The 230686-nt window shown below is 59.6% G+C and carries 192 protein-coding genes, 5 tRNA genes and 6 pseudogenes; 95 read left to right on the forward strand and 108 right to left on the reverse strand.

All coding sequences use genetic code 11. The features are described from left to right. Positions 1-217 precede the first annotated feature (217 nt). From ACWGKN_RS12785 to ACWGKN_RS12825, 9 genes are all read left to right on the forward strand, one after another. Positions 218-541, forward strand: coding sequence for a hypothetical protein (locus ACWGKN_RS12785; RefSeq protein ID WP_452095401.1), 324 nt, complete (start codon positions 218-220; stop codon positions 539-541). 26 nt (positions 542-567) lie between these two features. Beyond that, entirely contained in the window at positions 568-864 is a 297-nt protein-coding gene (locus ACWGKN_RS12790; RefSeq protein ID WP_035232878.1) for an addiction module antidote protein, read from the forward strand. A 6-nt stretch (positions 865-870) separates the two neighbouring features. Further along, positions 871-1047 (forward strand): helix-turn-helix domain-containing transcriptional regulator, encoded by a 177-nt coding sequence (locus ACWGKN_RS12795; protein ID WP_452095402.1) that lies wholly within the window; start codon positions 871-873, stop codon positions 1045-1047. A 183-nt stretch (positions 1048-1230) separates the two neighbouring features. Then, a complete protein-coding gene (locus ACWGKN_RS12800; RefSeq protein WP_035232879.1) occupies positions 1231-1503 on the forward strand; it encodes a BrnT family toxin in 273 nt (90 codons plus the stop codon). Beyond that, positions 1463-1765, forward strand: coding sequence for a BrnA antitoxin family protein (locus tag ACWGKN_RS12805; RefSeq protein ID WP_035232881.1), 303 nt, complete (start codon positions 1463-1465; stop codon positions 1763-1765). The genes ACWGKN_RS12800 and ACWGKN_RS12805 overlap by 41 nt, the downstream gene beginning before the upstream one ends. Before the next feature lie 193 nt (positions 1766-1958). Next, the gene (locus ACWGKN_RS12810) at positions 1959-2240 is read left to right on the forward strand and encodes a type II toxin-antitoxin system RelE/ParE family toxin (RefSeq protein WP_035232883.1); all 282 of its coding nucleotides are present in this window, start codon (positions 1959-1961) and stop codon (positions 2238-2240) included. A 12-nt stretch (positions 2241-2252) separates the two neighbouring features. Continuing rightward, a complete protein-coding gene (locus tag ACWGKN_RS12815) occupies positions 2253-2543 on the forward strand; it encodes a HigA family addiction module antitoxin (RefSeq protein WP_452095403.1) in 291 nt (96 codons plus the stop codon). Positions 2544-2763: 220 nt separating this feature from the next. Continuing rightward, a complete protein-coding gene (locus ACWGKN_RS12820) occupies positions 2764-3018 on the forward strand; it encodes a type II toxin-antitoxin system HicA family toxin (protein WP_035232904.1) in 255 nt (84 codons plus the stop codon). After that, complete coding sequence (locus tag ACWGKN_RS12825) at positions 3015-3347, forward strand: type II toxin-antitoxin system HicB family antitoxin (protein WP_035232887.1); 333 nt, start codon at positions 3015-3017, stop codon at positions 3345-3347. The genes ACWGKN_RS12820 and ACWGKN_RS12825 overlap by 4 nt, the downstream gene beginning before the upstream one ends. A 140-nt stretch (positions 3348-3487) precedes the next feature. On the opposite strand, the gene ACWGKN_RS12830 is transcribed toward ACWGKN_RS12825, so the two are convergent. The 8 genes from ACWGKN_RS12830 to ACWGKN_RS12865 all read right to left on the reverse strand — a co-directional run bounded on the left by ACWGKN_RS12830 (position 3488) and on the right by ACWGKN_RS12865 (position 10668). After that, positions 3488-4198 (reverse strand): Fic family protein, encoded by a 711-nt coding sequence (locus ACWGKN_RS12830; protein ID WP_452095404.1) that lies wholly within the window; start codon positions 4196-4198, stop codon positions 3488-3490. Positions 4199-4251: 53 nt separating this feature from the next. After that, entirely contained in the window at positions 4252-4653 is a 402-nt protein-coding gene (locus ACWGKN_RS12835; RefSeq protein WP_452095405.1) for a type II toxin-antitoxin system VapC family toxin, read from the reverse strand. After that, positions 4653-4892, reverse strand: coding sequence for a type II toxin-antitoxin system Phd/YefM family antitoxin (locus ACWGKN_RS12840; RefSeq protein ID WP_035232891.1), 240 nt, complete (start codon positions 4890-4892; stop codon positions 4653-4655). Before ACWGKN_RS12840 ends, ACWGKN_RS12835 begins: the two co-directional genes overlap by 1 nt. A gap of 185 nt (positions 4893-5077) precedes the next feature. Continuing rightward, the gene (locus ACWGKN_RS12845) at positions 5078-5341 is read right to left on the reverse strand and encodes a type II toxin-antitoxin system RelE family toxin (RefSeq protein WP_035232893.1); all 264 of its coding nucleotides are present in this window, start codon (positions 5339-5341) and stop codon (positions 5078-5080) included. Further along, on the reverse strand, positions 5328-5561 hold the full coding sequence (locus ACWGKN_RS12850) for a plasmid partition protein ParG (protein ID WP_035232895.1): 234 nt from the start codon (positions 5559-5561) through the stop codon (positions 5328-5330). The genes ACWGKN_RS12845 and ACWGKN_RS12850 overlap by 14 nt, the downstream gene beginning before the upstream one ends. 533 nt (positions 5562-6094) lie before the next feature. Continuing rightward, positions 6095-7399: a multiheme c-type cytochrome (seleno)protein ExtKL gene (gene extKL, locus ACWGKN_RS12855; protein ID WP_424255419.1), complete on the reverse strand. Its 1305-nt coding sequence runs from the start codon at positions 7397-7399 to the stop codon at positions 6095-6097. A gap of 669 nt (positions 7400-8068) precedes the next feature. Further along, complete coding sequence (locus ACWGKN_RS12860) at positions 8069-9154, reverse strand: DUF4388 domain-containing protein (protein ID WP_452095406.1); 1086 nt, start codon at positions 9152-9154, stop codon at positions 8069-8071. 326 nt (positions 9155-9480) lie between these two features. Next, on the reverse strand, positions 9481-10668 hold the full coding sequence (locus tag ACWGKN_RS12865; RefSeq protein WP_452095407.1) for an MFS transporter: 1188 nt from the start codon (positions 10666-10668) through the stop codon (positions 9481-9483). Positions 10669-11034: 366 nt separating this feature from the next. Between ACWGKN_RS12865 and ACWGKN_RS12870 the strand changes: the two genes are divergently transcribed. From ACWGKN_RS12870 to ACWGKN_RS12880, 3 genes are all read left to right on the forward strand, one after another. Next, on the forward strand, positions 11035-11271 hold the full coding sequence (locus ACWGKN_RS12870) for a hypothetical protein (protein ID WP_452095408.1): 237 nt from the start codon (positions 11035-11037) through the stop codon (positions 11269-11271). Between the two features lie 140 nt (positions 11272-11411). After that, complete coding sequence (locus tag ACWGKN_RS12875) at positions 11412-12500, forward strand: alkene reductase (protein WP_035230046.1); 1089 nt, start codon at positions 11412-11414, stop codon at positions 12498-12500. Between the two features lie 597 nt (positions 12501-13097). Then, positions 13098-13523: an iron-sulfur cluster assembly scaffold protein gene (locus ACWGKN_RS12880; protein WP_035230047.1), complete on the forward strand. Its 426-nt coding sequence runs from the start codon at positions 13098-13100 to the stop codon at positions 13521-13523. Between the two features lie 92 nt (positions 13524-13615). Here the strand turns inward: ACWGKN_RS12880 and ACWGKN_RS12885 are convergent, their stop codons facing one another. From ACWGKN_RS12885 to ACWGKN_RS12895, 3 genes are all read right to left on the reverse strand, one after another. Next, a complete protein-coding gene (locus ACWGKN_RS12885; protein ID WP_452095493.1) occupies positions 13616-14173 on the reverse strand; it encodes a VOC family protein in 558 nt (185 codons plus the stop codon). Between the two features lie 139 nt (positions 14174-14312). Then, on the reverse strand, positions 14313-14939 hold the full coding sequence (locus ACWGKN_RS12890) for a hypothetical protein (protein WP_452095409.1): 627 nt from the start codon (positions 14937-14939) through the stop codon (positions 14313-14315). A 74-nt stretch (positions 14940-15013) separates the two neighbouring features. Next, positions 15014-15640, reverse strand: coding sequence for a thiol peroxidase (locus ACWGKN_RS12895; protein ID WP_452095410.1), 627 nt, complete (start codon positions 15638-15640; stop codon positions 15014-15016). Between ACWGKN_RS12895 and ACWGKN_RS12900 the strand changes: the two genes are divergently transcribed. Further along, positions 15639-15788 carry a hypothetical protein gene (locus tag ACWGKN_RS12900; RefSeq protein ID WP_452095411.1) on the forward strand — a complete coding sequence of 50 codons (150 nt, stop codon included), beginning with the start codon at positions 15639-15641 and terminating at the stop codon, positions 15786-15788. The two genes, ACWGKN_RS12895 and ACWGKN_RS12900, sit on opposite strands and share 2 nt — an antisense overlap. A 177-nt stretch (positions 15789-15965) precedes the next feature. Then, the gene (locus ACWGKN_RS12905; protein ID WP_424256323.1) at positions 15966-16166 is read left to right on the forward strand and encodes a hypothetical protein; all 201 of its coding nucleotides are present in this window, start codon (positions 15966-15968) and stop codon (positions 16164-16166) included. Positions 16167-16420: 254 nt separating this feature from the next. Here ACWGKN_RS12905 and ACWGKN_RS12910 read toward each other — a convergent pair whose 3' ends face one another. From ACWGKN_RS12910 to ACWGKN_RS12950, 9 genes are all read right to left on the reverse strand, one after another. Then, the gene (locus tag ACWGKN_RS12910; RefSeq protein ID WP_452095412.1) at positions 16421-18811 is read right to left on the reverse strand and encodes a heavy metal translocating P-type ATPase; all 2391 of its coding nucleotides are present in this window, start codon (positions 18809-18811) and stop codon (positions 16421-16423) included. A gap of 463 nt (positions 18812-19274) precedes the next feature. After that, positions 19275-20162 (reverse strand): DegV family protein, encoded by an 888-nt coding sequence (locus tag ACWGKN_RS12915; RefSeq protein ID WP_452095413.1) that lies wholly within the window; start codon positions 20160-20162, stop codon positions 19275-19277. Positions 20163-22010: 1848 nt separating this feature from the next. Beyond that, a tRNA-Asp gene (locus ACWGKN_RS12920) sits at positions 22011-22087 on the reverse strand. Positions 22088-22103: 16 nt separating this feature from the next. After that, positions 22104-22179, reverse strand: a tRNA-Val gene (locus tag ACWGKN_RS12925). Positions 22180-22252: 73 nt separating this feature from the next. Further along, positions 22253-24610 (reverse strand): endopeptidase La, encoded by a 2358-nt coding sequence (lon, locus tag ACWGKN_RS12930; protein WP_052160000.1) that lies wholly within the window; start codon positions 24608-24610, stop codon positions 22253-22255. 65 nt (positions 24611-24675) lie between these two features. Further along, positions 24676-25935, reverse strand: a complete 1260-nt coding sequence (clpX, locus tag ACWGKN_RS12935) for an ATP-dependent Clp protease ATP-binding subunit ClpX (protein WP_452095414.1) — start codon at positions 25933-25935, stop codon at positions 24676-24678. Between the two features lies 1 nt (position 25936). After that, entirely contained in the window at positions 25937-26539 is a 603-nt protein-coding gene (gene clpP, locus ACWGKN_RS12940; RefSeq protein ID WP_035230054.1) for an ATP-dependent Clp endopeptidase proteolytic subunit ClpP, read from the reverse strand. 132 nt (positions 26540-26671) lie between these two features. After that, entirely contained in the window at positions 26672-27979 is a 1308-nt protein-coding gene (tig, locus tag ACWGKN_RS12945; protein WP_424256325.1) for a trigger factor, read from the reverse strand. 133 nt (positions 27980-28112) lie between these two features. Beyond that, a tRNA-Leu gene (locus ACWGKN_RS12950) sits at positions 28113-28195 on the reverse strand. Between the two features lie 454 nt (positions 28196-28649). On the opposite strand from ACWGKN_RS12950, the gene ACWGKN_RS12955 reads away from it, so the two are divergent. The 3 genes from ACWGKN_RS12955 to ACWGKN_RS12965 all read left to right on the forward strand — a co-directional run bounded on the left by ACWGKN_RS12955 (position 28650) and on the right by ACWGKN_RS12965 (position 31773). Then, positions 28650-29519: a thioredoxin domain-containing protein gene (locus ACWGKN_RS12955; protein ID WP_035230057.1), complete on the forward strand. Its 870-nt coding sequence runs from the start codon at positions 28650-28652 to the stop codon at positions 29517-29519. Continuing rightward, positions 29491-30489 (forward strand): PhoH family protein, encoded by a 999-nt coding sequence (locus ACWGKN_RS12960; protein WP_452095415.1) that lies wholly within the window; start codon positions 29491-29493, stop codon positions 30487-30489. Before ACWGKN_RS12955 ends, ACWGKN_RS12960 begins: the two co-directional genes overlap by 29 nt. A 93-nt stretch (positions 30490-30582) precedes the next feature. After that, on the forward strand, positions 30583-31773 hold the full coding sequence (locus ACWGKN_RS12965; protein WP_452095416.1) for a pyridoxine 5'-phosphate synthase: 1191 nt from the start codon (positions 30583-30585) through the stop codon (positions 31771-31773). Between the two features lie 96 nt (positions 31774-31869). Here the strand turns inward: ACWGKN_RS12965 and ACWGKN_RS12970 are convergent, their stop codons facing one another. The 4 genes from ACWGKN_RS12970 to ACWGKN_RS12985 form a co-directional block, all read right to left on the reverse strand. Beyond that, on the reverse strand, positions 31870-33024 hold the full coding sequence (locus ACWGKN_RS12970; protein ID WP_424256328.1) for a glycosyltransferase family 4 protein: 1155 nt from the start codon (positions 33022-33024) through the stop codon (positions 31870-31872). 83 nt (positions 33025-33107) lie between these two features. After that, entirely contained in the window at positions 33108-33854 is a 747-nt protein-coding gene (locus ACWGKN_RS12975; RefSeq protein WP_424256329.1) for a class I SAM-dependent methyltransferase, read from the reverse strand. A 221-nt stretch (positions 33855-34075) separates the two neighbouring features. Beyond that, positions 34076-35251: a polysaccharide pyruvyl transferase family protein gene (locus ACWGKN_RS12980; RefSeq protein ID WP_452095417.1), complete on the reverse strand. Its 1176-nt coding sequence runs from the start codon at positions 35249-35251 to the stop codon at positions 34076-34078. Between the two features lie 25 nt (positions 35252-35276). Then, positions 35277-36302 (reverse strand): NAD-dependent epimerase/dehydratase family protein, encoded by a 1026-nt coding sequence (locus ACWGKN_RS12985; RefSeq protein WP_035230121.1) that lies wholly within the window; start codon positions 36300-36302, stop codon positions 35277-35279. A 635-nt stretch (positions 36303-36937) separates the two neighbouring features. Here ACWGKN_RS12985 and ACWGKN_RS12990 point away from each other — a divergent pair. The 10 genes and pseudogenes from ACWGKN_RS12990 to dnaE all read left to right on the forward strand — a co-directional run bounded on the left by ACWGKN_RS12990 (position 36938) and on the right by dnaE (position 47264). Beyond that, positions 36938-37024 (forward strand) — tRNA-Leu (locus ACWGKN_RS12990). Between the two features lie 164 nt (positions 37025-37188). Continuing rightward, on the forward strand, positions 37189-37683 hold the full coding sequence (locus ACWGKN_RS12995; RefSeq protein WP_035230063.1) for a YgjV family protein: 495 nt from the start codon (positions 37189-37191) through the stop codon (positions 37681-37683). 168 nt (positions 37684-37851) lie between these two features. After that, on the forward strand, positions 37852-38805 hold the full coding sequence (locus ACWGKN_RS13000; RefSeq protein ID WP_035230065.1) for an aldo/keto reductase: 954 nt from the start codon (positions 37852-37854) through the stop codon (positions 38803-38805). A 126-nt stretch (positions 38806-38931) separates the two neighbouring features. Next, positions 38932-40425: a succinate CoA transferase gene (locus tag ACWGKN_RS13005; protein ID WP_452095418.1), complete on the forward strand. Its 1494-nt coding sequence runs from the start codon at positions 38932-38934 to the stop codon at positions 40423-40425. Between the two features lie 164 nt (positions 40426-40589). After that, a complete protein-coding gene (locus ACWGKN_RS13010) occupies positions 40590-41012 on the forward strand; it encodes an acyl-CoA thioesterase (protein ID WP_052160002.1) in 423 nt (140 codons plus the stop codon). A 122-nt stretch (positions 41013-41134) separates the two neighbouring features. Next, positions 41135-41557 carry a YkgJ family cysteine cluster protein gene (locus tag ACWGKN_RS13015; protein ID WP_452095419.1) on the forward strand — a complete coding sequence of 141 codons (423 nt, stop codon included), beginning with the start codon at positions 41135-41137 and terminating at the stop codon, positions 41555-41557. A 127-nt stretch (positions 41558-41684) separates the two neighbouring features. After that, positions 41685-41930 (forward strand): annotated as a pseudogene (locus ACWGKN_RS13020) (acyltransferase family protein); the annotation flags it as partial. 25 nt (positions 41931-41955) lie between these two features. Further along, positions 41956-42726, forward strand: coding sequence for an acyltransferase family protein (locus tag ACWGKN_RS13025; RefSeq protein ID WP_452095420.1), 771 nt, complete (start codon positions 41956-41958; stop codon positions 42724-42726). A 72-nt stretch (positions 42727-42798) separates the two neighbouring features. Beyond that, positions 42799-43725 carry a pentapeptide repeat-containing protein gene (locus ACWGKN_RS13030; protein WP_424256333.1) on the forward strand — a complete coding sequence of 309 codons (927 nt, stop codon included), beginning with the start codon at positions 42799-42801 and terminating at the stop codon, positions 43723-43725. After that, positions 43722-47264, forward strand: a complete 3543-nt coding sequence (gene dnaE, locus ACWGKN_RS13035; RefSeq protein WP_452095421.1) for a DNA polymerase III subunit alpha — start codon at positions 43722-43724, stop codon at positions 47262-47264. The genes ACWGKN_RS13030 and dnaE overlap by 4 nt, the downstream gene beginning before the upstream one ends. Positions 47265-47375: 111 nt before the next feature. Here dnaE and ACWGKN_RS13040 read toward each other — a convergent pair whose 3' ends face one another. The 12 genes from ACWGKN_RS13040 to ACWGKN_RS13095 form a co-directional block, all read right to left on the reverse strand. Next, a complete protein-coding gene (locus tag ACWGKN_RS13040; RefSeq protein WP_035230076.1) occupies positions 47376-47693 on the reverse strand; it encodes a hypothetical protein in 318 nt (105 codons plus the stop codon). Positions 47694-47705: 12 nt separating this feature from the next. Then, entirely contained in the window at positions 47706-47903 is a 198-nt protein-coding gene (locus ACWGKN_RS13045; RefSeq protein ID WP_424256334.1) for a hypothetical protein, read from the reverse strand. Between the two features lie 388 nt (positions 47904-48291). Beyond that, on the reverse strand, positions 48292-49557 hold the full coding sequence (locus tag ACWGKN_RS13050) for a polysulfide reductase (protein WP_452095422.1): 1266 nt from the start codon (positions 49555-49557) through the stop codon (positions 48292-48294). Continuing rightward, positions 49554-50489: a 4Fe-4S dicluster domain-containing protein gene (locus ACWGKN_RS13055; protein ID WP_035230080.1), complete on the reverse strand. Its 936-nt coding sequence runs from the start codon at positions 50487-50489 to the stop codon at positions 49554-49556. Before ACWGKN_RS13055 ends, ACWGKN_RS13050 begins: the two co-directional genes overlap by 4 nt. 76 nt (positions 50490-50565) lie before the next feature. Further along, positions 50566-51048 carry a cytochrome c3 family protein gene (locus tag ACWGKN_RS13060; protein WP_424256335.1) on the reverse strand — a complete coding sequence of 161 codons (483 nt, stop codon included), beginning with the start codon at positions 51046-51048 and terminating at the stop codon, positions 50566-50568. Next, positions 51045-52904 carry an ATP-dependent zinc metalloprotease FtsH gene (ftsH, locus tag ACWGKN_RS13065; RefSeq protein WP_452095423.1) on the reverse strand — a complete coding sequence of 620 codons (1860 nt, stop codon included), beginning with the start codon at positions 52902-52904 and terminating at the stop codon, positions 51045-51047. Before ftsH ends, ACWGKN_RS13060 begins: the two co-directional genes overlap by 4 nt. 5 nt (positions 52905-52909) lie before the next feature. Continuing rightward, entirely contained in the window at positions 52910-53791 is an 882-nt protein-coding gene (locus ACWGKN_RS13070) for a hypothetical protein (RefSeq protein WP_452095424.1), read from the reverse strand. A gap of 275 nt (positions 53792-54066) precedes the next feature. Further along, a complete protein-coding gene (locus tag ACWGKN_RS13075) occupies positions 54067-55860 on the reverse strand; it encodes a sigma-54-dependent transcriptional regulator (RefSeq protein ID WP_052160015.1) in 1794 nt (597 codons plus the stop codon). A 35-nt stretch (positions 55861-55895) separates the two neighbouring features. After that, the gene (locus ACWGKN_RS13080; RefSeq protein ID WP_452095425.1) at positions 55896-56618 is read right to left on the reverse strand and encodes a PAS domain-containing protein; all 723 of its coding nucleotides are present in this window, start codon (positions 56616-56618) and stop codon (positions 55896-55898) included. An 8-nt stretch (positions 56619-56626) separates the two neighbouring features. Next, positions 56627-58642, reverse strand: a complete 2016-nt coding sequence (locus tag ACWGKN_RS13085) for a PAS domain-containing sensor histidine kinase (RefSeq protein ID WP_452095426.1) — start codon at positions 58640-58642, stop codon at positions 56627-56629. Continuing rightward, the gene (locus tag ACWGKN_RS13090) at positions 58617-58787 is read right to left on the reverse strand and encodes a hypothetical protein (protein WP_424256338.1); all 171 of its coding nucleotides are present in this window, start codon (positions 58785-58787) and stop codon (positions 58617-58619) included. The genes ACWGKN_RS13085 and ACWGKN_RS13090 overlap by 26 nt, the downstream gene beginning before the upstream one ends. A 30-nt stretch (positions 58788-58817) precedes the next feature. Continuing rightward, complete coding sequence (locus ACWGKN_RS13095; RefSeq protein WP_452095427.1) at positions 58818-60344, reverse strand: multiheme c-type cytochrome; 1527 nt, start codon at positions 60342-60344, stop codon at positions 58818-58820. Between the two features lie 520 nt (positions 60345-60864). Here ACWGKN_RS13095 and ACWGKN_RS13100 point away from each other — a divergent pair. The 7 genes and pseudogenes from ACWGKN_RS13100 (at position 60865) to ACWGKN_RS13130 (ending at position 66367) form a co-directional block, all read left to right on the forward strand. Beyond that, positions 60865-61409 (forward strand): annotated as a pseudogene (locus ACWGKN_RS13100) (redoxin domain-containing protein). A 40-nt stretch (positions 61410-61449) separates the two neighbouring features. After that, the gene (locus tag ACWGKN_RS13105) at positions 61450-62238 is read left to right on the forward strand and encodes an FAD-dependent oxidoreductase (RefSeq protein ID WP_424256340.1); all 789 of its coding nucleotides are present in this window, start codon (positions 61450-61452) and stop codon (positions 62236-62238) included. Between the two features lie 168 nt (positions 62239-62406). Further along, positions 62407-63786 carry a sigma-54 interaction domain-containing protein gene (locus ACWGKN_RS13110; protein ID WP_035230083.1) on the forward strand — a complete coding sequence of 460 codons (1380 nt, stop codon included), beginning with the start codon at positions 62407-62409 and terminating at the stop codon, positions 63784-63786. Between the two features lie 189 nt (positions 63787-63975). Beyond that, entirely contained in the window at positions 63976-64461 is a 486-nt protein-coding gene (locus ACWGKN_RS13115) for a hypothetical protein (RefSeq protein WP_052160008.1), read from the forward strand. 24 nt (positions 64462-64485) lie between these two features. Beyond that, positions 64486-64866 carry a DUF5320 domain-containing protein gene (locus tag ACWGKN_RS13120; RefSeq protein ID WP_035230084.1) on the forward strand — a complete coding sequence of 127 codons (381 nt, stop codon included), beginning with the start codon at positions 64486-64488 and terminating at the stop codon, positions 64864-64866. Between the two features lie 130 nt (positions 64867-64996). After that, the gene (locus ACWGKN_RS13125; protein WP_424256342.1) at positions 64997-65839 is read left to right on the forward strand and encodes an MBL fold metallo-hydrolase; all 843 of its coding nucleotides are present in this window, start codon (positions 64997-64999) and stop codon (positions 65837-65839) included. A gap of 105 nt (positions 65840-65944) precedes the next feature. Next, positions 65945-66367 (forward strand): iron-sulfur cluster assembly scaffold protein, encoded by a 423-nt coding sequence (locus tag ACWGKN_RS13130; protein ID WP_035230086.1) that lies wholly within the window; start codon positions 65945-65947, stop codon positions 66365-66367. Here ACWGKN_RS13130 and ACWGKN_RS13135 read toward each other — a convergent pair. The 5 genes from ACWGKN_RS13135 to ACWGKN_RS13155 form a co-directional block, all read right to left on the reverse strand. After that, on the reverse strand, positions 66352-67596 hold the full coding sequence (locus ACWGKN_RS13135) for a molybdopterin molybdotransferase MoeA (protein WP_452095428.1): 1245 nt from the start codon (positions 67594-67596) through the stop codon (positions 66352-66354). The genes ACWGKN_RS13130 and ACWGKN_RS13135 overlap by 16 nt on opposite strands. Positions 67597-67749: 153 nt before the next feature. After that, positions 67750-68340: a zinc ribbon-containing (seleno)protein DG gene (locus tag ACWGKN_RS13140; RefSeq protein ID WP_419249772.1), complete on the reverse strand. Its 591-nt coding sequence runs from the start codon at positions 68338-68340 to the stop codon at positions 67750-67752. 37 nt (positions 68341-68377) lie between these two features. Further along, entirely contained in the window at positions 68378-69784 is a 1407-nt protein-coding gene (gene hslU, locus ACWGKN_RS13145; protein ID WP_035230094.1) for an ATP-dependent protease ATPase subunit HslU, read from the reverse strand. Beyond that, complete coding sequence (gene hslV / locus ACWGKN_RS13150; RefSeq protein ID WP_035230095.1) at positions 69781-70311, reverse strand: ATP-dependent protease subunit HslV; 531 nt, start codon at positions 70309-70311, stop codon at positions 69781-69783. The genes hslU and hslV overlap by 4 nt, the downstream gene beginning before the upstream one ends. A gap of 52 nt (positions 70312-70363) precedes the next feature. Next, on the reverse strand, positions 70364-71272 hold the full coding sequence (locus tag ACWGKN_RS13155; protein ID WP_452095429.1) for a tyrosine recombinase XerC: 909 nt from the start codon (positions 71270-71272) through the stop codon (positions 70364-70366). A 207-nt stretch (positions 71273-71479) separates the two neighbouring features. Here ACWGKN_RS13155 and xseB point away from each other — a divergent pair, with 207 nt between their 5' ends. The 5 genes from xseB (at position 71480) to ACWGKN_RS13180 (ending at position 76415) form a co-directional block, all read left to right on the forward strand. Further along, entirely contained in the window at positions 71480-71728 is a 249-nt protein-coding gene (gene xseB, locus ACWGKN_RS13160) for an exodeoxyribonuclease VII small subunit (protein WP_035230107.1), read from the forward strand. Further along, positions 71703-72599 carry a polyprenyl synthetase family protein gene (locus ACWGKN_RS13165; protein WP_035230108.1) on the forward strand — a complete coding sequence of 299 codons (897 nt, stop codon included), beginning with the start codon at positions 71703-71705 and terminating at the stop codon, positions 72597-72599. The genes xseB and ACWGKN_RS13165 overlap by 26 nt, the downstream gene beginning before the upstream one ends. Positions 72600-72733: 134 nt before the next feature. Further along, the gene (dxs, locus tag ACWGKN_RS13170) at positions 72734-74644 is read left to right on the forward strand and encodes a 1-deoxy-D-xylulose-5-phosphate synthase (RefSeq protein ID WP_452095430.1); all 1911 of its coding nucleotides are present in this window, start codon (positions 72734-72736) and stop codon (positions 74642-74644) included. An 81-nt stretch (positions 74645-74725) separates the two neighbouring features. Further along, the gene (locus tag ACWGKN_RS13175) at positions 74726-75319 is read left to right on the forward strand and encodes a metallophosphoesterase family protein (protein WP_035230450.1); all 594 of its coding nucleotides are present in this window, start codon (positions 74726-74728) and stop codon (positions 75317-75319) included. Then, positions 75294-76415, forward strand: a complete 1122-nt coding sequence (locus tag ACWGKN_RS13180; protein ID WP_452095431.1) for an Lrp/AsnC ligand binding domain-containing protein — start codon at positions 75294-75296, stop codon at positions 76413-76415. Before ACWGKN_RS13175 ends, ACWGKN_RS13180 begins: the two co-directional genes overlap by 26 nt. Positions 76416-76446: 31 nt before the next feature. On the opposite strand, the gene ACWGKN_RS13185 is transcribed toward ACWGKN_RS13180, so the two are convergent. The 11 genes and pseudogenes from ACWGKN_RS13185 to tatC form a co-directional block, all read right to left on the reverse strand. Further along, positions 76447-77457, reverse strand: coding sequence for an NAD-dependent epimerase (locus ACWGKN_RS13185; protein WP_035230536.1), 1011 nt, complete (start codon positions 77455-77457; stop codon positions 76447-76449). A 113-nt stretch (positions 77458-77570) separates the two neighbouring features. After that, positions 77571-78842: a class II fructose-bisphosphate aldolase gene (locus ACWGKN_RS13190; protein WP_452095432.1), complete on the reverse strand. Its 1272-nt coding sequence runs from the start codon at positions 78840-78842 to the stop codon at positions 77571-77573. A 410-nt stretch (positions 78843-79252) separates the two neighbouring features. Further along, complete coding sequence (locus ACWGKN_RS13195) at positions 79253-81580, reverse strand: methyl-accepting chemotaxis protein (protein ID WP_424256350.1); 2328 nt, start codon at positions 81578-81580, stop codon at positions 79253-79255. A gap of 512 nt (positions 81581-82092) precedes the next feature. Continuing rightward, complete coding sequence (locus tag ACWGKN_RS13200) at positions 82093-82458, reverse strand: response regulator transcription factor (RefSeq protein ID WP_035230454.1); 366 nt, start codon at positions 82456-82458, stop codon at positions 82093-82095. Positions 82459-82469: 11 nt separating this feature from the next. Beyond that, positions 82470-82625, reverse strand: a complete 156-nt coding sequence (locus ACWGKN_RS13205) for a hypothetical protein (protein ID WP_424256351.1) — start codon at positions 82623-82625, stop codon at positions 82470-82472. A gap of 31 nt (positions 82626-82656) precedes the next feature. After that, positions 82657-83913, reverse strand: a complete 1257-nt coding sequence (locus tag ACWGKN_RS13210; RefSeq protein WP_452095433.1) for a M16 family metallopeptidase — start codon at positions 83911-83913, stop codon at positions 82657-82659. Continuing rightward, positions 83910-84413, reverse strand: coding sequence for a chemotaxis protein CheW (locus ACWGKN_RS13215; RefSeq protein ID WP_424256352.1), 504 nt, complete (start codon positions 84411-84413; stop codon positions 83910-83912). Before ACWGKN_RS13215 ends, ACWGKN_RS13210 begins: the two co-directional genes overlap by 4 nt. A 92-nt stretch (positions 84414-84505) precedes the next feature. Continuing rightward, positions 84506-89122 carry an Hpt domain-containing protein gene (locus ACWGKN_RS13220; RefSeq protein WP_452095434.1) on the reverse strand — a complete coding sequence of 1539 codons (4617 nt, stop codon included), beginning with the start codon at positions 89120-89122 and terminating at the stop codon, positions 84506-84508. A 101-nt stretch (positions 89123-89223) separates the two neighbouring features. Beyond that, a complete protein-coding gene (locus ACWGKN_RS13225; RefSeq protein ID WP_035230464.1) occupies positions 89224-89700 on the reverse strand; it encodes a chemotaxis protein CheW in 477 nt (158 codons plus the stop codon). Between the two features lie 116 nt (positions 89701-89816). Then, positions 89817-91163 carry a response regulator transcription factor gene (locus tag ACWGKN_RS13230; RefSeq protein WP_424256354.1) on the reverse strand — a complete coding sequence of 449 codons (1347 nt, stop codon included), beginning with the start codon at positions 91161-91163 and terminating at the stop codon, positions 89817-89819. A gap of 630 nt (positions 91164-91793) precedes the next feature. After that, positions 91794-92587, reverse strand: a pseudogene (tatC, locus tag ACWGKN_RS13235) (twin-arginine translocase subunit TatC). 229 nt (positions 92588-92816) lie between these two features. On the opposite strand from tatC, the gene ACWGKN_RS13240 reads away from it, so the two are divergent. The 8 genes from ACWGKN_RS13240 (at position 92817) to ACWGKN_RS13275 (ending at position 102237) form a co-directional block, all read left to right on the forward strand. Beyond that, a complete protein-coding gene (locus ACWGKN_RS13240; RefSeq protein ID WP_424256355.1) occupies positions 92817-93134 on the forward strand; it encodes a GIY-YIG nuclease family protein in 318 nt (105 codons plus the stop codon). Between the two features lie 85 nt (positions 93135-93219). After that, positions 93220-94623, forward strand: a complete 1404-nt coding sequence (locus tag ACWGKN_RS13245; protein ID WP_424256356.1) for a sigma-54-dependent transcriptional regulator — start codon at positions 93220-93222, stop codon at positions 94621-94623. A gap of 3 nt (positions 94624-94626) precedes the next feature. Continuing rightward, entirely contained in the window at positions 94627-96324 is a 1698-nt protein-coding gene (locus tag ACWGKN_RS13250; RefSeq protein ID WP_452095435.1) for a two-component system sensor histidine kinase NtrB, read from the forward strand. 172 nt (positions 96325-96496) lie between these two features. Further along, positions 96497-96949, forward strand: coding sequence for an Lrp/AsnC family transcriptional regulator (locus tag ACWGKN_RS13255; RefSeq protein ID WP_424256358.1), 453 nt, complete (start codon positions 96497-96499; stop codon positions 96947-96949). Positions 96950-96965: 16 nt separating this feature from the next. Then, a complete protein-coding gene (locus tag ACWGKN_RS13260; protein ID WP_035230469.1) occupies positions 96966-98231 on the forward strand; it encodes a diaminopimelate decarboxylase in 1266 nt (421 codons plus the stop codon). Positions 98232-98464: 233 nt separating this feature from the next. Beyond that, positions 98465-100135 (forward strand): L,D-transpeptidase family protein, encoded by a 1671-nt coding sequence (locus ACWGKN_RS13265; RefSeq protein WP_424256359.1) that lies wholly within the window; start codon positions 98465-98467, stop codon positions 100133-100135. Positions 100136-100149: 14 nt separating this feature from the next. Next, entirely contained in the window at positions 100150-100713 is a 564-nt protein-coding gene (locus ACWGKN_RS13270; protein ID WP_035230471.1) for a YcbK family protein, read from the forward strand. A 78-nt stretch (positions 100714-100791) separates the two neighbouring features. After that, on the forward strand, positions 100792-102237 hold the full coding sequence (locus ACWGKN_RS13275) for an exodeoxyribonuclease III (protein ID WP_452095436.1): 1446 nt from the start codon (positions 100792-100794) through the stop codon (positions 102235-102237). A 112-nt stretch (positions 102238-102349) separates the two neighbouring features. On the opposite strand, the gene mutY is transcribed toward ACWGKN_RS13275, so the two are convergent. From mutY to ACWGKN_RS13295, 4 genes are all read right to left on the reverse strand, one after another. Then, complete coding sequence (gene mutY, locus ACWGKN_RS13280; protein WP_424256361.1) at positions 102350-103447, reverse strand: A/G-specific adenine glycosylase; 1098 nt, start codon at positions 103445-103447, stop codon at positions 102350-102352. Between the two features lie 10 nt (positions 103448-103457). Further along, entirely contained in the window at positions 103458-104405 is a 948-nt protein-coding gene (locus ACWGKN_RS13285) for an AEC family transporter (protein WP_452095437.1), read from the reverse strand. A gap of 146 nt (positions 104406-104551) precedes the next feature. After that, the gene (locus ACWGKN_RS13290; RefSeq protein WP_452095438.1) at positions 104552-106381 is read right to left on the reverse strand and encodes a hypothetical protein; all 1830 of its coding nucleotides are present in this window, start codon (positions 106379-106381) and stop codon (positions 104552-104554) included. Between the two features lie 197 nt (positions 106382-106578). Further along, complete coding sequence (locus ACWGKN_RS13295; protein ID WP_452095439.1) at positions 106579-109926, reverse strand: transglycosylase domain-containing protein; 3348 nt, start codon at positions 109924-109926, stop codon at positions 106579-106581. A gap of 249 nt (positions 109927-110175) precedes the next feature. Between ACWGKN_RS13295 and ACWGKN_RS13300 the strand changes: the two genes are divergently transcribed. The 3 genes from ACWGKN_RS13300 (at position 110176) to yhbY (ending at position 113843) form a co-directional block, all read left to right on the forward strand. Then, positions 110176-112125: a LysM peptidoglycan-binding domain-containing protein gene (locus ACWGKN_RS13300; protein ID WP_052160047.1), complete on the forward strand. Its 1950-nt coding sequence runs from the start codon at positions 110176-110178 to the stop codon at positions 112123-112125. Between the two features lie 154 nt (positions 112126-112279). After that, positions 112280-113473, forward strand: coding sequence for a TraB/GumN family protein (locus tag ACWGKN_RS13305; RefSeq protein WP_424256362.1), 1194 nt, complete (start codon positions 112280-112282; stop codon positions 113471-113473). A 34-nt stretch (positions 113474-113507) separates the two neighbouring features. Continuing rightward, a complete protein-coding gene (gene yhbY / locus ACWGKN_RS13310) occupies positions 113508-113843 on the forward strand; it encodes a ribosome assembly RNA-binding protein YhbY (RefSeq protein WP_052160048.1) in 336 nt (111 codons plus the stop codon). A 147-nt stretch (positions 113844-113990) separates the two neighbouring features. Here the strand turns inward: yhbY and ACWGKN_RS13315 are convergent, their stop codons facing one another. From ACWGKN_RS13315 to ACWGKN_RS13370, 12 genes are all read right to left on the reverse strand, one after another. Beyond that, complete coding sequence (locus ACWGKN_RS13315) at positions 113991-114761, reverse strand: MBL fold metallo-hydrolase (RefSeq protein WP_424256363.1); 771 nt, start codon at positions 114759-114761, stop codon at positions 113991-113993. Position 114762: 1 nt separating this feature from the next. Further along, positions 114763-115242: a dUTP diphosphatase gene (gene dut, locus ACWGKN_RS13320; RefSeq protein ID WP_424256364.1), complete on the reverse strand. Its 480-nt coding sequence runs from the start codon at positions 115240-115242 to the stop codon at positions 114763-114765. A gap of 74 nt (positions 115243-115316) precedes the next feature. Next, positions 115317-117392, reverse strand: a complete 2076-nt coding sequence (gene pnp, locus ACWGKN_RS13325; RefSeq protein WP_424256365.1) for a polyribonucleotide nucleotidyltransferase — start codon at positions 117390-117392, stop codon at positions 115317-115319. 201 nt (positions 117393-117593) lie between these two features. Then, positions 117594-117863, reverse strand: coding sequence for a 30S ribosomal protein S15 (gene rpsO / locus ACWGKN_RS13330; protein ID WP_035230489.1), 270 nt, complete (start codon positions 117861-117863; stop codon positions 117594-117596). A gap of 201 nt (positions 117864-118064) precedes the next feature. Next, a complete protein-coding gene (truB, locus tag ACWGKN_RS13335; protein ID WP_452095440.1) occupies positions 118065-118844 on the reverse strand; it encodes a tRNA pseudouridine(55) synthase TruB in 780 nt (259 codons plus the stop codon). A 6-nt stretch (positions 118845-118850) separates the two neighbouring features. Beyond that, positions 118851-119879 carry a DHH family phosphoesterase gene (locus tag ACWGKN_RS13340; RefSeq protein WP_452095441.1) on the reverse strand — a complete coding sequence of 343 codons (1029 nt, stop codon included), beginning with the start codon at positions 119877-119879 and terminating at the stop codon, positions 118851-118853. Continuing rightward, a complete protein-coding gene (rbfA, locus tag ACWGKN_RS13345; RefSeq protein WP_424256379.1) occupies positions 119848-120279 on the reverse strand; it encodes a 30S ribosome-binding factor RbfA in 432 nt (143 codons plus the stop codon). Before rbfA ends, ACWGKN_RS13340 begins: the two co-directional genes overlap by 32 nt. A gap of 1 nt (position 120280) precedes the next feature. Continuing rightward, positions 120281-123070 carry a translation initiation factor IF-2 gene (infB, locus tag ACWGKN_RS13350; protein ID WP_035230490.1) on the reverse strand — a complete coding sequence of 930 codons (2790 nt, stop codon included), beginning with the start codon at positions 123068-123070 and terminating at the stop codon, positions 120281-120283. 97 nt (positions 123071-123167) lie between these two features. After that, on the reverse strand, positions 123168-123374 hold the full coding sequence (locus ACWGKN_RS13355; RefSeq protein WP_424256368.1) for a YlxR family protein: 207 nt from the start codon (positions 123372-123374) through the stop codon (positions 123168-123170). 9 nt (positions 123375-123383) lie between these two features. Beyond that, positions 123384-124748 (reverse strand): transcription termination factor NusA, encoded by a 1365-nt coding sequence (nusA, locus tag ACWGKN_RS13360; protein WP_424256369.1) that lies wholly within the window; start codon positions 124746-124748, stop codon positions 123384-123386. Positions 124749-124823: 75 nt separating this feature from the next. Then, the gene (locus tag ACWGKN_RS13365; RefSeq protein ID WP_052160050.1) at positions 124824-125279 is read right to left on the reverse strand and encodes a ribosome maturation factor; all 456 of its coding nucleotides are present in this window, start codon (positions 125277-125279) and stop codon (positions 124824-124826) included. A gap of 235 nt (positions 125280-125514) precedes the next feature. Next, positions 125515-125590 (reverse strand) — tRNA-Gly (locus tag ACWGKN_RS13370). Between the two features lie 216 nt (positions 125591-125806). Here ACWGKN_RS13370 and ACWGKN_RS13375 point away from each other — a divergent pair. From ACWGKN_RS13375 to ACWGKN_RS13430, 12 genes are all read left to right on the forward strand, one after another. Further along, positions 125807-126241, forward strand: coding sequence for a hypothetical protein (locus ACWGKN_RS13375; RefSeq protein ID WP_052160051.1), 435 nt, complete (start codon positions 125807-125809; stop codon positions 126239-126241). Between the two features lie 159 nt (positions 126242-126400). Then, a complete protein-coding gene (locus ACWGKN_RS13380) occupies positions 126401-127465 on the forward strand; it encodes a uroporphyrinogen decarboxylase/cobalamine-independent methonine synthase family protein (RefSeq protein WP_424256370.1) in 1065 nt (354 codons plus the stop codon). 582 nt (positions 127466-128047) lie between these two features. Then, the gene (locus ACWGKN_RS13385; protein WP_035230495.1) at positions 128048-130504 is read left to right on the forward strand and encodes a DNA topoisomerase III; all 2457 of its coding nucleotides are present in this window, start codon (positions 128048-128050) and stop codon (positions 130502-130504) included. 36 nt (positions 130505-130540) lie between these two features. After that, the gene (gene rsfS / locus ACWGKN_RS13390; protein WP_035230497.1) at positions 130541-130939 is read left to right on the forward strand and encodes a ribosome silencing factor; all 399 of its coding nucleotides are present in this window, start codon (positions 130541-130543) and stop codon (positions 130937-130939) included. 61 nt (positions 130940-131000) lie between these two features. Continuing rightward, positions 131001-132398, forward strand: coding sequence for a threonine synthase (thrC, locus tag ACWGKN_RS13395; RefSeq protein ID WP_035230499.1), 1398 nt, complete (start codon positions 131001-131003; stop codon positions 132396-132398). A 2-nt stretch (positions 132399-132400) separates the two neighbouring features. Next, the gene (locus ACWGKN_RS13400) at positions 132401-133243 is read left to right on the forward strand and encodes a purine-nucleoside phosphorylase (RefSeq protein ID WP_035230501.1); all 843 of its coding nucleotides are present in this window, start codon (positions 132401-132403) and stop codon (positions 133241-133243) included. Between the two features lie 19 nt (positions 133244-133262). Next, positions 133263-134591, forward strand: coding sequence for an amidohydrolase (locus ACWGKN_RS13405; RefSeq protein ID WP_452095442.1), 1329 nt, complete (start codon positions 133263-133265; stop codon positions 134589-134591). Positions 134592-134697: 106 nt separating this feature from the next. Next, positions 134698-134889, forward strand: coding sequence for a twin-arginine translocase TatA/TatE family subunit (gene tatA, locus ACWGKN_RS13410; RefSeq protein WP_035230505.1), 192 nt, complete (start codon positions 134698-134700; stop codon positions 134887-134889). Between the two features lie 26 nt (positions 134890-134915). Next, complete coding sequence (gene tatA / locus ACWGKN_RS13415) at positions 134916-135161, forward strand: twin-arginine translocase TatA/TatE family subunit (RefSeq protein WP_035230506.1); 246 nt, start codon at positions 134916-134918, stop codon at positions 135159-135161. A gap of 407 nt (positions 135162-135568) precedes the next feature. After that, positions 135569-136711 (forward strand): class II glutamine amidotransferase domain-containing protein, encoded by a 1143-nt coding sequence (locus ACWGKN_RS13420; RefSeq protein ID WP_035230510.1) that lies wholly within the window; start codon positions 135569-135571, stop codon positions 136709-136711. Then, positions 136669-138309 carry a glutamate synthase-related protein gene (locus ACWGKN_RS13425; protein ID WP_035230511.1) on the forward strand — a complete coding sequence of 547 codons (1641 nt, stop codon included), beginning with the start codon at positions 136669-136671 and terminating at the stop codon, positions 138307-138309. The genes ACWGKN_RS13420 and ACWGKN_RS13425 overlap by 43 nt, the downstream gene beginning before the upstream one ends. Before the next feature lie 69 nt (positions 138310-138378). Continuing rightward, positions 138379-140736, forward strand: a complete 2358-nt coding sequence (locus ACWGKN_RS13430) for an FAD-dependent oxidoreductase (RefSeq protein WP_452095443.1) — start codon at positions 138379-138381, stop codon at positions 140734-140736. Positions 140737-140867: 131 nt separating this feature from the next. On the opposite strand, the gene ACWGKN_RS13435 is transcribed toward ACWGKN_RS13430, so the two are convergent. Then, positions 140868-141398, reverse strand: a complete 531-nt coding sequence (locus ACWGKN_RS13435; RefSeq protein WP_452095444.1) for a methylated-DNA--[protein]-cysteine S-methyltransferase — start codon at positions 141396-141398, stop codon at positions 140868-140870. 308 nt (positions 141399-141706) lie between these two features. Here ACWGKN_RS13435 and ACWGKN_RS13440 point away from each other — a divergent pair, with 308 nt between their 5' ends. Next, positions 141707-142753 carry a TOBE domain-containing protein gene (locus ACWGKN_RS13440; RefSeq protein WP_052160052.1) on the forward strand — a complete coding sequence of 349 codons (1047 nt, stop codon included), beginning with the start codon at positions 141707-141709 and terminating at the stop codon, positions 142751-142753. Positions 142754-142788: 35 nt separating this feature from the next. Here the strand turns inward: ACWGKN_RS13440 and ACWGKN_RS13445 are convergent, their stop codons facing one another. Continuing rightward, positions 142789-144588 (reverse strand): penicillin-binding protein 1A, encoded by a 1800-nt coding sequence (locus tag ACWGKN_RS13445; RefSeq protein WP_052160053.1) that lies wholly within the window; start codon positions 144586-144588, stop codon positions 142789-142791. A gap of 190 nt (positions 144589-144778) precedes the next feature. On the opposite strand from ACWGKN_RS13445, the gene mutL reads away from it, so the two are divergent. The 3 genes from mutL to trmFO all read left to right on the forward strand — a co-directional run bounded on the left by mutL (position 144779) and on the right by trmFO (position 148643). Further along, positions 144779-146665: a DNA mismatch repair endonuclease MutL gene (mutL, locus tag ACWGKN_RS13450; protein ID WP_452095445.1), complete on the forward strand. Its 1887-nt coding sequence runs from the start codon at positions 144779-144781 to the stop codon at positions 146663-146665. Then, positions 146647-147237 carry a 3D domain-containing protein gene (locus ACWGKN_RS13455; protein WP_424256374.1) on the forward strand — a complete coding sequence of 197 codons (591 nt, stop codon included), beginning with the start codon at positions 146647-146649 and terminating at the stop codon, positions 147235-147237. Before mutL ends, ACWGKN_RS13455 begins: the two co-directional genes overlap by 19 nt. A gap of 77 nt (positions 147238-147314) precedes the next feature. Continuing rightward, complete coding sequence (gene trmFO, locus ACWGKN_RS13460; RefSeq protein ID WP_452095446.1) at positions 147315-148643, forward strand: methylenetetrahydrofolate--tRNA-(uracil(54)-C(5))-methyltransferase (FADH(2)-oxidizing) TrmFO; 1329 nt, start codon at positions 147315-147317, stop codon at positions 148641-148643. A 117-nt stretch (positions 148644-148760) separates the two neighbouring features. Here trmFO and ACWGKN_RS13465 read toward each other — a convergent pair whose 3' ends face one another. From ACWGKN_RS13465 to ACWGKN_RS13480, 4 genes are all read right to left on the reverse strand, one after another. After that, complete coding sequence (locus tag ACWGKN_RS13465; protein WP_424256376.1) at positions 148761-149174, reverse strand: hypothetical protein; 414 nt, start codon at positions 149172-149174, stop codon at positions 148761-148763. 192 nt (positions 149175-149366) lie between these two features. Beyond that, positions 149367-151097, reverse strand: a complete 1731-nt coding sequence (locus ACWGKN_RS13470; protein WP_452095447.1) for a DnaB-like helicase C-terminal domain-containing protein — start codon at positions 151095-151097, stop codon at positions 149367-149369. A 126-nt stretch (positions 151098-151223) separates the two neighbouring features. Then, entirely contained in the window at positions 151224-154598 is a 3375-nt protein-coding gene (locus ACWGKN_RS13475) for a cyclic nucleotide-binding domain-containing protein (RefSeq protein WP_452095448.1), read from the reverse strand. A gap of 327 nt (positions 154599-154925) precedes the next feature. After that, positions 154926-155528: a Maf family protein gene (locus tag ACWGKN_RS13480; RefSeq protein WP_035230527.1), complete on the reverse strand. Its 603-nt coding sequence runs from the start codon at positions 155526-155528 to the stop codon at positions 154926-154928. Between the two features lie 433 nt (positions 155529-155961). Between ACWGKN_RS13480 and ACWGKN_RS13485 the strand changes: the two genes are divergently transcribed. The 3 genes from ACWGKN_RS13485 (at position 155962) to ACWGKN_RS13495 (ending at position 159565) form a co-directional block, all read left to right on the forward strand. Continuing rightward, positions 155962-157479 (forward strand): transglutaminase-like domain-containing protein, encoded by a 1518-nt coding sequence (locus tag ACWGKN_RS13485; protein ID WP_452095449.1) that lies wholly within the window; start codon positions 155962-155964, stop codon positions 157477-157479. Continuing rightward, positions 157476-158273, forward strand: coding sequence for an ABC transporter ATP-binding protein (locus ACWGKN_RS13490; protein WP_424254346.1), 798 nt, complete (start codon positions 157476-157478; stop codon positions 158271-158273). The genes ACWGKN_RS13485 and ACWGKN_RS13490 overlap by 4 nt, the downstream gene beginning before the upstream one ends. A 449-nt stretch (positions 158274-158722) precedes the next feature. Beyond that, positions 158723-159565: a cytidylate kinase-like family protein gene (locus ACWGKN_RS13495; RefSeq protein ID WP_035230581.1), complete on the forward strand. Its 843-nt coding sequence runs from the start codon at positions 158723-158725 to the stop codon at positions 159563-159565. A 190-nt stretch (positions 159566-159755) separates the two neighbouring features. Here the strand turns inward: ACWGKN_RS13495 and ACWGKN_RS13500 are convergent, their stop codons facing one another. Continuing rightward, the gene (locus ACWGKN_RS13500) at positions 159756-160109 is read right to left on the reverse strand and encodes a hypothetical protein (protein WP_424254348.1); all 354 of its coding nucleotides are present in this window, start codon (positions 160107-160109) and stop codon (positions 159756-159758) included. On the opposite strand from ACWGKN_RS13500, the pseudogene ACWGKN_RS13505 reads away from it, so the two are divergent. Beyond that, positions 160026-161053 (forward strand): annotated as a pseudogene (locus ACWGKN_RS13505) (IS3 family transposase); the annotation flags it as partial. The gene ACWGKN_RS13500 and the pseudogene ACWGKN_RS13505 sit on opposite strands and share 84 nt — an antisense overlap. 636 nt (positions 161054-161689) lie before the next feature. Here the strand turns inward: ACWGKN_RS13505 and ACWGKN_RS13510 are convergent. Next, positions 161690-162496, reverse strand: a pseudogene (locus ACWGKN_RS13510) (ISNCY family transposase); the annotation flags it as partial. Between the two features lie 513 nt (positions 162497-163009). On the opposite strand from ACWGKN_RS13510, the gene ACWGKN_RS13515 reads away from it, so the two are divergent. From ACWGKN_RS13515 to ACWGKN_RS13530, 4 genes are all read left to right on the forward strand, one after another. Then, positions 163010-163210, forward strand: a complete 201-nt coding sequence (locus ACWGKN_RS13515) for an SEC-C metal-binding domain-containing protein (protein WP_452095494.1) — start codon at positions 163010-163012, stop codon at positions 163208-163210. Continuing rightward, positions 163207-164853, forward strand: a complete 1647-nt coding sequence (locus ACWGKN_RS13520; protein ID WP_052159766.1) for a putative ABC transporter permease subunit — start codon at positions 163207-163209, stop codon at positions 164851-164853. Before ACWGKN_RS13515 ends, ACWGKN_RS13520 begins: the two co-directional genes overlap by 4 nt. A gap of 155 nt (positions 164854-165008) precedes the next feature. After that, positions 165009-166664, forward strand: a complete 1656-nt coding sequence (locus ACWGKN_RS13525) for a hydantoinase/oxoprolinase family protein (protein ID WP_424252782.1) — start codon at positions 165009-165011, stop codon at positions 166662-166664. Then, entirely contained in the window at positions 166661-167977 is a 1317-nt protein-coding gene (locus ACWGKN_RS13530) for a histone deacetylase family protein (RefSeq protein ID WP_424252781.1), read from the forward strand. The genes ACWGKN_RS13525 and ACWGKN_RS13530 overlap by 4 nt, the downstream gene beginning before the upstream one ends. A 69-nt stretch (positions 167978-168046) precedes the next feature. On the opposite strand, the gene ACWGKN_RS13535 is transcribed toward ACWGKN_RS13530, so the two are convergent. The 3 genes from ACWGKN_RS13535 to ACWGKN_RS13545 are packed head-to-tail and all read right to left on the reverse strand — an operon-like array spanning position 168047 to position 170786. Beyond that, positions 168047-169324 (reverse strand): TRAP transporter large permease, encoded by a 1278-nt coding sequence (locus ACWGKN_RS13535; RefSeq protein ID WP_035227834.1) that lies wholly within the window; start codon positions 169322-169324, stop codon positions 168047-168049. After that, on the reverse strand, positions 169314-169799 hold the full coding sequence (locus tag ACWGKN_RS13540; RefSeq protein WP_035227837.1) for a TRAP transporter small permease: 486 nt from the start codon (positions 169797-169799) through the stop codon (positions 169314-169316). Before ACWGKN_RS13540 ends, ACWGKN_RS13535 begins: the two co-directional genes overlap by 11 nt. A 3-nt stretch (positions 169800-169802) precedes the next feature. Continuing rightward, entirely contained in the window at positions 169803-170786 is a 984-nt protein-coding gene (locus ACWGKN_RS13545; RefSeq protein ID WP_052159767.1) for a TRAP transporter substrate-binding protein, read from the reverse strand. A gap of 284 nt (positions 170787-171070) precedes the next feature. On the opposite strand from ACWGKN_RS13545, the gene ACWGKN_RS13550 reads away from it, so the two are divergent. The 3 genes from ACWGKN_RS13550 to pap all read left to right on the forward strand — a co-directional run bounded on the left by ACWGKN_RS13550 (position 171071) and on the right by pap (position 175795). Beyond that, on the forward strand, positions 171071-172585 hold the full coding sequence (locus ACWGKN_RS13550) for a fumarate hydratase (protein ID WP_035227840.1): 1515 nt from the start codon (positions 171071-171073) through the stop codon (positions 172583-172585). 328 nt (positions 172586-172913) lie between these two features. Then, positions 172914-174032 carry an Sfum_1244 family protein gene (locus tag ACWGKN_RS13555; protein ID WP_452095450.1) on the forward strand — a complete coding sequence of 373 codons (1119 nt, stop codon included), beginning with the start codon at positions 172914-172916 and terminating at the stop codon, positions 174030-174032. Between the two features lie 230 nt (positions 174033-174262). Then, positions 174263-175795 (forward strand): polyphosphate:AMP phosphotransferase, encoded by a 1533-nt coding sequence (gene pap, locus ACWGKN_RS13560; protein ID WP_424252779.1) that lies wholly within the window; start codon positions 174263-174265, stop codon positions 175793-175795. Between the two features lie 233 nt (positions 175796-176028). On the opposite strand, the gene tnpA is transcribed toward pap, so the two are convergent. The 9 genes from tnpA to ACWGKN_RS13605 all read right to left on the reverse strand — a co-directional run bounded on the left by tnpA (position 176029) and on the right by ACWGKN_RS13605 (position 189906). Beyond that, positions 176029-176460 carry an IS200/IS605 family transposase gene (gene tnpA, locus ACWGKN_RS13565; RefSeq protein WP_035227848.1) on the reverse strand — a complete coding sequence of 144 codons (432 nt, stop codon included), beginning with the start codon at positions 176458-176460 and terminating at the stop codon, positions 176029-176031. Between the two features lie 135 nt (positions 176461-176595). Further along, positions 176596-179310 (reverse strand): DEAD/DEAH box helicase, encoded by a 2715-nt coding sequence (locus tag ACWGKN_RS13570; RefSeq protein ID WP_452095451.1) that lies wholly within the window; start codon positions 179308-179310, stop codon positions 176596-176598. Then, entirely contained in the window at positions 179307-180374 is a 1068-nt protein-coding gene (locus ACWGKN_RS13575) for a PDDEXK nuclease domain-containing protein (protein WP_452095452.1), read from the reverse strand. The genes ACWGKN_RS13570 and ACWGKN_RS13575 overlap by 4 nt, the downstream gene beginning before the upstream one ends. Further along, a complete protein-coding gene (locus ACWGKN_RS13580) occupies positions 180371-182047 on the reverse strand; it encodes a site-specific DNA-methyltransferase (protein ID WP_452095453.1) in 1677 nt (558 codons plus the stop codon). Before ACWGKN_RS13580 ends, ACWGKN_RS13575 begins: the two co-directional genes overlap by 4 nt. A 13-nt stretch (positions 182048-182060) precedes the next feature. Then, on the reverse strand, positions 182061-182804 hold the full coding sequence (locus ACWGKN_RS13585; RefSeq protein WP_035227858.1) for a DUF5131 family protein: 744 nt from the start codon (positions 182802-182804) through the stop codon (positions 182061-182063). Further along, on the reverse strand, positions 182801-183967 hold the full coding sequence (tcmP, locus tag ACWGKN_RS13590; RefSeq protein WP_052159768.1) for a three-Cys-motif partner protein TcmP: 1167 nt from the start codon (positions 183965-183967) through the stop codon (positions 182801-182803). Before tcmP ends, ACWGKN_RS13585 begins: the two co-directional genes overlap by 4 nt. Positions 183968-184062: 95 nt before the next feature. Beyond that, entirely contained in the window at positions 184063-186924 is a 2862-nt protein-coding gene (locus ACWGKN_RS13595; RefSeq protein WP_452095454.1) for an SNF2-related protein, read from the reverse strand. Between the two features lie 473 nt (positions 186925-187397). Then, positions 187398-188447 (reverse strand): metallophosphoesterase family protein, encoded by a 1050-nt coding sequence (locus ACWGKN_RS13600; protein ID WP_452095455.1) that lies wholly within the window; start codon positions 188445-188447, stop codon positions 187398-187400. 190 nt (positions 188448-188637) lie between these two features. Beyond that, a complete protein-coding gene (locus ACWGKN_RS13605) occupies positions 188638-189906 on the reverse strand; it encodes a U32 family peptidase (RefSeq protein WP_452095456.1) in 1269 nt (422 codons plus the stop codon). A gap of 95 nt (positions 189907-190001) precedes the next feature. Between ACWGKN_RS13605 and mnmA the strand changes: the two genes are divergently transcribed. The 6 genes from mnmA (at position 190002) to ACWGKN_RS13635 (ending at position 196572) form a co-directional block, all read left to right on the forward strand. Continuing rightward, positions 190002-191039: a tRNA 2-thiouridine(34) synthase MnmA gene (mnmA, locus tag ACWGKN_RS13610; protein ID WP_452095457.1), complete on the forward strand. Its 1038-nt coding sequence runs from the start codon at positions 190002-190004 to the stop codon at positions 191037-191039. Positions 191040-191043: 4 nt separating this feature from the next. Further along, a complete protein-coding gene (gene mtaB / locus ACWGKN_RS13615) occupies positions 191044-192354 on the forward strand; it encodes a tRNA (N(6)-L-threonylcarbamoyladenosine(37)-C(2))-methylthiotransferase MtaB (RefSeq protein ID WP_452095458.1) in 1311 nt (436 codons plus the stop codon). Further along, positions 192351-193598 (forward strand): CinA family nicotinamide mononucleotide deamidase-related protein, encoded by a 1248-nt coding sequence (locus ACWGKN_RS13620; protein WP_452095459.1) that lies wholly within the window; start codon positions 192351-192353, stop codon positions 193596-193598. Before mtaB ends, ACWGKN_RS13620 begins: the two co-directional genes overlap by 4 nt. Positions 193599-193700: 102 nt before the next feature. After that, on the forward strand, positions 193701-194777 hold the full coding sequence (gene recA / locus ACWGKN_RS13625) for a recombinase RecA (RefSeq protein WP_052159771.1): 1077 nt from the start codon (positions 193701-193703) through the stop codon (positions 194775-194777). 36 nt (positions 194778-194813) lie between these two features. Further along, positions 194814-196241, forward strand: coding sequence for an NAD(P)/FAD-dependent oxidoreductase (locus tag ACWGKN_RS13630; RefSeq protein ID WP_452095460.1), 1428 nt, complete (start codon positions 194814-194816; stop codon positions 196239-196241). Positions 196242-196413: 172 nt separating this feature from the next. Further along, on the forward strand, positions 196414-196572 hold the full coding sequence (locus tag ACWGKN_RS13635) for a rubredoxin (protein ID WP_035227872.1): 159 nt from the start codon (positions 196414-196416) through the stop codon (positions 196570-196572). A gap of 55 nt (positions 196573-196627) precedes the next feature. Here ACWGKN_RS13635 and ACWGKN_RS13640 read toward each other — a convergent pair. From ACWGKN_RS13640 to ACWGKN_RS13690, 11 genes and pseudogenes are all read right to left on the reverse strand, one after another. Further along, a pseudogene (locus ACWGKN_RS13640) lies at positions 196628-196915 on the reverse strand (hypothetical protein); the annotation flags it as partial. A 119-nt stretch (positions 196916-197034) separates the two neighbouring features. After that, the gene (locus ACWGKN_RS13645; protein WP_035227876.1) at positions 197035-197544 is read right to left on the reverse strand and encodes a ferritin; all 510 of its coding nucleotides are present in this window, start codon (positions 197542-197544) and stop codon (positions 197035-197037) included. A 104-nt stretch (positions 197545-197648) separates the two neighbouring features. Further along, on the reverse strand, positions 197649-199088 hold the full coding sequence (tnpC, locus tag ACWGKN_RS13650; protein ID WP_452095461.1) for an IS66 family transposase: 1440 nt from the start codon (positions 199086-199088) through the stop codon (positions 197649-197651). Positions 199089-199184: 96 nt separating this feature from the next. Then, the gene (locus tag ACWGKN_RS13655) at positions 199185-199499 is read right to left on the reverse strand and encodes a hypothetical protein (RefSeq protein WP_452095462.1); all 315 of its coding nucleotides are present in this window, start codon (positions 199497-199499) and stop codon (positions 199185-199187) included. Positions 199500-199673: 174 nt separating this feature from the next. Beyond that, entirely contained in the window at positions 199674-200612 is a 939-nt protein-coding gene (locus tag ACWGKN_RS13660; RefSeq protein WP_452095463.1) for a UbiA family prenyltransferase, read from the reverse strand. Positions 200613-200669: 57 nt separating this feature from the next. Beyond that, positions 200670-201263 carry a cytochrome c oxidase subunit II gene (gene coxB, locus ACWGKN_RS13665; protein WP_035227879.1) on the reverse strand — a complete coding sequence of 198 codons (594 nt, stop codon included), beginning with the start codon at positions 201261-201263 and terminating at the stop codon, positions 200670-200672. 13 nt (positions 201264-201276) lie between these two features. After that, entirely contained in the window at positions 201277-201567 is a 291-nt protein-coding gene (locus ACWGKN_RS13670; protein WP_035227881.1) for a cytochrome C oxidase subunit IV family protein, read from the reverse strand. Between the two features lie 30 nt (positions 201568-201597). After that, positions 201598-202194 (reverse strand): cytochrome c oxidase subunit 3 family protein, encoded by a 597-nt coding sequence (locus ACWGKN_RS13675; protein ID WP_035227883.1) that lies wholly within the window; start codon positions 202192-202194, stop codon positions 201598-201600. Between the two features lie 22 nt (positions 202195-202216). Further along, positions 202217-203839, reverse strand: a complete 1623-nt coding sequence (locus ACWGKN_RS13680) for a cytochrome c oxidase subunit I (protein WP_035227885.1) — start codon at positions 203837-203839, stop codon at positions 202217-202219. Positions 203840-203854: 15 nt separating this feature from the next. Continuing rightward, positions 203855-204745: an SCO family protein gene (locus tag ACWGKN_RS13685; RefSeq protein ID WP_452095464.1), complete on the reverse strand. Its 891-nt coding sequence runs from the start codon at positions 204743-204745 to the stop codon at positions 203855-203857. A gap of 11 nt (positions 204746-204756) precedes the next feature. Further along, the gene (locus ACWGKN_RS13690) at positions 204757-205305 is read right to left on the reverse strand and encodes a DOMON domain-containing protein (protein WP_452095465.1); all 549 of its coding nucleotides are present in this window, start codon (positions 205303-205305) and stop codon (positions 204757-204759) included. 407 nt (positions 205306-205712) lie between these two features. Between ACWGKN_RS13690 and ACWGKN_RS13695 the strand changes: the two genes are divergently transcribed. Together ACWGKN_RS13695 and ACWGKN_RS13700 are read left to right on the forward strand one after the other, a co-directional pair. Then, positions 205713-206087 (forward strand): desulfoferrodoxin, encoded by a 375-nt coding sequence (locus ACWGKN_RS13695; protein WP_035227889.1) that lies wholly within the window; start codon positions 205713-205715, stop codon positions 206085-206087. A gap of 164 nt (positions 206088-206251) precedes the next feature. Then, complete coding sequence (locus tag ACWGKN_RS13700) at positions 206252-206671, forward strand: putative zinc-binding protein (protein WP_052159776.1); 420 nt, start codon at positions 206252-206254, stop codon at positions 206669-206671. A 26-nt stretch (positions 206672-206697) separates the two neighbouring features. Here ACWGKN_RS13700 and ACWGKN_RS13705 read toward each other — a convergent pair whose 3' ends face one another. After that, positions 206698-207513, reverse strand: coding sequence for a ZIP family metal transporter (locus ACWGKN_RS13705; RefSeq protein WP_035227891.1), 816 nt, complete (start codon positions 207511-207513; stop codon positions 206698-206700). A gap of 167 nt (positions 207514-207680) precedes the next feature. On the opposite strand from ACWGKN_RS13705, the gene ACWGKN_RS13710 reads away from it, so the two are divergent. Continuing rightward, positions 207681-209078: a class II fumarate hydratase gene (locus ACWGKN_RS13710; protein WP_035227893.1), complete on the forward strand. Its 1398-nt coding sequence runs from the start codon at positions 207681-207683 to the stop codon at positions 209076-209078. A 109-nt stretch (positions 209079-209187) separates the two neighbouring features. On the opposite strand, the gene ACWGKN_RS13715 is transcribed toward ACWGKN_RS13710, so the two are convergent. Then, positions 209188-211803, reverse strand: a complete 2616-nt coding sequence (locus tag ACWGKN_RS13715; RefSeq protein ID WP_452095466.1) for a glycosyltransferase family 39 protein — start codon at positions 211801-211803, stop codon at positions 209188-209190. A gap of 254 nt (positions 211804-212057) precedes the next feature. On the opposite strand from ACWGKN_RS13715, the gene ACWGKN_RS13720 reads away from it, so the two are divergent. The 9 genes from ACWGKN_RS13720 to ACWGKN_RS13760 all read left to right on the forward strand — a co-directional run bounded on the left by ACWGKN_RS13720 (position 212058) and on the right by ACWGKN_RS13760 (position 221757). Next, on the forward strand, positions 212058-212654 hold the full coding sequence (locus ACWGKN_RS13720) for a TetR/AcrR family transcriptional regulator (RefSeq protein ID WP_035227895.1): 597 nt from the start codon (positions 212058-212060) through the stop codon (positions 212652-212654). A gap of 14 nt (positions 212655-212668) precedes the next feature. Then, positions 212669-214795, forward strand: a complete 2127-nt coding sequence (locus tag ACWGKN_RS13725) for a SulP family inorganic anion transporter (protein ID WP_035227897.1) — start codon at positions 212669-212671, stop codon at positions 214793-214795. Between the two features lie 24 nt (positions 214796-214819). Next, complete coding sequence (locus tag ACWGKN_RS13730) at positions 214820-216043, forward strand: response regulator (protein ID WP_035227899.1); 1224 nt, start codon at positions 214820-214822, stop codon at positions 216041-216043. 172 nt (positions 216044-216215) lie between these two features. Beyond that, complete coding sequence (locus ACWGKN_RS13735; protein ID WP_035227900.1) at positions 216216-217952, forward strand: sensor histidine kinase; 1737 nt, start codon at positions 216216-216218, stop codon at positions 217950-217952. A 4-nt stretch (positions 217953-217956) separates the two neighbouring features. After that, positions 217957-218313 carry a response regulator gene (locus tag ACWGKN_RS13740; RefSeq protein WP_035227901.1) on the forward strand — a complete coding sequence of 119 codons (357 nt, stop codon included), beginning with the start codon at positions 217957-217959 and terminating at the stop codon, positions 218311-218313. A gap of 4 nt (positions 218314-218317) precedes the next feature. Beyond that, positions 218318-218965 carry a sensor histidine kinase gene (locus tag ACWGKN_RS13745; protein WP_052159778.1) on the forward strand — a complete coding sequence of 216 codons (648 nt, stop codon included), beginning with the start codon at positions 218318-218320 and terminating at the stop codon, positions 218963-218965. Positions 218966-219019: 54 nt separating this feature from the next. After that, positions 219020-219448 (forward strand): response regulator, encoded by a 429-nt coding sequence (locus ACWGKN_RS13750; protein ID WP_035227902.1) that lies wholly within the window; start codon positions 219020-219022, stop codon positions 219446-219448. 442 nt (positions 219449-219890) lie between these two features. Next, entirely contained in the window at positions 219891-220496 is a 606-nt protein-coding gene (gene cysC, locus ACWGKN_RS13755) for an adenylyl-sulfate kinase (RefSeq protein ID WP_035227903.1), read from the forward strand. A 118-nt stretch (positions 220497-220614) separates the two neighbouring features. Next, positions 220615-221757 (forward strand): nucleotidyltransferase family protein, encoded by a 1143-nt coding sequence (locus ACWGKN_RS13760; protein ID WP_424252766.1) that lies wholly within the window; start codon positions 220615-220617, stop codon positions 221755-221757. Between the two features lie 31 nt (positions 221758-221788). Here ACWGKN_RS13760 and ACWGKN_RS13765 read toward each other — a convergent pair whose 3' ends face one another. The 7 genes from ACWGKN_RS13765 to ACWGKN_RS13795 all read right to left on the reverse strand — a co-directional run bounded on the left by ACWGKN_RS13765 (position 221789) and on the right by ACWGKN_RS13795 (position 230611). After that, positions 221789-222550, reverse strand: a complete 762-nt coding sequence (locus ACWGKN_RS13765) for a WecB/TagA/CpsF family glycosyltransferase (protein WP_452095467.1) — start codon at positions 222548-222550, stop codon at positions 221789-221791. Between the two features lie 11 nt (positions 222551-222561). Continuing rightward, the gene (locus tag ACWGKN_RS13770; RefSeq protein ID WP_452095468.1) at positions 222562-223773 is read right to left on the reverse strand and encodes a glycosyltransferase family 4 protein; all 1212 of its coding nucleotides are present in this window, start codon (positions 223771-223773) and stop codon (positions 222562-222564) included. Continuing rightward, on the reverse strand, positions 223770-225050 hold the full coding sequence (locus ACWGKN_RS13775; protein ID WP_452095469.1) for a glycosyltransferase family 4 protein: 1281 nt from the start codon (positions 225048-225050) through the stop codon (positions 223770-223772). Before ACWGKN_RS13775 ends, ACWGKN_RS13770 begins: the two co-directional genes overlap by 4 nt. After that, a complete protein-coding gene (locus ACWGKN_RS13780; protein ID WP_452095470.1) occupies positions 225050-226405 on the reverse strand; it encodes a hypothetical protein in 1356 nt (451 codons plus the stop codon). The genes ACWGKN_RS13775 and ACWGKN_RS13780 overlap by 1 nt, the downstream gene beginning before the upstream one ends. Beyond that, a complete protein-coding gene (locus ACWGKN_RS13785) occupies positions 226395-227780 on the reverse strand; it encodes a hypothetical protein (protein WP_452095471.1) in 1386 nt (461 codons plus the stop codon). The genes ACWGKN_RS13780 and ACWGKN_RS13785 overlap by 11 nt, the downstream gene beginning before the upstream one ends. Before the next feature lie 211 nt (positions 227781-227991). After that, the gene (locus tag ACWGKN_RS13790; RefSeq protein ID WP_452095472.1) at positions 227992-229359 is read right to left on the reverse strand and encodes a lipopolysaccharide biosynthesis protein; all 1368 of its coding nucleotides are present in this window, start codon (positions 229357-229359) and stop codon (positions 227992-227994) included. Continuing rightward, positions 229301-230611 (reverse strand): O-antigen ligase family protein, encoded by a 1311-nt coding sequence (locus tag ACWGKN_RS13795; RefSeq protein ID WP_452095473.1) that lies wholly within the window; start codon positions 230609-230611, stop codon positions 229301-229303. Before ACWGKN_RS13795 ends, ACWGKN_RS13790 begins: the two co-directional genes overlap by 59 nt. Between the last annotated feature and the right edge of the window lie 75 nt (positions 230612-230686).

Raw genomic sequence — 230686 nt, forward strand, 5'->3', positions numbered from 1 at the left:
ACCGACAATCTGGATCATCAGGATCGCGCATCGCAAGGAATGACAGCGGGGGTGGGATTATGGCATTGGCCCTACCGGGAACAACGGGATTTCTCGCTTCGCTTCGAAATGACAGCGGGGGCGGGAGCATGGACTTGGCCCTGCCGGGGACAGTAAGATTTCTCGCTTCGCTTCGAAATAACAGGAAAAAAAACGAAATGACAGAGGGGGCGGGAGCATGGCCTTGGCCCTATCGGGAACAGCAAGATTTCTCGCTTCGCTTCGAAATGACAGCGGGGGCAGGAACATGGCCTTGGCCCTACCGGGAATTATCTCTCAATTTTCCAAACGGAACATCATCGGCGATCAGGTGGCGGGGCTGCAAGGGGAATTTCTTGACAGTCTGTTTCCAGATGGATACATCAAGATCATCAAATACGAACTGCAGAGCACGGAATACTTTGACAAGTTGCTGGCGAAAGTAAGGGACGCCACCGCCAAAAAAAGGTTGCTGGCGGCGACAAGTCGAGCCAGACACAAGATATTGCCAAGGCCAGAGTGATACTGCACGATTTGGAGGAATAAGACATGGCTTTGAAGACACGACCATTTGATGTTGCCGAACACCTGAAAACAGATGAAGACATATGCGATTTTTTGGCCGCGGTAATTGAGGAAGGGGATGAATCCGATTACATCCACGCTCTCAACACCGCCGCCCGTGCCAAAGGCATGACCGAGATTGCCAAAAAGGCCGGTCTGACCAGGGCCAGCCTCTACAAATCGCTGGCTGAAGGCGGCAACCCTCGTTTTGAAACCATCAGCAAAGTTTCCAAGGCCCTTGGCGTGCGCCTGGTCGCCAGACCGCTGCGCGGAGAAGGGTGATGACTCATGGTCAAAGTAAAGACCAGCCCATACAATCCCTTTGATTATCTTGAGAGTGAAGAAGAGATAAATGAATATCTGTCTGCGGCTTTCAACGATGAAGACCCGCACGTTTTCCTGATAGCCCTCGGTTACCTGGCGAAAAAGAGAGGTATGGGCACGAAAGCGCCGGCGGCATCCTGAATGCTCGTATAATGTCCATGGCGTTGTCCCCTCCCCACAATCCCGCTTCCCGGCGATTCTGTTTGCTGCGGACTCGATGATCTCGGGGATGATCCCTATGTCGATGACGTCGGGGTTGCCGATCAGGCGACGGGGCTGCATGGGAATATTGACGCCTGTGCTTGTTGTTACTACAATAAACACATGGATATCGAATTCGACCAGATCAAACGCGACAAAACGTTGCAGCAGCGGGGTCTCGATTTCGCGGAAGCGACCGAGGTCTTTGCCGGACCGGTCTTGACGGAGCAGGACGACAGGTCTGATTATGGCGAGAGTCGCTTTATCACTCTGGGAGTTCTCAATACCCGGGTGGTTGTTCTGGTTTGGACGCCACGTGGCGCTTTCCGCCGCATTATTTCGATGAGGTACGCCAATGAACGCGAAAAAAGCAGATACAAAAAGTTCCTGGGTTGATCCGGACGACGCGCCCGAATTGACCGACGATTTCTTTACCAAGGCAAAGATGCAGATCGGCGATAAGCTCGTCTCCAAGGAAGAATTCCGCAAAGCGGCGAAAAAAGCCCTGCGCGGTCGGCCGGCCGGAACGGCAACGAAATCATCAACCACCGTCCGTTTCGACAACGACGTGCTGGAAGCCTTCAAGGCCAGCGGCAAAGGCTGGCAGAGCCGCATGAACGCCGCTCTCCGCGACTGGTTGAAGGAACATCGGCCATGAAGAGCCGGCAGCGCCTCTTTTGCCATCGCAATTCTTGCTCCCGACTTTGTCCCGATATGCAAAGTTTCCAAGGCCCTTGGCGTGCGCCTGGTAGTCAAACCGCTGTGCGGCGAAGAGTGCCATCGTCGTCTCAGCGGACATTGCCTTTATAGTACCGTTTGACAATATTATCGGCACGCGATATTATATTCCCATGATCAAGACATTCCACGACGACGCGGCGGAGTCGATCTGGCAAGGATCTTTCACCAGGAAGTTGCCAAACCAGATTCAAGCAATTGCCCGCCGCAAGTTGAGAATGTTGAACAACGCCCGCACTCTTGACGACCTTCGCATCCCTCCGGCCAATCGCCTGGAAAAACTCTCCGGGGATCGCGAAGGGCAATGGAGTATCCGTATCAACGACCAGTGGCGGATTTGCTTCGTCTGGTGCGACGGAACGGCAGAACGGGTTGAAATTTGCGATTATCACTGACTGGAGGCCACTATGGACAGACTGCCGAATATTCATCCCGGCGAGATCCTGCTGCACGAGTTCCTTGAACCGATGGGGATCAGCAAATACCGGCTGGCCAAGACTATCGGTGTTCCGGCTGCCCGGATCGGCGAGATCTGCGCCGGCACCAGATCCATCTCGGCCGACACCGCCCTGCGCCTTTCCCGTGCATTCGGCACCACCGCAGGTTTCTGGCTCGGCCTGCAGGCCGATTACGACACTGAAGAGGCGGAGAAATTGGCAGGTGATTTTCTGAATCAGATCATGCCATTGGTTGTTTGACCGGACAACCATTCGAATCCCGTTGATGTGCAATATGTCCATGGCGTTGTCCCCTCCCCTCAATCCCGCCTCCCGGCGAATCTGTTTGCTGCGGACTTGATTATCCTTGGGATTATCTCTTTGTCGATGACTTGGGGTGCCGATCAGATGCCGTGGCTGCAAGGAAAAAAACTTGGCATTGTTGTTGACAGTGCTTACATATTTCGATAGCACAATAGGCATGAACAGCAAGAATCGAAAAACCCTCAAGGCCATCTTCACCGATCCTATCAACGGAAACGTGGAATGGCGTGACATCGAAGCCTTGCTGGTTTCTGTCGGCTGCAGAACCGTCGAAGGGAAGGGTTCATCGATAACTTTTGAAAAAGATGGGGTTCGCGCCACCTTCCATCGCCCGCACCCGGACAGAGTTGCCCTGCGGTATAGGGTCAAAGGCGCGAGAGATTTTTTGACACAGTTGAGGATACAGCCATGAACGCAATGACCCACAAAGGCTATGCCGCCCGCGTTGAATTTGATGCCGAAGATCGCATTTTTGTTGGCCGCGTTATCGGTATCAGGGATGTTGTCAGTTTCCACGGAGAGACGGTTTCCGAGTTGGAAAACTCGTTTCGTGAAGCTGTCGACGACTATCTCGATGCCTGTGCGTCACTGGGCCAACTACCGAACAAACCATATTCCGGCAAACTCCTGATCCGGGTAAACGCTGAAGTCCACGCTGCCGTGGCGGCTGCCGCCGAATCTGCCGGCAAGAGCCTGAACCAGTGGGTGGCAGAAGTCCTGAACAATGCTGCTCATGCGTAAATCATTTCCAGTGATGCACGTGCTATGTTTCACCCCTGTGCCTGGTGAGGTTCGGATCATCAGCTTTCGCAAAGCAAACGGCAGGGAGGCAAAACGCCATGGCAAAGCGCTTCCCACTGACTGACAATCTTAACCGGAAATCACTGATTCTTTTTACTGTTTCTAAAGTTGGCGATAATTTTTTCGTGCAGGCAATCACGTAAAAAACGGTTCATCTTTGTCATATCATTTGATGAATAAAACTCCAGCATCAGTGTGTTGAACTCCAGCTGTTTTCTTACCGGGACATTGATGATGGGGTACCCTTCATCGAGCAGAATGCCATTCATCATAAAACGTCCCATCCGTTTATTGACATCCCAGAAGAATTGCACTCTGGCCATTTGCAGGAATGCAGCGATCGCCTTGTCGTATACATCTTCCATCTGGTTGATTTGAGATTCGGTTTCCAACCAGAGCGCATCCAGCTTGTCGGGAGCAGGCGGTTCATACTCCGATCCTCCGATGGCAACGTTGCCGGAACGAAATACTCCCCACTCAAACGCCTCTTCTTTGCCGGCGATGCCGTGCAGTTCAAGGGCGATTGCTTTTGAAAATTCGAACCTGTTCGCATCGATTAATTTGAAAAGGTGCGCCCATGTATCTGCCTGATGAATAACGATATTTTGATCACTGATCTTGTGGCCGCCAACAGTTACCCCATCTAAAATCGTTTGTACCTCAGGGAGGGTGATTGCTATACCTTCAAGATTTACAGCTTCATACACCAACGAAGGAACGTCACGCATGGCGAGGTGTTTTGCCAACTTCCTGTTTGGAATCATGTTCCAGTATGTATCCGCTACAGCCATGACTTCTTTTTACCGAATTGATGAAATTCTTAACCGGACATCACCGGCATTTTTTACAGGCGCGCGTCAATTTTTTGTTGGAGCGGCACCCAGGAGAGGATTTTCTCATCCGCCGTGACAAGCGTGGCTCCATTTTCAATGGCCGTAGCTACAATGATGCGGTCTGCTGGATCACCGTGAAACATCTGCAGTTGACCTGCACGTAGAGCCGTTGTTCCTTGCAAAGGAAATTCAACCAATCCGGCTTGCAGAAGGTCGGATCGCCACACATCCAGTGCTGTTTGCATCGTCAACCGATTTTTTTCGATCAGCATGGCAATCTCCAAAAAGCTGATGGTCGCCACTCCGAGTTGACCTGCCGGCAACGATTCGATAATTGCCTGTAAGGCATTGGCTCCCAGTCGATGGCTTCCTTCATCCAGCCAAACGAGAACGTGGGTATCGAGAAGCAGCATTATTCCGCACTCCAGACAATGTCCAAGGGGGCAATCAAGTCATCCCTGCTCTGTATTTTTCCCTTATGCAGGCCGAAGATCGTGGCTGGAGCTGTTCGATATGGTTTGAGGATGGAGACAGGTTTTCCGTTTTTTGTAATCACGATTTCTTCCCCTGTGCGGTTCACTTCATCCATGATATGTAAACATTTTGCCTTGAATTCTGACGCCTTGATGGTTTGCATGGTATGTTCCTCCATTTTTTATCACCTTTTATAACCATAGTCAGTACCATGGTCATTTTCAAGTCTTTATCGGGAACGACGAGATTTCTCGCTTCGCTTCGAAATGACAGCGGGGGCGAGATCATGACTTTCGCCCTACCGGGAACAATGAGATTTCTCGCTAAAGCTCGAAATGACGGTTGAGATGCCACGCCCGACTATCACAATTTCTTGTATATGTCCTTGCGATGCGCGATCCTGATGCTCCAGATTGTCAATTCCCGGTCTTGCATTGAATAAACGATCCTGAATATTCCCTGCCGAATGCGATAGAGTTCCTGGCCGGTGAGTTTTTCGCTTCCTTGTGGCCGGGGATTGGTCTTCATGGTCTCTATTCTTTGGAGAATTTTCGCCAAAGAGGTCTTTGGGATGCCAACGAGATCCTTCTCAACGGATTTTTTGAAGAAGATGCTATATTCTTCCATCTTTCCTCAATTTTTTTACCATTTGATCATAACTGATCAGAGGTTCGTTTTTCCGCTCTTCATAGGTGAAAATATCTTCCACATCTTCCGCCAGAGCCTCCTTTACAGCTTGATTCACCAGATCGGTAATCGATCGAGAAGTCTCCAGTGCTTTCAATTTCAGAGCCCTGTGTATCTCCGGGTCAAAATAGATCGTCGCTCTCTTTGTTTGTGTAGACATACAACCACCTCCTGTTTTCAATATTTTAATGTCACAACGTCATGACGTCAAATCGTTTTGTATTTTGCTTCAGTTGGAAATGGAATTTCCGGCCGAAGCAAAACAAAAGGTCGCGATGCCCCTCCCCCATGGTCGTATCGGGCCAAGCGACAAATCTCGTCGTACTGGCAGGAGATCTCTCCCTGGCGGTCGAGATGACAGCGGGGGGCGGTCGAGATGACAGCGGGGGGGCGGTCGAGATGACAGCGGGGGGCGGTCGAGATGACAGCGGGGATTGGCCGAGATGACAACAGGAAATGGTCGAAAGTTGGCGCCCCTTACCCTCCGGAACAGACCTGGCAATTTTAAACAAAGACTTTGAATTTACAAAGAATGGAGAGCGACCATCACACCTTACTCCTGGAACTGCTGACATTATTCCCCTGCGTGGCTGTAGTCGGAATGATATCCGGGTCATATCCGAACCCTGAACGCACAAAGGCCGGACCCGACAACCGGATCCGGCCTTCGACGTTCATGCCGCGAGGAGGAGATTACTTCCCGCCCTTCTCGATGTGCATGTTCTTGGTGACGGCAAACCACTTCTGGGCGTTGCCCGGATCATCTTTCTTGCCGTACGGCTGATACCATACCTCGACATCGACGGTGAAGTCGTTGGCGATGATGGTCCGTACCAGTTTGTCATCCTTGGTTGCCTCGGTGTAGACGGGGATGGTGAATTTCTCCCTGGTCGTCTTCAGCGGCGGCAGGCTGGTGTCGCGCAGGATGCCGCTCTTCTCGTACGGTCCACGGCCCATCTTGTCGCCCCGGCCCATCTGCTGCGGGACCGGCATGTAGATTTTTTCGTTCTTGTAGAATACCTTGCCATCAGCTGTTTTCGCGGTCACATACAGGACCACCCGGTTTGGAGTCGGTCAGCCGTCCGGAATGGGGTGCCCGGCCTTGTTCTTCAGCTCGACGATGACATCGGCCAGCGGCGTCATGGTCGAACCGTCACGCCACTGGTAGGCCTCGGACTCGACTTCGACCTCCAGCGCCATCTTGGCCATCACGGGAGAACGATAGCTCTGCATGTCATGACCGAGCCCGCTCTTCTCCATATGGCATTCCTGGCAGGTTGCAACCCCGCCTTCGGCCTTATAGGTATAGAGATGGGCGCCATAGAGCGTTGCGCACTGGGTCGGATTCTCCAGGTCGAAATTCGGTCCCAGGCCATGACACTGGCCGCAGAGGATCGATTCCTTCATGATCTTGCTTTCTTTCATCACCGGATGGTTTTCGTCCTCGTGCTCGCCATCCTTGGTACCATAGACCGCATCTTTCTGCGGGGTCCCATCTTTCCACTTGTGAACGATGGCGTTGCGGCCGTGACAGACGGTGCAACCGATGTTCAGAGACTGCAGGGCCTTAGCCGCATCCTCGTCACCGTCCTCGGCAAAGGCGTAGATGTTCTTGACGATTTCCTTGGCGACGCTGTCCTCGGCCTCCTCCAGCTGCGGCAGATGGCACTTGGCGCAGATCATCAGATGCTTGACGCCGACATCTTCCGGCGCTTTCACTCCGGAATGTTCCCACTCCATCAAGCCATTCTCGATGGTCGTCCTGAACGTAGCCGCGGTTCTGCCGGTTTTTTCCGGACCGAAAATCGATCGGGCGTGGAGTGATTTCTGCCACTGCTCATGAGCTTCAGTATGACAGTCCACACATCCACTCGAATCATACATTGCCGCAAGTTCGGCAATGGTCTTGGCTTTCTTCTCCTCAGCCGCCTGGGCACCGGTGAACATCAGCGGTACGGCGAGTCCGAGCAGAACGGTCATGCCCTTGAAAAATCTCATACCTCCTCCTGACTAAAGGTTTTCGTGATCATGAATGCAGCGATACTGCCGGCACGTCTTCCCCATCACCCCCTTCATCCATATCGCGCTTCCGTTGGATGGAGGAAAGAAAATCTATTCTTTCAACCAATTAGAAAAACTCAACGTGTTTACCTTTCCATTGTACGATACTCAAATTTTTTGTCAATAATGAGCTTCCTGAACAATAACCCTCTGCACGCCCGTCGCTTCGCCCTGCTCCCTCCCCTGCCATCTCGACTGCCCTCCCTGTCGTCTCGACCTGCCCCCGCTGTCATCTCGACCTGCCTCCCCTGCCATCTCGACCTGCCTCCCCTGCCATCTCGACTGCCCTCCCTGTCGTCTCGACCTGCCCCCGCTGTCGTCTCGACTGAAGGGAGAGATCTCAAACAGGGCTCGGAATACGCTCCAGCAAAGGAAACATCGAGATTTCTCGCTTCGCTTCGAAATGACAGCGGGGGTGGGTCCATGACCTCCGCCCTACCGGGAATGAAGAGATTTCTCGCTTCGCTTCCAAATGACAGCGGGGGGTGAGACCATGACCTCCGCCCACCCGGGAATGAAGAGATTTCTCGCTATCGCTTCGAAATGACAGAGATGGGAGTGTGTCTTCTCGACCGCCAGGGAGAGACCTCCGGCGGCAATACGGGGTCAGTCCTTGTCCTCGTCTATCCTCTGCAGTCCTTCCATGATCAGACCGATGAACCCGCCGATGGGCGGCAGAGCCCCGAGTCCGGGGGCGATTCCCTTGGTATAGGTGAAACGCCCGCTTTTGACGCCGAGCATGGCATAGATGGCGTCCTTGTCGCGGTGGTTCTTGAATCGGGCCTGAACAATTTCTCCCTCCTTGAAACAGACGACGGCCTTCCCCTCTTCAAGGATCAGATCTATCGTTCCGGTCTTCTGGGCGGAGTTGATCAACTGCAGGAGATCGACAATCGAAATCTCGGCCAGTTCCCCGCTCATGCCCGAAGTGATATTTCCTGAGCGGAGGGTCATCGTCTGGGCTCGATCGACCAGCAATTTAAAGAGGAATATCTGCAATACCGGATATTTTTTAAGGACATGGCGCAGATTTTTCAGACTCAGCATCGCCACCTGGGTATCGGCGATGGTATAGACGGCATTGGTCACCGGTTCGTCGGAGAGCAGGCTCATTTCGCCGAAGATCGCCCCCTGACCGAATTCGGTAATCCTCGACCCATCCTCATCGATCACCGCCACGCGGCCATCGAGGATGATGAACAGATGGCTGCCGGGTTCGTCTTTCTTGAGAATGACCCGGTCGATCGGGACATTCTTCATCTCGAGCAGCATGATCAGATCGATCAAGGCGTCATCATCGAGGGCTTCGAAGACATCAAGATTCCGTAATATGGAAAAAAATCTGTCCAGATGCTGCTTTCGCCGCCGAAGCTCGGATTCGATCAGCAATTTCATCTGCAGCGTGGCGAAATCCTTTTCTTTCTTAAATTCAAAATAGATCATCCCCTGGCAGCCGCCGCAATCGAATCTCGTCTTGGGACCGGTACGTCTGGACAGCCCGCTGAACGTCGCCCGTGTTGTAATCACGTTCATGATCGACTGTGACAGGTAGAGGCATTGCGGTTTGAAAGCCGGGACCGACAGGCAGAAGTTTTCCACCTTCAGTTCCTCGCCGACATTGTAAATGGGACAGGAATGTTCCTCGGTGACGAGGAATATTGCGTTGTTCAACTTATCGACTTGCTTTTTCACGGGTTACCTCTTGTTTCAGGTCTGTTGGCAGCGACAGATGCGGATCGGAATACGACCTGTACCTGCTTCCCGTCCCAGCCCCGGATCCACTGCGGGAGCCAAGAGTACGGGAACGATACCGGCGGGCCAAACATACCGATTTTTCTATGTTTCCGGGACGAACATGGGGAAAACGGGCCGGCGTTGTTGCCGATCTCGAGCCATCGGCCATCGGCAGCACCTCCCATATTACGGCTAACATCCTTATTCAGCAACATTTTTTGCTCACAAACGGGCAGCGTACGGTAACCGGCGGCAAACGGCCGACAGCCCGGCAACAACGATGATCAGCGCCGGCAAGGCCTCTGTCTCGTCCAGCCATGCAATCCCCACCACAGCGACAACAGGCCGCAACCGGTCAATCCCGCCGCACTCCAGGCGACGGCGTGGATCCCGCCCAGCTGCCACAGCCAGCCGCCGACCAGGACCCCGATCATCCGCCCTACCCCGGAGGTGGCATAGAAGCCGGCCATCATCGTCGCCCTCGACTCCGCCATCAGTTCGGTGCTGAGCGAAAAGCTGGTGACGATCGTGAACTCGAAGGTCAGGAAGACAATAAACATCCCGGCCATCGCCAGGGACAGCGAACTGCCGGTAAGAGGCAGGAGGAGGTAGGCGGCCATCGCCAGACCCAGCCCCAGGGTAATCGCCCGCTTCAGCCCGATGCGGTCGGCGAACACTGCCGTCAGCGACTCGCCGCACAGCTCCGCCGCCCCGATGGCGATGGTGCTGAAGCCGAGGGCGGCGACGCTGACCTGGAAATCCTGCTCAAACCAGGCGCCGTAGACGACGAACAGGCTGTCGTTGGCGATGCTGATCCAGAAACCGAACGCCAGCATGCCGGCAGCGGGCCGGACCTTGAACAGTTGCGGCAGGGCGGCGAAGATATGGACCCGGTTGTTCCCCGACCCGGCGGCCCCACCGTCGGCCGGGATGACCCGGCTGATGGTCAGCCAGCCGACCGCGCCCAGTAGCGCCAGCAGGTAAAAGGCGCCGGTCAGGCCGATATCGGCGATGATCAGGCCGATGGCCGGAATGCCGATCAGGGTCGATCCGGCCCAGGCGGTCTCGATGATCCCGATCACCCGGCCGCGGCGTTCAAACGGGACACTGTGGCCGATGAAGGCCTGGATCGAGGGGTCGAAGATCGTCTTGCCGAAACTGGCGACCACCAGACCGACAAACACCGGCCAGTACTCCGGGGCCAGGCCGCAGAGCAGCATCCCGACCGCCAGCATCGCCAGCCCGGCCCGCATCATCACCCGGTAGCCGAAGCGATCGGCCAGCGGGCCGCTGAACAAACCGAGCAGCGACGTCAGTTGGCCGGCGGCGATGATCGAGGTGATCGCCGACAGCGGCACGGCCAGTTCCCGGCTCATGGCCGGGGCGAAGGGGTAGACGAAGCGCCGCCCGGTGTTGAGCAGGAGCCGGAAAAACAGCGCCGCGACGATCTGTCCGGCCAGGGGGTGTCTCATCAATTGGTCACCGGGGAAAATTTGCCCTGCCGTTGTTTGCAAGGAACAGCGGGATTTCTCGCTGCGCTCGAAATGACAGAGGGGGGGCATCGCAACCTTCCTCCTGCCTTTTCGCCCTTGCACACTCTGTCATCTCGACCTTCTCCCGCTGTCATCTCGACCTTCTCCCGCTGTCATCTCGACCTTCCCCCGCTGTCATCTCGACCTTCCCCCGCTGTCATCTCGACCTTCCCCCGCTGTCATCTCGACCTTCCCCCTCTGTCATCTCGACCAACGGGAGAGATCTCCTGCAGCGATCATCCACCACAGGGTGGAGCATCCTCGGGAAAGACGAGATTTCTCGCTTCGCTCGAAATGACAGAAATAATGCTCGAAATGACAGAAATAATTCTCGATATGCCAGAAATAGCGCCCCAAGTGATAGAAATAGTGCCCGAAGTGGCAGAAGCGCCAGAAGTGGCAGAAGTGGCAGAAATAGTACCCCAAGTGACAGAAATAGTACCCCAAGTGATAGAAATAGCGCCAGAAGTGGCAGAAATAGCGCCCCAAGTGACAGAAATAGCGCCCGAGACGTCAATCCTATCCCTTCAAGCAACAATATAATACTGTAATTCAAAGCAATTTTACAACAATAAAGGAGACACCCCATGGACATCGGGAGGCATTGAACTTAAATTGGAAGATGTGTGGTGACGGTCGCTTCATCGACCATGTTCGAAACAATCAACTTACGGAGACAGAAAATGAGCCAAGGACTTTTGTTCGAACCGACGACCCTGGGCGATTACCGCTTGAAAAATCGTCTTGTCATGGCCCCGATGACCAGGGGACGGGCCGGCAGCGAGCGCGTGCCCAACGACATCATGGCCGAGCATTATTTTCAGAGGGCCAGCGCGGGACTGCTGATCACCGAGGCCACCGTCGTCTCGGCCCAGGGAATCGGTTGGATCGGATCGCCGGGGATCTACACCGACGAGATGGTCGAAGGCTGGCGCAAGGTGACCGACCGGCTCAAACCAACCGGCACCCCGATCTTCCTCCAGTTATGGCATTGCGGTCGGGCCTCGCACAGCGATTTCCACAACGGCGCCCTCCCGGTGTCGGCCTCGGCGGTGCGACTCAACGGCGATACGATCCGCACCCCTCTGGGCAAAAAACCCTACGAAACGCCCCGGCCGCTGACGGTCGACGAGATCAAGGCCGTCGTCGACGATTATCGCAAGGCGGCGGCGAACGCCAAGGCCGCGGGATTCTCCGGGGTCGAGGTCCATGGCGCCAACGGCTACCTGATCAACCAGTTCCTCGACTCGACATCAAATCGGCGCCAGGACCAATACGGCGGCAGCCTGGAGAACAGGTTCCGCTTTTTCAGGGAGGTGCTGGAGGCAGTGCTCGATGTCTGGCCGGCGAAACATGTCGGAGCCCGCATCTCCCCCAACGGAGTGCACAACGATATGGGCTGCGACGATTACCGGGACCTGTTCCCGTACGTCGCGGCTGAGATCGACAAACTGCATCTCGGCTACCTCCATATCATGGACGGGCTGGCCTTCGGTTTTCACGGCAAGGGCGAACCGATGACCCTGGCCGAGTTCCGGCCGCTGTTCAAGGGTCTGATCATCGGCAACTGCGGCTATACCGAAGAGGCGGCCGAGGCGAGGATTGCCGCGGGCGATGCCGACCTGATCGCCTTCGGCCGCCCCTACATCACCAATCCCGACCTGCCCGAGCGGTTCCGGAACGGATGGCCGCTGAATCCGGCGGAAGACATGTCCCTCTGGTATACGCCGGGACCGGAGGGGTATACGGACTACGCCCCCTTCAGGCCGTGATCGGGGGCAGTCGACCTGTCGCGGTGCCGCCCCCTGCCCTGCCGTTCCGCCGGCGGATGTTCGCTGGAGGAGATCTCTCCCGTTGGTCGAGATGACAGCGGGGGAAGGTCGCGATGACAGCGGGGAACGTCGCGATGACAGCGGGGAACGTCGCGATGACAGCGGGGAACGTCGCGATGACATTTTTCCTCTGTCGTTTCGTTTTTTTTGTCTGTCATTTCGAGCGCCAGCGAGAAATCTCGTCCTTCCCGAGGATATCTCTCATTGCGGCGGATGATCGCTGCAGGAGATCTCTCCCGTTGGTCGAGATGACAGCGGGGGAAGGTCGCGATGACAGCCCCCCTGTCATTTCGAGCGCCAGCGAGAAATCTCGTCTTTGCCGAAGATGCCCTTCATTGCGGCGGATGATCGCTGGAGGAGATCTCTCCCGTTGGTCGCGATGACAAAGGGGAAGGCCGGGTCGACCAGGGGAAATCGGCCGGAGATGCATTTTGCGCTCGACTCTGGTAGAATGGCGGAGTCGGGTCACGCGGACGCCGCCTCCGGCAGCATCCGCCTCCGCCCCGCCCTTCTTTCCTACAACCGTTCACAAACGCTATGGAAATCGAACTTCCCGCAATCGAGCAGGTCCATTCCGCTCAGTTCATCGATATGGCCTCCCGGACAAACCGCTTGAAAATGGTCCAACACCCTGACGGCTATGGCAAACGGGTCAGCAACTGCGGTGACAGCATCGAGCTGTATCTGTCCGTCCGCGACGACCGGATCCGGACCGTTTCCTTTTTGATCCAGGGGTGCCTGAACACCAACGCCTGTGCCAACACCCTGGCCGCTCTGGTGGAAGGCAGCAGCGTGGCCGACGGCTGGCGGATCACTCCGGCCCACGTAATGGAGTATCTGGAGACGCTGCCGGCTGAACATACCCATTGCGCCGAACTGGTGGTGGAGGCCTTTCACCACGCGTTGAAAGATTACAGCGCCACCCGCCATGAACCCTGGAAGAAGGCCTACCTGAAAAGATGACGGCAACCAGGCGGCAACAGATTGCCAGGCTGCCGCCATCTGTCACAACGGAGTTCCCCCTCGGCAACGACCAAGGCGGAGCTCCGTCGCCTTCACGCCTCCGCCATTTTGGCGAACGCGGCCTTGGCGCCCTCTTCAATTTCCGCCATCGTCAAGTCCCTGGTGTGGCTGGCGAGGCTCCAGCTGTAACCGAACGGGTCCCGTACGGTGCCCATGCGATCTCCCCAGAACATGTCGTCGACCGGCATCTCGACCTCGACCTCGGCCGCAACCGCGGTCCGGAACGCCTCATCGACGTTGTCGACATAGACGTAAAAACTGATCGGCGAACCGCCCTTGGTCTCCGCGCTCCTGCAGGAACACTGCGGATTCTCCTCGCCCAGCATCATCGGCGAGGAACCGATCCGGATCTCGGCATGCATGATGCCCTTGCCGGCCGGCCCCGGCATCACGAACCGCTCTTCTGCGCCGAAGGCCTTTTTATAGAATTCGATGGCCTTGCGGGCATCCTTGAATACGAACGCAGGCGTGAGGGGGACTGATACCCCTCCGGGATTGCCTGTATCATGGCATGCCTCCCTATTGACGGGGGAAATAACTCCGCCCCTTGTGGATGAGTGCTGCTGAAAAATCCAGCCTCGCCGGGCGATTTTTCCCGGCCTGTTTTTTAATGTAGGTTGAAAACGAGGGAAAGCAACGCCACGGGCGCGGGAAAAGAGAGCGCCGCGAGCACGGCGGCGGGATCAGCGGCGAGACGGCAACGGCGAAGTCGGGGAAGAGCAGGCGGGGCTATTCATCCCGACGCGGGTACATGGCGCAGACGTTCTTCAGCATGGCGCCATTCTCGTCCAGTCGCCGATACGCCTTGATGAGCTCTTCGTTTGATTCCAGATGTTGCTCGACAGATTGAGCCAGCATCTCATGGATATGGTACGGCGGCCGTTCCGAGAAATAGAAGTCGACGATGGCATGCGCCAGCTCGTGGGCGACCACCCCCGCCTTCGTATCCGTTGCCGAGATGTAGATCGTATTTTCCGAAAGGGAATAGTAGGCGATCTTCTTCTCCCGCACGCCATATTTCTTGGCGAACACCGCCGAACAATCCCTGGCGGTTGGCAGGATCACTACCTTGACGTGAAGGTTCTTGGGGTACATATTGAGCACGACCTTCGCCTGTTCGATAATGGCATTGAATTTGGCCGTCAATTCATCTTCAACCGTCACGTAGTTCTTCTGCTCGACCAGAGTGCAGAGTCGTGGGCCAAGTTCGAGCTTTTTATTGAATTCATTGAGGACCTGCTCGCTGTCACAGTGCAGCGTCACATGTTCTCTGGTGTGATGGGCGTACAGCTGCGCCGGCAGGACCAGGCTGGCAAGCAGCCACAGGCTGTACAGGATTACGGGGTATTTCTTCATCGAATCACCTGCGAAGGAACTAGCGGAGTTGGCGGGCACCGCCGGGGCGATGTTTTTCCCGCCGGCGGCCGGACTCAAGGCCGGTTGGCCAGGGTGGCAGCCTCGGTGAATGCCTTTTCCATATCCGGCAGATGCGTCGTGTCGGGCACCACCTGGATATACCGCACCACTCCCTGCGTATCGACCAGTATAACAGATCGCGCCAGCAGCCGCGAGCTCTCGATGAGAAGGCCGAGAGACCGGCCGAAAGCCCCTTCCTTGTAATCGGAGAGGTACTGCACATCCTCCAGCTTTGCTTCCTTCGCGAAACGGGCCTGGGCGAAAGGTGTGTCACGACTCACGGTAATCCGCTTGACGGTCGCCGGGAGTTTATCGCCCTGCTCTCCCAGATAGTGGGTCTGGGTCTCACAGACCTTGGTATCGATCGACGGAACGATACTGAGGAACAGAACAGCCCCCTGGCTCTCGGCCAGGTTGACCGGTTTCATGGTCGTCGCATCGACGAGTTCGGTGGCCGGGAGTTTCTGCCCGATCGCGATGCCGGCCCCCGTCAGCTTCAGCACCTCGCCGCCTCTGGCCACCTGGGTTCCCGGATCTCTGCTGCCTGAGTCTATAACGATAGGATCTTGTTGGGTGGTGCAGCCGGCCAGCAGCAGCGCCACTGCCAAGCCAGCTGCATAACGTCGAATAGGTATGAACATGACTTCCTCCCTTTCATCGACAAATGACCTGTTGAGCGTCGCCGGCGGCAGTCTCCTCCTCGCTGGTGATCTGCGGCAGAAAACGGCCATGCCGGGGGCGATGTGCAACCGTCGAAAGGAGCGGTTGATCGATACGCCTCATGGATAACGTAATGCTGAATTTGCTCCGGTCAACGATGAAGAGGGACGGAAAGGCCGCCCTGAACATCAGGGAGCAGGCGGCCTTTCCTCGATGATCGCGGCCGCTTAGGGGCCGTAACGAAATGGTGAAAAATGTAACGGTTATTTCGTAACGGCCCCTAAAGTGGTAGCGGCGACCATACTGATGATCTCAGTCGCCGGCTGCGCCGGCATGAGCCCGACCGAACAGCGGATGTTGAGCGGTGGGGCCATCGGCGCCGGCGCCGGCGCCGCGGTAGGAGCGATGTCCGGCGGTAGTGCGGCCACCGGGGCGGTAATCGGTGGCGCGGCAGGCGTGGTTGGTGGAATTATCGTTGATGAGGCCGAGAAACGACATGGCCACTAAACCCGAACCATCTGCTATGCTGATACCCGGTTTATGACCAACTGCCGCTTTACTCAAGCAGATCAGCTCTCTCATCCCGTGAAAGCGGGAACCTTCCATTCGATCCGTCAGTATCTGATAACTGGCGAACCTGAACTCCACATCGGGGTTGAAAATAACAGCTTTACCGTGTGAAACGCGTCAGCCACGGCGCCCTCGCGTGTCAAATAGCAAAAATCCGGGGAGCGCGGCCGGCATGTGTGCCGCCCTCCGGCTCAGGTGTCCTGCAACCGGCGCATCAACCGCATACCGTTCAGGATAACCAGAAGCGATGCCCCCATATCGGCGAAGACGGCGAGCCACAGATTGGCCATGCCGGCGACCAGCAAGGCCAGGAAAGTGAATTTGATCAGGACGGAGAAGACGATATTCTGCTTGATGATCGCCACCGTCTTGTGACTGAGCCGGATGAGATAGGCGAGTTTGCCCAGGTCATCGGTCATCAGGGCCACATCCGCCGTCTCCAGCGCCACATCCGATCCCGCCACCCCCATGGCCACCCCGACGGTGGACACTGCCAGGGCGGGGGCGTCGTTCACCCCGTCGCCGACCATGACCACGTTGCCGTGCTCGGAGGCAATTTTCCTGACCGTGGCGACTTTGTCTTCCGGCAACAGTTCGCTGTACACCGCATCGAGGCTGAGATGGCGGGCTATGGCGGCGGCCACTCGCCGATTGTCGCCCGTCAGCATGCTGATATGCCGCACCCCCAGCCGATGCAGGGCCAGCAACGCCTCGTTGCTGTCCTGGCGGATCGTATCGGCCACCGCAATCATCCCATGGAGTGTTTCCCGATCGCCCACCAGGATGACGGTCTTTCCCTGCTGTTCCAGATCGGCCAGGACGGGCTCATTCGGCCCCAGATCGCAACCGAGTTCCTCGAACAGGCGGAGGTTGCCGACATACATCGTCTGCCCGTTTATCCGGGCCTGCGCCCCCCGCCCGACCAACGCCTTGAAATGGGTCGCCGATTTCAGGACAACCCCCTTGGCCCGTTCGACAACGGCCTGGGCCAGGGGATGCTCGGACCATTTCTCGATACCGGCGGCGATGGCCAGCAACTCACCTTCGGAAATACCATGTACCGCGATGATATCGGTAACCGCCGGACGCCCCTGGGTCAAGGTTCCGGTTTTATCGAAGGCCACAGCGGTTACCGATCCCATCTGCTCCAGATAGGCGCCGCCCTTGATGAGCACTCCGCGCCGGGAGGCGTTGCCGATGGCACAGACGATGGATACCGGCGTGGAAATGATCAGCGCGCAGGGACAGGATATGACCAGCAGCACCAGTCCGTTATAAAACCACGGAGCAAAGGGCTGGTGAAAGATCAGCCACGGCAGGACCATGACCGCGGCCGCCGCTGCCAGTACGAGCGGGGTATAGTATCTGGCGAAGACATCGACAAACTGCTGCGATGGCGCCTTTTGCCGCTGGGCTTCCTCAACCAGGTGCGCGATTCTCGCCAGGGTGGAATGGTCGGCAGTTTTCGTGACGGTGACTTCCAGGGCGCCGTGTTCGTTGACAGTCCCGGCATACACCGGATCGTCGACCGCCTTTTCAACCGGGATCGATTCACCGGTGATGGCCGCCTGGTTGACCGCCGAGACCCCGCTGCGAACGATCCCATCCATGGCGATCCGCTCGCCGGGTTTGACGATCACCACATCGCCGACCACTATAGCCTCGACGGGCAGGCGGACGTCCCCTTCCTGCCTGTGCACCGTGGCCTCCAGCGGCGCCAGTTCCATCAATGACTGGATGGACCTGCGGGTTTTGTCGAGGGTGTAGGCCTGGAGCGTATTGCCCAGCGAGAACAGAAAGGCCACCGTAGCCCCTTCGCTCCATTCGCCGATGATCGCGGCACCGACTACGGCGGCGGTCATCAGAAAATTCATATCGAATGACAGGGCGCGAAGACTGTAGAACCCGCTCCTGGCGGCCTGGTACCCGCCGGTGATGGCGGTCACAACATACAGCGGGATGACAACACCGGTCGGCAACCCAAGCCGATCGCATACGGCCGCCACCCCCAGCAATACCCCCGAGGCAACGGTCGCGACAGTCCGCATATCCTTCCACCAGCTGGGCCCGGCCAATGGTGGACGATGGATATTGTCCACCCTTTCAGCCTGGTAGCCGGCATTCCTGACCGCCTCCATGATGACGGCATCATCGAGATCGTGTTCGACCGACAGCTTGCCGGCACCGAAATTGATCGTCGCCGATCTCACCCCGACCATCGCCGCGATCTTTCGTTCCAGTTTGGCGGCGCAATCACCGCAATCCATCCCCGAGACGCGAAACAGCGCCGCCTGCAGCACCGGTCCGGACCGATCAGGTTGCACCCTGGCCGCCGGTTGCCCGGCTTGCAGGGATGGAGGCAACCGCATGGCGGGATCGCTGCCGGCCCCCGCCTCGCCTCCGTCGTCGTCCCTCCGGTTGTAAGGAGCAATCGCCGTGGCGGGAAACAGCCTGCCTCCAGTACCGCCGCGGTCACCGTCGTTCAGCACCGCTTCCCTGTCCTTGTCGGAACAGCGTCTATCCCGACCGGAAGACCTCACTTTGCCGTCTTCAACCCACTCCCTGCAATCCGGCAGCATCATCTCCACCTTTGTAGTTCGTCCTTGCCCCCGGCCCCCGCAGCAGGGGGCACATGGACCGTCGGAGCGAACCACACCCATTGTGTATATTTTATTTTTCGCCCAACCATACCCCCTGCAGCGACCGGATTTGACGCCGGATCACCGCTGTTCCGCGAGCAGTTCCGGCAGATTTTGTCCTCATGCGAGGTTTCTTGCCGGAATGTCTGGTGAAATCTTCACCCATCCCGAGTCCCCTGGATATGGAACAGATCGGACAATTTTCCGGGTAACCACCTCGACATATCCCGCGGCTCTTGTCCGACGAACACGCCTGTACGGTTCGCGCAGACTTCCACTGCCCTCACTGTCAAAGTGGAGCTGCACCAGGTGTTCTCCTGGTACCCGAAGAGTGAGTCTATATATGAACAGATACTCACATAATACACCATGTCAATGCCGCTTTCCAACCGCAGGCGAGTTGAAATCAGCCGAGCGGGTGTTCCTCGCCATAGACGGCAAATCCGTACGCCTCGGGCCCGCAGTTGCAGGCGAGTGTCGGCCACATTCGACTTTTTGACACGTTAAAGTGCCGATCACCATTCTTGCCGATATGTTGTGAGAAACTTTGAAAAACACGACCGACCTGCTGATGATTCTCATCAAAGCCCCAGGTCATGCAAATTTTCCTGTTGTGCGGTCGTTTTTCCAAAAAGCTCAGGGCATTTTCTGCAATTCGTTCAACCACCCGATTACCGCCTCGCTCCGTCGTCAAGGTGGTAAGATACCCATCGCTGTCGAGACCGAGAATCGGCCTCACCTTGAGCATCGCCCCTAACAAGCCTTGCACCCGACCAATCCTTTTATTCTTGACCGGATATTTCAAAGTCGACAAGGAGATTTGCATGTAGGATGATTTGCGAATTTCAGGAAGCAGGGAAATTACGTCATTCGTCGGCATGCCGATGTCGATCAGCTCGATCACCCTTTCGGCGATCAGATTGGCGCCAACCGAGAGATTTTGGCTGTCGATCAGCTCGATGTCCACGCCACTGACCATGTCCCCCGCATTCTCACAGGTCTCAATAAGCTTTGACATTTTCGAAGAGACATGGATGGAGATGATCGACGAATATCCTTTTTTCTTCAGGTCCTCGCAGGTTTTCTTGATATCCCGGACAAGAGGCGGTGTGGCACTGAAGTCCTTGACCTTATCGATCTGGCCGTAAAAGTGTTCAAGGTCAAGATCCTCGCCATCTGTATAGTGTTGATCGTCGAGTTTGATCTTCATCCCCAGTTGAAAAACCTGAGATTTGCTCAACAGTTCGGGCGAGGGGGCACACGCGCTGTCAATAAGGATAGCTTGAGATGCCATGGCGATTTCTCCATTTACGGGTAGCTCAATGCACCTGTCAGGGGCAATGCAGTGTTTCGGATCAGAACAACGCAATTGATTGGCGACACCGGAAGATAGTGTCGTCGAAGACAATCAGCGCGACGGTTTGCCGGTCCAAGGCCGCATGGGTGTCTCACCTCATCGGCAATACCAGTGATCCGGACACAACGGGGATCGAAAACCTATTGCGATGGCTAACGATACTTTTACGTGAACGTCAATACAAACCAGCATCCGTTCACTGAAAATATTCCATCGGCTTTCTGAATACATCCTCCTGTTAATAAAGAATAAACCGAGATATACGGACGAACACGGGAATCACACAGGCAAGGACCGGCTTGAGGGCTGAAGCAAGATTACATCACATGGGGCATCAGCGGATTTTTCGGATAGCTGCCCGACAGATTCGCGGCAGTGCGGCGGAGCAAAGCGACAAAAGGTTCATCCGGTTACTACGCATCCGGTTGCCACAGCGGCAACCGGATGCCAAATACCTGGTGATGACGTATCAAGAGTTGCCTGCCGCTTGTCAGGGCGTACACGGTGGCAACGCATGAAAATTGGACGAGGAATATCGCAACCTCGACATGACCGTGTCGGAAGGACGAAGGAGATTTTTATATGGAGTTGGCGGCATACTCACAACAGTCAGCGGCCTCCGACGAGCTCACTTGAGCCCATTTTCGGCCGCTGACTTCACTTCGTGGTCACTGCATGCCCAAAGGAATTATCACAAGCATCCAGGCTGATCGAAATTTCTATTCATATCGATTTGAACCATTCGGAACTCTGAAAATTTCTCCCCCAACCTGTATAAGACACGGTTTGGGAAATGCACCTCCTGAACGGGAAAAGCGGTACGTAGCCCTATCCGGGTTCGATTTGTAAACGAATCTCCCTTTCTCGATTAAGTTTTTGTTTGCATCCAGAACGTTTACCGTAGGAACTCCATACGACGACTTCAGCAGAACAGCCAGTTTTTTATCTGAATCCGAAACCGGTTTCCAGAGAATTCCATGGCCGGCGACATTGGGGTAGGAGGCAGTGGGGTCCGTACTGGTCTTCGTTCCAGTAGTTGGAGTGGTAGTAGTCGGAGTGGTAGTAGTCGGAGTGGTAGTAGTCGGAGTGACATCTTTGCGAGGATTTTCGTTCGACGCAGCGGACTCATCATCGGATCCCGAAACTGAATCGACCAGATCGTCTACCTCTCCGCAACTATTAAGCAGAAAAATAATAAAGATGACAACAAAAGCACTTAATAGTCTGTTCATATGTTTTATCTCCAGAACCGGTTAGTGAGTTTGTGGTGTAACGGATGTCACCACGCTCGCTGATCAGAAACAACACAAAAAGAGTATATGACAGGATAAAAAATACAACAATATTTCAGATTCATCTGGTTAATGCGTACTATCCTTTATCAAGTTTGTGTCCGAAAAATTGTCTTTGCGTCAACCGGGCTCGTAAGAACCGGCTGAATGCTTTTCACTTAACATCCTTATGTTATTTATTTGAAGTTTTCTGGATTAAATATAACCGAAGCAAGCTTTTCAAGAATTATTAACAAAGCAGTGTGTTTTAGCAACAATTATATTAGGCCTCTTGCAAAATGAACGTCTGAATATATTGTCATTTGGACCTTTGCCGCCCTGTCATTTTGGCTGCAGGGAGAAATCTCCCGTGCAAAGCACGGGTCCAGCGGCAAAGTACGGGATTTCTCGCTATCTCCCGAAATAACGACATTCACCTCCAGGCAGGTGCGCCCTGCCGCGTGCGCAATAAAAAAAGGGTTTCAGCCGTAATGACTGAAACCCTTGATTATGCTGGCGGGGCCGACCGGGCTCGAACCGGCGACATCCGGCGTGACAGGCCGGCATTCTAACCAACTGAACTACGACCCCGAATAAGGTCTGATTGTGGTGGGCGGAACAGGGATCGAACCTGTGACCCTCGGCTTGTAAGGCCGATGCTCTCCCAGCTGAGCTACCCGCCCTCGCAACCAAAGCGTGAGGGAGTTTTTACCAGCTTCGCCTACCCCCGTCAAGCAAAAAACGCGGTGGGAACTATTATAAAACCGCCGCTGTTTTCCTGGAAATCTCAATGTTCTGAGGACGTTTGAACAGACTCTCGCCCTCCTTCATCACGATCGCATGGCGCAGGACCTCGTCCATGTGTTCAACCAGATCGATCGTCAACTTCTTTCGTATCTTGAGCGGGACGTCGTTGAGATCGCGTTCGTTGTCTCTCGGGATCAGCACATGGGTTATATTTCCCCGCTTCGCGGCCAGCAGCTTTTCGGTCAGCCCGCCGATGGGGAGCACCCTGCCCCTGAGTGTGATCTCACCGGTCATCGCCAGTTTATGCCGGACCGGAGCCTTGACCAGCGCCGACACCAGGGTCGTGGCGATGGTGATGCCGGCGGACGGCCCATCCTTCGGGATCGCACCCTCCGGGACGTGGATATGGATATCGAGCTTCTGGTAGAAATCCGGCTCCAACCCGAGCAGACCGGCCCGCGAACGCACGTAACTGAGCGCGGCCTGGGCCGACTCCTGCATGACATCGCCCAGCTTGCCGGTGATGATCAGCTTGCCGGCCCCGGGCATCAGGGTCGTCTCGATCTGCAGCAGTTCACCGCCGACCTCGGTCCAGGCCAGCCCGGTCGTCAACCCGATCTCATCCTGCTCCTCGGCCAGCCCGTACCGGTACTTCGGGGTGCCGAGATAGCCGAGAACGGCCTGGGCGTTGATCCGGTATTTCTTGGTCTTCAGGTTCTTCTTGAGACGATCGCGCGCCACCTTGCGACACAGGCTGGCGATGCTGCGCTCGAGGTTCCGGACACCGGCCTCACGGGTGTAGCGGCGGATGATCTCGAGGATCGCCCCGTCGGTGAGCTGAATGTCGCCGGGCTTGAAACCGTTCTCCTCCAACTGTTTCGGTATCAGGAAGCCTTCGGCGATCTTCAGCTTTTCTTCCTCGGTATAACCGCTGAGCTGGATGATCTCCATCCGGTCCTGGAGCGGCAGCGGGATGCCGTGCAGGTTGTTGGCGGTGGTGATGAAGAAGACCTCGGACAGATCATAGTCGATGTCGAGATAGTGGTCGTTGAAGGCGACGTTCTGCTCGGGATCGAGGACCTCGAGCAGGGCCGAAGAGGGGTCGCCGCGGAAATCCATCGACATCTTGTCCACCTCGTCGAGACAGAAGACGGGATTGGCGACGTTGACCTTCTGCATCGACTGGATGATCTTGCCCGGCATCGCCCCGATATAGGTGCGGCGATGCCCCCGTATCTCGGCCTCGTCGCGCACCCCGCCCAGGGACAGGCGGGCGAACTGCCGCCCCATCGCCCGGGCGATCGACCGGCAGATCGAGGTCTTGCCGACACCGGGCGGCCCGACCAGACAGAGGATCGGTCCCTTGATCTTCTTGACCTGGGCCTGCACCGCCAGGTACTCGAGGATCCGCACCTTCGGCTTGTCGAGGCCGTAATGATCCTCGTCGAGGATCTGCTCGGCCTTGTTGATATCGATGTGCGACTTGGTCTTCTTCTGCCAGGGGAGGTTGACGATGCAGTCGATATAGTTGCGCACGACGGTCGTCTCCGCCGACATCGGCGGCATGTTCTTCAGCTTCTTCAGTTCCTTGAGGGCCTTCTCCCGGGCCTGGAGCGGCATCTTCTTCTTGTTGATCAACTCCTCCAGCTCGGCCAGCTCGTCAAGGCCGTTCTCATTCTGGCCCATCTCGGTCTGGATCTCGCGCACCTTCTCGCCGAGGTAATAGTTGCGCTGGGTCTTGCCCATCCGCATCTTGACCTTGGCATTGATGGCCTTCTCCAGTTCGCCGAGCTCGATCTCCCGGTAGATGATCTCGAGCACCTTCTCGATCCGCGCGATCAGGGTCTCGCTCTCGAGGATCTCCTGTTTCTCCTCGGCCCGCAGCGGCAGGTGGGCGCAGATCACGTCGACCAGCTTGGATGAATCCTCGATGCTGTTGACCGACTTCACCACTTCCTTGGCGATCTTCTTGTTGGTATTGGCAAATTCGTCGAAGAACCGCCGCAGTTCCCGCTCGTAGGCCAGCAGTTCGCTGGTTTTTTCGACGACATCGGGGATCTCCTCGACCTCTGCCTGGAGGAAGAGGTCATGGGGGACGAAGGAGACGATCCGGGCCTTGGTCTTGCCTTCGACCAGGGCCTTGATCGTCCCGTCGGGCAGGCGCAGCAGCTGCATCACCGAGGCCAGGGTGCCGTAGGAGTAGATTTCCTTCTCGCTCGGTTCATCGATCGTCGAATCCTTCTGGGCGACCAGCAGGATCTCGGTCCGTTTTTCCATTGCATCCTCGAGGGCCTGGATGGAGCGTTTCCTTCCGACGACCAGCGGCGCCACCATATGCGGGAAAATGACAATATCGCGAAGGGGCATGAGTGGATAAAGCTTTGTCACAAAATCTCCTTTTTTTCCTGAATGCTCGTGTGGCAAAAGACCTCTCAGGCGGTCTTCAACTTTTCGTCCGGCCCGTAGAGGATGACCGGATAATCGCCGTTGGTGATCACTTGTTCGCTGATGACGCACTCCTGGACATTGCTCTTCGAGGGCAGATCGTACATCACGTCGAGCATCGCCGCCTCCATCACCGAACGCAACCCGCGGGCCCCCGATTTGCGCTCCAACGCCTTTTTGGCAATGGCCGACAGGGCCCCTTCAGTGAAGCGCAGCCTGATGCCCTCCAGGTCGAAGAGCTTCTGGTACTGCTTGGTCAGCGCGTTCTTCGGTTCGCGGAGAATGCGGACAAGATCCTCCTCGACGAGTTCCTCCATCGTCGCGATCACCGGCAGCCGTCCGACCAGTTCGGGGATCAGGCCGAATTTCAGCAGATCCTCGGGCCGGACCGTGGCCAGCAGCTCACCGATCTTTTTCTTCGGCTCGGCAATCACCTTGGCGCCGAAACCGATCGATTTCGTGCCCTGCCGCCGCTTGATCACGTTCTCCAGACCGACGAACGCCCCGCCGCAGATAAAGAGGATATTGGTGGTATCGATTTTCACCAGGTCCTGCTGCGGATGCTTGCGTCCCCCCTTGGGCGGGATCGAGGCGACGGTCCCCTCGACGATCTTCAACAGGGCCTGCTGCACCCCTTCGCCCGAGACATCGCGGGTGAGCGACGGACTGTCGGATTTGCGCGCGATCTTGTCGATCTCATCGATATAGATGATGCCCCGCTGCGCCCTTTCGATATCGAAATCGGCAGCCTGCAGCAGGTTGACGAGGATGTTCTCGACATCTTCGCCGACATAGCCGGCCTCGGTCAGGGTCGTCGCATCGGCCATGCAGAACGGGACATTGAGGATCCGGGCCAGGGTCTGGGCCACCAGCGTCTTTCCCGACCCGGTAGGGCCGATCAGGATGATGTTCGATTTCTGCAGTTCGACCTGCTCGTTGTCCGGCGGGGCGTCGATCCGTTTGTAGTGGTTGTGCACGGCGACGGAGAGCACCTTTTTCGCGTATTCCTGACCGATGACGTAGGAGTCGAGATGGGCCTTGATCTCCATCGGCTTGAGCGATGCGGGCCGCACCTCCTCTGCCTGGCCGTGCCCTCCGCCCTCCTCGCGAACGATCTCGTTGCAGAGCTCGATGCACTCGTCACATATGTATACATTCGGGCCGGCAATGAGCTTCTGCACTTCGCTCTGGTGCTTGCCGCAGAACGAACAGTTGCATTGCGGCTCATTGATCTTGTTGTCAGCCATATTATTTTTCCTCAGCTACATCTTCACGTTTTACAAGTACCTTGTCAATAATACCATATTCCTTGGCATCGCCGGCACTCATAAAGTTGTCGCGCTCGGTGTCGGCCTTGATCCGCTTCATCGTCTGTCCGGTGTGATGGGCGAGTATCCGGTTCAGGTCCTCGCGCATCCGCAGGATCTCACGGGCATGGATGTCGACATCCGTCGCCTGCCCCTGGAAACCGCCCATCGGCTGATGGATCATGATCCGGGAATTGGGCAGGGAATAGCGTTTGCCGTGGGTGCCGGCGGCGAGGAGCAGCGCCCCCATCGATGCCGCCTGTCCCATGCAGAGCGTGGCGATATCGCACTTGACGTATTGCATGGTGTCATAGATCGCCATCCCGGCCGTGACCGAACCACCGGGGGAGTTGATATAAAAGGTGATATCCTTCTCCGGATCCTCGGCCTCCAGGAACAGGAGCTGGGCGATGACGACATTGGCGACGTCATCGTTGACCCCGGACCCGAGAAAGATGATCCGTTCCTTGAGCAGCCGGGAGTAGATGTCATAGGCACGCTCTCCCCGGGGACTCTGTTCCACCACCATCGGTACTAAATTCATGGCAACACTCCTGAAACGGTACGACTGCAAGAGGCAGGGGCCCATTGCAGTCGTCCAGATTGAAATTCACAGTGCGGTGCCCTGGGCGGCGTCCGCTTGTTTCTTTCGCTAATCCCTCTTTTCGGGATACGATCAGGCTTCCTGGGCAAGCGGCTCCGCCGGGGCGACGACAACAGCCTCGTCCCTGAGGAAGTGCAGGATCTTCTCGTTCAAGAGTTCATTCATGAAGGGAAGAAGATCGTCCCGACTCTGGAAGAACTCCTTCACCTTGTCCACCGTCATGTTGTACTGGTCGCCGATCCGCTTGAATCCCCGCTCGAGATCCTCGTCGTTGACCTTGATCCCCTCGACCTCGGCGATCTTCTTGAGGATGAAATCACCCCGGACCCGCTTGGTCGCCATTTCGACATGCTGCTTGGCCAGATCCTCGCGGTTGAGACCGGCGACCTCGAGGCTGATGCCGCTCTTCATCAGGGTCTGCTCGGTCTGCTTGATCATCTGGTCGATCTCGAAGGCGACCAGCCGGTGGGGGACCTCGAACTCGTGCCCCTCGAGAATCTTCTCCATGATCTTATCGGTGAATGCCCCTTCCGCAGCGTGCTCCTTGTCGCGGAGACAACGCTCACGGATCGAATTCTTCAGTTCTTCCAAGGTGTTGAATGACTTATTGACATCCTTGGCAAAATCGTCATCAAGCTCGGCCAGGACCCGCTCCTTGATATCCTTGACCTTGATCCTGAACTCCACTTCCTTGCCGGCCAACAGCGGATTGGGATGTTTTTCCGGGAAATTGACGGTGTGCGAGCCTTCCTCGTCCTTGTGCATGCCGACCAGTTTTTCCTCGAATTCCCTGCCCATACGGCCCGCCCCGACATCGACCGAATAATCTTCGTTCTTCACCTGCTTGATGGGGTTGCCCTTGTGGAAACCCTGGAAATCGATGACCACGACATCGCCTTCGGCAATCACCCGGTCATCGACGGTCTGCAGCACCGCCATGTTCTTCTGCATCGCCTTGAGCTCGGCCTCGATTTCCTCCTCGGTAACTATCACCGGCGCCTTCTCGACCTCGATACCCTTGTAGCCGCCAAGTTCGAACCGGGGTTTGGTATCGACATTGGCCACGTACGTGAAGGTCCCGTCGTCGTTGTATTTGACGCTGGAGATCTCCGGATGCACGACCGGGTCGACACCTTCCTTTTCAATGGCGTCGAAATACGTATCCTGGACAAGCTTTTCACCCACTTCGGCCTCGACCTGAGGTTTGTAGGTCTTCACAATGATCGTGCGCGGCACCTTACCTTTTCTGAATCCTTTGATTTTAATGTCCTTCCGCAGCTTCTCATAGGCCTCGTCGAGCTTCGGTTGGACTACATCTTCGGGCAGGGTGACAGTGATTTTTTTCGTCAAGGTGCTTATGTCTTCGACACGTACTTCCATGAAATTTCATCCTTTCAGTTTAGTTATATGGTTGTGACACCAACATATCGTTTTTACCAACATTTTTCCGCCGGCATCGCAGCCGACGGGCCCAACCGCGGAAAATCCGACGTTATCCGGAATATCAATCACATGGTGCGAGAGGGGGGAGTCGAACCCCCACGCCAAGGCGCCAGATCCTAAGTCTGGTGCGTCTACCAGTTCCGCCACCCTCGCTCGGGAATTCATGTCTGTCAGTATTACAATTCTCCCGTTGTCAACGGAGAATTTCGAACATCTGCCGTGCGGTCACGCCTGGCGATCCGTCCGGTGCGACATGGTTGCCGGCATCTGGCGAGCACCGAACCGGGCACGAATCGAATTTTTTCCAGATGTCATGAGTAATTCACATCACTCACCCCGTCAAGGCGGTACACACGGCCCGGGAATGGATTTCCGGACAGGTAAACTTGTAATAACTACCATCTCGATCCCGCTCTTTCCAGTTCTTTTTCGACGATACCGGCATCAATTCAGGAAAAAGTCAGTATTCACCGATAAAAAGCGTTGCAATCTTCACAAAAAGAATAACAATGGCAGATGCTGTTGGCAATAACCCTGTTTTTTTTCGTTTTTACCCAGCCTTTTCATTTTTTTCCTGAATTCTGCTGCCCATCGAGAGGATTTTTCCATGCGATACTCCACTTTTTTACCGACAACTGTTCTTTCACTGCTCATTGCCGTCGGCCCCCAGGCCTCGGCCGCAACCTATACCGGCAAGGACGACAAACTGGAATGGATCCAGCAGGAAACCTGGGCCACTTCCGGCAAACCCCTGCATCTGGTTCGCTCGCTCGACGGCAAGTACACCTTCATCCTCAACGATCAGCAGCAGATCGTGGTCCATGACCAGGCGGGGGCGATTCAGGGCAGGATACCCGTTGCCAAGGGAGTCAAGGCGATCGATATCTCGCCCCAGGGGGAATTTCTCTACCTCATCGACCAGGATGCCTCCTCCTTCACCGCCATCGCCCTGGATTTCGTTATCACCATCGACACCGCCGGCTCCCCGGTCAAGGGTGACGCCGCGGCCCCGGTGAGCATCATCGTGTTCACCGATTTTCAATGCCCATACTGTATCAAGCTCAATCCAGTGCTCGAGCAGGTCTACGAGAAGAACAAGGGCAAGGTCAAGCTCATCTTCAAAAACATGCCGCTGCAGTTTCACCAGATGGCCGAACCGGCAGCGATTGCCGCCCTGGCCGCAGGCGAGCAGGGCAAGTTCTGGGAATTCCACGACAGGCTCTTTGCCGCCCCCCAGCTCAGCCCCGAGGTCATCACCAAGATTGCCCAGGACCTGGGCCTGGATATGACCCGATTCGAAAGCGACCGGAATTCGCCGCTGCTCCGCCAGAAACTCGGCAAGGACATGTCCGACGCCCAGAAAGCAGGGGTCACCGGCACCCCCACCCTCTATATCAATGGCCGGAAGCTGAAGCAGCGATCGCCCGAGGGATTCCAGGCGATGATCGATGAAGAGCTGGCCAAGGCGGGCAAGTAACGGGACCATGCCTCCACAGCAGATCAGCCAGGACCTGAATTTCCTCGACAACGCCAGCGCCAGCGTTCTGTACGGCGACCTGAACCGGAACCTGCACATCGTCGAAGAGAGCGTCAACGTCAAGATCAACGTGCGCGGCAACGATGTGCAGGTCACCGGCTTTCGCCATGATGTCGAAATCGCCGTCGAACTGCTGACCCAGCTCTACGACCTGATCGGCCGGGGCCACCCGGTGTTCAGCTCCGACTTCGCCTTCGGCCTGAAGATCCTCGGCTCCTCGGCCAAGGCGCGGCTCGACAAGATCTTTCTCGACAAGGTCTACGTCACCACCAACAATCGGATCATCTCGCCGAAGACCCCGAACCAGAAGATCTATATCGACGCCATCCGCAGCAACGACATCGTCTTCGGCATCGGCCCGGCCGGCACCGGCAAGACCTACCTGGCGGTGGCGATGGCCGTTTCGGCGCTGGTCAGCGGCCAGGTCCGGTCGATCATCCTGACCCGTCCGGCGGTCGAGGCCGGCGAGAAGCTCGGCTTCCTGCCCGGCGATCTGGCCCAGAAGGTCAACCCCTATCTGCGCCCGCTGTATGACGCCCTGCACGACATGCTCGGGCCGGAGAAGAGCTTCGACATGATCGAGCAGGGAATCATCGAGGTCGCCCCCCTCGCCTTCATGCGCGGCCGGACCCTGAGCAACGCCTTCATCATCCTCGACGAGGCCCAGAATACCACGCGCGAGCAGATGAAGATGTTTCTCACCCGCATCGGCTTCGATTCCCGCGCCGTCATCACCGGCGACAGCACCCAGGTCGACCTGCCGATCAAGAAGCACTCCGGCCTGCTCGAGGCCCGTCATATCCTCAAGCAGGTCGAGGGCATCGCCTTCTGCAGTTTCTCGAAGATCGACGTCGTCCGCCACCCGCTGGTCCAGAAGATCATCCAGGCCTATGAAACGCTTTCCAGCTGAGACGCCGGTCGCAGCGCCGCCGCCAGGGGCCCTCGTCGTCCATTTCAGGCCGAACTCCCCGCCAATCCCGCTCCACCGAACCACCCTGCCGCCGTGCCGATAGCCCTGTCGACCAATCATCCCCGCGCCGCCACCCTCGTCAACCGGCGGCGGCTGCTACGCCAGGCGGAACAGCTGCTGCGGCACTGCGACGCCGGTGACCGCACCGTCAGCCTGCACCTCGTCGCCGACGCCGAGATTCAGGAGCTGAACCGACGCTACCGCCACAAGGACCAGCCGACCAACGTGCTGTCCTTTCCCTTTGCCGACGGCATCGATCCCGCCCTTGCCGGACTGCCGATCGAGGAACTCGGCGACATCGTCATTTCCCTTGACACTGCCGGTCGCGAGGCGAAAGAATTCAGTCAGAGCTTCGGACACCGGTTGATCTGGCTCGTGACCCACGGCCTGCTGCACCTGCTCGGCTACGATCACGAGCGATCGGAAGAGGAAGAACAGCGGATGCAGGCGAGAGAAGAACAACTGCTTGCACGCCTTACCAACCACAGGAGATTCCCCATGCCTTCCCTTGCCATCAACGTCGACCATGTCGCCACCATCCGCCAGGCCCGTGGCACCATCGAACCCGATCCCGTCGCCGCCGCCGCCATCTGTGAACTGGCCGGGGCCTCCGGCATCGTCGTCCACCTGCGGGAAGACCGGCGCCATATCCAGGACCGCGACGTCCTGCTCCTGCGCCGGACGATCAAGACCCGGCTCAACCTCGAGATGGGCGCCAACAGGGAGATCATCGACTTCGCCCTCGAACTCAAGCCGGACCTGGTCACCCTGGTGCCGGAAAAGCGCCAGGAACTGACCACCGAGGGCGGACTCAACGTCATCGCCCAGAAACGCAAGCTGGCCCAGACGGTGAAGAGCATGGCCGCCCGCGACATCCCGGTGTCGATCTTCATCGACCCCGACCCCGCCCAGATCGAGGCCGCCAACGACATCGGCGCGACCTTCGTCGAGATCCATACCGGCCGGTACTGCGATGCCGCCACCGAACTGGCCCGCGACCAGGAATTCCAACTGGTGGCCGCCGCCGTCGAGGAGGCCTGCCGCATCGGCCTGCGGGTCAACGCCGGGCATGGGCTCGACTACCGCAACACCGCCCCGATCGCGGCGCTGGAAGGGATCGACGAACTGTCCATCGGCCACGCCATTATTTCCCGAGCGGTCTATACCGGCCTGGACCAGGCGGTGCGGGAGATGCTGGCCATCATCCGCGAGGCCAGGTATTGAAAACGGCGCCAGCGCGGCGGGCTGATCGGTGCGCCTCCTGACGAGGGGAACCGGAGGCCGGCGCGGCCGGCAACGGCCATCGGCTGGTGCCCGCCGTCAGGAGATCGACAGCCGGCGATAGAAATCCGCCACTTTCTTCTTGAACACGGGGAGGGAGTATTCGTCCCGCACCCGGTCTCTCGCCCTCGCGCCCAACCGGCTTCGCAGTTCGGCATTGCCGGCCAACGTCAGTATCCCTTGGGCCATCGCCCCGGTTACCGGTTCGACGAGATACGAGATGGTGTCATCCAGCACCTGGGTATGGGTCGCCAGTTTCGTCGCCAGAACCGGCCGACCGGAATCGAGGTAGGAATAGATCTTCATCGGGGTGTTGTTCCCCTGGGTGCGGGGGGACACGAGGATATCCGCCTGGCGGAGATAGGAGCCGAGCATCTCGACCGGCCGTGGGCCGCAGAAAAAGACCCGGTCGGCAATCCCTGCCCGTTGTGCCTGTTGCCGGTAGGCCTCGATATCGCCCTGGCTGCCGCCGATGATCACCAGGTTGAGGTTGTCCTGCTGCCCCGAGGCCTGCCGAAAACCCTCGAGCAACAGGTCGATGCCTTGATATTTCTCCAGATTGCCGACATACATCAGCATGAGCCCGGCAATCCCCAGTCGTTGCCGCAGATCTTCGGCCTCCCCCGCCTCACCTTCGACCAGGGAGATGTCTTCCAGCCGGACGATAAGCTTGTCCGGGGCATATCGCCGGGCGGTATCCTCGAGGGCCCGGCATACGGCGACAACCCCATTGCTGGAGAGTACGGCCTTCTTCTCCACCCACTCCATCGAACAACGCAGCGGCCGCAGCGACGGAAATTTTTCGATGATCTGCAGGGACATCAGCGAATCCATATCGTACACGTAGGGGATCGCGAATAATTTGTTGACCATCATGGCGATGAAAACGCCCTCTTCCACGGCATGGAGGCAATCGAACCTATGGGCCCTGGCCAGTCGGATGGCCTTGACGGCGACAAAAACATCACAGACCAGCTTTTTCAGGGTGAGGCCCGACTTGATGTCTTTGATTCCGAAAACCGCGGCACTCCGGTGGATCGTGACATTCGGGATGGCGATATCCTCTCCCTCATGAAACACCAGCAGGTGGACGGCATGGCCCTGTTCGCCGAGTGTCCGGGCGAGGAGCCTCACGGCGATCGGGGTGCCTCGGTCCTGGTAGAAAGGCTGCGGGGCGATGAGCAGGATCTTCAAGGTGAATGTATCCTCATCCGTTGATCGGCTTCAGGTCGTGGTCTTCGGTTCGGCACAGAGAGCCCGGGCGGTCGGCAGGGAGGTCACCGGTGCCGATCGCTGCGCAGAATGATTGGAGATCCGAAGATTTTCGTGACACCGACAGCGCGAAAAACCGCCTCGACGGTTCGCGACACCAGCGGATTGTTCAATTTGCGATGAATCACCATGGGCAGGAAAAATTCTGGTTTGAATAGTGGTGTTTTGAAGTGATTTGCCTGCAGTACGTCACTCAACTGCTTTCTGGTAAAAAGGATATAGTCCCTGGTATTTCCTTCCATGCTCTTCTTGATTTCGAAGAGGAGATCGTAGAGGATATTGGCACTTCTTCTGTCTGCGTAATCGAGGATAACAACCTTGCCGGCCACACGGCACATCTCTTGTAAAAATCGTTGCCACTGATTGATGTGCGGCAAAAGACGAAAGGCCATGACAACATCGAATTCCCTGTCTCTGAAAGGAAGATTCAGGCTGTCACAGGTTATATACTGGAAACTGAGCGGTTCACAACTGCGATCTACTCGTACCCGGCAGATGTCGGCACTGCCGGTGACCGTCACTTTATAGCCGTTGTCTATCAATGGTCTGGTGAGTTGAGCATGACCGCCGCCGACGTCCAGGACCGAGGCGCCGGGCAGATCCTTCAGCAGATCGAGAGTCAGCCGGGTCTGGGTCTGGAGAAAATAATCACCGACGGGACCGGAAAATCGAGTGGCATAATCATCCGATGCAGATGCGATATCCGCCGTTTCTTCAAAGGTGGAAGGTGATGGGGAGATGGTGTCAGTCAAGCGCAGGCCTCGGTTATGAATATGAAAGACAAGAAAAAGATGTTGGAAATTGAACCCTCCATCCGCCCTTGCCGAAATTATGGTTTATATATTATCGCTCTTTCTATGAGATGTGAGGAAAGGAGATTCAACCAACAAAAAACAACCCTCCGCGTACCATGTGGCCAACAACGGGATTTAAGGATTCTGCGGTTGCGAATGAAAAATAACGCATCGATCAATCATATTCCATCGAGTATGTCGGAGACCAGTCTGACACTATTCCGCGCCTTGTTCTTTTCCACATTTACAAGAGGTAACATATTTTCTCTGGTTTGACCTCTTTGCTCCCACGCTTTCAACATTATCTGTGAAAGATTTTCGACGGAAAGATCCTCAAAATTTATCGTCCAATCGCCCTGTCCAATCGTTCGCATAAACCCGGCACTTTTGGGATAGGCGTTGATATTCACCATTGGGGTATTGACCGCTGCACAAAAGATGAGTGTGTGGGTGCGCAATCCGGCATGGATATCCAATCTCTGCAGTAATCCGGCTATCTCTTGATAGGTAAACTCGCTATTGGTTACAATGCGCACCTTATCTTTGTTCTTCATCTGCTGCACGCATTCATCAGTAATCTTCAGGTCCATGACCTGAGTAACGGTAAAAAGAACATCGACATCCAGTTTTTCGATGAGGTTGTCAACCGTACAGCCGATAATCCTGACAAAATCCTTCCTCGTCAATGCGCCAGGCTTGCTCCAGTTGTCGATATACGCGTTGACATTCATTCCTATCGTTCCGTTTGCACCCTTAAAGAGATCTTTTTGTCGTATAATTGCAGCCATACGCTCCTCTGAAGGCACTGGCGTGTTGAGCGCACAATCCGCATTTATAACAATTTCGGGATGGGAAATATTCAATTTTTCGATCAGATTCCTGGTATTGCAATCTCTGGCGATCACCAACCTGCTGGCATTCATCACTTTTTGCAGGGCCTCCCGCCCTGCGGGATGATCGATAGGACCTATGCTGGCATTGTAGAAGACAATCGGTATCCCACGCTTGAAACAGCCATCAGAAAACAGGGATATTGATTTGAGATAATTCACAAAGGGATTATGCAGCTTTCGATCAAACAGGATATTGTCCGTTATCAAAACCATCTCGGTTCGAGTCATCGCCAGATAGAGTGGCAGGCCGAAATTTTTCAAGGCCAGATTCCACGGCATGAGCCCCATCGGCTCCACGGAATGACGGCCGAAATGTTTTTTTATGAAAGCGGGGTCGAGAGAGGGTATTCGAAAATGAATATCCTGACGGAAAAGGGCAAAATCATCGAGCAGATTGCCCAATATCGCGTTATCACCAGCGTTTCTTCCTGAATTATTACCAAGGACCGTTATGGTTCTCATTGAACAGTACCGTCTGATAGTAGAATTACGGCCTAAGCCACCCCTGATCTGCATACCACCGAGCCGTATCTATAATACCTTCCTTATTCTTATGCCGGGGAAGATAATCAAGTACATTTTTCATCTTGCTGACATCAAAACTCCTGTCCTTTGAGTAGAACGCGGCCCTTCTCCGATATATAGGCGGTTCTATGTGAAATGGCTTGCAAATCATCTCACACAGATCACCAAGAAGATAAAACGGTCCAATCGGAAGACGCACCACCGTACTTTTTTTCCCGAAATAGCCTGCTACGATGGCGGCAATATCGGCAATACCGATAGATTCCTCCGCCCCACAGATAAAGGCCTCTCCTACCGCTTTCGGATGCGTGGCCGCTACCAGCATGGCATTCGTCAAGTCATCCACATGAACGAGATGGTACAGACATTTTCCGTTTCCCAACAATGGAAATAATGGCTTGAGCGCCATTTTGAACAGCTTCAACAGACGCCTGTCTCCAGGACCATAAATAGCCGCCGGCCTGATGATGGTGTACGGTACTGTATTCTTTTGTGCAAAATCTTTCAGCCAGAGTTCGGCTTCGAGTTTTGTCGATTGATAATCATCTCCAGGGCTGAACGGATATTCTTCCGTTGCCGGAGGAGTGGAGATATGGCCGTGAACACCGACCGTCGAAGTATGAATATAGCGCTTGAACGATGGTTGTTTGAGTGCTTCTCCCACAAGCAGCTGGGTACTTTTCACATGGACGTTCCAATAATCCTGTCGAGTGCTCTTTGCCTCCCTGAAGGCCGCTGCGAGATGAAATATGTATTCCTGGCCGGCCACGGCTTCGACAATTGTCCTCTCATCGAAAACTTCTCCTCTAACCCATCGGATATCGAGATTGTTCAATGGAGTTACGTCAGAGCTTTTTCTTGCAACAGCGCTGACCCTCGATCCGGCGGAGACGAGCTTTTTCGTTAAATTAATCCCGGTAAAACCGGTTGCTCCAGTAACTAGCACCGGGGTTCCGGGTGGGATCCTACAAAGATTTTCATCAACCATATATCTAATCTCCTTCATTCAGACTATAGGCCTTCATTTATCCTCACCGGATGAAGTGTATTGCACGTACGAGCCACTTGCAAAATACACGTCCCTCTACCCTGTCATATCGGCCGCAGGGAGAAACCTCCGGTGGTAAAATACGAGATGTATCGGGCGCTCCAGCTGCGCAGCCGCTGAAGCGCGTCAGGCCTCGGCAAACAAGCCTGGCCGCCTGTGCCGGCATTGCACCGATCTGCAGATCGATGAATGTCGGCGGTGACTGTTCGAAATCTCCAAGCCCCGGAATGAGCTAGATAAACCCTGCTATAAACCATGCCGATTGCGAACTTGCAATGGGAAACATTCCTAACTTATACGCTACTTAACGATAGCGTCTGGTCTCAACGTCAGTTGCCGTCTTTTGCTGTTTGATGCGTTGTTCTCCAACGGTCCCTATCGCCTTGAACCAGCTTTTGTCGGCAGCCAAGCCAGAATCCGCCGTATCATCATACGTTTGTACCTCGAAAATAAATATTTCAGATGGAAATGTATGTAAATTTGCATGAAAATTATGCTATTGACATCGAATAAGATGATATGAACACATAGTACTGATTGGCAATGATTAAAAATTAGTATATTTTGCCGTAGTCGCCTGGGTGGTGGAACTGGTAGACACCCGGGACTTAAAATCCCGTTGCCGCAAGGCAGTGCGGGTCCGACTCCCGCCCCAGGCACCAGATTGTCAGGAGGTCAAGGATTCTTCCTTGCCTCCTTTTCTTTTTCTGACCAGCAGACCAGACAACAGAAAAGATCAGGGCGGCTGGCCGGCAGGGATTCCCCCGGTCGCAAATTTCTGCGTTGACCCGCCCAGCGCCAACTCCGAATACCTAAGCTTTGCATCGTGACCCCTTTTCTTCTTTCCCAGCTCCTTGTCGCCATCGCCATCTTCTTCGATCTGCTCTCCTTCCAGTTCAAGGAGAGGGGGAAAATCATCGCCTGCCTGGTCATCTCCTGCACCTTGATTTCCTGCCATTTCGCCATCCTGGGCTACTGGACGGCCTCCGGCCTGGGGCTGCTGGCAACCCTGCGGTTCCTCGCCAGCCTGCTGACCACCTCCAGGAAGGTGATGGCGATCTTTATGGCCGCCTCCACCATCATCACAATCGTCACCTTCAGCGGCATCCTCAGCGTCCTCAGCGGTCTGGGATCGCTGTTCGGCACCGCCGCCACCTTCTGCCGGGACGACAAACGGCTGCGCCAGATCATGCTGATCGGCACCAGTCTGTGGCTGGTCCACAATATCCTCGCCAAAACCCCGACCGCTGTGCTGATGGAGGCCCTGTTCATCACCAGCAACCTTGTCGGCTATTACCGTTTCTATCTGAAACGACTGTAGCATGGACCTGCATGACGGATTCCGCCGCAACCGGGGATACGGCGATGCAGACCGGGTCCCGGGCTTGATCTTTGAGTTTGCCGCCCCTATCATGAAGGCATGCCTGCGATGCAGACTTCGGAAATACACACGTACCGTTTCCCACCCCCCTTTACCGTGGAGAATGACATGAGTCTTCAACCCGACCGGAACAACCCGCTCATCCCGATCATCGGCCTCGGCACCTGGAAATCGAAACCGGGGCAGGTCTATGCCGCCGTCAAAGAGGCGATCACCGCGGGGTACCGCCACATCGACTGCGCCCCGGCCTACGACAACGAATCCGAGGTGGGCGCCGCCATAGGCGAGATGATCAAGACCGGCACCGTCACCAGGGAAGACCTGTGGGTGACTTCCAAACTGTGGAACAACGCCCATCAACCCGACCAGGTCCTCCCCGCCCTCCTCAAGACCCTGCATGATCTCAGGCTCGATTACCTCGACCTGTTCCTGATCCACTGGCCGGTCGCCTTCAAGGCCGAGGTCGGTTATCCCCGCAGCCGCGAGGACTGGCTGTCGCTTGCGGAAATGCCGCTCATCGACACCTGGCGGGCGATGGAGGAATGTGTCGGCAAAGGGGTCGCAAGGCACATCGGGGTCAGCAACTTCTCGATCCCAAAGCTCGACGACCTCCACCGCCAGGCGACCATCCCGCCGCTCATGAACCAGGTCGAGATCCACCCCTATCTCCAGCAGCAGGCGATGCTCGACTACTGCCGCGACCGGGGCATCATGCTGACCGCCTATTCCCCGCTGGGTTCCGGTGATCGGCCGAAGGCCCTGAAATCGGCCGGCGAGCCGGTCCTGCTGCAGGATCCGGTGCTCCAGGGGATCGCCGACCGGCATCGGTGCGCCGTCAGCCAGATCCTCCTCGCCTGGGCGATGGCCCGCGGCGTCATCGTCATCCCCAAATCGGTGGAGCCCAAGCGGATCCGCCAGAATCTCGATGCCGTCAAGGTGGAGCTCGATGCCGAGGACATGGCCGCCATCGCCGGACTCGACCGCGGCCACCGCTATGTCGACGGCAGCTTCTGGCAGACCGACGGTTCCCCGTATACCGTGGCCGGAATCTGGGATGAATGATCCGGGGCCACGCCTGCCCCGGCCGATGCGTCCCTCGATGCCGGCCGGGATGAATCCGCTCCTCCGGCAATACGCCTGCCACCAGCGGCAGAAAAACCTCCAACCCTCAACGATCCGATACAACCGATGCACTCACGTATTCACTGCCCGACCCTTCGCGACAAGGTCACCGACGCCAGGACCGCCGCCGCGCATATCCAGGACGGGACCAACCTCTTCATCTCCGGCTTCACCTCCGGCTACCCGAAACTGGTGCCCAAGGAGCTGGTCAGACGGGCACGGGGAGGAGAACAGTTCAAGATCAACCTCTTTGCCGGGGCCTCGACCGGCGAGTCGGTGGACGGCATCCTCGCCGAGGCCGGGGTGGTGGCCATGCGTCGACCGTATATGAGTGACAAGACCATGCGCCGCCGGATCAACGACAACCTCATCCGCTTCAAGGACGATCACCTGTCGATGCTCGCCGGCCAGGTCCGGGCCGGCAACTGGGGCGCTGTCGATGTGGCGATCGTCGAGGCCGTGGCCATCACCGAGGACGGCAACCTCATCCCCACCATGTCGGTCGGCAACACCCCGACCTATGTCAAGAAGGCGAGCAAGGTCATCATCGAGATCACCCGCGAACCGGAGGATCTCTTCGGCCTTCACGACATCTTCATCCCCGAGGATCCGCCCTACCGCATGCCGATCCCGATCTACCGGGCCGGCGACCGGATCGGCAAGCCGTTCATCGATATGGACCCGGGCCGGGTCGTGGCGATCCTGTTCAGCGAGGAGGAGGACTGCTGCACCGTTTTCACCGAACCGGACCAGGCCGCCCGCCGCATCGCCGAGCACATCCTTCATTTCGTCCGGCACGAGATCAAGAGGAAGCGGCTGCCCGCCTCACTGCCCTGGCAATCGGGGGTCGGCGATGTCGCCAACGCCGTCCTGGGCGGCTTTCTCGAGGACGATTTCTACCATGACCTCGATATCTACTCCGAGGTGCTGCAGGATTCGGTCCTCGACCTGATCGACATGGGGACGGTACGGGTCGCCTCCGGCTCGGCGATGACCCTGTCGTACAAGGGACGGCAGCGCTTTTTCAACGAACTCTATCGCTACCGGGACAAGATCGTCCTCCGCCCGGTGGAGATCTCCAACTCGCCCGAGGTGATCCGCCGCCTGGGGGTCATCGCCATCAACACCGCCATCGAGGTCGATATCTACGGCCATGTCAACTCGACCCACGTCATGGGCTCGCAGCTGATGAACGGGATCGGCGGCTCCGGCGATTTTCTCCGCAACGGTGCCCTCACCTTCATCGTCACCCCGAGCACCGCCAAGGACGGCAAGATCTCGGCGATCGTGCCGATGGTCTCCCATGTCGATCACAACGAGCACTCGGTCGACATCATCGTCACCGAATACGGCCTGGTCGACACCCGGCCGCTCACGCCCCGCCAGGTTGCCGAACAGGTCATCACCAGGTGCGCCCATCCCGATTACCGCGATATACTGTGGGACTACTACCAGCGGGCCGTCCATACAAACGGCGGCCATGAGCCGCACGACCTGCACGAGGTCTTCGCGATGCACGAGCGCTTCCTGCGCACCGGCAGCATGCGGAAGGATTCCTGACACCGGGGCGGCGGTGATCATCTTCTTGTTCCTCACCAACCAACGGACCGGCAGACCGGGCGCTGCCGCCTGCCCTTGCCTTTTCAGGCGGCAGACGGTACAACTGGCGACAAGAACATCACCGTCCGGAAGGGCACCGGATCGATCTTGAAACGGAGAAGCATATGGACAAGGCCTATTCAGCGGAGTATGTCGTCACCATCGGCGACATCAATTACGGCGGCCATCTCGGCAACGAGCGGTCGCTGCTTATCTTCCACGACGCCAGGTATCGTTTTCTGAAGAGTCTCGGTTTTTCCGAAGGCGACATCGGTGAGGGCCGGGGCGTGGTCATCGTCGAGGCCACCGTCCATTTCCTCAAGGAGGTCTTCGTCCACGACGTGCTGGAGACCCGGGTATGGCTCTCCGAATGCAATGAACGCCGGCTGCCGATGCAGTACGAGGTCAAACGGAAGACCGACGGCAAGGTGGTGCTGTCCGGCTCCACCCTGCTCCTCGCCTTCGACTTCCAGACCCGCAAGGTCACCCGCGTCCCTGCCGCCTTCCTCGACGCCTACCGTCAGGTCTACGGCGAGCCGGAAATTTAGCATTTCCTTCCCGCCTGCAGGAAACGGTGGCAAAACCCCGCATCGTATGCTATTGAAGCCGGTTCCGGCATATCCGGCGGTCGATACGGCTGCCACACCAATGAAGCGGGGAGTCCATCGGGATGCGAAGACTACAGCGGCAGGAGCGGCCGCCGGTGCGTGTTGACGAACCGGCGACCTGGCTCCGATATACCGGGAGAATGTGCCGGGGCTGCACCGCCGCCTGCTGCAGCCTGCCGGTCGAGGTCCGGGCCGCCGATCTGGTCCGCATGGAGCTGATCGATGCCGGCGAGGCGGAGGACGATCTCAGGATGGTCGCCAGGCGTCTGATGAAGATGGGGGTGGTCGAGCATTATCATCATCGCACCGGGGTCCCGACCCTCGCCCGGATGGCCAACGGCTACTGCTTGTTTCTCGACCCCGGCAGCAGGCGCTGCACGATCTACCCCAGACGCCCCGACACCTGCCGCAACCATCCGCAGGTCGGTCCCCGATCCGGCTATTGCGCCTTTACCCCGAAACCGGCGGCCGGCATCGCAGCGTGATGAAAAGAGCCGGCCCCGCCCCGGCGACCAGGTGCCGCTTCGGCGCTGCCACAGCCCCAATCGTCGAAATGCGGCCCCGGTCTTCGGCATCAACTTCCAACCAGCGAGCCTCCGAGCCGGAACCGCAATGGCAAACGACAGACTTCTCTACCTCGACTTCATTCGCGTTGTCGCCAACCTGGCAATCATCCTGTTTCACTACAACGTGTGGACGGAACGGCTGGTCGCCGCCGATTTCCTGCTGGTCCGGAACTACACCATGCTGGGCGAGATCGGCGTCAGCCTCTTTCTTGTCCTCTCCGGCGCCTCCCTGTCCCAGAGCACGAAAGGCGATTTTGACGCGCCCTCGTTCTACCGAAAGCGCATAAGGGCCATATTCCCCATGTTTTATCTGGTCTATGCCTGCTTCATGGGCCTGGCCCTGGTATTTCCACCAGTATCAGTTTTCGGCCGAACGAAGCCCCTTCGCCTTCGCCCTGACGCTCATCGGTCTCGACGGCCTCCTGTCCACCGTCATCCCGACCTACTACCTCGTCGGCGAGTGGTTTCTCGGCTGCATCATCGTCCTCTACCTGCTCTATCCCGCCCTTCGCTACTGCTTCGTCAGAAGCGACATCCTGACCCTGGCCCTGTGCTGCACCGTCGTCCTCCTGCTCCAGAACCATTACTCCTTCACCTTCCCGCTGCAGCGCCTGCCGCTGTTCCGGATCGCGGAATTCGTCTTCGGCATGTTCTTTCTTACCCGCTTCACCAGCAACCGGCCGGCCGATCATCTCCTGATCGCCCTGGCGACGATCGTCCTGATGGTTGCCTCGACCCTCGATTTTCCAAGCCTCGGGGCCATCACCATGAACATGTACGGCATGGTGGCGTTCGTCTGCCTCGCCTATGCCGCCCGGTTCGCGCCCTGGAAACCGCTCGAACCGGCGATTACCTTTCTCAGCCGCTACGCCTACCCGGCGTTCCTGGTCCATCATATCATCCTCAAGCAGACCCTGGTTGCCAGCAGTCGGCTGATCCATTCGACGGTCGCCAATCTATTTGTTTTTGTCCTGGTGGTCATCGTAGTATATTCGACTGCGTATGCCTTCGATACCGTGCTGGCCCATCTCCGGCAGCCGGGTCGGATCGTCGGGTACATCAAGGCCACCGCCGGCCGGCGTTCGTAGGGAACCGGCCCCCCGGCCGGGGCTTGTTTCCGGTCCGCGATATTCACTCAATTCTTCTTCCAGGAGGGTACCATGTACGCACAATTGTCCAGCATCTGCCTGTTGGCGACGATTGCCCTGCTGTCCGGCTGCGCCACCGGCAACCAGGAACGGATGCTGCAGGAAGGTAAAACCCAGCTGACAGCCGAACAGATCTTCCAGTCAGTGTCCGGCAATACCCTGCACCTGAAAGCCATCGATTTCAACGCCCGGGTGCACTTTCTCGACAGCGGCCGGATGGCCGGCCGGAGCAGCGGCAACAGCCACGACACCGGCACCTGGGACGTCAACAGCGACAACCAGCTGTGCCTGAAATTCGACACCTGGTATTACGGTGACGAGCGCTGCTACAGCATGGTCGAGACCGGCGCCGACATCTACGCCCTCTTCACCTCGAACGGCGCCCGCGCCTATACCGCCACCGCGGCCGAGGGCGATCCGGAAAAACTGGCGACGGCCGGCAGGAAGAAGGACAAGGCCTACCTGCGGGCCAAAATGGCCGACGGCCGGCCGAAGGCCGGCGGCGGTTCGGCCGCTGCAGAGACGGAACCGGCGCCGGCCCAGCCGCCCCGGGTGATCCCCTCGCCCCCGCCGTCGCCGGAGGAGGTCCGCCACACCCTCGCCTACATGGCCAAGAACTGCCCCAACTGCAACCTGGCCGGGGCCGACCTCAAGGGGGTCGACCTGATCACCGCCAACCTCGCCGGCGCCAATCTCGCCGGGGCCGACCTCAGCCGCGCCAACCTGCGCCGGGCCAACCTCGCCGGCGCCAACCTGGCCGGGGCGATATTGGTCAACGCCAACCTGCTGGAGGCCAATCTCGCCAACTGCAACATGAGCAACGCCGACCTGAGCGGCGCCAGCCTGATCAAGGCCAACCTCACCGGGGCGATGACCGAGGGCGTGCGGCTCGAGGGGGCCCAGCTCGATGGGGTCGTCGGCCTGGGGCGGCAACGATGAGCGCCGGTTTCGTCCACCTCCACGTCCATACCCAGCACAGCCTGCTCGACGGCGCCATCCGGGTCTCCGACCTGCTGGCCAAGTGCCGGGAATACGGGATGGAAAGTGTCGCCATCACCGACCACGGGGCGATGTTCGGGGCCCTGGAGTTCTACAGCAAGGCGAAGAAGGCCGGGATCAAGCCGATCATCGGCTGCGAATTCTATATCGCCCCGGTCGACCGCCGCGAGAAGAAGGTCGTCGACGGCACCACCGCCTTCCACCTGATCCTGCTGGCGATGAACATCGAGGGCTACCAGAACCTGATGAAGCTGGCCTCGATCGCCCAGTTCGAGGGCTTCTACTACAAGCCGCGGATCGACATGGAGGTGCTGCGGCAGTACAGCGGCGGCCTGATCGCGATGTCCGCCTGCCTGCACGGCTGGGTGCCGTGGCTGATCCTGCAGCAGGACATGGACCGGGCGCGACGCAAGGCCCTGGAGTTCAAGGAGATCTTCGGCGACCGCTACTATTTCGAGATCCAGGAAAACGGCATGTCGGAGCAGCAGGTCGTCAACGACGCCCTGATCGCCCTCGGCCGCGAGCTGGGGATCAAGGTGGTGGCCACCAACGACTGCCATTATCTCAACCGCGACGAGGCCTACGCCCACGAGGTCCTGCTGTGCATCCAGACCAACCGCACCATCAACGACCCGAAGCGCTTCCGCTTCTCCACCGACGAGCTCTACTTCAAATCGCCCGAGACGATGAAGAAGAGCTTCGCCTACTGCCCCGAGTCGATCGCCACCACCGTTGAAGTGGCGGCGCGCTGCAATCTCGAGATCGCCTTCGGCGAGTACCACTTCCCCAACTTCCCGGTGCCCGAGGGCGAGACCATCGAAACCCTGTTCGCCCGCATCTGCCGCAACGGCCTGAAGGACCGGTTCGAGACCATGCGCCGGATGGGGACCTTCAGCAAGGAGGTGGAGAAGCGCTACAGCGAACGCCTCGAGTACGAGATCGACGTCATCACCACGATGGGCTTTCCCGGCTACTTCCTGATCGTCGCCGATTTCATCAACTGGGCCAAGGACCACGGCATCCCGGTCGGGCCCGGCCGCGGTTCGGGGGCGGGCAGCCTCGCCGCCTACTGCATGCGCATCACCAACATCGACCCGCTGCCCTACGGCCTGCTGTTCGAGCGCTTTCTCAACATCGAACGCAAGTCGATGCCCGACTTCGACGTCGATTTCTGCCAGGACCGGCGCGGCGAGGTCATCGACTATGTCCGCGACAAGTACGGCGGCGACTCCCACGTCGCCCAGATCGTGACCTACGGGACGATGAAGGCCCGCGGCGTCATCCGCGACGTCGGCCGGGCGCTGGACATCCCGCTGGCCGAGGTCGACCGGATCGCCAAGCTGGTGCCGGAACAGCTGAAGATGACGATCAAAAAGGCGATGGAAGAGGAGCCGAAACTGCGGGAGCTGGCCGCCGCCAACCCCCGGATCCAGGAACTGCTCAACATCTCGATGACCCTGGAGGGCCTGGCCCGCCACACCTCGACCCACGCCGCCGGGGTCGTCGTCTCGCCCGGACCGATGGTCCACTACCTGCCGGTGTGCCGGGGAAGCAACAACGAGACCCTGACCCAGTACGACATGAAGCACACCGAGATGACCGGACTGATCAAGTTCGACTTTCTCGGCCTGAAGACCCTGACCGTCATCGACAAGGCCTTGAAGCACATCAAGGCCGATATCGGCAAGGACCTCGACATCGACACCCTGCCGATGGACGACCTCAAGACCTTCAACCTGCTCTGCGCCGGCGACACCCTCGGCATCTTCCAACTGGAGAGTGCCGGGATGCGCGAGCTGCTGGTGAAGATGGCCCCGACCCAGTTCTCCGACCTGATCGCCCTGGTGGCCCTCTACCGCCCCGGTCCGCTCGATTCCGGCATGGTCTTCGACTTCGTCGAGACCAAGCACGGCCGGGCCACCGCCAACTACCCGCTGCCGCAGCTGAAACCGGTGCTCGAGGAGACCTACGGGGTCATCGTCTACCAGGAGCAGGTCATGCAGATCGCCAATGTCCTGGCGAGCTACACCTTGGGCGACGCCGACAACCTGCGCCGGGCGATGGGCAAGAAGATCGCCGAGGTCATGGAGGCGGAGAAGAGCAAGTTCATGGCCGGGGCGAAGGCCAACAGGATCCCCGAGGACAAGGCCGCCTACGTCTTCGACCTGATGGCCAAGTTCGCCGGCTACGGCTTCAACAAGTCGCACTCCGCCGCCTACGCCCTGATCCTCTACCAGACCGCCTACCTCAAGGCCCACTACCCGGCCCAGTTCATGGCCGCCCTGCTGTCCTGCGACATGAACAACACCGACAAGGTGGTGCTCTATATCAACGACTGCAAGGAACACAACATCGAGGTCCTGCCGCCGGACATCAACGAAAGCGGCATCGGCTTCACGGTCATCGACGACCGCATCCGCTTCGGTATGGCGGCAGTCAAGAACGTCGGCGAGTCGGCGCTGGAATCGATCATCGAGGAGCGGGAGAAGAACGGCCGCTACACCTCGCTGTCCAACTTCTGCAACCGGATCGACAGCCGGCGGGTCAACTCGCGGGTGATCGAGAGCCTGATCAAGTCCGGTTCCTTCGACTCGCTCGGCCACCGCCGCGCCCAATTGATGGCGGCCCTCGACAAGGCGATGGAACAGGCCAAGGCAGTGCAGCGCGATCAGCAGAGCGGGCAGCTGTCGCTGTTCGGCGGAGCGGCGGCGGCGACCGACCGAACGCGGGAGATCAACGAGGTGCCGATGCCCGACATCCCGGAGTGGAACGAGCAGAAACGGCTGACCTTCGAGAAGGAGACGGTCGGCTTCTACATCACCGGCCACCCGCTCGACGACTCGCTGGCCGAGATCCGCACCGTCATCGACAGCGATATCCACGGCCTGGGCGAACTGGGGGATGGCCAGATCGTGCGGATCGGCGGCCTGATCCGCACCTTCAAGCGCCACAAGAGCAAGAAGGGCGACCCGATGGCCTTTCTCACCGTCGAGGACATCTTCGAGGCCGTCGAAGTCGTCGTCTTTCCCGAGGTCTACAGCCGCTGCGCCGAGATCCTCGAGACCACCGAGCCGGTGGTCATCCAGGGCACGATCCAGAAGGAGGAGCGGGGGATCAAGATCATCGCCGACGCCGTCGACCTGCTGCCGGCCGCACGGGAGAAATACACCGACACCATGCGGCTCCGCCTCGAGCCGGACAGGATCAACCGGCCGAAACTGGAGGCGATAAAGAAGATCCTCCTCCAGTTCCACGGCCCCTGCCCGGTCATGCTCACCCTCCATTTCCCCCACAAGGGGGAGGTCGATATCGAGGTGGAGAAGGATATGACGATTCGGCCGTGCCGGGAACTGACCGACAGGATCGATGAGGCGCTCGGCTACCGGGCCTGTTCGTTCACCAGGAAGGATATCGTCCCGCCGCCGCCGCGGCGGAAATGGGGCAACGGCGGCGGCAACGGCTCGGCCAAGGCGGCCTGAGATCGGGGATGGATGATCGCGACAGCGGTTGACGCCTGCATGCCGCAACGGCAAAGGCCCCGGGATTGACGCGGGGCCTTTGCCGTTGGATCGAAGGGTACAACCTTTGGGTCATCTCTTGGGCAGGCGGGCGATCGTCGTTACCGGCGGCGATTTCTTCTTCTCGACGAAGCGGAAGAAGACCGGGAAGGCGACGAAGAAGGCGACGCAGATGATATATTCTATGCCCTTGATATGGGTATAGAAATCAACCAGGGTGTGGATCGGCTGGATCATCCCCGTGGCGGTCAGGTATTGCCGGGCCAGCTCCGTCACCTGCCAGTCGGCCTGGCGCAGACCACCGCCCAGCATCGCCGCCGCCCAGAAACAGAAGACCCCACCCACTCCAATCAACAGTTTCTCGACAGCTCTCGTTCCTCTTTGTTCCATGACACCCTCCCCTTAACGACCGGTGACCGCGCTGATATAGCCGCGAACCAACTCCATGGGACCGACATCCACCGCGCCGGCGATCAGACAGGTGAAGGCCCAGACTCCGATCAGGGCACAGGCGACGACTCCAACCTTGAGCGTGAAGCGCATGATCTCGTCGGCATAATTGATTTCAATTTTATCTTTGGTGATAATTGAACTTTCCATGGCATCCTCCATTTCTTGTGGTGTTGTCGTGATGCTCTTCCCAAGCCTTTACCCAGGTAATTGCATTCGATATGCCAGAAAAACCTTTTATCCGATGATCAATCTTCCGAGCGAGAGTTGTCGCGGCAACGATCCATGTTGTTGTGATCCATATATTTTTTGCACATAGAGGGACTTGCAGCCCATCGCCTGCAATCGCCTCCGCCCATATCTGTCGCAGGCAGCCTGACGCCATGCCACAGTACTGCATTTATGTTGTATAATCTTTGAGATAGGCTCATCGTCAGGATCAGCCTTGAGTTGGCAGGAACGCCGTGAGGGGCAGAAACCGGTCAGTGTTCCTGCCCCTCACGGCGCAACGGAGCTTCCGTAATCAAGACCCTGTATATCAAGTCTGAGATGCAGCCGTTTCCTTCCAGTCGAAAACGATCGGCAGGCGATAGACGATCCAGCGATAGACCACAAAATACATGGCGTAGAGGGTGATGGTCAGCCAGATTTCCTTCCAGTGCGGGATCTCCGAATACATCTGGTAGTTAAAGCAGACAATCGCGGTGTTGAGACGGTTCCAGACAATACCGACCACCGTCAGGAAGGCGGCAAGCCTGACCTTCCCGACCTCGCCGTTGCGGACGCCGGCGGCAAAAAGCAGCATCGGCACCACCACGCCGATACCGATCTCGAGGAGATAGTACAATCCCCAGCCGCCAAGCAGCTGCTCCCATTCGTTATCATGGGCGATCGCCACCAGTTTGATCACCAGATAGGTGACCATCGCATAGGAGGCGCCCTTGCCCAGCCCCAGGGTCATCCGCTGAAGATTGGCCCGGAAGGCATGGCCGCAGCGCCAGGGAATTGCCCGATCGATCAGGGTGGAACTGACGATCACCATCGCCAGGCCGCCGAAAATCGCCGAACAGAAGAAATGGATCCATTGGAATTCGGTGGACAGCCAGAGAGGGTGCACCTTGGTCGGGGCATAGGTGAACAGGGCTCCCAATGCCCCCTGGTGCAGGGTTGACAGGATGATGCCGGCGATCGTCAGTCCCAGGGTGATCCGTTTGATATGGATCCTCCAGGCCGGCCTGCCGATCCACTCGAAAAATGAGGGCAGGACCTCGGCGACCTGCACCGAAAGGTATACGGCGACATGCCAGGCGACAAGAAAGAGCACCGCCGCCGGGCCGAAGGAGATGACCATCGGATAGGTCAACCGCCAGGGCATGCCGAGATCGACCAGCAGGTAGACGACGGCAAAAAAATACCCCAGCAGGCCATTGAGCAGGGCCAGGCGTTCGATGGGATGGAAATCCTTCCGGCCGAAGAGGGAAACCGTGGTGCCGAGGAGAAAACCGGAGGCCGAGAGCGGCACCATGCCGAACAGGCCGAACCCGAGAAACAGACCCCAGGGGTAATCGTTGGAGGCATGGGTGACCGAACCCAGACCGACCAGATAGCGCTGCAGCAGCAGCGGCAGTCCGACCGCGAAGAGCACCAGCAGCAGCCAGTTGACGGGGTTGCGCAGCAGCTGCCGCAGATACTGGCGGGCGCTCAGGCCGAGCAGGATTTTTTCCTTCACCGTCCACGGGCGGCCGTCCACTCGACAGGTGCTGCCGAGTGGCAGATAATCGATTTCCGCGACCAGTTTTTTCATCTCTTCTCCTCCTCCGGATGATCCGCCGCTCCCCCCGCCGCTGTCTCCTTGCGGGTGGCGAGGAGATGGAACCCGGCGAAAAGGGCCGGCCAGATCGTCAGCACCATCGGCACGATGCCGAGGAAATTCTTCACCGAATCCAGGATCGGGGCATGGGGCAGTTCGGTATTGAAGCCGATCGCGGCAAACGGCACCGGCGACAGATAGAGCCAGGACGTCCCCCCCGCCTCGTATTCGCCATAGATATGATCGACGTAGCGATCGGGGTGCTCCTCGATCCGACGCCGGCCGACCTTGATCAGATCCCGGCGCCGGCCGAAGACCAGGGCCTCCTGGGGGCAGGCCTCGACACAGGCCGGCGGTTTGCCGTATTTGAGCCGGGTGTCGTAACAGAAGACGCATTTCTGGATCCGCGGCGCAAAGGCGCTGGAGTACTTGAATGCCGGAATATAAAAGGGGCAGGCGATCATGCAGGTGCGGCAGCCGACGCAGACGTCCTGATTGTAGATCACCGCCCCTTCCGGAGTCTTGGTGTAGGCGTTGACGAAACAGGACGTCAGGCAGGCCGGCTCCTGACAATGGTTGCACTGGATCTTGCGGAACAACGGATGTTCCCGTCCCGGCACCGCATAGCGGTTGACCACGGTATAACGGGTTTCATCGGTCCGCCGCTGCCGCCCATGTGCCACTTCGTCAAAGACCGTCATGTCGTTGAACGGCTTTTCCGGTTCGGGCAGCCCCTGCTCGGCGTTGCAGGCCGCCTCGCAGCTGCGGCAGCCGACACAGCGCCCGAGATCGACCAGGACCCCCATCGAATCCGGATACTCCTTCACCTGATGGCCGCTGCTCTGCCGCGGTGACGACAGCAGTGCCGCGATGGCCGCCGCCACCCCGCTCTTCAGCATGGTTCTGCGTGTTGTTGTCTCCACCATGAGTATTTCCTCCTTCCCTCCAGGTTCACTATTCGTCCCGATGACCTCGACCCGGCAACGGCCCCACCGGCCGGATTCAGCGTTGCGCCGCAAACCGCTCGACTCCTGCCCGAGACAGCCGGTGACAGTCTTCGCATCCCACTGCGGCGCCCTCGGTGCGATGACACCCCAGACACTGCAGGTGCAGGGCGCCAAGTAAACCGGGGGTGTCGATATGATAACGATTTTCTGGTTTTTCCCCTTCCCTGCCGATCACCGGCCCCTCGGCCGGATGGCAGGCGGAGCAGGCCACTTCCGCCGCCTCGGGCGAGTCGGCATGACACTTGACGCAGACCGGCTGCCGGGTCCCGCCACCGGTGGAGTGGTGGTGGCAGGAGGCACATTCGAATCCGTCGGCATGCATCCGGTGGTCGAATTCCACCGTCTCGTAATGACGCTGGAGTACGTCGAGACTGACCGTCTCCGGCGCATCCTCCGCATCCATCGCCATGGCCGGCAGAGTCACTGCAGTCACCAGAACACCGCCACAGATCGCTCGAACCCTATGTGCCCACTTCATACCGGATTCCCCCTCGCAGGTTGGACAGCTGCGACCGACGGGACAGCACCGGCCTGTTCCGTTCGATCGGATTGCATACCGCTTACCGAACTCATATAGCACTGCATGACGATATTGATTTCCTCGGCATCGATGGTTTCGTTGATCAGCAACACCTCGGCCAGCTCATGGATGAGACGGTTATGGCTGCGCAGCAGCTTCTCGGTTTCTTCGCTGCAGTCGGTGATGATACGCCGGACCTCGAGATCGATCTCCCGCGCCGTCGCCTCGCTGAAATCGCCTTTGGAGGCGATGTCGCCCAGGAACTGGTGCTGTTTCTGGCGGTAGACGATGGAACCGAGGGAGGCGCTCATCCCCCATTCACAGACCAGCCGGGTGGCGATATCGGTGGCCGCGGCGATGTCGTTGGCGGCCCCGGTGGAGAGGTGATTGAAAACGATCTTCTCGGCGACTCGTCCCCCCAGCAGCACCTTGATCCGGTTGAGCAGATACACCAGGGAATAGGTATAGCGCTCCTCGAAGGGGATCTGCTGGGTCAGGCCCATGGCCATTCCCCGCGGGATGATGGTGATCTTGTGGAGTTTGTCGGTCTCCGGCAGCAGTTGGGCGACGATGGCGTGACCGGCCTCGTGATAGGCGATGACCCGTCGCTCCCGTTCGTTGATGGCGGCATTGCGGCGTTCGAGGCCGAGCATGATCTTGTCCTTGGCGTCTTCGAAATCGTCCATCTCCACCGCCTGCTTCTGCCGCCGGGCGGCGATCAGGGCCGCCTCGTTGACCAGGTTGGCGATGTCGGCGCCGCTGAATCCGGGGATGCCCTGGGCGATGAGGGTCAGGTTGAGGGCGGGGGTCACGGCCACCCGGCGGGTGTGGACCTCGAGGATCCGGACCCGGCCGAGCAGGTTCGGCAGCGATACGGTGAGCTGCCGGTCAAAGCGCCCCGGCCGGAGCAGGGCCGGATCGAGGACGTCGGGCCGATTGGTGGCGCCGATCAGGATGACGGTCTCGGTGCTGGAGAAACCGTCCATCTCCACCAGCAGGGCATTGAGGGTCTGCTCCCGCTCCTCGTTGGCGCCGCCGCCGCTGGTCCGCCGGCTGCCGATGGCGTCGATCTCGTCGATGAAGACGATGCAGGGGGCGGTCTTCTTGGCCAGGCCGAACAGTTCCCTGACCCGGGAGGCGCCGACGCCGGCGAACATCTCGACAAAATCCGAGCCGCCGATGGAGTGGAAGGGAACCGAGGCCTCGCCGGCTATCGCCCGGGCCAGCAGGGTCTTGCCGGTGCCCGGCGGTCCCTGCAGCAGCACCCCCTTGGGGATCCGGCCGCCAAGGAGGTTGTATTTCCGATGGTTTTTAAGGAAATCGACGATCTCCTTCAGTTCCTCCTGAACCTCATCGATGCCGGCGACATCGGCAAAGGTCTTGGTCTCACCCGGCCCGGTCCGGATCTGAAAGCGTTTGTCCTTCCAGAGCGTCTTTTCACCGTAGTTCGAACGTCGGCTGAACATCAGCCGGATTCCGCCCCCAATCATCGCCAACAGCACCAGGCCCATAATCCGGCCATAGAGACTTGGCGGCGGGCCGGCATGGATCTCGACCTCTCTTGCCTCCAGCAGCGGCAGGACCGCGGCAATATCCGGCGCATAGGTGATGAAATCCGTACCCCTCCGGTCCTGTCCCCGGATTTCGCCCCCTCGGATATCCACCGCCACGATCCGGTCGGCGTTGAGCTCGTCGACAAAGGCGGAATAATTCCGTTCCGGCGGGGTCGTCTCCAGCAGCCAGGCATTGTATCCCAGGACCCCGAGAACGGTCAGGAGGATCAAGGACAAGCCGATCTGGACATTGTTCCGCATGGTTGTCACCTTGTCCCGACGCCATAGGGGTGGATCCCGCCGTCGGCAGAAAGCAGTGCGGTCACGAGATGATCGAGCACCGCCTGGCGATCGGGCCAGAACGCGGTGTTGCAGTGAAAGCTGAACTCGTCGAGATAGGTCTGGAGGTGGGCCGTATCGACGGCCCTGCGAAACACCCGCTGCAGCCAGGTTTCCGCCTGCCGCAGCACGGCCTGCCCCTTCTGCCGCTGCTCCGCCGCAGCCTCGCCGCAATGGAAGGCGCCGGCAAGACCGTCATCGTCCGCCCAGTGTCCGTCCCCCAATTGCAGGCTGGCATTCTTCATGACCAGACGCTGGATGGCGGCCGTCAGTTCCGACGGGTTGCGGGATGGAAGGAGCTGAAATCTGACCCGCGCCGAATCGGCCTTGCGGGCGTTGAGCTCCAGCGCCATGGCGATCTCCGGGGCTGGCAGCCGACCCCCGGCCGCTGCCGCCAGACCGACGACATCGAAGAGCACCTGACCGCGGCAGGGGGCGGATTCGGCCAGCGCCGCCGCCAGCCTGACCTTCTGCAGCCAGCTCCAGGCAGTCTGATAGCAGCTCAAGCCCATCAAGCGCTGCAGTTCGCGGGCGCTCAGCCCCTGGCTGCGGGAGCAGAACAGCCAGGCCACCTGCAGCCAGGCGACGAGGTCCATCTTGCTGCCATGCATGATCGTCTGGGCGGTGATCGACGTCTGTTTACGGCAGTAGCGGCAGACCACGGTGTAGGCCGGGGCCGTCTCCTTCTGCACCGCACCGCAGAACGGGCACCTGAAACCGAGCGGCCAGCGGCGGCGAAACAGATAGGTAACGCAGGCGTGTTCATTGGCAAAACGGCTGTTGAGCCCCAGTCTGCTCGTCCCGGTCATATCGTTGACGCCTCCTGTCATTGCCGTGCAGGCGGAGCACCATCTCCTGCTGCATCATGCAATAGCATAGGCAATGCCAATATGACGGCCGCGGCGATTATCGGTGATTATTTTCTACCGGAACCCGCAAAGGCGCGTGTAATCAGGGGATCGCGATGGCACCAGGCAGGCGGCGGATTACGGTGGACGGAAAGTGGGAGGAAGACGGACGGCGAATGCCACACAAGTGTGGCCACAGTTCCGTGGCCACACTTGTGTGGGACGGCGGCGTGGATTCAGATATCCAACTCTATATGCAGCTCACGGATTTTTCGATAGAGGGTCGAGCGGTCGACACCGAGCAGGCGGGCGGCCTTGGCCTTGTTGCCGCCGGCCTTGCGGAGGGCGGCGACGATCCGCTGCCCGACCTGGTCGTCCTGAGCACCACAGGGCGTGAGGGCGGCGGCCGACCGATCGCCGGTCGCCACGTTCAATGCCGGAGACCGGAGCCCCTCGCCGGAACCGTCCAGGATCTCGTCCGGCAGGTGCTCGGTCGAAATGGTCGTTCCCTGGCAGAGGATGCAGGCCCGCTCAATGGCATGTTCGAGTTGGCGGACGTTTCCCGGCCAGCGGTAACGGCAGAGGAGTTCCATCGCCTGCTGGGAGATCCCGCTTATGCCCTTGTCCATCCTGGCGGCATATCTGTCCAGGAAATGATTGGCCAGCAGCATGACATCGCCTTCCCGCTCCCTGAGCGGCGGCAGATGGATATCGATGATCAGCAGGCGGTAATAGAGATCCTCCCGGAAACCGCCGTTGCCCACCTTCTCCTTCAGGTCGGCATTGGTGGCGGCGACGACCCGGACATCGACCCGGACCTCCCGGTCACTGCCGACCGGATAAAAGGTCTTTTCCTGGAGAAAGCGGAGCAGACGCAGCTGCATCGCCGTCGAGATGTCGCCGATCTCGTCGAGAAACAGGGTACCGCCGTCGGCCTGCGGGATCCGGCCGGTGCGGTTCTCTTCCGCACCGGTGAAGGCGCCCCTGCGATGCCCGAACAGCTCGCTCTCCAGCAGGTTCTCCGGCATCGCCGCGCAGTCGACCATCACCAGCGGCCGGTTGCGGCGGCTGCTCTCCTGATGCAGGGCGTGGGCCACCAGTTCCTTGCCGGTGCCGCTCTCGCCGGTGATCAGCACGGTGGTGTCGACGCGGCCGATGTTCTCGATCATCAGGAAGACCTGCTGCATCGCCGGGCTGGCACCGATCAGCCGATGGAGACGGACCCGCTTCCCCTTGTCGCCCTGATTCTGCCGGCTCATGTCCCTGAATACCAGGACCGCCCCGGCGGGCACGCCGGTCCCGTCGTCGAGCGGCGACACGCATACGCTCATCACCCGGCAGGTTCCGTCCGGAAAACATTCAAGGCGATGATCACTCAGTTCCGTGCCGTTGTCGATCACATCCCTGACACTCTCCGTCAGCCGGCAGAAGTCCTTGTTGAAACAGAGGACATCGAGCCTGCCCCCTTCCTGCAGGGCCGGTTGTACTGTCTGGAAGAACTGACCGGCAGCCTGGTTCATCTTCAGAATGGTCAGATCCTGGTTCACCGAGACGACGCTGTCGGACACGCTCCGGAAGATGGTTTCGAGAAACCGCCGGTAGCGCTCGCAGGCAGAGTCGGCAGCCTGCTTCTCCTGGACCAGACGATGCTGCTGGATCGCCAGGCGGGCGGTCTTGAGCAGGACCTCCTTCTCCACCGGCTTGGGCAGGTAGTCGAAGGCCCCGAGCCGCACGGCCTCGACCGCCGTCTCGACATGGGGGTAGCCGGTGATCATGACCACCGGGCAGGTTATGCCGAGACTGCGGAACTCCTTCAACAGATCGATGCCGGAATGGCTTTCGAGTACGATATCGCAGATAATGAGGTCAAAGTCGCGGGACGTCACCGCCTCGATCGCCTCGCCGAACGAGGGCACGGCCTCGACCCGTTCATATCCGGCCCGCTTCAGGAACGTGCGAAAGGTATTGCGGAGACTTGGCTCGTCATCGACAACCAGGATCGCGGCAGGTATCATCTCGTTCTGTATCATGACCTTGGACCGACCGGCCGCAGCCGGCACAGCCCTTACTTGAAGGTGTTCATGTCGCGGAAAACCACGACCGCCCCGGTGAGCAGGCCGCGATCCCTGATCGGGGTACTGACGTATTCGACCGGGAAACTGCTGCCGTTCTTGCACCAGAACACGTCATCACTCCGGTAGTGCACCAGACCGTCCTTGTAGGCCATATAGATCGGACACTCCTCCATCGGATGCGGCGTCCCGTCCCGCCGGGTATGGTGGATCAACTGGTGATGACCGTGGCCGATCAGTTCTTCGGGGTCCCGGCCCAGCATCAGCGTGGCGGCCCGGTTGATGAACATCACCCGGCCCTGGTTGTCGAGCCCGAGGATTCCTTCACCGGCGGAATCGAGGATCAGCTCCAACCGCTTCTGCAGCTGCCGGACCTCCTCCTCGGCCTGGGTCCGCTCGGCGATCTCGCGGTTGAGGGCGCCGTTGACGACCTGGAGTTCGTACACCCGCTTCTCGACCAGTTCCTCGAACTGGCTCTGCATCTGCTGCGACCGGTACCGTTCCGCCTCCGCTTCCGCGCGCAGACCGGCCAACGTCGTCTCCTGTCGGCCCATGGTGCGATGGACGACGGACAGGACCAGCGCCAGCAGCACGGCCAGCAGGCCGAATTCGATGACCATGGCGGTGCTGCCGGCCACGCTCCCGATGCTCTCCAGCACCAGCACCAGGCCGCCATACACCACAAATCCGGCGGCCGCAATGCTCGTGATCCACACCTGGCCCCTCATGTCGTTTCTCCGTCGGGGTGAACCGGCAGATCGATCTGGAACTGGGTCCACTCCCCCACCTTGCTGCGCACCCGGATGAAACCGCCATGATCACGGACCAGTCCGTGACTGATGCTCAGCCCCAGCCCCGTCCCTTCCCCCTTGGGTTTGGTCGAGAAGAAGGGATCGAAAATCCGTTCCTGTATCCCCGGCGCGATGCCGATGCCGTAGTCGGTGAACGACAGTCGGAGGAACTGCCTGCCGCCCTGCGCGTTGACCTCGCCACCGATGATCAGCCTTTTTTCCGGGCAGGGCTGGGGATAGCGCATATTCAGGGCGTAACGGGCGTTGCTGATCAGATTCAGTACCACCTGCTGCAGCTGCTGCTCGTTGCACATCAGGGGCGGCAGGGGATCGGCGATATTCACCGCGCAGACGATGCCGTCCTTTTTCAGCAGGTGGGCGACGAGATGGAGGCTGTTGGCGATGATGGTCTCGATGCGGGACAGGGCCAACGCCTCCTCGCGATGACGGGCGAAGGCCAGCAGGTTCGAGACGATGCCGGCGATCCGCTTGCCCTCACTGATGATGTTGTACAGATTGTCGGTGGTTTCCGGATCGCCGGGATCGTCGAGGATCAGTTGGGCATAGTTGATGATGCCGTTGATCGGGTTGTTGATCTCGTGCGCCACGCCGGAGGCCAGTTCACCGATCGCCGCCAGTTGGGCCGCCCGGATCGCCTCGGCCCGGACCACCTCCTCTTCGGTCAGGTTGCGGGCCAGCAGCAGTGTCGCGTTGATATCGCCGTTCTCCTCGACCAGAGGGCTGACGGTCAGCATATAGGTGCCGTGCAGACCATGCAGCTCCGTTTCCGTGATCTGCGTCCGGCGGCAACCGATGAACTGCTCCAGCGGGCACTGGGTCCCTTCCCCATGTCCCAGATGAAGAATATCGCAGACCTTTTTCCCGATCACCTCTTCGCGGCGTTTTTTGGCGGCGGCGCAGGTGGCCGGGTTGGCCTCGATGATGGTGCTGTCGTTGGACACCACCAGGGCCGGATCCTGGATGGCGATGAAGATCTTCTCCCAGCGGGCGGTCAGCATGTTGAGCTGTTGATCGGCGGCCAGCGACTCGGTCTCGTCGATGCCGAGCATCACCAGGCCCACCGTTCCCTGCTCGATGTTGTGACGGATGGAACCGTGCCAGTTGATCGCTCGTACCGTCCCGGCCCTGGTGAGCAGCGGCGCCTGAAAGTTGATGCTGGGCTGGGTCCCCTTCAGGGTGTCGGAGAAGACCTGCTGGCATTCGAGCCGCCGGTCCGGACTGATCAGGACATCGACCCAGTATTTGCCCTGTATTTCTCTTTCGCTGTAGCCGCTGACCTGCTCTGCCCGACGGTTGAAGGACAGGATCGTCCCGCAGGGACTGATGGTCACCATCAGGGCCTGGATGGTATCGACGATCTCCTTGTTGAAATCCCGCTCGATCTTCAACTTCTGGGCGGTGTCGAGGGCAAAGATGGCCAGGGCGATATCGTCGATGATGTGGCCGATGCACTCTTTTTTCTGTTGATTCAGGACAAGGCCCCCCTGCTGGTGCAAGGTGACGAAGCCGTAGAACCGGCCCTGATATCCCACCGGCCAGACCAGAGAGTTGCCGGCAGATATGTCCCTGATCGACCCGGGTTCACCCGGGCTGAGGGAAACCGGCGCGGTAAACGCAACCGGATCAAGACCGAAGCGGGCATTGATGGTCTCGGTAATCGATTTCTGGATGATGGCATCGATGGAGGTCACAGGCGGGAAGGAGGCAAAGGGGACATAATGATGCCGTTCTCTGTCAATCCCCCCGGCCCAGACGGAATCGCAGCCGACGACGTCTTTCAGCACGGCGCAGCATTGCTGGAAGATGAACAGCCGGCTCTGTTCTTCCGGTTCACAGAGACTGTGTTCCCTGATCGCCGTCAACAACCTGTTGCGATGATGGAAGAACCTGAGTTGGTCGGCCTCACCTGCCGACAACGACCTCGTCATATCCGCTCCCTGGTACCACATCGGTCATGCAGCGGAACACCAGACAATCCCCTCGACTGCCGGTCCGGAAATATCTCCCCTCGGCGAGGGCCACATGGAGGACCGTGGCCCGGATGTCCTCTGGAAACTCAGGGCCACGGATCATTTCAGCTCCGGGATGAGCGCCGCTTTGGCCTCACTTCTGCGCTTCCTGCCCGGAGGCCTTGCCGTCGAGCCGGTCATAAAGCTTGAGGTATCCGTGGAGGCGATACAGCTGTTCGGTGGTCTGGTAGCGGCCGTCGGCAAACACCCCGTAGTCGCCGCCGCCGGCCATCGCCGAGGCAAACCTCGTGGTGTTGGCGTTGAACAGCCAGATCGAGGTCCACATCCGCTCCGCTTCCTCGTCAAAGATGTTGTCCTTCTGCGGCAGGCCGCGGGCATGGCCTCTCTCCCAGATATCCATGATGATCTTGGTGGCCTCATGGGTATTGGCGTTGGTCCGGGCGATGGTGTTGTCGAGGCGCTGGAAGTGTTCATCCACCCAGCCCGTGGCGTGACAGGACAGACAGATCGTTTTCATCCTGGTGTTCCGCGCCTCCTGCTCCTCCTTGGCGATGACATGGGCGGCAACCGCGGTGCCGTCCATCTCCACCGCCAGGGGCAGGCCGATCGAGTTGCGCACCTCCTTGAGGTCGGCATGGACCGGATGGGGATGGGCATAGGGAACGCCGAACAGCCGCCAGGCCAGGCGGTCGTTGAACTGATGGGTCCGCTCGGCGACCACCTTCTGATCGGGCGACACCAGCAGGCTGGCGTGGCAGGCGGCACAGGTCGGGGCGGTGAAATCCTGGCCGACCACCCAGGGGACGTTGTCGAAGTTGAAATTTTTGCCCGAGGAACTGAAGATGTTGCCGTGCTTGCTCACTTCATAGACCTTGTAGGCCGGCACATCCGGTCCCTTGTGGCATTCCGAGCAGGTGTACGGCTTGCGGGCCATCTCGATCGAAAACTCATGACGGCCGTGACAGGCGGTGCAGGCGCCTTTGCTGCCGTCGGGATTGATCCGGCCGACCCCCTGGTTGGGCCAGCCTTCCAGCACCGGGAACTCCAGCTCGCCGTAGTCCGATTCCCGGGTGGCCAGCCCCTTGACCTCGACCTTGGTGCCGTGACAGTACAGGCATGATTCGTATTCAGTGCGATCGTCGATATCCCCCTTCACCAGTTTGTTGTCCTGCCGTTGATAGGTGGTGTTGACCGCGGTGAAGAAATCGCGGTACAGGCTGTTGTCGACGAGATTGCCGTAGGCATGGGCCATGATGTTCTTGCCATACTGAGCCGCTTCGGTGCTGTGACAGGTGGCGCAGTCATCCGGGCTGACGATCACATTGATCTTGTAGCCGTTGTGCTCGAAGGAATCGGCATGGCGGTCGGGGCGCAGCGAATGACACTCGTAGCACCCGACAACGACCTGGCGCAGCGGTTCGGCGACCTCAGCCGCCGACATCCGCCTGCCGGACGCCTCCTTCTGCAGCGCGGCGGCCGGCGTCGTCCGGCTGTGCCGGCTCTTCTCCCAGGAAGCCACCAGCCCGGGGTGCAATTCGCGGTGGCAGCCGAGACACTCCTCGGTTTCCGTGCTGATTCCGGCATCCCGCCCATGGGCATTGACAGCCGCAGCCAGTATAACGGCAGCGGATAGCATCAATCGAGATAACAAGATCTTCATGTGGTTTTCCCCCATCGGTGATAATGGCGTGTGATCACGGTCGCCGGCCTTTGCCCTTGCGGTCTTCACTGCAACCGGATTGAGAGACATTGCATATCGATTACGGCAGTGCTCCATACAATCGGCTTTCGATCCTTCCGGATCCCGGCAGCCACATCACAAAGAGATATATCGCGTTTCGTCAACCCGGCCGGTCAACCTGTCCATATTGCATTCATTTCTGATTTGATCACAATAACATGGCAGTTGGCAAGCCCTTCTCCGCATTTTACCGGTCAGGCGGAGAAAATCCGGCCGACCCCACCCGCTCCGGGTCGTCCCTCATTTCGACAGCATTTATTGACAATCAGCATTTACAATATATCATGCCAATTCGTATTGACAGCATAATGACAATGTCAGAATATAACATATACACATAATTTACCACAACCATCACGGACCATTGCTGTCCGTTTCTTTGAAAGGAGCAAGCAGAGAATGTGAAAGCGGATAAAATTTTCATTTGGGGAGGGATCTTATGGCGGAACAAGCTGAAGTTGGCTGTGCCCGGCCCACCGGTGGACCGGTAGGTGGAACGACCGAGAAAGACACGAACAGTGGAACGTCAACAGCACGGGAGGAACGGAACATGATCATGGTCGGACAGAAGGCACCTGATCTTACGGCCCCCGGTTATCAAAAGGGACAGTTCGTGAATGTGAAGCTTTCGGATTATCTCGGCCAATGGGTGCTCCTCTGTTTCTATCCGGGCGATTTCACCTTTGTGTGAGCTACCGAGATTTCAGCGGTCGCTGAAAAGTACCCGGAACTGCAGAAACTCGGTGTCGAGGTCCTGTCGATGTCCATCGATTCGATGTTTGTCCATAAATACTGACCCCGCCGGTCGGCCGCAATGTCAATGAAACAATCAGGCAGATCCAGGCCTTCCAACTGGTCCGCGAAAGCAAGGGAAAAGAGGCGACGCCGTCGGGCTGGCGGCCGGGCAAGAAGACCCTGAAACCCGGAATCGATCTGGTGGGGAAAGTCTGGCAGGAATGGCAGACGAAAATGGCATTCGATTGAAGGGATGGATCGACCGCTTCCCCTCATGCTGGACAAAGAGATGAGTGATGTGGTCCGGGAATATCTCGAGGGCAAAGGTCTGCGTATCCGGACAGGAGTGAAGGTGGAAAAACTGACAGGACGGGAGGGGAAAGTCGCCGGGGTTGAGCTGTCTTCCGGTGAAACCGTTGCCGCCGACATGGTGTTCATGAATGTCGGCGTGCGCCCCAACACGCAACTCGCCACCGATATCGGCCTGGAGATGGGGCGGTTCGGCATCAAGGTCAACGCCTATCAGGAGACATCCGATCCGCATATCCTGGCAGGCGGGGACTGTGTTGAAAAAATCAATTTCATCACCGGCAAACCGACGCCGGGACAACTCAGGGGACCTGCGGTGGTCCAGGGCCGGTTGGCCGCCAAACGGCTGGCCGGTCATGAGATCGCCTTTCCAGGGGTACTCGATGCCGGCGGTTGCAAGATGTTTGACATGACGATTGCCGCCACTGGTCTTACCGAAGAAAACGCGACCAGAGAGGGGTTTACTCCCGTGAGTGCCGTTGTAGACTCCCGCAGCAAGCATGGCATGATCCCGGGGATGAAGCCGTGGAAGTTGAAATTGGTGTTTGACAAAAACACCCGGAAACTGATCGGCGGCCAGATCGTCAGCCAGGACATCGCCCCAGCCAGAGAAATCGATGCGGTCACCGCATTCATCCTCGGGGGAAAAACCATTTCCGACCTGACGACGTTCACCTCCGCCTGCAATCCGGATATCTCCTCCGAGCCGAGCGCGGAACCGATAACGATTGCAGCGGAACAAGCCCTGCAGAAGGTGAAGAACGGCTGAGAGCGCCGGCATCCCTCTCCTGCCCACCTGCGGTCCCATTTTTCTCCCGCCGCATCGGAGAAAATTTGGGATCGCAGACCATTGACGGTCCTTCCTGCATTTTCCAGGATACTGGTGAACATGGCATAAAATGCCCGAACCAACCTCAGACGGGGGCGAGCCACGGCGATGGGTACGAAAAAAACAGCGAACACCACACCCGCCTCGACCGAAGCGATCCTCGAGAGCATCTCGGATGGAGTCTTTACGGTCGATATCGATTGGAACGTGGCATCGTTCAACCGGGCCGCCGAGGAAATTACCGGCATCCCCCGCCGGGAAGCGATCGGCCGCCCGTGCTCGGAGGTCCTCCGTTCGAACATGTGCGGCGATCACTGCCCTCTCCAGCAGACCCTCAAGAGCGGCCGCCCGATTATCGGCAAATCCGGCTATTTCATCGATGCCGACGGCAACCGCATCCCCATCAGTATCTCTACCGCCGTATTGCGGGATGAACACGGGACGGTGATCGGGGGGGCCGAGACATTTCGTGATCTTTCCGAGATCGAGGCGCTGCGCCAGGAACTCAACGGCAAAGTCCACGTCGGCGACCTGACCAGCAGGAGCCCGGTGATGCAGAAGCTGTTCGCCTTCCTGCCGGCCATCGCCGCCAGTCCGAGCACGGTCCTCATCCTTGGCGAAACCGGTACCGGCAAGGAACTGGTGGCCCATACCCTCCACGACCTCAGCCCCCGCAGCCGCGGACCGTTCATCGCCGTCAACTGCGGTGCCCTCCCCGACACCCTGCTCGAATCGGAGCTCTTCGGCTACAAGGCGGGGGCCTTCACCGGAGCGGCCAGGGATAAGCCGGGCCGATTCGCCCTGGCCAAGGGCGGAACGATCTTTCTCGACGAAATCGGCGAGATCACCCCGGCCCTCCAGGTCAGGTTGCTCCGGGTGCTGCAGGAAAAATGCTACGAACCTCTCGGCGCCGTCCGGTCGGAGACGACCAATGCCAGGGTCATCGTGGCCACCAATAGAGATCTGACCGGACTGGTCAAAAAGAATCTGTTCCGGGAAGATCTCTACTATCGCATCAACATCGTCCGCATCGAGCTGCCCGCCCTGCGCCACCGCAAGGAAGACATCCCGCTGCTGGTCGACCGGTTCATCGACCGCTTCAACCGGCGGCAGCAAAAAGCCATCACCGGCATCAGCACGGAGGCCCTGTCCCTGCTGATGGCCCACAACTGGCCCGGCAACATCCGAGAGCTGGAAAATCTTGTGGAACGGGCCTTCATTCTCTGCGCGGAAGGGAATATCGATCTTTCCCACCTCCCCGGCGAACTGCTCCCCCATCACCCGGCAATTGCCGGGGAGTCCAACCTGCGCTCCGTCCGCACCATCGTCGACGCCCAGGCGATCCAGACGGCACTTGAGCGCAACGGTTTCAACCGCCTGGCGGCGGCCCGAGAGCTGGGTATTCATAAAACGACCCTCTTCCGCCGCCTCAAAAAACTCGGCATACCGCTGCCGGCCAAGGATGGACGCATCCGCCGCACGTCCTGACGGTAGCTTTTTCGCACCATAGCAATCGCTGAGACAGTAGCGCTGTTGCTTTCCGGCGGCACCCTCGACTCCATGTTTCTTCCATTTTTCATATGTAAAACAAACGAGTTACATAAATTTTAGCCGTTTCCGGATAAATCGGCACTGCTCTTGCAAATCATGACAGTATCACAACGGCGGGAGGATCTGATGAAAACGGCATTTCCATACTGGAGACAGCGCATCGCCCCGGTATTCGATACCACCCGGCAAATCCTGATTGTCGAGAAGGGAGAGGGGATGACTCTCAGCCGGACCCAAGAGCTTCTGCCCGATACCCATCCAGCCGGAAAGGTTCTGCGCCTGGTTGAATTGGAGATTGAAAGTCTGGTCTGCGGCGCCCTTTCCCGGCAGGTCCGTCAAATGGCCACATCCTGTGGAATCAGGGTAGTTCCCTTTATTGCCGGGGATCTTGACGAGATCGTGCGCTCGTGGGTGGCCGGGAAACTTGCCGGTGACGCCCATGCGATGCCGGGCTGCCGGAGACGCCGGAGAAGAGGATCGACGGATGCCTTTACCCAACTGGCAGCTCCGGATGGCCTCAACCCGCAAAACGAACCGGAAGATCGATACCGGAACGAACAGCACGGCAGACGATCAGCCTGCCAGGCCGCGATCAGGCGGCGGAAAATATAAATCTTACCCCAAGGAGGTAGAATCATGCCACGAGGAGACGGAACAGGACCAATGGGAGCCGGGGCTATGACAGGGCGGGCCGGCGGTTATTGTGCAGGCACTGGAGTTCCAGATTTTGCCAATACATTCGCCGGACGCGGCTTCGGCGCCGGATTCGGGCGCAACTGGCCGGCATGGGGCCAGGGCCTGGGATTCGGCGCCGGCCGATGGGGACGGCGGAGTATGCCGCAGGTCACCGCTGCACCCGGTCGCTTGCGCTTCGGCGGATATGGGGTTCCACCGACCCAACCGGGACCGGAACAGGAGAAAAATAGCCTGAAAAACCAGGCAGAGGCACTCAAGGCCGATCTGGAGATCATCACCAGACGCCTGCAGGCCCTTGAAACGGAAGAGGCCGGTGAATAGGTCATGATCCCGGAACCGGGTGCCGACCCGAGACACCGATGCTCGGATCGGCACGTCGGGTGTCGACGTCCACATATCGATGACTTTCGGTCGGCAGTCGGATACAGTCGTCCTCGGAATCGCGGAGAACATGATCGGCTTCATCTCCCCGCCGCGCGGCTACATCACGTGCAGATCGCCGACGGGAAAGGCACAAGGGCCGCCGGGGCAGGGGCCATCCCGGCCCGGTTCGATCCCGATCGCCCCGGAAATCGCCTCGGTCTGTCAGAGCGACAGGATGTTTGTCGATTTTCCGGGGACCTGCGGCACCGCCCGGCGCTCGTATCATGAGAGAGACACTGCAAAGATGACAACCGCTTCGACACGGATCACCATCCTGATCGACAATCAAGCCGTGGCCGGCTGTGAGGCCGAACACGGGTTCTCGCTCTGGCTTGAAACCGACGGCCGTCGCATCCTGTTCGACACGGGGCAGGGAGAGTCATTTATTCGCAACGCCGAAACCCTCGGGATCGATCCGGGCCTGACGGACACCATCGTCCCGAGCCACGGCCATTACGATCACAGCGGCGGGCTGCCGCAGCTCCTCAGACGGGCGAGAAAGGCCGATCTCTACTGCCACCCGGCCGCCGTTTCAGCGCGCTACAGTATCCGCAACGGCAGGCCGAGGAATCTCCGCATGCCGTCGACATCGCTGATAGCCCTCGACCGGCTGCCCCTGGAACAACTGCACTGGCTGCAACGGCCGCAACCCCTGACCGGGTGCATCGGGCTGAGCGGCCCGATCCCGCGGGTCTCCGGGTTCGAAGATACGGGCGGGCCCTTTTATCTCGATCGCCAAGGACTCCGGGCGGACCCGATCGATGACGACCTCGCCCTCTGGGTGCGCACTGGAGGCGGATTGATCGTGATTGTCGGCTGCGCCCACGCCGGCCTGGTGAAACACCCTGCACCACGTCCAGCGGTGCAATGACGGCATGCCGATCAGGGCCGTCATCGGCGGCTTCCATCTGCTCAATGCCTCATCCCGCCGCCTGCCACAGCAAAGGCCCGACCGGGGGAACAGGAGAGAATACCCATGGAAAAAGAATTACCGGCCGGACAGTTGCATTCGGAACACTTCATCGACATGGCCTCCAGGACCAGCCGTCTCGGAGCATTGGAACACCCGGACGGCTACGGCAAAAGGGTCGGCGACTGCGGTGACACCATCGAGGTGTATCTGTCCGTTCTCGGCGGTCAAATTCAGATGGTTTCATTCCGGATCCAGGGCTGCCTGAACACCAACGCCTGCGCCAATACGCTGGCCTTTCTGGTTGAGGGGAGAAGCGTTGCCGACAGCTGGCAGGTCACCCCGGACGACCTGGTCGACTATCTGGAAACCCTGCCGGCGGATCATATCCACTGTGCCGAGCTGGTGGTCGGGGCCTTTTATCTCGCGCTCAACGATTACAGCGCCAGACCGTATGATTCCTGGCAGAAATCCTATCTCAAGGGGTGAAGGGGAGCAATGGCAACCGACGGGTGGCGCTGACTGAAGAACCATGCCTGAGCCAGGGAGTCCTTCCTGATCACCGCGGATCCTTCGGGTATCTCGATCAGGACATCGGCTGCGGCCATCGCCTCAAACCTTCCCATGCGGCGTAACGGTGCGGCGACGACGGCCCCGTTGGCATAGTGCACCCGGCCGTAGACCAGCTGGGTCCAATCCTCCTGGCCGACCAGCTCTTCGGTGACAAGGACGTGCCGTTTTTCCGGCAGGTAATCGGTATACCCCATCAGGCGGCGGACGCCGGGCAGGGCCAGCAGGAGCAGGGCCACGTGGTTGGAGGGCGGTCCGCCCGGCAGGTTGAAGACGATGGTGTCGCCGATCCTTCCCATGCAGGCGCCCTTGCCCGGGCCGATCCGGACCCGGTGAAAGATCTTCTCCATCCCGATCCGCTCCATCGCCCGCATGGTCAGATCCTTATCGCCATCGAGCACCCCGCCGCAGGTGATCAACAGATCGACCTGGCAGACGATGCGGCGGAAATGGTCCTCCAGGTGCTCGAGGCGGTCACGCACAATGACGGTGGCGGCGGTTATTCCCAGGGTCTGCAGTTCGGCGGCCGCAATCACCATGTTGCTGGCTGCCACCTTGCCGGCGGTGACAGGTTCGCCGGGCCACACCAGTTCACTGCCGGTCGCCGCCACGGCCACCCGCGGCAACGGGTAGCAGACGACCCGATCCAGTCCGGCGGCCGCCAGCAGGCCGAGATGGGCCGGGGCGATCACGGTCCCCCGGGTCAGCACCACCTGCCCCTGCATGACATCGCTTCCCTGGCGCAGGACATTCTTCCCGCACCGGGCATCGGCGGTGATGGTCACCAGGTGACCGTCGACCTGCGCGAATTCCGACGCCAGCACCGCTGTCGCCCCCGGCGGCAGGGGCGCGCCGGTCATGATCCGCACCGCCGTACCCGCCGCGACCGCAAAGCCCTGGTGATCGTCGCCGGCCGTCAACACGCCGGTCACCGGCAGGGTCACCGGACTGCCCGGCGACGCCCCGGCGATATCGGTCGAAACGACCGCGAACCCGTCCTTCAACGACGAATCGATCGTCGGACAACTGACCGCGGCGCAGGCATCCTCGGCGCAGACCATCCCCAGGGCCCGGGCAAGCGGTACCGCAACCGGTGGCAGCGAGTGGAGCCTGGCGATATGGTGGTGGGCCTGATGCAGGGAAATCATGTCATGGTCCGAAGGGTGAAAGACGGAAGGCCGCCAGTACGGTCCTGAAGATGCAGCCACCGACAGGATAGCCTGTCAGGCGACCGTTGTCGAGAGCATCGGTATAATGATCGCCAACCGGCGCGATGCGGCGGAAGCGACAGCGGCCGGGCGTCAGCCGATGCAGAGCCCGCAGTCGGGGCAGGTGGTGGTGGTCGGGGCGACCTGGGCCCCGCAGGCCGGGCAGACAGTTTTCGTCGCCCGGGGATCGAAGGCGGCCTGGAGATGGCTGAGATCGTGATCGGCGAGCGCGGTGCTCTTCCGGAACTCCCGGGCCATGATCGTTGTCGCGTCCTGGATATCGGCCTCCCTGACCTGGAGGTGCACTTCCGGGCCGCCGCGTCAGCCGGTGCGGCAGGCAGACGCCTCCCCGCCGATGATCGCGGGGATGCCCTCGGCCGCGAGCAGTTTCCGGTAGTACTTGAGATCCTTGAGCTGGCCGCTGCGCAGGGTGACCAGGGGATCGGCGGCGGTGATCTCCTCCGAGCCGCGCTCCGCTCGGCGGTTGCCGCCGCGAAGCCGGGCCAGCCGCAGGGCGCCGCTGATCAGGTCGATATCGCAGGTCGCGCAGCGGACGAACCCGGCCCGGTATTCACCCCCGCACTGGGGACAGTACATCAGCCCGGGATCGATGATGCCGGCCCCGGCCGTCCCGCCGCCTGCCGCCGGCCCGGTCTTTCTCCTGAACAATGACAAGATTCCCATCGTGGCGCCTCGATGTCTTATTTGACGGACGCCCGGATCACAGGATGAACCGGCTCAGGTCCTGGTCCTCGATGATCTCCTGCAGCTGTTCGCGGACATAGGCCCCGGTCACCACGAACCGGGTCTCGCCCCGCTCCGAGGCATCGAACGACAGGGCGTCGAGGACCCGCTCCATGACCGTGTGCAGCCGCCGGGCCCCGATCTCTTCGGTCCGTTCGTTGACCTCGACGGCGATCCGGGCCATCTCGGCGACCGCCTCGTCCTCGAACACCAGCTCGATCCCCTCGGTCGCCATCAGGGCGACATACTGCTTGGTCAGGGCGTTTTCCGGCTCGGTCAGGATGCGGACGAACTCATCCCGGCCGAGCGAGTGGAGCTCGACCCGGATCGGGAACCGCCCCTGCAGCTCGGGGATCAGATCGGAGGGCTTGCTGACGTGGAAGGCGCCGCTGGCGATGAACAGGATGTGGTCGGTCTTGACCATGCCGTGCTTGGTGGTCACCGTCGACCCCTCGACGATCGGCAGCAGGTCGCGCTGCACCCCCTCGCGGGAGACCTCGGGCCCGTGGGCGCCGCCGCCGCGCGAGCAGATCTTGTCGATCTCGTCGAGAAAGATGATCCCCGACTCCTCGGTGCGGCGCAGGGCCTCCTTCATCACCTTGTCCATGTCGACCAGTTTTTCCGCCTCCTCCCGGGTCAGGGCGGCGAGGGCGTCGGGCACCTTCATCGTCTTTTTCTTCTTCTGCCGGGGAAACATCTTGCCGAGGGCGTCCTGGATGCTCGACTGGATGTCCTCCAGCCCCGAGGTCGTCATGATCTCGACCATCGGCGACGACTTCGGCTCGCGCAGGTCGACCTCCAGCTCGCGGTCATCGAGCCGGCCGTCGCGGAGCATCCGGCGGAATTTCTCGCGGGTGGCGCTCTCCTTCGGCACCGTCCCCGCCCCCACCGGCAGCTCGGGTTTCATCAGGGTGAACGAGTTGTCCCCGGTCGGGCCGGTGGTCGACAGCGACGAGGGCCCGGGCGGCAGCAGCAGGTCGAGGATCCGGTCCTCGGCGTTGGCCTCGGCCAGCCCCTCGATCCGTTTCTTTTCCTCCTCCTTCACCATGCTGATCGCCAGTTCCACCAGGTCGCGGACCATCGACTCGACATCGCGGCCGACGTAGCCGACCTCGGTGAACTTCGAGGCCTCGACCTTGATGAAGGGCGACTGGGCCAGCGTCGCCAGACGCCGGGCGATCTCGGTCTTGCCGACCCCGGTGGGGCCGATCATGATGATGTTCTTCGGCGCGATCTCCTCCCTGAGCGGTTCCGGCACCTGGCGGCGGCGCCAGCGGTTGCGCAGGGCGATGGCCACCGAGCGCTTGGCGGCGGCCTGGCCGACGATGTACTTGTCGAGTTCGGTGACGGTTTCCCGCGGGGTCAAGGCTTCTTTTTCGATCATATCGTTTCAACTACTATGGAATGGTTGGTAAAGACGCAGATGGAGGCGGCGATATCCATCGCCACCCGGCAGATCGCCTCGGCATCGAGGTCGCTGTGGTCGACGAGGGCGAGGGCGGCGGCCTGGGCGTACGGGCCGCCGGAACCGATCGCCAGCACCCCCCGGTCGGGTTCGATGACGTCGCCGGTGCCGGTAAGGAGCAGCGAATGGTCGCGGTCGACGGCGATCAGCATCGCCTCGAGCCGGCGCAGCATCTTGTCCGTCCGCCAGTCCTTGGCCAGCTCGACCGAGGCCCGCATCAGGTTGCCGTTGTACTGCTCCAGCTTCTGTTCCAGTTTGTCGAAGAGGGTAAAGGCGTCGGCGGTGGCCCCGGCGAAACCGGTGATGACCTTGTCGTGGTAGAGCCGCCGCACCTTGCGGGCCTGGTGCTTCATCACGGTGTTGCCCAGCGACACCTGGCCGTCGCCGGCGATGGCCACCTGGCCCTTGTGGCGTACCGCCAGAATGGTTGTCGATCGTATCTTCATCGTTCTCTCATGCAGTGGATAGTTGACTGCCCGTTCGGGAGAACAGGGCGCTTCATTCATCGCTCGACCGGGCCAGGGGATGGGCCTTGTCATAGACCTCGCTGAGGTGGTCCAGGGTCAGGTGGGTGTACCGCTGGGTGGTCGACAGACTGGCGTGGCCCAGCAGTTCCTGGACCGAACGCAGGTCCGCCCCCATTTCGAGGAGGTGGGTGGCGAAGGAGTGGCGCAGGGCGTGCGGGGTGACGATCTGGCTGATGCCGGCCCGTTCCCCGTAGGAGCGCACCATCCTCTCGATGCTGCGCGAGGTCAGGCGGCTGCCCCGGCCGTTGAGAAACAGCGGCGCCGCATCGACCGCCCGGTTGCGGCCGGCCCGCTCCGCCAGAAGCACATCCCGCTGCGGCAGCCAGTTCCCGACCGCCTCGATCGCCGGCCGGCCGACCGGCACCAGCCGCTCCTTGCTCCCCTTGCCGCGTACCCTAAGCACTTCCTCGGCAAAATCAAGATCGGCGACATCCCGCGACACCAGTTCCGACACCCGCATCCCGGTCGAATAGAGCAGCTCGAGGATCGCCCGGTCCCGGGTCGGAAAGGTGTCCCGCGAACCCGGCATGTCGAGGAGGAGGAAGGTCTCGTCGACGGTCAGAAAGACCGGTATAGAGCGAGGAACCTTGGGGCCGACGATCCCGGTCAGCGGATCGCCGGCCAGGATCTTCTCCCGCAGCAGAAAGCGGACGAAGGTCCGCAGGGCCGACAGCTTGCGGCAGACCGTGGCGGCGCCGTTGGTCCGGTGCAGGCTGACCACATAGGTTCGGATCGCCGCCGGGGTCAGCGACGACACGGACCTGTCGCCGAGGGTGGCGGCGAACTCGACCAGATCGTGGCGGTAGCCGCTGACGGTATGCGGCGAGTAGCCCTTCTCAGTCTCGAGCCAGCGGATGAAGAGGGGTATGCACTGTTGCATCGGTATCCTGCGTTGCGGTTGGTCGGTCCGGCGGGCCGCAGGCGATGATCGCGGCGGTGACTCTTACCCGTTTCCCGGCGCCAGTTCAATGAGGCCTTGCAGGTTCGCCAGGTTGTCGAATATACTGGGCCGATCCGGACGCCAGTAGTTCTAGCCGGAAAGAAGATGTGATTCAACGATCTTTTTCACAGCCCGGACCCCAGCGATATGGCCCAGAAAACATTTGAAGCTGCCATGGCCCGCCTCGAACAGCTCACCGAAGAACTCGAGAGCGGGGATATCAGTCTCGACAAGAGCCTGAAAAAATTTGACGAAGGCGTCAAGCTGGCCGAATTCTGCAACGCCCAGCTGACCGAGGCCCGGGCCCGGGTGGAGATGCTGCTCGAAAAGGACGGCCGCCTGCAGTCGGTTCCCTTCGAAGGATTGGAGCGTGGAGATACGGACCTATCTGAGTGAGCGGCGACTCGTCGTCGAAGAGGCCCTGCACCGTTACACCCTCGAGGCCGAAGGCCCCTTCGCCCGCCATATCGAGGCGATGCGCTACAGCCTCTTCGTCGGCGGCAAACGGCTGCGGCCGATCCTCTGCCTCGCTGCGGCCGAGGCGATAAACGACGGCCCCGCCACCGCCGCCGCTCTGCTGCCCGTCGCCTGCGCCCTCGAGTGCATCCACACCTATTCGCTGATCCATGACGACCTGCCGGCCATGGACGACGACGACCTGCGCCGGGGCAAGCCGACCAACCACATGCTCTACGGCGAGGCGGCGGCGATCCTCGCCGGCGACAGCCTCCTGACCTGGGCCTTCGATCTGCTGACCGACCCGATCGGTTCGGCGATCCCGGCCGAGTGGCGGCTGGCCATCGCCCACCGCATCGCCCGGGCCGCCGGCCCCTTAGGCATGGTCGGCGGCCAATCGTTGGACATCGCCTCCGAGAACAGCGAGATCTCCTTTGCCACCCTGCAGACCATCCACCGCAGCAAGACCGGGGCCCTGATCACCTGCGCCGTCGAGACCGGAGCGATCGGCGCCGGGGCTTCTGGCGACCAGCTCGCGGCCCTGGTCCGCTTCGGCAATCAGATCGGACTGGCCTTCCAGATCGTCGACGACCTGCTCAACGTCACCTCCACCACCGACCAGCTCGGCAAGGCGGCCGGTAGCGACGCCGCCCACGGCAAGGCCACCTACCCCGCCTATTTCGGGATCGACGGGACCCGGAGCAGGGCCGCCGTCGCCGTCGAGGCGGCACAGGACGCCCTGGCCGGTTTCAACGGCAAGGCCGAGCCGCTGCGGGCCCTCGCCGATTATATCTCTTCCCGGACCAGCTAGGGACTGCCGCCTGGCCTGACCATTTTGCTTGCTGCCGGTGATGGAAGAAAAGTCAGGCATTGCGCCGGCAATGTGATTATACTGCCTCGATGCCGAGAGATCATGCCATCCCCGTTGAGACCTACCCCACTGCCATGCTGAATACATTGACAGGCATCAGCCACCGCCCGCTGCTCAAGGATATCGACTCGCCGGCCGATATCCGCGGCCTCGCCATACCCGATCTCGTTGATCTGGCTCAGGAAATACGCGACCTGATCATAAGGACGGTGTCCCGGACCGGCGGCCACCTCGCCCCGAGCCTCGGCGTCGTCGAGCTGACCATCGCCCTGCATTACGTCTTCGATACCCCAGAGGACAAGCTGATCTGGGATGTCGGCCACCAGTCCTACGCCCACAAGATCCTCACCGGTCGCCGCGACCAGTTCGCCACCCTGCGCCAGTACAAGGGGATCAGCGGCTTTCCGAAGATCAAGGAGAGCCGCTACGACGTCTTCGAGACCGGCCACAGCTCGACCTCGATCTCGGCCGCCCTCGGCATGGCCCTGGCCCGCGACATCAAGAAAGAGTCGCACCGGGCCATCGCGGTGATCGGCGACGGCTCGATGACCGCCGGCCTCGCCTTCGAGGCCCTCAACAACGCCGGCCACCTCGACCGCAACCTGATCGTCATCCTCAACGACAACGAGATGTCGATCTCGCCGAACGTCGGCGCCCTCTCCAGCTTCCTCAGCCGCAAGCTGACCGGCAAGACGATGCGGCGGGTCAAGGCCCACATCGAGGAACGGCTGGGGCAACTGTCCAATGTCGGCGAGAACATCCTCAACATCCTGCGCAAGAGCGAGGAGAGCTTCAAGAGCTTCTTCACCCCCGGCATGCTGTTCGAGGCCCTCAAATTCGACTATATCGGCCCGATCCAGGGCCATGAACTGGAAGACCTGATCGAGACCTTCGAGGGGGTGCGCGACAACATCCACGGGCCGGTGCTGATCCACGTGCTGACCAAGAAGGGCAAGGGCTACCTGCCGGCGGAAACGAATCCCGGCCTGTATCACGGGGTCGGCCCCTTCGACATCGCCAGCGGCAAACCCCATTCGTCGAACGGCTCGATCAGCTACACCGAGGTCTTCGGCAGCACGATGGTCCAGATGGCGATGAGCGACCACCGGATCGCCGTCATCTCGGCCGCGATGATTGCCGGCACCGGTCTGAACAGTTTCGCCCAGCAATTTCCGGAGCGGTTTTTCGATGTCGGCATCGCCGAGCAGCACGCCGTCACCTTCGCCGCCGGCCTCGCCTCGCAGGGCCTGCGGCCGGTGGTGGCGATCTATTCGAGCTTCTTCCAGCGGGCGCTCGACCAGATCATCCACGATGTCTGCATCCCCAAGCTGCCGGTGACGCTGGCCATCGACCGGGCCGGGGTGGTCGGCGACGACGGTCCGACCCATCATGGGGTCTTCGACATCTCCTTCCTCCGCTTCATCCCCAACCTGGTGGTGATGGCGCCGAAGGACGAGGAGGAACTGCAGCACATGCTCTACACCGCCGTCACCCTCGGCGGCCCGGCCGCCGTCCGTTATCCCCGTGGCCCCGGCGAGCGGGTCGAACTGGCGACGACCTTGAAAAAACTCGAGATCGGCAAGGGCGAAGTGCTGGCCGAGGGCGACGACATCCTGCTGCTGCCGGTCGGCAACCGGGTCTATCCCGCCCTGGCCGCCGCCGATGGTCTGCGCAAGGTCGGGATCAGCGCCGCCGTCATCAATCCCCGCTTCATCAAACCCCTCGATGCCGAGCTGATCTGCACCTGGGCGAAGCGCTGCGGCCGGGTGATCACCATCGAGGACAATGCCCGCCAGGGCGGGTTCGGCAGCGCGATCCTCGAACTCCTCGGCAGCCGTCGGATCGCCTCGGTCAAGTCCTGCCTGCTCGCCCATCCCGACGAATTCGTCGAACACGGTCCGCAGGCGGTGCTGTGGAAGAACAGTCGTCTCGACACCCCGTCGATCATCAGCGCCGCCATCGACCTGATGCAGCAGAAAGACTGAGGGGCATCTCGCCGGGGGAGCGCGCAGTACCGGGATCCCAGCCCCCCTCAGCGCCCCTTGCACTCCCTGCCGGAAGCCGTGATGAAGATCCTCGCCGTCGCCGACCGTGTCACCGACGTCCTGCTCGATCCGGACCTGGGCACCACCACCCTCGCCGATATCGACCTGATCGTCTCCTGCGGCGACCTGCCGCCGGAGTTCCTCACCCGGCTCAAGGCCCGTTACGATGTCCCCCTGCTCTACGTCCTCGGCAACCATGACCTGCGCTACGGCACCTCGCCGCCGCAGGGCTGCCGCTGCATCGACCGGCGGATCGTCACCCATCGCGGCCTGCGCATCCTCGGCTTGTCCGGCAGCCGGTGGTACAATGGCAATGTCAACCAGTTTGCGGAAACTGAGATGGCCGCCTTCATCCGCCGCCTGCGGCTGTCGCTGTGGTGGTCACGCGGAATCGACCTGGTGGTCACCCACGCCCCGCCCCGCCATGTCCACGATGCCGAAGACCGCTGCCATCGAGGGTTCGCCAGTTTCAACGCCCTGATCGAACATTACCGCCCGGCCTGCCTCGTCCACGGCCATATCCACTCCCTGTTCGCCGACGAGGCGGCACGAGTGACCACCGTCAACACCACCAGGGTCATCAACAGCTATGGCTACTGCACCTTCGAAATATAATCCGTTGCGGCACCTGAAAAAGGTGTTCGGGATCGGCGGCTGCCCGCCCGGGGACACCTGTGTCCCCAGTTTCGACGAACGCCGGGAAGATGAGGAGGCCTACACCTCGATCAAGCGCGGCACCCGGATGGTGCCGATCGACAGGATTGTCGGCAGCGTCGGCCGCTACCATGACTTCGACAGCCATTTCATGCCCCGCACCCCGGACGGCAACGAACGGGAGGAGGCCATCCTCAAACTGCTGCAGCAGGGGCGGCAACTGCCGCCGATCTCGCTCTATCAGATCAAGGATGAATACTTCATCCTCGACGGCCACCACCGCTTCACCGCGGCGCGCAAACTCGGCCACAGAGAGATCAACGCCTGTATCCTCGAACTGCTGCCGTCCAAGGACACCCTGGAAAACCGGCTCTACCTCGAGAAGATCGATTTCCGTGACCGGGCCGGCCTCAACCAGACCATCGACCTGACTGAACCCGGCCAGTTTCGCCTGCTCGAGCAGCAGATCAGGGAGCACCGGGAATTTCTGGGCCGGGAAAGACAACAGGACGTCACCTACGAACAGGCCGCCGCCGACTGGTACCGCTCGATCTACCACCCGCTGGCGACCCTGATCAGAAACAGCGGCCTGGTCAAATCCTTCGCGGGCCGAACGGTTGATGACCTCTATCTCTACATCTCGGTCCAGCAGTGGATCAAGGGACGGTCACGCAAGTACGGGATCGAGGTCGACAAGCTGATTCCCAAGAACATGGAGGAGTTCCGCAGCAAAATGGCAGAGCACAAAGAGCAGGGCTACCCGGAGATGCGCCGGCCGATCACCGTTTTCATCCTTATCAACGTCGAGGGAATCCACGAGCAGAAGATTATCGACAAACTCCTCGAACTGCCCGAGGTCCGGGAACTGCACTGCGTCCACGGCTCGATCGACATCATTGTCAAGATCACCCTGATGCGTGACCTGCTGGCCTCCGACGCCGAGCTCATCTCGGAGTTCGTCGATTCAACGATCCGCAGCTGGAAGGGGGTGGTCTCGACCCAGACCCTGATGCCCGGTTTCTCCCGCGTCAAGGACGGCGACCGCTGTTATATCTGAAAAATCGCCTGGGAAACCTGACGGCCTGCGGCTAGACCCCGAAATATCGCCGGTACCACTCGACAAAACGGCCGATCCCGTACTCGAGGGTCGTCCCCGGCCGGTAATCGAAATCCCGGACCAGATCGTCGACGTCGGCGAAGGTGGCCGGCACATCACCGGGCTGCATCGGCAGGAAGTTCTTTTCGGCCTTCCGGCCCAGGCAGTTCTCCAGCACCTCGATATAGCGCAGCAGCTTCTCCTTGCTGTTGTTGCCGATATTGTAAACCCGCCAGGGGCAGTAGGAGGTCGCGGGATCGGGGCTGTTGCCGCTCCAGGCGGGATTGGCGGTCGGGACCCGGTGGATGACCCGGCAGACCCCCTCGACGATATCATCGATATAGGTGAAATCACGCTCCATCTCGCCGTTGTTGTAGACGTCGATCGGTTGGCCGGCGAGGATCGCCCTGGTGAACAGGAACAGGGCCATGTCGGGGCGGCCCCACGGTCCGTAGACCGTGAAGAAGCGCAGCCCGGTGGTCGGCAGGCCGAACAGATGGCTGTAGGTGTGGGCCATCAGTTCGTTGGCCTTCTTCGAGGCGGCGTAGAGCGAGACCGGGTGGTCGACGTTGTCGTGCACCGAGAACGGCATCCGGGTGTTGGCGCCGTAGACCGAACTCGACGAGGCATAGACCAGGTGGCCGACCCCGGAATGGCGGCAGCCTTCCAGCAGGTTGACGAACCCGACGAGGTTGGTGTCGACGTAGGAATGGGGATTGATCAACGAATACCTGACCCCGGCCTGGGCCGCCAGGTTCACCACCACATCGAAACGGTGCTCCTCGAACAGTCCGGCCACGGCCCCGCGGTCGGCGATATCCATCTCGATGTGGGTGAACCGCTCGCCCTCGGCCAGGGCTGCCATGCGCGCCCTCTTCAGCGCCGGATCGTAATAATCGTTGAGATTGTCGAGGCCGACCACCTCGGCGCCGCCGGCGATCAGCCGCTGTGAAAGGTGAGCGCCGATGAAGCCGGCCGCCCCGGTGACAAGTATCTTCTGCATCATTTTTTTCCTGATAAATATAAAAACCGGGATCCCAGTGCATGGGATCCCGGCAGTTCCGGTGCCACAGGCCGGGTCCGTTCCATTCCCGGCCCTGTCGTTTCAAGGATCGGTCAATCGTCGAAATGACCGGCCGGTCCCTTGTCGCCGGCCAGGGCCCTGGCCTTGTCGATGATCTTTTCCCGGGTCCATTCGGCCGGGCTCTCGATCCGCTCGGCCTTCGGCCCCAGATCGTAGGAACCGGCGGCGAGGATGATCTCCCGGGCGATCGAGGCGGTCCCCAGGGCATTGAAGACGTTGACGAGCATATTGTAGACGAACTCCTCCACCCGACGGCTCATCCGTTCGCGGATTCCACGTTCCTGGGCCAGCAGCTGGCGCTCGAAGGGAAGGTTGAGGTTCTTGTAGTTGCCGCCCTTCCACCCTTTCTCCTCGGCATAGGCCACCATCTTCTGCCAGTTTTCCTCCGACATCCCTTCGCCGGCGACCTTGCGGAAGTTGCCGTGGTCATCACGGATGGCGTTGCCGTAATCGTTGACCTCGAGCCCCCAGGACACCATCTGCAGGGCGGTGGCGACATTGGCCTTGGTCGTATGGGTCTGGGCGGCGATGGCCCGCAGCTTGTCCGAGTTATTACCGGAAGTGCCGTGCTGGGCCCCCGATACCTTGTAGGGCTCGAGATGGCGATGGATCTCGGCGGTCAGTTCGACCTGGATGCCCTGGCCGCTGGCCTCGAGCCCGTGGGTCGTACCGTTGTTGAGGGCAATCCAGTCGGCGGAGATGCCGTAGGCATTGAGCCCCTTGATCAGGAACGAGGCATCCTCGACGCTCGACAGCCCTTCCGCCCCCTTGATCTCCCCGACCTCGGTCTCAAGACCGGCCCAGGTGGGGATATAGCTGTTCAGCTCGATATTGGCCAGCAGATTCAGGTCGTCCGGCATATGCGAAGCATCGATGGCGATCGAGGTGATGCCGGCATCGAACATCGACGGGATCTCCGTCTTGGCGAAGGGCAGGTCGGCCTCGCTCTTGATGCCGTAATGATCGGCGTGAATCGCGACCGGGACGGTGATCCCGAGTTCATTGCAGACGGCATCGACCTGGCGGGCGATATTGTAGAAATTGACCGGACAGTAGGCGCATTCGGAGCGGGCGATCTCGATGATGATCGCCGCGTCGGCCCGCTGGGCCGCCATCAGGGCACCGCGGATGACGAAAAAATTGCGGCCGTTGGCCGCCATGGTCATCGCCTGTCCCTTCGCCTGCAGGGCCCGGTCGATAACCTTGCCGCTGACCAGCAGGGCCCTTGAATGTGGGAACAGGCGACCGATGTTCGGTGGCCGGCCGATCTTCAATACTCTCTCGAAATCCGTGTTGACACTCATCTATACCTCCCTTTTTTTCGGGTTTTCAGTATGTGTACCGCTACCCTTGCCATGTACGGATAGAATTCTGCTCCTGGATATACCCCGCACACATCTCTTTATAATACAAATAAGATGAAGAAATCCAGAAGTACAAATCCCGGGCGGCATGCTTTTCAGTACAGGCCTGCACCCCGGCATCGTTCAACTGTCGGTCTGAGCTTCTCTCATTCGGCCCTGAGACGGAGCAGCGGGACGGTCATCCAGCGGGATACATACCGCTCGGTCGGTCCCAGGCCACAAACGAAAATCCGGCATGCGAGGAACTGGTCCCCACATGCCGGATTCCCGAACACACTCTGATTGTCCACCTGGCAATCGATCCTGACGGATGGGATCGCCGGGGTGAACGAGGAGCGTCTCTACCGGAACTATACTGCCGCCGCTTCCTCTCCCAGCTTGAAGGTCGAGATCGATTCTTCCAGCCGCCTCGATGTCGAGATGATCTTCTCCATCGAAGATACCGTATCCCGGGTTGCGCCGGTCGTTTGCTCGGTGAGTACGCCGACCTCTTCCATCAGATCGGCGATTTGCTCAGAATCCTGGGATTTTTTCTTGGCGGTCGATGAAATGTCGTTGATGTTCGCCGCCAGTTGATTGGAAACCGCCTCGATCTCCTCGAGCTTGCTGTAGGCCTGGTCGGAGAGTTCGGTACCCGAGACGACATACTGGATACTCTTCTCCATACTGGCCGTGGCCTCGACAATCTCCTTCTGGATACCGGTGACGAGAGACTCGATCTGTTTGGTCGAACCGGCGGAACGTTCGGCCAGTCGCTGTATCTCCTCGGCAACGACGGCGAAACCCCGCCCGGCATCGCCGGCGGTGGCCGCCTGAATCGAGGCGTTGAGGGCCAGGACCGATGTCCGGTCGGCGATATCGTTAATAATCTGGGTAATGTTACCGATTTCCTGAGAACTCTCACCGAGTCTCTTGATAGTCCGCGCCGTACCGCGCATGTTTTCCTTGATGGCGCTCATGGCCTCATTGGTCTTCTTGACCGCGAGCGAACCTTCCTGGGCGCTGATCATCGCCTTGTTGGAGACCTCGGCCGAAACGCCGGCATGGTGAGAGATATTTCGAATAGCGGCGGCGAGATCCTTGATGGTGACAATGGCCGCCTTGATCTTCTCCGCCTGTTTTTCACTGTAGGCGGCGAGGTCCTTGGTCGACTGCTCGACCTCCTGTGACGACTGACCAACCTCGAGGGCCGATTGCTTGACGCCCTGGACGACCTCGCTGAGCTGAATGGCCATGGCGTTGAAGGAGTCGGCGATGGCGCCCGTTATCTCCTCGGTGACTTCGGCCCTGGCGGTGAGATCGCCATCGGCGAGATCACTGATTTCGTTGAGGAGACGCATGATCGAGGCCTGGATGGCGTCGCGCTCGTCCCGACTCTGCATCAGGACCAGGGTGTTGTCGAGCATGGCGTTCATCGTCTCCGCCATTTCGCCGATTTCATCCTGGGAAACGACTTCGGCACGAGCCGAAAAATCACCGATACCGATATCACTGAACATTTCCATGATCTTGTTGATCTGCAGCGTCAACCTGCTGGAGAAGAGGAACGCGGCCACGACGCAGATGACGATACTCAGCAGGATGAGGCCGGACAACCAGATCAGACTGACCTTGGCCTTTTCTTCGATAAGGCGAACCGAACCAAGAATCTCATCCTCGAAGGTGCTGGCAACAATAATCCAGTCCCATTTCTGGAAGTAGGTAAACTTATGGATCTTCGTCCTGGCCGGGTCCGAACCCTCGCCGGGCCACGTCGTCCGCACTTCCGCGACCTCGCCATCCTTCAGGGTTTTCGCCTTTTCGATCATGTTCTGGACATATGCCGTCCCCTTGGAGTCCTTGGCGTCCATGACGATCTTGCCGTCCTGACCTTTGGAGATGACGTAGGTGCCTTTGGAATCAAGGACATCGACGCCGCCGGTCTTGCCGACCACCAGATCCAGGATGGCCTTGCGCAGATACACCGTGCTCTCCTGCGGGATACCGACATAGATCATGCCGATGATCTGGTTGGCGGCATCGAGTATCGGCTTATAGGCCGTGATGTACCAGGCGTTGACAACGAAGGCCCGACCGACGAACGTCTCCCCTTTCATGACCGCCTTGACAACCGGGTTGGCCGATCCATCCGGGTTGACGCTCGGGATATAGGTTGCAATCGCGCGTTCGCCGTCAAGATTCATTACGTTGGTGGCCACACGCAGCATGTCACCGGCATCATTCATTTTCTGGAAAATGGTACACGTCGTGTCGACCAGGTTTTTGACATCGTCAACAACAGGCACCACCAGATCCTTGCTGTTGATCTTTCCCAACCAGTCGGTGCCGACCTGCATCATCGGCAGGGAAACAGCCATCTTCTCGTTTGAATACTGGTTGGTGGCGATCCAGTTGACCGGTTCCTCCCCCAGACTGAGTCCCCCTCTTTTCCTGGCCTGGTCTTCGACAACGTTCAGGGACGAGGCAAGGTTCTTCTCGATCAACTCCTGCTGGGTGGTCGCCAGGGTATACACGTTCTGGAGCAGATGGGTAAAGTCGGCATCAGCCAGGTTCATACTCTCGGTCCGGGCCGTCGCCGTATTCTGAGTGTTCTGAACGACAACCAGACCAAGGGCGAACAACAGCGGCAATGCCGTCAGGATAATACCAAAGAGCAGCAGGCGTGTTCTGATTCTCATCTTTTTAAACATCGACATGACCTCCAATCCTTGCTCGTGGTGAAAATATTATTGAGATTTCACTCTCTGTTCATCAGAGTCAATACGCCTGCACGCTGTTCTCTGAAATTTTGTCCATATCCGGCAACGAGGACAAGCCGCCCGATCGCTCCGGATATCCTGCAACAACCCATGGTTGGTCCCTGACTCTCTGGAGAATACTCTACTCGGCCATGAAGTGTAGCCCCTCAATTTCCCGGCACGGCAACAACCCTGTTGCTGGCAGACAGTCCCCGGACCCCGGCAACGAGGTTTTTCCAGGTCCGAGCGCAACCAACGTGCCAGCCGGAAAGTTTCCGGCATCGGCAATCACTGTCGGGGATTAATTTCCAGACACGTTTGCGATGCCGGGACGGTCCCATCGGACGATCCAAGCCGTTGTGTACAAATAACCGTAACAATGGAGCGCCGTCACCGGCATAACGGGCCGTAACGAAATGGGTGAATATGTCATGGTTATTTCGTAACGGCCCTTAAATATTTGCCTTGATCAGATCGAGCAATTCACCGTCCTGGAAAGGTTTGGTGAGGTAGCCGTCAGCCCCCTGTTTGATCCCCCAGAAGCGGTCGCTGTCCTGAGATTTGCTGGTGACCATGATGACTTTCGTCTGCTTGACCTCCGGCGTACTCTTGATCTGGCGACAAACCTGGAATCCGTTTTTCTTCGGCAGGATGACATCGAGCAGTATGAGATCCGGCCGGTGATCCAACGTCATCTGCATGGCTTCCTCGCCATCACAGGCAGTGATGACCTTGTAACCGGCCTTCTCGCACACCGAGACGGTTATCAGTCTTTCCGTAGGGCTGTCTTCAACTACCAGTATTCGTTTTCCACTCATTATCATCTGCCTTATTTCTTTATGAATTTGTCTATCCCTTCTTCTTTCCAGGCCTTCAGCGTCTTGACGTCATTATCCTTGATCTTGACCCCGATGGCATTGACCGGCACAGCGTGTTTTTTCTGAATCTCGATCCAGTTCTTCTTAATCGACTGATCAATTCCCATGTTCTACCTCCTTGTTGTTATTATTCACGCATCAAGCAACGATTTCTCCGTCGGCACAGGATGGCCCCACGATCGCCAGCGCCAGATGATCCCGCACCGAAGGAAAAGACTTTCTACAGATACCGACAAGCGATTCCTGGTCGATCCCCCGGAGATTGTCGACGATCTCCCCGGCCGGAATCACCCTGTCGAAATAGTACAGCTGGGTCAGCAATCTGCTCATCCGCATATACGGATCCTCCGAGTCGATGTGGTGCTGACCGACGGTTCGCAGCTGGGCCTGCCAGATCTCCTCGGAATGCGGCGGCCTGGCGAGCGAAAACATATCCATCGTCTCCTCGACGACCAGTCCAATCGTTTTTTCCAGGTGATCCGGGAGGGTGCTCCCGGACACCACGACCATGCCCGCGTCCAGGTAGGCGTGATATTCGGAATGAATATCGTAGACCAGTCCCTGTTCCTCACGGAGGTTGCGATACAGCCGCGATGACAGGCCTCCGCCCAGGATGGCCGACAGCAGATGGATCCCGTATCTGTCGGCATCGGTGTACGAGGGCGCGGGGACCCCCAGGGCGAAATATGCCTGCATGCTCATGCACTCCTCGACATAGGTGCCCGGGAGAAAGGGATCGGGGTGAACGATCGTCCGATCTGCATGGCCGAACAGTCGCCACAGGCAATCATGGACCTTGGCGACCACATCCTCGTGCTGGAGGTTGCCGGCCATGGCGAGGCTGATCCGGTTCGGCAGATAGTTGCCGTGGAGGAAGTAAATTACGTCCTCCCGGGTCAGCCCCTGGATTCCCTCCGCCTTGCCCTCGATATCCCGTCCCAGGGCATGTTCCGGCCAGACCGAGGATTTGAGCAGGGACATCACCCTCTCGTGCGGCAGATCGCGACCGGAGGCAAGTTCGGTCAGAATCACCTGTTTTTCGTACTCCAGCCTCTCCTCCGGAAATATCGAGTTGAGCAGCATATCCGAAAAAAGATCGAGGATATAGGTCAGATGATCATCCATCACGACCGCACTGTAGCAGGTATAATCGCGACCGGTGAATGCCGAGATCTTCCCTCCCACCGTATCGATGAGACGCGATATCTCCAGCTCACTCCGGCAACTGGTGCCATGAAACAGTGCGTGCTCGGTGAGATGGGCCAGTCCGGCCTTATCGTCCTGCTCGTCTCTCGGGCCGGCACTGACCAGGATGCCGACGGCGATCGAGCGGGAACCGGGCATCCTCTCGGTTGTGACCCGTATCCCATTCTCCAGCACGGTGGACTCGATCATCGCCTTGTCCCGTCCTGTCCTTCCTCCCGGCAACGGGAGGCAATCCGCCAGATATCCGGAACGACGGCGACGCCACCGCCCTCCAGGGCATATATGCCATGGATATCGGTGACATTTGCCCTCAGCGGCAAGGTTGAAATCGGTTTACCGTCAATGTCCAGCGCCCCCATCCGCATCTCCGTATAGATCGGCACAACGATCATCGCCAGCCGCACCTCGTCTGCTGTCCGCGCCGCCCCCTTGATGAAGAGATACCGCGTCGGCTGCTCCGCCGCTATCCCCGCCGTGCCGTAATAACCTTCAAGATTGACGAGCGGCAGGGGTTCGTCCTGCCAGTTGACCACCCCCTGGGTCAATGACGACTGTGCCGGAACCGATTCCGTCACGATATCGCGCAGCACCATCTCCAGTTGGTTCTTGCTGAACAGCCAGAACAGATGCTCATCGCCTGCACCGCTGCCAGCTGCTTTGACCAGGATTATCTCTCGTTTCTGTGCCATAACCGTCAGCCGCACCTCTCCCGCACCCGCGGAATCCTTATTCCTTCCTTCTGTCCCGTTTCCATTCGATTACCGACCTTCAGGCGCGACCGCTACTGCGGCCGCTCATATTGCCGTATGCCCGCCAGGGTCTGGAGGAAGAATTCTTCCTGGAAGGGCTTGGTCATGTAAAAATCCACTCCCAGTTCATCGGCCTTGGACCGATGTTTGGTAGAATCGCGCGATGTCAGCATGATGACCGGAATCGTCCGGAGGTTTTCCGTTTGCCGCAGAATCGCCATGAACTCATATCCGTTCATCCTCGGCATCTCGATGTCGAGAATAATCGCATCAGGCTGATATGTCTCAAGCTTCTCCAATGCATCGACGCCATCCACCGCCAGTTCCGCCTTCCATGACTGCTGCCGGATCAGTCTCGCGATACTCTGCCGGACACTGATCGAGTCGTCGACGATCAGGACCTGCAGCGGTTTCTCTCTCTTCGCCGGACGCGGCGCGACCATCGGCGCCTCGAGCATCGGCGCCTTGACCGTCGGCAGGGTCTCCTCGATGATCTCGCTGAGATTCAACACCGGGACAAGACTGCCGTCGCCCAGGATCGTCACGCCGCTGATTCCCTTGACATGCTCGAGATGACTGCCGAGATCCTTCATCACGATCTCGCGCTGGGCGATGACCGAATCGATCATGACGGCCACAAACCCCTTGCCGCCTCGGACGATAACCAGCTGGCAATGGTCGCGGGATGTCGATGGCCACTGGTTCCCTTCCCCAGTCCGCAGGAGGGTGGCGAGTTCCTTGACGGGTACGGATTCATTCCGCCACTCGAGCAGCCTGGTTTTTTCAATCTCAGCCCGAGGCACCCTCTGGACTTCGACGATATCCTGCAGAGGGACGGCGTATTGCCGCTCACCGGCGACGAGCAGAATCGCCCGGTTGACCGACAGGGTAATGGGGATCCGAATCTCGAATGCCGTCCCCTGCCCGGCCTTGGACTCGATCTGAACCGTTCCCCGCAATTCCTGGATATTTTTCTGAACGACATCCAGGCCGACACCGCGGCCGGAGACCTGGCTGATCGTGTCCCGGGTACTGAATCCGGTCTGAAACAGGAACGGCAGCAGGGTCTCGTCACTCCGCATCTCCTGTTGTCCCAGCCAACCGGCGGCGATCAATTTCTTGCGCAGACGGGTGAAATCGACGCCGCCGCCATCATCGGCAATCCGCAGCGAGACGAAACTGCCGAGCTGGTGCGCCTCGATCCTGATCGAGGCGACTTCCGGTTTCCCAGCCTGCCGGCGGACGGCGGACGACTCAATGCCATGATCGACGCAGTTGCGGAGGATATGCATGATCGGATCCGTCATCTTCGACCAGATGTAGCGGTCCATGAAGACGTCGTCGCCGGTGATGGTCAGTCGGACCTCCTTGCCCAGTTCGGCGGCGGTGTTCCTCACAGTCCGGAAGAATCCCCTCGACACCGCCGACATCGGCGTCATCCGGGTGCGCATGAGCTTGTCCTGCATTGCCCCCATGACCAGCTGCTGCTTGACGACCTGGCCGTTGAGCTCGCCTGAGGTCTCGGCGATGCCGGCGTGTATCGAGTTGACATCGACGGCCAGTTCGTTGAGCGACCGGATGATCAGATGCAGCCTGGAATAACGGTCGAGCTCGATCGGATCGAAATCGCTGCCGCCCCCGACGTATCCGCCCGTACCATCGTCGACGAAGGTTTCGGGGCCGAAACCGTAGAGTGACTGGACCTCGTACCCCGATTCGAGCTCCTGGGCAATCCGGCGCAGTTTTTCCTGGGCCGACTGGAGCTCATCGACCGACAGCTGCAGTTCATTCAGCAACCCTTCCATGGAACTTCGGGCAACAACCAGCTCTCCCTCGATCCGGATGATCTCATCGAGGTTCTCGACCTTGACCCGGATGTTGCCGCTATCGACTGTGGCGGAAATCCGTTCCACACGAGACGGATCAAGCACCGCATGTTCCCCGGATTCCCCGAATCCCGGCACGATATCCGATTCGTCGGCAAACACCATGTCTTCCAGGTCAAATCCGCCGTCCGCCCCCGCAGCGACAGCGCCTGCCCCCTGCGCATCGATCCGGGCCGCGATCCGGCGCTGCAGATCGGCCATCGCGTCGCTGCCGTCACCTTCCGGGTCTCGGGACAGCTCCTCCAGCAGGTCGAGCCCGCCAGCCATCATCCGGATATCATCGGGACCGACGGTGTCGGCCCGGTCATGCAGCCAGTCCAGCAGATCCTCCAGACCATGGGCGCAGGCGGCTATCTGACCAAAACCCACCATCGCCGCCGCCCCCTTCAGGGTATGCACCGCCCGCCGCATCCCGCCGAGCTGCTCCCGGAGCGCCGCCGACAGCTCCACCGGCTCGACCACCAACTCCTCCAGCGCATTCAGCGACCGGTTGACCGCCACCAGATGCTCCTCGCTCTCCTCCCGGAAGATCTCGTACAGCGTATCCGCCTCGTCCTCCGTCACCTCTGAGGCGAACAGTTCGTCATCGCCAAAGGCCCCGGCGGTGAAATCGTCCGCCTGCGGCTCCGCCCCACAGCCTTCATCCGCTTCCGGTTCCGCCGTCGCCGGACCCTCTCCGGTGCCGCCCGCAGTGCCGCCGGATCCCTCCAGCAGCCCGCGGCAGCGGTCGATCCGGGCCGCGATCCGCTGCGCCGAAGACTCGTCGATCAGACCGGGGCGGGATCGAACTCCTTCCAACGCCGCAATATACTGCAGCAGCAGACCCGGCAGATCCCCGTTGACCGTCGGCCCACCGCCATCGCCTTCCCCGCAGTTCGCCGCCAGGTCCCGCAGCAGCATCGACTCGGTCTGCATGCAGAGCATCGACAGCAACCGGCCGACAACCAGCGCCGGCTGCGCCGCAAACGCCTCCGTCGTTCCGGCCCGGCCCACCATGGTGCCCAGATCCTCAAAAAAGACCGTCTCTTCCGTCACCCCCCCTTCCCGGACGATCGAGGCGATCTGCTGCACCGCCGCCTCCATCTCCTCCAGGCAACGGCGGTATCCCGCTGCTTCGGCCGGCTGCGTCCTCATCCCCTCAACGAGCAATCCGATCCTGGCCACCATCGGCACCAGCGCCTTCCTCGTCCCTGATTCCCCGTGCCCGCCTGCCCCCTGCGCATCGATCCGGGCCGCGATCCGGCGCTGCAGATCGGCCATCGCGTCGCTGCCGTCACCTTCCGGGTCTCGGGACAGCTCCTCCAGCAGGTCGAGCCCGCCAGCCATCATCCGGATATCATCGGGACCGACGGTGTCGGCCCGGTCATGCAGCCAGTCCAGCAGATCCTCCAGACCATGGGCGCAGGCGGCTATCTGACCAAAACCCACCATCGCCGCCGCCCCCTTCAGGGTATGCACCGCCCGCCGCATCCCGCCGAGCTGCTCCCGGAGCGCCGCCGACAGCTCCACCGGCTCGACCACCAACTCCTCCAGCGCATTCAGCGACCGGTTGACCGCCACCAGATGCTCCTCGCTCTCCTCCCGGAAGATCTCGTACAGCGTATCCGCCTCGTCCTCCGTCACCTCTGAGGCGAACAGTTCGTCATCGCCAAAGGCCCCGGCGGTGAAATCGTCCGCCTGCGGCTCCGCCCCACAGCCTTCATCCGCTTCCGGTTCCGCCGTCGCCGGACCCTCTCCGGTGCCGCCCGCAGTGCCGCCGGATCCCTCCAGCAGCCCGCGGCAGCGGTCGATCCGGGCCGCGATCCGCTGCGCCGAAGACTCGTCGATCAGACCGGGGCGGGATCGAACTCCTTCCAACGCCGCAATATACTGCAGCAGCAGACCCGGCAGATCCCCGTTGACCGTCGGCCCACCGCCATCGCCTTCCCCGCAGTTCGCCGCCAGGTCCCGCAGCAGCATCGACTCGGTCTGCATGCAGAGCATCGACAGCAACCGGCCGACAACCAGCGCCGGCTGCGCCGCAAACGCCTCCGTCGTTCCGGCCCGGCCCACCATGGTGCCCAGATCCTCAAAAAAGACCGTCTCTTCCGTCACCCCCCCTTCCCGGACGATCGAGGCGATCTGCTGCACCGCCGCCTCCATCTCCTCCAGGCAACGGCGGTATCCCGCTGCTTCGGCCGGCTGCGTCCTCATCCCCTCAACGAGCAATCCGATCCTGGCCACCATCGGCACCAGCGCCTTCCTCGTCCCTGATTCCCCGCTCGGCTTCCGACCTCTGTGCATGGTGGCGATATTCCCTCCTGGACTGCCAGGATCCATCATCAGCAGATTGTGCATCTGCTCACTCAAAGAGACGGTCGCGGCATCGTTTCTCAGTTCTTCCAGATCTATAAACTGGTGATACCGTTCAAGCAGCAATGCCCGCTCATCAGTCTCATCCGGATGTGCGGCAGAACTATATTCTTTAATTTTATTTGTTGTATCCACAAGATATGAAATACTTGCCGCCGACAGATGATTTCCATTCCTCATCGCTCGGTTGAGCAGGTACTCGGCAAGCTCGGCGACAGCACTGAAATGCCGGAGATAAACCTGGGATGCAGCACCCTTGATGTTGTGAAACAGGCGGTGCATCTCCTCGATGCTCTCCATCGCATCCGCCCTTGTTTGCAGCACTGCGAGATCACTCTGTATCCTCGGTATATAGGTCTGCACCTCGTGGAAATAATACCCTCGCAGTTCCTTCCTTGACACCCCTACCATCGATGGTCTCCACCCACGGGCATAGTATGTATATATTTCGAATAATTATTTATCATAAGTACCCGTATTGCCGAACCATCGGCCCGGTCGACCATCGTTGATCACTGCCGGCAATCAAGAAACCGACGGCTCGACAGGATAGCCTCGACATCCAGAACATGGACAGGCTGATCCTCCGCCATGAATCCAGGCCGAACATAGACCTCCGTTCCCCGTTTGACAAAATTCAGCGACACCGGCAATTTCAATTCCGCGACAGTCTTGTCGACCGTGCCGTGCATCCGGTCAATCAGGACCATGGTTCCGACCTTCCCGGACCGGAGCAGCACAAAACGGCTGCCGATGCTCGTATATGCGGCATCGACCCCCAGGAAATCGGCAATATTGATGACGGACACTATCTCGCCCCTGAGATTGACGATGCCGAAAATCCACGATGGCAGACTGGGAAGGGGGGTTATGACGGGCAACGTTCCGATTTCCCCGATATGTTCCATCGGCAGGGCGATTTTCAGATCTCCGACACTGGTGAGCAGCAGCTTGTGCGGAATACTCGACGCATCGACAGGGGTCCGCATTGCAGACCTCGCGAAGCTGCCCGGGGCTGCCGCTATCAGCGCGTCGATTTCCTGTATTACCAGATCAAGGCTTCTGTATGCTTGGTGATGTTCCATTCACTCCGCCCGTAATGAACTTATAAATATTTATTTAATATTTCCACTAACTTCTGAGGATTAAACGGTTTTGTCAGGTATTCACTCGCCCCGGCGCGCATCCCCATCACCCTGTCCGTGGACCCTGTCCGGCCGGTCAGCATGATGACCGGGACATCCATCAGGTGCGACATCGCCTTGAGTTGCGGCAGTATCTCATAGCCGTTCATATCGGGCAGCATGACATCGAGCAGGACCAGGGAAGGGGTGCACTCGCCCCCCAGTTTGATGCCCTCCAGACCGGTGGACGCCTCGAGGATCTGAAACCCGGCGCGCGACAGGACCATGGAAATCACCTTGCGCGAGGTCTGGCTGTCCTCAATCACCAGGATCGATTTCCGATCACCTCCGGACGACGGAGGCTTCTTCACCGGATGGCTGATGGCGACCGACGGCTGGGCTGAAGGCGCCTGCCTCCCCACTTGCCGCGATTCGATATACTCAATCTCGGCCCGATACGTCTGGCCCCCCGGTGAGAGAAGACCGACCAGGCGAAGATACTTGAGGGCCTGGTCGAGGTTTTCAAGATTGAAGTACCCCAGTGCCAGACAATATGCGACCTGACCGTTTTTCTGGTCACGGCTGAAGATCCGCAGGTATCTGCCCACCGCCGCTTCGATGACGTCATGTTTGGCCGGTTCGGCAGAAGATACGGCCTGAATCCTCAAGCGGGAACAACAGTAACTGCAACGATACGGATCGTCGGTGAGAACGGTCCAGCAGAATGGACAGCGTTTGACGGTCTGGAGGTCGGTAACGAGCAGGGCCTTGTTTCTCCTGTTCTCGAGAATCACCTCCCTGTCGGCATTCCCCCATTTCTGGGCCTCGTTCAAGGTCCGGAGGATGCTCTCCGGCTTACCGACAATGCGCGAATACCACAGCCAGGCAATATAATTGAACCTGTTGTATTTCAATATTTCGCCAAGCTTCGCCCCCGCCTGTTTGTAGCGGAATTGGTAGATCAGCAGGATCGCCTGCTTCAGACCGGCGACCTCGTCACATTGCTCAACCGCCGCTGCGGACGATTGACGGGAAAGTTCGTTGCGGACTTCAGCAATCGACAACGAGGTATTCCTCCGCACCTCCTTCGCCGCCGGCACCTGCCGGATCCGCGGATGTTTCCAACCGGCCACGGTCATCAGGGCACCATTGCCGATCAACGGTCCATATTGCGCCGCGATCACCTCTTTGCGGTGCAGATGCAGCCGTGCCGACCGTCCATCCTTCGTGATCTCCAAGGCCCATGAGTCGGCAGGAGGTACTGCACGGATATATTCCAGCACATTCTCGGCATTTTTTTCATCCGAATGATTTCTGTTTTCGGTCATGCACATCCTCTTCTCTTCACTCGCATTTCCCAATCAGACAGTTGAGAGATGACTACAATTCAGCGCAAAATAACCGATATCAGAGAGAAACCAAGACATTTCCGAGCAGCTGCTTATTCCGTCATCCGACCCGATGAGCTAGTGATTTCATTGAGTTCAACCCCTTCCGCAATTGCTTACGTGCCCTATGCCGTTGTCGGCAAAATGGTATTGCGTAAGACCAACGGCAGAGTGGATGTATCATTGCAAGATCAGTGCCATAGATTATGCATATAAAATTACTGTTATTACATCTGATTACATCGTGTGTGGCTGGATTTCCAAACATTCCAATTACCATTTTGAAACTCATGTGCCTTTTTCTCCACTCCAGACATTGTAATCGGCGCCATTCGACCCTACCGAAAGGCCAGATCGCACCTGCCTCCGTGCGAGGGAACACCTTGAACCAACCCCACCCGGAGACCTTCAACCGGCAATTCCGTACGCCGATCCGTCGGTCGGCGAGGCCGGCAATGATCCCGTTATCACTGGCGGAAAATTTGAGGAAGCCGCTGCCGCTGGAAATCCTCACAAGGCTGATCAGGAAGATGGAGCTGCGATGCGTGCAAAGCAACTATTGATTATTTATCAGGATGATACGTGATCGGACTCATCTTCGTGGTCCGACTCAAAATCCCGGAAACTCCGGCGCCCGAACAGCCAGACGGCAAGAACGCTGATCTCGTAGAGGACCAGCAACGGGATTCCCATCATCATCTGGTTGACGACATCCGGGGTCGGGGTCAGGATGGCGGCGATGATGAAGTTGACCAGGATGGCATACTTGCGGTTGCGGTTGAGAAAGGCGACATCGACCACCCCGATCTTGGCCAGGAAGACCATCAGGACCGGCATCTCGAAAATCGCCCCGAAGGCGAGCAGCAGACGGGTGGCGAGCGTGAAGTACTCGCTTACCGCCGGCAATGAGGTCAGAAACTCGTTATTGTAGCCGACCAGAAAACGGAAGGCGGGGGGAAAGACGACGAGGTAGCCGAAGGCGGCCCCGCCGATGAAGCAAAACGTCGACAGCAGAGAAAACGGGATCAGGACCCTCTTTTCATGGCGGTACAGACCGGGGGCGATAAACCGCCACAGCTGCGAAAATATGACCGGGGAGGCGAGCAGGATGCCGACCACCAGGGCGAGCTTCAGATAAAAAAAAACCCTTCCTGGTACGAGGTGAAGATCAGCGAGGTGTCCTTTGGCAGAACCGCGGTGAGCGGCTTGAAGAACCAGGTGCCGATCGGACGGATCACGGTGTAGGCCAGACAGAAGCCGACAAACACGGCAGCAAAGGAGAAGATGAGGCAGGAACGGAGTTCCCGCAGATGTTCGGTCAGGGCCTGCTTCTCAAACGGCTCCGGCTGAGGGTTCTGTTCCATGATGCTCTGAGGCTGCGCCTTCTCAACGAAAAATTCGGACCCGTCAACCGCGCATCGGCGGAGATGGCCGCCGGCTACGGGCAGGGCTGAAAAACTCCGTGAGACTTACCATCTGGCCGATAAATTTGCAACGACTTGTCCTCATTGTGTAGGATTTCTCGCCATATCGACTATACTCGGCACGACTTCGCCTCATTTTTCCGGATCCAGAAGAGACAATGGAGCCTCCATGCAGCTGCGCCATGCACCATCCAAGACCGGATTCTGGTATACGTACATCGTCCTCTGCGGCGATGGCACCCTGTACACCGGTGTCACCACCGACCCAGTACGGCGGGTGGCCGAGCATAATTCGGCTCGGGGCGGAGCTCGCTACACCAGACCGCGGCAACCCGTCCGGCTTGTCTTCCTCGAACCACAGCCCTCCCGATCCGCCGCCTGCAGACGGGAACGCGCCATCAAGGACCTGTCGGCGACCGACAAGAAGCACCTGATTACATGGCAGCAAGACGCGGCCGACTGCACGCCGCCGAGATTGACAACTTGATTTTTCATCAAATATATTATAGTCTTACACCTAGGACATGACAACAGACTCCTCCACCCCCGCAGTCATCCGCACCCCCAGACCGATGACAACCAAAACAGCAGGCGACAGCGTATCCATCCTCGTCGTCGACGACGAGCGCAGCATGCGCGATTTTCTCAAAATCCTGCTGCAGAAGGAAGGGTATGCGGTAACGACGGCACACAACGGTGAAAATGCCCTGGACTGCCTGAAGGACCAGGAGTTCAGTCTCGTCATCACCGATATCCGCATGCCGGGGATGGGGGGGCTGGAACTGCTTGAAGCTGTCAAGGATCACAATTCCGAACTGCCGGTCATCATGATCACGGCCTTCGCCTCGCCGGACGACGCGGTTCTGGCGATGAAGAACGGGGCCTTCGACTATATCAGCAAACCGTTCAACGTCGACGAGATCAAATCGGTCATCGAATCGGCGACCAGAAAGAACAGACCGGCGACGACGACCGGGGGCGATCAACCCTTTCCCGGCATCATCGGCCAGAGCCGGGAGATGCTGAAGATCTTCGACATGATCCGCCGCATCGCTCCCACCCCGGCCAATGTCCTGATTTACGGGGAATCGGGAACCGGCAAGGAACTGGTGGCCCAGGCGATTCACGCCCACAGCAAGGTCGCCGCCAACCCCTTCGTGCCGATCACCTGCAGCGCCATCCCGGAAGAGCTGATGGAAAGCGAACTCTTCGGCCATGTCAAGGGGGCCTTCACCGGCGCGATCAGCGACAAGCCCGGACTGTTCAACGAGGCCGATACCGGCACCGCCTTTCTCGACGAGATCGGCGAACTGACGCCGATCATCCAGACCAAGCTTCTCAGGGTGCTGCAGGAGAGAGAGATCAAGCCGGTCGGCGGCACCCGCATCAAGCGCATCGATGTCCGGATCATCGCCGCCACCAACCGGGTGCTCGAGGAGGAGATCCTCGCCGGCAGGTTCCGGGAAGACTTGTTCTACCGGCTGGCCGTCGTGCCGATCCGCGTCCCGCCGCTGCGCGAGCGCAAAAGCGACGTGCCGCTGCTGGTCGACCATTTCCTCAAGAAATACTCCCGCCGGCTGAACAAGGAGGTGCAGGAGATTTCCTCCTACGCCCTGCAGGTCCTGATGAATTACAACTTCCCCGGCAATGTCCGGGAGTTGGAGAATATCATTGAACGCGGCGTCGCCCTCGAGTCCTCGAATATCATCCTGCCGGAAAGCCTGTCATTGACCTCCGGCATGACCCATGACAGACGGCGGACCGGCGACGATGTGGACATCCCCCTCTTTCAGGCCGTCGCCAGCGAAGAAGAACTCTACGACCTCGGCCTCGAGACGGTGGTCACAAACCTCGAGAAACGCCTGATCCAGCACGCCCTGACCAAGACCCAGAACTCGAAGATGCGGGCGGCCGACCTGCTGCAGATGAGCTTCCGTTCCTTCCGTTACAAAGTGAAGAAGTACGGACTCGACTGATCGATGAATTTCGAAGCGCTCGCCACCCGCTCCCGCCAGAACGGCAGCATCGAACAGACTCTGCGGCAGCAGCTCCTGTGGATGCTGCTCCTGCGCATCGTCCTCTATACGATCCTGATGGGACTCATTGATCTGTTCCAGAACACCCGGTTCGAGATCATCACCCCACCGCGGAACCTGCTCATCCTCTTTCTCCTCCTGGTCTACCTGACGACGATCATTTCCGCCATACTCCTGCTGCTGCTCCCCACCCAATTGCGGATCTTCGGTTTCCTGCAGAATCTGCTCGACACCTTTTTCGCCTCGCTCCTCGTCTACTACACCGGTTCCTCGCAATCGATCTTCACCTCCGTCTATTTCTTCCCGATCATCGCCGGCGGCCTGATCCTGCCGCGCAAGGGCGGACTCGTCGCCGCCGCCGCGGCATCGCTGCAGTATGCGGCCATCCTGTTTTTCGAGCTGCTGGGCGTTGTCCCGGAGTACCTTGCCGATTACGGCTTCAGGGCCGCCACCAACCCCCTCGTCAGCATCAACCATTTCGGGGTCCTCGGCCTGGTCTTCTTCCTGGCGGCGATGCTCAGCGCCATCTTCGGCCTGCGTCTGCAGACGACGGAGGACGCCCTGAGCGACTCGCTGCGCAACTTCGACCGGCTGGCCACCCTGTACAAACAGATCTTCGACAATATCTCGACCGGCATCCTCACCATCGACGGCGCCCAGGTCATCACCTCGGCCAACCCGGCCACCGCCGCGATAACCGGCTACCCACCGGAACACCTCATCGGTCGCAGGCTGAGTGAAAGTATCCCGAAAATGACGCTGACCGGGACCGACCTCCGCCTGGCGGCCGATTTCACCAGGCCGGACGGCACCACGATCAAGCTGGGCTACTCCTATGTTCCGATCCTCCCGCCGGACGAGACGGCCCCTGCCGCCACCGACATCCACAAGATCATAACCTTACGGGATATCAGTGAGATCGAACGGATGGAACAGCAGATGCGGCAGTCGGAGAAACTCGCCGCCATCGGCATGATGAGTGCCGGCATCGCCCATGATTTCAGGAATCCGCTCACCGCCATCTCCGGCTCGGCCCAGATCCTGGCCCAGGAGCTCTCCTCGGCTGACCCTTCAAGCCGGATGAACCTCGAACTGGCGGAGATCATCGTCCGCGAATCCAACCGGATGATCCACACGATCGGTGATTTTCTCAAGTTCTCCCGCCCGGAGACAGTCAACAGCGAGTGGTTTTCCCTCCATTCCTGTCTGGCCGAGGTGATCCAGGTCTGCAGGGCCGACCCGCAGTGGCCGGCAACCTGCTCCCTCCATCTCAATTTCGATCGCCACTTCGATCTCTGGGCCGACCAGAAACAGATGTTCACCGTCTTCAGCCATCTTATCCACAATGCCATCCTCTTCTGCCCGCCGGGCCACGAACTGATCGAAATCGACGCCGAGATTCCGACCGGGCAGGACGATCAGGAAATGGTCGTGATCTCGGTCCTCGACAATGGGCCCGGGGTGCCGGAAGACACCAGGGAAAAAATATTCGAACCCTTCTTCACCACCCGGGCGGACGGCACCGGACTGGGCCTGGCCATCGCCCGCCAGACCATCAAGGAACACAGGGGGACAATTTCGGTCAGCACCGGCAGGCTTGGCGGGGCCAGGTTTTCCATCCAGTTGCCGCTTCCCTCCTGAACCCTCTCCCCTTCGCCGCCCCGACCGGTCCCGCCGCCATTGCCGCCTTTTGATCGGCCGGCCGGTTTACCCGACCGGTCATCGATTCTCGCATATTCGTTTTTTGCAGAATATTATTCTTGACGATTATATATCTAGAGAATATTTTCACAAGCAGAGGAGATCAACACAAATGATTGATGACGTCAGTCTCGAGATCCTGCGCATCCTGCAGGAGAAGGCCCGGATTCCCAATATCGAGGTCTCCAGACAGATCGGCCTGGCCCCGTCGGCCGTGCTCGAACGCATCCGCAAGATGGAGAAGCAGGGGATCATCGACGGCTACGAGGTCCGCCTGAATCCGAAACGATTCGCCAGCGCCCAGATCGCCTTCGTCCGGGTCATGGTCCGGGAACAACCCGACCAGACCGAGATCGGCGAGCAGCTCGCCGCGGTCCCGGAAATCCAGGAGGTCCATTATATCGCCGGCGAGGATTGCTATCTCGTCAAGCTCAGGGCTGCCGACGCCGACGCCCTGGGCCGGCTGCTGCGCACCAGGGTGCATACGATCAACGGCGTCGTCGCCACCAACACTCTGCCGGTCCTCGCCACCTACAAGGAAACCGCCCGCATTCCCATCCCATAATCGAAGAGAGCAGATCATGCCCATGTCCCAAGCCTTCAAAGATCGCCTGCTGCCGGTACTGCCGCGGATAGTCGAGCATTTCGGCACGCCCTTCCATCTCTACGACGAGACCGGCATCAGGGAGACCGGGGCCCGGCTGCAGGCCGCCTTTGCCGGGCTCGACTCCTTTCGTGAATACTTTGCCGTCAAGGCCCTGCCCAACCCGAGGATCCTGGCGATCATGAAAAGCATGGGCTTCGGCCTCGACTGCAGTTCGGTCTCCGAATTGATGCTGAGCCGCGGGATCGGGGCGCGTGGCGAAGACATCATGTACACCTCCAACAACACCAGCCACGAAGACTTCATCGAGGCCGCCAGAGAGGGAGGATCGATCCTCAACCTCGACGACATCTCCCTCGTCGACAAGGTCCCGGTCATGCCGGAACTCGTCTGCTTCCGTTACAATCCGGGACCGAAGCGGGTCGGCAACGACATCATCGGCAACCCGGTCGAGGCCAAGTACGGCGTCGGCCACGACCAGATTGTCGAGGCCTACCGCCGGGCGCGGGACCGGGGCGCCAGGCGGTTCGGACTGCACACGATGCTCGCCTCGAACGAGCTGCATTATCAGTATATGGTGCAGACCGCCGGCATGCTTCTCGATCTTGCCGCAAACATCGGCCGTACCCTCGGCATCACTTTCGACTTCATCAACATCGGCGGCGGATTGGGTATTCCCTACCTGCCGGAGGCCAAGGAACTGCAGATCGAGGCCATGGGCCGGGAGATCACCGCCGAATTCAACCACTTCCGGCAGAGCAACGGCTACTGCCCGGCCCTGTTCATGGAGAGCGGCCGCTACATGACCGGCCCGCACGGCGTGCTCGCGGTCACCGCCATCAACCGCAAGGAGACCTACCGCACCTACATCGGCGTCGACGCCTGCATGAATGCCCTGATGCGGCCGGCCCTCTACGGGGCGTATCACCATATCGAGGTCATCGGCGGCGATCATGACAGGTCTCCGGAGGTGGTCGATGTGGTCGGCTCCCTCTGCGAGAACAACGACAAATTCGCCATCCAGCGGCAATTGCCGAAAATCGAGGACGGCGACCTCCTTCTCATCCACGATACCGGCGCCCACGGCCATGCCATGGGGTTCAACTACAACGGCACGCTGCGCCCCAAGGAGCTGCTGCTCCGTGCCGATGGCGGCGTCGACCTGATCCGCCGCGGCGAACGGTTGAGCGACTATTTCGCCACCCTCGACTTCGAACCGGACTCGCTCGCCCCCTCCGTCTGACCGGGACGCCGGGGGAATCCGGCCCTGAACGGATCACCTCCGGCCGACTGGTGCGAACCGACCCAAGTTGATAATTTCTCCCGGATTCCCCCTCTATCCTTTACAATTTACCCCATGAGATGGTACAAATGATTCTCTCGATTACATAATCTGATTTTCCACTACCTTTTCTTCCTGTCTCAGTGCCAATGCATCCAATCACAGTCATGCATGATCTCAATCCGAGACACGGATTGATCCGTCTGTCCGTTGTCTTCGCCCTGTTTCTGCTCCTTTGCGGCATGGCGGGACCCCGCCCCGCTGCCGCGGCGGCCGAGGTCTCGCTGCCGATCTCCCGGGAACTGCTCAGCCATATCAAATACACCCCGGAACAGCTGCAGACCCTTGAGCTGCCGCGACCGCTCATCGCTTCGCAGGACCACTGCATTTCCGCCGTGTATCCTACGGTGGGGAACCTGCCGATCTGGGTAGCCGATGACGGCCCCACCGAACGGGCGGCCATCGCCCTGCGCTTCCTCCAGTCCGCCGCCGAGGAAGGCCTTCGTCCCGAGGACTATGCCGTCGAGGAGATCATCCGCCTCTGGCCGCTGCGCAGCGCCGCCGACCTCGCTCTGCTCGACACCCTGCTCACCTATAATCTGCTGCTCTATGCCCATGACGTCAGCTACGGCCAGCTCGAATCCCGGTCCGCCAACCCGAAGATCTTTAACGATACCGGCAGACAGGATTTTGATCCCACCGCAGCGATGCGATCCATCATTGCCGCCCCGGATCTCGCCGTCCACCTGGCATCCCTGCCGCCGGTCCATCGCCACTACCGCGCCTTGAAAACGGCGCTGCAGAAATACCGCACCCTCGCCGCCGCCGGAGGATGGCAATCGGTCCCGTCCGGCGCCACGCTCCATCCGGGAGAGCTCGATCCCCGGGTCCCCGCCATCCGCATCCGCCTGCACATCACCGGCGATCTCGAAACCATCGACCACAGCGACACCCTCTACGACAATTCCCTGAAACAAGCCGTCATCACGTTCCAGAAACGTTACGGACTGGAACCGGACGGCGTCATCGGCAACCAGACCATCGCGGCGATGAACATCCCGGCCAAGCGCCTGGTCTCACAGATCATCGTCAACATGACCAGATGGCGCTGGCAGGCCCACGACCTGGGCGAGAAATACGTGCTGGTCAACATCGCCGGCTACAACCTCAAGGTTGTCGAGAAAGACGAGGTCGTCCTGGAAATGCCGGTTATCGTCGGCGAGTTGGAGAACCAGACCCCGATCTTCAGTGACCTGATCCAGTACATCGACTTCAACCCGTACTGGGTCATCACCCGCAGTATCGCCAGCAAGGAAGAGTTGCCGCGGCTGCGCCAGAACCCCCGCTACCTGGTCGACCGCAATGTCCGCCTGTTTTCCAGCTGGGATCCGGACGCCGTTGAGCTTGACAGCACCAGGGTCAACTGGAACGCCATCTCTCCCGAGCAGATGGCCCGTTATAAGTTGCGCCAGGAACCCGGACCGCTCAACGCCCTGGGCCGGATGAAATTCGTCTTCCCCAACCGTTTCGCGATCTACATGCATGACACCCCGAAGCGGGACCTGTTCAGCCAGTCGGCGCGAAATTTCAGCCACGGCTGCATCCGGGTCAGTGACCCGGTCTCCCTGGCCGCATACGCCCTGGCCGGGGAAAAGCGGGATTGGACGGTTGAAAGGATCAAGGCCACCATCGACAGCGGCAGGAGAAAGGTCGTGAACCTGCCGGCCCCCCTCACCGTTCATCTCACATATCAGACAACATGGGTTGACAAAGAGGGATCAATCCATTTTAATAGGGACATTTATGGCAGGGACACCGAACTTTCCCTTGCTTTATTGGAAAAAAACAGCAACTTGAATAACTAATACCAGGACAATAGATGAGAACCAACGAGACAATCAGGCGATTCTTCTTGAGCCGTCGCAAGTTCCTCGCCGCGTCGGCCCAACTGGCGCTCGGGCTGCTCCTCAGTTCCCCCCTCGATGCCCTCTCCACTCCCACCGATCCCCACATGCTCTCATTCGTTCATACCCACACCGGAGAGCAGCTGGAAATCACCTATATCCCCGGCAGATATCCTCAGACGGCCAAATCACAGCTCAAGACCTTCCTCCGTGATTACCGTACCGGCGACACCCATGTCATCGACCCGGCCCTGATGGAAATCCTCAGCCGAATCCAGCGGATCAGTGGCAGTAACGGGGTCTACGAGGTTATTTCCGGCTATCGTTCCCCCAGTACCAACGCCTACCTGCAGCGGAGAAGTCCCAAGGTGGCCAAGGACAGCCTTCACATGCAGGGGATGGCGATCGATATCCGTCTCACCGATGTGCGGACGAAGGAACTGCGGGATATTGCCCGGCAACTCCGCAGCGGCGGAGTCGGGTATTACGCGAAATCGGATTTCCTCCACCTCGACACCGGCCATTTCCGCTGCTGGTAGCACAGAATACCGGCTGCTCTCCGTCCCCGTCATGTCCCCCATGACGGGTTTATCCCCCACCCTGGCGGTCGCCATCCAATGCCCATCGATATCGACTTCTTCCTCGAGACAGTCGCCCGGGCTGTAGCCGAGACCCGGACCCCGGTGGTCGACCTGATCGCCGTGCAGACCCGTGATCCCTTCAGGATTCTGGTCGCCACCATCCTCTCCGCCCGCACCAAGGACGAAGTCACCGCCGTTGCGGCCGACAGGCTCTTCCGGATGGCGGATACCCGCGAAAAACTGGCCCGCCTGTCCGAGGAAGAGGTCGCGCACCTGATCTACCCGGTCGGATTCTACAGAAGCAAGGCCGGGTATCTCAAGCAATTGCCCGAGGCCCTGCAGACATTCGGCGGTAAGGTGCCCGAGACCATCGACGATCTGGTCACCCTGCCCGGTGTCGGCCGAAAGACCGCCAATCTCGTGCGCAGTGTGGCCTTCGGCAGACCTGCGATCTGTGTCGACACCCATGTCCACCGCATCATGAACATCTGGGGCTATGTCGATACCGATTCCCCGCTCAAGACCGAAATAGCCCTGCGCCGAACCCTGCCGGAACGGCACTGGCTCCGGGTCAATTCCCTGCTGGTCGCCTTCGGCCAGTCCATCTGCCGTCCCGTCAGCCCCCACTGCGATATCTGCCCGCTCCTGGGCCCCTGCCCGCAAAACGGCGTCACCCCGAGAAAGATCATGAAGAAATCCGCCAACGGCAACCGACAGACCCTCCGTTTCATCTCCTGGAACGTCAACGGCATCAGAGCCGTGGCCCAGAAGGGGTTCACCGAGGCCATGACCGGGTTCGACGCCGACATCATCGCCATCCAGGAGACCAAGGCCCATCCCGACCAGCTCCCGCCCGAGGTGAAGAACATCGACGGCTACACCTCCTACTGGCACAGCGCCGAACGCAAGGGCTATTCCGGGGTCGCCATCTACAGCCGCCTGCAGCCCGACCGGGTGATTACCGGCCTCGGCAACCCGGAATTCGACTGCGAAGGCCGGGTGCTGACCCTCGAATTTCCTTCATTCTACCTCATCAACATCTATTTCCCCAACAGCGGTGAAGGGTTGAAACGACTGGACTACAAGCTGCGCTTCAACCAGCAGCTGATTGATTTCGCCAGCCGCCTGAACCGGGACAGGATGGTGGTCCTGTGCGGCGATTTCAATGTCGCCCACAAGCCGATCGACCTGAAAAACCCGGCCGCCAATGTCAAGAACGCCGGCTTCACCCCGGAGGAGCGGGCCTGGATGGATTCCTTCATCGAGGCCGGATTCGTCGATACCTTCAGGATGTTCAACCAGGAAACGGAACAGTACACCTGGTGGAGCTACCGCTTCAACGCCCGAGCCAAGAATGTCGGGTGGCGCATCGACTACTTCTGCGTCGACCAGGCCAGCCGCGACAGGGTGCGGAACGCCGCCATCCTGCCGGAGATCATGGGATCGGACCACTGTCCGGTACAGATCGATCTCCTCCCCTGACCCACAGCCCCGTGGCCCCGCGACCTCGGTCCGAGAACCGCGATGGCCGGGTGCCAGCGGTCCGTGATCACGATAACCGGTCTCCACCGCCCGGCATCGAGGGGCTGGCCGTTCAGCGGCACGGGTCGACCAAGAACTCCGGCCGAGCCACGGCCAGATACTCCAGCAGTTTCCGATGCCCGGCCGGAAAACCATACTCCGACAACTGCCCGGCTGACACCCAACGGCAGTCCCGGGCCGCCTCGAGCCGGGCAACCGTGTCGCTGCCGACCAGTCGACAGGCGAAACAGTGCAGCACCACCTTGTAACGGGTATAAAAATGGGTGACGGTGGTGATGCGGCCGCAGATCTCCACCTCGAATCCAGTCTCCTCCCGGTACTCCCGGATTACCGCCTCTTCCGGCGTTTCCCCGTCCTCCAGCCGGCCGCCGGGAAATTCCCACAGGCTGCCCCAGATATCGTCCGCCAGGCGCTGCTGGATAAAAACGCGGCCTTCATTCGACAGGATGGCGGTCGCCATCTCGATCAGGACCGTCTCCCGGCGCCTGGCCGGTACCGGCCTGTCCGCCACCGTTCCGCGCAACCGGGCCAGGCAGGCCTCCGCCAGCGGGCAATGGTGACAGTCCGGGTTCTTCGGCGTACAGACCAGACCGCCAAGATCCATCAGGGCCTGATTGAAGGCTCGAGCCTTGCCGGGAGGCAGCAGGGCCGCGGCCAGGGCCTCGATCCGTTGCCGGCAGCCGGCGCTTTTGACCGGTTCCTCCAGATCGTAAAGACGGGCCAGGATCCGCGCGACATTGGCGTCGACCACCGGGACGTCCTGGCCGCAGGCGATGCTGGCGATGGCGGCGGCGGTATAGGGACCAACCCCCGGCAGAGACTGCAGCGTCCTGTAATCACATGGGATCTGTCCGCCATAGCGATCCCTCAGCAGCCGGGCGGCACGGTGCAGGTTCCGGGCCCTGGCGTAGTAGCCGAGCCCCTCCCAGCATTTGAGAATTTCCTGCTCGCTCGCCGCGGCAACGGCAGCCAGATCGGGGAAGCGGGAGATCCAGCGGTGGAAGTAGGCCACCCCCCTCTCCATCTGGGTCTGCTGCAGCATGATCTCGGAAATCCAGACGTGATAAGGGTCATACGTCTGCCGCCAGGGGAGGTCACGTTGCGTCCGTCGGAACCAGGCGAGCAGCCGTCTCCGGATCGTTTCGATCATCTCCTGCATCTCAGAGTCTCAATCCTTCCAACAGCACCAGGGCAACAGTATAGGTGATCAGCGACAGCAGCGTGGAGAGCATGATGATCGAGCCGGACAGGTTCGCGTCACCACGTAGCTGCTGGGCCATGATATAGGCGGCGGCGGCGGTCGGAGTCCCGGCGAAGATCACGCCGATGGCCAATTCCCGGCCGCCTATGCCGAGCACGATCAGGATCCCGGCGGTGCTCAATGGCAGCCAGACAAGCTTGATCGCGGTGGCGATCAAGGACTTCGAAATATCACCGCGCAGCCGCTGCAGGGAAAAGGAACCGCCGATGGACAACAGGGCCAGAGGCAGGGCCATGCCGGCAACGATATCAAGGCTGCGCTCGATCACCTGCGGCAGAGGAATGTTGAGAAAGCTCCACAGGATGCCGGCAAAGGAGGAGAGAATCAGAGGATTGCCGCCGACCTGCCGGATCCAGAACCAGGGGCCGAACTGCTGGCCCTGCTGCTGCCGGTGCGGCAGCAGCAGGGCAAGGATGCCGAAAAAATTGTAAACCGGAACCAGGAACCCGAGCAGTATCCCGGCTGCGGCCAAGCCATCGCCGCCATAGGCGTTGAAGACGATCGCCAGACCGATATAGGCGATATTGCCGCGGAAGGCACCCTGACAGAAACTGCCGCGGGCCTCCGGCGGATAGCCGCGCCAGGCGGCGAAACCATAGGCGAGGAAAAAGGTCAGCAGGATCGCAGCCAGCATCCCGGCGAGCAGCATACCGTTGAAAGTGGCGGAGAAATCGGCACGGGCGATCTCGTGAAAGAGGAGTGCCGGCAGCGCCAGGAAATAGACCAGCCGATTGAGTTGATAGAGGAAACTGCCATCCACCAGTCGCGCCATCTTCAGGCCGAACCCGAGACCGATGACAAGAAAGACCGGCAGGACGATGATCAGAATATCAAAAAACAGCGACATGAAGGATCCTGTTGCTCGCAAGGCCGACTGAAGCCCATGGGAACGTCCGGCAATGGCCACCGGGGATACGGAACAGCAAGAGGCCCCCGGCGGCAACAGCACCGGAGGCCTCTTGCGAATCAACGGAACAGTGGGGGTCCCGATTACTATTGTCTGGCTGGCACCTCATTGATCTGCGGCTGCGTTTCGAAGGGATCGTCCGGTTCGTTAGCCGGCGGCATCCCACCATCTTCCCGGGCCTGCCGGCCGGCCTCCCGACTGTCGGCCTCGGCGATGAGATTAGGGTCGATCGCGTTCATCTCCTGCTCCACCCGCTGGATATTGCCCAAAACCTTGTCGGTGATATCGGCACGCGGATATTTGACCAGTATCCCTTTGAGCAGGCGACGGGAATCAACCAGCAGGTTTTTCCTGACCTCGACATCCTGGGTCTTGGTGAACCGGATGAAGAGATCGGCCGCTTTCCGGCGGTCTTCCTTGGCCGCCATCGATGAGATCTCGACGATCTTGGCATCCGCCCTGGCCCCGAGTTCGGTTTCCATCATCCCGTCGAAGACCTTGATCGCCTCGTCGTAACGGCCGGAGCTGACCAGTTGCAGACCGTTGTTCCACCGTTGTTCCAGCTCCTGCTCTTTCGCCATCTTGGTGGTTTCCCGCTCGGCCGCTTCGGCCAGGGCCAGCTCATCGTTCCTGGCATTGAGCAGATCCCGCTGCTGGTCGTTGATCATATCGGCGCGCTGGGCCTTGATCATGGCCGCCGCCTCCTGGTACTTCCTTTCCTTTGCCAGGCGATCGATCTCGGCGACGATGCCGTTGAACCAGGCATCGGCCGCCTTGGTCGTCTCGTCGCGGATCGCCTTGACATTCGGGGCAACCGCCGATCGGGGATAATCGGCCAGATATTTCTCGGCCTCCCAGACGAACCGGTAGCCGTCCTTTTCCGGCATATACCCCAGATAATTCCGCACCAGACCGGAATACGCGGCAAGTTCGAGACTCGCCTGCCGGTCGCCGCCGAGGAGGGGGAGATGCATCTTGGCCCAGGCGTCGACACTGCCGATGGCGAGATAATCCTTGGAAATCCGGACATACTGGGTCTGGGCGTCCTGGTACCGGCCGATGGCAAGGGAGAGATCGGCCAGAATCTTCCGCAACGACAGGAGCTCGGCCGGAGAACGGCCTTCTGCCTCCATCCTGCCGACAATCCCCCGGTACAGGTCGGCGGCCTCTTCCTCCTTCTGCAGATACACCAGGGCATCGGCATACAGCATCTTCGCGTCGAGACTGGTCTGTTCCTGCTGATGCGGCGACAGCCCCTGCCAGGCCTGTTCGATCTCCCGATATTTCTTCTCTGCGGACATGGCGGCGATCTGGCCCTCGAACGACTGCCCGGCCTGATCCTGCTGCCCCCCGGAGGAGGTTGCCGACACCTGTCCGACCAGCCGGCCGCAGTCACTCTCGACATATTCCAGATCCCGCTGCTGCAGGACCTGCATCTTGCCGCTATAGACGCTGTTCGCCGCCACATCGCTGCGATCGCCGGCCTCGACCGCGGTGCGCATGGTGTTATAATCGGCAAGGATTCGTTGCATCTGCTGATAACAGTCGCCCATCATGGCCCGCTGTTCCCGGCTGAGCTGTTCATCCGCCCCGGTGTTGAGTTGATTCCAGCGCGTGAATTTCCTGCCGTATGCCTCGATGCGTGCGGTAATCGCATCAAGCGACGGTGGCTTCAAGGCCCCTGATGCCTCATCCTGAAGTGCTGCATCGAGATCCTGCGGCCCGGCCGGCTGATCGAGGGACGTCCCACCCGCCGGCTGAGCCGGTTGTTCATCGAGAGGTCCATTGATTGTCCGTTCCTGGATCGGACCACTGGCCGGCTCCATCGGCTGAGCCGTCTGCCTGCCGGGCTGGGCACATCCGCCGATTGCCAGCAGGGTGCACAGGGATGCAACCGTTATACGTATCTTCTTCATTACAATATCGATATGTTTGAGTGAATTTCGCCTTAAAACGGCAGGACAGAACCGGGTGGGAGCTGGATATCCCATCGATTGCCAGCCAGCCGATTCTCCGTCGCATCAACTTCTGTCAAAAAATCTACCACAGAATGTCTCAGGCCGCCAAGGCAAAGACCAACACATGGGCGAAAGGTCGGCCAGCGCCTGCCGGGTCAATTTCCGGCAAATCCGGCCTCGCCGTTGTTTTTCCAGAACGGCTGATAGTTCCGGCCGAGAACAATTCCGCCGCCTGCGCCTGGTTGCCCGAAGGTCAGGATCGACGGCTTATAGCGGTCGCTTTCGGCGATCACCCGCGGCGGTTCGCTCAACACCCCGCCCCGCTCGGCTTCCACCGAGAAGTTGGACTGCCCGAGGTTGTCGCGAGCCAGGGACATACCGGCCGATGTCCGATCCACTTCTCCAAGCCGGTCCGCATACCCTTTCTCACGGATCAGCATATTGACGATATCGATCCATGCCGGCAGAGCCCCGGCGGCCCCTGTTATCCTCGTGCTGCTGCGCCGCATGACACGGTTGTCATCGTAGCCGACATAGACGCCGACGGCGTACCCGTCCTTCAGGGTCAATGGTCCTTCCGTACCGGACAGGCCGGGAAGATAGCCGAAAAACGAGGCGTTGGTGTAGCGATTGGCGGTCCCTGTCTTGCCCAGGAGGGGAATCGGTTTCCCGGTGCCGCCGGCGCTCCCCTGCGGAACCCCGCCCACTCTGATATCCTTGTCCGCCTGTCTGCCGGTACCATACTTGACAACGTTCTCCAGGATATGACCAAGAGCGATGCTGGTCCGCGGATCAACGGCCTTCTTCACCCGCCGATGCGGCCGGTACAAAATCTCACCGCCGGTCGATTCAATCCGGTCCAGCACCGCCAGGACGTCCTTGTCTTCCTCGTTCTCATAGCCATAGGTACTGACCGACCCGGTTACCAGTCCCTCATACATTCTGACCGTTTCCAGCAGAGTGACGACATTGGCGCCGAGGGGGAAGGAGAGTACCGGTTCGAGCCTGCTGCCGACCCCAAGTTGCCGGGCAAATTCGATGAGATACTGCAGCCCGACCAGGGTTCGGAAATCACTCACGACCGACAGGACCTCGAAACTATAGGGCGGAAGTTGCTTCAGACGCTGCAGTTCCGCCTCGATCTGACGTTCTGCCAGATCATAGGCAGCAACGGACAGGACCCCGTTCAGTTTTACCCGGCTGAAGAAATTCATCCGGTCCTCATCACTCTGATTCGACAGAACCGCCTGCAATTCCGACCTGCCGACACGCTGCAGGGAAGGTGAGGCGGAGACGATGCCCTGAAAGTAATATTCGCCGGTAGACCGGTCAAAATACAGTTCAGCGGAGGATACACCGGAACCGAATGAATCCGGCTCGAAGGGGCCAAGAGGGGTTTCGGCCTGCAGGATATAGGCCCGGAATTTTCGGCGCAGGTCGCCAAGGGCCAGAAACGATTCGGAAAGGATCTTCTGACGCAGACTCAATTCCTGGCGTTCGTCGGTGAATCTTCCGGCTTGCCCGTTGGCAAACTCCCTGTACACGCGTTCACGGATCTTTTCGAAACCGAGGCCGTAATGGAGTTTCTTCAGCATCCTGTACTCGTCGACCATCCCCTCGAAGATGAAATCGGCTTCAAGACTGGTGATGGCGCTGTTATAAGCGGCCGAACGCAGCACCTCGTCGCTGATCTGGATGCCGTGCCTGTCACGAATCCTTCCCCGGTACGTCGTGTACGGCTCCTCCGCCGTTCCGGTCATGTATGGGGCGAGGCCCAACTTCTCGGCGACCTCCCGGAACTGCTGGGCATTGAGGTGATCGCAGAGATGGGCGGTGAGCCACACCGAAGCGAGGTTTTCCGAATGCACCCCGGCCCAGCTCATCGACACCGATTCGAACGGACTGATATGGTCAGGGCGGGGAAAATACGGCGTCCCTTGAAAGATAAAGATATCACGCTTGTTGTTGAGCAGGTCGGCGCTGTTCCACCCGAGCTGCAGCGCAGCGGCATAGACAAAAGGCTTGAACGAGGAGCCCATGGTCCTTCGGGCATATACCGCCCGGTTGAAGAACCGGTTCTCCGAGCCGCCGGCCATGGCCTGAATCCGGCCATCCTTCATGACCAGCGCCCCGCCCTGGATCTCGGGAAATTTTTCCAGATCAAGGCTCGCTGTGCCATCCTCTTCGACCTTCCGGATGCTGACCCATACCCTGTCGCCAGCCTTGATCTGCGCCAGCAGACGGTCCGCATCCCGGATCGACGGCTCCGACCACAGATCCTGGGCCCATTTGACCCTGCCCTCGACAATACGGGAAAGCCCCGGGTAATCGATGGTCCCGCGGCCAAGTCTGTTGTCGAGGGTGACATCCACCGCCACCCCTTTGCCCTTGCCGGCGATCCTGCCGATCACGCCAAAGACAAATGCTCCCTCCTTCAGCACGCCATCACCCTGATAATCGAGATCCTTCAGTCTGGCCTGGACCTCGGCCCGTTCATACCCGCTGAGGCGGACATCGAGCCTCGACAGTTCCCGCCGCAGGGCATGGAGGGTTTGATCCTGCAGATTCTTGTCCACCGTGGTGATGACCCGCACGCCGGAGGTGGCGATGTTGTCTATACCGTGGACCTCAAGCGCACCTTGGACCTCGGCTGAGGAAACCGCGTCCTTGACCATCTCCATGGCGTAGTCGAGGGAATAGCCTACCTTCCCCTGCCTGAACCGGATTTTGGCCTCATGTGCCTGATTGTAGGTCGGCTCGTTGATCATGCCCTGTTCGAGCATCTGGTCGAGCACATAGTTTTTCCGGAACTCCGCCTGACGCCGGGCCTCGGCCTCATCCTCATCCGTCTTCTTGATGAAAGGATTATAAAAATTTGGCCGTTTCACACTGCCGGCTATAAACGCACACTCCACCAGGGTCAGCTCTTCCGGCATTTTATCGAAATAGTAGCGGGCCGCCACCCCCAGGCCATGACCATTGCCGCTGACAAAGAACTGGTTGGCATAAAACTCGAAAATCTTCTCCTTCGGATAGTGGTATTCGAGCCGCAGCGCATACAGCAGTTCCTTGAGTTTCGCCTGCAGGGACCGGTCAGTCCTCTTGAACAGGTTCTTTGCCGTCTGCTGGGTGAGGCTGCTGCCTCCCTGAACAACCTTTCGCGCCTGGAGATTCTTGAGCGCGGCACGGATGATGCCGACCGCATCGAACCCGATATGGGAGAAAAACCTGGTATCCTCCGAGGCTACCATCGCATTGACGAAGGCCTGCGGCATCTGATCGAAATCGACATACTGGCGATGGGCGCTGTCGAAAAAAACTCCCAGTTTGGTGACGCCGTCATTGTAATAGACATCACTCTCCTTGCTGAGAATTTTTTTAATATTTTCAATTGTTATTTGATCACCTGGGTGCAGGACGACGAACCAGTAATAGGTCGCGCCAAGCCCGGCGATACCACAGCATAGAAGGATAAGGGCGAGGAGTACGAGCTTCTTCAACATAGGAGTTCCCCGGAAGATGATTCCCCCTGGTGTGTTATCAACGGCGGAATGACGTCAATAAACCATTTCCGGGCGGATAATGTCTTGCAATTCTTCATAACATCGGTTTTAACTACGTCAGCGTGTGCAGCGCCGGATCGGCAGATGTGCAATGTACATGGTAACTTAAGATATCTCAACAAGCTTTTGGAAGAGAGAAACGCCGCGGATCACACTTCCTCGAAAGGCTGTAGACACACGGGACAACGCATGTTCTACAAACACCTTGAACAGTTCCATCTCCTCCTTATCCTCCTCTTCGTCCTATCGCTCACCGGTTGTGCCAGTGAGAGCCGTTTAAACCCTTTCTCGAATTCATCACCCTCCGTTTCGTCCGGCAGCCAAAATGCAGACGGAAACGAGGATCCCGACCTCAGTCTCGAGGACGTCGAGGCCAAGGGAAGCCTCGACCAGGAACTGGCGGCCCTGCGCCAGACCGGCATGTGGGACAGCGAGACCTCTCCCGTCACCCAACGGGATCGGGAAAGATCAATCCAGACCTTCCCGCTTGTGATGAACAAGCAGGTCGAGATGTATCTGAACCTCTTTCAGACCCGACATCGCAAAATCTATGAAACATGGCTTTCCCGCTCCTCGATCTATGTCTCGCTGATGGAGAAGGAATTGAAGTACGCCGGGTTGCCACGGGAACTCATCTACCTCTCGATGATCGAAAGCGGGTACAATCAACGCGCCTGCTCCCCGGCCAACGCCGTCGGCCTCTGGCAGTTCATCGATGGGACCGCCAGACAATACAACCTCGACATCAATACCTATGTTGACGAACGGCGGGATGCCGAAAAATCGACCAAGGCCGCTGTGGCTTTCCTGTCTGAACTGTACCGGGAATTCGGCGACTGGCATCTGGCGGTTGCCGCCTACAACGCCGGTCCGGGAAAGATCGGCAAGGGACTCGAGAAATACAATGTTTCGAGTTTCTGGGAACTGGCCCGGGAAGATTATCTTGCCTTGGAGACAAAACGCTATGTCCCGAAACTGATCGCCGCCATCATCATCGCCAAGAATCCGGAAAAGTACGGCTTCACCAATGTGCAGAGAATTCGTCCTCTCGAATATGCCACGATGAAAGTGCCGCCGGGGATCAGCCTTGATGCCCTTGCCGTGGTCTGCAAGACCTCGGTGAAGGAAATAAAATTTCTCAACCAGGAACTGCGTCAGAGCAAGACCCCCCCGAACCGCCCTGATTACGAAGCAAAAATTCCCGTCGCTTCCCAGGAAATCGCCAGCCGGAACATCTCGCGACTGCACAGTGTTGTCACCACGGGCTTCAAATCCTACCGGATCAAGCGCGGCGATACCCTCTCTTCGATCTGCAGCACCTACGGCATCAACAGGACCACTCTCCTCAAGGTCAACAATCTCCGCAGCAAGAGACTCACCCGCGGACAGTACCTCCGCATCCCTTACAACACGGTGTCCTATCAAATCCTGCCTGAGGGCAGCAAGATGGCACTTGCCGCCAACAAGAGCAACCTGATCCTTCACCGCGTCAAGGCTGGAGAACACATATCCAAAATCGCCTCCAGGTATAACGTCACTCCTGAGATGATTGCCTCATGGAATGGTTTGCGAAGTGTCAACAACATCACCGTCGGTCAGCAACTGGCACTGTATCCCGCCGACAGAACGATAACGACCATCCCGGGTGAGTTGACGGCTGCAACGGCGGAAAATGACGGGGTTGAGACCGTCTCATCGCGTCGTTCCGGCAGCGGTACGGTCAAGATGCTGACAGCGAAAAAGAAAAAGATGTCGAATCAGACGGCCACGGCCTCCGCATCCAGCAGAAAGAGCGGCGCCATCGCCCGCACCCCGGGCAAGACAAGGGTCAGGATAGCAAGTCTCGGCACCACCAAGGCCATTTCCGCCAAGACTGTGCAGAAAAACAAAGCCTCCTTTCAAACATCAAACTCCCTCCTTTCAGGCAAGACTGTTCTGGCAAATTCGACCAAGAAGAGAATGAATGGCAACAGCGTCAAACTCAAAGACAATTACAGCTGGTATCAAGTGAAAGATGGGGATACCCTGTGGACCATCTCTAAGAAATTCAACGTCTCCTCCGTCCTTATCAAAGAGTGGAACAATCTGAAATCAAATGTCATCCACCCTGGAAGCCAACTGAAAGTCAAAGGGGTGTGAAGTAATCGTCGCCTTTTTTCACTCCGGTTCCATAATCAGGGTTTCCCGCCTTTCCGTTTCGTCGGACACGTCTTACATTCCTCTGAACGAACGTACTTCCGATCAACCGCTTGCGAGCAGAGGGTAGTGCTCAGCCATATAAGTATGCTCAATCATGATCGCAACTGCTGAAACCCACGAATACGGCCCCGATGTCCATGTCCTCAGGCATGAGGAGCGCGAGATCATTCTGGTCGGTACAGCCCATATTTCACAGGACTCCGTCAATCTCGTGCGTACGGTCATCGACCGGATGCAGCCGGACTGTGTCTGTCTCGAACTTGATGACAAGCGTTACCAGGCCCTGACCCAGAGAGAACGTTGGCAATCCCTTGACCTGAAAGCGGTGATTCGAAACAAGCAGCTTTCGACACTGGTGATCAGCCTGTTTATGGCCTCATACCAGAAAAAGCTCGGCGACAAACTGGGAGTAACCCCGGGGGCGGAGTTGCTTGCCGCCGATCAAGCTGCCAAAGATCGTCAGATTCCGGTTTCTCTCTGTGACCGGGATATCCGGATCACTCTTCGCCGCGCCTGGAAATCAACCTCCTTCTGGAAGAAAGGCTACCTGGCGACCTCGTTGCTCGCCAGTATTTTTGACGATACCGAGATCAGTGAGGAAAAACTGAGCGAGCTCAAGCGAAAGGATGTCCTCACCGAGCTGATGGATGAACTGGGGGAGGCCCTTCCCGATCTCAAACGCGTCCTGATTGATGAGCGCGACATCTATCTCGCCGAAAAGATCAAGAGCTCACCGGGCAAACGCCTGGTTGCCGTTGTCGGCGCCGGGCATATCGCCGGAATTCAAAGGGAGCTGGCCATTGATAATCGCCAGCGGATCGCCGACATCAGCACTATCCCTCAGGTGTCGACGGTCTGGAAACTGGCCGGTTGGGGCATCCCGGCCCTGATCATCGCCTCTCTCGTTGCTATCGGCATCGAGAAAGGGGCGTCGGTCGCCGGCGCCAACCTCCTTTTCTGGGTCCTGGCCCACGGCATACCGGCCGCCTTGGGGGCGATGATCGCCTTGGCCCATCCCTATACGACCATCGGCGCATTTTCCGCCGCCCCTTTCACCAGCCTCTCCCCACTGATCGGGGCAGGCTATGTCACCGCCTTCATCCAGGTCATGCAGCGTCCACCGGTCGTTCGGGAATTCGAGACCGCGGGGTCCGACATGACTACGTTCAAGGGCTGGTGGCGCAACAAGTTCCTGCGGGTTATTCTCGTTTTTTTTCTGACCACCATGGGTTCGGCCTTTGGCACATGGGTTGGCGGATATAGAATACTGAGCGATCTGATAGGCTGATATCACCCCTCATAATTGATCCTTATTCACACGTATGAACGAAACAACGGAACAATCGGCTCCCATCCTTACCGCTCGACAGAAAAGATTTCTCAAGGGACTCGGGCACGATCTCGCCCCGGTCATATTGATCGGCAAGGAAGGGATGAGTGACCGGCTCCTTGGGGCAACCGATCTCGAACTGGCCCGGCACGAACTGATCAAGATCAGGGTCGGCAACAACAGCGGCCTCGAGAAGAACGATACCGCCAGGTCCCTTTCTGCGGCGACACAGAGCACTCTCGTTCAACTGCTCGGCAAGACCATCCTCCTCTACAGGAGAAATCCGGAACTGCCGAAGGAAAAACAGCTGGTATTGCCGAAAGGTTGAAACTCGAACCTTTCCGACCACATCGTACCATTCCATCCTCGCATGTTTTTCTTGCCAGGCTGCTTATCCTGCTCCACCCCGGGCCAGTGCGATACCTCATTCCGCCCGGATTCGGTCGTTACGCGGCAGGAGGCGACTGCCCGGACGTCAAACGAGATCGATGAGTCGGGTGGCCCCGCCCTGAGTCGCGAGAAGCAGTTGCGGCCGCTGGTCATCGGTACAAACACTGGCGGCCGCAGCTATTGCCAACTGGGGGGTATTGTTCATCTCGCTGAGGTGGGCGAGCACCACCTGTTGCAGATGATCATGGAGAATCGTCTGGAGGAAGGCAGCGGCATCTTCATTGGCCAGATGCCCCTGCGATGAGCGGACCCTCTGCTGCAGAGCCGGCGGATAGGGTCCGTTTTTCAACAGCTGCAGGTTGTGATTGAATTCGAGGATGATGGCATTGCAGGTCGAAAGCCGCTGCCGCATGAGGTGACTGGTCCGGCCGGTATCGGTACAGTAGCCGATCGTTGTCCGGCCGTTGCTGACCACGTACCCGACAGGGTCAGCGGTATCGTGGGAAATCCGGAACGACCGGATCACCAGATCGTTGACGGCAAACTCATCCCCGGTGTCGAATTCCTGCCGTCTCCACAGTTTTTTGAGAGTGGCATCACCACCGGCAAAGGTTCCGGGATTGGCATGAACCGGCAGACTGCAGCGGCGCGACAGGACACCGACGCCGGCAATATGGTCGTTATGGTCATGGGTGAGGCAGATGGCGTCAAGATCGGCGGCCTCCCGGTCGATGCCCTTGAGCCGGCCGACAACCTCCTTGCCGGAAAATCCGCCGTCGATCAGGATGGCGGTCCCGCCACTCTCGATGTAGACACAGTTCCCCCTGCTGCCACTGCCGAGAACTGAAAACCGCATCTCAGATTCCGGTATGGCCGAAGCCGCCTGCGGCCCGGCCGGTGGCGTCAAGAGTTTCGACCACCCGCAGGTCCGCCCGGACGATCGGCGCCAGCACCAGTTGAGCGATACGGTCGCCGCGGCGGACCCGAAAGGGGGCCTCGCCAAGGTTGATCAGGGCAATCTTGACCTCGCCGCGATAATCGCTGTCGATCGTCCCCGGGCTGTTGATCAGGGTCAGGCCGTGACGCAGGGCCAGCCCGCTTCTCGGCCTGACCTGCATTTCATAGCCCGGCGGAATGGCGACGGCGAAGCCGGTCGGCACGAGGGCGATCCGCCCCGGATCGATCTCGACATCCTCCTCCACCGCCGCCCGGACATCCATCCCCGCCGCGAGCACGGAATGGTAACGGGGGAGAGCGAGATCCTGCGTCCTCTGCGGGTGCAGCCAGCGTAATCTGACGATGACCCCCTCTGTTCCACTCGACTTCCCTGCCCCCACCGGACACCTCCTTAAAAAAAATGCCGGCACTTGCGGGCCGGCATCTTCCAATCCATTACTACGAGATCCTGAACCTATTCCATCAGGGCCTTGCGGCTCAGCCGGATACGGCCGCGGTTGTCGACATCGAGGACCTTGACTTCGACTTCATCCCCTTCCTTGAGGACATCGGTCACCTTCGACACCCGTTTGACATCGAGCTCCGAGATGTGGATCAAGCCGTCAGTACCGGGCAGGATCTCGACGAAGGCACCGAAATCCTTGATCGTCTTGACCACTCCCTTGTAGACCGCGCCGATTTCGACCTCGGCGGTGATCTCACGTACCCGGTTGATGAGGGCCTCGGCCAGCGTGCCGTTGATGGTGAACATCTTCACCAGGCCGGAGTCGTCGACCTCGATCTTGGCATCGTATTCAGCCGACAGCTCCTTGATGACCTTGCCGCCCGGGCCGATCAGGTCGCGGATCTTATCCGGGTTGATCTTGTGGACGAAATATTTCGGGGCATGTTCGGCCACCTCTTCCCGGGCCTGGGAGATCCCCTTCTCCATTTCCCCGAGGATATGGATCCGGCCGGTCTTCGCCTGCTCCAGGGCCGCCGCCATGATCGCCTTGTCAACTCCGGCGATCTTGATGTCCATCTGCAGCGAGGTGACCCCATGGCGGGTGCCGACCACCTTGAAATCCATATCGCCGAGATGGTCTTCGTCACCGAGGATATCGGAGAGAATGACGACCTTGTCGCCTTCCTTGATCAACCCCATGGCAATACCCGACACCGGCGCCTTGACCGGGACACCGGCATCCATCAGGGCCATGCTGCCGCCGCAGACGGTGGCCATCGACGAAGAGCCGTTCGATTCCAGAACCTCGGAGACCACCCGGATCGAATAGGGGAAATCCTCGGCCGAAGGCAGGACGGCGGAAAGACCGCGCATTGCCAGGTTGCCGTGACCGATGTCGCGTCGGCTCGGTCCACGCAGCATCCTGGCCTCCCCGACGCAGTACGGTGGAAAATTGTAGTGCAGCATGAAACGGTTGCTCTCTTCGCCAGTCAAGGTCTCGACCCGCTGCTGATCCCGTTCGCTGCCGAGGGTGGCGGAAACCAGCGCCTGCGTCTCGCCGCGGGTGAACAATGCCGAGCCGTGGGTCATCGGCAGATAGCCCACCTCGCAGCTGATCGGCCGGATCTGGTCGAATTTCCGGCCATCGATCCGGACCTGCCGGTCGACGATCATCGACCGCATCAGGGCCTTCTTATAGGAGGAAACCATGTCGCCAATCACCCCCGCCCGTTCGCCGCTCTCGTCAAGCTGGGCGATCACCGTTGCCTTCAACTCGTCGTACAGCCGCCCCCGTTCCATCTTGTCGGCGGTGGAGATGACCGTCCCCATTCCGCCGGCGGCGGCTTCCCTGACCTTGGCCAGAAGGGCCTCGTCGACGACAATCTGCTCCACAGTCCTTTTGGCCTTACCGTTTGACTGCTGCAGATTCTCCTGCAGGTCGATCAACGGCTGCAACTGTTCGAAGGCATAGAAGATGGCCGAAAGGACAATATCCTCGCCCAGTTCATTGGTCCGCCCTTCGACCATCACCACCGCGTTGCGGGTGCAGGCGACGATCATGTCCATCGCCGATCCGGCCAGTTCCTTGGCGGTCGGATTGAGGATGAACTGTCCGTCGATATAGGCGACCCGGCCGCCGGCAACCGGCCCGTCGAAGGGAATGTCGGAAAGCGACAGGGCGCAGGATGCCCCTGTCAACGCCAGGACATCGGGGTCGTTCTGCTGATCGGCGGAGAGGACCGTGGCGATAACCTGGGTTTCGGCACAGAATCCGGCAGCGAAGAGCGGGCGCATGGGCCGGTCGATGATCCGGCAGGTCAGGACCTCGTGGTCGCTTGGCCGACCGATCTCGCGACGAAAATAATTGCCGGGAATCCGGCCTACCGAGGCCAGTTTCTCCTGGTATTCGATCGTCAGGGGCAGGAATCCGGCATCCGGCCGGTTTTCCTTGGCCGCCACCGCCGTCACCAGCACCATGGTGCCGCCGCATCGTACGACAACAGATCCTGACGCCTGCTTCGCCAATTTGCCGGTCTCGATGGAAATCACCTTCCCACAGATCTCGGCTTCAACTTTTGTATACATGTTTTCTCCAGATGTTCAGCATCAGGGAACGACCAAGCGCCATTTTCCTGGCTGGATTATCCACCAGCCCCGCATGCTCTTTTTTTATCCGATGGCCTTCAACAACAAAAAGCTCAGCCCGTCCCGGCGGTCCGGAACAGGCTGAGCGACACAATGGCACTGACGTACGACTCCACTCGATCCCTACACCAGGGACAGGGACTATTTTCTCAGACCTAGATCCTGAATCAGGGTGCGGTACTGCTGCAGGTCCTTTTTCTTCAGATAATCGAGGAGGCTGCGCCGCTGCCCAACCATCTTCAACAGACCCTGACGGGAATGATGATCCTTGGAATGCACCTTGAAGTGCTCGGTCAGATACTTGATCCGGTCGGTCAGCAGAGCGATCTGCACTACGGAAGAACCGGTGTCCGATGGATGGATTTTATATTTTTCGATAATTTCACATTTTTTAATTGCTGACTGAGCCACAGCAGATCCTCCTGAAGCAAGACGCTCGTTGATATATTGAAGTTGGTATTTTTCTGTTTGTTTCGGGATGAACCGGATGACCGGTTCGGCCGCCTCGTCCAATCATGCCGTCGAGTTCCCAAAGCAAGGTGGCGTCCCCTGGGGTACTCCTCAAGATCATGATCTTCTACTGCGGAGTGCAATATTATCGGACTTACCTGATTATTGCAAGAGATTACATGCCTCCTCGATGGACATGGCCGCATTCAGCACCTGCTGGCAGTCGTTTCCACTTCGCAGCACATCACCGGACAGACTCCCGTCGAGCGAAAAGCATCCGCTGCGCGTTCGGCGGAGTTCTTTGAGATAGGCGCCGCAACCAAGGCTCGAACCGATATCGGCGGCGAGGGAGCGGATATAGGTACCCTTGCTGCATACCACGCGCAGGCGGAGAAGACACTCATCGCCGATAATATCCTGATCGCCGTCGGTCCGCTCAAGCACCGAGATCTTCACCTCCCTCGGCTCCTTGACGATCGTGATCCCCCGTCGGGCGTAGTGATAGAGCGGTTTGCCCATATGTTTCAGGGCCGAGAAGGCCGGCGGGGTTTGCAGCATGCCGCCCCGGAATCGCGCCAGGACCCGTTCGATCTCGGCGGCATCTCTTCTACCCACCTCACACCGGTTGGTGACGGATCCCTCGGGATCAAGGGTGGTCGTTTCCACCCCAAGACAGAGCGTGGCGAGATATTCCTTGTCGCCGTCCATAAACCGAGGAATCAATCTGGTCGCCGACCTTCCGGCGCAGAGTATCAGCAGGCCGGAGGCGAACGGATCGAGAGTGCCGGCATGGCCGACCTTTTTGAGTCCGAGGACACGGCGAAGCCCCCGCACCATGGCAAAGGACGTCGGTCCGGCGGGCTTGTCGATCAAGAAAATCCTGCCGGTGTCCTGAGGCGGCAGTTCCCTGGAAACGGTATCCGGCAGTCCGACTGGGTCCATTGTCGATCAACCGTCGGTGCTGTCAGGCTGGACGCCGAGATCGTTGTTCAGGACGCGGAGCACTTGGGATCGAACTTCGGCAAGATCTTTGCCGCTGAAGCGGAAACCCGCAGCATTGCGGTGTCCCCCGCCATTGAACACCTTCGCGATCTCGGCCACATCACAACCACCTTTGGCCCTGAGGCTGACGGCGATTTGCCCCGGCTGGATCTCCTTGATGAAGACGGCCACCTTCACTGTCTGCAGCGATCGCGGATAATCGATGAATCCCTCAATATCCTGAACCGCGGCACCGCTCGCCGCGAACATGTCCGGCGTCACATGGATACAGGCGACCTGGTCGGCGGCGTAGAGCGTCAGCGTCGCCAGGACGAGCTGCAGCAGACTCAGCCGGGCGACGCTGTAATTGTCATAAATCTTACAGGAAATCTCGGCGGGATTGACCCCGGCCTCAAGCAGCCTGGCAGCAATCTGAAAGGTCCGGGGATGGGTCGAGTCAAAGCGGAATGATCCGGTGTCGGTACAAATCGCCACATAGAGATGAAAGGCGCAGGAATACGATATTTCCACGCCCAGGGCCATGGCCAGTTCGTACACCATCTCGCCGGTGGACGAACGGGTCGGCTCGACCCAGCGACACTCGCCATACTCCTTATGGGATTTGTGATGATCGATCACCACCAGAGGGGTGATGGCCAGCAGTTCATCCTTATATTTGCCGAGGCGGTTGTCGTCGCCGCTGTCAAGGGCGATCATCATCGCCTTGTCGTGCGCCTGGCGGACAAACTCATGCAGGGCGTCGAGATCGCAACTGGCCCTGCCGGCCCCGGGGAGGAAGGCGTACAACTGCGATACCGGCTCTTCGACAAAACAGAAGACCTCCTTGCCCATGCCTTCAAGGATATCGGCAAGACCGAACATCGAGCCGAGCGCATCGCCATCCGGATGGATATGGGTCAACAGAACGAAGCGCTGATTGTCGGAAATGCACTTCGTTATGGTCTCAGGAATTCCCCTCACCGTGATCCCTCTCATCTGCAATTTCCCGGAAAATATTCTCCAGGTGCTCGACCTTCTCCGCTACTTCGTCATACTTGAACTGCAGGGTCGGAGTGTAGCGCATGTTCATGGTCCTGGCGAGATGGGTTCGCATGAACCCCTTGGCGTGCTCAAGCCCTTCCTTCGCAGCCCGCACCGCCTTGCGATCACCGAGAATGGTGAAAAATATCTTGGCATTCTGCAGGTCATCACTGACCTCGACCCGCGAGATGCTGACGCCGGCCAGTTTCGGGTCGCGAACCTTGGTGAGGATCAGCATCGCCAGTTCCTTTTGAATGACATCTGCCACCCGTGCCGACCGTTTCTGGCCTGCACGGCCCAGCCCCAGTGCATCAAAGGTCTTTTTCGGGTCGAAACCGCCCGCCATGCCCTTCACCTTACTCAAGCGTTGCCTCGACCTCGAGCATGACGAAGGCCTCGAGGTTGTCGCCGATCTTCAGATCGTTGAAGTTTTCCACCCCGATGCCGCATTCGTACCCGGTCAGAACTTCCTTCACGTCATCCTTGAAGCGGCGCAGCGAGGCGATCTTTCCGGTGGAGATCACGACTCCCTCACGGAGCACCCGGACACTGGCATTGCGCTGAATCTTGCCATCCGTGACCGAGCAGCCGGCGATCGTGCCGATTTTCGGGACATGGAAAATTTCGCGGACCTCGGCATTGCCGATGACATCCTCCTTGAAGGTCGGCTCGAGCATGCCCACCATCGCCTTGCGGATATCGTCGAGGGCGTGGTAGATGACATCATAGGAGCGGACATCGACATTTTCCCGAACCGCAAGATCCTTGACCTTGGCGGTCGGCCGGACGTTAAAACCGATGATGATGGCCTCCGAGGCGGACGCCAGGAGGATATCGGACTCGGTGATGGTACCGGTCCCCTCGTGCAGGACCTTGACTTTGATATCCTTGGTGGACAGCTCTTCGGCGGCCTTGGCGAAGGCCTCGAGGGTCCCCTGAACATCGGCGCGAATAATCACGCGCAGTTCCTGCACCTCACCTTCGTTCATCTTCTCAAAGAGTTTGTCGAGGGAGATCTTGGAGGTGGCTCCAAGCTCCATCTCTCTCGCCTTCAGGGCCCTGGCGCTGCTGACGCTTTTTGCCATCTTCTCGTCGGTAACCACGAGAAATTCATCGCCGGCCGAGGGAACGCCGGAAAGGCCCTGGACCTCGACGGGAATCGAAGGACCGGCCTTTTTGATGGGCCTGCCCTTGTCGTCCAGCATCGCCCGGACCTTGCCGCTGTACTGACCGACGACGAAATAATCTCCCCGATTGAGCGTCCCTTCCTGGACCAGCACGGTCGCTACAGCCCCACGACCCTTGTCGAGCTGGGCTTCGATGACCCGCCCCTTGGCCTTTCTGGTCGGATCGGCCTTGAGTTCGAGCATCTCGGCGACCAACTGGATACTCTCCATCAGGTTGTCGATACCGATATTTTTCTTCGCCGAGGTCTCGCAGTAGACCGTCTGGCCGCCCCAGTCCTCGGGGGCAAGATTGAGATCGGACAGTTCCCTCTTCACCCGGTCGACATCGGCATTCGGTTTATCGATCTTATTGACGGCCACCAGGATCGGGACCCCGGCCGCCTGGGCGTGGTTGATGGCCTCACGGGTCTGATCCATGACGCCGTCATCGGCTGCCACGACGAGAATGACCAGGTCGGTTATCTGCGCTCCGCGCGATCGCATCTCGGTAAACGCGGCATGGCCCGGGGTATCGACAAAGGTGACGTCGCCGGCACTGGAACGGACATGATAGGCCCCGATATGCTGGGTAATGCCGCCGGCCTCCCCGACCGCCACATCGGTCTTGCGGATCGCATCGAGTATCGAGGTCTTGCCATGATCGACATGCCCCATGACCGTGACGACCGGAGAGCGCGGCTGCACCTCACCGCCCTCCTCGGCCTCTTCGAACATCTGGATGCCGATCTCTTCGGTGATGCCCTGCTCGACCTCGTAGCCGAAATCGGTGGCGATCAGCATGGCGGTATCGACATCCACCGCCTGGTTCATGGTCGCCATCACGCCGAGCCCCATCAGTTTGGCGATCACTTCGCTGGCTTTGACTTTCATCCTGCTGGCAAGTTCGGCGACGCTGATCGTCTCGAAGACCTTGATCCGTCTCTTACTGGCCTTCATCTCAGCCGCCGGCGGCAATGACTTGTCACGACCCTTGTCACGTCTCCCTTTCTTCCCTGAACCGCGTGGAACCTGATAATCGGCACCGAAATGGGTAAACTTGACCCCTTTTTTGCCCTTCTTCCCGACCCCTTTACCCTGCCGCCGATCTTCCTCTTCTTCGACAGCCCCGGGAGCCCGTTTTCCCTTTTTCTTGCCACGGGCGCTGTCCTCTGTCACCGGCGTGACCACGGCCGCGACCGGCTCCGCCCCAGCGATTTTCGCCGCAGGTCCCGTTCTGGCGACTTTCTTCTTGAACCGCTGGGACGACTGATCATCCTCTACCGGGATCGCGATCGTGCCGACGACTCGCGCCAGGCCTTTACTACGGGGCGGAACCTTCTTCTCGATTTCCTTTTCCTTCTCTTTCTTCGGCTTGCGTTCGGGAAAAAACTGTTTCGTTTCAAAGGCCGGTGATTCGGCAACGACCGTTACAGGGGTTTCGCCGGCGACCTCGGTCCGGACCGGGGCTTCAGCCTCGCGATCCTCCTCCCGCGCCGGTGCCGGTGTCGCCATCGCCTGCGGGGCCTGGGTCTCTTTCTCCTCCGCATGTGCAACGATCCGCTCGGGTTGCCTCTCCTGATCGGCCCCCGCCGGGGATGGCTCCGTCGCTTTCCGGATTGCCGATTTCCCCTCGATCTTTTCCGTCGGCGGAACAACTGCACCTGCAATCGGCTGTTCTTCTTCGCCGCCCGCTTGCAGCTGCTCGGCGGCAGCCTCTTCGTGAGCGGTTTTCGGCCGGCGGCGGATCACGGTGGTCCTTCTCTGAACAGGAGCCCGACCCCTGTCGGCAGAGATGGGCTTTTCCGCCAGTTCGACATTTGCCTGCCGGAGAACCGTCTTGCGGATCGTATCAGCGACGTCCTCATCAACTGTGGAACTCGGCCCCTTGATCGCAAAACCCTTTGCCATCAGCTTGTCTGCCAAGGCCTTGCTGTTCATCCCAGCCTCTTTGGCCAGTTCATAAATCCTCACCCTGCTCATTCGTTGCTCCCGTCTATCCTTCTCTACGGCATCCTTTCTCAGAGTTGGCAGTCCGCAGCGGCACAGCTTTCTCTCAAGTATTATAAAGATTATTTCCCTAAAGGCGAAACAGTCTTTTCCATTTTTTCTTCTGGCTCAGGAACCTTTCGAGACACGTTTCATCCCGGCAGCAATATGCTCCGCGACCCTTGCAGCGCCCATCATCATCACGTACCGGCCGTTCATCCTCCCAGACAAAGCGCTGCAGCTCCCCTTTGCCTCGCTTTGTCCCGCAGGCCGCACAGGTCCGGACAGGTTCCGTCATGGGTGGACATCACCCGACGTGCGGTTCATCATCCCCATTGCCTTCGTTTACCGTATCGGTATCCTGATCACCATCAGGCTGATTCTCTTCCGCAGGCTGCGCCTCGGCGACAGCGACCTGGGGCGCGCTCACAGGCGCGATGCCACTGATCTTGCCGGCGGAATGGATCAGGTAGGCGGCGAATTCCTCATCGATGGCGCGGATGACGGTGAGATCCTCGACCTGGGCCCGGGCCAGCATTTCAACCGACAGTATGCCCTTGGCGAGGATCTGGTCGGCCAGGGCCTCATCGACGCCTTCGATCTCCAGCAGACCACAATACCCCTGATCCTCGAGATTGGCATAGCGCTGCTCGCTCTTGACATCGATTCTCCACCCCAGCAGCTTCGAGGCCAGGCGCACATTCTGGCCCTGACGGCCGATCGCCAGCGACAGCTGGTCGTTGGGCACGACCACGAGCAGGGAATGGCTTTCCTCGTCAACCATGACCATGCTGACATGGGCCGGGGCCAAGGCGTTGTAGACATACTTGGCCGGGTCCGGGCTCCAGGTCACGATATCGATCCGCTCGCCCTGCAGTTCCTGGACGACATTCTGCACCCGGGAGCCCTTCATTCCGACGCAGGCGCCCACCGGATCGACGTCGCTTTCGGAGGAGCTGACGGCGATCTTGGCTCTAAAACCGGGCTCGCGGCTGACCCCCATGATCTTGACGATGCCCTCGGAGATCTCCGGCACCTCCATCTGGAAGAGTTTGGCCAGAAATTCGTCACAGGTCCTGGAGAGCACCAGCTGGGAATCGCGCGCCGTCTGGCGCACCTCCATCAGGTAGGCGCGGATGCGGTCACCCTGCTTGAACGAGCGTTTCGGGATCTGGTGGTCCTTCGGCAGGATCGCGTCGGTACGGCCGAGGTTGATGATCATGTTGCCGCGGTCGAAGCGCTGGACGATGCCGCTGACCACCTCGCCGAGACGATCCTTGAACATGTCGAAGATGACCTCGCGCTCGGCGTCCTTCATCTTGTGGATGATAACCTGTTTGGCCGACTGGGCGGCGATCCGGCCGAGATCGGTGATGTTTTCCATCTTTTCGCCCAGTTCGTCGCCAAGCTGGACGTCAGGGTCAAGGACCAGGGCATCGTCAAAGGATATCTCGGTCTGTTCATCTTCGGCCTTTTCGACGACGTTCCTGAATTGATAGACCTCGACCTCGCCGAATTCCTCGTTGTAGCGGACCTCGATCTCGCGGCGGCTTCCCAGCTTCTTGCGTGCGGCCGACTGAACCGCCTCTTCAATGGCCTCAATCAGCAGCCTCCTGTCGATGCCGCGATCCCTGCTGATCTGATCGATTATGCGCTTCAATTCCGATAACATGCTTTTACCCCATCCTTTTCCGTCTATATTTGGAGAATATAAATCTGTAATTCCCCGAATTTTCTCCAATTCGTATCAAAACACCAGCCTGGCCCTGCCGATCTGATCAAAGGCGACACGAACCTTGCCCCCCTCCTCCAGATCCAGCTGTATCGCCTCTTCCGTCGCTTCACCGATGATGCCGACAAACACCTTCTGACCGTCAAGATTTTCATGCATCCTGATCTTCGCCTTCTTGCCGACAAACCGCTGGAAATCGCGCATGCTTTTCAGCGGCCGCTCAAGGCCGGGGGACGACACTTCGAGGTGATAGGGATGACCTATCAGATCCTCGACATCAAGGAATTGTCCGATCTCACGGCTGACATCGGCACAGTGATCGACAGTGACGCCTTCTTCCCGATCGATGAATAGACGCAGGACCCAACCATGTCCTTCCCGGCGGAACTGGACATCGACCAGTTCCAGTCCCATCGTCGGCAGGAGGCCCTCAGCAAAGTCCCGCACCTTGTCTATTACGTGATCACTCATATTTTCATCGTGCTCAGCCAGCCAACCGGCAATTTCCGGACGAACGATTTAATCCTGTAATTTTTCAATATGATCAACAGGTGTTTCCACCTGACAGACTATCCCCCCCTCCGGTCAACAGGCATAAAAAAAAGCGGGCATTGCCCACTTTCCAAAGCCTGCCTGCAAAGATTCTGCAGGAGGTATACCGGAACAGAACGATTACCGACCAGATACACCGGTCCCGCTCTGGAAATGGAGCGGGCAACGAGGCTCGAACTCGCGACCCCAAGCTTGGGAAGCTTGTGCTCTACCAACTGAGCTACACCCGCACCAGTTACAACAGCGGGATTATATAACCATATCAGTGGTTCCATGTCAAGCGTGAAGCAAAAGCAAAATAATCGGCGGCGGGAATTCCGATTTCGACTGTGACAGGCCTCATGCAACTTGACAAAAAGTATAAATCTCCACATATTTTAATTACAAGTCCGGTGCGGGCATGCGTCTATTGATGCAAATTTTTCCACCCCATGAGGAAATCGCCAATGAAGAAAATATCCGCTTTCATCTGCCTGGTATCGCTACTGTTGATCTCTGCCCCGGCGTTCGCCCGCGGGGGATACGGGGGATACGGGGGATACTATGGGGGATACCGAGGACACGGGGGATATTATCGCTATTCTTCGCCTCGGGCTTACGGCTATCACCATGGCGGGCACAACGATGGAGAAATCATCGCCGGAGTCGCCTTCGGGTTGCTGACCGGAGCAATCATCGGCCAGGCTTTCGCCCCGCCGCCGGGCACGGTTTACACTCCTCGTTACTACTATGCCCCGCCGGTCGTGGTCGAACAGCGGAGGATCTGCGTCGAAGAACGGGTCGTCAGCGGTGAGTGGCAGCAGAACCCCTATGACGGGACCCGGTACTGGGCATCTTTTCCATACCCGATGAAACGGAGGTATGAAGTTCCCTGCTACTGACAAACTGCGCATCCCTATGCGGCACCGGCAGGCGCTTTTTGCGCCTGCCTTTTTTTTATCCCCACGACTGACAACACCGATTTGACAATTGCGTTGTGGCCGCTCCGGCAGACCACACCCCACCAGCCTGCCCTGCAGGCACAGGTCAAAAAACCAGACATGACAAAATTTACCCCCCGAGCCCTTCCCGTCCTGATCGGCAGCCTGCCGCTGCAGGAGCATGCCGCCGCCACTGAGCTCATTATGGCCCACACCCCTGAAATTCCCCTGTGGCCCCAGCTTCCCGTCTTTCGCGACGAGGGGATGCTGCGCCAGTTCCTGCCCGGCCTGCCCGGGATCTCGGAAACGGAGGGCAAACTGGTCATCAATACCGAAAAGGATGGTTTCGAGGCGGAGATCCTCGCCTTTTATGAAGAATACCTGGCGGTCGCCGAAAGCGGCGCTGATCTCGCCGACTCGCGATTTACCCTCTCCCGGAAAGAGGCGAAGGGGTTCTTCACGTTCCTGGAAATGGCCAACCGGAAAAAGGAGTCCCTGGTCGCCCTCAAAGGCCAGATCACCGGCCCGATCACCTTCTGCACCGGCCTGGTCGATCAACAGGGCAGGGCTATATTCTACAACGACCAGCTGCGGGATGCGGCCGTCAAGCTGCTGGCGCTCAAGGCCCGCTGGCAGACCCGGAGGATGAGGGAAATCACCGAAACGGTTCTGCTCTTCTTCGATGAACCGGCCCTGGCCGGCCTTGGTTCATCGGCCTTCATCACCATCACTGCCGACGAGATCATCGCCTGCCTGACCGAGACCTTCGACGCTGTTCGGGCCGAAGGCGGACTGGTCGGGGTTCACGTCTGCGCCAATACCGAGTGGCCGGTCATTTTCGATGCCGGTATCGACATCCTCAGTTATGATGCCTATTCCTTTTTCGACCGGCTGATCCTCTACCCCGAGCACCTGCGCGGTTTCCTTGAGCGCGGCGGCATCCTGGCGACAGGCATCGTGCCGACCGACGAGGAGCGGATCGACATGGAATCCGTCGATTCCCTGGTCGCCAGATGGGACCTGCAGACGACGCAACTCGAGCAGCTGGGATTTTCACGTGACAGGATCATCGCCCAGACCCTGATCACCCCCAGCTGCGGCACCGGATCAATCTCGCCGAACCATGCCCGGAAGGTTCTCGAGATGACCCGTGACGTCTCCGCCGCGATCCGCAGCAGACAATAGGAGACATCCCGCAACTCCCCCGACGGCCTGCCGTCTCAATCCCGTTACGAAGATGCAACGGCAAAGGCCGCCCGGCCGCACCCCGTGCGTCTTCGTGCGGAACCGCCGAGGGGAATGCGACCGATCTCCTGCGGAACCAGATTCCGTTGCCGGGAGGGATTGGCCTTTTCCCTGCTCCTCAGCCCTCCTCGACGGTGTCCGATTCGACCCGCCCGCAACAGGGTCATTGACAACACCGGAAAAACATGTTCCAACACTGCCCCCTGCCATTCAGGCATTCCCCACGTCCCATATGGACCACACACCAAAGCAAAATAAAATATTTTAAATTAATTTCATATTGTTAACTATTACAATCAATCCAATCCCATAGAAATTACATTTGACAAACACATATTCGACCTTTACAACAACTCTCTGTTCCGGTCCGGGTCCGAGCCTTAGAGAAATCCATCAATTTCAGCATCTCTTCCTCGAATCCAACCGAAAACGATATATCGTATATTCAAGCTCGATTTCATTCGGCCAACAACTGACGCGATAGCCGACAATCCGCAGCCAGCCCGATCCACAAGCCTGTTCATGACTGAAAAAATCCTCATCATCGCCGAAAAGCCCAGCGTCGCAGCAGACATCGTCAAGGTTCTGCCCGGCAAGTTCACCAAGGCCAAGACCCATTACGAAGGGGATCGGCATATCGTGTCCTTCGCCATCGGCCACCTGGTTTCGATCTGCTACCCCGAAGAAATCGATCCCGCCTATCAAAAATGGGATATCGCCAAGCTCCCGATCCTGCCGGAAAAATTTCCCCTCAAGGAACTCCCAGACACCAAGGGACAGCTGCACGCCCTGCAGAAACTCATCCGCCGCAAGGACGTCGTCGAGATCATCAACGCCTGCGATGCCGGCCGCGAAGGCGAGCTGATCTTCAAATACATCATCCAGTATGTCTGGAACACCTCCGTCGGCCACAAGACCTTCAAAAGGTTGTGGCTGCAGTCGATGACCAGCGAGGCCATCAAAAACGGCCTTGCCCGGCTCCGCTCCAACGAGGAGATGCACCCACTCGAGGACACCGCCCTCTGCCGCTCCGAATCCGACTGGCTGATCGGCATCAACGCCACCCGCGCCCTGACCGGGTTCAACTCGCGGCGAGGCGGTTTCTTCCTGACGCCGTGCGGCCGGGTGCAGACGCCAACCCTCTCGCTTCTCGTCAAGCGCGAGCGGGTCCGCCAGAGTTTTGTCCCGCGGCCTTTTTCAACCCTGCTCGCCACCTTTGCCTACGACCAGGACAGCTATCAGGGCAAATGGATCGACCCTCATTTTGTCCGGGAGGAAAATGACGGGTACGAACGCGCCGACCGGATCTGGGAGAAAGAAAAGGCCGAGGCCATTGTCGCCGCCTGCACCGGCCAGCCGGCGGCGGTCGAGGAAACAAGCAAGAAAACGACGCAGCGCTCGCCCCAGCTCTTCGACCTGACCTCGCTGCAACGCGAGGCCAACACCCGCTTCGGCATTTCGGCCCAGAAGACCCTGTCCATCGCCCAGTCCCTCTACGAACGCCACAAGGTGCTGACCTACCCGAGGACCGACAGCCGCCACCTGCCGGAAGACTATAACGACATTGTCACCCGGGTCTTCAAGGCCCAGACGGACTGGCAGTTTTCCCAATATGCGGCCGAGGCGCTCGACAAAGGCTATATCCAGCCGGACAAGCGGATCTTCAACAACAGCAAGATCTCGGATCACCACGCGATCATCCCCACCACCGCCATCCCGGCCACCCTGTCGGAGCCGGAAATGAAGATTTATCGGATGGTGGTGCAGCGGTTTCTCGCCGTCTTCTTCCCTCCAGCCGTCTACCTCAATACCCGCCGCGTCTCGGTCGTCACCGGCGAGACCTTTCTCACTGAGGGTAAAATCCTGCTAGAGGCCGGCTGGAAGGCGATCTACGGCAAATTCGAGGACGATGACAAGGATACGGTACTCAGATCCATTCCCACCGGAACTCCGGTCCTCTGCGCCCGCATCGACCGGGAGGAACAGGAAACCACCCCGCCGCCACGTTACAACGAGGCGACCCTGCTCTCGGCAATGGAGAATTCCGACAAACTCATCGACGACGATGAACTGGCCGACGCCATGAAAGAGCGCGGCCTCGGCACCCCGGCCACCCGGGCCGCGATCATCGAGAAGCTGATCAAGGAGAAATACGTCGTCCGCGAGGGCAAGGAACTCACCCCGACCGGCAAGGCCTTCAACCTGCTCGCCCTCCTCGAGGCGATGAAGATCGATGTCCTCGCCTCGCCGGAGATGACCGGCGAGTGGGAACTGAAGTTGAACAAGATGCTCAAGGGTGAATTTTCGCGACAGAAGTTCATGGAGGAGATCCGAAACCTGACCAGCCACATCATCTCCCAGGTCAAGAGTTTCGAGACCGATGCCACCGAACCGGAGGCCCCCTTCAGCCCCGTGGCCGGAAAACGCTTTTATTCCTCCCCGACCGCCTATATCTCCGAAGACCGGAAGATCAGGCTGCGCAAGATCCTCGGCGGCCGCATGATGGCCGAAGACGAGATCGTTGCCCTGATCGAGGGCAAGACGCTCGGCCCGTTCAGCGATTTCCGGTCAAAGAAGGGCAAACCGTTCACCGCCTCCATCCGCCTGGTCGACAATAAGATCGAATTTCTGTTCGCCGAATCGACGAGCAATCTCGATCTGGAGACCATCCGCCAGGGAGAGCCCCTCGGCCGATCGCCGATCGACGGCACACCGGTCTACGAGACCCCGATCGCCTATATGTCCGAATCGGCCCTGGCCGGCGACGACAAAAACGGCCTGAGGATCAGCCGCATCATCCTCGACAGGCAGATCACCGCCCAGCACATCCGGCAGATGCTGGAGGCGGGAAAGACCGAGTTGATCACGGGCTTCATCTCCAAGAAGAAACGCCCGTTCGACGCCTATCTCCTGCTTTCGAAAAGCGGCAAGGTCACCTTCGAGTTTCCGCCGCGGGCGCCGAAGAAACAGCAAAAATAAATTGACAGCCCCGGGAGAAAAGGGCACAAGAGAAACATGAAACAACTGAAGAAAGAACACCGCGACAAGAGCGGAATGGAAATCGCCAGGCTCTGCGCCACCATCGCCCAGGACACCAAGGCCGAGGATCTGGTTATCCTCGATGTCCGGGGAATTGCATCATTCACCGATTACTTCGTCATCATGACGGGCCGATCGACCCGCCATGTCCAGGGCCTCGCCGAGGCCATCGAGAGAGAACTGAGCAACAAACGGGTGAAGGCCACCCATGCCGAAGGGCTGCAGGAAGGGTTGTGGGTCCTCCTCGATCTCGACGATGTCATTGTTCATATCTTCTACCACGAACAGAGAAAATTCTACGATCTGGACGGCCTCTGGCACGACGCCAAGCGTGTCGATATCTCCGCCATCTGTCAGGACTCGCCGCTTTCCTGATCGCACGTTTTGGGGATTTCACCTGTCCCAGGAATTTTACCGGATTCACGACATCAACGATATGCAATACTTGAGCACCAGGGGCGGGATTCAACCCGTCCCCTTCACCAAAGCCGTCATGATGGGGCTCGCCGAGGACGGCGGGCTCCTGCTGCCCCGGACCATTCCCCGCATCGACAGTCAGACCCTGGCCTCCTGGAAAGGACTCAGCTATGCCGAACTGGCCTTCGAGGTGATGTCGAGGTTCATCGACGATATCCCGGTCAGCGACCTGAAGAACCTCATCAACCGGTCGTATGCCGCCTTCGATGCCGAAGATGTAGTCCCACTCGTCCATTGCGGCAATCTCCACATCCTCGAGTTGTTCCATGGCCCGACCCTGGCCTTCAAGGACGTCGCCCTGCAGTTTCTCGGCAACCTGTTCGAATACCTTCTCGCCAAAAGCGGCGAGGTGCTCAACATCCTCGGCGCCACCTCGGGGGACACCGGCAGCGCCGCCATCTACGGCGTCCGCGGCAAGGACCGGATCCGGATCTTCATCCTCCACCCCCATAAGCGGGTCAGTCCGGTGCAGGAAAAGCAGATGACCTCGATCATGGACGACAATGTCTTCAACATCGCCATCCATGGCTCCTTCGACGACGGCCAGGCCATCGTCAAGCAGATCTTCAGCGATATCGAATTCAAGACGGCGCTCAGCCTCGGGGCGATCAATTCGATCAACTGGGCCAGGGTACTGGCGCAGGTGGTCTACTATGTCCACAGTTGTCTCCACGTCAGTTGCCACGAGAACGACGGCACGCTGGCCTTCTCGGTGCCGACCGGAAACTTCGGCGATATCTTCGCCGGTTACATCGCCAAACGGATGCTGCCGGAAGGCTGCATCCGCCAGTTGGTCCTGGCCACCAACGCCAACGACATCCTCTCCCGCTTCGTCAACAAGGGTGACTATTCGCTCGGCCAGGTGGTCCAGACCTCGAGCCCGTCGATGGATATCCAGGCGGCCTCCAATTTCGAACGCTATCTCTTCTATCTCGTCGACCAGGAACCGCAACGGGTCGCCAAGCTGATGGCGGAGTTCGCCGCCACCGGCAGGATCGACCTCTCGTCCCATCTCGACCAGATCCGCCGGGATTTCACCGCCACCGCCGTTTCCGAGGAAGAGGTGCTGGCCACAATCGCTAAAATCTACAATGAATACGATTACATCCTCGACCCCCACACCGCCGTCGGGGTCAAGGCCGCCCTCGATCTCCAGAAACCGGGGATTCCGATGGTCTGCCTGGCCACCGCCCATCCGGCCAAATTCGGCGCCGCCGTCGAGAGGGCGATCGGTCGGCCGCCGACCTTCCCGGAATCGCTGACCGGTATCCTCGAACGGGAAAGCCGCTGCGAGATCATGGATGCCGATGCCGACAAGATCCGGGACTATCTACGGAAAAACGCACTCTATCGCTGATCATGGATCATGGGCGCTATGTTCAGGCCGTGCAGGAATGCGAGGCCTTCTGCCGGAGCAGGCTGCCATATCTGCCGGAAACGGTGGTCCAGTCGGGAACCGGCCTCGGCGGCTTTGCCGACCGGATCGACGCGGAACTGACCATCCCCTACCGGGATATCCCGCATTTTCCCCGGGCCACCGTCGCCGGCCACCCCGGCAACCTGATCATCGGCCGTCTGGCCGACAGGCCTGTCGCCGTCCTCCAGGGGCGGTTCCATTACTACGAGGGCTATTCCACCCCGGAAGTGGCCTTTCCGATCCGGGTACTGTCCCTGCTCGGGGCCAGGACCCTGATCCTGACCAACGCCGCCGGCGGCCTGAACCCGCTGTTCGAGGCCGGATCGATCATGGTCGTCCGAGACCACCTCAACTTCCTGGGCGAGAACCCGTTGCGCGGCCCCAATGTCGATGCCTGGGGACCACGGTTCCCCGACCTGTCGCAGCCGTACCACCCCGGCCTGATCCAGGCCGCCCTCGACTGCGCCGTCGCCTGCGGCCTGGAGAACGTCATCACCGGCACCTACGCCTGCATCCCCGGCCCCAGTCTCGAGACCCCGGCCGAGACGAGATGGCTCAGAGACAGCGGCGCCGACGCCGTCGGCATGTCGTCCGTGCCGGAGGTCATCGTCGCCCGCCATGCCGGCATGGCCGTGCTCGGGCTGTCGGCAATATCCAACATCAACGATCCCGACAACTTCCACCCGATCCTGCTCGACGATATCCTCGAGTGCGCCGGCCGGATCGGCCCGCAGATCGCCACCCTGATCGGGGCTGTGCTGGCAGGGGAAGCTTCATCGTGCTGATCATCCCCTCCATTCGAACATGACGCCCCAGGCCGACCTCCTCATCACCGGATCGCACCTCCTGCCCGGCGCCCGCCAGTCGGAGCTGCTCGAAGACCACGGCATCGCCGTTGCCGGCGACACCATCATCGCCCTCGGCCCCACGGCCGACCTCGAGAAGGCCCATCCCCGGGCCCAGCGGCTCCATACCGCCCACGGCCTGGTCATGCCGGGGCTGATCAACACCCACACCCATGCGGCGATGAGCTGTTTCCGCGGCATCGCCGACGACCTGCCGCTGATGACCTGGCTTCAGGAATATATCTTTCCCCTCGAACAGCGCCTGACCCCGGAAATCGTCTACCACTCGACCCTGCTGTCCCTGGCCGAGATGATCAAGTCCGGGACCACCAGCTTCTGCGACATGTACCTGTTCGCCAAGGATGTCGCCCGGGCGGCCGAACAGTCCGGCCTGCGGGCCTGGGTCGGCGAGGTCCTCTTTGATTTTCCCTCCCCGTCCTACGGACCGGTGGAGGCGGGATTCACCTATGTCGAAGAGATGTTCTGCCGTTATCGCCAGCACCCGCTGGTGAGAGTGGCGGTGATGCCGCACAGCGTCTACACCTGCTCACCGGACCTGCTCCGGCGCCTGGCCGAAATCGCCCGCCGGGAGAATGCCCTCCTCCATATCCACCTGTCGGAAAACGCCTCCGAGGTGGCCACCTGCAGGGACCGCTACGGCGCCACCCCGACACGGCACCTCGACCGGCTTGGCCTGCTCGGTGACACCACCCTTGCGGCCCACTGCGTAGTCCTCGACGAAGACGATATCAGCCTGCTCGCCGAACGGAAGGTGAAAGTGAGCCACTGCGTCGAATCGAACCTGAAACTGGCATCGGGAATCGCCCCCGTCGTCCGGCTGCTCGAACGGGGCATCACCGTGTCGCTGGGCACCGACGGCAGCGCCAGCAACAACAACATCGACATGTTCGGCGAGATGAACTGCGTCGCCAAGGTCCACAAGGTCGACCGGATGGACCCGACGGCGATGAACGCCGAGACCACCCTCGCGGCGGCGACCCTCGGCGGCGCCACTGCCCTCGGCGTGGAGCGGCAAATCGGGTCGCTGACCGTCGGCAGGAAGGCCGACGTCATCGTCATCGACCTCGACCAGCCGCACCTCATCCCGCTCTACAATGTGCCCTCGCACCTGGTATATGCCGCCAGAGGCGGCGATGTCGTCCACTCGGTGATCAACGGCCGGATCGTCATGCGGAACCGCCAACTGCTGACCATCGATGAACACGAGGTCCTGGCGGCGATGCGGGAGATAGCGGCCCAGCTCCACCCGACCCCGGGCCGGCGATGACAACCTTGACTTTCTCCTCGGACTGCTCTACATTTCTAGCTTGTACGTCACTGAAATTTGGTGTCGCAACCGGTTAGAATACCACCGCTCTGTCAATGAGGTTTTTATGTTTGGACTTGGAATGCCGGAACTGATTGTCATCCTGGTGATTGTCGTCATCATCTTTGGTGCCGGCAAACTGCCTGAAATCGGATCGGGAATCGGTAAAGGAATAAAAAACTTCAAGGATGCGACCAAAAAAGAAGAAGAGCCGAAAAAAATCGATGATGACAAGAATGACAGCTCGACGGCAACCTGATTTCCATTTAACTACGGAGTAACACCATGTTCGGACTCGGCACACCAGAATTGATCGTCATTCTCGTCATCGCCTTCCTGATCTTCGGCGGCAAGAAGCTGCCTGAGATCGGCGCCGGTCTCGGCAAGGCGATAACCTCCTTCAAGAAAGGTATTCGTGACGTCGAAGGCGAGGGCAAGGAACTGATGAACGGCATCCCCGGCGTCAAGGAGGCGACCGAGGTCAAGCAGACCATCGACCAGGTCAAAAACTTCGGCAAGGTCGTCAAATAAGTCCCGTCAACAGCGGCTGCAGCGGTCCCCCCGCTGCAGCTCCTCGCGTGCGGTAAGTCCAATCCCGCTGTTCTCCCCTCGTCGGGTATTCTTTCCGTGACCGTATATCGTATCGTCCAGTGCGCTTTTCTGCCCTGTAGTACCCCCGATCGAACCGGTGCCACAACAACCGGTCACCCGAGTCGCATGATCATCCGCATTCAATCATTGTAAGCTTTTGATAAAACGCCATTTATCGATATACGATATTCTTCTTGACAACCATATATCCCTGCTATAAATGTAAGAATTTGACTCCAGAATTTACATTATTGTCCGACACGGTACACATTTCCGCAATGTATCCCTCTGTCGTGCTCTCACCTTCGCCTTCGGGCACTATCATTTTCACCCATCAGGAGTAGGACATGTGTCGTTTAGCCCTGAAAACCGCAAACGAACCGTTTTCACCGTATACGGTCCTCACCGCCATGGAGGCCATGCAGGAGGGGTACGACGGTTCCGGCCTCGGCCTGCTGCTGCGGGGCATGGAATTTGAGGATTTCCGGTACAACCACAAGTTTCCCATCCTCTCCGGCATCGCCCACAGCGACAAGGCCTGGCGCCGTCTCGACGATTTCATGGAGGAACGCGGCTACGAGTTGAAATACGACCACAAGTTCCATATGCGCTGGGACCTGGTCGAGTCGAGGGACCGCTACCGCTATTTCGTCCGCGCCTACCGCATGCCCGACAGATTCACCGACAAGACGCAGCAGGAAAAGGACGACGAGCTGATGCGCGCCCGCCTGGCCTTGAGAAAGGACGGCGAGATGCATGGCGGCGACCTGACCGTGTTTTCGTTCTGGCCGGACGTCACCATCATCAAGGAGGTCGGCTGGCCGATCAAGATCGGCGATTCGCTGTGTCTCCACGACGGCCAGATCAAGGCCAGGGTCTGTATGGCGCAGGGACGGCAGAACACCAACTACGGCATCAACCTCTATGCCTGCCACCCCTTCTTCCTCCAGGGCATCTCGACGATGACCAACGGCGAGAATACCGCCTTCGTGCCGATCAAGGACTGGCTGCTTGGTCGTGATTACCCGGGATATCTCGGCTACCAGAGCGATTCCGAGGTCTTCACCCACATCCTCCACTATACGCTCAACCAGCTCAAGCTGCCGCTGCAGGCCTACAAGCACATCATCACCCCGCTCAGTTCAAAGGAACTGGCAGCCCACCCGCAGGGCGAATTCCTGGCCGGACTCCGCAATGTCTGCCGACGCCTGATCATCGACGGACCGAATGCCGTCATCGGCACCCTCCCCGACGAGACCTGCCTGCTGGTCATGGACCAGAAGAAAATGCGTCCGGCCACCGTCGGCGGCAAGGCGGGCGAGTGGGCCATCGCCAGCGAGATGTGCGGCGTCGACGCCATGATCCCGGATCGCGACCGTTCCCTTGATTTCCAGCCGATGCGCGAACATACCGTCATTATTCCACCCGATAGAAAGGAACTCACCATATGGTCTCAACACGATCCGTATCCGTTGCCCCAGGCAGCCTGACCCCCACCGATTTTCCCTGGATCATCGAGCATCGCGAGGATCGTTGCACCCTCTGCGGCAACTGCACCTCGGTCTGTCCCAAGGATGCCATCCGCCTCGCCTACATGCGCCAGCGGATGCCCCGGCTCGACATCCTGAGCACCAAGAGGGGCAGCGAATACCGCACCTTTACCGGTATCCGCCAGGAGACGTCGATCGCCAACGCCTGCATCGGCTGCGGCATGTGCGCGATGGTCTGCCCCAACGAGGCGATCATGCCGGTGCCCAACACCAACGAGCACCGCACCCTCTTCTTCCACAACCAGAAGGGTGAGCCCCAGAAGCGGGGCGGGCGGCGCAATGTCAGCGGCCCGAACCTGCTCGACCGCATCGTCTTCAACCGCATCTCGATGCTGACCGACCCGGCCCTCGATGCCGGCCGTCATGAATTCAACATCAACACTACCCTGGGCCGGATCCTGACCCCCGAGGAATTCCTCGATCGGATCCAGCACGGCGGGTGGATCCCGCCGACCCGCGAGATCTTCCCCTTCGTCATCGGCTCGATGTCCTTCGGCGCCCTGTCGCCGAACATGTGGCTGGGTCTGCTGCAGGGCGTCGCCTACTGCAACGAGGTCCTCGGCATCCCGGTCGTCATGTGCACCGGCGAGGGCGGCTGTCCGCCCTGGGTCCTGCGGAGCCCATACCTCAAGTACATCATCCTCCAGATCGCCTCCGGCTATTTCGGCTGGGACGAGATCATCAGGGCCATCCCCGAGATGCAGTGCGATCCGGCGGCGATCGAGATCAAGTACGGCCAGGGGGCCAAGCCCGGTGACGGCGGTCTTTTGATGTGGCACAAGGTATCGAAGCTCATCGCCCGCCTGCGCGGCGTCCCCGAGAGCGTCGACCTGCCCTCGCCGCCGGTGCACCAGACCCTCTACTCGATCGAGGAGAGCGTGATGAAGATGGTCCAGACCATGTCGACCGCCTTCGGCCACAAGGTCCCGGTCTACCCCAAGATCTCGGCCTCGACCTCGGCCAAGGCCGTGCTCAACAACCTGGTGCGCAACCCCTACGCCGCCGGCCTGCTGATCGACGGCATCGACGGCGGCACCGGCGCCGCCTACAACATCTCGATGGATGCGACCGGCAATCCGGTCGCCTCCTGCATCCGGGAATGCTACCTCGACCTGGTGGCCCAGGGCCGACAGAACGAGATCCCGATATTTGCCGCCGGCGGTATCGGCAAGAACGGCAACGTTGCCCAGAACGGGATGGCCCTGATCATGCTCGGGGCCTCCGGGGTCCATATCGGCAAGTATATCATGCAGGCCGCCGCCGGCTGCCTCGGCAACGAAAAGGGCCGCTGCAACGTCTGCAATCTCGGCATCTGTCCGAAAGGCATCACCAGCCAGAACCCCAAACTCTACCGCCGGCTCGATCCCGACCTGGTCGCCGAACGGGTCGCCGACATCTTCATGTCGATCAGGACGGAGGTCAAGAAGATCATGGCGCCGCTCGGCCGCTCCCAGAGCCTTCCGGTCGGAATGTCGGACGCCATCGGCATCGCCGACAAGGCCGCTGCCGATCACTTGAGAATCAACTATGTCTGCTGATATACACCGGACATACCATCATGCCATTCGCCGGCGGGGATCTGCCGTCGCTGAAATAAGGAGTCTGCAGTGACAACAACGGTAGTGAAAGGTCTTGACGATCAGGGTCACCGGATCAGGTCGATGGAATTCGAACGGATGGTGCGCGCGGCGGCGGCGAAGTCCCCGGCCCTCCTTCTCGAATCCTACGGGCAGCACAATATCGGCATCAGGCTGCAGCGCGAGGGCGGCCTCCATCTCCAGGTCAGCGGCCCATCCGGGCAGCGCCTCGGCTGCATGGGCATGCCGGGCACCACCATCCTCTGCAAGGGGCCGACCTCCGACGATGTCGGCTACCTCAATATCGGCGCCGAGATCACCATCCTCGGCGATGCCACCAACGGCGCCTGCAACGCCATGGCCAACGGCAAAGTCTATATCGGCGGTTCGATCGGGTCCCGCGGCCTGACCATGACCAAGTGGAACCCGGAATACGACAAGCCGGAGCTCTGGGTCCTCGGTTCGACCGGCGACTCCTTCGCCGAATTCAACTGCGGCGGTGTCGCCGTCGTCTGCGGCGTCAACCCGAAGAATCCCGACAATATCCTCGGCTATCGCCCCTGCGTCGGGATGGTCGGCGGTCTCATCTACTTCCGGGGCCCCATCGACGACTCATTCCCCAGGACCAACGCCCGGCTCGACCGCCCGAACGACGAGCAATGGCAATGGCTGGTCGAAAACATGCCGATTTTCCTCGGTAAAATCGGGAGCGCCAATCTCTTTTCGACCCTCACCAAACGCGACGAATGGCGGATCCTCGCCACCGTCACCCCCCAGGAACGGGCCCTGATGTTCTCAGGCCCGATGCCGATGGCGGAATTCCGCAATCAGCACTGGAACAAGGCCTTCGGCGGCGGCGATCCCCTGCGCGATCTCGCCCCGGGACTCGATCGCAGCGCTATCGAGACGATCGTCACCGGCGACCTGCGGCGCAAGAAACCCTACTGGGCCAACAGCGAGGCCGCGGCCCCGTGCACCTTCTACTGTCCGATCCACATTCCGACGATCGACCGCCTCCGCCTGATCCGGGAAGGCAAAATCGACGAGGCGTACGAGATGCTGCTGCGCTACACCCCCCTGCCGGCCTCGGTCTGCGGCGCCGTCTGTCCCAACCTGTGCATGGAGAACTGTTCCCGGCGCCAGGTGGACGGGCCGATCGAGATCCAGGTCCTCGGCCGGGCCGTCGGCAATTTCCCCGCCCCCAAGCCGGCCGAATCCCTCGGCCGGAAGGTGGCCGTTATCGGCGGCGGTCCCGCCGGGATGAATGTCGCCTGGCAACTGGCCCTGGCCGGGGTGGAGGCCCACATTTTCGAGAAGGACAGCCGGATCGGCGGCAAGCTGGCCCAGGTCATCCCCTGGGAGAGGTTGTCGCAGGCGATCTGGGATGTCGAAATCAAGCGGTTCCTGGCGATGCCGAACATCACCGTCACCTGCAATTTCGACCTCGATCGGAACAGCTTCGCCCGACTGCAGGAGGAGTACGATTACGTGGTCATCGCCGTCGGCACCCACGAGCCCAGGCGCATCCCGTTCCCCGGCCATGAGCGGGTGATCGCCGCCCTCGATTTCCTGAAACAGGCCAAGAGCGATGCGCCGCCGGCCGTCGGGCGCGAAGTGGTGATCATCGGCGCCGGCAACGTCGGCTGCGATGTCGCCTGCGAGGCCTACCGGCTGGGAGCGGAAAAGGTCACCCTGGTCGACATCCAGAAACCACTGGCCTTCGGCAAGGAAAAGGAGGCGGCCGAGGCACACGGCGCCGTTTTCCGCTGGCCGGTGGTGACGAAGGAAGTGACGGCCGAAGGGCTTGTCACGGCATCCGGCGAGATCATCCCGGCCCAGACGGTCATCATCTCGATCGGTGATGTCCCGGCCCTGCCCTTCCTGCCCGAGACGATCGAGACCGTCTCCGTCGGCGGCGCGGCCTGGATCACCACCGACAAGGCCCACGTCACCTCCAACGTCCGCGTCCTGGCGGTCGGCGATGTCGAGAAGCCCGGCCTGGCGACCAACGCCCTCGGCGCCGGCAAGACCGCTGCCGAGTATATCATCGCCCAGATCAAGGGGGAGGAATGGCGCCCCTTCACCAAGCAGGTGATCCCGCAGCAGGCGCTGACGATCACCCACTATTTTCCGGGGGACTCGCTCCCGACCGAAACCGCCCAGGCCGATCGCTGCCTGTCCTGCGCCTCGTGCCGGGACTGCCATCTGTGCGAGACCATCTGCCCGACCGGGGCCATCAGCCGGCGGGAGATCACCTCCACCGTCGGCAAGTACCCGGCGGCGGGCGAAAAAAGCTACGAGTACGTCTCGGACGACAGCAAATGCATCGCCTGCGGCTTCTGTGCCGACACCTGCCCCTGCGGCATCTGGACCATGAACGCCTTCTAGATCCGGCACCGCCTGGTGTGCCAAGAAACGTCCCGGGTTCGGACTTTCGTCTGATCCCGGGTTTTTTTTGGTCCAGGCAGCGGCAGTACCGCACCCATCGCCGCCGCCATGCCTTCCGCCGGCAGCAGGCGCTATCGGTACGACCCGGCAGCAGGACGCTGCGGCCACACCTCTTCGCCCCGTTCATGCCGGAGCAGCAGATCCTTCTTGTCGACCCCGGCGCCAAACCCCACCAGTCGCCCGTCACTGCCGATCACCCGATGACAGGGAATGACGATCATCAGCGGGTTGCGGTTGGCCGCCTGGCCCACCGCCCGAGCCTTGTTGCGGCCGCCGACCAGGGCGGCCAGTTCGCCGTAGGTCAGCACCGCGCCATAGGCAATGCCCCGCATGGCCTGCCACACCGCCAGTTGGAATTCGGTACCGACCGGTCGCAGCGGCAGGTCAAAGACCCGCAGCCGGCCGGCGAAATAGGCCCGGAACTGGCGCTCGGCCTCGACCAGGATCTGGTTCCGACCCTGCCGCCCCGGGTCTATCCTGCGATCGCCCTTGATGCTGTCGATGGCGTAAAGATGCTCGGCGTCGGCATGGAAGGCCAGTTCGCCGATCGGTGAAGATATGGTTCGGCAGTGTATCTCCTGCTGATCATTATCGGGATGCATGATGCCTCCTTGGTGCATGGGAACGTTTCGAGCCGACGGGATCGCCGCCGGCTGGGCGGAGCCGGGGGTGCTTCTCCCCGGAGAGTTTGCGAGCCGTCAATTTCGCCCTCTCATGAACATAACCACCGTCAACGGGAAAGACGAGCGGGATACACAGGGTGACGCCTTGGAACCAGGCAATCATCTGTATTTGTAGATTCCCCCTGGTTATGGTAGAGGAAGGGTAGACTGATGTCCCGGCGGATCGGCCTCAAATCGCTCATCCCCCCTGCCCGCTCAGACCAACACAATGACGGTTTCCCCGTTCTATGGCCGCGACAGATTCATCCATTCAGGATCATGACCGAACCTGCCTCGACACCCTCCAACTGGAGCGGCTCGAGGGATCATTCCGCACCTGGTTCGAGACCTCTTCGCGCCGCGAAGTGCGACTCTCCCGGGAGCGTATCTATCTTATTTTCCTGCTCATCCGTTACACCGGAGCCAAGCTCAACGAGGTCCTGAATCTCAATCCCTACAACGACTTCGACCCGACCCGGCATATCATCCGCTTCTTCAGTGGCGATAAAGGGGAAAAGGCAACCAGTCGCGAGGTCCGGATCCCCGAGGCCCTGTCCGAGACGATATCCGCGCTGCTGGCCGATCCCCCGTTTCGCGAGGCGCTCAACCAGTCGCTGGCCATCGACCCCGGCTTTGTCCGCCGAAAATTCTACGAACGGACCAGGGCCATAGGCCTCCCTCCCCGCCAGGGGGGACCGGAAATGATCCGCAAGGCCCGGGCGGTCGAGCTGCTGCTCGACAGAATGCCGCTGCCGGCGGTCCAAGCCTTCCTCGGCCACTCAACCCCCACCCTGACCAGCACCTACATCTCCTTTTCCGAGGAGGAGCTGCAGCAGGCAACCCGGTACCACGTCGAACGCGAATTCTCGCGCAAGACCAGCGCCTGCAACGCCTTTTTCGGCAAGATCAGCTCCATCCGCAAGGGTGACATCCAGGCACTGGTCGAGATCACCACGGTCAGCGGCATGATCGTCCAGTCGATCATCACCCATGGCAGTCTGGAGAAACTCGATCTGGCGATCGGCCGCTTGGTCAGGGCCGAGGTCAAGGCCCCATGGGTCGTCCTCGCCCGGGGCGACCAGGAACCGCGCTGTACGGCGGAGAACCGGTTCTGCGGCCGGATCGAACGGATCGGCACCGGCACGATCAACTCTGAGATCAGCCTGCGCCTCGAGGACGGGACCGAACTCTGCGCCATCGTCGGCAGCGGCAGCAGCGAGCCGCTCGGCCTGCAGGAGGGCGACCGGGTCTGGGCGATCTTCAGCTGCTATGCCGTCATCCTCCATGTCGACTGACGTACCGCCGACCTACCGGTCGCCGGCCTCGGCCATTACCAGAACGACTGAGGCAGCGACCGGGTGTACGCCAGCCAGATCGGCGCCGCCGTGCGGCCGCCGGTCTCGTCGGCGCCGAGGCTGTGGTTGTGATCGTAGCCGACCCAGACCCCGGTCAGCATTGTGTCGTTGAAGCCGATGAACCAGGTGTCGCGGTTGTCGTTCGAGGTCCCGGTCTTGCCGCCGATCGAGCCGCCCAGGACCGCCACCCGGCGACCGGTACCGCTCCGGACCACCCCTTCCAGCATCTTCCGCATCTTGTAGGCGTTGGCGACCTCCAGCACCTGCCGGATATCGCCGCCGTCTCCCGGCAGCACCGTGCCGTCGGGCATCTCGATCCGTTCGATGAGGGAGGGCGGCGCAAACCGTCCCTGGCGGGCGAAAGGCATGTAGGCGGCGGTCAACTCGAGCAGGGTGAGATCGGCTGAGCCCAGGGCCAGCGACAGGTCCGGCGGCAGATAGGAGGTGATCCCGGCCGCTCGCGCCAGATCGTGCACCCTCCTGGCCCCCACCGCCTGGAGCAGCCGGACCGCGGCGCTGTTGTACGAGTGGGCCAGGGCCTCGGCCAGGGTGACCGACCCATGGTATTTACCGCCGTAATTCTTCGGTTGCCAGCGCACCCCGTTGGCTCCGGTGAGCGAGAAGGGGCTGTCATCGATATACGATCCCGGTTCCCAGCCTATTGCCAGGGCCGTCGCATAGACCAGCGGCTTGAACGACGAGCCGGCCTGCCGTTTCGCCTGGGTGGCCCGGTCGAAGGGTGAGGCGAGGAAGTCCGTCCCCCCCACCAGGGCCCTGACCTTCGCCGACGAGATCTCGATGCTCGCCAGCGCCGCCTGCGGCGGCGGCGTTTTCGCCCCGCTCTCCTTCACCAGCCGCGCATGGATCTCGCGGGCGCCGTTCTGTACCGCCACCGTCGCCTCGTGCTGCATCCCGGGATCGAGGGTGGTGTAAATGCGCAGGCCGGCGCGGGTCAGCGGCATCTTCACCTGCTGTGCCACCTTCTTCTTGACCGCTTCGATAAAGTACCCATTCTCGTCGAGATGCTCGGCCGCTACCGGATTATGATAGGTGATCCGGCTCGTGTAGGCCTCGCGCGCCTGCTCCGCCGTGATATAGCCGGCGGCGGCCATCCGGTTGAGCACATAGAGCTGCCGCGCCACCGCCCGTTTGGGAAAGCCCAGGGGGGTATAGCGGCTCGGGGCCTGGGGAAGGCCGGCCAGGACGGCCATCTCGGCCAGCGACAGGTCCGCCGCCCGTTTGCGGAAATAGGCCTGGGAGGCGACCTCGACGCCGAAGGCCCCGGCGCCGAGATAGATCTGGTTGAGATAGATGTAGAGGATCTCCTCTTTCGACAACCGGGTGTCGATCCGCCAGGCGAGGATGGCCTCCTTGAATTTGCGCACATAGGTCTTTTCCGGGGTCAGCAGCAGCGATCGGGCGACCTGCTGGGTGATCGTCGACCCGCCCTGCCCCCTCTCTCCCCGCCGGAGATTGACCACGGCCGCCCTGACCACCGACACGAAATCGAGACCCGGATGTTCGAAGAAACGGTTGTCCTCAGCGGCGATAAAGGCCTTCAGCAGCAGCTCCGGCATCGCCGACAGCGGGATAACCGTCCGGTTTTCCTCAAACACCCTGGCGATCATATTACCGTGGCGGTCATAGATCAGACTGGCCTGGGGCGGTTGATAGTGGGCGACGGAGCTCAGGTCGGGGATGCGCAGCGCGATGAGGGTGACGAGCAGCGACCCGAAGACGGCGGTGAGGATCAGGGTGACAACCGTGAGAACCACGAAAATGTGGCGCGCATGGCAGGTGGTTGCGCTCCGCCTGCGGGGGGAGGGCGATCGAGGTTCTTCCGTACTGGGTTTTTCGGGTGACACTGACAGGAGAGTGATGGTAGAATTCCTTGCTTGATGGTTCTATCGCTTCGTTCCAATGTAACACGTACCACCCTCGACGCAACAGGAAAGCAATCCCCGCATGGCCAAAATCCATATTCTTCCCGAACACCTGGCGAACCAGATTGCCGCCGGCGAGGTCATTGAACGGCCGGCCTCGGTGGTCAAGGAACTCGTTGAAAACAGTTTGGATGCCGGCGCCACCCGGATCGAAATCGAGATCGAGGGCGGCGGCATCCGGCTGATCAGGGTCATCGACAACGGCGAGGGCATGGACGAGGATGACGTCCTGCTCTGCCTCGAACGTCACGGGACCTCGAAGATCAGGGAGGACCGGGATCTGGCCGCCATCGCCACCCTCGGCTTCCGCGGCGAGGCGATCCCCTCGATCGGTTCGGTGGCGCGGCTGACCATCACCTCGCGGCCCGTCGGTTCGGATCTCGGCACCGAGGCCGTCGTCGCCTACGGCAAGCTGGTCAAGATCCACGAGATCGGGGCGGCCCAGGGCACCCGGTTCGAGGTGGCCCACCTGTTCGGCAATACCCCGGCCCGCCGCAAGTTCCTGCGCACCGTCCGCACCGAGCAGGCCCATGTCGAGGAAGTGGTGAAGAACTACGCCCTCGGCTCGCCCGGGGTCACCATCGTGCTGAGGATCGACGGCCGGGAGATCCTGCATCTCGACCGGACCCTGTCCCTGCAGCAGCGACTGGTCCGGCTGATGCCCACCGCCGCGCCGTTGCTGCCGATCGGCGATCCCGACGCCACGACCCCGCCGCAACGGGTCTTCGGCTACCTCGCCCTGCCGGAGGCCACCCTGCCGGCCGCCGCCCGACTGCGGTTGTTCGTCAACGGCCGGGCGGTCCGGGACCGGATGATGACCCATGCCGTCATCGAGGGTCTGCGCGGTTTTCTGATGAAGGGCAGGAATCCGGCCGGGCTCATTCACCTCATCATCCCGGCCACCGAGGTCGATGTCAACGTCCACCCGGCCAAGCACGAAGTCCGGTTCCGCAACAGCCGCGATATCCATCTCCTCATCAGTGAGGCGGTCGCCGGGGCGATGGGCGATTACCAGAAAACGGTCCAGGGGCGGATCTTCGGCCCGAGCCGGACCCGCCAGACCTCTCCGATCCCACTCGACACCCGGCCCGTTCCGGATAGCCCCTCCAGCGTCCCCATCCCGCCGGATGAAGATGATCCTCCCCGGGGAACGCCTCGCGCCGCGTCGGGCGCCCTCCATGCAGACCGTCAGGTGCCAGCTGTCGAACCATATCGGCCGGCCAACGCCGCAGGGCGAGGGGTCGCCGCCGCTGAACCTGAACCGGCAACCGCTCCGGATGCCGACGCCCGGTTGCCACGCCAGGCCACCCTCGCCGTCCCGGAACGGCAGCATCATGGGTTGCAGGTCATCGGTCAGCTCGACGACCTCTATATCCTCTGCCGGAATGACGAGGGACTGGTACTGATCGACCAGCACGCCGCCCACGAGCGCCTGCTCTTTGAAGACCTGCGCCGCCAGTACACCGGCGACCGGATCGCCAGCCAGAGCCTGCTCTTCCCGCTGACGACCGAGTTGTCGCTGTTCCAGGCCCGCCTGGTCGACCAGCATCTCATTGAACTGCAGCGGATGGGCTTCGCCCTCCGGCACTTCGGCGGCAACGCCTATGTCATCTCCGGGGTGCCGGCGCTGGCCGGGCAATGCCCGCCGCAGGAACTGCTGCTCGATATGCTCGAACAGTTCGGCAGCGAGAGCGGCCAGGGCGAGCGGGAGAACCGGATCGATCGGATTCTCGCCACGATGGCCTGCCGGGCGGCCGTCAAGGCCGGGGCAAGACTCTCGACCAGGGAGATCGAGGCCCTGCTCGACCGGATGGCCCGGGCCGACCTCTTCAGCCACTGCCCCCACGGGCGGCCGGTGTGGAAGACCATCGGCAGAATGGAGATACGAAAATGGTTTCACCGGGCATAAATGTCGGTAGCCGGGGATGGGCGGCCGGTCGCAGGATGGTCGCTCCCCTCGCCCTCCTGCTCCTCGTCTCGTCTTCCCTGCTGCTCGGCGGCTGCGCCACGACCCGGGTCGGACGGATGATGGAGACCACCGCCTACTGCGGCTGCGGTGCCTGCTGCAGTTGGGAGCGCGGCAGCGCCGGCTGGCTCTATCTCGATTTCTGGAACAAATACGTCAGCCGCGGCGCCGCCGCCGGCAGACCGTACAGCGGCAGGACCGCCAGCGGCACCTGGCCTGAAGAACCCGAAGAAGGGCTCTTTTCGATGGACAGCCTGCAACGGCCGTGGATGATCCCGGTCCGTACCATCCTCTTCCCCTGGTACCTGCTGCCGGCGGATGGCACCATCGCCGCCGATACCCGCCATTATCCGTTCGGCACCAGGATGTATGTGCCGGGATATGGCTGGGGCCGGGTCGAGGATCGCGGCGGCGCCATCAAGGGGCCGGACCGCATCGATCTCTACTTTGATTCCCATCGGGATGCGCTCTACTGGGGCCGACGGAAGGTGCCGGTCCAGATCGAATACCGTTGATCCCGACCCTGCCAGCCGCAGCTTCGTTTCCTGAATCAATCTTCCCTTCCCCATGTGCACCTGAGGGCGACAGCATCATGACCAACCAAGGCCCCATCACGATCATCGGCGGCGGTCTCGCCGGTTGCGAGGCTGCCTGGCAGGCCGCCACCCGCGGCTGCCGCGTCACCCTGTACGAAATGAAGCCGCAGCGCTTCAGCCCGGCCCACAACTCCCCGCTGCTGGCGGAACTGGTCTGCAGCAACTCCCTGCGGGCCAGCGATATCGAATCGGCCGTCGGCCTGCTGAAGCAGGAGATGCGCCTGCTCGACTCACTGATCATGCGGGCCGCCGCCGCCACCGAGGTCCCTGCCGGCAGGGCGCTGGCGGTCGACCGCGAGCATTTCGCCCGCTATATCACCGAGACGATGGAACGGCACCCGTTGGTCACTGTGCGCCGCCGGGAGGTCGAGGAATTGCCGTCCCCGGAGCAGGGGCCGACGATCGTGGCCACCGGCCCGCTCACCTCCGAGGCGCTGAGCTCGGCGATCGCCGCAGTCACCGGGGAAGAACGGCTCTCCTTCTACGATGCCATCGCCCCGATTGTCATTGCCGACAGCCTCGATCTTGGTGTCGTCTACCGGAAATCGCGCTATGACGACGGTCCCGGTGATTACTTCAACTGCCCGATGGACCGCGACCAGTACCGGCGCTTCATCGATGAACTGGCCCGGGCGGAGTATGTGCCGTTGCGGCCGTTCGAGGAACCGAAATACTTCGAGGGCTGCCTGCCGATCGAGGTGCTGTGTTCCCGGGGCGAGGATACCCTGCGCTTCGGACCGATGAAACCGGTCGGTCTGGCCGACCCGCGGACGGGACGTGAGCCCTATGCCGTCGTCCAGTTGCGCCAGGAGAACCGGGAAGGCACGACCTGCAACATGGTCGGATTCCAGACCAAGCTGACCTATAGGGAACAGCAGCGGATCTTCCGCCTCATCCCCGGCATGGAGCGGGCCGAGTTCGCCCGTCTGGGTTCGATCCACCGCAACACCTTCATCTGCGCCCCGCTGCTGCTGCAGCCGACCCTGCAGCTCAAGGCCCGGCCGGACCTGCTGTTTGCCGGCCAGCTTTCCGGGGTCGAAGGCTACGTCGAATCCGCCGCCATGGGTCTTGTGGCCGGCATCAACGCGGCGTGTCTGGCAGCCGGGACAACGATCGTGCCGCCGCCGCCGGAGACCGCCCTCGGCGCCTTGATCCGCCACCTGACCACCGGCGACCCGAAACATTTTCAGCCGTCAAACGTCAATTTCGGCCTGTTCCCGGCCTGGGAGAAAAAGCCCCCGAAGCGGCTGCGGGGGCGGCTGCGGGCGGAAATCGCCGTCGCCGCGCTGCAGCGATGGCGGTACAACCTTGCGGAAAACGGGTAAAGCGGGAAAGGAACAAACACAGAACCCGCCTGCGGTCTGATCAGCAGACGGGTTGAAGGTGAGGTCGCCGGCCGGGGAATATATCCGACCCGACTTCAGCGGAGAGGGGCCGAACGATCAATACGGCTCGCAGCCGCCCCGACAGTCTCGGTTGATGTAACCGGGAGGACAAGGCTGATCGTAGCTGTAGTCCCAGCCACGGCAGCCGTCATCACCACCACGGCGTCTGCCGCGGTCACCCCGGCGGTAGTCGTCGTCACCCCGGCGCCGGTCGTCATAGCACTGACGCGCCCCCTGGCAGGTCCGGTATCTCCCGCCCGAGGCGTCGTCGCAGAGGGTTTCATAGCGCTGCCCGGGCAGGCAGACCCCCGCGTTGGTGTTCAGCCCCATTGCGGCACAAACCCCTCCTGATCCAGGTTGGTAACCCGGCAACACCTTCCAGCCGCCGCTACAGTCGGCGGCTCCGGCGGCAGTGGCGAAAAACACGCCGCACACAGCCAGCAGCAACAACGAGATTCGTGTCTTGTTCATTTGAGTCTCCATCTACAGTTCGTATGAAGGCCAATCTCCGTAGTACTGCACAGGATCATTCTCTTCTATTTTATTGTCGTGGTCAATTGAAAAGACTCGCCGCCCGCGACAGTCGAAGTATCCGGGATAGCACGGCAATGACCGGTCATTGGAGGTTTTCGGCAACAGTCGGGAAGCCGGCGGCAGGCAATGTCAGACAATACGCCCCCCTTCTTCGACGAATCCCCAATACGGGTAATCGAGGGCATAGGAGGCGACCGGCCCCGGGCTGTGCTCGCGGCTGGCCACCAGCCACAGGGTGTTGCTCCTTCCCCTTGCCGCCGCGGGATCCTGGTGCTCGTCGCCGGGGTACAGCACCATCGCGTTGTCGGCGCTGTACTCGATATCGCCCGATCCCTTGAAGACCCCGAGGTGCGGTTCCTCCCGGTACGAACCGTCCCCGCCGCGGGTGAGCTCGGAAATGACCAGAAAGGAAACCTGCAGTTCGTCACGAATGGCCTCGAGCTGACGCAGCCAGGCGTCGATCCCGGTCCGGCGCTCGCTCAGGTCCTTGAACGGCAGCTTGTGCAGACTGTCGATGACCACCACCGCGTATTCCCTGGATGTCTCGTGGCGGAGAAAATCGATATGCCGTCGCATCAGTTCAGGGGTCAGCTTGCGGTCATTGACCACCCGAAAGGCCGTCATCATCCGACGTACCCGGCGACAGGCGTCGTCGTACCGCTGCCGCTCGGTCTCGGTCCACTCCTGCCGGCGCATCGTCGAGACGTCCATCCGGCTCAGGCGGATGAGCGTCCGCTGGTAGATCTTCTGCCGTCCGTTCTCGAAATCATAGTAGAGCACCGGAATGCCCCGCAGCGCCATCTCGGTGGCGATCTGGATCATGAACATCGACTTGCCGACCTTGGGGGCGCCGCCGATGACATTGATGCCGTGGATACCGCCGATGGCCGCATCCAGCCGGGAAAATCCCGACTGCATTGCCGCATAGGCAGTCCCCTGCTCGGCCGTCAACCGCCGGAGAAAGCGTTCATGTTCGAACCGGGGGGCGGGGAAAGGGGAAAAGGTCTTCGCCGACTGGATCATCGCCGCGATCGCATCCCTGAAACCGCCGCCGCGGTCGCGGGCCATCTGCCAGACGCTGTAACCGCGTGGTAGTCCGGCCGGCCATTGCAGCAGGCGCACCTTGTAGCCGATACGAGCGGCCAGGGCCCTGGCCGCCGTCTCGGATTCGCCCGAATTCACCATGACGATGAACAGGGTGCGGACATGGGCGAAGATTTCCGGATCGATGCTCTCGAGAACCGGACTGTACGGCACGGCGAGGCCGGGAAAACCGAGTTGCTTCAGCGGCAGGAGATTGTTTTCCCCCTCACAGAGAAAGAGGGCGCCATTCTCGCAGCACAAAAGATCCCGGATATTGAAGATCTGGAATTCTTCAGCGGCCAGCTGCTCGTCGCCGTGCCAGAAATAGTCCTGCGGTCGGTCAGGGAATACGCAACGGGCGGTATAACCATTGCCGTCGGTCTGGAAGTACGGATAGACGATATAGCGACCGTTATAGCCGATCTGCAGTTCGTCCAGCACCTGGCGACCGATCCCGGCGGCCGAGAATTCTTGGATCAGGTCATCGGTCAGGCGGTCATGGTACTGCATGATCTCGGTATTGATATTGACGACCGGGAATTCGGCGCGCTGGTGGAAATATTCCCGCTCCGGATCAAACCCCGGTGCTTCCGACAGGTCGAGGGCCGCGAGACGGGCGAACCAGAGCGGGAATCCACCCGGCACGCAGCGGTTCTGACAGCGGAAATAGCCATGGAAGGGTCCATCCTGGTTGAGGAATACCACCAGCCGACCGGCAGGATCGAAGCCCCGGTCCCGGCAAAACGGGCATTCCGCGACCAGAGTGGTCTTCTCCATCCGCCCTGCCGGCAGATGCCGAAGATAGAACTCTGTCGTCAGGTCGGCAGAATGAGCCATAGCTTCAAGATATTGCCGTCACGATCGGCAAATGCCGGGATACATCGGCCATGATGATCTCATCCCTCAGGAAAATGCCGGACGCCTTGCCCCTTCGCCGTCCCGGGAGAGCAGAACGAACCGTTGCATCTGCTCGGCGGATATCGGCTCGTCGCATTTGACGTGTACCGAATACTCATTTTCGAGAAGGCGATACCCCTTCACCGCCAGGATCACACCCTGGCAGGAGGCGACAGCGTCACCGATCTCCCTTCCAGGCAAAAGGATTCTGACGCTGGTTCCAATAAGCGATCGGGGCAGTTCCTTCCGCGAGAGTCGCAGGAAGAAGGAAACGCCGCCGGCGGAGATGTCGAACAGTTCGCCCTTGACTTTCTGGCCAGTGCTTTTCCCCATCCGATCCAGGAAATCGATGCTGACCCGGCCGGAGACACTGGTACGCTGATCCTTGCGGCGGTCTTTCTCGGAAAGCCGGAAAAATCGATCAATATCCTCGAATTTATGACAAAATTCGTTCAATTTCGATTTCAGCGCCGGATATTCCTCATGCCAGCGCAACAGATCTCTCAAGGTCAGGATGGAGATATCGGTTGGACCGACACTGGCTGCCGAGACGGTCCAGACCGAGGCATCGAAGAATACGCCGGCCCCGAGGATCTCGCCGCTGATCATGGTCTTGATCTCGATTTCGTTGTCGCCGTCGCGGAAAAAAACCTTCACCTGGCCGGAGTTGATGAAAAACAGTGAGGTCTGGTGCGTTCCCTGGCGGACGATGGGCTCGTCGTGCTCATACCGCCGATGCTCAAGACAGTGATAGAGGGTACTGTATTCCTCGGGCGTCAGTATCCGGTAGAGATGTTTCCAGACATCGAGATGCCCTCTGTCGATGGAGGCCTTTTTTTCCTCCTCGATGATCTCCGCCGCCTTGACCATGTCGCCCAGGGCCGTCGGATCGATGTCGATCAGCCACTCGCGCAACCGTTCCGCCTGATCGAAACTGCCCATCCGGGCGGTCCGGGAGACGAGGTCGAGAATCATCCTCCGCGCCGTCTCTTTCTTACCCTGGGCGAGAACCGTCCGTGCCGCCTGTTCTTCCGGCAGACCGGTGATGTCGTTTGATCCCGACAGGAAACTGTCGGCACCCTGCCCTCCCTGCCAGGCCTCCTGCATCTTGAGCCGCGCCTGTCTCAGCTGACGTTTTTCCTCTTCCCGTTGAGCCGCCTCGATCTGCGCCCTGGCCTCTTCAGCCGCCACCCAGACTACCGGACCGATCTTCTTGCCGGCCCGTTTACCCTTCAGCTGCAGAAAATTCTGCAAGGCCGTGACCGCCGGCGGATAGGGACAGTGGCCGAGGACCTTGCACACATCGATCAGGAGCGCATCCCGGATATTGGCTGAAAAATGTTCATGATCGCCGAGAAGTTCGCCGAGGACCGTCGCCACATCCTCGTCGTTGAAAAAGATCAGGGCCTTGACGGCATCGGACCGCAGGAGTTCGCCCGCCTCCGCGGCCACCCGCAGCAGCACCTCCTTTTTCCGGTCGCCGCTGATCCGGTACAGACAATCAAAGGCCTCGCGCTGAACCCGCAGATCCTCATGGAAAAGATAGGGGGTGACAAGATCGACATCCTGTTCTTCACCGATTCCGGCCAGCAGTTTGATCAGGTTGCGCTTGCCGTGCCAGGGCATCGGCTCCGGAAGAAGCTCACGCAGGAACGGAAGCAGTATCTTGCCGCTATAGGTCAGGAGATTGAAGATCCTGAGCCGGTCGTCGGTGTTTTCGCTATGCAGCAGGGCATCGACCAGAAAGCGGACGACCACCGCTCCCTGCATGCTCAACCGGCGTCCGCGTTCTTCATTGACCGGGTCGTTCAGGTATTCCTGCAGGCGCCCGGGCAGGGCCGAGCGATCGATTTCCCGGTCCTGAATCCGGCTGACGAGAACCTGCACTGCAGGATTTTTCTCTATGATTCCAGTGCGAATCTGGAAGAAGGTCTCGAGAATTTTGTCACCGGCGGCGATATTCCCCCTTTTCCAGGCCTGGTCCATGAAGGCGTACAGATGACCGGCGATTTTTTCGTACACGAAATCGGCCGTGTCCGAATTACGCAACCACAGCAGCATCGGTTCGATGGTTTTTGCCAGCAGGTCCCAGCGTTTCCCGGCAATGAGATTCTCGCCGATGACGGCGATGCTCCGGATCAACCTGGCCCGCATCACCTCGTCTCCCTCCCGGTACTGCCTGTTCAGGAGGGTGAGCAGGACGCCGGCCTGTTCATCCTTTCCCTCCGCGATCCACTGCTGGATGGCGGGGGCAATGCCCATGACCAGTTCATCGTTGTGCAGGCCGCCGAGGTTTCCCTGGAGCACCGTCTGCAGACCGGTGCTGATCCGTTTTGCCTGCCGGTCCCGCTCACCGGCTTCCATGATCTTCCTCGCCTTCTCGAGCCCGAGAAAGTGCCGCCCCTTGCCGCTATCGAGCAGCCTTGCCAGGGTTGCCGCGACCAACTCTCTCCCGGCCGGGTCCTTGCCTTCTGCCCGGCGCAGGATCGATTCCTGCTTCCGCAGATGGTCGATGACCTTGCCGAAGAGTTCGGTCTCGATCCTGCCGACCAGGGTATTGAAGAGCAGAGCCCCGAATCCCTGCGGAAACGACTGGGCCAGGAGCAGCGCCAGAGACGAGTCGTCCAGCCCGTTGCAGAGCAGATCGGCCGCCTGAACGGCCGTCGCCTGTTCATTGGTTTTCTCGATCAGGGCTCCGGCATGGATCAGCATCTTCGCGAATGCCGAATCAACGGTAAACTTCCTGTGCTGCCGGAGATCAAGGATGAGCGTGGCGACCGCGGCAGCCACTGCCGATGCCGCCTGCTCCGGTTTCCGCAGTTCGGTTCTCAGTTCATCGGTGACCAGCCAACCCTGTCCCCTCCCCAGGAGACAATCGATAAAATCCTGCCGGGTGGAGGATATCAAGGCCATGTCCGCCTCTTCCTCTCCGGTCTCCTCGACAAACTGGTACTCGTCGAGGAAATATCCGTCCAGTTTGAGGGTGCGGGCAAATTCACGCCCGCCGCCCTCCCTCTTGATCTTTTCGACGCTCGAGGTGAACATGGAGAGGATCTGGCTGAAGGCATGGCGGTCGATTTTTGATTTCAAGGCCAGGAAATCGACCCCGAGGACCTCGAGGTGGCGGTAGACGACCAGATTGGTGATTGCCTGCAGCGCCGGGTCGGGGACAGGTTCGCCACAGAGCATCGGCTTTTTTTCCTGCAGGCTGATGACAAGGTCGCCATAGCGGCGGACGAACTGCTTCAGGGCCTTGTATCCGCGTTCAACCGCGTTGGTGACCTGGGGGGCCTGAGGCGGATACAGGCGAACCGTCATAATGGCGTTGTTGAAGGCCTTCAGGGTCTCGAGCGCATCACGCAGCTTTTCAGTCTCTTTCATGGTTCCGGTTCCTGAGAAAGAATGCTGCCGACATTTGCCGCCACGTCGACAGCCAATTGGCTTTGAACACTTCCTGTTGCCGGCCCCCATTCCGGAACAGAACGGTTGCGGATCGGTGCAGTCCCGGAATGCTCATCCCGGGGAGAAATCCGGCAGCACGATTCATTGTCAACTCCATGCCGCATGGGCGATCACCTCGATTTTCCACAATCAATCTGGGAATATGCACTTCAACTGATTACACAGCAAAATCGTGAAAGTCAAGCAATGCAAGCAGTTATTTTCATTGGGAAGCCCGCAACATCGATCACCCGGCGGGACAGGCAATCACCCGTCCCGACTCAGCGGGGCCACAACCTTGTTGTGCAGCAGTTCCCGAAGGACCTCGCAGAGCGGCAGGCCGACGATGTTCGAATACGACCCCGAGATCCGCTCGACGAGCAAGGCCCCTTTCCCCTGGATGCCATAGGCACCGGCCTTGTCGAGCGGTTCCCCGGTTGCCGCATAGGCCCGCGCCACGTCCTCGTCGAAGTCTGAAAACCAGACCGAGGAGATCACCGACCGCCGCACCAGAACTCCTTCAGTCGCACAGGTGACGCAGAACCCGGTTCGCACCGTGTGCTCACGACCGGCAAGGGTCATCAGCATCGAGACCGCCTCGTCGGGGTCCCGCGGCTTGCCCAGGATCTCGTCGCCGGCACAGACAACGGTATCGGCGGCGACTATCCAGCTTGCGGGGAAAAGATGGCGGACCGCCAGGGCCTTCTCCCGGGCCAGCCGCAGGACCAGATGATCAGGGTCCTCATCGGTCCTGAGCTGTTCATCGATGTCGGCGGGACACACCGTGAAATCGAGCCCGAGATCCTCGAAATAGGCCCGACGCCGCGGCGAAGTGGAGGCCAGGACCAGCGGTTTGAGGGTGACGAACATGGCAGACATTTCCCTTGAAAGACACACTATCGATTCAACCGCCGGTTGCGCCGACCGAGAACGGGCACGGCGGCGGGCTGTTGTTCAACCATCATCCGGCGGAATTGCAGCGCACGCACCTCCGGAGGAACCACGGCAGCGACACCTGATGGCGGCAAGTCCATAAGCTGTATACCGGAATTCGCCGGAGGGAAAGGCGAATCCGCATCTCCACGGCGTTCGCCTGTGATCCGCCGGTCCGGGCGCCACCACGAACTCGCTCCTGCCGACGACATCCTGTCCTCCCACTGGTCGCCAAGGGATGCCTCACTGTAACCGGGTATCACCGGCCGACGAATTCCCCTCGGCCACCGCCGCCTCCGGACGGCCCCCGCCGCCGTTATCCTCGCCATAAGCCATTCACAACCGGCGACCGAATTGCTATAGTGGCAGAATGAAACAGATTGCGTTCCGGACCCCGGCCCCACTCATCAAAACCATCATCTTCCTCGTCTGGCTCTTCCTCTTCGGTCTGCTGATGCAACGCGATTTCTTCATCACCACCATCAATCCGGAGGAATCATCGGCCATCGCCCAGGCCGCGCGGGAAGAATACCAATCGATCTATTTTCACAACCGGAAGATCGGCTACGTCGCCACCACCTTCGAGCCCCGCGACGATGGCCGCATCACCCTGGACCAGAAGGCCGGGATGGTGCTCAACGTCGCCGGCGGCAAGCATCCGGTCAACCTCCACCTCGAGGCGGTCATCACCGCCGACAGCCGACTGCAGGACTTCGTCTTTTCCTTCCGCTCCCCGTTCTACCGGATGCAGGCCGACGGCAGGTCCTCCGGCAACAGCGTCAGCTTCACCCTTGCCACCGGCAGCACGACGATCAGGGAGCGGATCGACCTGCCGGCACCGCCGATGCTCTCCACCTCGCGCCGCGACTATCTGCTGCAACCGGGCATCACGGTGGGGGAGAAGGTCCGCATCCCCTGGTTCGACCCGCTGTCGCTTACCGCCAAGGACTCGGTGATCGAGTACCGGGGCCGGGACAAGGTGCTGATCCACGGCCGGGTGCAGAATCTCCACCATTTCATCGAGACTGTCGCCGGGGCCCGGATCAGTTCCTGGCTCGACGACCGCGGCGACGTCCAGAAGGAAGAATCGCCGGCCGGCTTCGTCTTCCTCAAGGAACCGAAATTCAAGGCCCTGGCTGACAGCGACGAGATCCCGGACCTGTTGGCGGCGGTGGCGGCCCGATTGAACGGCGTCATGCCGCCGCTCGACGGCCTGGAGCAGATCCGCTACCGCCTCCATTTCCCCGACGGCGGGGCGTTTGACCTTCATTCCGGGAGACAGCAGTATGCCGATGGGATCCTGACGGTCACCCGCGAGTCGCTGCCGCCCGCCCCGGGCGGAGCTTCCGGCGGCACCGCCGACCCCGCCGATCTGGCCGCCAGCCGGATGGTGCAGACCGGGCACCCGAAGCTGACGGAGCTGGCAGGCCGGATCACCGCCGGCAGCACCTCGCCGGTCGAGAAGCTCAGGGCGATCGCCGCCTGGGTCCACGCCAATTTGGAAAAACGGCCGGTGCTCGGCCTGCCCGATGCCCTGACGATCCTCGACAGCCGCATCGGCGACTGCAACGAACATGCCGTGCTGTTCGCCGCCCTGGCCCGCACCGCCGGCATCCCCTGCCGCATCGCCAGCGGGGTGATGTTCCTCAACGACGCCTTCTACTACCACGCCTGGAACGAGGTCGGCATCGACGGGCAATGGATCTCGGTCGACACCACCATCAACCAGCTGCCGGCCGATCTCGGCCACATCAAGTTCGTCGAGGGCGAGTTCGGAGACCAGATGCGCATCGGCGCCCTGCTCGGTCAACTGTCAATCGAACCACTGCCGCCCGCCGCCGCTCACTCCCCGGCGACGAAGGCCCATCAATCACCGGATCAGCCATGACTGCCACCGTGCTCCACCTTCATCAACTCAGCAAAAACTTCGGCAGCTTCACCGCCGTCGACGATATCAGCCTGGCGGTTGCGGCCGGCGAAATCTACGGCTTCCTCGGCCCCAACGGCGCCGGCAAGACCACCACCATCAAGATGCTGGCCGGCCTGCTGCAGCCATCGGCCGGCACGGTGACCATCTGCGGCCATGATCTCGCCCGCGCCCCGCTCGAGGGCAAACGGCGCACCGGCTATATCCCCGATCGCCCCTTCCTCTACGAAAAGCTGACCGGCGACGAATACCTGCGCTTCATCGCCAGCCTTTACCTTGACCATTCCCCCGACAAGGTCCTGGCGGAGGCCGGCCGGTTCCTCGAACTGTTCGACCTCGGCGACTGGCGCCACCACCTGATCGAGGGCTATTCCCACGGCATGCGCCAGAAGCTGATCATGACCTCGATCTTCATGCTCGACCAGCCGCTCATCGTCGTCGACGAACCGATGGTCGGGCTCGACCCCAAGAGCGCCCGGATCGTCAAGGAACTGTTCAAGTCGCTGGCCGCCCGGGGGACGGCGATCTTTCTCTCCACCCACTCGATGGAGATCGCCGAGGAACTGTGCGACCGGATCGGCATCATCCAGCACGGCCGCCTCACCACCACCGGCACCATCGCGGACCTGCGGGCGCAGGCGGCCGCCGGGGCAAAAAATCTCGAGGATGTGTTTCTCGAGCTGACCGGAGCCTACGAGCTGCAGGGCATCATCGCCGCCCTGCGGCAGGACGCCGGCGATCGGAACCTGAGGTAAACGGTGAGGTATGTACATATACCTATATCTTTTGCCCAATGAACATCTGGTGTTTTCCCCCAAGGTCGAGGTTATGACACTTCGCAGTAACCTAGAAACACTCTGTTTCGAAAAATAGAGCGGGAATTGAGGTGTTATTGGCTTGAGTTTAACGATAACAGTCGGCCCACATCGAGCACCTCCCGGATGAGTACCGCAATATTTTTTTCAGCCGGCAATCCAAGGATCAGCTGATTTGTTCATAAAGTTTTATGGCACGTAGTTCATTTTGTAAGAGGCTTGGTCCAGATAGCGGAGTATTGTTCCTGTAGCAGGAAAAGGTCGTTTCGTTATAACGTAAGGTGCATATTTTATTAAAATACATGTACATCCACATGTGGCAGGACTATTCTGACCGCTTGCCGGTTGTCGGCAGACAATTTTTATTCATTGAAATGAAGGAGAGTAACATGGCTATTATTACCATTTCCAGAGGGTCGTACAGCAGAGGCAAGGAAGTTGCGGAAAGCCTGGCCGGCCGCCTTGGGTACGAATGTGTTTCGCGGGATATCCTGCTTGAGGCGTGTGAGGAATTTTCTATTCCCGAGATCAAGCTTGTGAAGGCTCTCCATGACGCACCCTCCGTACTAGAAAGATTCAAGCACGGAAAAATTCGATATATCAGTTATTTACGTTCGGCTTTTTTTAATCACATGGTCAATGACAACATCGTTTATCACGGATTGGCCGGACATTTCTTTCTCCAGGGTATTTCCCATGTCATGAAAGTAAGGATTCTTGCCAATATGGAGGATCGGGTTAAAGAAGAGATGAAGCGGGAGAATGCTTCCGAGGAAGAGGCTCGATATATGCTGAGAAAAGACGATGATGAAAGACGCCGGTGGGGGCTCGCTCTTTATGGCCATGACACCTGGGATTGCAACCTCTACGACGCGGTTCTTCGGATCGACACCTTGACCGTCGACGATGTCGTCAATACACTTCATGCGCTGGTGCAGACGGGTCGGTTCGATACTTCCAAGGAATCATTAAATAAATTGAAGAATCGTGCTCTCCTTGCCAACATCCATGCCCATATTGTCAATTACGCGCCGCATGCGACGATAGAATACAACGACGGTATTATCACTCTTGGCAACCTTGAGGGATTGCTCAAAAGCGACAAGGAGCAGCGGCGCAAGACCACCAAGATGATTGTCGAGACATATGGCGTGAAGGATGTCGTCTTTGCCAAGCCGGCAGTTGCCGATAAAGATCATATCAACCCTTTCTATAACATCGATTTCATATAATCGACGATGCGCGGTGGTCACTGTGTAGATTCTCACAAACAAATCCAGTAATTATCTCAAGAAACCTTGCCAGCCAATATCCAAACAAGACAGCCGGTCGGATCACTCCAACCGGTTGTTGTGTGTAGACAGCAGTCTACCGCACCGAGTTATCCCTTGGCGGCGGAGTCCCCTCGCGTCCGCCTCCGTTTCACTCGGATTCGTTGAACCATTCCGAGTTGTAGAACGTACTGGCGGAGATGGTTTTTTCTTCGAGATAGTATGCTTCTTCAAGAGCCATTGTTGCGGTATTCATGAGGGTACGTCGGTTACCCCTGGTGAAGGCGGCAATGATTTCTACGGCATCTTTGTCAAAAAGCACTGGAGAGGCATCGGCGTTTTTTAGGCGATGCTCGATAAACAACCGGGTTTCGTTCTCATTCATAAACTGGGTTTTGATGATGCCTGTGAGTCGTGAACGATTGGGCAGTGGAAGAAGGAAATTCAGGAGCAGGCCAAAACGCTGTTTGAAGGCAAACGAGGCCTTAAACCAATTGCCGCCCACAAGGAGCCGGAACGGTTGTACAGCGAGATTGGCAAGCTGAAGATGGAGCTCGACTGGCTTAAAAAAAAATCGGGATTCAACCTGCCGTGACACGGCAAACCTGGATTGACCGGAGAGACGCGGTCTCGGTGGTCCGGCAATGCGTTCTGGCAGGGGTATCCCGCGCCACGATCTACGCCCGGCAAAAGCCCGGGCCGGTGGATGAAAGCAATCTCCTGCTCAGTCGCCTGATCGACGAGGAGTACACCCGTCATCCGTTCTACGGCAGCCGCAAGATGGTGGTCTTTCTCAAGGTTGCAGGCCACACGGTCAACCGCAAACGGGTGCAAGGGTTGATGCGGCAGATGGGGCTGGCCGGCATGGCGCCTGGTCCGAACACCAGCCGGCCGCACCCTGAGCACAAGATCTATCCCTACCTGCTGCGCGGCGTTCCTGTTATCAGGCCCGATCAGGTCTGGGGTACCGACATCACCCACATCCGGCTGGCGCGTGGCTTTGCCTACCTGGTGGCGATCATCGACTGGTACTCGCGCCGGGTGCTGAGCTGGCGGATCAGCAACAGCATGGATGCGGTGTTCTGTGTCGATTGCCTGGAGGAAGCCTTGCGCTGCCACGGCAGGCCCGCAATCTTCAACAGCGATCAAGGCTCGCAGTTTACCGGCATTGCCTTCACCAGCGTGCTGAAGAGGGAGGACGTCGTCATCAGCATGGATGGACGCGGACGAGCGTTCGACAACATCTTTGTCGAGCGGCTCTGGCGCAACGTCAAGCATGAGGATGTGTATTTGAAGGGCTATGCCTCGATGAGCGAGTTGACGATCGGCCTGGCAGAGTACTTCGCCTTCTACAACGGCGAGCGGCCGCACCAGTCGCTGGGCCACCAGACGCCCGATGTCGTGTATCGAACCGCAAGAGGGGGCGGGGCGGAGATTGTGGATAAATTTCCACGCGCGGTGGAGGATTGCCCTGTTCCGCTACGCTCCACAGGGCAATCCTCCACCGCAACGGCACCAACTCAAGCAGAGACAACACCGGGGCAGCGCCGCGCAGCTGCGAATGAAGTCGAATGTACAGCTTAAACTCAGTCGATATTTGTCTTGACTCAGGGGTCCACCTTACATGGATCAATTTACAGAACCTATTCAAACAGCATGTGAGAAAAAGAAAATTGAATATAAAGGCTGTTTTGACTGCCAAGGAGCTCTGACCAAATCTTTGCACGACGCGGTGCAGAAAAAGCTCAACTTGTCCGACGAGGCATGGGGGATATGGTTAAACAGATGACAGGAAGTCCAAAAGAAGAAGACGTGGCAAAAGCCAAAGCGTTTACAAGAGAAGTCTTGGGCTGATTACTCCCTATACATTCGTTCAGGACTCCTGATTCATAAGAAATACTTCTCGTAAAGTGGAGCGAGTGCTAAACTTGTTGCATTTGGACTCAGCAGGAGTCAGGAGTCCTGCTGAGCTGCGGGATAAGATCAAGTTGGAAATCTGTAAGAGAAGCTTTCCTGAGACCTCTACCATGTTGTCCAATATCCACTGATATATGAGATTTGAGCTTCTTGACAGGAGCACACCGTTTCGGTGCTCTTTACCATCACTCGATGGTGCAGAATGAAGCGGTCTTGGTCTTCCATAATACACACCCGCAGGCCCAATTCCACCGGAACTCCGGCCTTCCCTTCGCTGATCCATTCGGTATGCGGCTCGAACAGGGAAAACACCTTCTCATCGTGAGCAATACGTTCGCCCTGGAGCACCCGCCGGTCAATCTGGTCGATCTGCCGACGGGCATGCCGCATGAAGTCATTCAATACGCTGAGCCGGACCACGGAGAGAGGATCGTGCGGGGTGACCTGCTGGCGAGTTTGGTCGGCTCGTGTCAGATACCCCTCTGCCAGGTCCAGGTAGACACGATGGGCCTCTTTCATCTCCTGCTCTTTTCGCTGCTGTTTGCTTTCTTCTTTGGAGGAGTAAACAGCCGCAGATTATCTTTCAGGGTCTGCAGATCATACAGCTTCTCTGCCGCCCAATCACTGTGACCAAGCATTTTCCGGAGGGTCTTATGTTCGTTGGCCAACTCCAGGATACGATCATAATCGGCATTGAGCCCCAATCCGAGTACCCCCAGCACCAGTATCTGCCACCGGGTCATGCCGGGACGACCGTTGTTGGGATCGGCCTTGACGGTTTTTTCCCTCGATTTGATGCACAGGCAAAACCTCTGCCAAAATGGCAAATACCGCTCCGCGCAGTTCAGGCGTGGTGTATATATGCTGGAGTCCGCGGAGGATTTGCGGAATATCGTCGCGTGATTTTGGGTCCAGCTTTATGTCGGCGATTGCCAGTTCACCCAACTTCATTTGTGGTTCGATTACTCTACGCATGAATTTTTCACCCGACGAAGATTTTGTTCTTGCTGACATTTGAGCCGGTCAGAGCCCTGCTGAATTATTTAGCCTGAAAAGAATATACCATAACAATCAGCATGTTACATTATCAATCGGCATCCGCCGTGCTCCCCGCGCTCATTTTCTTCGCTTGTGGGTATCGTTGGTATCAGCTTGTTTTTTCGGTTCTTTTACGGTTATCATTCAGGCACTACTTACCCAAAATCTCCACCAATGCTTTTCTGTAACGACCCTCGCCTTCCGATAGATGACCTTGACAGGCACATATTGACGTACGGGCAAGCCTGCCTCGGCATATACGCCGATATCGGAATGCGATGGCCGGTAGGATCAACAACTGCTGATTTCCTGAAAGATTTGGTAGCTCCATTCCTTATCTGGCAAGCATGCTATGAAGCATTTGGCCAGCCCCCCCCTTGGGGCGAACGGAGTCACTTTGAACCGGGTATTCTCGAATTCTACAAAGACATGTTAGGCCAAATAGAGGACATGAATGTGATAGATTTCATACGTCTTCTCGCAAGAAAACATACTCCCCAAGGCCACGAGCTTTGCCCGTGCGGGTCTGGTAATAAACTAAGGAATTGTCACAAATTGAAGTTCCATAGACTGCTCCTTGGTTGTCAAAATTGTTCCGCATTTTTTCTTACTGCTTCGGGAATGGGTTCATTTTTTTCACTATATCAATGACATCTCGTCTCTTCCAGCCCTGGCTGCGCGGCGGCCGCCATCGTTTCTTCCCCGGCGGCCGGATCGGCCTGCGGGCCCTGTCGATCCTCGGTCTCGGCATCGTTGTCGGCGTCATCCTCCACCTGGTGACGCTGCGGGTGTTGACCTACTTCCACGGCCAGAACGAGTTGGGAGTCATCCTCAGCCTGAAGATCTTCCAGATGGTGTGGATCACCGTCTTCGCCATGCTGATCTTCTCGGCGATGGTGACCTCGGTCTCCACCCTGTACCTGTCGAGCGACAACGAGATCATCCTCGCCGCCCCGGTCGCCGAAGGGGAAGTCTACCTGATGCGCTACCTGACCATCACCGTCGACACCTCATGGATGGTGCTGATCTTCTCCGTGCCGGTCTTCGGCGCCTTTGCCCGGGTCTTCGATGCCGGCTGGCTGTTCTGGCCTCTGCTGCTGGTCGCCGTCCCGGCCACCGCCTGCATCGCCACGGCCACGGCGATGCTCGCCACGGTCGTGCTCGTCTATTTTTTCCCGGCCCGGCGCACCAAGGACATCGTCCTCTACCTGTCGCTGCTGTTCGGTATCCTGCTCTACCTCATCTTCCGCCTGATGCGGCCCGAGGACCTGGTCGACCCCGAGCGCTACGGCCAATTCATCGAGTATTTCTCCGCCATCTCCACCCCGGCCGGACCGTGGCTGCCGGCCGGCTGGTCCTCCGCCCTGCTCAGCACCTATCTGCTCGACGGCCGGGTCGACTGGCTGCTGGCCGGCCTGCTGCTGACCACCCCCATGGTGCTGTTCTTCGCCGGTGAACTGGCGATGCGCCGCTGGTTTTTCGCCGGATTCACCCGGTCACAGGAATCGTTCGGCGGTCATGTGCGGTTCCGGGCCGCCACGCGCCTGCACTCGACCTGGGCCTGGATCTGGCGCAAGGAACTGAAGTATTTTCTCCGCGACACCAGCGAGTGGTCGCAGCTGTTCATGGTCGGGGCCCTGATCGTCGTCTATCTCTATAATTTCAAGGTGCTGCCGCTCGATCGCTCGCCGATCCCGACCGAATACCTGGCCCGGATGATCGCCTTCGCCAATATTGCCCTGGTCGGGTTCATCGCCGCCTCGCTGGCGGCCCGCTTCGTCTACCCGTCGCTCAGCGCCGAGCGCGGCGCCTTCTACCTGATCGGCAGCGCGCCGCTGGCCCTCGGCCGCTACCTGCTGTACAAGTATCTCTTCTACCTGCTGCCCTTCACCTGTCTCACCGTGCTGCTGGTCACCGTGTCGAACCATCTGCTGGAAATCACCGGACCGATGTGGCTGGTGTCCCTCTTTCTCTCCCTGCTGATCACCTGGACCACGGTCGCCATGGCGCTCGGCTTCGGTATCTGGTTCGTCGACTTCAAATCGGAGAACCGGGTGTCGGCGATGGGTCCGGGGGCAATGCTCTACCTGTTGTGCGCCATTCTCTACCAGCTGGCGCTGCTCGGCCCCATGACCTATCCCGTCTACCGCCTGGCCAGAAGGTGGATGCGGACCGCCATCCTGCCCCCGACCGATGCCCTGATCCTTTCGGCCTGGGCCGTCGGCGCGGTGGCCGTCTCCTTCCTGATCGCCTTCATGCTGTGTCGGCACAGCATGCACACCTTACAAAAATAGCCGTGGCCCGAGGCGTCGGCGAGGTCCTTCGGGACTCCCGGCTTTTTCATCACCCGCACGATATTTTCGGTGACAAATCGAGGCCGGGGGATAAGATAAACAGGACAGCAGCACGGTAAGCAGTACCCTCTTCCCTTTGACAGACAGGAGCGGCGATGATTATCGGCATAGATGTCGGTGGAACCCATGCCGACGGCGTGCTTCTCGAAGGCACCAGACTGGTGGCCAAGCACAAGGTCATCGTCGACCAGGACCATCTGAGCGAGACGGTCATCGCCCTGCTCAGGGACCTGATCCCGGAAGACCGCCGGCAATTGGAGAGGATTCACCTCAGCAGCACGCTCGCCACCAACGCCATCGTCACCGGCAACCTCGAGCCGATCGGCATGCTGATCCAGGCCGGCCCCGGCATCAATCCGGACTTCCTCGCCCAGAATGGCCCGACCTGGTTCCTTGACGGCGTCATCGATCACCGCGGTCATATCATCCGCGACCCCGACACCCGACTGATCGACGAGGCGGCAGCGGCGATGCGGCAGGCCGGTATCGACTCGGTCGGCATCGTCACCAAATTTTCCTACCGCAACAGTATCCACGAACGATTCATCGCCGACCGCCTCGGCTCCCGATTTTCCCATATCTGCATGGGTCACCAGATCTCCGGACTGCCCAACTTCCCCCGGAGGGTGTACTCCACCTGGCTCAACGCCTCGCTGACCCAACAGTTCCACCGCTTCAAGGAAGCAATCGAGCAGGGTCTGGCCCATCTCGGCATCGACTGCCCCTGTCATATCCTCAAGGCCGACGGCGGCACCATCCCCTTCGCCCGGGCCATCGAATTTCCCTGCGAGAGCGTGCACTCCGGACCATCGGCCAGCGTCATGGGCTGCCTCGCCCTGGCCGGCCAGCCGAGTGACTCGATCCTCCTCGATATCGGCGGCACCACGACCGACATCTCGCTGCTGGTCGACGGCGTACCGCTGCTGGAACCTTACGGCATCAACATCGCCGGCCGACCGACCCTCATCCGGGCCCTCAATACGATCAGCGTCGGCCTCGGCGGCGACAGTGCCGTCGGGTTTGCCGACCGGGAGTTCCACATCGGCCCCAGACGCAACGGCCCGCCGATGGCCCAGGGCGGAACAACGCCGACACCGACGGACGCCATGGTCGTGCTTGGCCTGCTGGCGGTCGGATCAGCGGAAAAGGCCGTCGCCGCGATGAACAGCCTTGGTACCGGATGGGACCCGGAGGAAACGGCCGGACGCCTGCTCGCCACCTTCGCCGAGCGTGTCCGCCAGGCAGTGGCGGCAATGATCGATTCGGTCTTCAGCCGGCCGGTCTATACCGTCTCCGCCCTGCTGCACCGCCGCCGCATCACCCCGGAGAGGCTGATCGTCATCGGCGGACCGGCGGCCGCCCTCAAACAGATCCTGGAAAGCTGCTTCACCCTGCCCTGCACCGTCCCGACCGATTACGAGGTTGCCAATGCCGTCGGCGCGGCCCGGACCCAGCTGACCGCCCAGGCGACGCTCTACGCCGATACCGCCGACGGCCGGGTCAGCATCCCCGAGATCTCCTGCCTCGAGGACATTCCCAATCGCTTCGGCATGGCCGAGGCGGAAACCAAACTGGAACAGGTGATCCGCGGCATCGCCTCGGAAATGGGGATGACCGACAGGCCGGAGATCGATTTCCTGGAGCGGCTCGAAATGAATGTCATCCGCGGTTTCGAAACCTCGGGCAAAATACTGAACCTCAAGGCCCAGATCAGGCCCGGCCTGGCCGCCGTCAAGGGAGTACAGCGATGAATTCCTTCATGCCCCGGGCGCAGAACCGCACCGCCCTGATCCTCTTCCCGGCCTTCGACTGGTGCATCAGCCCGACCCACCCCGAGCGGGAGGAACGCCTCCTCTACACCCGCGACCAGCTGATCGAGGAAGGTCTCGAGGATGTCGACAACATCGTCTTCCTCAATCCCGAACTGGCCACCCATGCCGATATCGACCGGGTCCATCTCTGCGCCCCCTCGTCCGCCAGGCTGCTCACCGAATCGCACCTGATCTCCGCCGGCGCCACCCTCCGCATCGCCCGGGCGATCATGGACAAGGAGGCGGAGAAGGCCTTCGCCATCGTCCGTCCGCCCGGCCACCACGCGATGCAGACGGTCTTCGGCGACCGCGGCTTCTGTATCGTCAATATCGAGGCGATCATGATCGAGTACATCCGCCGCCATTACGGGGTGAGAAAGGTCGCGATCGTCGATACCGACTGCCACCATGGCGACGGCACCCAGGATATTTACTATAACGATCCCGACACCCTGTTCATCTCGCTGCACCAGGACGGCCGGACCCTCTTCCCCGGCACCGGCTTCATCCGCGAGTCGGGCGGCCCCGCCGCCGACGGCTATACCATCAACCTGCCGCTGCCGCCCAATACCGGCGAGGACGGCTTCGACATGGTGATGGAGCGGGTGGTCATGCCGATCCTCGACGAGTTCAAGCCGGAGTTGATCATCAACTCGGCCGGCCAGGACAATCACTACACCGACCCGATCACCAACATGAACTTCACCGCCCAGGGCTATGCCCGGCTCAACCGGCGACTCAATCCCGATATCTGCGTCCTCGAGGGCGGCTATTCGATCGAGGGGGCCCTGCCCTACACCAACCTCGGCATCATCCTGGCGATGGCCGGCATGGACTATTCCCATGTCAAGGAGCCCGATTACGACCAGGCCCGATTCCGCCAGCCGGAGGAGATGAGCCAGTATATCGCCGGCGTCTGCGACAAGGCCCTCGAGGTCTTCGCCAACCGCGGCCGGACCAAGAAGGAGGCCCTGAAGAAGAAGGTGGTCGGCGAACGCAAGAGCATCTTCTACGACACCACCGGCTTCAACGTCGACGAGACCCGTCAATATCACCTCTGCCCCGACTGCCCCGGCTATACCGAGGTCACCGCCACCAGCCCCCGGGCCCGGATCCACGCCTTCACCGTCCCCTTCAACGCCTGCCCGACCTGCCAGCGCACCGCGCGGAATCTCTTCAGTGCGGCCCAGCCGGTTCCCCAGACCATCACCGCCCTGCAGGACCGGGTCGCCGATATCTACGAGACCAAATAACGCCCATTGCATATCGGCTCACCCCGAACTGTCCAGCCACGCCTGTTCCCCGGTTAAGGGGAACCGCATCTACCTGAGCATGCCGACCAGCGCCATGGTCAGTGGCGGCCAGTAGGTGATGATCGCCAGATCGACCAGCAGCACAAGAAGAAAGGGCACGATCCGGCGGCAGATCGCCGCCAGACGGTCGCCGGAGATCGACGAGGAGACGATCAGGCAGATCCCCATCGGCGGGGTCAGCATGCCGATCGCCAGGTTGGTGACGACGATCACCCCGAGGTGGATCAGATCGATCCCCAGATCCGGCAGCAGCGCCACGATCATCGGCACCAGCAGGATCAGGGCGGCGGTGGTCTCGACGAAGGTGCCGGCGATCAGCAGGACCAGGTTGACCGACAGCAGCAGCAGGAGCCGGTTGTCGGTCAGCGCCAGCAGGCCGGCGGCCATCCGGACCGGGATATCCTCGATGGCGGCGATCCAGCTGAACACCGAGGCGCAGGCGATGATGAACATGACGATCGCGGCGGTGATCGACCCGGTGATGAACAACCGCGGCAGGTCGCGCGGGGCGATCCGCCGATACACGGCCATGCCGACGACGAGGCCGTAGACCACCGCCACCGCCGCCGATTCGGTGGCGGTGAAGATCCCGGAGAGGATGCCGCCGAGGATGATGACCGGGGCGCCGAGGGCCAGCAGGGCCCGGCGTCCGGTCCGCAGAACCTCGGCCGGCGAAAAGGGGGCCTGGGCCCCATAGCCCTGCCGTCTGGAGATCAGGCTCGAGACGATGATCAGCGACAGACCGATCAGCAGACCGGGGAGGACGCCGGCGGTGAACAGCCGGCCGATCGAGGCCCCGGTGAGGAAACCGAAGACGATCATCGGGATCGACGGCGGAATGATGATCCCGATCGACCCGCCCGAGGCCTGGACCGCGGCGGCGAAATCGGAGCGATAGCCGGATTTCTTCATCGCCGGGATCAGGATCGAGCCGACCGCCGCGGTATCGGCCGCCGCCGAGCCGGAGATGCCGGCGAAGAACATCGCCGAGACCACCGCCACCGCCGCCATGCCGCCGGGCAGCCAGCCGACCAGGGCGGTGGCGAAATCGATCAGCCGTCGGCTGATGCCCCCTTGCTCCATGATGGTCCCGGCGAACATGAACAGCGGTACCGCCAGCAGGTGGAAGGAATCGGTCCCGGAAAACAGCCGCTGGATGACCATCTGCAGCGGAAAATCGCCTTGGCAGGCGATGGCGGCGACCGAGGCGGCGCCGATGGCGACGGCGATCGGGGTGTCGATCAGGAACAGGACGAGCAGGACCACCAGCAGGATCTCAGCGGTCATCGCCCGTCTCCCGCAGCTCGCGGCACAGGAAGAGGAGGCAGTGGCAGACGAGGATGACGCCGGCCACCGGGATGATCACCACCACCAGCCACAGCGGCAGGGCCAGGGCGGGGCTGATCTGCAGACGGACAAAGTGGCTGAAGATCGCCCCCTGCCAGATCAGCACCGCAAAAAATCCGAGACAGACGAGATGGACGGCCATCGCCTTGACCCGGCGCCAACCCGGTCCCAGCCAGGCCGACAGGACATCGATGCCGGGGTGGGCGCGGCGGTAATAGGCGGCGGCCGCCCCGAGAAAAGTCAGCCACACCAGGAGATAGCGGGCCACCTCCTCCGACCAGAACAGGGAATGGTTGAAGAGGTAGCGGCAGACCACCTGGACGGCGACGACCACCGCCATCGCGATGCCGAGGATCGCCAGCAGGGCCTCCGTCCCCCGGTTGATCCAGGCGTTGATCCTGGCAAACAGCTCCACCGGCTACCGGCCCTGCACCGCTTCCAGCAACCGGAGCAGCATCGCCTTGACCCGCGGGTCCCGGTAGATGTCCATATCCTTGAGGCCGGCCACCTTGCGGCGCAGGCCGTCGATGTCGGGATGCTCCTCGACCACGAAGCCCTTCTCCTTCAAGAGCCGCAGCCGCTCGGCATCGCCGTCGCGGTTGTGCTGCCGCTGGTAGTGGGCCGCATCGCGCATCGCCGTGGCAAGCATCTCCTGGGTGGCGACGTCGAGGGTCCGCCACCAGGCCAGCGAGGCGACGTCGATATGCGGCGAGTACACATGGCGGCTCAGGGTCAGGTATTTCTGGACCTCCCACAGTTTGTACTCGACCATCAGCCACAACGGGTTCTCCTGGCCGTCGATCACCCGCTGCTCCAGTTCGGTGTAGACCGGCCACGGCATCGGCGTCGGGTTGGCGCCCAAGGTCTGCCAGATGGTTTTGTGCATCGCCGACGCCATCACCCTGATCTTCAGGCCCTTGACGTCCTCCGGCCCCTTGACCGGCCGGCGGCTGTTGGTCAGGTGGCGGAAACCGTTTTCGGAAAAGCACAGCCCCTTGAAGCCGGAGGTCTCCAGCGAGTCCAGGACTTCCCGACCGATCGGACCGTCGAGGATCGCATCGGCCTGCTCGCTGTCCTTGAACAGGAAGGGGTAGTCGATCACCCGGACGATGGGGTCGAAGGTGTCGAAGGGGCCGCTGGTGATGATCCCCATCTGCACCGTATTCATCTGGATCTGCTGCAGGATCTCGGTCTCGTTGCCGATCGAGGCGGAGTCGTAGATCTTGACGGTGATCGCCCCCTGCGACCGCTGCTCCACCAGTTCCCTGAACTTGTCGGCGGCGATATTCTGGGCCGAGCCCGGCTTGGTGACCACCCCGAGCTTGATCGTCATCGCCGCCCGCCCCGGGGCCCCCGTCAGGCCGACCAGCAGCAGCACCGCCATTATCAATAGTCTCTTCATAGCATCTCCCGTTGTGATTGTCGGAGCCGACGCCTATCCGGTGACGGCGGCGCTCCGTTGTCGTTCCTTTCTATGTACGCCATTCCCCCGCCCGGTTCAACGTCCCGGGCCGTCTTTTTCCCGGCGGCGGCATTTTTGTCATGTTTTCAACCGCTGGGACAACCATTCAGCGCCAGCCGGGACTTGACCGGCGACCGGATTTCGCAGTAGTATGGGGCGCTGATGTACCCTGTCTCCCAACCCATCAACAGCTCCGCCAACCCCAGCACGAGGAAGGACACGACATGACCATCATCAAGAAGGCAGATTTCATCGATTCCATCGCCGACAGCCTGCAGTACATCTCCTGCTACCATCCCCTCGATTTCGTCGACGCCATGTACGCCGCCTATCAGAAGGAGGCCAACCCGGCGGCCAAGGACGCGATCGGCCAGATCCTGATCAACTCCCGGATGTGTGCCATCGGCCGGCGGCCGGTCTGCCAGGACACCGGCATCGTCACCGCCTTCGTCAAGATCGGGATGAACTGCCGCTTCGACACCGAGATGACGATCCAGGAAATGGTCGATGAAGGGGTGCGGCGGGCCTACTGCGACCCGGTCAACCCGCTGCGCAAGTCGGTGGTCGTCGGCCCCGCCACCGAGCGCCGCAACAGCCGCGACAACACCCCGGCGATCGTCTATACCGAGCTGGTGGCCGGCAACGGCTGCGAGGTGCTGATCGCTGCCAAGGGCGGCGGCTCGGAAAACAAGAGCAAGTCGGTGATGCTCAACCCCAGCGATTCGATCGTCGAATGGATCAAGAAGACGGTGCCGACCATGGGCGCCGGCTGGTGCCCGCCCGGCATCCTCGGGATCGGCATCGGCGGCACGGTCGACAAGGCGATGGTCCTGGCCAAGGAATCGCTGATGGAGCCGGTCGACATCCACGAACTGATCGCCCGCGGCCCGGCCAACAAGCTCGAGGAACTGCGGCTGGAGATCTTCCAGGCGGTCAATGATCTCGGCATCGGCGCCCAGGGCCTGGGCGGCCTGACCACGGTGGTCGACGTCAAGGTCCGCGACTATCCGACCCATGCCGCCTCGCTGCCGGTGGCGATGATCCCCAACTGCGCCGCCGCCCGCCACATCCACTTCCACCTCGACGGCAGCGGCCCCGCGGTCTTCACCCCGCCCGATATCAGCGCCTGGCCGGAGATCACCCTCGAGGGCGGCAGCGAGGTGCGCCGGGTGCAGCTCGACGGCCTGACCAAGGCCGACATCGCGGGTTGGAAGACCGGCGAGACCCTGCTGCTCAGCGGCAGGATCCTCACCGGCCGCGATGCCGCCCACCGCCGCATCCAGCAGCTCTACGCCGAGGGCAAGCCGTTGCCGGAGGGGGTCGATTTCAACGGCCGCTTCATCTACTATGTCGGCCCGGTCGACCCGGTCGGCGACGAGGTCGTCGGACCGGCCGGCCCCACCACCTCCACCCGGATGGACAAGTACACACCGATGATGCTCGAGCAGTTCGGCCTGCTGGGGATGATCGGCAAGGCCGAGCGCGGCGACGCCGCCATCGCCTCGATCAAACAGCACGGCGCGGTCTACCTGATGGCGGTCGGCGGGGCGGCCTACCTGGTGTCGAAGGCGATCAAGAAATCGCGGACCGTGGCCTTCGCCGACCTCGGCATGGAGGCGATCTACGAATTCGAGGTCGAGGACATGCCGGTGACGGTGGCGGTCGACTGCCGCGGCGAATCGGTGCACAAGACCGGCCCGGCCTTCTGGTGCCAGGAAATCGAGAGGTTGAAGAAATAGCCCGGCCGTCCCCCCGGGTTTTCGGGCGATGGGGCTGAAGATGGAGCCTCGACCAATGGGCGTGGCATCTCCGGCACAGGAGGTATTTCCGCGAGGACAGTGCGCCGGTACTGCCTCCTGAGGTCTTCGATGCAATCGATGACGCTCTCCGTGATGGCAACGGGACGGAGGTCCGGTGGAAAAATGAGGGAAATATCCGCGCCCTCGTTCTTTCCGCCGGATTGATGGTTACAATAGATGTGGGGCCTCCCACCGCGACAGCCACCGGAAAAGCCCGCGAAAACCATCCCTCACCCCACCGCATCAGCACCGAAGGAGCGGCCGCCGCATGGCAGATATTCTCACGACACCAGCAGTTCTCGATACCGATCTGATCGGGGATGTCCAGCACAACTGCGATATCTCCGATGCCCGGGACCATGGGATCTACTCCCTGTGCACCATGGTGCTCAAGCTCCGCAACCTGTACAAATGGGAAATGGGCCTGCAGCCCTGGGAGGAGCCGGGATCCGCCATCCTGCTCGACTGGATCGAGACCAAGGAAAACTACTGGCAGACCATCGCCGACGAGACGTTCCGACCGCTGACGGTGGCGGGGAGGCGGGTCGCCCCGTTGGATCTGGAGGAAGTCAACGCCACCCTCAACGGGACACTGGTTTATGGAGCCGGCTACGGCCGGTCGATGAAGACCATCTTTTTTCTGGCGGAAAAACTTCAGCAGCGGACCATCGAGGGCTGTCCGGCGGTCATTCTCGGCACCGAGCAGGCCAGGGAAATGGCCAGCCCCTTCGCCATGGTCCAGGATGGGCTGATCATCCTCCGCAAACAGGCGCTCCGCACCTTCCTGTGGGACCAGGTCCAGGAAATGCGCGCCTCCTGCAAGGTGTCGCTGCGGCTGGCGCTGAAATCCCATGGGCTGTTGAAGGGCGGCGCAGTCGATCAGGAGCTGTTCAAACAATCGCTGGACGCCATCGTCGAACAGGAGATGGACCTGTTCCTGTACCACGAGGTCGGGGAACTGCTGCAGGGGGAGCGCCTGTCGGAGTCGCTGCGGCGCCTCATCGCCCATTTCCCCGGCTCGATCCTCGAACTGGTCGGCCGGGCGGTGAAGGACATCCTGGCCGACACCCACCCCAGCGGTCCCCTCGCCTACATCATCGAGCAGCAGCGGCCGTCAACCCTCGGCTTCTACCTCACCTTCTTCGACAGCCTGCGGGAAAAGCTCTTCCCGGAAATCCGCCCCGCCGGGCTCCGGTTTTCAGCAAAGGGAGACTGGCTCCCTATCGAGCAGGCCCGCAACGCCTGCTGGCTGAGAACCCAGGAGCTGGCGCGGCGGATCGAGGAATGTGCCGCCATGATCGGGGAAAAATCCGACAATGCCATCGTCGAGTACTTCAACTCCCAGGTCCTGACGCCGTTGGGGCTGGATGCGGCGAAGACCGCCTGACCGGCGGAACGGCGCCCCGGAATTCGGTATTCCCACTCCGTTGACAGGCTTCCAGCTCTTGATCCTGGTCTGCATCAGGATCGACCGCCGTTGAAAGTTCTCCCCCCTCCCTTGTCCTGCCGGGCCGATCAGGTGTAAAATCCGGCATGAAGCGCGTAGGCCCATCGCCGCCTCCGGCAGGTCCGGAACCATGGCGTGGGGCCGTCGCCACCATCATGAGGAGAAAACCGATGTTCGAATCCGCGGAACTGGGACACAGGATCAAGAAGTCCGTCTATGACAAGGAAGTCCCGCCCCTGCGCGAGGCCCTGCTCGAGGCGCAGCTGGATCTGGCGGAAGCGGCCGGTTTCCCGGTAATCATCCTGATCGGCGGATTGGACGGCGCCGGCCGCGGGGCGACCGTCAACCTGCTCAACGAATGGATGGACCCGCGCCATATCCAGACCCACGGCATGGGCGAACCGTCGGACGAGGAACTCGACCGGCCGATGATGTGGCGCTTCTGGCGGGCCCTGCCGCCAAAGGGCAAGATCGGTGTGTTCCTCGGTTCCTGGTATACCTGGCCGATCCTCAACCGGGTGCGCGGCGTCACCAAGGAGGCCGATCTCGAGCAGAGCCTGGAGCGGGCCAAGCGGCTGGAAAAGATGCTGGTCGACGAGGGCGCCCTGGTGATCAAGTTCTGGCTCCATCTGTCGAAGGAAAAGCAGGAGAAACGGCTGAAAAAGCTGGAGAAGAACCCCCTGACCCGGTGGCAGGTCACCGACCGCGACTGGAAACACTTCAAGGCCTATGACAAGTTCCACGAGGTCCACGAAAACGTCATCCGCCACACCAGCACCGCCGAGGCCCCCTGGCTGATCGTCGAAGGCGAGGACGCCAGCTACCGCAATCTGACCGTGGGCCGGGTCATTCTCAAGGCCATCCGCGACCGGCTGGATCTGGCGAAAACCCCGCCGCCCAAGATCCTGGCGCCGCCGCTGATCCCGGCCATCGACAATCTGCACCTGTTGAAGACCCTGGACATGACCCGGGTGCTGGACAAGGACCGCTTCAAGATCAAGCTCGAGAAATACCAGGGCCGGCTCAACACCCTGACCCGTGACATCAAGTTCAAGTACATGTCGGTGATCGTGGTGTTCGAGGGCAACGACGCCGCCGGCAAGGGCGGCAGCATCCGCCGCATCACCGGCGCCCTCGATGCCCGCAGCTACCAGGTCATCCCCATCGCCGCCCCCACCGAGGAAGAGCGGGCCCAGCCCTATCTGTGGCGGTTCTGGCGACAGCTGCCGCGCAAGGGCCGGGTCACGATCTTCGACCGCTCCTGGTACGGCCGGGTGCTGGTGGAGCGGGTCGAGGGCTTCTGCGCCGAGGCCGACTGGATGCGGGCCTACGGTGAGATCAACGAGTTCGAGGCGCAGATGGTCCGCCATCACCTGCTGGTGGTCAAGTTCTGGCTGACCATCACCAAGGACGAGCAGTTGCGGCGCTTCGAGGAACGGCAGGCGACCGGCTTCAAACGGTTCAAGATCACCGGGGAGGATTGGCGCAACCGCGATAAGTGGGAACTCTACGAACAGGCGGTGTGCGACATGGTCGATCGCACCAGCACCCATCTGGCCCCGTGGACGCTGGTGGAAGCCAACGACAAGAATTTCGCCCGCATCAAGGTGCTGAAGACCCTGGGCGACAGAATCGAGTCCAAACTGGAGGAACTGCACGCGTCGGGGATCGATTATCTCGACCGGCCGAAAAACCACCGCTGAACCTGGTGGTCGGCGCCGGCGCTACGGTTGATGCCCCGCCCCGCCGCACCTTGCCGTTTTGTTGTCACCGACCTCATCTCGTCCGCCGCAGGATACCGTTGACCTCGCCCCAGGCCAGCGGCGGGTCGGTGGTCTCTAAGTAAGTATCCACCGGCAAAGCCGGTGGCTTTATAATTGTGAACCGCTCAAAGCGGTATGTTCAAAAAATTAACTGACCACCGTTCGGTGGTCGCCTATTTGAAGAGCGACAGTTGTTCAACCCGAAAATCTTCTTTTTCCTGATCTTTTATATACGTGCTTACAACCTCTTCATCGGTACCAACAGTTGAAACATAGTACCCTCGAGCCCAAAAATTCATGCCTACGTAGTTTTTCTTCTGGCCCAGATACGTCCGGGCTATGTGAATGGCGCTTTTGCCCTTCATGTACCCGATCACCTGTGCCACAGCATACTTTGGTGGTATCGATATCAGCATGTGGACATGATCGGCCTGCAAATGCCCTTCAAGGACTTTGCTCTCCTTCTGCCGCGCAAGTTCATGGAAAACCTCCCCAAGGTTTTTACGAAGATGACCGTAAAGCATCTTCCGCCTGCATTTCGGTATCCATACTACATGGTACTTGCATTTCCACTTGGAGTGACTTAAGCTTTGTACGTCGTTCATGAAGCCTCCTTCTTGTGACTTTGACCGGTTCACAGGGACGGAGGCTTCAGTATTTTGCAGGATCTGTCAAACTATTATGGTCCCCCGGCAAAGCCGGGGGTTTTCCCTAGAGAAATAAATCGCTGCCATTCTCCTTCATATTCCATACATCTGCGCCAACCCATTGAGTGTCATATTGGTGGCAATACCATCGTGGGGAATCAGCACGTAACGCCATGGTTTTCCTCCATGGCTTTTCGCATATTCCGTGGCATTAACGCACCATTTGACGGCAACCTCTTTCTTGGCGAGCACCACAGGATCATTCATCTGATTACTCGCCTTGGGCTCCAGCATGCAGATTGTGCTCTCGGTTTCAGCGACAAAATCGGGTTGATATTCCAGATGATCCGCACCGTGACGATAAAAGATCTGGAACTGCCCCTTGGCGGGTTTGAACCATTTCACGGCATCCCGCTCCATAATAACGGCCAGTTTGCGTTCCGCATCCGAATCAAATTTCTGCACCGGGTACAGGCACCGCGTAAACCCGCCAAAGAGATAACGGGACATATTGCTTTTGTCCGCAGGTGAGACCTTATAATCGGCTGGCGGCTCATTGGTCTTGCAGGTGTAAGCGCTTGGTTTCAATTCGGTGAATCCTTTGCTCACCTTCACCTCATACTCTGCGACTTCCTCCCAGTAATGTTTCTGCATCTGGACATAGATGAAGCGGGCAATTTCATGCTGATGGCAACGCACTACATCAATGACCTCGTCCGGCTGTAAATAGCTTTCAAAATGACGAACTGCCTGCCCCGCCAAATCGTAAAGCAGGTCTGCGTGGTCATCGTAGGAAATATCGTTGAAATCCATCAGGCAACGGACGATGTAGTTCTCCGTGCGCGGCTCTTCGCTACAGCCGCGAGCCGGAGTCACGGCCATTCCTTCTCCGGTGCGGAGATACTGTACCCATAAATCCTCGGATACCGGCGGATAATTCAGGCTGTCGAGTTCGAGGGTGAAGGGCTTGAACCCGGACTTCACCACGCCCTTGGGCACCACCAGGATACGAGGGATATCGATGGTTTGCTCGGTCACCAATTCGACTGTTTTGGCCACGACAGCCGCGATATCCGGCTTGACCGTGAAACCTTCCAGGGCCAGCTGCGCTGGTTGTTGTGCCTCCACTGCCTTGACAATGGCGGCTTGGATCTCCGGATCTTTCAGATGGTTGACCGATGGCAGCATCTCCGGCTTGTTCTCATACCCCTTGATCACTTCCCAGGCGGTTTTCGCCACCTGTTGCTCCTGCGCTCCGGTGAAGATTGGTTGAACCTCCTGTCCCGCCATTGCGGTACTCGCAGTCACCAGGGCCGGGCGTAAACCCAGCTTGGTCGCCAGTTGCGATTGCGACACCACGGTGGCAGTTTTCTTCTCCAGCTCCGAACCATCAATCACCACCGCCTGCATGCGGATGACGGAATCAGGCCGATTGGCCTCATCGATGATTTCCTGAAACTTGTCATGGGCAACAATGTTGAGCCGATCCACCGGTGTCACCCCGGTGCGTTTGCCGTAGGGCAACCGCAGCCCCCGGCCGATGGATTGCTCAATGAGGATGCGGGCATTGGCGGCTCGAAGCGGCACAATGGTATAGAGATTGGTCACATCCCACCCCTCTTTGAGCATGTTGACGTGGATGACGATCTCGGTCGGCTCCTCGGTCTGTTCCACCCGCAGCAGCCGCTCAATCATTTCTTCCTCGTCCTTGCCGGTCTTGCTCGAATCCACCTGGATGACCTTGTCGGTATAACGCCCTTCGAAAAAGACACCAGACTGGATCATCCGCAACAATTGTCCGGCATGGGTGGTGTCGCGGGCAATCACCAGCAGGAAGGGCTTGACGATAGCTTGCAGAGTCTCGCGGGCATAGGTTTCCAGTTCCACCTTGACGCTCTCATGGAGCCGGATACCGTCTTCCAGTTTCAGCCGCTCGATCTCTTCCACCGACATTCCGGCCGGATTGAAGTCCTTGCGGGTCACCACCGCCGGTTCCTTGACAAAGCCGTCGCTCATGGCCCGGCCCAGGGGATAATCGTAGATGACGTTCTTGAACGCCACGCCGCCCTTATTGGTTTCCACAAAGGGGGTGGCGGTCAGCTCCAGGCCGAGGATCGGCTTCAACTCGTTGATGGCCCGCACGCCGGCGCTGGCCCGGTAGCGGTGCGACTCGTCCATGAGCAGGACCAGGTCCGGCAGGCCCGCCAGATAATCGAAATAGCTCTCGCCGATATATTCGGAGAGCCGCTTGATACGCGGCGACTTACCGCCCCGCACTTCGGAGTTGATCTTGGAGATGTTGAAGATGTTGATGTGGACACCGGTTTCCTGAAAAAAGCCTGGCAACCGGTTGGCACGCCGAGCCGCCTCCCGCACCCCCACCCCGCTCTCATAAGTGTCACCGGTGATGACCGTCGGCGGGTCAATGGCGAACTCGGCGATCCCCTTGAACACATACTTGGGCGTGTTCGGGGTGAAATCGGCGATCAGCTTGTTGTAGATGGTGAGATTCGGCGCCAGCACGAAGAAATTGCAGATCCCGTGGGCCAGATGCAGGTAGCTGACAAAGGCCCCCATGAGTCGGGTCTTGCCAACGCCGGTGGCCAGGGCAAAGCAAAGCGAGGGAAAATCCCGCTCAAAATCGGTGACCGATGGATATTCGCTGCGGATCACCTCCAGTACGGCGGCGGTGTCCGCCTCCTTGCCCGGCGGCGCAATCTCGGTGATACGGTGCAAAATTTCCAGGGATTCCCGCTGCGGTTGCCGCAAGGATAGCCGGCCGGAGATGGCGTTGACGTGACGGTTCATGGCCCCACCTCTTTTCGGTGTTCCAGTTGCAAATCGATGCGTTCTTTCGCCTGAGCAATAGCCTTGTGGAGTTCCTGTGCAAGAATCTCGCGGGGCGGTAATTCGGTGAGGTATTTCGCCACCCGGATACCGCTTTGCTCAAGAGCGAGCAGTTTAACGGTTTCTTGTTTTTTCCCGGAACAGAGGATCAGCCCGATGGGCGTCTTTTCATCGGGCTGTCGTTCATATTTATCCAGCCAGCGCAGATACAATTCCATTTGTCCCTTATCGGCCGGTTTGAACTCGCCCAGTTTCAATTCGATGGCCACCAACCGTTTTAAGCGCCGATGAAAGAAGAGCAGATCAAGGTAATAATCGTCGTTATCCACCTGGATGCGTTTTTGACGGGCGACAAAGGTAAAGCCGACACCGAGTTCCAGGAGAAACTTTTCCAGTTCCCGAAGGATGGCACCTTCCAGATCTTTTTCCAGGTAGCGGTCCGTGATCCCAAGAAAATCGAGGAAGTAGGGATCACGGAAGACCAGATCCGGTGTGAGCCGGTCTTCGTCGCGCAGACCATCCAGTTCCAGGCGGATCAGTTCGTCGGGTTTCTTGGACAGAGCGGTGCGCTCGAAGAGCATCGAGTCGATCTTCTTTTGCAGGGTGCGGGTATTCCAACTTTCAACCCGGCACATTTCAGCATAGAAATCGCGTTTCAGCGGGTCATCAAGGTAGATGATGGCCTTGAAATGACTCCAACTCAATTTTGCAGACAACGCCTGCAAAATATCGCCATCGGGAAAGGTCTCCGCCAATCGAACCATATAGGCAAGATTACGTTCACTCCAGCCGCGTCCAAAGTCACGAAGCAATTTTGCAGACAGTGTCGGCAAAATCTCCGCGCCATAGGCTGCCCGCTCCTCTTGCAGAAGCTCCTTACTGATCCGCTTGCCGACCCGCCAGTACAGCATGGTCAAAGCGGCATTGACCGTTACCGCAACGGAAGAGCGGGTTTCTTCGATCAAGCTGCGGAGTTCATGAAAAAGCGTGTCGGCAAGCTGAACTGGTGTTTGTGTTTTGGTCATGACGCTTCCTCGCCGAACAGCGATGCCTGTCGTGGCCGTCTTTTTCCAGATTTCTCTGCTTCTTCCAGAGGCAGTGATGGCGGTGGCGGAGGCGCTGCCGGCAGGTTCTCCACCTTGAGGCTGTAGTCGTCATGGCCCCATTCGCAGCGGCTCAGCACCTGGCGGGGGATTTTTTTGACCGTGAGATGGGCGTAGTCGCCCCGGCCCCGGAAGGCAGTACAGAGCACCAGCAAGGAGCGCCCCTCGCCCACCTCGTCGGCAAGCTCCTGCAATTGCTCGTGGGTGAGACTGGCGGTGGTCACATAGATGAAGTCCTGCTCGGTGGAGTGGCCATGCTGCCAGTAGACAGAATCGGAGGGCGCATAGCGGAAGCCCTCCAGCTTGCACAGGGCCTCGGCCAGCATGGCGGCGTTGTAGGTTTGATTGATAACCCAATTGCCCCAGCGGTCCCTTTCCAGCAGCGACGGCGCCAGGCGGTAGTAGCGGAAGCCGCCGCCGCCTTGCCAGTTGACCGGCTTGCTGATGCCGCCCTGGTCCTCACCGTCGATGACCTTTTTGAGGCGCGGAATGATGTGAGTGTGGCAGTGTTCGCCCAGTTCCACCATGATCCAGCGGCGGCCCATCTTGTGGGCCACCGCGCCGGTGGTGCCGGAACCGGCAAAGGAGTCGAGGACGAGGTCACCGGGGGCAGTAGCTACTTCGATGACACGTTTTAATAAACGCTCGGGTTTAGGAGTTGTGAAAGGATCTCCAGGAAACAGTTTATCGATTTCTAATCTGGATTCCTGATTATGCCCTGCTTCTTCGTAACTCCAAATAGCTCTCGGAACAACCGGCTTCGAGTGAGTTAAAAATTTCTTTATTCGAGGCATTTGTCCCTTTCCTTCTTTGCCCCAATACAAAAGCCCTTCCTTCACATTCCGTTCATGTGTGTTACGGTCATAAGCCCAAACACGAGTCTTGCTAGGCCAAATTTCCTTGCCAGAAAAAGGATTCGTGATCGGATAGTAAAGATTTGGTCGTTCATCGACCGTCTTTGCGCATGTATAGGCTGCTGAATTCCACGCTCCCCTTGGGTCATTGTCTGGATTTCTGTAGTTTGCAAGCTGAGAGGCATTTTTATCCAATCTGTTTGGCCGCCAATTATCTTTTTTCTTTGTAAAGACGAGGATATGGTCCAGGTCTCCGCTAAAATATTTAGCGTCATTAGCGGGTGAAACTCGTTTGTGCCAAGCCAAATTTGCAACAAAATTCCCCCGGCCAAACACCTCATCGCACAACACCTTCAAGTAATGGCACTCGTTGTCGTCAATAGTGATCCACAGCGAACCATCCTCGGCCAGCAGCCGCCGGATGATCTCCAGCCGGTCCCGCATCAGCGACAGCCAGATGGAATGCTCGACCCCGTCGTCATAATGGGTAAAGGCGCTGCCGGTGTTGTACGGCGGATCGATAAACACACACTTGACCTTGCCGGTAAACTCCTGCTCCAGGGCCTTCAGGGCCAGGAGGTTGTCGCCGAAGATCAGCCGGTTGTCGAACAGGTCCTTCTCCGTCACCCGGTGCCCGGCATGGTAGGACAACGCCTGATCCTCCAGTAGGATGCGCGGCTCCAACCTTGGCCGCTCATCCTTGCCAATCCAGGTCAACTCAAGTTTTTGTTTTTTACTCATAAGCGAAATACATTTACCTCTTTTCCATAAAGGGCACGGCATCCCAAGTCCGGCCATTCAGCAAACGACCATTCAGTTTCTTGCCTCGTTTCTTACCATCAGCACTCCAGCCTCCCCATTGTTTGAAAAAAAAGGCTATCCCGTGTTCATCACACTGACGTTGGATATTCAAGACCCATTCGGATCGCATGGGGCGGGCCTTGGGACCGGATTCTCCACCGACAATGACCCAATGAATACCGGTCAAGTCGATTTCGCCGAGATCTTCAAGTAGGGGTTCAATGGAAACGAAACGAACAGCGGCGGGAATCCTACTGAGGGCACGAAGGCGAGGGAGGCCGTATGCACGATCTTCCATAGTTACTCCCAGCCAGACGTTGTTCGGCACTTGATTTTTACTAAAAAAATCAGCCATCCGTTCAGCCCGCTTAGTCAAAATCTGGAATGTGTGCTGTGATGCGAGCCGCATGACCTCCAATATCTGCAAGAGATAACTGTCCGGTATTTCCTCATGGAACAAATCACTCATCGAGTTGACAAAATAGACAGTGGGCTGCTTGCGCTTCATCGGCTCTGCCAGACGGGTGGGAAGAAGGGTTAGGCAAAATCCATTTTCATAGCCTTTGACACCCATCGCCTGTAAGCGTTTAGCCATCACCTCGGCATAACAATGGGCGCAGCCGGGTGATATTTTGCTGCAACCAACTGTCGGATTCCAGGTCTGTTCAGTCCATTCAATAGATGTTTTGGTGCTCATGGTATAACCTTTATAAGAAATTCGCCTTTACTGTGATTTTCTGCGAAGTGAACAAATTTACTGCGGCGCTTCCCGGTTGCGTCGAGATTCTTCACCTTTCCTTCTTTTGCCAGTTCACCAAAAGCTGCCTGCAAATCACCTTCAAACCATGCCGATTCTTCGAGCATATCGGCCAACTCCTCAATGCCAAACTGGCAGGGTGAATTTGTCAGCCTGTCAAGCCAGAACAATTTGACTTCGGCTGGATCAGCATGCTTTTCCATCGGCATCCAATCGGCGGACGAAAAAAGTTCAAGTTGGCCGCTTTTGTTTTCGCGTTTTTTCTGTTTTGCCTGAGCCCGGGTACGGCGCTGGACAAGATCTAGCTTCTCGGATGCCTCCATGAAGACGGTAATGCCTTTTGCATGTCGAGTCAGATATATCAAATGATACAAGGTTCGGTCGATGGTTGGCTCCAGCACCGGCACGGAAACGACACGAGGTTTCCCTCCTCTGGCAGGCACAATCTCTTTGAGGCGTTTCAGATAGAGTTTGACAAGATATTCCTCTTTTTCCTCCGGCGAACGACCATCGGTTTCAGGAATCTCACCGAAGATTGCTCGCATATCCTCTTGGAAGAGATCTTGGCTGTGGGCACGGAGTAAAAATTCATACATGAAATTAATCAGGAATTCCGAATTGGGACGCTTCAGGAGCGGCGTAAGGGTTGAAATCTCAACGACCTTTTTCCACCCTTTGGGATCAATGAAAAAGAAGGTGAAATCATTCGGACCGCACCATTCGAGGATTGATTCCCGTAATTCGAAAAAATCACCCGTCAGTGCTGTAGTTGAGACCTCCTTTTGAGGCCTCGCAGCCAGATAATTTTGTAATTTCTGAAAAGATTTTTTGTTCTTCTCAATGAACAGGGCCTGGAACGTTACATTCCTTCCCATTTGTTTAAGACCTTCCCGGCATTTTTGGATTATTTTTAGAGCGATGCCTATCGATGTGTCTTGAAGGTCATCACACCCTTCCTGCCAAGGACCGGAAAAACAATCCACGTAACGAATATTTTTTTGATACTGACCAATGATCATAAAAAGACGCAGCAGATAGGTTTCGAGAAGCTGATGTTTCACAAAAGCCTGCTCGCGCCCATGGTAACTTTCAGGAATTTGCATTGGCTACCTTTCGAAGAAATGAGCTCAATTCATTAAGATTGTCGACTTATGAACCTTGGTAATAGATGTAAAGTTTGATTTCCCTCGTGAATCCATCAATTTTCTACCATCCAGCGCATGGTAAAAAGTGATATTGAGTTAACTTGTTGCTGCAACTTTCCCTCAATCTGAGCAATTAATTCATCCCGCTGCCGATCCACCTCATCCTGGGCTTCAAAAAGTGAACGCCGTTTCTGGTTGCGCTGAGACTCCAAGCTTTTGATCTGTTTTTGACCGGCGAGCTTTTCCTCCAGAGTCAGTGCCGTGCTCGTCGCTCGACGGACTTCCTTGATCTGGCGATCAATCTCTTTGATCTCTCGTTCCAGCCCTGCTTTCAGGTCATCGGCCCAACCATCGAGCTTGTCTGCCTCGGCCGCAAAGAAGCGGGCATTCCGTTCGGAGACATCGCGCTGGATGGCGGTTCGGCGTCGGTGAAGATGGGTCTGTAAAAGAGCGGGCGGAGGATCTTGGATCTGTTTGACGACGCTCCCCGGCAGTGTGAACAGCCTGGCTGCCAATTCCTCTGCCAAAATCTCGCCCTCATCGGTGGAAGCGGCAAAAATGAGGTGATCTTCGGCTTGCTCCAGGGATTCGATACTGAACAGCGAAAGTGCCAGCCACCCGGCTTTGCCGATGAATGGCTCCAGTTGAGAGATCTTGCCGTCGTGGAGGCCATAGTTGAAATGAATTTCAGCCTGTGGCAGGTCACGACCTTTTGCTTGGGCCAGCAGAGCCTCGGCCAATGGATGATTCAGGCGGTACAGATGGGCATCGCCGGATCGGCGGGGCAACTCATATAAGCCCAAGGGAATAGCGGTAGCTGGAAAAGGCAATGCCTTGAGGCGAAACGAGGAATCATCGATGAACTCGGCATGATCATCCAGCTCGAACCGGGAAAGTTGCATGAGCAATCGTTCGTACCGGTTGAGGCAGGCGCGGGAGGCTTCATCGCGTATTTTGAGTTTCTCGCGCACTTCATCATCGAAATGCTCCAAGAGCTTCTGCCGGGTGCTGGTCATGGATGCATTAATCTCCAGGCTGAGTTCAAGCTGGAGTTGGTTGAATGCGCTTTCGATATCCTCAGGTCTTCGGCAATTTTGGTAGATGGTAACGATCCGTTTCTCGAAATCCACTCCCGATTCGATGGTACCTAAGATCTCGTCACTGGCGCCGAACACGCCTTCAAAGAGCTGGAATTTTTCGGCCAACAGTTCATAGACGCGCTGATCGGCGGCATTCTTGCGGTTGAGGAAGTTGACCACCACAACATCATGCTTCTGGCCATACCGATGACAGCGACCAATGCGCTGTTCGATGCGCTGCGGATTCCAGGGCAGGTCATAGTTCACCACCAGGGAACAGAACTGGAGATTGATCCCCTCGGCGCCAGCCTCGGTGGCAATCATGATGCGGCCCTGTTCCCGGAAATAATCCACCAGAGCTGAACGCATGTCGGCGGTCCGGGAACCGGTGACCCGTTCGCTGCCCTGGTGACGCTCCAGCCACTCCGCCAGGATGTGTCGCGATGATTCATCGGTATTGCTGCCGTTGAAGAGAACAACACCTTCGCGCCAAGGACTGTCGGTCAGCAGTCGCAACAGGTAGTTTTGGGTACGGCGTGATTCAGTGAAGATGATCGCTTTCTCTGCACCGCCAAATTCGCGCGCCTTAAGAAAGGCAATGTCCAGTGCTTTAAGCAGGGCTTTACCTTTGGCGTTGTGTTCGATGGAGGTGGCTAGGGCGGCGAAGGCATCGAGATCGGCAACTTCTTGTCCAATGGCGGCTCGGTCCGTCTCGGTCAGCGATTCAACGGATTCACCGTTGCTCCATTCCTCGATAGTTCCATCCAACGCTTCGTAGTCTCCATCCAGTTCCTCTTCCAAAGGCCGGGCCGGTTCCTGTTGCCGGAGCTTGGCCTTGAGTCGGTTAGAGATGGAGGTGAGCGCCCCGGCGATGGCAAAGGTAGACGAAGCCAAAAGTTTGCGCAGCACCAAGGTCATCAGGGACCGCTGGCCGGTGGGTAGGGCTTGCAGATTTTCTCGTTGCAGGTATTCGGAGACCAAATGATACAGCCGATTCTCGCTCTCCTCCGGGGTGAACTCTTCCACGAGAGGCAAGCGTTTGGTGAAAGGGATATAGGCCGTGACCTGCCGGCGCAAAGTGCGATGACAAACGGGTTTGAGCCGTGCCTTGAGCGTCTCGAATACCTGTTCCTGATTGAGATTGGCAAACTGTTCGCGGAAACTTTTCAGGTCGCCGAAGGTGTGCTCATCGATAAAACTGACCAGTCCGAACAACTCCAGCAGGGAGTTCTGCAGGGGCGTGGCGGTGAGCAGTAGCTTGTCCTTGCCGGCCAGTGCAACCTTGAGCGTGTTGGCGATGACATTCGACGGTTTGTAGACGTTACGCAACCGGTGCGCCTCGTCGATCACCACCAAATCCCAAGCAATAGCCTGGACCTCTCCAGCCTTACTCTTGGCGAACTGATAGGAACAGATGACGATTTCCGGCGCCTCAAACGGCCGAAACTGTCCCTGTTTCATGGCGGCATTGTAGGACTTGGCCTCAAGAATGCGGCAGGGAAGAAAGAATTTTTCGGCAAGCTCCTGAAACCATTGCTTGCGAAGGTTGGAAGGGGTGATGATAAGGATACGCCGCCTGCGTTCGGCCCATTTTTGCGAAAGGACAAGACCGGCTTCGATGGTTTTGCCCAGCCCAACCTCGTCTGCCAACAAGGCCCCTTTCGACAGCGGCGATTGAAAGGCAAAGAGAGCCGCATCGACCTGATGCGGGTTGAGATCAACCTGGGCACTCGCCACAGCGCCGGTGAGTTTTTCAACGCTGTCAGGCGGATAGCGCTTCGTTAACTCATAAGCAAAATATTTCGATTGATAGTGAGCGAATGGTATATCTTCCAAAATAACTTTGTGTAATTTTACTCTAAATTTGATTTACCTCTTTGGCGCACGAGATTGCAGCACAATGACCTCGGGAAAAATGCGCAGTTGCTCCTCAAGAAATTATCCAATTCTTTATAGTGCCATAGGAATAAATGACAAGAATTATTTAAAAAAAGCTTGATGACTACCAAGCTAATCGAAAAGCATATTCTGGCTTTTCGTCATTTCATGTGGATTTCAGTAAACTTTGAATCGGAATGCGCGAAAGGGGCCGGATTAATTCTTGAAGCTGACCAGCTGCCCGCTAGTGAGAAGTTTACCGGTACTATCCGGTATAAAGGCAGATTGAACTTGCCGCTCCTAATCGTTCAAAATATTGGATCTCCCTTGACTTGAGATATCTACCGTGAACCTATCGTTGGCCAATCCACAATTATATTCAAACACTGAAACTGTGTTTCTGGCCGATTCTAAAGCTTTTCCGCGCCAGGTCAGCGCGGGGGCGGCACGAGGATGGTGCGGTCAAACTCGGCCTGCCAGCGGTTTTCACAATGGTTGAAGGTGCGGACCTGGACCCGATTCGGATACAGATAGAGGGAGTTGGTCCAGATCGTGTCGCCCTTCATGCTGTTATTGTGAATATTGACGATCCGATCGGCGTAGATGTTGATGAAGGAGGCATAGCTGGCTTCAGTGGGCGGGGTGTGGGTATGACCGGACACCCAGAGAAAGACCTGGGGGTTGGTGATCAGGAGCATGTGCATCCAGGCCGCCGGCTGGATGACGGCATTGGGACGATTGACATAGTGCCTGAATCTGGTCTGGGTCCCGTGAAGCGGAGGGTGGGCGAAGATCATGGTTGGTTGGTTGCGGTGCCGGAGGAGCTGAATGCGGAGCCATGCCAGTTGCGCTTCGCCGATGCCGACGCCAAAACGGTCATGATCGGTGGAGAGAAAAAGGAGGAGGTAGCCGCCGATTTCCAACTTGTAGTAGTGCTGGTTAAGGCCGAAGGTTTGCCGGAATTTGGCCAGCTTCGCCTGCTGAAAAACAAAGGGGGCACGGACATACCCTCTGGCCACAAGCGGATAAGGCGTTTGGAAGCAATAGTCGTGGTTGCCGACAATCGGGGCCATGGGGTGGCGCAGGTTGCGGAAATAGGTAGCGGCGGCGGCATATTCCCTATCGGTGCCGTACCTTTCGGTAAGGTCGCCGACGGCAACAACCAGGGCGACATCCCGCCAGGAATTGATCCGCGCCAGCACCGCCCGCTTGGCGGCCGGATTGTTACCCGGCAGATGGGGATCGCCGAGAACAACCAGGTGGGCGGGTGCACCGGTGCCGACAGGGGGATGCCCGGCTCCGCACCCGCAGAGGACGATGAGCGCGAGCAGAACTGTGACGATCAGCGGCGCGACCGGCCGACGGCTTGGCAGTGACGTCGCCGGCCGACCACCGCTGTCAGATGCGGCCCAACACCAGCCGGTTCTCAACACCTCAAACACCGATGTTGCAACGTTGGCTATCGAATTCAGGGGATACATACAAGTCCCATTATGCAATACACCCAAAGGGAGGCAAGCATGGAAAGATGGTCGCAACCCGAACCCGGCCCTGAACGGAGGGCAAGTGTGGTGGCGCTATCGTCGATATGGCGGAGGAGTAGGGATTCGAAACAGCACCTGCTCACAAAGGCTTAAGTTCAATGATAATCAGACGCGAAAATGACCGGCCTCACCTCGTCCGCCGCAGGATGCCGTTGACCTCGCCCCGGGCCAGCGGAGGGTCGGTGGTGAGGACGACCCGCTCCCCGGGGTTGGCGCGGCTGAGCGGTTCGCAGCGCTCGTTGTGCATCGCCGCGATCCTGAGCGGCAACACCGCGATTCCCCGGCCCATATACTCGACCGCCTCGCCGCTGGCCAGGGGATTGCGGGCCTCGACCAGCGGCTGGTCGCCGGCCCGGCGGATTACCGCCACCGGCTCGCAGGGCTGGGTGGCCCGCGGCGTCTGGTACAGCATCTCGTCGGCCCCGGGCCGTTGGCGCAGGAAGTTGTCGCTGGTGCCGCGGGTGCCGGTTTTCAGCAGTTCCTCCATCAGCACCTCCGGCAGCCGGATCGCCTCCGGCCGCCGCCACGCCTCCGCCGGCAGGCCGCCGAGAAAATCGAGCGCCGCCCGGTAGACCCGCACGGTCCCGCCGACATAGAAGATCGACTTCATCCGCCCCTCGATCTTCAGCGAGTCGACGCCGGCGGCCGCCAGTTCCGGCAGGGCCTCGAGCAGGCAGAGGTCCTTGGCGTTGAAGATATAGGTGCCGCGCTCGTCCTCCTCGACCGGGAAGTACTGGCCCGGCCGCTTTTCCTCGACCAGGGCGTAGCTGTAGCGGCAGGGATGGGCGCAGTTGCCCCGGTTGGCATCGCGGCCGGTCATGTAGTTCGACAGCATGCAGCGCCCGGAATAGGAGATGCACAACGCCCCGTGGACGAAGATCTCGAGCTCGCCGGCGACCGCGCCGCGGATCGCCCGGATTTCGGCAAGCGACAGCTCGCGGGCGAGATTGAGCCGGACGGCCCCCTGCCCCAGCCAGAAGGCGGCGGCCAGGCGGTTGGTGACGTTGGCCTGGGTCGAGAGATGGAGCGGCAACTGCGGCACCAGGGTCCGGGCCCGCATCAGGATCCCCGGATCGGCGATGATCAGGGCGTCGACGCCGATGGCGCCCAGTTCGCGGAGATACCCGTCCAGTCCGGCCAGGTCGTCGTTGTGGGCAAGGATATTGACCGTGACGTAGACCTTGACTCCGTGGGCATGGGCATATCGAACCCCCTCGCGCATCGCTTCGGCGTCAAAATTGCCGGCCTTGGCCCGCAGGCTGAAGCGGCGGCCGCCGAGGTAGACGGCATCGGCGCCGTAGTGGACGGCGGTCACCAGTTTTTCGTAATTGCCGGCCGGGGCCAGCAGTTCCGGCAGGACCGGGCGAGGGCCTTTGCCACTTTCCTTTTCGTTCATCCTACAGTATTATAATGTGTTGATTTTTCCGGCCGATAGAGCGCCGATTGAACCTGCTACAGTACGATATACCGCCGCGACGGACAAGGAATTCGGTGAGTGCAATACAGATCGGCATAGCCATGAGCGGAGGCGTCGACTCGACCGCCTGTGCCATCATGCTGCAGAAAACCCATGCTGTCCAGGGCTTTTTCATGCACCTGGCCCAGCCGGATTACCAGTCCCAGCTCGCCCGGGTGGAAGGGATCGCCGCCCGCCTCGGCATCGGCCTGACGACCGTCGACCTGCGCCGCCAGTTCGAGGAGCGGGTGCTCGACTATTTTTCATCCAGCTACCGGTCGGGCCTCACTCCCAACCCCTGCCTGGTCTGCAACCGCGAGATCAAGTTCGGCCTGCTGCTGGCGGCGATGACGGCGGCCGGGGTCGACACCATGGCCACCGGCCACTACGCCCGGATCGTCGAGCGGGACGGTGTCTTCCACCTGCACCGGGGGGTCGACCGGCACAAGGATCAGAGCTACTTTCTCGCCCGCCTGCTCCAGGCGCAGCTTCGCCGCCTGCGGCTGCCGCTGGGCGATTGGACCAAGGAGGCGACCTACGCCTTCGTCGCCGCCCATGGCTTTACCGGCTTTTCCGGCGCCGAGAGCCAGGATGTCTGCTTCCTCGGCGCCGAGAGCGTCGGTGATTTCCTTCTCCGCCGCCTGCCCGACCTGGCTGCCGACGGTCCGGTGCTCACCGTCGACGGGCGGGAGATCGGCCGCCATCGCGGCCTCTTCCGCCACACCGTCGGTCAGCGCCGGGGCCTGGGACTGCCGGACAGCAGCCCCTGGTACGTGGTCCGTCTCGACCCGGCAACCAACAGCCTGGTCGTCGGCAAGCAGGATGATCTGCTGCAGCGGCAGGTCGAGATCGCCGATCTGCACTGGCTGGCAGGAACACCGGCCGAAAGCGGCGACCGCTTCGAGGTCCGCCTCCGCTCGACCCACCGCGGGGCGACGGCGACCTTCGAGATCACAGGCGAACTACGGGCCCGGCTTCATTTCGATCTCCCCCAACGGGCCGTCACCCCGGGTCAGTTCGCCGTCCTCTACCAGGGCGACGAGGTGGTCGGCAGCGGCGTCATCTCCAGGTAAGCACATGCACAGCGTTCAGATCATCACCCTCGGCTGCAAGGTCAACCAGTTTGAATCAGCCTCCTTCCGCACCGGCTTCGAGCGGGTCGGATGGTCGACCGGTGGCGAGGGGCCTGTCGACCTCGTCGTCATCAACACCTGCGCCGTCACGGCCAAGGCCGGGGCCCAATCGCGGCAGGCGATCCGCCAGGCCCTGCGCCACAGTCCGGACGCCCGGCTGATCGTCACCGGCTGCTACGCCGAGGCGGCGGCCGCCACCATCGCCGACATGCCGGAACTGGCCAACCGCTCCTTCACCATCATCGGCAACAGCGACAAGGAGCTACTGGTCCAGACCGCCCTGCAGGACGGCGACCTGCCGGAGCGGCTGATGGGCGACATCATGGCCGCCACCGAGATCTGCCGTCTGCCGGTCGGCCGCTTCGGGGCGAGGACCCGGGCCTTCCTCCGGGTCCAGGACGGCTGCGACAGCTACTGCTCCTACTGCATCGTGCCGTTCACCCGCGGCCCCAGCCGCAGCCTGCCGGCGGACGAGGTGGTGCGACAGGCGGCGATCTTCGCCGCCGCCGGCCACAAGGAGATCGTCGTCACCGGCATCCACCTCGGCTACTACGGCCGCGACCTGGTGGGGGGCCCGCCCCTGCCCGGTCTGCTCGACCGGCTGTCTGCTGCCCTGCCGCAGATCCGCTTCCGCATCTCGTCGCTGGAGCCGATCGAAATCGACGAGCGGCTGCTCGAGCTGGTCGCCGCCCGCCCCAACCTCATGCCCCATCTCCACATCCCGCTGCAATCGGGCGACGACGAGATCCTCAGCCGGATGAACCGCCGTTACACGGTCGCCCGCTTCGCCAAGGTCATCGCCCTGTGCCGCCAGTATCTTCCCGACGCCGCCATCGGCATCGACGTCCTGGCCGGTTTTCCCGGCGAGACCGAGGCCCATTTCACCCGGACCCGGTCCTTTCTCGAGGGCCTCGACTGGACCTACCTCCACGTCTTTCCCTACTCGGACCGTCCCGGCACGGAGGCCGCGACCTTCCGCGGCAAGGTGGCCAAGCAGGACAAATCGCGGCGGGTGGCGGAACTCATGGCCCTGGGAGAGCAGAAAAAACTGGCCTTTTACCGTCGCCAGCTCGGCAGGAGACTGCCGGTCCTGGTCGAGACCCAGCGGACCGGCGACGGCCTGCTGCGGGGGTTCACCGACAACTACGTCCCGGTGGTGATCGCCGGGGAGGATACGCTGATGGACACTATCGTTATGGTCGAACTGCAGCACCTGGAAAACACTATCCTTCGGGGGGAGGTATGTCAGGGATGAAGGTAGAGATCATTGCCATCGGCGACGAACTGACCTCGGGCCGGATCCTCAACACCACCAGCGGCTACGCCGCCCGCCAGCTGTTCGAGGCCGGGTACGAGATCCACGCGATGCACACCATCGGCGACACCCCGGCGCTGATCGGCGAGGCATTGAAGAAGGCGATCAGCGAGGTCGACGCGGTGCTGGTTACCGGTGGGCTCGGCTCGACCGACGACGACATGACCAACGAGGCGGTGTCGAAGGCCCTGAATCGCCCGACCCTGCCCAACCTCGAGGTCCTGTCGATCGTCCGCACCCACCTCGACGAGATCAGCCCGGCCCACGTCGGCCAACTGGAGAAGCTGGCGTGGCTGCCCGAAGGCGCCGAGGTCCTCAACCCCCAATCGCGCATGGCCGGCTACCAGCTGATCCACGACGAAAAACCGATCTTCTTCCTGCCCGGCATCCCCAGCCAGATGAAGCAGCTCCTGCGCGAATACGTGCTGCCGCGCCTGGCCACCTGGCACAAGGACCACTATCTCACCACCTACCAGCGGGTGTTCAAGATCTTCAACCTGCCGGAGTCCGAGGTCAACCGCCGCATCAGTACCCTCGACCTGAGCCGGGACGCCCATATCGGCTATTACCCGGTTTTCCCCGAGGTCCACCTCAGCCTGATCATCCGTGACAAACAGAACCACAGCGCCGAAAAACTCTTTATATCTTCCTGCAAAGCCATTAATACTGTGCTCGGCGACGCCGTCTACGGCTACGACCGGGACTGCATGGAGTCGGTGACCGGCGGCCTGCTGCAGCAGACCGAGCGGCGGCTGGCGGTGGCCGAATCCTGCACCGGCGGCCTGATCTCGAAAAAAGTGACGACGATCGCCGGCAGTTCGAACTACTTCCTCGGCGGGGTGGTCGCCTACGCCAACGAACTGAAAACCCGGTTTCTCGATGTCCCCGAAGACCTCCTCAACGTGCATGGAGCAGTCAGCCGCGAGACCGCCGAAGCGATGGCCGGCGGCATCCGCAACCGGACCGGAGCCGACATCGGCCTGTCGGTGACCGGAATCGCCGGTCCCACCGGCGGTTCGGAAGAAAAACCGGTGGGTACGGTCTATATCGGCATCGCCACCGCCGAGGGCACCTGGGCCACCCACTTCCTGTTCAAGGGCGATCGGCAGCAGATCCGGGAGATAACGGCCCAGACCGGGCTCGACCTGGTGCGGAAGTACCTGCTGCAGACCACCGGGACATGATCGGTAAGAACCATCAACTACGATCGGGACTTCCTGCGCAGAGCGGGGCATGACTCCCGTGCGGGAATGTATCCCCTTCAATCCATTATTCTGGAGAACAACATGGCGGCAAACAGCAGCAAAGAGCAACCGGGACAAAGCGGCAAGGACAGATCGACGAGCGTCGACAACGCAATCAGCCAGATCCAGAGGCAGTTCGGCAAGGGGTCGATCATGCGTCTCGGCACCCATGTGACGGAACCGATTCCGGTGATCCCGAGCGGCGCCCTCAGCCTCGATATCGCCCTCGGCGTCGGCGGTTTTCCCAAGGGCCGGATCACCGAGATCTACGGGCCGGAATCGTCGGGCAAAACCACGCTGGCCCTCCACGTGGTGGCCGAGGCCCAGAAACGGGGCGGGGCGGCGGCCTTCATCGACGCCGAGCACGCCCTCGACACCGCCTACGCCCAGCGGCTGGGGGTCGACGTCGACAACCTGCTGGTGTCGCAGCCGGACTTCGGCGAGCAGGCCCTGGAGATCGCCGAGATCCTGATCCGCTCCGGCGGCGTCGATGTCATCGTCATCGACTCGGTGGCGGCGCTGGTCCCCCGCGCCGAGATCGACGGCAACGTCGGCGACGCCCATGTCGGCCTGCAGGCCCGACTGATGTCCCAGGCGATGCGCAAGTTCACCGGGGTCCTCAGTCGCAGCAATACCATCCTCATCTTCATCAACCAGATCCGGATGAAGATCGGGGTGATGTTCGGCAATCCCGAGACCACCACCGGCGGCAACGCCCTCAAGTTCTATTCGTCGCTGCGCCTCGATATCCGCAAGATCGCCACGATCAAGCAGGGCGACGAGGCCATCGGCAGCCGCACCAAGGTCAAGGTGGTGAAGAACAAGGTCGCCCCGCCGTTCAAAACAGCCGAATTCGACATCGTCTACGGCGAGGGGATCTCGAAGGCCGGCGACATCCTCGACCTGGCCACCGAGCACGAGATCATCGACAAGAGCGGGGCCTGGTATTCCTACAACGAGGAACGGATCGGCCAGGGCCGGGAAAACTCCAAGCGTTTTCTCGCCGATCATCCCGAGATGTGCACCGAGATCGAGAACAAGGTGCGGCTGGCCTTCGGCATGGCGACAATCGAGGTGCCCAAGGCCGCCGAGACTCAGGCGGCGCCGGCCAAGGAATAAGGCTGGCCTCCGGTCGCCCCTCATCAAGTCGAAATAATGAAGAAAATCAAGACACAGTTTGACGTGATCATCGTCGGCGGGGGCCCGGCCGGCCTCTTCGCCGCCTATTACCTGAGCGAACACAGCCGGCTCGACGTCCTGTTGATCGAAAAGGGCAAGGCCCCGCTCAAGCGGAAGTGTCCGATCAAGGACGCGGGCTGCATCAAGTGCCGGCCCTGCAACATCCTGTGCGGCATCGGCGGGGCGGGACTGTTTTCCGACGGCAAGCTCAACTTCATCCACAAGCTGGGCAAGACCGACCTGACCCAGTTCATGGAGACCTCGGCGGCAATCCGGCTGATCGCCGAGACCGAGCGCATCTACAACCGCTTCGGCATGGACGGCAAGGTCTTCCCCACCGACATGGAGAAGGCCATGGCGATCCGCAAGCAGGCGCGCAAGCAGGGGATCGAGCTGCTGATCATCAAGCAGAAGCATCTCGGCAGCGACAACCTGCCCGGCCATATCGCCGCGATGGCCGACTACGTCCGCGACCGGGGTGTCACCTTCCACCACTCGGAGGAGGTGCGTGAGGTGGTGGTCGCCGGCGGCGCCGTCACCGGGGTGGTCACCAACCACGGCAGTTACGAGGCGGCTAACGTCATCCTTGCCCCGGGACGGGTCGGGGCGGAGTGGATCGGCGGGGTCGCCCGCAGCCATGGCATCGAGCTGTCCCAGCGCGGGATCGAGGTCGGCGTGCGGGTCGAGGTCCACAACGAGATCATGGAGGATCTGTGCTCGATCATCTATGACCCGACCTTCTTCGTCCGCACCACCAAATACGACGACCAGACCCGCACCTTCTGCACCAACCTCGGCGGTTATGTGGCGCTGGAAAACTACCAGGACTTCGTCTGCGTCAACGGTCACGCCTATATGGACAAAAAATCCGACAACACCAACTTCGCCTTCCTGTCGAAGGTGGTGCTGACCGACCCGGTGGAGGACAACCAGGCCTACGGCGAATCGATCGGCCGGCTGTCGACCCTGATCGGCGGCGGCAAACCGATCCTCCAGCGCTACGGCGACCTGACCCGCGGCCGCCGCTCCACCTGGAACCGGGTCCACAACAGCTACATCGAGCCGACCCTGAAGAACGTCACCTGCGGCGATATCGCCATGGCCCTGCCGGAGCGGATCCTCACCAATCTGGTCGACGGCCTCGAGCAGCTCAACCAGGTCATCCCCGGGGTCGCCAACGACGAGACCCTGCTCTATGCCCCGGAGATCAAATTCTTCGCCACCCAGATCACTACCGACAACCACCTCGAAACCGCGATCAAGGGACTGTTCGTTGCCGGCGACGGCCCCGGGGTGGCCGGCAACATCGTTTCGGCGACGGCCACCGCCCTGGTGCCATCGAAGGAGATCCTGCGGCGCAACGGCTACCCGGTGCCGACCGACGACGAGGACGGCGGCCGCTGACCCCCGGTCGCCATCAACCCCGGATCGCGGTCGACCGATCACCTCCGGGGTGAACTGCAACCTGCATTATCCTGTTGACATCCGATTCCCATCCGGTATAATCAATGATAATCAGTAATGATTATCATTTTCTTTTATTTGTGTTCCACAAACCTACAGGGAGGAAGCAATCATGGACAAATGGGAATGCCCGTGCGGTTACATTTATGATCCGGCAGAAGGCGATGTTGAACACGGCGTTGACCCGGGTACTCCCTGGGAACAACTGCCCGACGGTTGGGTCTGCCCCCTTTGCGGCGCCGAAAAGGAGGCGTTCTGGAAGGTAGATTGATATCACCGACCGGAACCGGGGAGGAGAGGGCCACTCCCTCCCTCCCCTGCGCCGGTCAGGATGTAATCAGGGCGTACAGCGCGTCGTTGTAGCCGATATAGAAGACCCGGCCGCGGCGCAGCACCGGCGCCCGCAGGTTGCCGGTACGACCGGTGATCCTGGCCAGGATTTCGTCCTTGGCCGCCTTCGCCGGCAGCAGTTCTTCGATCTTCCCGCCGGCGGCCACCACGATCTGGTCGGCCCCGGCCACCAGGTGCCAGGCCGCATCTCCCTGCAATACCGTTTTCCTGGCATCCACCACTTCATCAACCTTGATCCCAGCCTGATCGAGGGCCGCCCGGGCCTTCTGGCAGGACGCTCAGCCGCTGCGAAAGTATCCCCACTCTATGATCATCTTCATCCACTCCAAAAAAACTGCCGCCGCAGGTGACCGCGGCCTGTCCCACTTCGATTATCGCTGCCTCAGGCCGCGACCGGCGGGGTGAAGATCCGCTTGCCCATCTCCAGGTCCATCGCGAACATCCCGGCCGAATCCTTGCCGATCATCTTCAACTTGTTGAGAACCTCGCCGACACTGGCCTCCTCTTCCACCTGCTCGGTGACATACCACTGGAGAAAGATGTTCGAGGCATGATCGCGCTCGTCGAGGGCGCAGTTGACGAGGTCGTTGATCAGTTTGGTGACATGAGCCTCGTGCCTGGCCACCTGCTTGAGCACCGTCAGCGGTGAGTCCCACGTGTCGTCCGGTTTGGCGATTGCCTCCAGGACCACCGTGCCGCCCCGTTCGTTGACGTAATCAAACATCTTGGTTGCATGGAACAGCTCTTCCTGGACCTGGCAGCGCATCCAGTTGGCGAACCCGGGCAGACTCCTGGCGCTGAACCAGGCCGACATCGACAGATAAAGATACGACGAGTACAGTTCGGCATTGATCTGACCGTTGAGGGCATCGTTGAGTTTGTCGCTGATCATTCCTTCCTCCTTCTCCGTTGATCGTCCATGCGTTCGGGCACCACGCCTCGGCGCACGGACATTTATTTCTTTTTCTTATCCTTCTTTTTCTTGTCTTTCTGTAACTATTCAGCATCCAAAGAGACATCCGAGGCAACCATGAATGCCGGCCATTTACCCTCGAACAGCAGACGCAATGCCTCCGTCGCAGTAACGCTCTGTTTTCTGCAGGTTGTCAAGTAACTGCGGATGCGACAGAATACCTTGGCGCCGTCCATCGAACGGAAACAGCCCGACACCTTTTGCTGGACCTTGATCATGCGAAGATCATTTTCTGCCTGGTTGTTGGAAAAGGGCACGAGTGGTTCGACCATGAAGCGGAGCACGGCATCCTCAAATTTTCTGAGCCGCTCCAGGAGATTTCTCGCTTTTGATCTGGCAATCCTTCCCGGTTTCAGGTGGTATGTCTTTTTCTTCGGCTCAGGGCACTCGATTTCGGCTTCGGTCAACACTTCCCGGTATCGCTGCCGAAACAGCTCGGCGCCAGGCGGGTCGAGAGAGCCACCGGCTTCATCCACCGCTCGGTTGATTTCGAGGAGGAGATCACTCATCTGCTTGGCCCATTTCTGCCCATCCTGTTCCGCAGCTCTTTCCAGTTCCCGGAGATGATGGGCATTGCACAAGGCGTGGGCCGCACCATAGTTGAAGTAGGGCTTCCAGTGGTCATGGCAGAGTATGCCCTGGTAGCCGAAGAGGATTCCGATTTCGTCAAGGGCTTCTCCGCCGCGTTTCTGATGCGGGTAAAAATAGCTGTAGCTGTCGGTCGAGGTGTTGTGAAGCCAATATCGGCTGCTGTTGACATTGACTCCGGTTTCATCGAGATGAACCACGGGGGCTTCGGCCAGCCGATTCTTGACCCAGGTATCGAACAATTCCAGCCGCTCGAAGGCATCCCTGTTGAAGTTGACGATGGAGCCGGCACTGATCGGGATCTGCAGCTGATCGGCGAATTGCTCCTCGATACGATTGTACGGAATCATCTGGTATTGTGACATGTAGACCGAGTTGATTTTGATTCCGATGCCATACTGAATCGGCCGCGTAACGCCTTCGGGGAAGGGTGCGACATGCTTCTTCCCGTTTTGATCGACAAGGATTTCCGCCTGCCATTCGGTGACAACGATGCTGATATCCAGATCGATAACCTGCCTGGCCTCATGGCCAACGCTCCTGTACTCCCCCGGCGGCAGGAGACTCCTGTCTATCGGGATGGGCTTGACGATATCGGGGTCGCTGACCTGTTGCAGGGTCTTGCCGACATGGCCATGCTGCCCGCCTGGTTTTCGTCCACCAGCGGTTTTCCGCTCTTTTTTCCGGAACGGGTCCGACGCCGGCGGTTTGCTGCTGTTCCGACTGTTGAGTCCAAGACGGTTGACCAGGATGGAGACCAGCAGGAGGAGAACTTCAAGGCTGCTTTTGAGCGCCGGGGAGAGATTTTTCTCCTCGGCGATCAAGGCTGTGACCCTTTTTACCGTATCATCCACATTGATATTGTCCACCGTCATGAAAAGCTCCCGTGTTAAGCGTTACCGTATTATAACACGGGTTTTTAAATCGAAATTTTTGTCTCCAGGATGCCCGTCACGGCATTTTCAAAAATTTTACACCCGGGGGTATGCACCAGTGTTACGGTGTTGCCAAAACAGCTCACTTGGGGCGAATAAAGCAGTGCTCTGTGCTGAGTCGGAAACTGGTTGGATTCTGAAAAAATTTAACGAAAACCCTGTCAAGAACTTTATTGGATTTGATGAAAATAATTTGTGCTGAATAGTTACGTCTTTCTTATCTTTATCTTTCTGATCCTTGTTTTTTTTCTTCCCCTTCTTTTCCGATTCAACTTCATCTTTCAGGGGACATCCCTTGCAGCATTTTCCCTTTTTTTCAAAACTGTGACAGCATTTGTCTTTTTTCCCCATTGGAATAGCCTCCCGCTGATGAGCGATTCAGGGTCCGGATATGTTCCAATAGACAATAACGATTATCAGTTTTATTGCGAGCAGATTTTTAACTGGCGCCGGCGCCTCAGGCAGGTCGGCAGGACATCGCCATGTCCCTGTTCCTCTCCGGTGGAGAGTTCAAAATCCCTCCGGTCAGACGATATTCCCCAAGGGAGGGCCGGCAACCGAGGGAAGGGATATCCTCGCGGCACAGACGATCAGGATGAAAAGGATAAAGATCAGGTTGAGGAAGATGAATAACGTCCTGTAATTGAGCGAATAATGGAGAAATACCTGGAGTAGAAAGACCAGTGCCAGGAGGATCGCGGCACACAGCAGCACCGTCCGGGCGGTGGCATTCAACCCGAGAGGCAGCAGGGTGAACAGCATCATCGTCGCCGCCAGGGCCGAAACCCAGGGCACCAGCAGCCGCCGCATGGCCGGCTCGGACAGGTGATGGAGCAGTTGCGGCATCCGGCTTCTGGCGACGTCGTCCCGGTAGATCAGTGATACCAGCCAGGAATGCGGCACCTGCCAGAGGACCAGCAACGAGATCAGTGCACCGAGGACCGGTGAGCCGGCCTGGCCGCCGCCGGCAATCCAGCCGATGACCACCGGGAGGCTGCCGCATACTGCCCCCGGGACCAGCGCCAGCATCGTTTTAGCCTTGAGCGGGGTATAGACCCCATTGTACAGCACCACCGCAAGCAGGCCGAGCGCCAGCGGCAGCGGGCCGGGGACAAACGACAGCAGCAGCAGACCACAGCCGATCAGCAGCACCGCCTGCCGCAGGGCCTGACCGGGGTTCAGCTCTCCCTGGGGCAGGGGACGGAACATCGTCCGCCGCATCAGGCGGTCCTGACGCCATTCCTGCAGACTGTTCAAAGACGCCGCCCCGCCGGCCAGCAGCACCACACCACCGACCAGCAGCAGCACGACCGGCGGGGCCTGGGGCGAGGCCAGCAGGAAACCGAGCATCGACGAGAAGCCAAGCATCAGGCTGAGCCTCCCCTTGGCCAGGCGCACCCTGGCTCCAATCTTGACCGGGATGCTGGATGGAGCCTGTCCGATCGATCCCTGTGGCATGATCATGGCCACTCCTTCAACGGCAGGAATCCTCAACCGGGCAATCGCTGTCCGGCACCATGTTCACTCCTCCGCTTCCAGCCATGCCAGGTATTCCTGTTCCGGCACGATCCTCAACCTGGCGGTCATCGCCGAGTGGCCGGTGCCGCAGTATTCGGTGCACTGGATATCATACTCGCCCTGCTCATCGGCCTGAAACCAGGCATAGGTGGTCATGCCGCGCACGGCATCGATCTTGATCCGGAAGGCCGGGATATAGAGGCTGTGGACGACATCCACCGAGGAGACGTTGAGCTTGACCGCCCGGCCGAGGGGCACCACCAGCTCGTTTTCACTCTCCCTGCCGTTTTCATAGGTGAAGATCCAGGAAAACATCTGGGCCGTCACCTCGACCTGCATCGCATCCTCCGGCACGGTGCGCAGGCTGATATAGGACTTCCACCCCATGTAGAACATCGACAGGGCGATCAGGGTGGGAATGACCGTCCACACCAGCTCGAGGGCGAGGTTATCCCGGATATCCCCGGGCACCGGATGGCGGCTGCGCCGATAGCGGACGACAAAGATCACCATCACCGCCGTGATACCGAGGAGCAGGACCAGGGAAATGCCCAAAATGTACCAGAATGCCAGGTCGACGCTGTGTGCCGGACTCATGTACCGCCCTCCCTTACCTGAAGGCCACGTCCCAGAAGGTGAAACCGATCATGATCGCCAGGAACAGGACGGTCGTGATGAATGAGTACCTGATAACCGGGCCCTCAAAGCGGAGATGCATGAAAAAGAGGAGAACGAGGGCGGCCTTGAGCGAGGCGATGGTCAAGGCCAGCGGCACGTTGAAGAAACCGAGATGGATATAGGACACCGCCACCGTCACCCCGGTCAGCGCCAGCAGCAGGGCCAGGATGACGGCCAGCTGCCCATAACCCATAATGTGCCGGTGTTCTTCGATTGACTCCATATGCTACGCTCCCTCGCGAAGACCCCGGCCCTAGAGGACCAGGTAGAACAATGGAAAGACAAAGATCCAGATCAAGTCGACGAGATGCCAGTAGAGGCCGGAATTCTCGAGCAGGGCGTAGCGTGATGCCGTGATCCGGCCGCGCAGCACGAGGATCAGGCTGACCGTCAGCAGGACCATGCCGATGATGACATGGAGGCCGTGCAGGCCGGTGATCACATAATACAGCCCGAAAAAGATATTGAGCCCCGGTTCGCCGTCCTGCAGGGTCGCGGAGTTGGGATAGATATCGTGGTGGATCTTGGCCCCCCATTCAAAATACTTGTTCACCACGAAGACGAGGCCGCAGAAGATGGAAAAGGCCAGGAAGCCCATGGCCTGTCCCTTCTTCCCGCGCTGGATGGCGGTGATCGAAGAGGCGACGGTAAAACTGCTGACCAGCAGGACCACGGTATTGAGTGAGCCGATGATCCGGTTAAGCTCCTTGCCCCCCTTGGCGAACAGCTCGGGATACTCATAAAAATAGACGGCATAGAGAACAAAAAGGCCGCCGAAAAGAATGATCTCCGAATAGAGGAATATCCACATCCCTATCCGGGTACCGGTAGCATCGATTCTGGTCGTCATCACATCCCTGTCTTATCGGCCGTCACTTGTTCGAATTACTTACTATCTCACTGAAGTCATAGGGAAAGTCCTTGATGTTCGGAGAATCGGTGAAATTCTCCACCGGGGGCGGTGAAGGAATCGACCATTCGAGCGTGGTTCCGCCCCAGGGATTGGCTGGTGCGGTCCGCGGATTTCTGAGGCTGAACACCAGGTTGAGCAGCATCAGCAACAGCCCGAAGACGAGCAGATAGGCGCCGAATCCGGCAAGGAAGTTCCCGGTCTCGTACTGGGGCAGATAATCGTAGTACCGGCGCGGCATGCCCTGCATCCCGAGGATGAGCATCGGCACGAAATGAAAGACGAACCCCACCGCCGCCGCGACGGCCCCAACGTAAGCAGGACGGTTGCGGTACATGACCCCGAACATCTTCGGCCACCAGTAATGGAGGGCGGCGAAAAAGGCGAAACCGGTGCCGCCCAGCATCACGAAGTGGAAATGGGCGACAACGAAATGGGTGTCGTGGACGTGGATGTCGGTACCGGCGGCGCCGAGGACGAGCCCGGTGAGCCCGCCCACCGTGAAGAGATAGATGAAGCAGAGGGAGAGAAAAAACGGCGGCGACATCGCGATCGAGCCCTTGTACATGGTCGACACCCAGGAGAACACCTTGACCGCCGAGGGAACGGCGACGAGAAAGGTCAGCAGCGAGAAGACGAACACCGAGACATCGCTCATGCCGCTGGAGTACATGTGGTGGGCCCATACCAGGGAGCCGGCGATGGCGATGGCCAGCGAGGAGTAGACGATGGCCTTGTAGCCGAAGATCGACTTGCGGGAGAAGGCCGGGATGATCTCGGAAATGACCCCCATCGCCGGCAGGATGATGATGTAGACGGCGGGATGGGAATACATCCAGAACAGGTGCTGGTAGAGGAGCGGGTCGCCGCCCTTGTCCGGCTCGAACAGCCCGATCGAAAGGAAACGTTCGAGCACCACCAGGACGAAGGTGATGGCGATCACCGGTGTCGCCAGGATCTGCACCCAGGCCGTGGCGTAGAGCGACCAGGTGAACAGCGGGATCTGCATCGGGCCCATGGCCTTATCGCGCATCCGGTGAAAGGTGGTGACGAAATTCAGGCCGGTCAGCATCGACGACATGCCGAGGATGAAGGCGGCGGTGACGGTCAGCGAGACATTGCCCGCACTCGAGATGCTGAAGGGGACATAGAAGGTCCAGCCGGTATCGGGAAAGCCGTCGCCGGAAAAGAGGGAGAAGACGGCAAAGCCCCCGCCGAACATGAAGAGGTACCAGGACAGGAGATTGAGCCGGGGGAAGAACACATCGTCGGCACCCAGCTGGATCGGCAGGAAGAAATTGCCGAATATCGAGGGAATGGCCGGAATACCGAAAAGAAAGATCATGATCACCCCATGGAGGGTGAACATCGAGTTGTAGGCCTCCGGCCCCATGATGGTCCGTCCCATGCCCATCAGCTCGGTCCGCATCAGCAGACCGAGGATCACCGCCAGCACGAACCAGAAGAGGATGGCCCACAGGTACATCAGCCCCAGACGCTTGTGGTCGTGGGTCAGCAGCCACGCCTTCCATCCGGTGCGGCCGGGGGGTGAAGATTGCTCAAGGTACGATTGCGCTGCGGTCATGGTTTCATCCTGTCCCTATTCCTTAACCCCCTGGTTCCGATCTCGTCTTCCGCCCCGCCTCCGGTACAGCAACAGCACCGCTGCCGTGAACGCGGCGAATATTGCCAGGACCCCGGCCTTGACCGCCAGCACGACACCCTTGCTGGCATTGGGATCGGGATTGAAACAGATGTCGAGCAGGCGCTTGACCGAAAGCGACGGGGTATTCCGGCCGGCATCGTAGACGGCCATATCGACATCGCCGGGGATGAAATCGCCGTAGACGTAGCGGATGATCCTGCCGTCGCTCGCCACCGCCACCAGGGCCGAAGGGTGGATGAAGGTGCCGTCGGCCTGCTGTTCGAATCGATAGCCGATCGCGGCGGTGAGGGTGGTGATCGCTTCCCTGTCACCGGTCAAAAAACGCCACTCCCCCTCCGGGATTTTCCCGCCGGCGAGCTTGATGAAGGTCTTCTTCGCCCGACGGGCATCCTCGCTCTTTTCCCGGTCGTTGATGCTGACGGCGACAACCCGGAAGTCCCGGCCCGGCACCGATTTCAGCCGGCCGAGGGCGATGGCCAGATTGGCCAGATTGCGGCTGCAGGAGCCGGCGCAGTAGTAGTAGACCGGCAACAGCAGAACGGGCTTGTCGACAATCCCCTCCAGGCTGAGCGGTCGACCGTCTTCATCGCGAAAGACGAGCTCCAGCGGCAGATATGCTCCGGTTTTCTCCTCGACCCATTCTTTGGGTGCCCTGGCGTCCGTCATCGACAGGGCAGAGTCGTGTTCCTGCCCTCCCTTCCCGACCGCGGCGGCGGAGTTCGCCCCCCCATCGGCCGGCGGGCCGTGGGCACAGGCAGGCCCTCCCCCTCCCGCGTGCAGCAGCAGGGTCAGGCTGAAGACGAGTGTACCGAGAGCAAACCGCACGGGCCACCTCTTTACAGTGCCGACGCCGCACCTGATGTCAGATTCACCTTCATTGCCGTCCGAAACTTATGCTTGAGCTTGAAGCTGTCTCGATCCGGTCCATAAGCGAGCAGGACCACCGTCTCACCCTGGCTGTCAATGTTGCCATCATTGACATCGGAGGAAGCCAGCGGTATCGAGAACTCAATAGTGGTCCTGCCATTCTCCTCTGATCCACCGACCAGGGTCGCGTCCTCAGTCCCGCCGAGCTTGTCGTCGGGTTTGTGCCCTGTCGGCGTGTCACCGAAATCATCCGTCAATGAAACCTTGCCGTCCTTCACATATCCGAGGATGTAATTGGCGCCCTGCATGCGATCGGCGGGATGGAATCCGATCGCCACCCAGCCGGTCGTATCCGCACTCAGCTTGACCTCGAGCTGCTTATCGTTGACCGTCCAGGCAAAGGTCATTTTCTTGGCCTGGATCTCATGGGCATAGTCAGCCGCGACCAGCGCTGACGTGCAGGTCAGCGGCAGAAGGCAGGCAGCCGCCAGGGCGATTCGTCCGACAATTCGTTTCATGAAGATTCTCCTTATGATTTTAAAAACATACACGACAGATCTCCACTTAAACAATCAGACAATTCGTCGGTGTTGTCAAACAAAAAGTTGATCGAAACCACAGGGAAACTGCGCCGTTCGTCCATTCCCCCCACTTTCCAGCCCAATCGAACATGCTCGAGCAGGCGACACCGAAATGACCGGAGCCGGCCGCTCCGGTGCACGGCCGCGGCGGCAATCGAACGGCCTCCTCGGCAGGAATACGACCAAAAGTTTCGACTGCCATGGTGCAGGGAGGCGGCTGAATTGTCGGTCGTTGAAAACGGGAAATGATAACCAATATTAATTTTTCCTTCACAGCACCGCATCGATTCCTGTATAGTGATGTTGGGTTTTTTTACATTCAACATCACTCTCTGGAGGAAGCTATGGCTGAAAAAATGGAAGTCTACAAATGCTCGATATGCGGAAATATTGTTGAAGTGCTTGCCGGCGGGGCCGGGTCCCTGGTGTGCTGCGGCCAGCCGATGGCCAGGATGACCGAGAACACCACCGATGCGGCGGTCGAAAAACATGTTCCGGTCCTCGAGAAGAAGGATGGCTGCTGGCAGGTCAATGTCGGTTCCGTCGATCATCCGATGACGGCCGAACACTATATCGAGTGGATCGAACTGGTTGACGGCGACACGGTCTATCGCCAGAACCTCAAGCCGGGCGACAAGCCGTCCGCCTGTTTCGCCTGCTCCGCCGACAAGGTGACAGCCCGCGCCTACTGCAATCTGCACGGCCTGTGGAAGGCCTGATCGTCGTCTCGAACGGGAGGCGTCCGAGGAGCGGCCGAACAGGAAACTGAGCCGGCAATGGGTCTCGTCCGGCATGGACGCGGTTGGCTGATACAGCCGTCCATGCCGGTGAGGAACCGCTTCTCCCGGCCACCGCAATTACACCGCAACCGCAAGGAAAAAGCATGTCCACCCCCTGCCCCCCGATCCAGCCCGATGGCATCATGCCGTTACCCTGCTCCGGGGCATGCAGCGTCGGTCAGTTGAGCCATCAGGCGGTGATCGAGCTGACCGGTGCAGGGTTCGGCAGGATGTACAGCCTGGCGGCCATCGCCGCCGGACTGGCAGCCGCCATCGCCGACGCCGGCAAGGCCCGCATGGTCGTGGCTGTCGATGGCTGCGAAAAGGGGTGCAGCCGTCGGATCCTCGAGAGGACCGGGATCGGCTGCAGGCACCATCTGGTCATCACCACCCTCGGCATCGATCGGGAGGACAGCCTTCGGATCGACAATGACAATCTCCAACTGGTCAAAGACGCCATCCAGGCCTGCTGCGCCGAGGCCAGGCCGATCATCAGGCTCGGCGGCTGCATGTGCGGCATCTGAGCCGTCCACCGAAGCCGGCGGAATTCTCAGCCCAGACCGACATCGAGCCCCATCATGACGGCAAAACCGAGCATCACGCCGATGGTGGCGACATCCGAATGTTTCTCGGCCTGGGATTCCGGGATCAGCTCTTCCGCCACCACGTAGATCATTGCCCCGGCCGCAAACGACAGGGCATAGGGCAGAAGGGGCCGCATGGCGATCACGGCGATCGCGCCGATCACTCCCGCCGCCGGTTCGACTGCGCCGGACAACTGGCCGTAATAAAAACTTCTCAGTCGTGACATCCCCTCGCGCCGCAGCGGCACCGAAACGGCCGTTCCCTCCGGCAGATTCTGGATACCGATGCCGATCGTCAGGGCGATCGCCGCCCCCAGGCTGGCTGCCGGATAGCCGGCCGCCACCGCCCCGAAGGCAACGCCGACCGCCAGACCCTCGGGGATATTGTGCAGGGTGATCGCCAGGACTAAAAGGACGCTGCGCTGCCAGCTGGTCTTCACCCCTTCCCGTCCTTCACCTTGCGGAAACCCGGGATGGATATGGGGCAGGATCTTGTCGACCACCCAGAGAAAGGCGCCGCCGGAGAGAAATCCGACCATGGCCGGCAGCCAGGCCGTCCCGCCCTCGGCCTCGACCATCTCGATCGCCGGGGCCAGCAGCGACCAGAAACTGGCGGCGATCATCACGCCGGCGGCGAATCCGAGCATGCCGTCCAGAACCTTGCGGTCGATCGTCCGGAAAAAGAATACCAGCCCCGCCCCCAGGGCCGTCATCGACCAGGTGAAGCAGGTGGCGGCCAGGGCCTGGGCAACCGGGGAAAGGGACAGAAACCACTCGACCATACATCACTCCAGGGCAGGTGAATTTAGCGGTATCGCCGGTGACACCGGGGGCAGGATGCTTATATGTTTAGTGCCAAGAATTTCGCGAGCTTTGCGAAAAACAGTTCCATGTTCCGGACACCGTGTCAATGAAGAAGCTCAATGCCCCAATCACCCGGAGGCCAGCCATGACGACCATCACCTATCGAACGGAACGCGACAGCATGGGTGCCGTATCGATCCCGGCAGATGCCCTGTACGGGCCCCAGACCCAGAGAGCAGTCGACAATTTCACCATTTCGCAAAAAACCCTGCCCTGGGCGTTCCTCAAGGCCCTGGCCCGAATCAAGCAGGCGGCCGCCGAGACCAACACCGCCCTCGGGCTGCTGGACCGGGAAACCGGCGAGGCGATACGGGACGCCGCCGACGACATCGCTCAAGGGGCCTACAAAGACCAGTTTCCGGTATCGGTCTACCAGACCGGGTCCGGAACGAGCACCAATATGAACGTCAACGAGGTGATCTGCAGCATCGCCGGAAAACGCGGGATCACCCTCTCGCCCAACGACCACGTCAACCTCGGCCAGAGCACCAACGACGTGTTCCCGACGGCGATTCACCTCGCGACGGCGGAAGGGCTGAAATCCCTCCTCGATCCCGCCCTGAGCCGGCTGGCCGATTCGATACGGCGGAAGGCGACCGAGTACAAGGACGTCATCAAGACCGGCCGCACCCACCTGATGGACGCCCTGCCGGTCTACCTGCGCGACGAGATGGAGGCGTGGGCGCTCGCGGTCGACGAGTGCCGCGAACGCCTGGGCGATGTCCTGCCCCGCCTCCTCCGTCTGCCCCTCGGAGGAACGGCGGTCGGCAGCGGCGTCAACTGTCACCCCGACTTTGCGGCCGCGGCGGTTGCCCGGCTGGCGGAGATCACGGCCCTGCCCTGCACCTCCGCCCCCTCCCTGTTCAAGGGACTGAGCAGCCTCGATACCGTGGTCGAGGTCTCCGGTCACCTGAAGACGGTCGCCGTGGTGCTGATGAAGATCGCGGGCGACCTGCGCTGGATGAATTCCGGCCCGCTGGCCGGGATCGGCGAGATCACCCTGCCGGCCCTGCAGCCGGGATCGAGCATCATGCCGGCCAAGGTCAACCCGGTCATCCCCGAGGCGGTGTGCATGGCCGCGGCCGAGGTGATCGGCCATGACACCGTCATCACGCTGGCCGGTCAATCCGGCAACTTCCAGCTCAACACGATGTTCCCGCTGGTGGCCACCGACCTGCTCGAGTCCATCGACCTGCTGGCCGGCAGCGCCGGGTCCCTGGCCGAGAAGGCCATCGACGGCATGCGGGTCAACATCGAGGCCTGCGACCGGGCCCTGTCCCGCAATCCCATCCTGGTGACGGCGCTGACGCCCGAGATCGGCTACCTGAAGGCCGCCGAACTGGCGAAGCTGGCGATCGAGCAGGATAAATCCATCCTCGAAGTGGCCCTCGAAAGAACCGATCTGCCGCCCGCCCGGCTGCGCCGGCTGCTCGATCCGCGCAACCTGGCCCGCGGCGGGGGCGACGCGGCAACGTCCGGGTAGCACGGGAAGTTCACCGGCTGACCGCCGGAGCGCCCATCGCGGCAGTTGCCCCCGCGCCGGCACCACTCTCCACGTGACAGAGGCAATGGAGCCTGGATTGGAGGTGAACTCAGTGCGGGTCGGGCCGGTGATGATACCCCCGGGCCAGACGATAATGGTAGACGGTCAACGGCGCACCGTTCTTGTCGACCGGAATCTGCCTGACGTTGTGCACCCTGTTCACATACCGCTGGAAATAGGCATTGCGCATCGTCTCCGGGTCTTTGGCGACCAGCAGCATATCCCTGCCCTCGAGACCGGCGGGGGGGAACCAGAATCCATACATCAGCCCCTTCCAGCCGAAGACATGCCAGGCGAGCGTGTCGCCCTCCGTGGCGCGGCGATAGAAGGTCAAGGCGCTGGCGATCGGGTACGGATCCATCCCGACGACGAGCGGCAGGGTGCCGGTCTTGTGCTCCACCTGTGCGACCACCCTGTCGACCGCAGCGGCCAGTTCCCGCCACCCCATCATGAACGGTCCGCGCAAGTTGGGAACGCCGGGAAGGCCAAGGGTGAAATAGTGGAGGCCGGCTACTGTCAGCAGTATGACGCCGAGAGCGGTCGCCGGCCATAGTCGTCGCATGGCGCGAACGAAGCGATCCGTCGCCACCCTCCGTCCCAGATCCCGCATGGTCATCGCCATATATGGCAGCAGGGCGAGCCACAGCGGTCCGGTCCAGTTGAGCTTCACCTCCCTGAACAGGCTGAAGCCCAGGAAGACCGCCAGCGGCACGAGGACCATGCACCGGATGAAGCGATTCTCCCGCTCCGCCGCCTGTCCGTCAGCGGCCAGGAAGCGGCCGAGCACGGAGCGGCCATGGCGGAGAAAATGGCCCAAGGCGATCGGCCCGAGCGGGGTGATGAGGAGCAGGATGCCGCCGAACAACCGGTGGGTGCTGAACATGGAGACCTCGCTGATCCGCCCCTGGCTCTGGAAGACGAAGGAGGCCCAGTCGTGGCGCAGGCTCCAGAGGATGACCGGTGAAAAGACCAGCAGGGCAAGCAGGGCTGCCAGATAGGGTTGGGGACGGAAAAACCAGGCGCGGGCGCGGCGGTCAAGCACCATGAACAGCACTGCCGCCAGGCCCAGCAGGGCGATGGTGTACTTCGACAGCAGCCCCAGGCCGAGCCACAGGCCGATCCACCGCCAGGCCTTGTTGTCCCCGCCGATCAGCGCCCGGTGCAGAGAGAAGAGAACGGCCGCCCAGCAGGCCACCAGCGGCGCGTCGGGCGTCATCACCAGGCCGGTCCAGAAAAAGAACGGCAGGAGCGAATAGAGCAGCAGGGTGCGGAAGGCGATGGTCCGATCAAGAGACCGGCAGGCGTAGCGATACGTAAACCAGGCCCCAAGCAGCCAGGTCAAGAGGGCGCAGACCCGGACACCGAACTCGGAATCGCCGAAGATCGCGGTGCCGAGCCGGATCAGGACGGCGACCATCGGCGGATGATCGAGGTAGCCGATATCCAGGTGGCGGGCGTAGTTCCAGTAATACGCCTCCTCTTCGAGCAGTTCCAACTGGCCGGCATAGATCAGCCGGAACAGCAAGAGGACCGCAACCACCGCCATCCCAAGGCAGCGCCATTGCAGCTCGAGGTTGATCCTCCTCTCCTCCCGGGTGAAGATGAAGGGCATATTACCGAGATAGCCGGCAACGGCGGCGAACAGGACGGCGGCCACGGCCAGGCCCTGCCCGTCCCATCCGCCATGGCGATGGAGCAGGCCGATCACCCCGCCGCGCAGGAAGACGACGAGCAAGGCGACGACCCAGAATCCTGCGCCTTCCACCGCGCTCAGACGGGATGCCGATGCCCGCCGCAGCACGGGCTGGACCAGCAGGGCGAGGAACACGGCGGCCGCGGCGCCGAGACCGCTGAGGACATGGGCGCTGCCGAACGGCATCCCCCGCTGGAGGAAGGTGTGGAGCAGCGGGTAATCGATGGCCAGTCCCAGCAGCATGGCGAGGGCGGCCCACGTCCCCTGGCCCGGCGCCGGCAGCAGGCGGGCGCCGGTCAGCTGCAGCAGTTGCCGGAGATAGTCGCCGATAACCGCCGCATCCATCTTCGACTTGCCTTTGTAGCGATCATGAAAGGTGATGGGAACCTCGGTCACCCGCAGATCGACCTCGGCGGTCGCCAGCAGTTCGAAGCCGATCTTGAAGCCGCTCACCTGGCGGCCGATGCCGGCCAGCCGGCGGCGACGCACGGCGAAGAACCCGGCCATCGGGTCCCTGACATCGGTGAACAACCGGGCGGGGACGGTGGCCAGCTTCGACGAGATCTTCCGCATCAGCGGCCATCCCGGGATCGACCCGCCCTCGACGTAGCGGCTACCGATGGTCATATCGTGGCTGTCGGCAAAAAGCGGCGCTACCAGGTCGGGGATGGCCTCCGGCGGGTGGCTGAGGTCGGCATCCATCACCACCACGAATTCGCCTTCGGCGGCCCTGGCCCCGGCCATCACCGCTCCGGCCAGCCCGTCATCCACCTCGCGCCGCACCAGACGGACGGGATAAGCTGCCTGCCATGCCATGATCTCGTCGCCGGTGCCGTCGGTCGACTGATCATCGACAAAGACGACCTCGAGATCGATGGCGAGCGCGTCACGGATCTTGAAAATCCTGTCCAGCAGAGGATCGATATTGCCGGCTTCGTTCAGGGTGGGGACGATGATGGAGACAATGGCCATACGCAATCAGGGATTTCGGAAAATTGAGCCCTCCAACGCAGGCTCGGGTGCCTGCCAGGAACGAGCGCACGGAGTATACTGGAATTCCCTGGCCATTCCCATAAGTATATATTCCAAAACATGTTTTGAAAGAGTCCCGGCACCACTCCCTGTCGTTTACAAATGTCAATCGGTGCAAAATAAATTCTTGACGATGGCAACCACGTATTGTACTAACTGACTGATCAGTCAGTTTGGGAACGAGAACAGTCAAGATGCCGAAGAGATCAAAGAAAAGCACGATCCTGTCGATGGCGACAACCCTGTTCGCCGGCAAGGGATTCACCAACACCTCGATGGCCGAGGTCGCCAGCATGGCCGACATCGCCGGGGCAACGATCTTCTACCACTTCAAAACCAAGGAAGATCTGTTCGTTTCCGTCCTCGAGAGCGTCAAGACCGGCATCGTCAACGAATTCTCCCTCTACTTCCAGGAAGAGCAGTTCACCTCGGGCCTCGAGATGCTGCTCGGCGCCGTCGCCTACCATCTCCATCTCGCCACCGCCAATCGGGAATGGTTTCTCCTCCTGAGGCGCCACTACACCTACGAACTGGCGGCGGTCAACCCCGTCTGCCGCAAATACCTCGAAGACATCTACACCTGTCTCGTCGACATCTTCGAGAAGGCCCTGAATCTTGGTCAACAGGACGACTCGATCAATCAGGACCTGTCGACCAGGAAGACGGCTCTGATCATCCTCGCCATGGTCGACGGCATCATCCAGCTGGAAAGCAACAACTTGTACAATGCAGGCGCTCTCTACGGCGAGATCATCGCTTCCTGCCGTAGAATGGTTGAAAATAAACAATAGAATAGGTGGAGTGAATGCTGACAAAAATCTTTCCGTTCCTCAGTTGGTTGAAGGGGTACAACTCCGGCAGCTTCCGGGCAGATCTCCTCTCCGGTCTGACGGTGGCCCTCGTCCTGATCCCGCAGTCGATGGCCTACGCCCAGCTCGCCGGGATGCCCTCGTACTACGGTCTCTACGCGGCATTCCTGCCACCGATGATCGCCGCCCTCTTCGGGTCGAGCCGCCAGCTCTCCACCGGGCCGGTGGCGGTCGTGTCGCTGATGACCGCCGCCTCGCTGGCGCCCCTGGCCACCGCCGGCAGCGAGGGCTATATCGGTTACGCCCTGCTGCTGTCGCTGATCGTCGGCGTGTTCCAGTTCCTCCTCGGCGCCCTGCGCCTCGGCCTGGTGGTCAACTTCCTGTCGCACCCGGTCGTCAACGGCTTCACCAATGCCGGGGCGATCATCATCGCCACCTCCCAGCTCGAGAAGATGTTCGGCGTCTACGTCGACGGCAAGGCGCATCACTATGAGACGATCATCGAGGTCTGCAAGAGCGCCGTCCACTATACCCACTGGCCGACCCTGATCTTCGGCGTCGGCGCCTTCACCCTGATGTTCGTCCTCAAGAAGATGGCACCGAAGGTCCCCAACGTCCTGGTGGCGGTCGTCCTGACCACGGTTGCCGCCTGGGCCATGGGTTTCCAGCATGACACCACCGCCGGCATCTCGGCCATCCAGTCGGACAAGGCGAAAGAGATGATCACCGCCTTCAACGCGGCAATGGAGGCGAAACCGGCCCTCGAGAAGAAACAGACCGAGGTCGCCCTGATCCTCGACGAGGCCAAAAAGGCCCATGACAACATGGCGGTCCTCGACGCCGAGCACGAGAGCAACCGCATCCAGCTCGAGATCAAGGAAATCAGCCACAAGGCCGCCGCCTACCGCAAGGAACTGCGCGACCTGCTGTTTCAGGCCGTGCCCGGCGACAACGGCAGTCTCGCCTTCCACCTGGCGGGCGAGTTGCCGGACGGCGCCGGGAACGACGGCCGGACCTGGCGGATCAAGGTCGGCAACAAGGCGCTCAAGACCGACGAGCTGACGATGATGGGCGGCGGCGCCGTCGTCGGCGACATCCCCAAGGGGCTGCCGTCCCTGTCGGTGCCCGCGATCGACATGCGGGCGATCTCGCATCTGCTGGCCAGCGCCATCATCATCTCGCTGCTCGGCTTCATGGAGGCCATTTCGATCGCCAAGGCGATGGCCGCCAAGACCGGCCAGCGGCTCGACCCCAACCAGGAACTGATCGGCCAGGGGCTCGCCAACATCCTCGGCTCGATGAGCAACGCCTACCCGGTGTCCGGCTCCTTCTCCCGTTCCGCCGTCAACCTCCAGTCCGGGGCGGTGACCGGGTTGTCCAGCCTCTTCACCAGTGCCACCGTCGCCCTCGTCCTCCTCTTCTTCACCCCGCTGCTCTACCACCTGCCCCAATCGGTGCTGGCGGCAGTCATCATGATGGCGGTCATCGGCCTGATCAACGCCTCCGGTTTCATTCACGCCTGGAAGGCCAAGCGCTACGACGGCATCATCTCGGTAATCTCCTTCCTGATGACCCTGGCCTTCGCCCCGCACCTCGACAAGGGCATCATGATCGGCGTCGGTCTGTCGCTCGCCGTCTTCCTTTACAAGAGCATGCGACCGACCGTCACCTCCCTCTCCCGCTTTGAGGATGAATCCCTGCGCGACTCGGTGGTCCACGGCCTCAGGCAATGCCAGTACATCGACATGATCCGGTTCGACGGGCCGCTGTTCTTCGCCAACGCCAGCTACCTCGAGGACCAGATCACCGCCCGGATGGAGAACAAGAAGGACCTCAAACACATCGTCATCGTCGCCAACGGCATGAATGACATTGATGCCTCCGGCGAGGAAGTGCTATCATTGGTTGTGGCAAACGTCAGGAGCGCGGGAATGGATATTTCCTTCAGCGGCGTCAACGAGACGGTCATGGAGGTCCTCGAGAGGACCCACCTGATCGAGAAGATCGGCCGGGACCATATCTATTCCACGATGGAAAGGGCCATCTGTGCGGTGCATGAGTCGGCCCACAGGAAATCGGAAGAAAGCCAGTGTCCGCTCACCAATGTCTGCTACATTGCTTAATACCGTGCACATCAAGGAGATTTTATGTCTGTCATAACCATAGTCGGCGCTGCGTTCAGCCACAAGTCAGCAGTCATCCAGGAAGTGTCCGCCACATCCGGTTACCGGACGGTCGATGTCAACGAGATCATGGCCGCCGCCAGCAAGACCTCGGGGATGAGCGAGGCCAAGATCATGGCCGCCTTCTCCGCCAAGACCTCGGTCTTCAACCGCTTCACCCATGAGAAGGAACGCTCGATCGCCCACCTCCGCCTCGCCCTGGCCAATATCCTGAAGGATGACCAGTTGCTGATCACCGGGCCGGTAAGTTTTCTGATCCCGGAAAAGATCACCCACATCCTCAGGGTGTGCCTGGTGGCCGAGATCAAATACCGACTCAATGTGGCGATGCAGCGGCATGGCCTGTCGGATAAGGCCGCCCATCAGCAGATCCGCCAGCAGGACGAAGACCTGGCCGCTCTGCTGAAGATGCTGGAACGGGGCGAGGATCCATGGGCCTCGACCCTCTACGACATCGTTCTGCCGATGGATAAGACCAGTCCGGCCGAAGCCGCGGCGCTGATCATCGACAAGGCGCAAAGCGATGTCGTCGCCAGGACCCCGCATTCCCTGAATATCCTCGATGATGTTCTGCTTGCCGCCCAGGTCGAGGTCAAACTGGCCCAGGAAGGACACAATGTCGGGGTCGACGCGCACAAGGGGCAGATCACCCTCACCATCAACAAGAATGTCCTGATGCTGTCGCGCCTCGAGGAGGAGCTCAAATCGATCGTCGAAAAGGTACCGGGGGTTGCCGGGGCGGTCACGAAGGTCGGGGAAAAATTCTATCAACCCGACATCTATCGTAAATACGACTTCGAGGTGCCCTCCAAGGTGCTCCTCGTCGACGACGAGCGGGATTTCGTCCAGACCCTCTCCGAACGGCTGATCATGCGTGACATGGGCTCGGCGGTGGCCTACGATGGGGAGTCGGCCCTCACCATGATCCAGGACGAGGAACCGGAGGTGATGATCCTCGACCTGAAGATGCCGGGCATCGACGGCATCGAGGTCCTGCGCCAGGTCAAGGCGACCAATCCCGATATCGAGGTCATCGTCCTCACCGGCCATGGTACCGACAAAGACAGGGATATCTGCATGGAACTTGGGGCCTTCGCCTTCCTCCAGAAGCCGGTCGACATCCAGTTGCTCAGCCAGACCCTGATCAAGGCCAATCAAAAGGTTCACAGCAAGAAAAAACGCGGTTAAGCCGTTGTAAAAAATAACCGTAACAGTGGAGCGTTGTTCCCGGCATAAGGGGCCGTAACGAAATGGGTGAACATGTAGTGGTTATTTCGTAACGGCCCCCGAACTCCTTCGAGGACGCCGGCCGGGCGACAAGCCGGCGTCCCTTCCCAATCCGCAACGGCCAGAGGCACGCATGACGGTCCTTCTCGATCGCATCAAACCCGATTTTCTCCGCAGTCGGAACATCACCACCGGCCCCTTCCGCCAGATGTTCAACTACAGCAGGATCTGGCAATGGGCGCTGCTGCTGACCTCGATCGTCACCCTGGTCCCGCTGGTCCTCATTACCGCCATCGATTACAACGTCACCCAGCAGTCGATCGAGTCGGAAAACCTGCTCCGGACCCTGCGGGTCGGCTCCAATGCCAAACGCACCATTGCCTCCTTCCTCAGCGAACGGCTGGCCGCCCTGAGCTTCGTCGTCCGCGACAAGTCCTACGCCGAGTTGACCGATCCGGCAAAACTGGCCATCCTGCTCGACAACCTGCGCGAGAGCTACGGCGGCTTTGTCGACCTCGGGGTGATCGACAACAACGGCGTCCAGACCACCTATGTCGGACCGTACTCCCTTCAGGGCAAGGATTACAGCGACCAGGCCTGGTGCTCCGAGGTCCAGGAGAAAGGCTTCCATATCAGCGACGTGTTCCTCGGCTTCCGCAAGGTGCCGCACATGGTGATCGCCGTCAAACACACCCTCCCCGACGGTTCAAGCTACATTCTGCGTACCGCCCTCGACACCGTGCGGTTCAACGAACTGTTGACCACCCTGGAACTGGGCGGCCGCGGTGATGCCTTCCTCATCAATCACGAGGGGATCATCCAGACCCCGACCCGCTACCAGAAAGGCATTTTCGAAAAAATCGCCTACGCCGTCCCGGAGTATTCGGACAACACCGAGATCAGGGAGGACACAAACGAACACGGCGAACCGGTCATCGTCTGTTCGGCCTATATCACCGATTCGCCGTATATCCTGATGATCATCAAACACAAGAACGACATGATGCAGTCCTGGCATCAGACCCGTTTAAAGCTTATACTGTTCCTAGCAGTCAGCATTTCGGTAATTATTCTCGTCATCTTCGCCTTTTCGACCTATCTGGTCAACAACATGTACCTTGCCGATCAACGTCGCCTGATGATCCTCCATGAGATGGAATACTCCAACAAGCTGGCCTCCATCGGCCGGCTGGCTGCCGGGGTCGCCCACGAGATCAACAACCCGCTGGCGATCATCAACGAAAAAGCGGGGCTGATCAAGGACCTGTTCACCTACACCGACACCTATGCGGCCGATACCAGGATCGTCGGCCTGATCAATTCGGTCCTCTCCTCGGTCGAACGCTGCGGCATCATCACCAAACGTCTGCTCGGGTTCGCCCGCCACATGGAGGTCTCGCTCGAATCGATCAACATCGGCACGATCATCAACGAGGTTCTCGGTTTTCTCCACAAGGAAGCGGAGTACCGCAACATCACGGTCGAGATCGCGGTCGCCCCGAATATACCGGAGTTCCAGTGCGACCGCGGCAAACTGCAGCAGATCTTTCTCAATATCGTCAACAATGCCTTCTCGGCGATGGATGACGGCGGCAGACTTGTCATCACCGTGCAGCCGGAGGCTCCGGACCATATCGTCGTCAACATCGCCGATAACGGCTGCGGCATGACCGAGGAAGAACTGGGCAAGATCTACGAACCATTCTATTCCACCAAAACCAAGACAGGCGGCACCGGACTCGGCCTGTCGATCACCTACGGTCTGGTTCAGGAACTGGGCGGCAAAATCAAAGTTGCCAGCACGAAGGGAGAGGGGACGACCTTTTCCATCAAATTGCCCCTGCAACCCCCTAAAAAAGCGGAGAAATAACATCATGCGCATCCTACTTGTCGATGACGAAACGGAATTCGTCGCCACCCTGGCCGAACGCCTGTCATTCAGGAACATGGAGGTCGACTATGCCACCAAGGCGGCCGAGGCCATCGAACTCGCCTCCCGGAAATCCTACGACCTGGCGGTCCTCGACATGAAGATGCCCGGCATCAGCGGCATCGAGTTGAAAGGGATGCTGGAGAAGCAGTGCCCGGGGATGAAGTACATCTTCCTGACCGGTCACGGCTCGGAGGAGGACTATCGCGCCGGGTCCTCGGAGGCCAGTGGCTACCTGGTGAAGCCGATCAATATCGATATCCTGGTGGCCAGGATCAAAAAAGCCCTGGAGGCAAGGTAACCACATGACCGCACAGTATGACGGTATCGGCGGATCGGGGCTGCAGTTTTTCGGCAAGGTCTCCGCCTCCATCTCCCATGAATTGAAGAACGTCCTGGCGATCATCAACGAGAATGCAGGATTGCTCGAAGACCTGACAGTTGCCGCCCGTCGTGGATCCCCGATCGATCCCGACAGGCTTGACCGGACGGTGCGGAATTTTACCAAGCAGATCCACCGGGCCGACGAAATCCTCAAGAACATGAATCGGTTCGCCCACAGTGTCGATCAATTCGAGTGCCGGGTCGATCTCCATGACCTGGTCGTGCTGGTCGCCAATCTGGCGGCAAGAAAGGCGGCTATGGGCAGGATCTTACTTGAAACGACGGCACCGGCCCAGCCGATCCAGTTCACCGGCAATCCCTTTCTGCTCGAAAACCTGGTCTGGCTCTGTCTCGAACTGGCGATCGCCTCGACCAGCGCCGGCCGGACGGTGACCCTGATCCCGGAAAAGACCGCTTCGGCCACCCTGCTGCACATCACCGGCATGGATGGTCTCGGCGAGAAGTTGCCGCTGCAGAACGACGCCGGCCTGGAAGCGGTCTGTGCCGCCCTCGGGGCCGGGATGGCGACCGATCCGGCGGGCAACACCCTGACCTTGCGTCTGGGATGAATGGATTTGTGCGGTCGAGCAAAAAAAAGGCCAACCACCACAAGGGAGAACGATATGTCTGAAAAAATACTGTTGATCGACGATGAGGTTGATTTCCTGTCGGCGATGTCCGAACGGATGAAGGCGAGGGATATGCAGGTGACGACTGCCTCATCGGCCAAAGAAGGGCTTGAGAAGGTGGCCGCCGGGTCGTTTGATGCCGTCATCCTTGACCTGGCGATGCCGGAGATGGACGGGATCGAAACCCTGAAGATCCTCAAGGAAAAGAATCCCGATCTCCAGGTGATCCTGCTGACCGGCCATGCCACGATCAAACAGGGCATCGAGGCGATGAAGCTCGGCGCCATGGATCTCCTGGAAAAGCCGGCCGACATCAACGCCTTGACGGAAAAGATCAAGACCGCGCAGGCCAAAAAGATGCTGATCGTCGAGAAGAAGAACGAGGAGATGATCAGAAAGATCATGGCCACCAAGGGCTGGTAAGCGGTTTCACCCGAGGTTTATCCATGAAGGCGGCTGGCCTGGGCACGACGGACCGGGAGAATGGCGCCGGAGCGCAGGTCCTGATCGAATTGCGCACCTCAACCACCCACTGCGCCCGATTTTCCGGGGTGCCGGCGACTGCTGCCAACATCATGCGAATCGCACCCTGCGGGCTCATCCGGCAGACCGGACGGGGAATATCGTATCGCGCAATTCGGAAGGATTCTACCCAGTGCTGCACAACAGTGATCAAATCAACCTGGGCGGATTCTTCAGGCAGCAGCGCCCTGTCCTCGCCCTCTCGGCATGAGCGGCAAGGACGCCCGCGATTCACAGATATTAGACTAGCAATTCCCGCAATTATCTGCTTTCATAATCGCGCAATTCGAAGTCCCTGATTTTCGATCTTTCCAACCATTCAGAACAAGCACGATATCGACCTATGCCATCCAGTCCTCACGTAATCCGTCATAAAGCCGCCGTAAACCGACCCCGTCGCGAGACGCTCAATGGCCATCGCAGCATCAACCTCTGGTTTACCGGGCTTTCCGGTTCGGGAAAATCAACCCTCGCCCACGCGGTGGAGGAGCGGCTGCACCTGATGGGCTGCCGAACCTATGTCTTCGATGGCGATAACGTCCGCCACGGCCTGTGCCGGGACCTGGGCTTCAGTCTCCCCGAACGGAAAGAAAACCTTCGGCGGATTGCCGAGATGATCAAACTCTTTCTCGATGCCGGCGTCATTTCCCTGACCGCATTTATTTCGCCTTTGGAGAGCGACAGGGCCATGGCAAAAGAAATAATCGGCCCCGAGAATGTTATCGAAGTCTATTGCAACTGTCCGTTGGAAATCTGCGAGCAACGTGATGTAAAGGGGTTGTACAAAAAAGCGCGGGCCGGTGAGATACAGAATTATACCGGTATCTCCTCGCCGTACGAAGCACCGCAGCAGCCGGACATCGATATCGACACCGGAACACTCCCCTTGCAGGAATGTGTCAATAAAATCATTACGGTATTACGGGAACGGTGGATTATCCTGAAGTAATGGTATCCACGCCGGCCGCTTGCAACTCCAAGCAACTGCCGGTACACCCTCCAACCCTCCCCCCAGGCACACCAGCATACCGATCTCAGCACGCCACCCTTCACCATTCGGCCCATCCATGGCAATGACAGGCCATTCCTGCTGTGATTCGAAACCTGAAGAGTATCTCCTGCTGCTTCATTTTGCCAGAATCAGCAGGATTGCAGAGACGCAGGTGCCGGAGCGGCATCATGATATCGATATCCTGGAAGCCCTGCGCCCGCTATCCGCCTCAATCGATCCCGCCATCACTCCTTTGCTCCCGCTCATCTATCACAACACCGCCCGAACCGGACTACGTTGTCGACTCCCCCCCGAACTGACTGCCACACTGAAAAACGGGACGATGCGGCTCGTCGCCCAGGACCTGGCGAATCGGCAATGGCTGCTCAGGAACCTGGAGGCATTTGAGAAGGCGCATATCCCCGTCATCCTGCTCAAGGGGGCTGCCTTTGCCGGCACCCTGTATCCGGACAACACGCCCCGGCTCGGCATAGATCTCGACCTGCTGGTTACCGGAGACTGCTTTGACGATGCCTGTGCCATCCTCGGCAGAACCATGAATCCCGTTCTGCTGAGCGACAAACGCTCAGCCACGCACGATACATTGTTTGAACGGGTCTTCACTCCCAGGGATGGGGGGATACCGACCGTCGAACTCCACCGGGACCTGACCAATCCGTCGATTTTCCATATCAATCAGCAGAGGCTCTGGGAAGCCAGCCGCCGGCATCCGGTCTACAATTCGGAATCGGTACGCTTGCTCTCGCCGGAAGACACCCTGCTCCACCTGGCGGTCCATGCCTTCCGCGATCTGGATTTCTGCAACCACAATATCCTTGATGCACACGAGGTCTGGTGCCAGTGGCATCCTGACCCAGAGAGTCTGACGGACCGTGCCACGCAATGGGGAGCACGAAAGGCTCTGTTTTACCTGCTCGCAACCTGCCAGGCATCCATGGGCACTCCAGTATCCGACACACTGCTGAACAGTCTGAAACCATCACGGATCTGTGACGGGATCAACAGGAAGATCCTGCAATCGCCGGTTCCGAGCACTACCGATCGTAATACTCTTGGTTATCGGCTTATCCAATTGATGAGCCAGCTCACCTTCCCGGACAGGCTGCTGCGGGGGATACGATTCCAGGTGTCCTATGCCCGACTCAGGGTGCACGACTGGATCATCGGCCTGAGAAATCGGCCCCACGCGTCGCTGTAGGGCAACGCCGCCAGGCATGGGGCCAGGGACGCTACTTCTTCAGCAATTGCCCCATCAGCCGCCAGAGAAAGAGTGGGCTTGAAACAAAGTTGCGCCGGAACAACCGCCGCGGTTCCTGCAGCAGACGAGGGAGCCATTCAAGGCCGCATTTCTGAAACAGCAACGGGGAACGCTTGATATTGCCGGCATAAAAATCAAAGACAGCACCGATTGCGCCGATAAAGCCGACATTCAGCCGGTCACGATTCCGGTGGATCCATTTCTCCTGTTTCGGTGCCGTCATGCCGACCCATAGGACATCGGGGGCCGCAGCATTGATGGCCTCAATCATGCCCTCGTTTTCTTCTTCAGTAAATTCCGGTCTGAATGGAGGGGAATAGGAGCCGGCAAAGCGGAAAGCAGGATAATCTTGCGCCATCTTCTGTCTGATCGTCGCCAATGTCGTCTCGGTGGAGCCGAGGAAATAGCAGCTCCGGCCGCCAGCGGCATTCAAGGCCTCGCTCAATCCCCGGTAGATATCGCTGCCGGTCACACGCTCGCGGATTCGACCGCCCAGAATTTTCGAGGCCAGAACAATTCCCGAGCCATCCGGAGTCAGGAGATCGGCCCCGTGCAAGGCCTGTTGGAAGTCAGGGTCATCTTCGGCCAGGACCAGCGAATGCGGATTGGCGCAATACAAGGTCCTCGGCCCAGTCTCATCCGCCAGCCAGCGTTCGATCCTCCTCACACTCCGGGCGATCGTTAACGTGGATACGGCGTACCCCAGAATCAATTCCGTTGCATGGTCTTCCATCCCTTTCCCCGTTATTTTCCGGAGTTGCCTCGAGATGCGGAGATGGCCTGGCGGTAGATTGCCATCAGCTCATCGTAATTCTTCTCGCTGGTGTACTTCGTTTCAAACTCGTTGCACGCGCCCTTTCCCAATGATTCCAAGGATCCCGGCCTGTCCCAGAATCGGCGGACCTGCCGGAGAAGCGAATCGGGGTCGGCAGGTTCGAAGACTATCCCGTTCACTCCATGCCGGACGATGGTCGGCAGCGGGCCGATATTCGAGACCGCCGCCGGCGTCCCGAAGGCAAAGGCCTCCCCGACCACCATTGGAAAACCTTCAAAACATTGCGACGGCAGGATGAGCATCCGGGCACGGGCGATCTCGGCCCGGGCCGCTTCCGCCGCCAGTTGACCGAGAAAGCGAACCGGGACCGGCGGCTGCGAGGCGGCGATCCGTTCAAGAGCGGACCGCAGCCCTCCGTCGCCAATGAGGCGGAGTTCCGGGGCCTCCGTCCCCCACTGCAGCCAGGCCTGCACCAGTGTCCGAACCCCTTTCTCGGCCGTGAGTCTGCCCACAAATACCACGCAGGGCCGGCGATCTCCCCAGGGGATCACAGCCGGCGATCCGGGGAAAAAATTGGGCTTGACATGAACACACCGGGCGGGCAGGCCGGCAGCCACCATCCGCTCCCGCTGGAATTCAGTCAGCGCGATAAAGGCATCAACCTGCCGGTGCCATGTTCCAAGCAGCCGGTGCAACGCCACACAGACAGCCAGAGGCAGCGTCGCCAGCCGGCTGTTGCGATAACAGCCGTGCACTACCGCCGGTCGAACGGTATGTCGGTCCAGACATTCGGTGCAGACTCTGCCGGCGCGCATGGGGATCGCCGCCGGACAGAACAGGCGGTAATTGTGGAGGGTCAGGACCCGGGCCGCCCGGCTGCCGATCGCCCTGAAGATCGAAGGCGAAATGAGGGGGAAGGTGTTATGGACATGGACGATGTCGGGACGAAAGCGATCGACAACTCTGCTGATCTCCCTCGCCGTCCAGGGATTCCAGAGAGCGGACAGGGCCCCCAGCACCAGACCGGCAACCCCCCTGCCGCGGAGCTCGTCACTATGACGGGTGAATGTCTCGAGGTCATGGCCGCGGGAGAGGAGCATCTCCTTCTCCGCCTGAAAGACCTGATTTTCCCCCGACGGGGCGGCGGAGCCGTAAAAGTTGTGCACGAGCAGGATCTTCATCCCCTGCCCCCGGCATCCAAAACCGCCTCGGCCCGACGCAGCCGCTCGCCATAGATCCGGTTCACCGCCTCGGCATTTCTCTTCCAGGTGAAGTCCCCGGCCCTGAGAAGGGCGCCTTCCGCCAATGTCCACCGCAACCCCTCGTCCCGGGCCAGCAGTTCGATCGCCGCCGCCAATCCCCTGACTACCTGCCCCGGCGACGTTACCGGCACCTTGATGCCGCAGCGGCCATCGACTACGTGGGCGAAGCCGCAGTGATCGAGACAGATGATCGGCAACCCCAGGGCCAGGGCCTCGACCGTGACCGTCGAGGTCAGATCGCGCAGGCTGGTGATCAGCATGACATGCGCTTCTCCCATGACCGTCAGCGCCTCGTTCCTGGCCAGCCAGCCGTGAAAACGGCAGCGATGGCCGATGCCGAGCCGGCCGGCAAGGGCCTGCCAGGCTGCGGTCTTCGGCCCCCTGCCGAGGATATGGACCTCGCACTCAATGTCTGCAGGCACTCGGGCCAAGGCCTGCAGACCGAGATTCAAGGCCTTTCTCTCCAAATGTTGCCCGGACCACACCAGTCGAAGTTTCTCTCCGGCCTCCCGTGGCCTCGCCTGAACCGGAAAATCGTCGGACAATCCGACCTCACAGACAACCGTGCTCGGAACCCCCCAATACCTCAAGGCCCCGGCCTGATTTTCCGGGGTGGCCGCCATCAACCCGCCACCGGCGGCCCTGGCTGCCGATCTCGGCCGCGGCAGGAAATGCATCTGCAATACATTGAAGAGGTTGTATCCAAGATAATAAAGAAACCCATACAAACCGACCACCGGGAGAAATCGCCAGGGGAAGAGACCCATCCCGCCGACCGGTCCCCAGACGAAGGGGATGCCCAGTTGCCAGAGATATCCCGGTTCACGGAAACCGACCATCGTCAATTGATGCGCCAGATCGAAATTCACCCGTTGGTGCAAGGCAGCGGCCAGGCGGAAGGCATCTCTGTGCCATCGACGGTAGTACCAGTAATAAGACGGCGGCCAGATCCTGCGCAGGAGACGGTTGCGCTTTTTCCGGACATAGAAGAAATGCAGGTTGCGGCACAGTTCCGGCTCGGCGGCGGCCATCCGCTCGATATCTTTCTGAAATTTTTCCTGCTCGACAATTACCCAGAGTTCGTGATTGCGGGCGAGGGCCGTGACCACCCCCCACCCTACTCCCGGTTCCGATCCCTTGAACGGACTACAGGCATACGCCGAGACCAGTATTTTCAAGCGCCGCCCGGAGTTCATCAGTTCATCGCGTTTTCCAGGAGTTGGCGGTAGAGTGGCGCATCCTTTTTCGCTACCATCCGCAATAGCCACAGATTCCAGTAGAACCGGATCTTGTCCCTCTCCAGACCAGTTCCTTCCGCTACATTCCTCGCCAGGGAGAAGGCCGCATTTTCAACCCTTTCAAGATCGGGACGACGCTGCACATACGCCGCAGCCGCCGTGGCAAAGAAGAAGGCATCACTCAGCGCGACGTCCCAATCGCAGCTGTCCTCCCAATCATACACAAAAAAGCCCTGATCCGTGAGAGCACAGTTCCAGGGGGCGAAGTCGCCATGACTACGGGATCCGGCAATCATGACATCGGAATCAACCGCCCCATCGAGAAATTTCCTTCTTGCAGCATATTTTTGTTGGTCGATGCCATCGACAGGATCGTCCAACCTGTGGCGATATGGCGCCAGGATTTCGCCGGCCGGGCGTTGCCCTGCATCAATCCGGGCCAGAGCGATCAGGAATTCCACCGCTTTTGTCCGGATGGCCGATTGCATGGCAGCCTTCCTCGCCCGATACTCCTGGCTAAGGGCGATGAATCCGTCTCCGATATCGGCACCGAGGATCCTGGGAACAGAGGGGGCCAGAGACGTCCGCGACATCGTCTGCAGTGCCGTCATTTCATTGTGCAGGGCTTCTCTGGCTTTGATCGATTCACCGATTTTCAGGATACACTCCGGCCGCCCTCCCACCGGCAGGACAACAGTTTTGCGATGAGCGTCGGGAGTGCCAAGATACAAGGCGTATCGGCCGCCGGCATCCCCGCTGCACAGGCGGCGGCCGGCCTGCCAGAGTCCAGCCTGTCTCCGCTCATCGGCAACCCTGATGAGGATACACAGGGTGCGGGTTCGCAGCGGCCGATCAACCCCGAACCGCGCCAGCAGGGTGCCTATCGCCAGAGCGAGCCGAGCCGTCCGGCGCCCGGGTCGATGCAGCCCCAGGCCCTGGACCAGCGGGCCCGATTCTCCCAGAGGCACCACGACCCGTGGCCGATCCGCCGGCAACAGCGCGAAGTCGCTGATCCGGGCGAAACGACCGGCCAGCCGCCGGCGCCATGCCGCAACCATCGATCCCGGGCCGATGGCGCAAAGGACATCGAGCCGGGGGCAGGCCTGCACTATCCGATGATCGGGAGACAGATCCTTGAGCAGCAGGACCGTCGCCGCTCCGGGATCCGTGGTGATGGAGGCCTCGGCCAGGATCCGCCGCCAGAAGATCAGCTCGCCGTCACTGAAGCCCAGCAGCAGGACCTTGTCTCCGGCAGTGACCGGAAGCAGCCAGCGCCACCCGAACCGATAATCGAGTTCCGGATCAGGGTCCATGCCGCACCCCGGTCGTTGATCGTTGCGCGCAGAATTCGAGCAATGCCGTCAGTACCTGATCCCTCGCCTGCTCGACGGTTCCTTCGGTGGAAACGACGATGGCCCGGCTCTCGTTGGCGGCAAAATCCAGCAGCGCCTGCGTCTGTCGTCCGATTTCGGCCACCGGCAGTTCCCCTTTGCGCCGGGCGATCACGGTCGGATCTCCATGCAGGCAGAAGATCAGATCGGGGCGAGGGGCCAGTCGAAGAAACCAACGGATGCACCGGACGGGAAGATCGATCCGGAAGCGCCGGGGATCGATCGCCAAATCATAGGCGTAACGGTCGAAGAGAACGATGGCCGGCCTTTTTGCGATGGTTGGTCGTATGACAATCCAGTAGCCGATACTATAATCTATCAGCAGGTATGCGAGACGGCACAAGGACCCGATTGCCCCTGAAGGGCGTGATCCGTGAGGATCGATTACCGGTCCATTCCGCGGTTCTTTTTTTCCTTTCATCCGTGCCAGCGGCGGCAAGAGACCAGGGCGCAGGTGCTTGACAAACAATGCACCGTGGGTGGCCGCCGCCAAAACCGGAGCTATCGCATGTATGATCGTTGACTTGCCGGCGCCGTCGGTTCCCAGAACGGCGATGACCAGGCCTGACGGCCTGAATATCCGCTTGACCTTCGACCATTGAAACCCTACAACACCCGAGCAGAAGGCCATCGGAGCACGGACACAAGCGGTCCACAACAGCGTGCGGCGCAAAAGCGCTGCCTTTGCTTTGATTTCAGGCGATTGAGGATCGGAAAGGCAGAGATCCCGGAGTTGATCCAACGCAGACTTGCCGACCGGCGCCAGATCCAGGCAGATTTGAGCCCAGTTGTCCTGCACTGCCCGCCGAGCGGAATCGATATATCGAGCCGGCAGTATGCCATTATGGAGAAGTTCCTTGATCACCCCTAATATCGCGGCCAGTCGCCTGTCCAGTACACGAATGCCATTGTGACGGCATATTCGCTTCCGCAGGATCTCAATATCTATCAGTTGAGCGACTCCTGCATACTGCAGATCGATTGATATATCAAGGCGCGCTCCCCACCACTGCATCGGATCCAGGCCGATGGATTTTCCCAATGAAAAGATTTTGATGAAGTTGACAGTATCGACATATCCAAGGACCGCACCGCCGGACCTGGCAATGCCTTGACCGATCGCGGCCTTTGCCTTTCCGGCATCCTCGGGATGAACCAGGATGTCCAGATCGCTGCCGTTCAGACTGGTCGGCAGGGTGTCGTAATTGCGAAGAACGGCATAACAAATATCCATCGTTTCAAAAACTGCGAAGAGCTCCCGAAGAAACCCCTCTTCCGCTTTCGCCAGGGTCCTCATCCTCTCCGCCCGGCATGAAGAAGGCACAAGACCAACGAAACATATCTTGAAGCAAGGAGATCACTCCGGTCGGAGTCTTCGGCACCTCTCAACATCCGGCGAGCGCTCCCCCTCCGGCATCCGGGCCTTGCAGATATTGGCCGAGGCCCAACCGGATCCATGATGTATGCAATGATGGACCGTACTGAAGTCAGGATTCGATATAATGATCTCAAATCTTTCTCCGATCAGCCTCATCTCTTCCGGATACGAAAAAACAGCCCAGAACCAAAACAACCTCTCCAATCGTGATTCCGGTGATCGCGCCTGAAATTCCAAAGACCAGTATCATACCATATACAGATGCCAGAGCAATTATCGCACTGATTGTATTGAGGAGGGTCAAGACGCGAAACCGCCTCAGTATTTGCAGCACCATTTCCATTCCATTCCGCAGGGCGAGAACAACGGTCAAAAGACACCAGAACAATACCAGAATGAAAGGGGTATCATACTGATCGCCAAGGACGAACGGGACGATATCTTCCAGAAAAAAAAGCAGCAACAGGGAATATACGATCGAGATGGAAAGCAGCCCCAGGGTGAACATCATCCCGGCGGCATTGACTTTGCGGGGATCAAATGCCCGGAGGGTCGCAAGTCGCGGCATCAAGACCTGGCTCAGCGCCGGGGTCAACATGACAGCCGGGGTAACGAACATCCGGCTGGCATTGAGATGAGCGACCCCAACGGGCCCGAGCAAGGAGGCGGTAATCAAGGTATGGGCCTGGGTCCTGAGAAAATAGAAAAACACCGTCATGGCCGCCCATTTCCCCCCACTCCACAGTTCAACCAGATCCGGGAAAAGCCGGGAACGATCAAGTTGCCGCAGCGGTATTTGCACCAAGACGTAACCGACGAGAACCCCTGCTCCATTACTGAGGCCATAAAGCAGGAGATAGGATTCCGAATTCCCATCCGGAAGTACCATATCCAGAACAATACAGAAAACGCCGAGGAAGAGCGCAACTGCAGTATTGACCCAGAGAGCCCGGATCTCCTTTCGCAGGGTATAGCAATGGCGAATGAAAAAATCCTTGGCCAGGATGGTAGTTGAAGCAGCGATAATTGCGATGGCCAGATGATGATATTTGTGTAGCCACTCTGAAAAGTACCCCCCCGCATAAACCAACACAACCAGCAAAAATGCCGTGACCAGGCAAAACAGCATCATGATCAGGCAGATTCTGGCGGCGTAGGGTTCCCGGTCTTCCGCCGCTTTATTCGGTATATGCACAACCATCTGGGTGAGAAACATGGCATTCCCGATCCCGGCATAAAACAGGGTAATCGCAAATCCGATGCCGTATAACCCGAACTCGACCGGAGGAAGGTTGCGCACCAGATACAAACCAAAAAGAAAATTGGTGGCGCTGCTCACCATCTGATTCAGCACGCTCACCACAATAGCCTTGGATAAGCTCATCGTTCGATATTGATGAAGCTGATAATTGAAATCTCCGAAAACCTGGCCGCCAGACTTATCGCGATAAATGTATTCTGCTGCTCCTGCTGGTTCTCTGTAATTCAAACTCCACATACACAATTATTATCAGGAACAGGACAAGAAAGTGATTATGTGAGGCGAAGGTCGTTCCGGTGATTGATCGCACCACCAGTATGATTAATATTCCGCCAAGTTCGAGAAATCGGGGGTTGGCTTGAAGTGGTCGAATCAATCCCACCAGGATATTCCGTAGGGCGTAAAGGATTGAGAGAATCAGAGCCGCAAGCCCTGACCAGCCATTGGAAATCAAGGCGTCGATGTAGTCCGAATGCAATGTGGCCCTATCTTCAGCACCCAATTCGGTAGCCAGAATCATGCGATTGGCATACATATATCCCAGGCCGAATATCTTGTTTTCCAGGTCGGTGGCATCAAATCTCTTGATTGCGACATCCCACATATTGATCCGACCGCTCATTTGCATCACCCGAGTCTCCGACATTCCTCTGGTCATATATTGATACAAGGTTGCCTTGTTCAGATACGTGACAGTACCCACTGAAAATATCACAATCAAAGCGATTATTTTCTTTTTGCGGCTGGCGAAAATAACCATCGCGAACACACCACTCAATAAAAAGGCAATCCACGCCGTACGGCTCTGGGCAAATACAAGCATCGTCAACAGCAACATGATCTCGATAATTTTCTTCAACCGGCTCTTCCTGTCGGAAGACATGATCCTGACAATACAGATGTACAGCAATATGGCGGCGATCATCCCGATCGAATTGGGATTGATCTGGATGATTACGCCAAAAAGCTGATAGGGGATGACGCCCTCCTGGTAGCCGGTAAACGCCTTGTCCGACAGCGGCATTTGAATTGCTTCGTCCGGGAACAATATCAACCCGGCCAGAACGGTGATGAGGAGGAATTTGAAGAACAGAAGAATGGCTTCATAGTACCGTTCGATAATACTCCCGTCCGAACGTGATTTGTGCAGTACGAAAAGGGCAACCCCGAACACTGCGAGGATTTCCATGGATTTCCACAGGGAAAACAAAACCCAGGGCGAATACAGAAATGTCGAAATGACACTGACGACTATAAAACAGCCAAAAAACACGAGACCTTTCGGCCAATTTCGCGGCAGCCCTTTTCTCAGGAAATATATGGCCAGCAAGAACAGTAATAATCCGATTGCTGCAACTTTATGAAAATTTGCGAGCGTGATCGGATTGGTCGAAGCCTCTCCGATCGATCTGCCGCTGAACAACAGCAATGAGATAAAAACCAGATATGCCGGAAGCAACTCGGTATCAAACAACCGAACTCTTTTCAACGAATACGCCTCCTGAAATGATCACGGGATTACAAGTCGGGACCTCGAAGGAAAAGTTTGCATTCCCCGGTATCG

Source organism: Desulfoprunum sp. (assembly GCF_053613775.1).

Bases quoted from the DNA above. Each gene is read 5' to 3' on its own strand.
- ACWGKN_RS13490 (WP_424254346.1), top strand. From the start codon at position 157,476: ATGACTGCCACCGTGCTCCACCTTCATCAACTCAGCAAAAACTTCGGC.
- ACWGKN_RS13520 (WP_052159766.1), top strand. From the start codon at position 163,207: ATGACATCTCGTCTCTTCCAGCCCTGGCTGCGCGGCGGCCGCCATCGT.
- ACWGKN_RS13695 (WP_035227889.1), top strand. From the start codon at position 205,713: ATGGCTGAAAAAATGGAAGTCTACAAATGCTCGATATGCGGAAATATT.
- lon (WP_052160000.1), bottom strand. From the start codon at position 24,610: ATGCCCCTTCGCGATATTGTCATTTTCCCGCATATGGTGGCGCCGCTG.
- ACWGKN_RS13050 (WP_452095422.1), bottom strand. From the start codon at position 49,557: ATGAAAAAACTGGTCGCGGAAATCGATTATCTGCCACTCGGCAGCACC.
- ACWGKN_RS13675 (WP_035227883.1), bottom strand. From the start codon at position 202,194: ATGACGACCAGAATCGATGCTACCGGTACCCGGATAGGGATGTGGATA.
- ACWGKN_RS13255 (WP_424256358.1), top strand. From the start codon at position 96,497: ATGATTGATGACGTCAGTCTCGAGATCCTGCGCATCCTGCAGGAGAAG.
- ACWGKN_RS13735 (WP_035227900.1), top strand. From the start codon at position 216,216: ATGACGGTCCTTCTCGATCGCATCAAACCCGATTTTCTCCGCAGTCGG.
- clpX (WP_452095414.1), bottom strand. From the start codon at position 25,935: ATGGCTGACAACAAGATCAATGAGCCGCAATGCAACTGTTCGTTCTGC.
- ACWGKN_RS12880 (WP_035230047.1), top strand. From the start codon at position 13,098: ATGGAAATCGAACTTCCCGCAATCGAGCAGGTCCATTCCGCTCAGTTC.
- ACWGKN_RS13285 (WP_452095437.1), bottom strand. From the start codon at position 104,405: ATGTCGCTGTTTTTTGATATTCTGATCATCGTCCTGCCGGTCTTTCTT.
- ACWGKN_RS12955 (WP_035230057.1), top strand. From the start codon at position 28,650: ATGCGATACTCCACTTTTTTACCGACAACTGTTCTTTCACTGCTCATT.
- ACWGKN_RS13455 (WP_424256374.1), top strand. From the start codon at position 146,647: ATGGTTTCACCGGGCATAAATGTCGGTAGCCGGGGATGGGCGGCCGGT.
- trmFO (WP_452095446.1), top strand. From the start codon at position 147,315: ATGACCAACCAAGGCCCCATCACGATCATCGGCGGCGGTCTCGCCGGT.
- ACWGKN_RS13765 (WP_452095467.1), bottom strand. From the start codon at position 222,550: ATGGAAGACCATGCAACGGAATTGATTCTGGGGTACGCCGTATCCACG.
- ACWGKN_RS13515 (WP_452095494.1), top strand. From the start codon at position 163,010: ATGAATGTGATAGATTTCATACGTCTTCTCGCAAGAAAACATACTCCC.
- tnpA (WP_035227848.1), bottom strand. From the start codon at position 176,460: ATGAACGACGTACAAAGCTTAAGTCACTCCAAGTGGAAATGCAAGTAC.
- ACWGKN_RS13200 (WP_035230454.1), bottom strand. From the start codon at position 82,458: ATGAGTGGAAAACGAATACTGGTAGTTGAAGACAGCCCTACGGAAAGA.
- ACWGKN_RS12785 (WP_452095401.1), top strand. From the start codon at position 218: ATGGCCTTGGCCCTATCGGGAACAGCAAGATTTCTCGCTTCGCTTCGA.
- xseB (WP_035230107.1), top strand. From the start codon at position 71,480: ATGGCCCAGAAAACATTTGAAGCTGCCATGGCCCGCCTCGAACAGCTC.
- ACWGKN_RS12865 (WP_452095407.1), bottom strand. From the start codon at position 10,668: ATGAGACACCCCCTGGCCGGACAGATCGTCGCGGCGCTGTTTTTCCGG.
- ACWGKN_RS13575 (WP_452095452.1), bottom strand. From the start codon at position 180,374: ATGACCAAAACACAAACACCAGTTCAGCTTGCCGACACGCTTTTTCAT.
- ACWGKN_RS13290 (WP_452095438.1), bottom strand. From the start codon at position 106,381: ATGAAGAAGATACGTATAACGGTTGCATCCCTGTGCACCCTGCTGGCA.
- coxB (WP_035227879.1), bottom strand. From the start codon at position 201,263: ATGAGTCCGGCACACAGCGTCGACCTGGCATTCTGGTACATTTTGGGC.
- ACWGKN_RS13780 (WP_452095470.1), bottom strand. From the start codon at position 226,405: ATGGACCCTGATCCGGAACTCGATTATCGGTTCGGGTGGCGCTGGCTG.
- ACWGKN_RS12915 (WP_452095413.1), bottom strand. From the start codon at position 20,162: ATGGCATCTCAAGCTATCCTTATTGACAGCGCGTGTGCCCCCTCGCCC.
- ACWGKN_RS12810 (WP_035232883.1), top strand. From the start codon at position 1,959: ATGATCAAGACATTCCACGACGACGCGGCGGAGTCGATCTGGCAAGGA.
- ACWGKN_RS13375 (WP_052160051.1), top strand. From the start codon at position 125,807: ATGAAGAAAATATCCGCTTTCATCTGCCTGGTATCGCTACTGTTGATC.
- ACWGKN_RS13030 (WP_424256333.1), top strand. From the start codon at position 42,799: ATGTACGCACAATTGTCCAGCATCTGCCTGTTGGCGACGATTGCCCTG.
- ACWGKN_RS13525 (WP_424252782.1), top strand. From the start codon at position 165,009: ATGATTATCGGCATAGATGTCGGTGGAACCCATGCCGACGGCGTGCTT.
- ACWGKN_RS13095 (WP_452095427.1), bottom strand. From the start codon at position 60,344: ATGAAGATCTTGTTATCTCGATTGATGCTATCCGCTGCCGTTATACTG.
- ACWGKN_RS13230 (WP_424256354.1), bottom strand. From the start codon at position 91,163: ATGACCGAAAACAGAAATCATTCGGATGAAAAAAATGCCGAGAATGTG.
- ACWGKN_RS13545 (WP_052159767.1), bottom strand. From the start codon at position 170,786: ATGAAGAGACTATTGATAATGGCGGTGCTGCTGCTGGTCGGCCTGACG.
- ACWGKN_RS13605 (WP_452095456.1), bottom strand. From the start codon at position 189,906: ATGAACGAAAAGGAAAGTGGCAAAGGCCCTCGCCCGGTCCTGCCGGAA.
- ACWGKN_RS13745 (WP_052159778.1), top strand. From the start codon at position 218,318: ATGACCGCACAGTATGACGGTATCGGCGGATCGGGGCTGCAGTTTTTC.
- ACWGKN_RS13380 (WP_424256370.1), top strand. From the start codon at position 126,401: ATGACAAAATTTACCCCCCGAGCCCTTCCCGTCCTGATCGGCAGCCTG.
- ACWGKN_RS13175 (WP_035230450.1), top strand. From the start codon at position 74,726: ATGAAGATCCTCGCCGTCGCCGACCGTGTCACCGACGTCCTGCTCGAT.
- ACWGKN_RS13120 (WP_035230084.1), top strand. From the start codon at position 64,486: ATGCCACGAGGAGACGGAACAGGACCAATGGGAGCCGGGGCTATGACA.
- clpP (WP_035230054.1), bottom strand. From the start codon at position 26,539: ATGAATTTAGTACCGATGGTGGTGGAACAGAGTCCCCGGGGAGAGCGT.
- ACWGKN_RS13710 (WP_035227893.1), top strand. From the start codon at position 207,681: ATGACGACCATCACCTATCGAACGGAACGCGACAGCATGGGTGCCGTA.
- ACWGKN_RS13365 (WP_052160050.1), bottom strand. From the start codon at position 125,279: ATGAGTGATCACGTAATAGACAAGGTGCGGGACTTTGCTGAGGGCCTC.
- ACWGKN_RS13700 (WP_052159776.1), top strand. From the start codon at position 206,252: ATGTCCACCCCCTGCCCCCCGATCCAGCCCGATGGCATCATGCCGTTA.
- thrC (WP_035230499.1), top strand. From the start codon at position 131,001: ATGCAATACTTGAGCACCAGGGGCGGGATTCAACCCGTCCCCTTCACC.
- ACWGKN_RS13250 (WP_452095435.1), top strand. From the start codon at position 94,627: ATGAATTTCGAAGCGCTCGCCACCCGCTCCCGCCAGAACGGCAGCATC.
- ACWGKN_RS13010 (WP_052160002.1), top strand. From the start codon at position 40,590: ATGGACAAGGCCTATTCAGCGGAGTATGTCGTCACCATCGGCGACATC.
- ACWGKN_RS13435 (WP_452095444.1), bottom strand. From the start codon at position 141,398: ATGCATCCCGATAATGATCAGCAGGAGATACACTGCCGAACCATATCT.
- ACWGKN_RS13130 (WP_035230086.1), top strand. From the start codon at position 65,945: ATGGAAAAAGAATTACCGGCCGGACAGTTGCATTCGGAACACTTCATC.
- ACWGKN_RS13125 (WP_424256342.1), top strand. From the start codon at position 64,997: ATGATCGGCTTCATCTCCCCGCCGCGCGGCTACATCACGTGCAGATCG.
- tatA (WP_035230506.1), top strand. From the start codon at position 134,916: ATGTTCGGACTCGGCACACCAGAATTGATCGTCATTCTCGTCATCGCC.
- ACWGKN_RS13225 (WP_035230464.1), bottom strand. From the start codon at position 89,700: ATGCGGACCCCTGTCGATGCGTCGAGTATTCCGCACAAGCTGCTGCTC.
- ACWGKN_RS13005 (WP_452095418.1), top strand. From the start codon at position 38,932: ATGCACTCACGTATTCACTGCCCGACCCTTCGCGACAAGGTCACCGAC.
- ACWGKN_RS13530 (WP_424252781.1), top strand. From the start codon at position 166,661: ATGAATTCCTTCATGCCCCGGGCGCAGAACCGCACCGCCCTGATCCTC.
- ACWGKN_RS13275 (WP_452095436.1), top strand. From the start codon at position 100,792: ATGCCCATCGATATCGACTTCTTCCTCGAGACAGTCGCCCGGGCTGTA.
- ACWGKN_RS12845 (WP_035232893.1), bottom strand. From the start codon at position 5,341: ATGGAAGAATATAGCATCTTCTTCAAAAAATCCGTTGAGAAGGATCTC.
- ACWGKN_RS13070 (WP_452095424.1), bottom strand. From the start codon at position 53,791: ATGACCGGGACGAGCAGACTGGGGCTCAACAGCCGTTTTGCCAATGAA.
- tcmP (WP_052159768.1), bottom strand. From the start codon at position 183,967: ATGCAAATTCCTGAAAGTTACCATGGGCGCGAGCAGGCTTTTGTGAAA.
- ACWGKN_RS13470 (WP_452095447.1), bottom strand. From the start codon at position 151,097: ATGGAGAAGACCACTCTGGTCGCGGAATGCCCGTTTTGCCGGGACCGG.
- ACWGKN_RS13425 (WP_035230511.1), top strand. From the start codon at position 136,669: ATGGTCTCAACACGATCCGTATCCGTTGCCCCAGGCAGCCTGACCCCC.
- ACWGKN_RS13245 (WP_424256356.1), top strand. From the start codon at position 93,220: ATGACAACCAAAACAGCAGGCGACAGCGTATCCATCCTCGTCGTCGAC.
- ACWGKN_RS12900 (WP_452095411.1), top strand. From the start codon at position 15,639: ATGACTTCCTCCCTTTCATCGACAAATGACCTGTTGAGCGTCGCCGGC.
- ACWGKN_RS12910 (WP_452095412.1), bottom strand. From the start codon at position 18,811: ATGATGCTGCCGGATTGCAGGGAGTGGGTTGAAGACGGCAAAGTGAGG.
- rsfS (WP_035230497.1), top strand. From the start codon at position 130,541: ATGAAACAACTGAAGAAAGAACACCGCGACAAGAGCGGAATGGAAATC.
- ACWGKN_RS13055 (WP_035230080.1), bottom strand. From the start codon at position 50,489: ATGGTGGAGACAACAACACGCAGAACCATGCTGAAGAGCGGGGTGGCG.
- ACWGKN_RS13630 (WP_452095460.1), top strand. From the start codon at position 194,814: ATGAAGAAAATCAAGACACAGTTTGACGTGATCATCGTCGGCGGGGGC.
- ACWGKN_RS13240 (WP_424256355.1), top strand. From the start codon at position 92,817: ATGCAGCTGCGCCATGCACCATCCAAGACCGGATTCTGGTATACGTAC.
- ACWGKN_RS13480 (WP_035230527.1), bottom strand. From the start codon at position 155,528: ATGTTCGTCACCCTCAAACCGCTGGTCCTGGCCTCCACTTCGCCGCGG.
- ACWGKN_RS13210 (WP_452095433.1), bottom strand. From the start codon at position 83,913: ATGATCGAGTCCACCGTGCTGGAGAATGGGATACGGGTCACAACCGAG.
- ACWGKN_RS13185 (WP_035230536.1), bottom strand. From the start codon at position 77,457: ATGCAGAAGATACTTGTCACCGGGGCGGCCGGCTTCATCGGCGCTCAC.
- ACWGKN_RS12805 (WP_035232881.1), top strand. From the start codon at position 1,463: ATGAACGCGAAAAAAGCAGATACAAAAAGTTCCTGGGTTGATCCGGAC.
- ACWGKN_RS13315 (WP_424256363.1), bottom strand. From the start codon at position 114,761: ATGCGGTTTTCAGTTCTCGGCAGTGGCAGCAGGGGGAACTGTGTCTAC.
- hslV (WP_035230095.1), bottom strand. From the start codon at position 70,311: ATGAAGATACGATCGACAACCATTCTGGCGGTACGCCACAAGGGCCAG.
- ACWGKN_RS13770 (WP_452095468.1), bottom strand. From the start codon at position 223,773: ATGAAGATCCTGCTCGTGCACAACTTTTACGGCTCCGCCGCCCCGTCG.
- ACWGKN_RS13295 (WP_452095439.1), bottom strand. From the start codon at position 109,926: ATGTTGAAGAAGCTCGTACTCCTCGCCCTTATCCTTCTATGCTGTGGT.
- ACWGKN_RS13570 (WP_452095451.1), bottom strand. From the start codon at position 179,310: ATGAACCGTCACGTCAACGCCATCTCCGGCCGGCTATCCTTGCGGCAA.
- nusA (WP_424256369.1), bottom strand. From the start codon at position 124,748: ATGTTATCGGAATTGAAGCGCATAATCGATCAGATCAGCAGGGATCGC.
- ACWGKN_RS13785 (WP_452095471.1), bottom strand. From the start codon at position 227,780: ATGAGGACCCTGGCGAAAGCGGAAGAGGGGTTTCTTCGGGAGCTCTTC.
- ACWGKN_RS12820 (WP_035232904.1), top strand. From the start codon at position 2,764: ATGAACAGCAAGAATCGAAAAACCCTCAAGGCCATCTTCACCGATCCT.
- ACWGKN_RS13385 (WP_035230495.1), top strand. From the start codon at position 128,048: ATGACTGAAAAAATCCTCATCATCGCCGAAAAGCCCAGCGTCGCAGCA.
- ACWGKN_RS13220 (WP_452095434.1), bottom strand. From the start codon at position 89,122: ATGGTAGGGGTGTCAAGGAAGGAACTGCGAGGGTATTATTTCCACGAG.
- ACWGKN_RS13260 (WP_035230469.1), top strand. From the start codon at position 96,966: ATGCCCATGTCCCAAGCCTTCAAAGATCGCCTGCTGCCGGTACTGCCG.
- yhbY (WP_052160048.1), top strand. From the start codon at position 113,508: ATGAACGAAACAACGGAACAATCGGCTCCCATCCTTACCGCTCGACAG.
- ACWGKN_RS13720 (WP_035227895.1), top strand. From the start codon at position 212,058: ATGCCGAAGAGATCAAAGAAAAGCACGATCCTGTCGATGGCGACAACC.
- truB (WP_452095440.1), bottom strand. From the start codon at position 118,844: ATGGACCCAGTCGGACTGCCGGATACCGTTTCCAGGGAACTGCCGCCT.
- pap (WP_424252779.1), top strand. From the start codon at position 174,263: ATGTTCGAATCCGCGGAACTGGGACACAGGATCAAGAAGTCCGTCTAT.
- ACWGKN_RS12875 (WP_035230046.1), top strand. From the start codon at position 11,412: ATGAGCCAAGGACTTTTGTTCGAACCGACGACCCTGGGCGATTACCGC.
- ACWGKN_RS13205 (WP_424256351.1), bottom strand. From the start codon at position 82,625: ATGGGAATTGATCAGTCGATTAAGAAGAACTGGATCGAGATTCAGAAA.
- ACWGKN_RS13645 (WP_035227876.1), bottom strand. From the start codon at position 197,544: ATGATCAGCGACAAACTCAACGATGCCCTCAACGGTCAGATCAATGCC.
- ACWGKN_RS13075 (WP_052160015.1), bottom strand. From the start codon at position 55,860: ATGATACAGAACGAGATGATACCTGCCGCGATCCTGGTTGTCGATGAC.
- ACWGKN_RS13580 (WP_452095453.1), bottom strand. From the start codon at position 182,047: ATGAGTAAAAAACAAAAACTTGAGTTGACCTGGATTGGCAAGGATGAG.
- ACWGKN_RS13620 (WP_452095459.1), top strand. From the start codon at position 192,351: ATGAAGGTAGAGATCATTGCCATCGGCGACGAACTGACCTCGGGCCGG.
- ACWGKN_RS13440 (WP_052160052.1), top strand. From the start codon at position 141,707: ATGGCCGCGACAGATTCATCCATTCAGGATCATGACCGAACCTGCCTC.
- ACWGKN_RS12830 (WP_452095404.1), bottom strand. From the start codon at position 4,198: ATGGCTGTAGCGGATACATACTGGAACATGATTCCAAACAGGAAGTTG.
- tnpC (WP_452095461.1), bottom strand. From the start codon at position 199,088: ATGACGGTGGACAATATCAATGTGGATGATACGGTAAAAAGGGTCACA.
- ACWGKN_RS13635 (WP_035227872.1), top strand. From the start codon at position 196,414: ATGGACAAATGGGAATGCCCGTGCGGTTACATTTATGATCCGGCAGAA.
- ACWGKN_RS13300 (WP_052160047.1), top strand. From the start codon at position 110,176: ATGTTCTACAAACACCTTGAACAGTTCCATCTCCTCCTTATCCTCCTC.
- ACWGKN_RS13555 (WP_452095450.1), top strand. From the start codon at position 172,914: ATGGCAGATATTCTCACGACACCAGCAGTTCTCGATACCGATCTGATC.
- ACWGKN_RS13060 (WP_424256335.1), bottom strand. From the start codon at position 51,048: ATGAAGTGGGCACATAGGGTTCGAGCGATCTGTGGCGGTGTTCTGGTG.
- ACWGKN_RS12895 (WP_452095410.1), bottom strand. From the start codon at position 15,640: ATGTTCATACCTATTCGACGTTATGCAGCTGGCTTGGCAGTGGCGCTG.
- ACWGKN_RS13355 (WP_424256368.1), bottom strand. From the start codon at position 123,374: ATGACGGAACCTGTCCGGACCTGTGCGGCCTGCGGGACAAAGCGAGGC.
- ACWGKN_RS13465 (WP_424256376.1), bottom strand. From the start codon at position 149,174: ATGAACAAGACACGAATCTCGTTGTTGCTGCTGGCTGTGTGCGGCGTG.
- ACWGKN_RS13705 (WP_035227891.1), bottom strand. From the start codon at position 207,513: ATGGTCGAGTGGTTTCTGTCCCTTTCCCCGGTTGCCCAGGCCCTGGCC.
- ACWGKN_RS13495 (WP_035230581.1), top strand. From the start codon at position 158,723: ATGGCTATTATTACCATTTCCAGAGGGTCGTACAGCAGAGGCAAGGAA.
- ACWGKN_RS12795 (WP_452095402.1), top strand. From the start codon at position 871: ATGGTCAAAGTAAAGACCAGCCCATACAATCCCTTTGATTATCTTGAG.
- ACWGKN_RS13725 (WP_035227897.1), top strand. From the start codon at position 212,669: ATGCTGACAAAAATCTTTCCGTTCCTCAGTTGGTTGAAGGGGTACAAC.
- ACWGKN_RS13485 (WP_452095449.1), top strand. From the start codon at position 155,962: ATGAAACAGATTGCGTTCCGGACCCCGGCCCCACTCATCAAAACCATC.
- ACWGKN_RS12790 (WP_035232878.1), top strand. From the start codon at position 568: ATGGCTTTGAAGACACGACCATTTGATGTTGCCGAACACCTGAAAACA.
- mutY (WP_424256361.1), bottom strand. From the start codon at position 103,447: ATGATCGAAACGATCCGGAGACGGCTGCTCGCCTGGTTCCGACGGACG.
- ACWGKN_RS12905 (WP_424256323.1), top strand. From the start codon at position 15,966: ATGATCTCAGTCGCCGGCTGCGCCGGCATGAGCCCGACCGAACAGCGG.
- ACWGKN_RS13115 (WP_052160008.1), top strand. From the start codon at position 63,976: ATGAAAACGGCATTTCCATACTGGAGACAGCGCATCGCCCCGGTATTC.
- ACWGKN_RS13190 (WP_452095432.1), bottom strand. From the start codon at position 78,842: ATGAGTGTCAACACGGATTTCGAGAGAGTATTGAAGATCGGCCGGCCA.
- ACWGKN_RS13110 (WP_035230083.1), top strand. From the start codon at position 62,407: ATGGGTACGAAAAAAACAGCGAACACCACACCCGCCTCGACCGAAGCG.
- ACWGKN_RS13760 (WP_424252766.1), top strand. From the start codon at position 220,615: ATGGCAATGACAGGCCATTCCTGCTGTGATTCGAAACCTGAAGAGTAT.
- ACWGKN_RS13025 (WP_452095420.1), top strand. From the start codon at position 41,956: ATGCCTGCTTCATGGGCCTGGCCCTGGTATTTCCACCAGTATCAGTTT.
- ACWGKN_RS12825 (WP_035232887.1), top strand. From the start codon at position 3,015: ATGAACGCAATGACCCACAAAGGCTATGCCGCCCGCGTTGAATTTGAT.
- ACWGKN_RS13740 (WP_035227901.1), top strand. From the start codon at position 217,957: ATGCGCATCCTACTTGTCGATGACGAAACGGAATTCGTCGCCACCCTG.
- ACWGKN_RS13105 (WP_424256340.1), top strand. From the start codon at position 61,450: ATGAGTGATGTGGTCCGGGAATATCTCGAGGGCAAAGGTCTGCGTATC.
- cysC (WP_035227903.1), top strand. From the start codon at position 219,891: ATGCCATCCAGTCCTCACGTAATCCGTCATAAAGCCGCCGTAAACCGA.
- ACWGKN_RS12815 (WP_452095403.1), top strand. From the start codon at position 2,253: ATGGACAGACTGCCGAATATTCATCCCGGCGAGATCCTGCTGCACGAG.
- ACWGKN_RS13660 (WP_452095463.1), bottom strand. From the start codon at position 200,612: ATGATCATGCCACAGGGATCGATCGGACAGGCTCCATCCAGCATCCCG.
- recA (WP_052159771.1), top strand. From the start codon at position 193,701: ATGGCGGCAAACAGCAGCAAAGAGCAACCGGGACAAAGCGGCAAGGAC.
- ACWGKN_RS13305 (WP_424256362.1), top strand. From the start codon at position 112,280: ATGATCGCAACTGCTGAAACCCACGAATACGGCCCCGATGTCCATGTC.
- pnp (WP_424256365.1), bottom strand. From the start codon at position 117,392: ATGTATACAAAAGTTGAAGCCGAGATCTGTGGGAAGGTGATTTCCATC.
- ACWGKN_RS12980 (WP_452095417.1), bottom strand. From the start codon at position 35,251: ATGAGAACCATAACGGTCCTTGGTAATAATTCAGGAAGAAACGCTGGT.
- ACWGKN_RS12985 (WP_035230121.1), bottom strand. From the start codon at position 36,302: ATGGTTGATGAAAATCTTTGTAGGATCCCACCCGGAACCCCGGTGCTA.
- ACWGKN_RS13400 (WP_035230501.1), top strand. From the start codon at position 132,401: ATGGATCATGGGCGCTATGTTCAGGCCGTGCAGGAATGCGAGGCCTTC.
- ACWGKN_RS13655 (WP_452095462.1), bottom strand. From the start codon at position 199,499: ATGGGGAAAAAAGACAAATGCTGTCACAGTTTTGAAAAAAAGGGAAAA.
- ACWGKN_RS13670 (WP_035227881.1), bottom strand. From the start codon at position 201,567: ATGGAGTCAATCGAAGAACACCGGCACATTATGGGTTATGGGCAGCTG.
- ACWGKN_RS13405 (WP_452095442.1), top strand. From the start codon at position 133,263: ATGACGCCCCAGGCCGACCTCCTCATCACCGGATCGCACCTCCTGCCC.
- ACWGKN_RS13215 (WP_424256352.1), bottom strand. From the start codon at position 84,413: ATGGCACAGAAACGAGAGATAATCCTGGTCAAAGCAGCTGGCAGCGGT.
- ACWGKN_RS13585 (WP_035227858.1), bottom strand. From the start codon at position 182,804: ATGAGCACCAAAACATCTATTGAATGGACTGAACAGACCTGGAATCCG.
- ACWGKN_RS12840 (WP_035232891.1), bottom strand. From the start codon at position 4,892: ATGGAGGAACATACCATGCAAACCATCAAGGCGTCAGAATTCAAGGCA.
- ACWGKN_RS13600 (WP_452095455.1), bottom strand. From the start codon at position 188,447: ATGTATCCCCTGAATTCGATAGCCAACGTTGCAACATCGGTGTTTGAG.
- ACWGKN_RS13550 (WP_035227840.1), top strand. From the start codon at position 171,071: ATGACCATCATCAAGAAGGCAGATTTCATCGATTCCATCGCCGACAGC.
- hslU (WP_035230094.1), bottom strand. From the start codon at position 69,784: ATGATCGAAAAAGAAGCCTTGACCCCGCGGGAAACCGTCACCGAACTC.
- ACWGKN_RS13155 (WP_452095429.1), bottom strand. From the start codon at position 71,272: ATGCAACAGTGCATACCCCTCTTCATCCGCTGGCTCGAGACTGAGAAG.
- ACWGKN_RS13085 (WP_452095426.1), bottom strand. From the start codon at position 58,642: ATGACGAGGTCGTTGTCGGCAGGTGAGGCCGACCAACTCAGGTTCTTC.
- ACWGKN_RS13040 (WP_035230076.1), bottom strand. From the start codon at position 47,693: ATGGAACAAAGAGGAACGAGAGCTGTCGAGAAACTGTTGATTGGAGTG.
- ACWGKN_RS13730 (WP_035227899.1), top strand. From the start codon at position 214,820: ATGTCTGTCATAACCATAGTCGGCGCTGCGTTCAGCCACAAGTCAGCA.
- ACWGKN_RS13475 (WP_452095448.1), bottom strand. From the start codon at position 154,598: ATGAAAGAGACTGAAAAGCTGCGTGATGCGCTCGAGACCCTGAAGGCC.
- ACWGKN_RS13690 (WP_452095465.1), bottom strand. From the start codon at position 205,305: ATGAAACGAATTGTCGGACGAATCGCCCTGGCGGCTGCCTGCCTTCTG.
- ACWGKN_RS13135 (WP_452095428.1), bottom strand. From the start codon at position 67,596: ATGATTTCCCTGCATCAGGCCCACCACCATATCGCCAGGCTCCACTCG.
- ACWGKN_RS13270 (WP_035230471.1), top strand. From the start codon at position 100,150: ATGAGAACCAACGAGACAATCAGGCGATTCTTCTTGAGCCGTCGCAAG.
- ACWGKN_RS13420 (WP_035230510.1), top strand. From the start codon at position 135,569: ATGTGTCGTTTAGCCCTGAAAACCGCAAACGAACCGTTTTCACCGTAT.
- ACWGKN_RS12960 (WP_452095415.1), top strand. From the start codon at position 29,491: ATGAAGAGCTGGCCAAGGCGGGCAAGTAACGGGACCATGCCTCCACAG.
- ACWGKN_RS13090 (WP_424256338.1), bottom strand. From the start codon at position 58,787: ATGATCCGTGGCCCTGAGTTTCCAGAGGACATCCGGGCCACGGTCCTC.
- mutL (WP_452095445.1), top strand. From the start codon at position 144,779: ATGGCCAAAATCCATATTCTTCCCGAACACCTGGCGAACCAGATTGCC.
- ACWGKN_RS13535 (WP_035227834.1), bottom strand. From the start codon at position 169,324: ATGACCGCTGAGATCCTGCTGGTGGTCCTGCTCGTCCTGTTCCTGATC.
- tatA (WP_035230505.1), top strand. From the start codon at position 134,698: ATGTTTGGACTTGGAATGCCGGAACTGATTGTCATCCTGGTGATTGTC.
- ACWGKN_RS13045 (WP_424256334.1), bottom strand. From the start codon at position 47,903: ATGGAAAGTTCAATTATCACCAAAGATAAAATTGAAATCAATTATGCC.
- ACWGKN_RS13340 (WP_452095441.1), bottom strand. From the start codon at position 119,879: ATGAGAGGGATCACGGTGAGGGGAATTCCTGAGACCATAACGAAGTGC.
- ACWGKN_RS13790 (WP_452095472.1), bottom strand. From the start codon at position 229,359: ATGTGGAGTTTGAATTACAGAGAACCAGCAGGAGCAGCAGAATACATT.
- ftsH (WP_452095423.1), bottom strand. From the start codon at position 52,904: ATGCGGAACAATGTCCAGATCGGCTTGTCCTTGATCCTCCTGACCGTT.
- ACWGKN_RS13180 (WP_452095431.1), top strand. From the start codon at position 75,294: ATGGCTACTGCACCTTCGAAATATAATCCGTTGCGGCACCTGAAAAAG.
- tig (WP_424256325.1), bottom strand. From the start codon at position 27,979: ATGGAAGTACGTGTCGAAGACATAAGCACCTTGACGAAAAAAATCACT.
- dxs (WP_452095430.1), top strand. From the start codon at position 72,734: ATGCTGAATACATTGACAGGCATCAGCCACCGCCCGCTGCTCAAGGAT.
- ACWGKN_RS12800 (WP_035232879.1), top strand. From the start codon at position 1,231: ATGGATATCGAATTCGACCAGATCAAACGCGACAAAACGTTGCAGCAG.
- infB (WP_035230490.1), bottom strand. From the start codon at position 123,070: ATGAGCAGGGTGAGGATTTATGAACTGGCCAAAGAGGCTGGGATGAAC.
- ACWGKN_RS13195 (WP_424256350.1), bottom strand. From the start codon at position 81,580: ATGAGAATCAGAACACGCCTGCTGCTCTTTGGTATTATCCTGACGGCA.
- ACWGKN_RS13750 (WP_035227902.1), top strand. From the start codon at position 219,020: ATGTCTGAAAAAATACTGTTGATCGACGATGAGGTTGATTTCCTGTCG.
- dnaE (WP_452095421.1), top strand. From the start codon at position 43,722: ATGAGCGCCGGTTTCGTCCACCTCCACGTCCATACCCAGCACAGCCTG.
- ACWGKN_RS12870 (WP_452095408.1), top strand. From the start codon at position 11,035: ATGCTCGAAATGACAGAAATAATTCTCGATATGCCAGAAATAGCGCCC.
- ACWGKN_RS12835 (WP_452095405.1), bottom strand. From the start codon at position 4,653: ATGCTGCTTCTCGATACCCACGTTCTCGTTTGGCTGGATGAAGGAAGC.
- ACWGKN_RS12850 (WP_035232895.1), bottom strand. From the start codon at position 5,561: ATGTCTACACAAACAAAGAGAGCGACGATCTATTTTGACCCGGAGATA.
- ACWGKN_RS13680 (WP_035227885.1), bottom strand. From the start codon at position 203,839: ATGACCGCAGCGCAATCGTACCTTGAGCAATCTTCACCCCCCGGCCGC.
- ACWGKN_RS13715 (WP_452095466.1), bottom strand. From the start codon at position 211,803: ATGGCCATTGTCTCCATCATCGTCCCCACCCTGAACGAAGCCGGCAAT.
- mtaB (WP_452095458.1), top strand. From the start codon at position 191,044: ATGCACAGCGTTCAGATCATCACCCTCGGCTGCAAGGTCAACCAGTTT.
- ACWGKN_RS13775 (WP_452095469.1), bottom strand. From the start codon at position 225,050: ATGAACTCCGGGCGGCGCTTGAAAATACTGGTCTCGGCGTATGCCTGT.
- ACWGKN_RS13000 (WP_035230065.1), top strand. From the start codon at position 37,852: ATGAGTCTTCAACCCGACCGGAACAACCCGCTCATCCCGATCATCGGC.
- ACWGKN_RS12890 (WP_452095409.1), bottom strand. From the start codon at position 14,939: ATGAAGAAATACCCCGTAATCCTGTACAGCCTGTGGCTGCTTGCCAGC.
- ACWGKN_RS13015 (WP_452095419.1), top strand. From the start codon at position 41,135: ATGCGAAGACTACAGCGGCAGGAGCGGCCGCCGGTGCGTGTTGACGAA.